This window comes from Paraburkholderia sp. GAS206C (assembly GCF_050435645.1).
GTDB classification, from domain to species: domain Bacteria; phylum Pseudomonadota; class Gammaproteobacteria; order Burkholderiales; family Burkholderiaceae; genus Paraburkholderia; species Paraburkholderia phenazinium_B.
Genome location: NZ_JBNDKR010000006.1, coordinates 115344 through 346029 on the forward strand (window position 1 = coordinate 115344; position 230686 = coordinate 346029).

Sequence of the window (230686 nt, forward strand, 5' to 3'; positions counted from 1 at the left end):
CGGCTTATCGGCAGGCGGCGCTGCTTCGCCCTGACCGCGTCGAATTTCATTACAACCTGGGCGTCGTGCTGAGGCCGCTTGGTCGTTGGCGCGAAGCTGCGCAAGCGTATCAACGGGCAGTCGAAACGAACCGGGGCTTTGTCATGGGCTACAGCAACCTCGGCAATGTATTGAAGGAGCTGGGCCGCCTGCCGGAAGCCGAGGATGCCTACCGCGACGCACTTGCTATCCGCGGCGATTATCACGTTGCGAAGTTTGCCTTGGCTACACTGCTGATCAGCATGGGACGCTTCGAAGAAGGATGGCAGCTATACGAGGAGCGTCACGAGGACCCCAACTCCATCCAGCACAGGACGCAGAAGATCATTGGCCGTCCGCGCTGGCGTGGCGAAGCATTGGCGGGAAAAAGGCTGCTGGTCTGGCAGGAAGGCGGTCTTGGCGATGCGATTCACTTTGGGCGCTACTTTTCGCTGCTGAAGGCGCAAGGAGCAGCGGAGGTCGCGTTTGTCTGCGGGCCGGCGCTGCAGCGGCTCTTCGCGAGGGCTGAGGGCGTCGATGCGGTGCTGAGTCACGAAGCGGGGCGGGCCAAGGCGGCCTGTTACGACTACTGGACGAGTCCCTTGAGCGCGCCGCTGTATCTGGGTACGACGCTTGAAACTATTCCATCGCCTATGCGGCTGAAGCCCGACCCGTCCCTCGTCGAATCCTGGCGTGTGCGCCTCGCGGGGCTGCCGCCGGGTCGAAGGATTGGTCTCGTATGGAAAGGCAACGCCAAACATCAGAACGATGCGCACCGCTCGCTGCGATCGCTTGCGATGCTGGCTCCGCTCTGGAGTGTGCCGGGAATCAGTTTCGTGAGTCTGCAGAAGGGGGAGGGCGAGGATGAAGCTGCCGCACCACCGGTCGACCAACCCCTGTCGCATCTCGGCTCCGAGATCGCGGATATGGCCGACACCGCCGCGATCGTCGCGCAACTCGATCTTGTGATCTGCGTGGATACGTCGATCGCGCATCTCGCGGCATCAGCGGGAACGCCTTGCTGGGTGATGCTGCCGGCAGAGGAGGTCGACTGGCGCTGGATGCACGAACGCAGTGACTCGCCCTGGTATCCCGGGACGATTCGTCTGTTCCGCCAACCTTTGTGCGGACAGTGGCCTGTGGTTATCGAACAGGTGCGGCAAGCATGTGCAGAGCGGTTCCCGGAATATGACCTCAGTCGAACTTCGTCAGGTCCTGGAAAATGAGTTGTGCCCATGTATTGCCGCGAGCCTGAACGAGCAGACCGCCTTCGCCGATCTTGCCAAGCTCGATGGGGGCGAAGCCCAGGCGATCGACCAGGGCCGCCACCGAGGTGCTCGCGTCGTCGTGATCGCTGGAGACGAACACGACCCGCCGGCCGCCTTGCCGTGTCGTCGCCCCTTGGGCCAGGGTGGCAGCAGGCAGATGGTTGAAGGCCTTCACCACCTTCGCTCCGGGAAACGACTTGGCCACCGCAGCGCTCGACGGCAACCCGCCAAGTTCCTCGGGAGGCACGCCGTACGCGTTCATTGCGTCGATTACGATCTTCCCTTCCCAGTTGGCGGCAGCCCGCCCGATGTCCCGGTGATTGCCGAAGGGCACGGCCAGGATGACGACGTCCGCCTTGACCGCGTCCTCGATTCGCTGGGGCACGAGTAACGGACCGATCTTCGCCGCGAGCGCATCGACCGGTCGTCTCCCTGCCACGATTACTTCGATGTCCTGATGGGAAAATGCCTGGGCGATGGCCGTGCCGATCTTGCCAAGCCCGATGATTGCGTAGCTCATTGAAATCTCCGTGATGTATCGGAACGCCCTGGCGGCGCTTCTCTGGTGTCAGACCTGACCGATCCCGCCATCGGCCATCAGATCCGAACCTGTCACGTAAGAACTCTGATCGGACGCGAGGAATAGAGCCGCGCTGGCAATTTCCTCGGCCTGGGCGAGTCGACCGAGCGGGATCATGCCCTGGTACATCTTCACGAGATTCTCGCGAGTGTCCGACTGCGAATCGAGAATCGGAGTGTCGGTAGCGCCGGGGCTGAGCATGTTGACGCGGATGCCGCGATCCTTGAATTCCGCAGCCCAGGTGCGGGCATAGGAACGCAATGCCGCCTTGGTCGCCGCGTAAGCGGTGTGGCCAGGAATACCCATCTGATGCATGGCTGACGAGACCAGAATGATCGATCCGCTGCCTGTCATCATCGGCAACAGCTTCTGCACCATGAAGACGGGGCCGCGGGCCATGAGGTTGAACGCCTTGTCGAAATGCTCGGGCGTGAGGGTGTCGATCGGAGCCTGCTCCGTAAAGCCCGCGTTCGACACGATGATGTCGACGACACCCTTTTCTTCTTTGACTGCCGCAGCGACACGGTCGAGGTCATCGAGATTCGCAGCGTCGGCCTTGATAGCCGTCACGTTGCGTCCGAGCAGTCTGGCGGCCTCGTCGAGCTGTGCCTGCCGACGGCCAAAGATAAACACGTGAGCGCCTTCAGCGACAAAGCGCCTGGCCGTCGCCAGACCGATACCGGTCGTTGCGCCGCTAATGACGGCGATCTTGCCTGTAAGTGTGGACATTGGAACCTTCTGCCTGTTCGTGATTGACAGGTTCATGGTAATTGTCATCGCCGGCGATGATAATCCGCCGATTTCCCATAAGATCCATTCTCAGAGAGAATGGGTTAAACGGGAGAGATGCAATGGACCGGTTTCACGAATTGAACGCCTTCATCGCTGTTGTCGAAGCGGGGGGCTTTTCCGCCGCGGCGCGTCGAACGGGCGAATCGCAGTCCGCTATCAGTAAGGCTATCGGTGCGCTCGAAAAGCGCCTCGGCGTGATGCTGTTCAACCGCAGCACGCGCAGCGTGACGCTGACGGACCAGGGGCAGAGATACTACGATCGGACCAAGCCGCTGGTCGACGAGATGGATGAAGCCGATAGCGAACTGACCAGCAGCACGCTCAATGCATCCGGCCTGATCAGGATCGCCGCGTCCGGAACTTTCGGACGCCTGCACATTCTTCCGCTTATCCCCGACCTGTTGGCGCTGAATCCCGGCCTTCAGGTCGATCTGATTCTTTCGGACTTCGTACGAGATATGGTGGAAGACCGGATCGATCTGGCGATTCGTGTGGGCCCGGTCGACGATCCCGATGCGGTCGTCAGGCGCGTGGGCAGCACTCCGCTCGTGTGCGTCGGCTCCCGTCGTTACTTCGAGCAACACGGAATGCCGAAGACCCCCGCCGAGCTCGTCGATCACAATTGCCTTTTATATGGAGGCCTGATCGAATCGGCGAACTGGCCGTTCGTCGGGCCGCAAGGCCGGTTCAGTGTGGCCGTCCGTGGAAATCTCTCGTCCAACAGCGTCGAAACGATTCGCTCAGGTGTGCTGGCCGGGGTTGGAATTGGCCTGTTCGCCAAAGTCTCTCTTGCCGATGAGCTCCTGGATCCGGACGTGATCAGCATTTTCGACGAATTTATAAGCGATGTCCGGGATGTGAGCCTCATCTGGCCGAAGCGTCGATTTGTGCCTGCACGCGTGCGTCGTGCGACCGATTTTTTTGCTGCGGCTTTGGCGGAGCGACTTTAGACCAATGGAATCAGCCGGAGCGCGGGGTGTCGTCTCTGCGGATGTGGGCAGTCGCGATGGACGTTGGATTGCCGCGCACTGGCTTGCCACAAACGATTTTTGGTCGCTTAGCCTTCACGCAACATCGAATTGTCTTCCTCCAACAGACCATGACCGGAGAGCAGGGTATCCATGACAGTGATCGCGCAACTTTCAGATATTCATGTTCGACCGCGAGGAATGCTCTACCAGGATCTCGTAGACTCCAATGCGATGTTCGCGCGCGCGATCGAGACGCTCAACCGGCTGCATCCCGTTCCGGACCTCGTGCTGATTACTGGTGATCTGACGGACGAGGGATCTCCCGAAGAATATGAGGCGCTGCGTGAATTGCTCGCGCCGTTAAAGCATGCGTTTGCCGTCATGCCCGGCAATCACGATGAACGGGACCATTTGCGCGCCGCCTTCGACGATCACTTGTGGTTGCCTGCCGAAGGCGAGCTTCACTTTGGCATCGACGTGGACGCCGTGCGGATTCTCGCGCTCGACACGAGCGTGCCGGGTCTCCACCACGGTGAACTAAGCCACGCGTCGCTCACGTGGCTCGAACGGGAACTTGCTGAAAACTTGCATAGACCGGTCGTCATCGCGATGCATCATCCGCCGTTCATCACCGGCATACCGTATCTCGATCAGTACGGCCTGCGAAATGTTAGCGCCTTCGCCGAGCTCGTGTCTCGGTACGGCAATATCGACCGTATCGTCGCAGGCCACGTTCACCGCTCGATGCAGACGCGCGTCGGATCTGTGCCCGTATTGACGTGTCCGAGCACGACGACGCAGATCGCGCTGCGCGTCGAACCGGACGCCGAGCCGGCGTCCTATCTTGAACCGCCTGCATTTATGTTGCATCGCTGGGCAGGCCCGGCGGCCTCCGCGGTTTCGCACTTGTGCTACATCGGGCGCTTTGAGGGACCGCTGCCGTTTGCCTAGACTTCACTAAAAGGACGGCCCCCCCACTGGCCGCCTGGCATGTAGGTGCCAGTAACCTTCAGTTTCGGGTTTGAGAACTCCGTGCACATCGAACTCGACGAATACATACCTCACACATGTCCTTGCCAACCCCGACGCTGCATACCCCCCGCCTGCTATTACGCCCGTTCACCGACGCCGATATGGACGCTATCTTCGCGCTGCAAAGCAGCCCGCGCGTGCTGCGTTACTGGGACGCGCCGGCCTGGAAGAGTCGCGCACAAGCGGAGCGCTTTATCGCCGGTTGCAGGCAGATTGAGCAGGAAGGCACCGGCGCGCGGCTGGCCATCGAGCGGGCCGCCGACGGAGTGTTCATCGGCTGGTGCTCTCTGGGCAAATGGGATCCGGTCTATCGCAGCGCGAAGATGGGCTATTGCCTCGATGACGTGGCATGGGGCCAGGGCTTCGCCACTGAAGCAGCGAACGCTTTGTTGCAATGGGCCTTCGAGACGCTGGACCTGAACCGTGTTCAGGCCGAGACCGATACACGCAACACGGCATCGGGCCGCGTGCTGGAGAAACTCGGGTTCGTGCACGAAGGCACGCTGCGTGAAGATTGCATCGTGGACGGCGAGGTATCGGATTCCTCGGTGTATGGGCTCCTCAAACGGGAATGGAAGCCGTTGCCTCGCTGCTGAAGCGTCACCGCAAAAGCGACCGCCTCAGCCCCCAGCGCTTGACGCACCCGCCGGATTAAACATGGACATCCGGCTCACCATCCACTTCAGCACTTCATCTGCCGCGGCACTCAACGGCCGCCCGCCCCGGATCAGCAAACGCGCCTTCGCCGATGCAAACAGCGGGTGATCGATCGGCAACGCAACCAGCTCGCCGCTGGCGATTTCACGCATCGCCGCGAATCCCCCAATCAGCGTCGCGCCATTGCCTTTCTTGACGAAGCGCTTCATCACCGCCAGCGAGTTGGTGGAAACCGTTGCCCGGATGGGGATATTTTCGGCGAACGCGAGCATTTGCACGGCCTGGCCCAGTCCGTACGCGGGCGGCATCAGCGCGAGTGGACACTGAAGCATCTCGCTGACGCTCACCGGTCCGCCACGCAGCGCGAGCGGATGGCCGGCGTGGACCAGCAACTCCACCCGCTGCGACGACGTCGCACGATACTCGATGTCCGGATGCGTCGGCGGGTTGTAAGCCAGCCCGATGTGCGCGCGGCTTTCCACCACTTCGCCGACCACATCGTTGACGGGCAGCGCGTCGACCGTGATGTCGAGCTGCGGATACTGCGCGCAGAAGTCGGTGAGCACTTCGTCCATCAGGCCGTCGATATACCCTTCGCTTATTGCGAGCCGCACATGGCCTTGCTGCAAGCCCTGAAGTGCTTGTAACCGCTGTTCGAACTGCTCCTGCTGCGCCTGGCAGCCGCGCCAGAACTCGACCAGATGCAGCGCCGCTTCGGTTGGCGCGACGCCGCGAGCACGGCGCTCGAACAGCGGTGCGCCGATTTCCTCCTCCAGCAGCCTGATCTGCCTCGTAATCACCGAAGCCGCCGTATTCAGCCGGTCCGCTGCGCCGCGGATCGAGCCGTGGGTCAGCACTTCATGGAAGTAGCGCAGCCGGCGCTGATTGATCTCTCGCATTGTCGGGTCCTTTCCTGACCGTTGCCCATTGAGCAACGTTACTTCACATTAGTTGCTCTTGCTATCCCGTTTTTGTCTGCCGACCATGATTCGGTGCCTCAGCTGTCCCCTACGACCCTTCTCCCGGAGATCGTCCGTGTCCGCCATTCCATCGAATCCGAGCGCAGACCAGACCACGGCGCTCTACAGCAGGCTCAATCTGCGTCTGCTGCCGTTTCTGCTGATCTGCTACCTGTTTGCCTGTCTCGACCGCCTCAACATCGGCTTTGCAAAACTGCAGATGCAGACCGATCTGAACTTTTCGGACGCGGTCTATGGCGTCGCCGCGGGCATCTTCTTCCTCGGCTATGTGCTGTTCGAAGTGCCGAGCAACCTGTTGCTGCCGAAACTGGGCGCGCGTAAAACGATCAGCCGCATTCTGGTGCTGTGGGGCCTTACATCCGCATTGATGCTGTTCGTCCACAACGTGCCGATGTTCTACGGGTTGCGGTTTCTGCTTGGCGTATTCGAAGCCGGCTTCGCGCCGGGGATGATTTTTTACCTGACCTACTGGTACGGCGAGGAGCGCATGGCGCGCGCGATCGCGACCGTGATGATTGCCGGCCCGCTCAGCGGCGTAGTGGGCGGGCCGTTGTCGGCGTGGACCATGACGACCTTCGCCGGCGCGTTCGGGCTCGCCGGCTGGCAATGGATGTTTCTCGTCGAAGGCTTGCCGTGCATCGTGCTCGGTGTGGTGGCGTGGTTCTTCCTGGTCGACCGGCCGGGCGATGCGAAGTGGCTGTCGGCGGAAGAGAAGCGCGCGCATACCGCAAGCCTGGGTACGCCCGCCGCCGCGCATCATTCATTCGCTCAGGTGGCGCGCGACCCCCGTGTGTACCTGATGGCGCTGGGCTATTTCTGCGTGATCTGCGGCATCTATACGGTCAACTTCTGGTTGCCGACCATCATCAAGGCCGACAAGGTGACGGACACCATGCAGATCGGCCTGTACTCGGCGATTCCCTACATTGCTGCCGTGATCGGCATGTATTTAGGAGGACGTAGCTCGGATCGCTATCGCGAACGCCGCTGGCACAGCGCGGTGCCGGCGCTTGTCGCGGCGATCTCACTGGCTATCGCGACGCTGGCGAGCGGTCAGCTTGCGTTGTCGCTCATTTTCATGACCATCGCCACGGCGGCGATGTGGGTCTCCTACACAGTTTTCTGGGCCATTCCATCCGACTATCTGAAAGGCGATGTCGCTGCGGGCGGTATTGCCTTGATCAATACGATCGGTTTGCTCGGCGGCTTTTTGAGCCCGACCATCATCGGCTGGGCCAAGACCGCGACCGGCAGCCTGCAGGCTGGCCTGTATGTGATGGTCGCGTTGCTGGCGCTCGGCGCGGGCCTGCTGCTGGCGATCCGCTTGCCGTCGCGCACGGAGGTCTCTCAGCGTGCCCGGGCCTGATCCCATGCACACGCTGGTGCGCTGTCTTTAATGGAGAGTACGAACTTGGCATACAAGATCCTGATTGCTGGCTTCCAGCACGAAACCAACACGTTTGCGCCGTCCCCGGCCACGTATGAAAGCTTCGTACGTGGCGAGGGTCATCCGCCGATGGCGCGAGGCGACGCTGTGCTCGCGATACGCGATGTCAACCTGCCGATCGGCGGCTTTATCCAGGCCAGCGAGCGGCAAGGGCACACGCTGCTGCCCGTCATCTGGACCGCCGCGAGTCCTTCCGCGCAGGTGACGGAAGACGCCTATGAACGCATCGTCGGTGAGATCGTGGCGGCAGCGGGCGACGGTGGCTTCGACGCGATCTACCTCGACTTGCATGGTGCGATGGTGGCGCAGCATGTGGACGACGGCGAAGGCGAACTGCTCGCACGCATCCGTGCCAAGGTCGGTCCGTCTGTGCCGGTCGTCGCTTCGCTCGACCTTCATGCGAACGTGACCGAGCGCATGCTCGCCAGCGCCGATGCGCTCGTCGCCTACCGGACTTATCCGCATGTCGACATGGCCGACACTGGCGCGCGGGCTGAGCGCCTGCTGGTGCGCTTGCTCGACGAGCACAAGCCACTTGCACGAGCCGCCCGTCGTCTGCCGTTCCTGATTCCGATCAATGGCATGTGCACGATGCTCGAACCGGCCCGCTCGATGTACGAAGCGCTCGGCACGCTGGAGCAGGGACCGGTCGTCTCGCTGTCGTTCGCGCCGGGCTTTCCCGCCGCTGATTTTCCGGAATGCGGGCCTGTCATCTGGGGTCATGGTGAGGAGGCCTCAGCGGTGCGCGACGCCGTCGATTCGCTGTACGACACAATGCTGCGCAACGAAGCGCAATGGGCGGTGCCGTTCCTGTCTCCCGATGCTGCCGTGGCTGAAGCGATCCGCCTCAGTGCAACGGCGCAGAAGCCCGTGGTGATCGCGGACACGCAGGATAACCCCGGCGCCGGCGCCGATTCGAACACGACCGGCATGCTGCGCGCGCTGCTCGACAACGGCGCACAGGATGCCGCGCTCGGCCTGATCTGGGACCCTGAGGCGGCCGCGCAGGCACACGCAGCGGGCGTGGGCGCAACGCTGGAGCTGGCACTGGGAGGCCGCTCGGGAACGCCGGGCGATGCGCCTTTCATCGGGACATTCGAAGTCGTCGCGCTTTCCGACGGCCGCTGCCGCTACGATGGTCCGATGATGCACGGCATGCAGGTGGAGCTGGGCCCGGTGGCGTGCCTGAAGATAGGGGGTGTGCGCATTGCCGTGAGTTCGACCAAGGCGCAGATGCTCGATCGAAATCTTTATCGGGTCGCGGGTATCGAACCGGAGCAAATGAAAATACTGGTGAACAAGAGCTCCGTGCATTTTCGGGCCGACTTCCAGCCGATCGCGCACACGGTGCTGGTCGCGAAGGCGCCGGGTCCGATGACGGCAGATCCTGCCGACTTGCCATGGAAGCGGCTCGCGCGAGGTATCAGGATTCGGCCTATGGGAAAGTCGTTTGGCGGCTGAGGGCGCCTTGAGGCTATGCTCTCGCTGCAACCAGCGTGTGCATCGGAGGCACGGTCGCCTCCGAGCAGAGAAACTCGATTAGCGCGTCGAGCTTGCGATGCCGGCGCGTCGGTCCGCGCCGCAGAACGAAGCACCACGACGCCGGCCGGGAGCGGTCGGGAAACAGCCGCACCACACGCCCGCTGCGCAATTCCGCGTCGATCAGCGGCGAGCGCCCAAGCGCGAGTCCCGCACCGCCGACGGCAGCACTCAGCACCTGACTGAAGCTGCTATAGCGGACGATTTTGGTTTCGAAATCGCCAGGCAGCCCGAACTCCGCTGACCAGTTGCGCCAATCGATCTCAGGGAAATCCTCGTGCGTTTCCTGCAGCAGACGGCAACGGCAAACTCTCGTGGAGGCGAACTCATACAGATCGGGACTGCAGACCGGAAACACCTCTTCGCGGAACAGCACGATGTCATCGGGACGCAGGGCGCGTTCGGATACATGCAGGATGGCGAGGTCGATGCTGTGGCGGGCGAATTCTGGTTCGCCATCCTGAATGATGGCGTTCAGCGGGGCATCAGGATGGCTGGAAGAAAACTCGGCGAGACGGCGCGCCAGCCACATTGTCGAAAACGATGCGTTAGCAGAGACGGTCAGCCGTCTGGAGACCCCCTTGATCTGCGAACAGGCGTCCTCGAGCAGCGCCAGTGCGTTGCTGACCGAGGGCATCAGGTTCGAACCTGCCGGTGTCAGGCGAATTCCCCCCAGCCCCGTGCTGCGTTCGAGCAGACGGGTGCCCAGCGATTCTTCCAGGCTGCGGATCTGGTGGCTCACGGCGCTGGTCGACACGCTCAGTTCGACCGCCGCGCGGGCAAAGCCGCCGAGCCGAACCGCCGCCTCGAACGCACGCAACGCCGACAGTGGAGGGATATTGGACATAGGAGGGTATTGTAGGATATTCAACACCCCTTGAAAAACCATCTTTTGCCTGCCGGTCCGGCGCTTGGTAAGGTCGCATAAACCCGAATATAAAAAGCGATGTTGCGCTGAACCGACCGGAGAAACGGATGTATTTCGATAGCAGGTTATGGATGATGATGGCGGGGCTGCGGCTACGCGTGGCCGGCGCGGTGGTGCTGGGCTTGCTCGCTATGGGCTTTGGCGTGATGCGCTTCGTCTTTCTCGGCCGGGTTCTCGCGCTCGCGTTCAAAGGTGCACCACCGCAACAGATTGCGCTCGCCGCAGCCGCTACGGTGGCCTGCATGCTGCTGCGGGCCGCACTCGATCATCGCCGCGTCGTGCTGGCCCAGGGCACGGCTGGGCGAGTGCAGTCGGTGCTGCGCGCACGCCTGTTCGACCGCATCGCCGAGCTTGGCCCCGCCTGGTTCGGCGCCGAACGCACCGGTGGCGTGATGCTTGCCGTCATCGACGGCGTGGAGCAGTTGCAGACTTTCTTCGGCGCTTATGTGCCGCAACTCGTTATCGCAGCTTGCGCGCCGGTGGTGATCTTCGCGGTGCTGGCCTGGTGGGACGTGCCAACCGCCGCCGTGCTGCTGGTCGCCGCGCTCGCGACGCTCGCACTGCCGATGCTGGTTCACAACGCCGACAAGCGCGCGGCCATCGCTCGCGCGGCGGCGTTCAAGGCGTTCGGTGAAGAGTTCCTCGACGCGGTGCAAGGTCTGCCCACACTCAAGGCATTCGGCCAGAGCGGTGCCTTCGCGCAAAAGCTCGCGGGTCACGCGCGAGCCTTGTCCGGAAGCACGTTCTGGGTGCTCGCCCTGGGTCTGCTGACCCGCTTCTTTACCGATCTCGGCACCGGGCTGGGCGCGGCGGCTGCCATCGCGGTAGGCGCCTGGCGGGTGCGTCACGGCGAGATGAGCCTTGAAGCCTTGCTGATCATCCTGATGGCCGGCACGGAGATCTTCCGGCCGCTGCGCGATCTGCGTTCGGTGCTGCATTCGGGCATGATCGGACAGTCGGCGGCGAACGCTATCCACACGTTGCTGGAGGCCCGTAGCGATGCTCCGGCTGCGCTCGGCGCGCAGGTCCCGGACCTGACGCCCAGCATTGCATTCGACAGCGTCGGCTTTGCCTACCCGGGCCGCCGCGCCGATGCCCACGCCGGGCTGAGCTTTACGATTGACGCCGGCGAAACGGTGGGCATCGTCGGGCCGAGCGGGGCGGGGAAATCGACCATCCTGCGCCTGCTGTTACGCCAGCACGATGCGCAGGCCGGGGCAATCAGCATCGGCGGTCACGACATTCGCACGCTGAATCCCGACCAGGTGCGCGGCATGATTGCGATCGTCGCTCAGGACACCACGCTGTTCGACGGCACGATCGCCGATAACCTGCGGCTCGGCCGGCACGATGCCAGCGAGGCGGACATGATCGCCGCCGCGACTGCGGCCAATATCCACGACTTCATTAGCGCGCTACCCGACGGTTACGCGACGCGCATTGGAGAGCGCGGCGCCACCCTCTCCGGCGGACAGCGCCAGCGCATCGCGATTGCTCGGGCGTTGCTGCGCGACGCGCCGATCCTCGTACTCGACGAGGCGCTTTCCGCAGTCGATGCGGAGAACGAAGCAGTCATCCAGCAAGCGCTCGACCGCTTGATGCGCGGTCGCACGACGCTGATTCTCGCGCACCGGTTGTCGAGCGTGATCGGCGCCGACCGGATTCTCGTGCTGGAGCAGGGGCGCGTGGTGCAGAGCGGCACGCATGCCGAACTGATCGATCGTCCGGGGGCGTATCACCGTCTGATGGGACCGCAGGTCTCAGCGAGAGGCGAAGCGCCGGCTGTGATCGAGCGGGTAAGGACCGCGGCAGTTTCGTCGGGGCCGCAAGTGCGAGCGCTCGCCGAGGACGCCGCGGCGATCGGTTGGGGCGATACATTGCGGACCCTGTTGCGCTTCGTTCGACCATGGCGCACGAAGCTGACGCTGACCGTGCTGTGCGGCATCGGCCGTGTTCTGAGCTTCATCGGGGTTGGCGTGCTGGCTGCGCTGGTTGTGGCCGGCGTCTCTTCGGGGCGGCCAGTCCTCGCGTTGACCATCGGACTGCTAATTGCTGCGCCAGTTGCGGCGACGCTTCACTGGCTGGAATCCTGGCTCGCCCATGACATGGCTTATCGTCTGCTGGCGGAAATGCGCATCGCCTTGTTTGCGAAGCTGGAGCGTCTCGCGCCTGCGTATCTGCTGCGTCGCCGTTCCGGCGACCTGGTGGCGCTGGCCACTCAGGACGTGGAGACCGTCGAATATTTCTATGCCCATACCGTGGCCCCGGCATTCGTCGCAGTGTTGATTCCCGCTGGCGTGCTCGCATTGCTCGCATGGGCGGCCTGGCCGCTCGCGCTCGTGCTGCTGCCTTTCCTTGCGTGGGCCGGTCTCACTCCGGTCTTCGCGCGCAGCAAGATCGACCGTCTCGGTGGCGAGGCACGCGCTGCATTAGGACAGCTTGGCGCGCATCTCACGGAGACGATCCAGGGTCTCGCCGAACTCGCCGCTTTCCAGGCCACGGGGCGCCGCCGCGCAGTGTTTCTCGCGGACCTTCAGGCTTACCAGAAGCAGCGCTCCGCTCTGCTCGACGATCTGTCGCGTCAGAGCGCCGCGCTGGAAATCGCGACCGGCCTCGGTGGACTCGCCGTGGCCTTGCTGGGCGCCGTGCTTGCTTCGCGCGGCTGGTTTGCCCACGAGTGGCTGCCATTGCTTGTACTTGTAGCCGTGGCCGCCTTCATGCCCGTCGCCGAGATCGGCCAGGTGGCGCGTCAGTTGGCCGATACGATCGCGTCCACGCGCCGCCTGCATGTGGTCGAAAGCGAGAACGAACCGGTGACTGATGGCGACCTCCCGGTGCCGGCGAACCCGCCAATCCAGATCGAAGCGTTGACATTCTCGTACCCGGGACGCAGCGTGCCGGCGCTGGACCGCGTGAGCTTTGTTGTACGTCCGGGCAGCACTGTGGCGCTGGTGGGTGCATCGGGGGCGGGCAAGTCGACGGTAGCGAATCTGCTGTTGCGTTTCTGGGATCCGCAGCAAGGCGCGATCAAGCTAGGCGGCATCGATTTGCGCCAGTTGCGCCTTGACGATCTGCGCAGCCACATTGCGCTGGTGGCGCAGGACACCTATCTGTTCAACGACACGCTGGAGGCGAACATCCGTCTCGCGGGACGCGACGTATCCGACGAGGATGTGCGCCGCGCACTGGATCGGGCAGCGCTGAGCGAGTTCGTGGACCGCTTGCCGGAGGGACTTGCAACCCGGGTGGGCGAACGCGGCGTGCAACTGTCTGGCGGTCAACGTCAGCGGGTGGCGATTGCGCGGGCGTTCCTCAAGGACGCGCCGATCCTGATCATGGACGAGGCGACTTCGCATCTGGACACGATCAGCGAGCAGCAGATCCGCGCGGCGCTGGAAGAGCTGATGGCACATCACACCTCGATCATCATCGCGCATCGTCTGTCGACCATTCAGAACGCGGACACCATTCTCGTGATGGACGGCGGACGCGTGGTCGAGGCCGGTAGTCATGACGAACTGCTGGCTGCGCGCGGTGCCTATGCAAGGCTCGTCGCGCACCAGTCGGGCGTGGTGGCCGCTTAATTGGACGTATGCGCTGGCATCAGGATGCCAGTACAGCGGTGTAGGGCGGTGGCCAGCGACGCGCGCCCGCAAACGGGCGCGCGTCCGGCCTTAATGCGTTATAGATACCTTGAAGGCAGACTCGTAAGTCAACTGGACGTGCTCGTGGCGCGCCAGTGAATTCATCACGGTGACGAGATCCGGCTGGCTCACCTTCACGGACTGCGCCGTGCCGGTCCGGTCGGCAATGGTCAGGAGATTCAGCTTGCTATTGATCGCCGTGACTTCCACCACCCCGTCATAGGTTCGCACTGCGCGAAAACCGTCCTGGCCGGAATCGGCTGCCGATTGGGTCACCTTGACGCTGTGCGTCAAGCGCGTGAGTTTGGCACCCTTCATGGGAGTAAGCGCGGTGACGTACGGCTCCAGATAGGCGATGGCGACTTTGTTGCCTACGCTAACCCGGTCGAGCACGTCGCTATGGTCCTTCGCGTTCAGACTCAGTTCGCGGCCGCTTTTGAGCGTCACGACAATGATCGAATTCTTCTTGTCGATGAAACTCACGGTGCCGTTTGCGTGGTCAACGGTTTTGTCGCTTTGTGAACTGGCGGCCGCTGCCGAAGCGGCTGCCGGTTCCGAAGCCGTGCTGTCGGCCGCGGCGCAGATTGAAAGCCACGAGGACAGACCTAGTACGACCGCGATTGCTGCGGATCGCCGTGCTACGGAAGAACGACCACTGGACTGATAAAACATTAGTGCCCCCCTATCTATATGCGTTTCCGGTCCACGAAAGACGCAGCATCGATACGTCTCGCGCTTGACCCCTGAAATGCAGGTTCGAAATGTCAATTCCATCCTGACGGCACCGGAAACGTTTCATGCCGGCTTCTTGCGCCGCAGGATGCGGTGTAACGGTACCACGTTCCGCCAGCGGGCTTACCAATCGAAAGCTTGTCAGGGTGCTCGATAACGACGTGGTGGAAGGGTATCTGGAGTGGTTCAGATCAGAGGCAGGCGAGAAAGTGCGGACGGAGGTCGGCAAGGACGACGGCGTCGTGATCGACCGGCTGTTCACCTCAGGTTCGCTATCTATATCACAGCGTGAAAAAACCTTCACGTGTCCGAAGCCGGAACGACACCTCTTCCTGCCTATTCTGAATACGCAACTTCGGCAACGGTCCAATTCCATCGCGACACAGGCCGTCTTGCCGCAGGGCAATATTAGACACTGGAGGAAGACACCATGAAGACCCCGTTGAAGTACGCATTGCCCCTCGGGCTGATGATGGCCAGCGCCTGTGCGATGGCTTCGGGCCAGCTCACACCGCACGAATGCAACTCGTATCCGTTCAAGCACACTCAGGGCGAAGTGACGCACCGCGACATGATACGGGAGCTGCGCGAACTGGAGTCCGTCGGGTACCGGCCTTCGACTGATAACTACTCCCTCGACATCACCGATGCGCGGGCGCGTTTGATGGCGAAGTACGCTACGGACTGCAAACCAGATCAGAATGCGACGGCTGTACCGCCGTCGAGCAGCTGATTCGTTTCAGGCTGCGGGTAAGGGCGTCGCGCCAGGCTTTCGATGCCTGCGCGCGCTTACCGCGTTGGTGTCAGGCGCCTGCGTGCTCCATCCAGCCAGCGATGGCGTCGACCACCTCGCCCTCGATCCCGTAGTAGCCGTGTGGTGACAGCGAGGCACACTGGTTCGACGAATGCGCCGTGCCCCCTTGCACGAATATCACGGTGCTGTGCGTATTGCTCATCGACTTTGCAATCGCGTCGGCCATCGAAGGTGGTGCGACCCAGCACTGATCGTCCTTGTTCGCGACCACGAGCGCGGGTACGTGCACGTCATCGGGATGCGCGTCGAAGACGGTCTCGTGCGAGGCGCCGAGGATCGACACCGATTCGGTCAGGATCACGCCCGCAAGTCGCGAGCCTTTCTCGTGTGAAGCCGCGTTCATCGCTGCAATCGACCCCTGGCTCGTGCCCATCACCCAGACGGGGGCGTTGGCCTGCTCATGAGCGAAGGCCACGATCTCCCGCGTTACTTCAGCGTAGGCAGCGGTGCTGCGCTTGCCGCGCATCGACTCATGGTCGATCGCGTCCACCAGCACGACGCCATAACCCTTGGCTTTCCATAGGTCCCGCGAGCGAACGACGAAATTGTCGCCGTGTTTGATCGCGCCATCTTTCTCGATGCCGATGTCGTCTGCGCCGCCCGGAAACATCACGATGATGCCGCGCGGTTCCGAGGGCGGTGCGTCGTATAGGACCCGCTGAAAGCCACCGTCTGCAAGCGGCAGGTCCCGCACGAGGACACCGCCTTGCGACGCTGCGCTGACGACCTCCTCGTTCGCGGGGTGGTGGTGATGGATCTCGAAGGTGGATGCATCAGCGGCAATGGACAGCGTGCAGAGAAAGGCGGCAACGAGGGCCGAGCGAAGGCGGCCAGTTTGATGTGAGAACACGCAAAGCCTCTAGGTCGGGTATCTTCAGGACTTCCTTGTCATCTCGTGGATGACACATGCGAGGATACGAGACAGCGCGCCAAATTGAAAATACATGTGAACGACGGTTGCCATATTTTCAGTGTATGGCAATCTGGCGCAAAATAGACTCAAGACAATCAGCCTGCCTATCATGCACTCACACGAATCTCTTCAGAAGCTGGACATTATCGAAGCCGATCAGCTCGCCGATCATCTGCCGGCGCAGGTCATCGCTCATTTGCCACCCAATGGTGTCGTCGTATTCGCCGTCAGCGACGACGCCTCGGATACGGCCGCGTTCAGCGAGCGTTATGGTTTCGGCCTGGAAGACTGCGCGAATACCATCGTGATTCGCTACAGGAAGGATGGCGGCGAGCACTACGCTGCGATTGTGACGCTCGGCTCGTTGCGGCTCGATATCAACGGTGCGGTCAAGGCACACCTCGGCGCGCAGCGGCTCTCGTTCGCCAGGCGGGAGGTTGCGGTCGAACATAGCGGCATGGAATTCGGCGGCATCACGGCGTTTGGAGTGCCTGACGACTGGCGCATTCTCGTCGATGCTGCGGTGATGGAGCGTGAGCAGGTCGTGATGGGCGCCGGTGTGCGCGTGGCCAAGCTGTTGTTGCCGCCAGCGGTGTTGCGCGGTTTGCCAAACTGCGAGGTTGCGCAGTTGACGTTGCCTGCGGAGTAGGCGCCGTTGGCTGCCGCTGCGTGGTTACGCGCTCATGCGCTGAGCGCGGCGACGATCTGTTTGCGCAGCGCCTGGTCGGGATAGTCACCGATACCGGCGTGCACGTTGTCGATCATGTATTCGGGGCGTCCAGTGCCGGGGATCACGCAGGTCACCGCCGGATGCGCCAGCACGAACTTGAGCAGAACCTGGGCCCATGAGGTGCAGCCGATTTGCGCGGCCCATCCCGGCAATGGGCGCCCGTGCAGTTGCGCGAGCAGGCTGCCGCCGCCGAACGGCTGATTGATCACCACACCTATGCCTCGCTCGGCTGCCAACGGCAGGATGCGTTCTTCAGCGGCGCGATCGTCTGCCGAATAATCGATCTGCACGAAATCGAGTTTCTCGCTGCGCATGATGGCCTCGACTTCGTCGAACGCGCCTGAGGTGTAGTGTGTGATGCCGAGATAACGGATCCGTCCGCTGGCTTTCCAGTCGCGCAGCGTTGCCAGTTGCGTGCGCCAGTCGAGCAGGTTGTGAATCTGCATCAGGTCTATATGCGGCTGCTGCAGGCGCCGCATCGACTCTTCCATTTGCGCAATGCCTGCTTCGCGGCCTTGCGTCCATACCTTGGTGGCGACGAACGCTTTCTGGTGGGCGGCGAGTTGGGTCAGCAAGGTGCCGGTTACCGCCTCGGAGGTGCCGTACATGGGGGATGAATCGATGACGGAGCCGCCGGCGGCGAACAGTATGCGGAGTACCTCGGCTAGACGTGCCTGGGCGGTGACGTCGTCGCCGACGTCGAAGGTGCGCCATGTGCCGCAGCCGACGACGGGGAGTGGTTCGCCGGTGCTGGGGATTGGGCGTGTGTGCATGGGTGGGGTGGGTTGCGCTTTGAGCAGGGTGCTAAGCGGTGCGGTCAGGATGGTGCCTGCGGCGAGGCGCAGCAGGGTGCGGCGGGTTGGGTGCGGGGTCGTGGTTCGTGGTGGAGTCATGCGGTCCTCCGTGCGTCCTGTAGTCGCTCGTGGCGTCATCGGCACGGCGCGCTGCGCTGCGAAACGCCGGAACATGATGCTCTCACGAAACGGCAAATCCTGCGGTACGCAACCACTATCACCTGCGCAACTGCGACGCGCGTCATAAATCCTCAAGGGTATCAACGACTTGCCGAGTTTGCCTGGCAGTTATCCACATCCTTATGAACGGAATGTGTGGACAACTCGTACCCTGGCGTTCCTGCGAGCCTCATCCCCAAACCTGCGCCAATCAATATAAACGGTATATACTGTTTATATTGTTTATGACATGGAGATGAAAATGAACGAACCCAGCCTGAAAAAACCGACCAAAAAGACCTTCCACTTTCCGAAGAGCGCTACGGCAGACGCAACGGCCGATGCCAGTCAAACCGACGCAGTGGTGGAAGTAACCGCGAAACCCGAGAAGACGAAGGGAGCCGCAGCGCCGAAGGCATCGCGTCGCAAGTCCGCTGAAAAGGTCGCTGCCGCCCCGAAGGCCGAGGCTGCAGTGAAAGAAAAAGCCGCCCCAAAGGCCGAAGCCGTAGCAAAAGAAAAAGCTGCACCGAAGTCCAAGGCCGCACCGAAGCAAAAATCCGCACCGAAAGAGAAGGCTGCCGACGCCGGGGTAGTTGCAGCTGAAAAGCCGAAGCAAGCCAAGAAGGAAACCGCGAAGAAAGCGGTCGCGAAGACGGACGTAGCGAAAAATGAAGTGGCGAAGAAAGAAGTCGCCAAGAAAGAAGTCGCCAAGAAAGAAAAAGTCGTCCGCGACAGCTTCACGATGCCCAAGTCCGACTATGCAAAGATCGCCGTCCTGAAACAAAAGTGCCTCGAAGTCGGCATTTCGGTGAAGAAAAGCGAAGTGCTGCGCGCCGGTCTGCTGCTGCTCGAAGGCGCAACCTCGCAACGCCTGCTGGCTGCGATTTCGGCGGTCGAAACTGTCAAAACCGGCCGTCCTGCAAAATCGTAATTTGAAGTCGTAACGCAGGGTCGTATCGGCAAAGAAGCAAATAGGCAAAGAGGAAAAGAAGCAAAGAACTTCGCGCTCGTCTTGATCGTATCGCTCGCCGGCGGCAATCCCGTATACCGCTTCCGGGGTCACGCAAGTGACACTGCACTTCACTATCGTGAAGAGGCTCACTCCTATCGTGGAGTGAGCCGTTGCACATACCGGAGACTTCCATGAGCGATCAACACGAAGTTCATCACCATCACCACGAAGCAGCCAAGCATCTCGATTCAGCGGCCAAGCATCATCGCGAAGCAGCGAAGCATGCTGAGGCAGGCGATCACGAGGCAGCAAGCCACCATGCGCATCTCGCCCATGGTCACGGGCTGCACGCTGGCGAGCACGCCGAGCATGCGGCCAAGAAGGCGGCGCATCTGCATAGCGGCCATTAATCGATTTAGCCGCTGCTAAAAGACAAACGGCGCACCCTCGAACCGGGTGCGCCGTTCTGTTTTAGCGGGTCCTTATTTGATCGACTGGATCTGCGCCTGGCTCAGCTCCCACGTATGCGGCGGCAGCGGAATGAAATGCACGGTGTCGAGGTACGCCTCGTTGGTTTCGGACGGCACGATCGACCACAGCAGGAAGCGGCGCACTGCCGCAGCCGTCGTCGGATCGGGCTGTTTCGTCGAGACCACCGCGTACTCGTAGTTGACGAGCGGGTAAGACCCCGAGGCTGGCGCATACACCAGACTCAGCCGTTCGTCGGCCGGCGTGCGCGGACCCAGCGAAGCGGCGCCCGCCGTGATCGTCTCCTTGGTGGGCAGCACGAATTCCCCTGCGCCATTCTTGAGCGCAGCGGTGCCGAGTTGCGCGGCTGCCAGTTTGTCGCCAAAGCTGACACCCACGTAACCGATCGAAAAGGGCGTGCTCTGCAGTGTCTGCACCATCCCTGCATTGCCCGTCGCCGTCAGGCTGCCCGGTACGTTCGGCCACGAAATCGTCGTGCCGTAGCCGTTGGCGTTTTCCCAGCTATCCGTTGCGAACGACAGAAACTGGGTAAACACGAACGTATCCCCCGAGCCTTCGGCCCGGCGGATCGGCACGATAGCGTGATTCGGCAACGTTACGCCCGGATTGAGCACGGCGATCTGCGGCGCATCCCAGTTACGGATCGTCCCGCTGTAGATGCCAGCGAGTACGGGGCCATCCAGCTTCAGATGCGTTGCGTTGAGACCGGGCACGTTGTAGTTGACGGTCTGCGCAGCGATTGCCAGCGGCACGTTGATGATCTGCGGATGTTGCCGCATCTCGGCATCGGACATATACGCATCGGACGCTCCGATATGCACCTTGCCCGCCAGCACCTGCTGGATGCCGGCTTCGGAACCCGTGCCGGCAACGGTGATGTGAACGCCGGGATGCGTCTTCGTGTACGCGTCCACCCAGGTCGTGAAGAGCGGATACAGCAGCGTCGAGCCGGTCTCGTTCAGCGTGAGGTCTTGTGCGTTGGCCAACGCGCCCGTCATCACCGTGAGCGCTGCCACGCATAGCGGCGCGGCAGCGAAACGCTGCCAGCGCAGGCGTAGTGCAGGTTTTTTAACATCGTGATTCATGCATCTCTCCGTCGCATTGCTGGGAAGCCATCGTTTATGTGGAGCAACAAAGGCGGTACAAAGACGCGTCTACTGGCCAATCTCGTCCAGGCTCACACCATTCGTTTCGATGCGGAATAGCCAGGTCACCACGGCGCCGAGAATCGATGTGGCCACGAGGATGTAAAGCAGCGGCCCAGTGCCGATGCCCGTCAGCAGAATCGGGAACAGGAACGCGGTCGCCACTGCGCCGATCTTGCCGACCGCCGCTGCGAAGCCTGCGCCTGTGCCGCGAATCGCCGTCGGGAATACTTCGCCCGCCAGCAGATAGGTCTGCGCGTTCGGTCCCAGGTTGGTCATGAAGTTGAACAGCATGAAGCCGGCGAAGATGACCGCGGTCTTGGTCGAGCCTTCGAATCCATCGGAGAACGAAGCAAGCAGCAATCCGGCTGCGCAGCCGACGAACCCGACCACCTGCAACCAGATCCGGCCAACCTTGTCCGCCAGAATGACCGCGAAGATGATGCCGACGATCAGCAGCATCGTGATCAGCGCAGCGCCCTTGGCAGCGAGGATGTCGTTGAGGATCAGGTCGGTGATGCTGCGCACGTGGTCCTGCTTGGCGCCGAAGGCGGCGCCAAGGATCGTCGGCGTGAAGATGCCGATCCCGTACGTGCCCAGATCCTGCAGGAACCACGGCACCGAGGCGAGAATCGTCGCGCGCAGATTGCGCTTGGCGAACAACGCCATAAAACTGCCGTGACCGTGACCCGTGGCGGCATTATCGATTTCGCGCGACAGCGCGATACTGGTCGGATATTGCGGCGTGCGCACGAGCAGGCGTGTAGCAGCGGCTTCCGCACGGTCGACCGCGCCGCGGATATGCAGCCAGCCCGGGCTCTCGGTGATGTAAAAGCGGCCGATGGTCACTGCCAGCGCCGGGATGATCGCGGTGCCATACATCCAGCGCCATGCATCGAGGTTCGGGACGGTCGACAGCACGAGGAAGCCCACAGCGGTGCCGCCGAGTGCGCCCAGCGCCTGGAAGCCGAACGCGGCCAGCACCAGCTTGCCGCGACTGGTACTCGGGATGCTTTCGGAGATGATCATGTGCGCAGTCGGGTAATCGCAGCCGAGCGCGACACCGAGACCGAACAGGCAGATCACGAGCGAGAGGAAGTTAGTGCAGACGACCAGCAGCACGAGGAACGCTACGAAGATGATCATCTCGACGATGAACATCCGCTTGCGCCCGAAGTAATCGGACATGCCGCCCAGACCCACGGCGCCCACCAGAATCCCCATCAGGCTCGCCGCGCTGATCAGACCGTTCTGCGCAGCACCGATGCCGAATTCGCGCGAGATCAGCGGCAACGCCACACCGGTCATGAAGACCACGAATCCTTCGAAGAATTTGCCGGCTGCTGCGAGCGCCCAGATGCGCCATTGCATGCCGGTCATCGGGACGGAAGGAAGACGTGTGCCGTCTGGCCACATCGGACGCTCGTCGATGTACTGCTGAACCGACTTTACGGCGGCGCGCTGCACGCTGTCGGTGTCTGCCACATCATGCATATCACTCTCCTTGTGGTGTGTTGCTAATGCGCTCGCGTTGGAGTGCAGTTCGATGAGCGGAGCGCTACCCTCGCACGGAATTGCGATGCCAACGTGCATGGTGCCGCGCGCGGGTGTCGTGCGGATGACAGGCGCCACGGCAGGGCGCTCGCCAGGGGAAACCCCATCTCTGCGGGAGTGCTAAGGGATCAGCGCGAGATCGATGGAAGACGAATGCTGCGATGCAACGGGGTGCGTGTGTCCGCAACTAAACGGCGAACAGCACGCCGAGATTGGCGTCATTCAGGTTAACGACGCAAATGTAGGGATAACGTAATCGAAGCGCTCGACGTTTTCCGCCAGAGTTACGGGGCGAAAAACGCCAAAACGTTAAATGGCATTGTCAAACGTAGTGCGTTATCCGCGTCACCCGCGGCTGCCCCGCGAGATCTCTTCGCCCGCATGAGGAGGCAGACGCAGCGTCACCGGAATGGAAGCAAACGAGCAGAGTCCGACTACGAGAAATGCGGGCCAGAAATCCGTCCACGCAATATGCGAATGACCGTGCATCGCACGCGTAATCTGCAGGACGATCCCGCCGATCGTCACGCCGAGGCCGAGCGACATCTGCTGCACGACGCTGCCGAGGCTCGTCGCGCGGCCGACATCGCGGCTTGCGATTTCCGCGTAGGTCAGCGAGTTCAGGCTGGTGAACTGCAGCGCCGGAAAGAAGCCGCCGAGCAGCACCACAAACCAGATGAGCCAGGTAGGTGTCCCCGGAAAGAACGCGCCGCAAATGGCGATCGCGATGCCGGAAAACGCAGCATTGACGACCAGCACTTGACGAAACCCGTAGCGCCGCAAGACCGTCGATGCCATGGTGCGCATGAACATGCCGCCGAAGGCCGAGGCACAGGTAATCAGGCCGGATTCGAATGCGCTCCTGCCGAGTCCCTCTTGCAACAGCAATGGCAACAGGAACGGCAAAGCGCCGAGCCCGATCCGGAAAAGCGAACCGCCTGCGACGCTCGCCTGGAAGGTCGGGATGCGGAAGAACCGCAGATCGAGCAGCGGCAATTTAACCTTCAGCGCATAGGGTACGTAAATGGCAAGCAAAAATGCGCCGCACACGCACATGCCAACCGCATTGCTATTCGACGTCATTTCTCCACCCAGCAGCGAAAGCCCCAGCAGAAACAGAGCCGCGCCGCCTGCCGAGAGCACGAAGCCGATCCAGTCGAGCGGCCCCGGATGCGGTTCACGCGTGTTGACGATATGACGGTTGGTCAGATAGATGCCGAGTATGCCGACCGGCACGTTGATGAAGAAAATCAGCCGCCAATGCAGATATGTGGTGATAAAGCCGCCCAGCAGCGGCCCAGCCGCGGGGCCAAGCATGGCGGGCACGCTCAGATAGTTCATCGCGCGAATGAACTCGGATTTGGGCACCACGCGGAAGATGATGATGCGCCCAACCGGCACCATCATCGCGCCACCTACGCCCTGTATAAAGCGGGCCACCGTGAAGGTGCCGAGCGAACTGGAGGCCGCGCAGAGCAGCGAGCCGCCCACGAAAATGCCGATGGCCGTGCGAAACACGGTGCGAGCGCCGAAGCGGTCGGCGAGCCAGCCGCACACGGGGATGAACACGCCGAGGCCGAGCACGTAACTCGTCACGGCGATCTTGAGGGTGACCGGATCGCGGCCGAAGTCGCGTGCCATCGAGGGTAGGGCGGTCACGATCACATTCGCATCGACGCTTTCCATGAACATCGCGCACGCGACGATGAGCGGGGCAAGAAGCGCTTTCTGGACAAGTGTCATGAGTGCGACGGTCTGCAGAGGGACTACGAAGTCGCGATTATGGCATTGGAACGCGCACAATTGCTCTGAAGTGTTCCCTACATGAACGCGCAATGCGGTTTTCGAACGCTTGTGCGGTGCGGGACGAGGGGGCATGTGCGGACTAGGCGGAGGGCGCGGAAGATGCTGAACCGGAGTGCGGCACAAACCGTGCTGGCAGACTGATGTTGCCCACGCGGCTCGCCTTGGCGCGCCAAAACGGATCCACGCATGCTGACGATTCTGCTGACCGCCGTTGTAACGCTCATCGTGGTGCTGGTGATCGCCAACCTGTCGAGCGGCGAGAAAAAGATCGAGCACAACATCGAGCGGCTCTACGCCAGCGACGACCCGCAATTTTTGCGCTCGATGGGTCTGCTGCTCGGGCCGCCCGTCATCGGAGGCAACCGCTTCGAGGTGCTCGTGAACGGCGATGCGATTTTTCCATCGATGCTCGCCGCAATCCGCACGGCGCAGAAATCCATTACGTTCGAGACGTTTATTTACTGGTCCGGCGAGATCGGCGAGCAGTTTGCGCAAGCGCTCGCCGAGAAAGCGCGCGAGGGCCTGGCGGTGCATGTGCTGCTGGACTGGATGGGCTCGTCGAAGATGGACCGGCGTTATCTGCAGATACTGAACGACAGCGGCGCCGAAGTGTTCCGCTATCACAAGCCACACTGGACCGGACTCGGTCGCATGAACGACCGGACCCACCGCAAGCTGCTGGTGATCGACGGGCACACCGGTTTCACCGGTGGCGTCGGCATTGCGCCCGAATGGACCGGCCATGCGCAGGATCCGCAGCACTGGCGCGATACGCACTTTCGCGTCGCCGGCCCGGTAGTCGGGCACATGCAGGCGGTCTTCATGGACAACTGGGTCAAGGCGAGCGGCAATGTGCTGCACGGGCCCGACTATTTTCCGGAGATCGCACCCTGCGGCGACGGTGTCGCGCATATGTTCAGCAGCTCGCCATCGGGCGGCAGCGACGACATGCAGTTGATGTATCTGATGGCGATCACGGCGGCGACCCACTCGATCCATCTGGCGAGCGCGTACTTCGTGCCGGACAAGCTGACCATCAACGCGCTCGTCGAAGCCGCGCGGCGCGGCGTCAGGGTGCAGGTGCTCACGCCGGGTCAGCGGATCGACACGCATACCGTGCGCGAGGCGTCGCGCGCGTGCTGGGGCGATCTGTTGAAGGCGGGTGTCGAGATGTACGAGTACCAGCCCACCATGTTTCACTGCAAGCTGCTGGTGGTGGACGAATATCTCGTATCGGTAGGCTCGACCAACTTCGATAGCCGCTCGTTCAAGCTGAACGACGAAGCGAACCTGAACATCTATGACCGCGATTTCGCGCAGCGTCAGGCAGCGATTTTTGCCGACGACCTGGCGAAGTCGGAGCAGGTGACGCTGGATGACTGGTTGCGCCGCCCGCTCAAGGAGAAGCTCGTCGAGCGGCTCGCGGCGCTGCTCGACGGCCAGCTCTGATCAAACCCTGACCGGCGGAATACTCGAGTGCTGGATGTACTGCGGCTCCTCGCGCCACTGCGTCGCCTGTTCGAACGCATAACCGAGCGCCAGCAGTCGCGCTTCGCTCCATGCCGGACCGACGAACGACAAACCGACCGGCAGGCCACGCACGAGGCCGGCCGGCACCGTCAGATGTGGATAGCCGGCTACTGCGGCTGGTGTCGAGAAACCGTCGCCGCTGCTGTCGCCGTTGATGAAATCGGTCAGCCACGCGGTGCCGCCGGTCGGGGCGACAATCGCATCCAGCTTGTGTTCGCGGATCGCGCGGTCGATGCCTTCGTCACGCGAGCCCTTGCGGCAGGCGGCCAGCGCTTTTATGTAGACCTCGCTGTCGAGGTCGCCCAGCGCCTCAGCCTGGATCAGCAGCTCCTGGCCGAAGTACGGCATCTCGGTCTCGTGGTTCGCATTGTTGAAGGCGATCACATCAGCGAGCGTACGAATCTGCGCGTGCGGGGCGAAGCTCGCGAGCCACAACGGTAGATCGTGCTTGAATTCGTGCAGCAGCACGGACTGTTCTTCGGTGTCGTAGTTCACCTTCGGCAGGTTGATCGGGTCGATCACCTCGGCTCCCAGCATGGCTAGCCGCGCAATCGCATAGTCGATCCTTTCGTCGACTTCGTCGTGGCCGCTGAAGAACTCGCGGGCCACGCCGATGCGCGCGCCGCGCAGCGCGTTTTTGTCGAGTGCGCCGAGATAGTCGGCAGGCGCGGGCGCGCCGAGCGTTGCAGGATCGCGCGGGTCGGGTCCGGCCAGCGCAGTGAGCAGCAACGCGGCATCGCTCACAGTGCGGGCGATCGGGCCAGGCGTGTCCTGCGTGTGCGAGATCGGGATGATGCCGTCGCGGCTGATACGTCCTACCGTGGGCTTGAGCCCGACCACACCCATGATCGACGACGGCGAGACGATCGAGCCGTCGGTCTCGGTGCCGATCGCCATGCGTGTGAGGTTCGCCGCAACGGCGGCCGCCGAGCCGGAACTGGAGCCGCTCGTGGAGCGGTCCAGGGCATACGGGTTGCGCGAGAGTCCACCGCGCCCGCTCCAGCCGCTGGTCGAGCGTCCTGAGCGGATGTTGGCCCATTCGCTCAGGTTGGTCTTGCCGAGGATCACACCGCCGGCCGCGCGCAGGCGCTCGACCAGATGCGCGTCGCGGGTGGCGTGCACGCCGTCGAGCGCCAGCGAACCGGCGGTCGTCGACATGCGGTCGCCCGTCGCGATGTTGTCCTTGATCACGACCGGCATGCCGTGCAACGGGCCACGCAGCGTGCCGGCCGCGCGCTCGGCATCGAGCGCAGCCGCCATTTGCAGTGCGTCCGGATTGAGTTCGATGATGCTGCGCAATTCCGGGCCGCGCCGGTCGAGCCGGGCAATCCGGTCCAGATAGTGGCGGGCGGTCTGTGCGGCGCTGGACGGATCGGGGGCGTTTTCACCGTGCCCGTGTGCGAGGGCCGGGGGCAGGGCGGATGCATTCCTTGTGGTGATAGCGGAGGCCAGCAGACCGATTGAAGCGAAGAAACTGCGTCGTCTCATAGTGAGGTTCTTGTTGAAATGTGAACGCGGAAGCCGCCACGCCTTGCTGTGCTTCCGTGCCGTTGCCATAGCCCCTGCGCCGTCGAGGCGATTCGCAATCGCGCGAGATTACCTTAACAAAATTAGATGGCGGCGAAAGTCCTCGCTGCGCATGAGGCGAAACAGTTGCTGGGAGCAAATATTGCTTTGCGTGCAGGGCCGGGGCACGATACCGCGTGTCCGTATAGACCATGGAGGCATTCGACGTCGATTACGCTAACTTGCCGTACTGTGCTGTGTTCCGTACTGGTTGTTGCCGCAACTACCGGGATCTCCGGGTCGGCGTGGAGCGCAGACCCGGCTGCGCCTGGCGCTGCTCCGACTGCTGTCAAGGGCGTGCCCGGAGCACCTGGTGTCGAGACCGCGGCCCCTGTGCCCGCCGGTGACGATACCTTCCTGCTGACTATTTTTCTGCGGCACGACGAATCCAGGCCGTTGCCGAAAATCAACGACGAACTGCGTGCGCAGGGTTTCTATAAGGCTTTTCCGCCGCCGGGGATCGAGGTGGTGTCGTGGTATGTGATGATGGGCATTGGCCAGGTCGTGACGTTGCGTGTACCGGCAAACCGTCTACGCGAAGTCAACCGGGCGATCGAGGAGACCGCATGGGGCGGCTACCGCACGGAGTTTTATCCGACCTATGATTACAAGGCGGTCGCGCAACATATGCGCGAGACGAATGGGAAGTAGTGGGTAGTTGAGGGAGTATGAGCTATGCAAACGCATCCGATGCGCTTGTCTCCGGGAGATGACCTGCGCGGCGCGCTTGAAGACGCGCTGCGCGGGTTCGGTGTGCAAGCGGCCTTTGTGCTGCAGGGCATCGGCAGTCTGAGCGTCGCGCAGTTGCGCTTCGCTGGCGTGGATCAGCCCACCGAGTTGCGAGGCGACATGGAGATTCTCACGCTGGCCGGATCGATCTCACCCGATGGTGCGCATTTGCACATGTCCGTTTCCGACGCGCATGGACAGGTGTCGGGCGGACATGTGACGCGCGGCTGCATCGTTCGAACTACGGCGGAAATATTGCTGGCGCTGCTGCCCGAGCATCGTTTTTCACGCGAGCACGATGCGGGTTCGGGCTTTGCGGAACTGGTTATCCGGCCGCAGTCGTAGTTGCGTGAGCCGTAAGTCGCGAGCCGGAGTCGTGACGCGGCGCACTGCAGCTAACGCGCCGCCTGCATAAATGCGCGTACCTTCGTCTCATCAACCGGATTCCACCACACGCCCCCCACCTTCAACGAACTCGCGACAATCACCGCGTCCACGATAGAAAGAATCTCCGCGACATTGCCTTCAGTGCAGCCGCTCCCCACCAGCAGCGGCAGTTTCGTCGCCGCCCGGATCTGCCGCAGATAATCAGCGCTCGCAGCGTCGCCCGTGCGCTGTCCGGTGGCGATGATGGCATCCGCATCGAAGAATTCGACGTCGCGCACCAGTTCCTCCAGCGCGCGGTCCGCGACGATGGCGTGCGCACCGTGTTTGACATGCGCGTCGGCGAACACACTAATGCCGTCCGCGCGCAGACGCGCCCGGTAACGCAAGGCGCTGGCGGCCGCGCCCTCGATAAAGCCCTCGTTCGCAATGTACGCATTGGCCCACTGATTGACGCGCACGAACGCAGCTTGGCTCGCCGCGGCGATGGCCAGCGCCGGAATCGCCGCATTCGCCAGAACGTTGATGCCGATGGGCAGGCCGGTTTCGCGCGCGATGCGATCGGCTGTCACCGCCATGAATGCCGAGGTTTCGTGCCCGATGTCTTCGGGCTTGGAGAACGGCACATCACCGTGATTCTCGATGATCAGACCATCGACGCCGCCGTTGCGATACGCAAGCGCATCGGCAAGCGCTCCCTCGTATAGCGCCTGGCTCGATGCCCCTTGATATCGCGGCGAGCCAGGGAAGGCCGGACAGTGGATCACGCCAATCACCACGCCACGGGCGCGTCCGAAGATCCGCTTGATGCAGTCGGTCTGCCCGCGTCCGACGCCAGAAGAAGTGTCCATATCGATTCAACTTACCTGAGTGGGAGAGGCCAAGGGTGGGACGGAAAGAAGCAGATCGCGCATCGTTGCGCGGTCGGGAAAGCTGGCTTGTGCACCGCGCCGTGTGACGACGACAGCGGCAACGGCCTGAGCCCAGCGCAACGCCAATGGCATCGCCAGGCCGTGGCCGAACGCAGCGAGTAGCGTGCCGCAAAACGCATCGCCGGCGCCTACGGTATCGATCGCGGTCGTTGGCATGGCGGGCAGATGCTGCGTGCCGCGCTCGTTGCACCACAACACGCCTTGCGCGCCGAGCGTGACACAGACTTCGCGGGCACCTGCATGCAGCAGCGCCGCGGCAGCGCGCACCGGATCGTCGTGGGCGCTGAGTGTTGCCGCCTCGACGCGGTTAACTACCAGCACGTCAACATCGCCAAGCATCGGCACGCAATCGAAACACACCGGTCCGGGATTGAGCAGCGTGCGGCGCGCACCGAGCCGAGCGGCGCTCAGCATCTGCGCCGTGAAGTCCGCGCTTAGGTTGCCCTGCAATGCGATCCAGTCGCCGGCGCGGGTCGCATCAACGATGCTGCTTGCCTCGGGACCGTAACGGGCGGCGGCTTCGTTACGCGTGACGATGGTGTTCTCGCCGCGCGCATCCACGGTGATGATGGACAGATCGGTCGGGTAGGGCACACGCATCATATGGCGGGTGTCGATACCTTCTGCACTCAACTGCGCAACGATGCGATCCCCTTCGGCATCCTGACCGACCGCTGCGAACAACTGTGTCGGTGTGCCTGCGCGTGCCGCGACCACGGCCTGATTGGCGCCCTTGCCACCCAGATCGTAGAGCGTTTCGACGGCGAGCGAAGTCTCGCCCGCCACCGGCAGGCGTTCGACGCGCAGGCTCAGATCGAGCGCCGCATTGCCGACTACGCAGACACGCGGCGCCGGGTTGAGTGCGTCGAACGTCGTGTGAGCCAACGGGATATCTGCGCGCATGACAGCGAGAGCCTAGTGCGCCGCTGTCGACGTAAGCCAGTCGAGGCAGTTCAGCCACAGCCGCGCATTGCCATCCCACGCGGAGAACTCCGGCGGTAGCCAGTGATGCGACATGTCGCTCGTCCATGCCAGCGAACGGCCCTGACCAAAGGTACCCGCAACCAGCAGTGGATGGCCAGTCTCCGGCACGGTGGCAATGACAGTCGCCCCAGGCTTGACCTGCACTTCGTTGTAACCGAGCAGATGCGGCCACGCAGTGCCGAGGCCTTCAACTAGCGGATGCGAAGCCACCACCTGCGGCGTAAATCCTTCGGGCACCTCGACCCGGTCGTCATAGGGCAGGCAAGTAACCGGCAGCACATCCTCAACGGGCGTCCCACGAAACCGCGCACTGCCGTTGATGCCCTGAAAGCTCAGATAACCGCCGATCATCATCAGCCCGCGGCCGGCCGCCACATACTCGCGCAGCAGTTTGAGGCGATTCGGCGTGCGCTGGCTCTTCGCCCACGTGTCCGGATGCAGCAGCAGCGTATTGGCGCCGATGTCGGACAGGATGATCGCGTCATACGCTAGCAGGCCTTCGAGCGTGGTCGGAAATTCTTCTTGTGCTTCATGGCTCGGCATATGCGTGATCGCATAGCGGCTGTCTTTCAATGCGTCGAGAAACAGCGTGGCGCCGTTGTGATACGTCACCGTCGGAAACTGATCGAATCCCTTGATGTGTGTCGACGTGCTGGTCCAGCTCTCTCCGGCCAGCAATACGGATCGGGTCATGCGAATCTCCTGTTAGGCGCGCGGGCGGCCGTGTCGGCGGCGGCATGCGCTGCGTAAAACCGGTTTACTGTTGAGCGGGCAGACACGCGTCGAAAGCGGTCTGCCTGTGCATCTGTCTATCTGCCTGCCTCGCGTTGCCGTGAAAAGACCCTGACCGGGTTGGCGATCATCAGCGTTTCGATTTGCGGGGCCGTCACACCGTGGCGTCGTAGCCGCGGCACGAAATGCCTGAGGATGTAGCCATAACCGTGGCCGCCATAGCGCGTCAACATGGTCTTGAGAAACACGTCCTGCGACATCAGCAAACGGTCGATGAAGCCCGCGTCGATCAGTGCCCTGATTGCCCGCGCATTCTCTTCGTCCGATGGCGACTGCGCGTCTTCCTCGGGATAGTAGTAGTCCATACCGATCATGTCGTATTCGAGCCAGGCGCCGCGACGCGCGAGCGCGTGCTGGTATTCCGTATCCATGTGGCTCGGATTCATGTGGCACAGCACCGTGTGATTCAGGTCTGCACCTTCCTGTTCGACGATATCGAGCACACGGTGGCCGTGCCGCACCCAACCGGGCAGGTGGATCGACAACGGCACATGGGTCGCCGCGCTGGCGCGCGCGGCTGCCCGCAACGATTTCTCTTCGTGCGCGGTGAAAGCCGCGGACACGCCGATTTCGCCAATCAGGCCGGCCACCACTTCGGGCTTCTCGTCCGCACCGCCGACTTCGAAAATCAGTTGCGCGGCCAGATCGTCGATGGAGCGCTCGCTGACATAGCGCGGATGCGTCGGCTCCAGGTAAAAGCCGGTTGACATGACGATGTTCAGGCCCGTACGCCGCGCGATTTTCTGCAAGGCAGCCGGGTCGCGGCCGATGCCGAGGTTGGTCGGATCCACCACCGTATTGCCGCCGAGTTCGCGAAAGCGCATCAGTTCATCGATCGCGGCTTCGACGTCGAACAACTGGCAGTTGTCGCGGTTCATCAGCGGGTTCATCCGCAACGCGCCGAGAATGCCGATATGCACCTTCTGCTCGCCGATCTCGCGCTCGCCGCAGCAGGTCGGCGGTACCCACTTGCCCGACGCATCCAGCAGAATGTGCTCGTGCATCAGCGTCACGCCCATCTGTGCGACTGGCAGCGGTCCGAGCACGGTCATTACGTGGCCGCTATCTACGCCGACCGGCAGCGGATCAACCGGGCGAAAGATCGACGTCATGACTCAACCCTTGCGGCCGCGTTGCGGCGTGAAAATGCGCGTGTTCATCCAGATGGCGAGCAGCATGATGGCGCCCTGGATGATCTGGGTATAAAACGGCGATACGTGGATCAGGATCAGGCCGTTGCCCAATACGGCGATGGTCAGCGCACCGAGCAGGGTGCCGAGAATCGTGCCGCGTCCACCGAACAGGTTCGTACTGCCGAGCACGACGGCGGCGATGACCGCGAGTTCGAAACCGACGCCCTGATTCGACGAGCCGCTGCCCAGGCGCGCGGTGGTGATGAGACCAGCCAGCCCGGCCGCCGCGCCGCTCAGAATGTAGACCTTCAAGGTAACGACGCGTACGTTGACACCCGCACGCCGCACCCCTTCTGCGTTCGTGCCTATACCCACCACGTAACGCCCGAAACGCATATGACGCAGTGCGAACCATCCGGCGAGCAGAATCACGATCGAGATTGCCGCAGGCATCGGCACGCCGAGCAGATGTCCACGTCCGAGTTGCACGAACCAGCCGTCGTTTTCGATCGGTACCGAATAGCCCTGCGTGATCAGCAGCGCGAGACCACGCACCACTGAGAGCGTCCCGAGCGTCACGATAAACGCCGGCATACCGGCCCATGCGATGAAATAGCCGTTGATAGCACCAATAAGCGCACCGAGCAGGATGCCGCCAATCAGCACCACGCTGTCCGGTGCGCCCGCATGCAGCGCGATAGCGGCCAGCGCGCCGACCAGCGCGAGGGTCGAGCCGATCGACAGATCGATGCCGCCGGTGGTAATCACGAGCGTCATCGCGGTTGCCACGATCAGCAGCGGGGCGCTCTGGCGCAATACGTTCAGCAGATTGCCCGTGGTGAGAAAGGTATCGGTAGCGAAACTGAAGGCTACCGCGCAGCACAGGAAGAACACCGCGATGCTGGCAACCCCGGCATTACCGCCAAGCCGGTTTCTGAACGAGCGCCGCGACGCCTTCTGTTCCTGCTGATCCTTCTCCTTATGCATGGCGATTTCCATCATTCGTTCTCCGCAAGAGCCCGCGCCGAGCGTGCCTTGAATTTGCGTCCGACGATCAGGTCGACGATCTCTTCCAGATTGGTGTCGGCAATCTTGCGCTCCGCGATGTTCTGGCCTTCGTACATCACGCTGATCCGGTCGCAAACCAGAAACATGTCCTGCAGACGATGGCTGATGAGAATCACACTCACGCCACGTTTGCTGATGGTCTGCACCAGTTCGAGCACGGCTTCGACTTCCGCTACGGCCAGTGCCGCGGTCGGTTCGTCCATGATCAGCACCTTCGGATCGAACGACGCCGCGCGTGAAATCGCAATGGCCTGCCGTTGACCACCCGAGAGATTCTCGACATCGAGGCGGGTGTCCGGAATGCGGATGCCCAGGCCGTTGAGCATCTCGCGCGCATCGTGGTGCATCTTGGCGTGATCGAGCATCGGCACGCCGAGCAGACGCCGCATCGGTTCGCGGCCCAGAAACAGGTTCCCGGCGACATCCACGGTGTCGCATAGCGACAGGTCCTGATAGACCATTTCGATGCGATGCGCGCGGGCGTCGCCGGGATCCGCGAAACGGACCGGCTTGCCGTCGATCTCGATCGTGCCGCTATCGGGAATCACCGCGCCGGACAGCACCTTGGAGACCGTCGACTTGCCCGCGCCGTTATCGCCGACGAGACCCAGCACCTCGCCGGGCGCCACTTCCAGATTCACACCGCGCAGCGACTGCACCGCGCCGTAGCTTTTGGTGATGTTCTCCATGCGTACGCGTGGAGGGATGGCGTCGCTGTTCATGTGCGTGTCCTCTGCCGGCTCACTTGAAAATCGCGCGGTACTTGTCGACGTTCGCCTTCGTGACGATCGTGACCGGCACCGAGATATTCTTTTCGACCGGCTGCTTGTTGATCAGTTTGAGCGCAGCGCCGACCGCCGCCTTGCCTTCGCCTTCCGGATCCTGCTGGACGACAGCGGCAACGAAGCCCGAGTCGATACCCTTGATGGCCTGCGCGCTCAGATCCCACCCGACGATTTTCAGATGATCGGTCGCGTTCTGCGAAAGCGCCGCGGCCACCAGACCGATCAGGGCCGGCTCGCCGGTCGCATAGACGACCTGCAGGGTCGGATTACCCGAAATCAGATTCTCTGCTGCAGTTTGCGCCTGATCCTGAACGTTCTGGCCGTCGACGGTGGCGACGATCTTCGCCCCGGGTGCGCTGGCGACGCCTTCCTTGAAGCCGTCGAGCCGGACGTTCTGGATGAACGAATTCAACGCCCCGACCACGCCGATCTGCGCCTTGCCGCCAAGCGACTTATTGATCAGGTTAGCCGTAAATTTCCCGATGTCCACGCCGACTTTCTTGTTGTCCACGCCGACCTGGACCGAGTTGTCGCCGTTCACGATGGCGTCGATGGTGACCACCGGAATACCGGCTTTTTTCGCTTCGGTGATGGCCGGTTTGATGCCGTTGACGTCGATTGCCACCACCAGGATGGCGTCCACTTTCTGCTGGATGTACGTCTCGATCGCGTTGTTCTGCGCGTTCGGGTCGTTGTTCGAGTTGTAGATCTCGAGGTTGACGCCGGCCGCCTTAGCCGCGTTCTGCGCGCCTTCATCCATCTGGGTGAAGAAGAGCGCTTCCTGGTTGATCTGCACGAGGGCGATCTTTTTGCCTGCGGCACAGGCGAGGCCGCTGGCGCCGAGCGTCGAGAGCGCGAGCACAGTGACGGCGAGACGGCGCAAAGCTATAGCTGCGTTCATCGAAATTCCTTTTCTGGGTGGTCGGGACAGCACGCGCAAAGCGACTGCCCCGGGGAGTGGAAAAGACTTTCAAGGACGCAACCGACATCGCGTCCGCCTTCTTGTAAACCGGTTTATTAAAAGTAAGTGGCGAGTATTTCGGTGTCAATGTTTTCAATAAAGACCAAGGGAAACTACTTAGGAGCGCCCTGGCTTGCATGGAGGACTCGCTTGACGGCCTATGCCTGGCGGTCTGCGGTGCGCGGCTACCGTTTGCGCGGAGGCGCCACCGAGGCGCGTTCGATCAGGCGCACCGGCAGACGGTGGACCGGTTTGCCGGGCGTGGCGTCGGGCGAAAGGGACGGGGCGTCGCTGTCGCCGGCCAGCATGGCGAGCAGGATGGCCACGCCGGCGCGGCCGAGTTCGCGTGCGGACTGCCGCAGGGTGGTAATCGGCGGCATCAGCAGACTGGCGAACTCCATATCGTCGAAGCCGACAATCGACATGTCGCCCGGCACATCCAGACCTCTGTCGCGCAGCGTTTCGAGCATGCCGACCGCGAGGTAATCGCTGGAGGCGAATACGGCGGTTGGCGGGAATTCGCGCGAGGCCAGCTCAGCCGCGGCTGCCTCGCCGAAGCTGCGGTCATAGGCGCCGAACAGTACGAGGGCGGGGTCAAGCGGGATGCCGGCTTCGTCGAGCGCGCGACGATAGCCTTCGTAGCGCTCGCGCACGGTGAGGAGCGGCTCCGGCCCGGTGACGTGGGCAATCCGCGTATGGCCGGCGTCGATCAGATGCTTCGTGGCCAGATAGCCGCCCTCGCTGTTGTCGACGAATACCTTTGGCACATCGACACCCGGCACGTCCTCATCGATCAGCACGATGTTGCCGCGCTCGCCGATCAGTTGTCTGAGCGAGCCGTCGTCGGGACGGTTGGTTGCGAAGATCAGGCCGTCGAGATGGCGAGTGTCGAGCCAGCTCAGATAGAGCGCTTCGCGTTCGAGGCGATTGCGTGTGATGCACAACGAGAGGCCGAAGCCGCCTTCCGAGGCGGCTTCCTCGACGGCGTCGGCGAGCTCTGCGAAGAACGGATTGGCGACGTCGGGCATGGCGAGGCCGATCGTTTCGCTGCTGCCGAGGCTCAGGCGGCGCGCGAGACTGTTTTGCCGATAGTTGAGTGCGATAACGGCATCGTCGACGCGTTTCTTTGTTTCCGGCGGCAGCGAGAGCGTACCGTTCAGGTAGCGCGAGACAGTGGCCTTGGACACGTTGGCCAATTCGGCGACGTCGCGGATCGTTGAGACTTTTGCCAATTGAGCGGTTCCCGGAATGTTCGGCTTAGTGTACCGTGCCTCGCTTTTGCGCCTGGTTCATCTGGGCAGTCTGTGGAGCGCCTGAAAGCCGCGCCCGGGTCAGGCGCGCGGCAGAGCGGCATGCTGCTGTTACGGTTGCGCTGCATTGGGCGTTGCGTCCGGTTCTGCGGGACGAAAGCGCTCCTGCACCGCGACGAGCTGGTCGTCCGAGGTGGCCACCAGCCACAGGTGTGCGCCTTCCACCATCAGGCGGTTGTGGTCCTTCAATACGCCCATGGAGGCTGCTGTCTTCCACATCACCGGCGCCACTTTGCTGGTGCGGCCCGAGGGCGTTCCCACCAGCAGCGAGTAAGGTCCAAGCGGCAACGAGACGAGCGGTAGCGCGGGTTTGACACGCACCCGCCAGTCGATGAAGGGCATGTCGCTAAAGAGCAGCGGTGCAGGCAAACCGAGCAGCACCGTGAAGTCGTAGAGTGCGAGATGCTCGCGCATGCCCGCGTACAGACGACGGATATCGCTCACCACCGCCGCGCGGATTTCGTCGTCGAACATCGCTTCCTCGGCGTAGCGCGCCTGGGCTTCGTGTGCCTCGCGTTGATAGGCGCTGAACACGGCCAGTTCCATGCAGTCTTGCGCCGCGCGCTGCACATCTGCCGGCGAGCCGGCTTCTTCCGGTTTGCCCAGCTGGGCGGCGCGCAGGAAGCGCGCGAGCGCTGCTTCCTGGATCGAGGGACCGTCGATCTGCGGGTCGTCGACGGCGTCTTTGCCGAGCGGCACGTAGATGTATTTTTCAGCGGCAAAGCGCGACTTCTTGCCGTCGTCGAACTTGATCTCGCCGTTGCTGCAGTCAAGATAGCGCGTGCCGATCTTGCCATGCTCCCACACGTAGTTCTTCAGCAAGGGGCGCAACGGATGCAGCGTCTCGCGATCGGTCATTGACAACTCCAGTGCCTCGATGGGGTTCGGCAGACGGCTGACGCCGCTGCGGGTTCATATCCCATCATGGCACGGGAGCCTCGCGTTCGCGAGCAGTTTAGCGCGTGACCCTGGCTTCGAGCAGATCGCCCATACCGATCCGTTTTGCGAAGTCGATTCGCACACGCTCCGATACTTCGAGCACTTCGCGCGCACCGTCGCCGACGAAGTCGATCACCGAGCGCATCGGCCGGGTGCCCTTCGGCAAGCCGACGATCCGCACGATTTCATCGGCGACCGCTTGCGGATCGGCGTCTGCCGGCGTGAGCGACGAGAGACGCGCGCCGATCTGATCCATCACGCCGTCATACCGGCTGTACGCTGTGGCGATACCGGTGTCAGCCGGTTTGCCTGCGCTCGGAAAGTGGTCAGTGCCTTGCGTGAAAGCGCCCGGCACGACGATCGAAGTCTCGATGCCAAAGCGTGCAATTTCATACGCGAGGGTGACGGCGAGCGAATCCATCGCAGCCTTCGCTGCACCGTACGGGCCCATGAACGGCGGAAAGCCGCCCTTGGTCGTGGTGCTGCTGATCCACAGCATCAGCCCGGTCTCCTGCTGGCGCAGATAGGGCAGCACAGCGCGGTTCACGCGTTGCGCACCGAACAGGTTGGTGTCGAAGACCTTTGCCATCTCTTCGGGCGTGAAGGCTTCAGCGGGACCGACTACCAGATGCCCGGCGTTTTGCATCACCACGTCGATGCGTCCCTGCTCGCGCATGATCGTTGCGGCAGCTGCATCGGCGGAGTCCTGCGACAGCACGTCGAGTTCGAGCGGATGCAAGGCGATGCCGCGTTCTTTGGCGAGCGCGCGCAATTCGTCGGCGCGCGGCTTGTTGCGGCCTTCGACGTCGCGCATCGTCGCGTAGACGATATGACCAGCCTCGGCGAGTGCCTGGGCCGTGAGTTTGCCGATGCCTGTGCCGGCGCCCGTAACCAGAATGACGTTGTGCATGATTTTTCTCCGGAAGGTTTGTTGTTTGGTTATGAGGTTGGTAGCCGGTCGCGCTTAAGCGACTCCGCCGTTGGCGCGCAGGATCTGACCGTTGACCCAACCCGCGTCGGGACCAGCGAGGAACGACACGACCGACGCGATATCGTCCGGCTGACCGAGGCGTTGCAGCGGCGGCATCTTCGCGAAGGTCTGGATCTGCTCGTCGGTTTTACCGTCGAGGAACAGCGAGGTGGCGATCGGCCCTGGCGCCACGGCGTTCACCGTGATGTTGCGGCCGCGCAGTTCCTTGGCGAACACATGCGTGAATGCTTCGACGGCTGCTTTGGTTGCGTTGTAGACCGCATAGCCGGGCATGTTCAGCGCGAGCGTCGTGCTCGAGAAGTTGACGATGCGGCCGCCGTCGCTCATGCGTGCCGCCGCTTCGCGCAGCGTGTTGAAGGTGCCGCGCAGGTTGATGTTGAGCGTCTGGTCGAACAGGGCGTCCGAGGTGTCGGCGAGCGGCACGGTCTTCAGCACGCCGGCGTTGTTCACGAGCACGTCGACCTTGCCGAGCTGCTGTTCGCTGATCTCGAACATGTGGCGTACCTCGTCGGCCTTGGCGACGTCGGCTTTCACGGCGATCGCTTGCGCGCCTGCAGCTTTCAGTTCGGCGACCAGCGCGTCGGCTTCGTTCGAGCTGGATGCGTAGTTGACGACTACGGAGAAACCGTCGCTGGCGAGACGGCGGGCGACAGCTGCGCCGATGCCGCGCGAAGCGCCGGTGACGAGAGCGACTTTGGACGGGTTGTTTGCGGTGTTCATGATTCGTTTCCTCAGGGTGGGTGGTTCGGGGCGACCCGGTTGTCCTTGCTCGGTCTCCTAGGTGCGTCTCTTGAGCGCGGCGGGTCCGTGAGGTGAATCATGGATCATTCCGTTTTGAAGATAATCTGGCCTAGCTTGGTATCATCGTTCCATTCACTTTAATAATGACCGGGAGCGCCGCCCATGGACCGCTTCGAGGAAATGCGGGTGTTCGTACGCATCGCCGAGCGCCAGAGCTTTACCCACGCATCGGACGATCTGCAGATTCCACGCGCCACCGTCACCAATCTGCTCAAGCGCATGGAGCAGCGGCTCGGCACGCGGCTGCTCGAGCGTACCACCCGGACGGTGCGTCTGACGCACGATGGCGAGGCCCATTACCGCCGTTGCGTGCGCCTGATTGCCGATCTGGAGGAGGCGGAGGAGTCGTTCAGGAACACTGCGCCCAAGGGTCTGTTACGGGCCAATCTGCAGGGCACGCTTGCGCGCACTTTTGTCGTGCCCGCGCTGCCGGCGTTTCTTGCGCAGTATCCGCAGATCGAACTGCACCTCGGCGAGGACGACCGGCTGGTCGACCTCGTGCGCGAGGGCGTCGATTGCGTGCTGCGGGTTGGGAGCCTGCAGGATTCGTCGATGGTGGGGCGGCGCGTCGCACAGCTTTCGCAGGTCACCGTGGCGAGCCCCGCGTATCTGGCGAAGTATGGGGAGCCGGGCGATCCGGCGGTGTTGTCGGCGCATCGTGCGGTCAATTACGTCTCAAGTGCAACCGGAAAGGCGCTGCCGCTTGAATTTACGATCGACGAGCAGGTGAGCGCGGTGAATCTCGGCTCGGTGGTGTCGGTGGCGGGCGCGGATCTTTATACCGGTAGCGCCGTGGCGGGACTGGGGATCGTGCAGGTGCCGCGCTACCGCGTGGCGGAGGAGCTGAAGACGGGACAGCTGAAGATCATTCTGCAGGACTTTCCGCCACCGCCGATGCCGGTTTCCGTGCTGTATCCGCAGAGCCGGCAGTTGTCGTCGCGGGTGCGAGTGTTTGCGCAGTGGCTGCGCGATATCTTCGAGGCGGCTAGTGTGTAGCCGAGTTTTCTCTGTGCCTTTAGCTTAATGCCGCAGGCACACCGCGGCGCATCTTCAGCGCTTGCGGGACAGGTCTTTTTGCAGGCGCTCCGGCAAGTGCGCGAGATCGCCGAGCAGTTCGTCAGCGGCCTGCTCAAAACGCGCGACCAGGAAGTCCAGCAGCGCACGCACGCGCGGCGCCATATAGCGGTTGCCGTGGAATAGCGCGTGGACGCCCGCCTCGTTGGTGCACCAGTCCGGCAGCAGGATGGTCAGCGTGCCGGCGCGCACGTCCGCCGCGATATCCCAGATCGACTTGTGGACGATGCCATGACCTGCCAGCGCCCACGCTCGCGCAAGCGCGCCGTCGTTGGTTTCCCAGGACCGTTCGATGGGCACCGTGTAGGTCACGCGCTCGTCGTCCTGTGCGAAGCGGAATTCGTTCAGCGGTCCGGCCGCTGTCACCAGCACGATGAAGCGGTGATTGGCGAGGTCAGCCGGTGTTTTCGGTTCGCCATGCCGCGCCACGTAGTCCGGCGACGCGCACAACACGCGCCGGTTCGGCGCGAGGCGGCGTGCCACCAGCGAGCTGTCGAGCGGCAGGCCGAAACGGATCGCCAGATCGATGTCTTCCTGCAGCAGGTTCGAGACCGAATCCGACAAGCTGAGCGCATAGCTCACCTCCGGGTGCAGCGAGCTGAATTCGTGGAGCCAGTGATACAGCAGGTTGCGACCGAAATCGGAGGTGGCCGAAATCCGCAGCTTGCCGCGCACCTGGTTTTGTCCCGCCTGGAGAGCGGCTTCGGCATCTTCGATGGCTTGCAGCGCGATACGGCAGTGTTGCAGATAGAGCCGCCCTTCATCGGTTACGCGCAACTGGCGGGTGGTGCGCTCGAAAAGGCGCGCGTGCAATGCTGCCTCGAGCTTGAGAAGCCTCGCGCTGGCGGCAGCCGGCGAGAGGCCCAGTTTGCGGCCGGCCGCCGACAGGCTGCCGGCTGCTGCTGCTTCAACGAATAGCTGCATATCGCCGAGTCGATCGGTTGCCATTGCCTGCCTGAATTTGAAAGTTATTCAAATGCTACGCCAATTATCAAATAGGCGGCGTATCGCCAGAATGGTTCGATCGCGTCGTCGGCGCGCTCGGCCAGCGTTCTGCGGTAGATTGAGTACAGAGGGATTGCGCCGCGCTTTGGGCGCATGCGGCGCCTTTCCGCGGTTTCGACCGGCGGCTTTTCGATTTATGCGACTTGCCCGACTTACCGATAGAGAGGAAACAGAATGGATCTGCAACTGAAAGGCAAACTGGCGCTGGTGAGCGGCAGCACTGCCGGCATTGGCCTCGCCATTGCCAGCGCTCTGGCGCAGGAAGGCGCGCGCGTGATCGTCAACGGACGCAAGCAGGAAGCGGTGGATGAAGTGGTCGCACAACTGAAATCGAGCACAGGTGGGGACGTGCTGGGTTTCGCCGGCGACCTCAGCAAGGCCGACGTGGCTAACGAACTCGCGCGGCGCTATCCGGATGTGGAGATTCTCGTCAACAATCTCGGCATTTTCGAGCCGAAGCCATTCGAAGAGATCCCGGATGAGGACTGGCAGCGCTTTTTCGATGTCAACGTGCTGAGCGGAGTGCGTCTGGCGCGGCTCTACCTGCCGTCGATGAAGCGGGCCAACTGGGGGCGTATCATTTTCATCTCGAGCGAGAGCGGGCTGCAGATTCCCGTCGAAATGGTCCACTATGGTGTAACCAAGACGGCGCAGATTGCGGTGGCGCGCGGCATTGCGGAATCTGTCGCGGGCACCGGCATTACCGTCAATACCGTGCTGCCGGGTCCGACCAAATCGCGCGGAGTGGGCGACTTCGTCGACGGTCTTGCCAAGGCCGACGGCAAAACGTCCGGGCAGGTCGAGAAGGAGTTCTTCGAACACGTGCGGCCGACTTCGCTGATCAAGCGCTTTGCTTCGACCGAGGAAGTGGCCTCGCTGGTGGCGTATGTTGCGAGTCCGCTGGCATCGGCGACGACCGGCGCTGCATTGCGCGTCGACGGCGGCGTGGTGAAGAGCGCGTTTTAACGCGGAGATCGGCTCCGCTCGTGGGATCATACGGCTCGCGCAAGGCGCTCACGCCTCGCGAGCCACAGGAAACAGGAGCGGATGAGATGATCGATGGACTGGTAGGCGGGCGGCTCTATGGAGAAGCCCAGATCCGCACTGGACAGAACGGCAAGCGTTTTGTGACGTGCAAGGTGCGTGCGACCACCGGTGACGGCGATACGCTGTTCGTCAACGTGATTGCGTTCGACGACGAGGTGCAGACGGGCTTGCTCGCGCTAAGCGATGCGGATAGCGTGGCCTTGAGCGGTGCGCTGACGCCGAAGGTCTGGACTGACAAGAACGGGCTCGTGAAACCAGCACTCGACATGGTGGCGCATGGTCTGCTGAGCGCGTATCACGTGCGGCGCAAGCGGGCGGCGATGGGTTCAGAGGCGCCGCAAGAGGATGGCGCGCATCTGGACGATCCGCTTTGAGTGAGGTGGCGGTGGCGACCGCCTGGCGATGCCCGCCTGGTCATCCGCGTCAGTGACACACGACCGCACAGGTCACCGCCGTCACACCGGCCACTGCGCCGACCACGACCCCTGTAGCAAACGTCTCGACCGACGACGCACAACCCTGCAGATTGAGCACGCCCGCCAGTATTAGCACCTTGATTATGCGACTCATTTTTTGAATTCCCCGTGAGTACGCGCGCATCGTAGCAACTAGTTGTCTTTATGGGTCTTTCTGAAACTATCGGCGCCTTACGGGGTTTTTGTGGCATTGACCGCGGCTGGGCATAGCAGGCCCAACGCTTGCAACGAGACCCACACCGCATGGCCGCACCATCGATGGAAAACTGTATAAATATACAGTATAGTGTTCCCTTCAAATCCGCCCTGCGGCGATTGATCCATATGGTCGGGCGCGGTGAATCATTACGGTCGCAAAGCGGCCGTAAGATGTGGCCAACTCATTCAGACGGTCGGGCAAATTGTCATCTACAGGAAAAATCCGCATTCGCGGAGCGCGTCAGCACAACCTCAAGAACCTCGATCTCGACCTGCAGACAGGCGAGATGACGGTCGTAACGGGGCCTTCGGGGTCCGGCAAGTCGAGCCTCGTGTTCGACACGCTGTACGCGGAAGGGCAGCGACGCTATGTCGAAACGTTCAGCGCGTATGCGCGGCAGTTCCTCGACCGCATGGACCGGCCGCAGGTAGACCGTGTCGACGGCGTGCCGCCGGCCATCGCGATCGACCAGACCAATCCCGTGCGCAGTTCGCGCTCCACAGTCGGCACGATGACCGAGCTCAACGATCATCTGAAGCTGCTGTATGCGCGCGCGGCCGAACTGTTCGATCGCAAGACGGCTCAGCCCGTGCGGCACGATTCGCCTGAGACGATCTATGGCGATCTGGCCGCGCGCACGGCGGCGGACGATCCGCGCCTTGTAGTGACGTTCCCGGTCGAATTGCCTGAGTCCGCCACCGAAGAAGAGGTCGCGCAATGGCTCTCCGCGAGCGGCTATACGCGCGTGCAGGCGCAGCGCGAGGTGCAGTCGTCCACTGGCCCGCGCAAGCTGCTCGACGTCGTGGCCGACCGCTTCCGTCTGAGCGCGGTCGAGAAGGGCCGTGCCGTCGAAGCCATTGAAGCGTCGCTGAAGCGCGGCGGCGGACGTGTGAACGTCTATGTGCTGCCGCAAGCGTCGGAAGAGTCCGCCGAAGCCGAGCCGCAGATCTGGCGTTTTTCCACTGGCTTGCACAACCCGGACAGCGACCTGCGCTACGCCGATCCGCAGCCCGCGCTGTTTTCGTTTAACTCCGCCTATGGGGCGTGCGAAACCTGCCGCGGCTTTGGCCGCGTGATCGGCGTCGATCTGGGCCTGGTGATTCCCGACGAGCGCAAGACCTTGCGCGGCGGCGCGATCAAGCCTATGCAAACGCCGGCCTGGAAGGAGTGTCAGGATGACCTCATGCGCTACGCGGCCAAGGCTGGCATCCCGCGTGACACGGCCTGGTCCGCTTTGACCCAGCCGCAGCGCGATTGGGTCATCAACGGCTCGCCCGACTGGAACGGCAAGTGGCAGAGCCACTGGTACGGTGTGAAGCGCTTCTTCGAATACCTCGAATCGAAAGCGTACAAGATGCACATCCGCGTGCTGCTGTCGAAATACCGCAGCTACACGCCGTGCGAGGTCTGCGGCGGTGCGCGTCTGAAGACCGAATCGCTGCTGTGGCGTCTCGGCACGAAGGTCAATGCGGACGCCGTGCTGGAACCGGTGCAGCGCTTCCTGCCACGCGGCGTGGACTGGAATCGCGCGCAACTCGAAGCGCTGCCAGGTCTGACGGTGCACGATCTGATGCTGCTGCCCATCGAGCGTATCCGGCGCTTCTTCGACAACCTCAACCTCCCGAGCGCGCTGCTCGACGATGCTCTAAAGCTGCTGCTCGCCGAGGTACGCACGCGCCTGAAGTATCTGTGCGATGTCGGGCTCGGCTACCTGACGCTGGATCGCCAGAGCCGCACGTTGTCGGGCGGCGAGGTGCAGCGTATCAACCTTACGACGGCGCTCGGCACGTCGCTCACCAAAACGCTGTTCGTGCTCGACGAGCCGAGCATCGGGCTGCATCCGCGCGATCTGAACCGCATCGTGGAAGCGATGCACCGTTTGCGTGATGCGGGCAACACGCTGGTGGTGGTCGAGCACGATCCGTCGGTGATGCTGGCGGCGGACCGGTTGATCGACATGGGCCCCGGTCCGGGTGAGCGCGGCGGCACGATCATTTTTGACGGCGTCCCCGAAGACATCCGCTCGTCGGGCACGCTAACGGGCGAGTATCTCGGCGGACACCGCCACGTGGCCGATGTCTCGCTCTGGTCGAGCCGGCCGGTCACGAAGGAGACGCCGCGCATCGTGCTGGAAGGCGCGAGCCAGCACAATCTGCAGGACGTGACCGTCGAAATTCCGTTGCAACGCCTCGTGTGCGTTACCGGCGTTTCAGGCTCCGGCAAATCGACACTGATCCAGGACGTTCTGTATCCGGCGCTGGCGCGTCATCTCGGCGTCGCGACGGAATCGCCCGGTGCGTTCCGGCGTCTGCTCGGCGCCGATCAGGTGAACGAGGTCGTGTTCGTCGACCAGTCGCCGATCGGCAAGACGGCGCGCTCGAACCCCGCGAGTTATGTGGGCGCGTTCGACGAGATCCGCAAGCTGTTTGCCAAGGTGCCGCTCGCACAGCAACGCGGCTACGGTCCGGGCATGTTCAGCTTCAACTCGGGCGACGGCCGCTGCCCGACTTGCGGCGGCTCGGGCTTCGAGCACATCGAGATGCAGTTCCTGAGCGACGTCTATCTGCGTTGCCCGGATTGCGATGGTCGTCGTTATCGCGCCGAACTGCTCGAAGTGAAGATCGAGCGCGGCACGCCGGCGCGTGCGTTGAGCATCGCCGACGTGCTGGAGTTGACCGTCAGCGAGGCAACCGCGTACTTCGCCGGGGATGCGGAAGTGCTGCGCGTGCTGAAGCCGATCGTCGACGTGGGTCTTGAATATGTGAAACTGGGCCAGCCGGTGCCTACCTTGTCGGGCGGCGAAGCGCAGCGGCTCAAGCTGGCCGGCTTCCTCGCCGAGGCGGCGCAGGCGAAGACCGCGCGCAGCGCGAAGCAGGCAACCGCAGTGCGGCTCTTCATGTTCGACGAGCCGACCACGGGGCTGCATTTCGACGACATCGCCAAGCTGATGCAGGCGTTCGGCAAACTGCTGGCGGGCGGCCATTCCTTGATCGTGATCGAGCATAACCTCGACGTGATCCGCGCGGCCGACTGGCTGATCGATCTCGGGCCGGAAGGCGGCGACGGCGGCGGCCGGGTGCTGTGCGCGGGCACGCCGGAACAGGTCAAGCGCTGCGCCGAGTCGTACACCGGCCAGGCGCTGCTTCAGTACGACGCGGCCATGGATGCGGCGGCAGATCCTGCCGCGCAAGGCATGCCGCTGCAAAAGGCGTTGACCGCGGCGCGTGCGCGTCGTGCCGTGGAAGGCGAGGACGTGGTGCGCATCGTCAACGCGCGTGAGCACAACCTGAAATCGCTCGACGTCGATATCCCGCATGGCAAGTTCAACGTAATCACGGGCGTGTCCGGTTCGGGCAAGTCGACGCTCGCGTTCGACATCCTGTTCCATGAGGGGCAGCGCCGTTACCTGGAGTCGCTCAACGCCTATGCGCGTTCGATCGTGCAGCCGGCAGGGCGTCCCGAAGTCGACGCGGTGTATGGCATTCCGCCGACCGTGGCCATCGAGCAGCGCCTCTCGCGCGGCGGCCGCAAGAGTACTGTGGCGACCACCTCGGAAGTCTGGCATTTCTTGCGGCTGCTGTACGTCAAGCTCGGACTGCAACATTGCATCCACGACGGCACACCGGTCACGGCACAGAGCGTGGAATCGATCGCAGCGCAGTTGCTACGTGACCACAAGGGGCAACACGTCGGCTTCCTCGCACCGCTGGTGGTGAACCGCAAAGGCGTCTATACCGATCTCGCCAAATGGGCGAAGGCGCGTGGCAATTCCCATCTGCGAGTGGACGGCGAGTTCCTGCCGGTCGACCCGTGGCCCAAGCTCGACCGTTTTCGCGAGCACACGATCGAGTTGCCGGTGGCCGACGTCGTCGTGTCCGCTGACAACGAAGCGGAGTTGCGCCGCCTGCTCGACGAAACGCTCGAAATCGGCAAGGGCGTGATGCATTTGCTCGCGCCGCTCGACGGCCTGCAGAACGCGTTGAAGAGCGGCAGCGCCACCGCAAGGCTAGGGACGGTGAAGGTGCTGTCCACCAAGCGCGCCTGTCCGGTGTGCGGCACGAGCTATCCGGAACTGGACCCGCGGATGTTCTCGTACAACAGCAAGCATGGCTGGTGTACGACCTGCGTCGGCACAGGCCTCGCACTCACGCGCGAGCAACGCGCAGCCTACGACGATACGGTGGTCGCCGAAGACGGCCGCGGCCGGGAGCAGAGCTTGCCCTCGGAAGAGCAGGAACCGGAAGGCGTAGTCGACGAACCGTGTCCGGATTGCCACGGCACGCGCCTGAATCCGACCGCGCGGGCGGTGACCTTCGAGGCCCAGGCGATCGTCGACGTTGCGCAATGGACGGTGAGCGACACGCGCCGCTGGGTAGACGCGCTGGACCTGACGGGCCGCGACGCGGACATTGCCCGCGACGTCGTAAGCGAGATCGGCAGCCGGCTGCAGTTTCTCGAGGAAGTGGGGCTTGGCTATCTGAGCCTCGACCGCGCGGCACCGAGCCTGTCGGGCGGCGAGGCGCAACGCATCCGGCTGGCGGCGCAACTGGGCAGCAACCTGCAAGGGGTCTGCTACGTACTCGACGAGCCGACCATCGGTCTCCATCCGCGCGACAACCAGATTCTGCTGAACGCGCTGCGCAAGCTCGGCGAGAAGGGTAATACGCTGGTCGTCGTCGAGCATGACGAGGACACCATCCGGCGTGCCGACCACATCATCGATATTGGCCCCGGTGCGGGCAAGCGCGGTGGCACGCTGGTCGCGCAGGGCAGCGTGGCCGATCTGTCAGCGCAATCAGACTCGTTGACGGGGCAATTCCTTGCAAACCCGATCGTGCATCCGTTGCAGCCGCGCCGCACGGTGAAGCCGAAGGTCAAAAGCGCAGCGGCGGTGCCGGAGCAGTGGCTGACGGTGCATGGCGGCAAGCTGCACAACCTGCGCAATGTAACCGTGGGGTTGCCGTTGGCGCGCCTCGTGGCGGTGACGGGGGTGAGCGGCTCGGGCAAATCGACGCTCGCGCGCGACGTGCTGATGGCGAACCTGCTGGATGCCGTGGGGCGCTCCGTGCTGTCGTCGCCGGCTACCCGTCGTGCCCGCAAGGCGGCGCAAGACGAACCGGCCGCCAACCGGCGCTCGAGCGTGCTGGCCCGCAGCGCACCGCGGACGCAACTGAACGTCACGCATGCGTGGCAGGGTTGCGATGCGGTCACCGGGTGGGAGAGCATCGACCGCGTGCTAGAAGTCGACCAGACGCCAATCGGCAAAACGCCGCGTTCCTGTCCCGCTACTTATATAGGCGTATGGGATGCCATCCGTAAGCTGTTCGCTGGCACGCTGGAAGCCCGCGCTCGTGGCTATACGGCCTCGCGCTTCTCGTTCAATACAGGCGAAGGCCGCTGCCCGGCCTGTGAAGGCCAAGGCGTGCGCACCATTGGCATGAGCTTCCTGCCGGACGTGAAGGTGCCGTGCGACGTCTGTCATGGTCAGCGCTTCAATCCGGAGACGCTGGCGGTCACGTGGCGCGGCAAAAACATCGGTGACGTGCTGACCATGGAGATCGACGAGGCCGTCGAATTCTTCGCGCCCATCACGAATATCGCGCATCCGTTGCAGTTGATGAAGGATGTCGGCCTCGGCTATCTGACGCTAGGTCAGCCATCGCCGACGCTCTCGGGCGGCGAAGCGCAGCGCATCAAACTCGTCACCGAGTTGAGCAAGGTGCGCGACGACATCACACGGCGCGGCCAGAAGGCGCCGCACACACTCTATGTGCTGGACGAACCCACGGTTGGGCTGCATATGGCGGACGTGGCACGGCTGATTCGCGTGTTGCACCGGTTGGTGGACGGCGGTCATAGTGTCGTCGTCATCGAGCACGACCTGGACGTGATCGCCGAGGCCGACTGGATCATCGACCTCGGCCCGGAAGGGGGAGTCGGCGGCGGCTCGATTGTCGCGGCGACGGATCCGGAGGGGCTTGTGCGCGTTCGAGAAAGCCACACCGGGGCAGCGCTGCGCCCGGTGTTGGCGCGTGGCGTCAAACGCGAGGCGGCCGTACCGGTCGAGGCCGGCGAAGGCACCCACGGTTGAAGTAGCCAATCAGGAGGGGGCTTTCTCAAAGAGCCTCTCAACTGAGCCTGACGGGAGGCCCTTGTAGCGTATTTGCGACGAGGGTTTTCCCGGCTTGCGGCAGACGTCACTATCAATCCTAAAACAGCGTTTGCAAGCCGTCTGGCGCCACAAGTTCACCCTGTAATTGGAGGAAAGACTCTAAACACTATCTGTTCCCATCAAAAAAAGTTTGACGGACGATTTTGTCTTGATATCGTCACTCTCCATCAGGCGCGTCAACGCGCTTGCGCCTGCCGGCCAGATTTTCGCCGGTTTCGCGCACAAGGTTTTCTATTCCAATTCAACGATTCCAGGCTGGGAAGGGAATGCGCTCGCACTTTAGTTGTGCATTCAACCATCTCATGGCACTGGATGAATTCGATCCTCGCCCAGGTGACCGGTTTCGTCCGGTTATCGCCCGGGGCGATCACTAACCCAATTTCTCAACTGACTTTGCGCCCGACATCGCTCACTCGATGTAACTTAATTTGCCTAGATCAAACAAATTTTGACTACTGGATTCTGTCTTGCTATGGTTCCGCCACTCGATAAGAAGGCCGCAGCCGCACTCGCAATGGGCAGCAAGATTCGCGCGTTGCGACAACGGCTTAAGCGCACGTTAGATGAAACGGCAAAAGCGGCTGGTATCTCGAAGCCGTTCCTGTCGCAAGTGGAACGAGGGCAGGCCACGCCGTCTCTCACGTCGCTAGTCGGCATTGCTCAGGCACTCGGCGTCACGGTGCAGTACTTCGTGGAAACGCCGACCGAAGCGAAGTCGGTGTGCCGCGGAGATGAACTGAAATTTTTTGGGTTTGCCGATTCGGCGAACCTGTTCGGCAGGCTGACGAACCTGTCGGTCGACCGGAAGCTGGAAGCGATTCTGGTGAAGATGCCAGCCGGCCAGCAACCGTCGGAAGTGACGACGCACGCAGGAGAAGAGTTTTTGTATGTGATGAGCGGACAGATTGCTCTGACGCTCGAAGGTACGACGTTCGTGTTGCAGGCCGGTGACACCGCGCACTACGAGTCAACGGTCCCGCACGCATGGGCTAACACCGCGGGCGAAGAGACGGTGCTCGTCTGGGTAGGCACACCAAGATTATTTTAGTAACGGTCAATTGTGTTTGTACTGGGGCGGTCTGAATACATCCCTAAGTAGTCCTACAGGTTAACCCGTAACGTGAATTTGCAGTGCCAATCGACTGGCGAACGGCTCGGTCATAAGCTGATGTTCGCCGAATGATTGAAATGAAATTGAAAGTTAATACAACTAAATTGTAATATTTTTGTAGTTAGAAATTAATAAGTCGAAGTGCCCTTTCTATCTCGCTGCAATGGATTGGAAACCGGTCGTGTTTCTTCAAGTTATACGACCGCAGGGCAACTTTGACGGCGCGCGGCGAACGTCGCCGCAAACGAGTAGAGAGGTTCAAAAGACCTCTCTTCGCACAAACAGGTGTGTGGCCTTACTGACGAGTGAGAAGGGGAAAAATGAAACAACGGGCATTGGCGTTGGCCATCAGACGAATAATCTGGGCCGAACTGGCATTGACGACTGCAATCGCCGTTCCGGCGTTCGCGCAAAGTCAGCCGGCTACCACGGAGACGCCGGCACCTGCCGCAGCGGCTTCGGGCACAGCAGCGGCGGCCGCTCCGGCGGCAGCATCGGGCGCTACAGCGACGGGCGGCAAGAACGTCAAGCAGCTGCAGACGTTCCAGGTGACGGGTTCGCTGATCCGCCAGTCGGACAAAGTGGGCTTCCAGCAGGTCCAGGTCGTTACCGCGAAGCAGATCCAGGATTCCGGTGCGAAGGACGTATCCGATTACATGCGCCAGATTTCGGCCAACTCGGCCAACAGCTGGGCTGAATCGACTTCCGACAGCTTTGCGGCCGGCGGTTCCGGTATCGCCCTGCGCGGCCTGAGCGAAAAGTACACGCTGGTGCTCGTCGACGGTCAACGTGTTGCACCGTACGCATTTGCTGTGAACAGCTCGGACCAGTTCTTCGACCTGAACACGATTCCGCTGGACGTGGTCGACCGCATCGAAGTCGTGAAGACGGGCGCGGTGTCGCAGTACGGTTCGGACGCAATTGGTGGTGTGGTCAACATCATCACCAAGCACAACTTCCAGGGCCTGCAGCTCGACGGTAGCTACGGCGGCGCCACACAAGGCGGCGGCGGCACGACCAAGTTCGGCATCCTCGGCGGCTTCGGCAATCTGACGGAAGACGGTTTCAACGTCACGGCGGCGGCCAGCTACTACAAGTCGAACGGCTACACGCTGGCCGATCGCGATACGACCCAGAACCAGGACTTCAGCAACCAGCCTTATGGCGGCTCCATTAAAGGCCCGTCGTATTACCTGAATCCGAACACGGGCGTCACCACAGGCTTTGGCTGTGCACCGGGTGCGCAAGTGCCGGTGGGCAGCAACATCATCGCGACGAATGCCGGCGCAGGCGCGATCACCGGCGGTACCGTTTGCGAGCGCAACACGGCTGAAGATTACTCGATCGAGCCGATGACCGAGCGTCTGAACGCCAAGGTTCACGCCGACTTCAAGATCAACGATACGACGACGGCGTACGCTGACCTGTGGGAAAGCAATAACACGACCACCGTCAACGATGGTTATGCAGGTTACGGCAACGGCCTTCAGTACAACCCGGCCACGCACTCGGTCAACCCGATTTCGTTTATTGCCGCAGCGAACAATCCGTACAACACGACCGGCGTCGCCCAGGAAATTTTTGGCGTCCTGCCGACCACGTACAGCTCGACCACGGACGCGAACTACTGGCGCGCAGCAATGGGCGTGAAGGGCAGCTACGAGTTGGGTAAGGAAGACTGGGACTGGAACGTGGGTTACACCCATTCCATGAGCACGGTCAGCAATACTTACGGCAGCATCGTCAACCCGGTCGCCCTGACCAACGAGCTGGCCAACGGCACGTTTAACTACGTGAATCCGTCGGCTACGCCGGGCGCACTGAGCAACATCCTGACGACGGCGAACAACCTCGGTATTTCCAAGCTCGACGCGCTCGACGCAACGGCTGGCACGCCGAACCTGTTCCATCTGCCGACCGGCGACGTCGGCCTCGGCCTCGGTGCCCAGTTCCTGCACGAAAGCGAACTGATCGAAGAAGGCGGCGCTTACCTGAGCCCCAACACGCTGAACCCGAACACGCAGGAAGTGGCCGGTGACCGCAACGTGGCGGCTGTGTATTACCAGGTCGATGTGCCGTTGATCGACAAGATGCTGACGTTCAGCCAGTCGGGTCGTTACGACCACTACAGCGACTTCGGCGGTGCGTTCTCGCCGCGTTTCGCCCTGCGCTTCCAGCCGATCCAGCAGTTCACGGCTTACGCTTCGTATAACCGTGGCTTCCGCGCACCGGAATTCCTCGAAAATACGAACTCGTCGAACCTGGGCATTCAGCCGATCGGTCCGAACGGTCAGGACGAAAACGTCGTGACGAAGGGCAACCCGGCGCTGCAACCGGAACGCACGAAGAACTACAACATCGGCTTCGAGCTGTCGCCGACGCGTAACACCGACATCGGCTTCGACTGGTACAAGATTCACGTCGACAAGGCGATCGGCACGCAGACCGATCCGGCGGCCACCGTCTTCAACGCGGATGGTTCGATTGCGTACATGGTCAACGAGTACGAGAACCTCGGCTCGTTCGACACGGACGGCTTTGAAACGACGTTCTCGCAGGCGCTGCCGACCCCGATCGGTACGTTCAAGCTGACGGCTGACTGGGCCTATGTGTGGCACTTCTACATGAACGGCGTGGGTGGCCTTGCCTCCCAGGTTGACGGTGCAGGTAACGACCTGACGCTCGCGCAGCCGTTCGGTGGTTCGTTCCCGCGCTGGAAGGGCAACACGGACCTGTCGTGGAACTTCCACCAGTGGAATGCCGATCTGGAATGGCAATACACGGGGCCGTACTCCGACGCGCTGGGTCTGAACTACACGACCGGTTCGTATAGCGTGTTCAACCTGAACGTGGCGTACACGGGCTTCAAGCACTGGACGATCTACGGCGGCATGAACAACATCTTCAATCGTGCGCCTCCGTACGATCCGCTGTGGGTCAATGCAACCGACCTGACCGGTTACGACCAGTCCCTGTACACGTACATGGGCCGTTACCTGCAAGTGGGTGCAACGTATAAGTTCTAACAAGTTGTAAGCCTGTTGACGATTGTCGCTCCGGCATTCTTTGTGCCGCCGGAGCGACTTTTTTTCGTAAGTAGCACACTGTGAGCTTCTCCGTACGTCGCCGTGACGGGCATGTCATGCCGGACCGGCCAGCGCGAGAGGAACGCAGGGATTGCGTAAGCGATGTGGTCTTGCTGTTCGGGACTTGTCGTGCGACGCTACCCGTAACCCAAGGCGCCATGCGACGCCTTAAGTGATCCGGGCGATGGCGGTTGGCATTGCCCAGGTCGATCCGACGAACCGCGTGTCGGCCACAAGCCAGCGCGCGACCTACGCATACTGATGATGAGACTTGTGAAGTTTCGGTTGCCGCGCGCCGCATGGACGATCTCTTGCGCTCTGGCGACCCGGCAAGCTGCCACGCGCGTTGCTCCGGCGCTGGTTGCCGCACTGCTTGGTGCAATGAGTCTGGCGGTGACGCCGGCCCATGCCGCCTCCGCGATCGCCCAATACGACCAGCCCAAATACCCCGCCAATTTCACGCATTTCGACTATGCGGACCCTGACGCGCCGAACACGGGCACGCTGAATTTCGAGAACTACAACGAACTGCAGAGCTACGATTCGCTCAATCCGTTTCTGGTTCGCGGCGCGCCCGCGCCGGACATCCAGAACCTGATGTTCGATACGCTGATGCAGCGCAGTTGGGATGAACTCGCTTCCGAATACGCCCTGATTGCGGACAATGTGGATGTGGCGCCGGACCTGACTTCCGCGACGTTCCACATCAATCCCGCCGCGCGCTTTTCGAATGGCGACCCGATCACGGCCGCCGACGTCAAATATTCCTTCGATACGCTGACGAGCCCGCAGGCCTCGCCACTGTTCAACGCGCAGTTCTCGATCATCAAAAGCGCGACGGTCGTCGACAAGATGACGATCCGCTTCGATTTCAAGCGAGCCGAGCGCGATGCGCCCCTGATTGCCGGTGACCTGCCGGTGTTTTCGCCAAAGTGGGGTATGACGGCTGACGGCAAACGTCCGCCGTTCGACCAGATCGCAGTAACGCCGCCGATCGCAAGCGGCCCGTACCTGATCGCCCAGCGCAAGAACGACAAGGACATCGAATACGTCCGTAATCCGAACTATTGGGCGGCGAATCTGCCGACGCGGCGCGGCATGTTCCGCTTCGACCGCATCCGTTTCAAGCTGTATCTGGACCAGTACACGATGCTGGAGTCCTTCAAGGCCGGCGATTCGGACGTCCGGGTCGAATACAGCGCCACTCAATGGGCGCGCAAGTATGTCGGCAAGAACTTCAAGAACGGTCTGCTCAAGCAGGTCGATGTGCCGGACGGCCCGGCGCAAATGCAAGGTTTCCTGATCAATCTGCGCCGGCCGATGTTCAAGGACGTCCGCGTGCGCCACGCACTGGCGCTTGCGTTCGACTACGACTGGATGAACCGGATGATGTTCTACGGCCAGTACACGCGTCTGAACAGCTATTTCGACGCCAGCCCGTTTGGCGCGACGGGTATGCCGAGCCAGAAGGAACTCGCGTTGCTCGAGCCGTTCCGCGCGGACCTGCCGCCTGAAGTGTTCGGCCCGGCAGTGAAGCAGGCCAACACGTTGCCGCCGAACTCGCTGCGCGGCAACCTCGTCGAAGCTCGCGATCTGCTCGCGCAAGCCGGCTGGCACTACCGTGATGGCGCTCTGCGTGACGCCAACGGCAATCCGATGACGATCGAGGTCATGGACGACGAACCCGGCATGGACCGTTTGATCCTGCCGTACATGCAGGCTCTCAGTACGCTCGGGATTCAGGCACACATGCGCGAAATCGACAGCGCGCTATATCAGAAGCGTCTCGACAACTTCGAATACGACATGACCACCTTCATCTACCCGCCGGTCACGATTCCGGGCGCGGAGCTGGAGCGCCGGTTTGGCAGCGAGGCCGCGACGCAGGTGGGCTCGGAAAACTACCCGGGCATCCAGTCGAAAGCGGTGGACGCGCTGGTTCATGCAGCGCTCTCCGCGAACAACCTGGACGACCTGGAAGCGGCCACCCGCGCGCTCGACCGTGTGCTGATCAACGAGTACTACCTCGTGCCGCAGTACTACAACGCGAACTCCCGCATCGGCTACAAGACGACAATGGCGTATCCGAAGATCGTGCCGGTCACGTACCAGGCGGAAGACTGGATCATCGACTACTGGTACAAGAAATCGCAGGCGGCGCTTTCCGCGGCCACGCCGGTTTCTGCTCCATCCGCAGCAAACTGAGGTTCACCATGCTTGCTTACATTCTTAGACGTCTGTTGTTGATGGTGCCGACCTTGATCGGCGTCGTGACCCTAACCTTTGTCGTCACGCAGTTCGTGCCGGGTGGGCCGGTCGAACAGGTGATGACGCAACTCCGCCACGGCAAAGGCCGTGGCGGAGAGGCGGGGGCGGGTGGCGGCGGCTATCACGGCAGCCAGGGCGTCGATCCGCAGCAGATCGAGCAGATCAAGAAGCAGTTTGGCTTCGACAAGCCGCCGCTCACGCGTTACTTCCTGATGATGAAGAACTACGCGACCTTCAATCTTGGGCAGTCCTACTATCAGCACGACAGCGTGTGGGACGTGATCAAGTCCAAGCTGCCGGTGTCGATCACCCTCGGCTTATGGACGGTGATACTGACCTACCTGATATCGGTGCCGTTGGGCATCGCGAAAGCGGTGCGCAACGGCTCACGGTTCGACACGGTCACCAGCGTTATGGTGCTGGCAGGTTATGCAATCCCGGGCTTCGTGCTCGGTGTACTGCTGCTGATGCTGTTCGGCGGCGGTACCTTCTGGCAGGTGTTTCCGATGCGCGGTCTCACCTCGGATAACTTCCAGGACCTGAGCCTGTTCGGCAAGCTGCTGGACTACCTGTGGCACATCGTGCTGCCTGTCACCGCATCGGTGGTCGGCAACTTCGCTATCGTCACGATCCTGACGAAGAACACCTTCCTTGAGGAGATTGGCCGGCAATACGTGCTGACCGCAAGAGCCAAAGGGGCGCCGGAGCGCGACGTGCTGTGGAAGCACGTGCTGCGCAACGCTGCGATTCCGCTGCTGACAGGTCTGCCCGCCGCTTTCGTGGGCGCCTTCCTGAACGGCAACCTGCTGATCGAAACCCTGTTCTCGCTCGACGGTATGGGCCAACTGTCCTACGACTCCGTGATCCGCCGCGATTACCCCGTCGTACTCGGTTCGCTCTTCCTGTTCACGCTGATCGGTCTTGTAACCAAACTTATTGCTGACGTCTGCTATGTCCTCGTCGACCCCCGCATCCAATTCAACCGCCTGGGCCGCTGACCCGTCGGCAGTCACGCTCGTCGCCTCTGTGTCGCCGTGGCGGCGCACGTGGCAGCGTTTCAAGAGCCAGCGTCTCGGTTACTGGAGCCTGCTGATTTTCGGCGCGCTGTTCGTGATCAGCCTGTTCGGCGAAGTGCTGGCCAACGACCGTCCGCTCATCGTGCATTACGACGGCCACTACTATTTTCCGATCGTGAAGGACTATCCGGAGGCGCTGTTCGGCGGCGACTTCCCGGCCAGGACCAATTACCTCGATCCATATATCCGTTCGCGCATTCAGGGCAACGGCAACTTCGCGGTGTACCCGCCGAACCATTACCACTACGACACGATCGACTACTTCGCGGCGCATCCGTATCCGGCGCCGCCGTCGTCGAGCAACTGGCTCGGCACCGACCAGTTCGGCCGCGATGTGCTGTCGCGGCTGCTATACGGCTTCCGTTTGTCGGTATTGATGGCGTTCGCGTTGACGATTTCGGGCGTGGTGATCGGCGTGCTCACGGGCGCCATTCAGGGCTTCTATGGCGGACGCACCGACCTGATCGGCCAGCGTCTGATCGAAATCTGGAGCTCGATGCCGGACCTGTACCTGCTGATCATCTTCGCTTCGATCTTCGAACCGACGCTATGGCTGCTCTTTATCCTGCTGTCGATGTTCGGCTGGCTGGTGCTGTCGGACTACGTGCGCGCCGAATTCCTGCGCAACCGCTCGCTCGATTACGTGAAGGCTGCCCGCACGATGGGCCTGTCGAACTGGCAGATCATGTGGAAACACGTGCTGCCTAACAGCCTGACGCCGGTGATCACGTTTCTGCCGTTCCGCATGAGCGCGGCCATCCTGTCGCTGACCAGTCTCGACTTCCTCGGCCTGGGTGTGCCGCCGCCGACGCCGAGCCTCGGCGAGTTGCTCGCCGAAGGCAAGAACAATCTCGATGCATGGTGGATTTCGATCTCTGCGTTCTCCGCGCTGGTGATCACGCTGCTGTTGCTGACCTTCATGGGCGACGCCCTGCGCAACGCGCTCGATACGCGCATGCGCGCTTCGGCGTTCGGGGGTGGCAAGTAATGAACAAACCTTTAAACAGGCCTTTGCTGGAAATCGACCGCTTCTCGGTGCGCTTCGGCGAAAAAGTCGCGGTGCAGGAACTGAGCCTGTCGATTGCTCGCGGCGAACGCGTCGCGCTGGTCGGCGAATCGGGCTCGGGCAAGAGCGTGACCGCCTTGTCGATCCTGCGGCTCGTGGACCAGGCGGATCTGAGCGGGCGCATGTTGCTCGACGGCGAAGATCTGCTGCAAAAGACCGAACAGCAGATGCGCGGAATTCGCGGCGCGGATGTCGCGATGGTGTTTCAGGAGCCGATGACGGCCTTGAATCCGCTTTACACGGTCGGCAAGCAGATTGCCGAAAGCTTGCGCCTGCACGAGGGCATGCGCCCGAACGCGGCGCGCGAGCGCGGCATCGAGCTGCTGCGCCGTACCGGGATTCCCGAGCCGGAACGTCGCATCGACAGTTTCCCGCACCAGTTGTCGGGCGGCCAGCGTCAGCGCGCGATGATCGCCATGGCGCTCGCCTGTCGACCGCGTTTGTTGCTGGCCGACGAACCGACCACCGCACTCGACGTCACCGTGCGACAGCAGATCGTCGATCTGCTGATCGAGTTGCAGGAACAGGAAGCCGCCGAACGCGGTATGGCGGTGCTGCTTATCACGCACGACCTGAATCTGGTGAAACGCTTTGCGCAGCGCGTCGCGGTAATGGAAAAGGGCGTGCTGGTCGAAACCAACACTACCGAGGCCCTGTTTGCGAATCCTCAGCATCCCTATACAAAGCGCCTGCTCGATAGCGAACCGCAACGGAACATCGACGCGGTCGAGGCGGACGCACGGCAGATTCTCGACGTAAAGGGTCTGGCCGTCGACTATCACGTGTCGGCGAAAGGCTTGCGTTCGATCTTCGGCAAGTCGACCTTCCGCGCGGTGCACGACGTGGACCTGACGTTGCGCCGCGGCGAGACGCTCGGCATCGTCGGCGAATCGGGCTCGGGCAAATCGACGCTCGCTGCGACCGTCCTCGGCCTGCAGCACCCGGCCGCCGGGACGATCGATATTGACGGGCTGGCGCTCTCGTCGTTGAAAAACGCCAAGGCTAAGCGGGCGCTGTACGCGCGCATGCAGGTGGTGTTTCAGGACCCGTTCGGCTCGCTGTCGCCACGCATGACGGTCGAGCAGATCATCGGCGAAGGCCTGGCCGTGCATCGGCCCGACATCGACGCGAGGGTGCGGCGCGATCGCGTCGGCGCGTTGCTCGAAGAAGTGGGTATGCCGGTTGAATCGATGCTGCGTTACCCGCACGAGTTTTCCGGCGGCCAACGTCAGCGTATTGCCATCGCGCGCGCGCTGGCCGTCGAACCCGAACTGCTGGTGCTCGATGAGCCGACCAGCGCACTCGACGTGTCGATCCAGAAGCAGGTCCTGAATCTGCTGACAAATCTGCAGAAAAAGTACAAGCTTAGCTACCTGTTCATCACCCACGATCTGGCGGTGATGAAAGCCATGGCGCATCGCGTGATCGTGATGAAGTCGGGCCGCATCGTCGAAGCGGGCGATACGATGCACGTGCTGCACGCGCCGTCGCACCCGTATACCCAGTCGTTGCTGGCGTCGTCGATGATCGCGCCCGTGTCCGATATCCAAGAGAAAATTGCATGATTGACGAAAGGTGGGCGCAAGCTGCCCGCACGCTGAAAAGCGACGCGGATTTCTGGTCGCTGCGCGTCGTCGACGAAACGATCGACGATCATGAAGTCCGCGACGATGTCGCCCAGCCGCTGCGCACCGTGCGTGACCGCGGCGCCATGCTGATCGCCTATGCCGGCGCCGGTGCCGGCTATGCGGCCACCGCCAATCTCTCAGCAGCCGGTTTGCAGGCTGCATTGGATATCGCAACCGCACGCGCGAGGGCGAGCAGCGAGCTGTCGCTGATCGATCATCGCGAGATCGCGCGTCCGGCCGCGAGCGGCCACTACGTGTCGCCGAACACGGAGCACGCATTGCCGAGCCGGCGCGACTGGCTTGACCGGCTCTCGCGCGAGTGCGCGGCCGCCAATATCGACCCGCGCATCGTCGAGCGCGCGGCGAGCGTGCAGGTGACGCACACCGATCAGCTTTACATGACCGGCGACGGCGTGCGGATCGACCAGCATTTCCGTTTTGTGATGCCGCAGTTGAGTGTCGCCGCGCATGCCAATGGCGACACACAAGTGCGCACGCTGGGCGGTAACTACGGCACGCTCGCGCAGGGCGGCCTCGAAGTGCTGGCGCGCTATGGTTTCGACGGCGCCGGCGCGCGCATCGCCCACGAGGCGCTGCAACTGCTCAACGCGCCGAATTGCCCGTCCGGCAAGCGCGATCTGCTGCTGATGCCCGACCAGATGATGCTGCAGATTCACGAGTCGATCGGCCATCCGCTCGAGCTCGACCGTATTCTCGGCGACGAGCGCAACTACGCCGGCTGGAGTTTCGTGAAGGCGGAGATGTTCGGCCACTATCAATACGGCTCCGAACTGCTGAACGTTACGTTCGATCCGGAACTGCGCGAAGAAGCGGCGGCCTACGCCTTCGACGACGACGGCAGCGCGGCACACAAGCACTATCTGATTCGCGGCGGCCTGCTCGAGCGGCCGCTGGGCGGCGCGCTATCGCAACAGCGTGCGCATCTGCCGGGTGTCGCGAATTCGCGCGCGTCGAACTGGAACCGGCCGCCGATCGACCGGATGGCGAATCTGAATATCGAGCCGGGTGACCAGTCGCTCGACGAGATGATCGCCAATATCGAACACGGAATCCTGATGCGCAGCAATACGTCGTGGTCGATCGACGACCATCGCAACAAGTTTCAGTTTGGCTGCGAGTTCGGTCAGTTGATCGAAAACGGCAAGCTCACCCAGGTCGTGAAGCAGCCCAACTATCGGGGCATCTCCGCGAATTTCTGGCGCAGCCTTTCCGCGGTCGGCAACGCGAGCACCCGCCAGCTGTTCGGCACGCCGATGTGCGGCAAAGGTGAGCCGGCCCAGGCGATCCGGGTCGGCCATGCGTCGCCTGCCTGCGTGTTCAGCAATATCGATGTCTTTGGAGGCGCATGATGAGCGGCTCCATGATGTTGCAAAATGCGTCGACGGTGGACTGGTATCGTCATTTCCTGCTGCTCGCCGATGCCGTCGAGCATGCGCAGCGGGGTGCCGAAATCACGCTGATTTCGTTCTCGGCTGAGCAATCCGATTTCATCCGCTTCAACGCGGCCAAGGTGCGGCAGATCGGCAGTGTCTCGCAAGGCAAGCTGACGCTGCGCGTGATCGACGGGGCACGTCAGGCGTATTCCACGCTGACTGTCTGCGGCGAAACCGAGAGCGACCTGCAGGACGTGAGCCGTGCGCTCGCCACGCTGCGCGACGGACTGCGCGATGCACCGGACGATCCTCATCTGCTGTTCGATACGTCGCAGTGGGAACGCTCGACGCGCCGCGACGGCAAGGTGCCGGAGCCGCAAGCGCTGGTACGTACCGTAGACGAATGCGCGAAGGGGCTCGATTTCGTGGGCTTTTATGCCGGTGGCACGATTGTGCGCGGTTTCGCATCGACCAAAGGCAGCCGCGGCTGGTACGAAGTCAGCAACTTCAACTTCAGCTGGTCGCTGTACGACCCGAGCGGCCGCGCTATCAAGACGAGCTACGCCGGCGACCACTGGAGCGACGTCACGTTCGCCCGCAAGGTCGAGCAGGCGGCAGCCCGTCTGCCCATTCTCGCGCTGACACCGCGGGCGTTGGCGCCGGGGCGCTACCGGTCGTATCTTGCGCCCGCTGCGCTCGAAGAACTATTGGGCGTGACCTCGTGGAGCGGCTTCTCGGCCCGCGCGCAGGCTACGTCGCGCAGCTCGCTATACAAGCTGCATACCGGCGAAGCGGCGCTCGATCCACGCGTGACGTTGACTGAAGACCTGAGCATCGGCATCACACCGGGATTCAACGAAGACGGTTATCTGCGCGCCAGCGTGCCGCTGATTCAGGACGGTCGCAGCCTGGAGCGTCTGACCAATGCCCGCAGCGCCCGCGAATACGGCCTGCAGCCCAACGGCGCACTGGACTCCGAATCGCCTGTTGCGCTGTCGATGGAGGGCGGCGACCTCGCCGAGGAGGACGTGCTGACGCAGCTCGACACAGGCCTCTACATCGGCAACCTCTGGTACGTGAATTTCTCGGACCGGATGAATTGCCGCCTGACCGGCATGACGCGCTTCGCGACGTTCTGGGTGGAGAACGGCAAGATCCTCGCGCCGGTCGAGGCGATGCGCTTTGACGACAGCATGTACAGGCTGCTCGGCGATCAGCTGGAACGGCTGGGCGCGCAACCGGAACTGCTGTTGAACGATTCCACCTACGGAGAACGCGCGACCGGCGGGATGCATCTGCCTGGGGTCCTCACGCGTTCGTTCGAGTTGACGCTTTAAGCGGATGGATAAGAACGCGCCAGCAAAATCACTGCCTGAAGCGTTCACGCTGCGCGCCTTGCGCGTCGCGGATGCGGCGCAGTTCCATGCACTGGAGCTGCAGCCCGCCATGCTGCGCGGCCATCCGCATCCACCGTATCCGACCCTCGAAAAGACTCGTGAGGGCATCGAGAAAATTGCTTTACCCGAGGTAGCCATTGCCGCGATGGTCGGCGATATACTGGTCGGCTTCGGACGATTGGTCCCCGGCAAGCTGCGTCGGGCTCATGCGGGCATGATCGGCCTCGGCGTGCATGAAGCGTGGCATGGCCGCGGCGTCGGCAATGCGCTGGTCGCCGAAATGCTCGACCTGGCCGATAACTGGCTGGGTCTGCGGCGCGTCGAACTCTATGTGTTCACGGACAATGGTCCGGCCATCGCGCTCTACCGGAAATACGGTTTCGAAGTAGAAGCACTACATCGTGGAGCGTCTTTACGTGACGGTGTACTGATCGATTGCTACTTCATGGCGCGGTTGCGTGAGCCGATGCCATTCGCAACGGACCACAATAATGAACACGAGCAGCGTGAGGTTTGAGAGAGAAGCACAGGTGACACCGCGCGTGGTCGTGCGCGCGTGCGAAGCGTCCGACATGGAGGCGATCGCCGACGTCATGTGTCAACCGGGTGTCCGGCGTGGCACGCTGACGATCGGCTATCGCACCGCGGAAGGCTTGCGGGAGTGGCTCGCCAAACTGCCCGCCGGCAGTATCAATGTGTGCGCGGAGCTTGACGGCCGCGTGGTCGGACATGCCGGCCTGCTGGCGAAAACGCCGCGCCGTGCGCATATCGGCGCCATCGGCATCTCCGTGCACGACGCCTTCCAGGGGCGCGGTGTGGGTGCCGCGCTGCTCGCCGCGCTGGTCGAATGCGCGGATGGCTCGCTCGGTTTGCGCCGCCTCGAACTGACCGTGTTTGCGGACAATGTGGCGGCCATTGCGCTCTATCGCCGCTTTGGTTTCGTCGAAGAGGGACGTTCGCGTGGCTATGCCATGCGCGACGGCCAGTTGGCCGATGTCTTGCACATGGCCCGTCTCGTCGACGCGCCGTCCTTCGTGCAGCACTGACAGGAACCTGAGTGCCCTCATTTTTTATCGACCGGCCGGTCTTCGCATGGATTGTCGCGCTTGCCATCATGGTGGCAGGCGCGATCGCCATTCCGCAGCTTCCCGTCGCCCAATATCCGCGTCTCTCGCCGCCGCGCATCGTGATCGTCGCGAGCTACCCGGGCGCAGCCACCGAGGTGGTGGACGGCGACGTGGGCAGCATCATCGAGGAGAGTCTCGATGGCGCCGATGGGATGCTGTACTACGAAACCAGCAGCGACGGTCAGGGCAATCTGGAAATCGACGCGACCTTCTCGCCCGCCACCAATCCCGACATCGCGATGGTCGATGTGCAGAACCGGCTCAAGCAGGTCGAGCCGCGTTTGCCGCAGCAGGTGGTGCAGAACGGCATCAGCGTCTTCAAGGCCTCGAATACGTTCCTGATGCTGGTCGCGCTCACGTCCACCGACGGCACGCGCGATTCGTCCGACCTTGGCAGTTACATGAACCGCTACGTGATACGCGAGCTGAAACGCGCGCCCGGAGTGGGTTCGGCGCAACTGTGGGACTCCGATCAGGCCTTGCGGATCTGGCTCGATCCGATGAAGCTGCGCGAATACGGACTTGCCGCCGGCGACGTCAACGCCGCGATCACGGCCCAGAACGCCACGGTGACGGCCGGCACGCTCGGCGACGCGCCCTCGGTGCCGGGGCAGGAGCTGGTGGCCTCGGTGGACGTCAAGGGGCAACTGGTATCGCCGGAGGAATTCGGCCAGATTGTGCTGAAGGCGAAGCCGGACGGATCGGCCGTGCGCCTGCGCGATGTGGCACGCGTCGAACTCGGCCGCGACGATTACTCGTTCTGGTCGCGGCTGAACGGCCGCTCGTCCGCGACCGTCGGGATTCAGTTAGGACCGCGTGGTAATGCCCTGGAAACCTCGAACGCGATTCGAGCGCGCCTCGCCGAACTGTCGAAGAGCTTGCCGCCCGGCATACAGATGCAGATCCCTTTCGACAGTGCGCACTTTGTGCAGATCGCGATTCGTGAGGTGGTCTACACGCTGATCGAAGCTGTGGTGCTAGTGTTCTTCGTGATGTGGCTGTTCCTGCGTGACCTGCGTTATACGCTGGTGCCGACGGTGGTGATCCCGGTCACGCTGATGGGCGCGTTCCTCGCGATGTGGGCGTTCGGCCTGTCGATCAACGTGTTCACGATGTTCGGCCTCGTGCTGGCGATCGGGATTCTGGTCGACGATGCGATCGTGGTGGTCGAGAGCGTGCACCGCGTGATGGAAGAGGAGGGCTTGCCGCCGCGAGAGGCGACCCGCAAGGCGATGTCGCAGATTGGCAGTGCGATCGTGGGTGTGACCGCGGTACTGACGGCGGTGTTCGTGCCGATGGCGTTCTTTCCGGGCAGCGTCGGCGGCATCTACCGCCAGTTTTCGGTGGCGATGATCGCCTCGATGCTGGTGTCGTCGTTCATGGCGCTTTCGCTCACGCCGGCGCTCTGCGCCAACCTGCTGAAACCGACCGGCTCGACGCCGCACCAGCGCGAAGCGCGCCGCGGTCTGCGCGGCCTGTTCGCGCGCGCCGCCTCGAAGTTCGCCGAGGGTTTCGACGGGGCTTCGCATGGCTACCGCTGGCTTACCACGCGCACCTCGCAACGTATCGGGCGCATGCTCGCCATCTATGCGGTGCTGGTCGGCGTCTGCGGCTTGCTCTACTGGAAGATGCCGGGCGGCTTTCTGCCGACGGAAGATCAGGGACAACTGCAGGTGATGGTTCAGTTGCCGGCCGGTTCGACCCAGGCGCGCACGCTGGGGGTGATCAAGCGGGTCGAGCAGATCCTGAATCGCCACGCCGAGATCGCGCACGTGACGAGCCTGATTGGCTGGAGTTTCCAGGGCAGTGGCCAGAACGTCGGCATGGCCTTCGTCGAACTGAAGGACTGGGACAAGCGCACAGTCAGCGCAATCCAGTTGCAGGACCAGTTGAATAGCGAATTCGCGAGCATTCTCGATGGCAGGGTAGACGCGCAGTTGCCGCCGTCGGTACCGGGGGTGGGGCGCTCGGACGGCTTTGTGTTCCGCATGGAGGATCGCGGCGGCGTCGGTCTGGACGCGCTTAAGGCGGCGCGCGAGGACCTGTTCGCGAAGGCCAAAGCCGATCCGGTCCTTGCCGATGTGCATTCCGAAGACCTGCCCGACGCGCCGCGTGTCGAGCTGACGATCGACCGGGCCAAGGCCTATGCGCTGGGTGTGTCGTTCGACAAGCTTTCCGACCTGCTGGGCAGCACCTTCGGTTCGACCTATGTCGACGACTTCCCGGCTTCGGGTCAGATGCGGCGCGTGGTGGTGGAGGGTGACGCGTCGACTCGCATGACCGACGACGATCTGATGGCGCTCTCCGTGATGAATTCGCAGGGGGCCATGGTGCCGCTGTCGGCTATCGCGACGCGCAAGTGGACGGTCGGGCCGGTGGCGTTGAGCCGCTACAACGGCTACCCGTCGCTCGACGTGAGCGGCCGCGCGGCGCGCGGCTACAGTTCGGGCGCGGCGATGAAGGAGATGGAGCGGCTCGCCTCGGCGTTGCCGGTAGGCGTGGCGTACGACTGGGTGGATGCCGCGCGGGAGGAAACGCTGGCGGAGAAGCAGACGCCGCTGCTGATCGGTTTGTCGCTGCTCGCCGTTTTCATGGCGCTCGCCGCGTTGTACGAAAGCTGGACGATTCCGTTCGCGGTGCTGATGGTGGTGCCGCTTGGCGTGATCGGCGCGGTGTCGGCGGTGTTGATGCGTGGCATGCCTAACGACGTGTACTTCAAGGTGGGGATGATCACCGTGATCGGGCTGTCGGCGAAGAACGCGATTCTGATCGTGCAGTTCGCCCGCGATCTGCATGCGCGCGGCCTGCCGCTGACGCGTGCGGTGATCGATGCCTCGGCCGCGCGCTTCAGGCCGATCGTGATGACTTCAGCGGCGTTCCTGCTGGGCGTGGCGCCGCTGGTGATATCGGGCGGAGCAGGGGCCGAGAGCCGTCAGTCGATCGGTACCGGCGTATTCGGCGGGGTGCTGGCGGCCACGCTCCTTGGCCTGGTGTTCGCGCCGGTGGCGTTCCACGCGGTTGCGTCGCTGACGCAGGGCAAGCGCCGGCGTCTGGCTGACGCCGGGCATGTCGCGGCGGATGAGCGTAGGCCGGATGGGCCGGTGAGCCCGGCGCGCTCGGACCGGGAGATGGAGTCGCAGTAGGTAAAGCGATGTCGTCGGCTCATGCCATGTGCGCCGACGGCGCGCCTTTCTTCGCTACTCGGTGACAGGGCGTCCTGCATCGACCCAACGCATCAACTCGCGTAGCGTCAGGCGGTAACGGGCGAAGTTATGCTCGCCGAGCCGGACGATATCTCCTTTGACGATCTCGGCGAGCTTCTCGGCATCCTGCGCAGGGAGGTCAAATTCGGCGATGGCCGCCCCGAGCGGATGGCCTTCTCGCACAACGCGGCTCACCAGTTCGTTGATGGCATCGCGATGCGTCGCGCGAAACAGATCGGGCAGGCCCGCCGCCTGAATCTGCACGGCATATTTCCCGATCGAGCGGCGGTAGGTCCACGCGAACAGATCCGCAGCGATGCTGACGTCCAGCTTCTCATACACGCCGATCCTCGCGCGACTATAGTCGTCGTCCGTCACGTCGAGAAAACTGAGCGGCGCGCAGTTGTACATCAGAAGCGGGATATTTGCGCTGAGCCGGCTGGTTCGCTTGTTGCCGTCCTCGAACGGCTGGAGGTAGGCGAGGTTCACCCAGAGGAAGAAAGCGGCCTCTACGGGATTCTTGATATCACGTGCCTTCGCAACGATGATGCCGAGCATCTCCTCGAGCAGCGAAGGCATATGTGCCGGCACATACGCCGTGTTGCTGATGTTGACGACCTTCTGGCGAATCGCCCCGAGCGAATCTTCGTCGTGCAGCAGGCCCTGCATCAACAAGGTATGGATGTTCCGGATCACCATCACGGTGAGCCCATAGAGCGGCACCTCGTCGATCAGGAACTCGATCGCGCGCTTGTGGTTGAGCAGCATGATCGCGTCCTTGTCCTGCGGGTTGGCGTGCCCCGACCGGAACAGGACCTCGGTATCGAGCCGGGTGTAGCGGTTGCCTTCGAGCCGGGACGACGAAAAAGACAGGTCGATCAGCAGTGGCTCGATGACATTGCGCGCGTACGTGCCGGCGGGCTGTTGTCCTTGCATCCGTCCTTCTCGATAGAGATCGTTTGCGAGCGACTCAGGCAGCAGGAACGTCTGATTGGGTTCGTAATCGTCGACGAACTTGCGCTGATAAGTTACCGGCTGACGGGCGCCGAGAGGCACCTCGAGAGCAGCGAGGAGATCGCTTGAAGACGGAGACCACGAGGGGGATCCCGTTGGAATTACTGAGCCGGGACGTGTGACGGAGGAAGGCGCGGGTGCTTGCACCGCACCCTCGAAACTGGCAAGGCTGTAACGGGAGGCCGAGGTACTTCCCGACTGGACTACTTTTCCGTCCGCTTTGAGCCGGTTCAGGTAGCGGAGTACCGTCGCCGGCGGCTCACCCAGTGCCGCCGCGATGTACGACCGGGACAACTCGTGGTGTCCCAGATCGCGCTGCCTGGCCAGAAACCTCAGAACGGTGTCGTACAGTCCGCGCTTCGCCATTTTCTCGCTGGATACCTGCAAAATTGATTCAAGATTGATTCTTGAATCAATCTTAGCTCAAAACGGACGGAAAATGAACCAAGAATGATCCAAGATTGATCTAAGAATGATTCAAGACCCATAAATTGATCTAAGAATGATCCAAGATTGATCTAAGCCGGCGTCAGCGGGGAGACGAAACGAAGGGAAGGGAGCAAAAAAGAATCGCGCCGCTAACCGGGACTCGGAGAGTCCAGCTTGCGGCGCGAGGTACAGCGTGTACAGCGAAGGAGGAGCGCTTACTTCGACGCCACCAGAATCCACAACCGCGCCAGGTCAGCCGAGCCGTCGTCGCCCTTGACCGCCTTGAACGCCTGAATCGCCTTCTGCTTCTGCCCGGCGAAGTAATACGCTTCGCCCAGATGCAGCTGCGCCTGATCCGGATGCGGCAGACCGCCCTTGGCAATCAGCCCTTCCATCGTCGCCAGACCTTGCGGCGCCTGGCCCGCGAAGACCTGGTTGAACGCCAGATCGAACGGCGGAATCGGCACACCGTTGCTGTCGACCGTGCTCGTCGCACGCTTGGTCGCCAGCGCCTGCAGACGCTTTTCGCGGTCCGCACCGGCGTCCTTGCCGAGCACGCCTGACGAGAAGCCCTGATCCACCACCTGCTTGCCTTCAACCGGAGTGCCGGCAAGGATCGACAACTGCGTCATCTGCATATAGTCGTCAGCCGTCGTCAGCGAACCGGTAGCACGGCGCAAACGGTAGGTGTCGATATCCAGATTCGACGCGTAACCCGGCTTGCTGCGGATCGCCGAGAACAGATCATCCCAGTACGACTGCTTCGGGTGGTACGCCACCAGCTTTTCGAGCGCACCGCGATAGGTGGCCGAGTCGTTGGAGCGCTGCGCGCACGTGCCCAGCAACTGCAGCTGCGATTCGTCCGGAGCATGACCGGCACGCGCCTGTGCATCCACCGTAGGCTTGAGCAGGCTCACCACGTTGCCGCAGTCGTTCGACAGGTAGTACGACTGGATCAGCAGGGTCCGCATGTCCGGATCCGTGCCGCCGGCCTTCATGTAACGCTGCGCGGTCTTGATCGCCAGAGGATAGTTCTTACCCTCGAAGTAGATGCCAGCGAGAGCAGCGGTGGTGCGTTGCTCGTCGGCGCCCGTCAGCTTGCCCGAAGCGAGCAGCGTTTCGTAGGCCTTCGCTGCGGTACCGGAGTCGCCGGCCGCAGCGGCAGCCGCGCCGCGCATCTCTTCGATCATGTAGTTTTCGTAGGGCGTCTTGTTCGGGACTGCGTCGGCCTGCGCGATCTTCGCCAGCGCGTCCTGATACTTGTGAGCCCGGTACGAATCCTGCGCCGCGTTCAGCGGCTTGGCCACTTCGGGACGCAGGGTGTCGGCAGCATGCGACACGGTCGGCAGCACGACGAGGGCAGACAACCCCCCGAAAGCGGCCGCTATCACGGCACGCTTGAACCGTTGATGGATCATTAGCACTCTCACATCCTTATTGCATGTACTGCTCGTTGCCGATCAACCCGATCTTGGTGGCGCCAATACGTTGTGCGGCAGCCAGCACGGCAGCGACATCCTTGTACGGCACCAGCTTGTTCGGCAGCAGATGAATCTCAGCCTGCACCGGCTCGGCAGCAACCTGAGACAGTTTCGAGTTGAGGGTGGCCTGGTCCGGAATAACCGTACCGTTCCACATCATCGTGCCGTCGAAGTCGATATCGATCTGCACCACTTCCGGCTGGACCGCCGGAGGAGGTGGGTTGCCGACTGGCAGGTTCATCTTGATGGCGTGCGTCTGGATCGGAATCGTGATGATCAGCATGATCAGCAACACCAGCATCACGTCGATCAGCGGCGTGGTGTTGATGTCGACCATCACATCCGGTTCGCCGCTTTTACCTGAAGAGACGTTCATTCCCATAATCGATTCCCTTCCTCAGCCCCCGCGCGGCGGCGGCTCAGTGATAAATGACACCTTGGCGATGCCAGCACGCTCGCAGGCGGTGATCACGCGGCCGATAAACTCATAACGCGTGTTCTGGTCGCCACGCACGTTGACTTCCGGCTGCGGTTGCATCACCGACACGGTCTTCAACTGCGTGAGCAGCGTCGCTGCATCCACGTGCTTCTCGTTCCAGAAGAAATCGCCATCGCGGTTGACCGCGATCACGATACTTTTGGGCGTGGTCTGCAGCGGCTGGACTGCCTCATTCGGCAACTTCACCGGCACCGTGTGCGTAACAACAGGAATCGTGATCAGGAAGATGATCAGCAAAACCAGCATCACATCGACTAGCGGCGTGGTGTTGATGGCGGAGATGACTTCGTCCTCATCCCCCTCTTGCCCGACGCTCATAGCCATGGCTTACCCCGCGTGTTCGACCAACGTAGCCTTCTGGGCTGCAGCCGGGCGCTTTGCGCGGCCGCTGCCGGCCAGCAGGACGGTGTGCAGTTGTGCGCCGAAGCCGCGGACGCGTTCCATCACCGACTTGTTGCGGCGAACCAGGAAGTTGTAGCCGAGCACCGCCGGAACTGCCACTGCCAGACCGATTGCCGTCATGATCAGCGCTTCACCGACCGGACCTGCCACCTTGTCGATCGAAGCCTGGCCGGCGATACCGATAGCCGTCAGTGCGTGATAGATACCCCAGACCGTACCGAACAGGCCGACGAACGGCGCCGTGGAGCCGACCGTACCGAGGAAGGCGAGGCCGTCCTGCAGGCGGTTCGACACGTTGGTGATAGCGCGCTCGACCGACACGTCGATCCAGGTGTTGCGGTCGACGGCTTCGAGGAGCGCTTCGTCATGGTGTTCACCGGCATCGATCGCGGTTTCGGCGATGAAGCGGAACGGCGAACCTTCGTCCAGCATCTTCGCGCCTTCGGCGAGCGAAGGCGCGGTCCACAGCTGTTCGTCCGCGCTCTTGAAGCGGCGGTTCGCACGGAACTGTTCGAAGAACTTCGTGATCATGATGTACCAGCTGCCCATCGACATGATCACCAGCAGGATCAGCACGAAGCGGGCAACGAAGTCACCGTTTTTCCACAGGGCGCCAAGACCGTACGGGTTGTTGACGGTTTCGGAGGTGGCGGGTGCCGGCGGCGGCACAGCCTGGTCCGCCGGTGCTGCTGCGGGTGCGGCCGTCGGTGCGGCGTCGGTTGCCGATGCTGCTACGGTTGCGTCGCTAGCTTGCGCGTAGGCAATTTGCGGTGCGACAAAGGTCGTTGCCGTGGTTACGGTCAACACCATGCTTGCCGCCACTGCGGCGAGAGAACGCTTCTTCATGTCTGCTCCAGTTCATGCGTTGAACTTGTACAACGTGACTAATAAATCGCTACCGGTACCGCTCGGTTCGTGGGTTCAGTTCAGTTCAGGTTGAACGAGAACGGAACCTGGACACGGACAGGTTGGCCTTGGGAAACGCAACTAAACTTCTTTACCGCATTGAACGCCGCGCGATCGAGGGAAGAGTCATCCGACGATTTCGCGACATGCTCATCCGTAATATGGCCCTGCGGATCGACTACGAATTCGATGAGTACGTCACCCGTGACGTTGTTTTCCTGAGCTTCCTTCGGATACACCACGGTTGAGCGGATCTGGTCGGAGTTCGGGCACGCCACGTCGACCTGGGCGCTCACCGGCTTCGACGGGGCCGGCGGAGCGGGCGGGGCAGGCGGCGGTGCCGGCTGCGCCACGACCGGAGCGGCCTGGTGCGTAATGGTGGGCTGCGGCGGAGTCGGCACGTTGACTTCCGGCGGCGGCACGAACGGCGGCGGCGGCGGCGCGAACTTCGGCGGCGGCAACTGCACGGTCGGCAACGGCGGCGGAGGCGGCGGCTTCACCGGCTCGATGATCTTGGTTTCAATCGGATGTTGAATGACCTGCACCACCTTGGTGGCGAGGCCATTGAGCAGTGCATAGATCAGCACTATATGGAGGAGAAGAACGGCGGCAATACCGCCAAAGCGGCGCACGGGGTTCTGCTGCTTTTTCCCGAATTCGCGCGGGCGCCCAGTTCTGTGAACTGCGGTCGTGCCCGCCGGAAACTGCCCTTCAACTTTCATAACCACCTTCGTTCCTCCCGGCGTGAACCGCCCATTTCCGTGACTGCAGCGTTCTTGCTACGTCGAAACATTGTTTCCTTCAGCCCTAACGAGGGCGCGCAACATTCTTTTTGGACTCCAGATGGGCGGGCCGTAGCACTCGACTCGAGCCTAAAGGCTTGCGCCTTGGGTTCAGATCCCGGGTTGCAACGGCTATAGGCCGTCTGTGTGCAAGGCGCATGCCCGCGTCGGACAGATTCTGAGCGGTCCGCGGGGATGAGCGGAAACAGCCAGTAATCTATCTGCGTAGAAGTACTAATAGACGGTATTTGATACATCCCCTTCGCTTTGGCGCAGGCCGTGACGGACGAAAAGATGCTCGAACGTCACACGTATTTCACAGACCGTCATTAGCTGCGGCTGTAATTCCTGCGACGGAACGATATCAGTTCAAAATCTCGCGTCAAACTTTTTTTGATGGGGGCATACTGTGTTTAGAGGATGCGCTCTAATCATGTGGAGCGCATTTCGCCGGCCAGCTTACAAGAGTGAATGGTTGGGGCGAAAAAGTCGTTTAACTTCAACGTTATGCCAAATGCTTTTGTAAGCTTGTGAAGGCTGACGTTAATACTGATTTACGACGCGATAAAAAACAGCGTCAACGCCTTGCGCTACGCGACACGATTCTAAAGCAGGTCGCCGGTTGGCTGCACGGGAAAAAAACGTACCGCGGGGTGTGCGAAATGGATAGCCACGCGCATCGTGCAATGTCCGCGAAGTTCGCGCGTGACAAGGGCGGCGCCTGCAAATGATGAGAGCGGGATGAGGACTGCAAGCGCGAGAAGCGCGCTTGCAGGGTATTCGCCTAGACGCCTGGTTTCGACGGTCTGTGCGGCGGATTTCAAAGGCACGTGAGCGCTTGCCCGATGCACGGTCAGCTCGCCGGGTTCACTGCGCCGGTCGTTGCCGGTGCCGCGGTGTTATCAGGGTGCGCATCGGTCGCTGAAGCGGGCGGCATGCAGTCGGCGCGGTATTCGGCCTGCAGCTTCGCTTCGGCCGCCTCGAGGTCGGCAGGGTAGACGTTTTCGTCCGTGGCGGGGTTGTAGCCCATGGCCTCCAGTTCGCCGAGTTCGCGCATCAACTGCTTGTGCGTGACTTCGCCCTTGAGCTTCGTGAACGGATAACTGTTGCATTGCTTTGGCGTGAGACCGGGAGCGGCCATTGCAGAAGCGCTGCCGGCGAGCAACAGGGCCATCAAAACGGTGCGTGTCGCGAGTTTCATGTTTGCATCCCTTGGTGGAGTACTTCGTACAAAGGCAGCCAGGAAAAAGTGGCTACCGGATGCAAACAGGCTAGTGGAGGGCCCATACCGTTTCGCCCTCTTAACGATGAAAGATCGTTCATCTTTGCGCCGCCGCCGGGGAGGGCGTCAAAGCGTGCGCTGCGCGCGGATCCCCGTGAGTTCTGGGCGCCTTTTCCTTGTTTAAATATTTTTTAATGAAACCGATATGTGAGCGTTACGGCCTCGCGCGTAGCCTGTGGCCATCTGTTGTCCACGTTGCGGCGCCCGGCGCGCCGTCCGCTTCCGAACTCAAACCTGCAAGCCGAATATGGCATCATGTACTTCTACTGATAACCGGTCGCGCACGCCGCTCAGGTCGGCTGAGTTCGCTGTCGCGCGTGAAATCATCATGTCGCGAGTGCTGACAATCGAAGATGACGAGATCACCGCCAACGAAATAGTCGGCGAGCTAAAAAGCCGCGGCTTCACCGTGGACTGGGTGGCGAACGGCCGTGATGGCATGGCGCGCGCCGTCAGCGACGAATACGACGTCATCACGCTCGACCGCATGCTGCCGGGCGTCGACGGCCTGACCATCCTCACCACCATGCGCAGCATCGGTATCCAGACGCCGGTTCTGATGCTGAGCGCGCTCGGCGACGTGGACGAACGCGTGCGTGGTCTGCGCGCGGGTGGCGACGACTATCTGACCAAGCCGTTCGACCCCGAAGAAATGACCGCGCGCCTCGAAGTCCTGCTGCGCCGCAGTCAAACGCCGGCCACGCAGTTCGAAACTACGCTACGCGTCGGCCCGCTCGAACTCGATCTGATCTCGCGCAAGGTCCAGCGCGATGGCGAGGAGATCGTGCTGCTGCCGACCGAATACCGCGTGCTCGAATTCATGATGCGCCACGCCGGCCAGACCATTACCCGCACCATGCTGTTCGAAGCGGTGTGGGGTTACCACTTCGACCCGGGCACTAACCTGATCGACGTGCACATGGGACGTCTGCGCAAGAAGATCGATCCTCCCGGCGTGAAACAGATGATCCAGACCGTGCGGGGCTCGGGCTACATCCTCGCGTGAGCAGATAACCTTGACGGACAACTCTTTCCCCGCGCAATCCGCACTGGGGCGCCGTTGGCATTCCACGACGTTTCGTCTGATCGCGGTGTACGCCGTGATCTTCTCCATTTCCGTCATGTCGCTGCTGGGCTTCATCGGCGCCGCGGTCACCGGCGACATGGAGCACGAGACCGACGTCGTGATGCAGTGGCAGCTCATCTACTTCGATTCGATGCCGCATAGCGCGCTGGCCGATGCGATCCATCGCCGGCTCGAGCACGAGCGCATGCATGCCAATTACTACGGTCTGTTTTCGCCTGACGGCCACTATGTCGCGGGTGACGTGCTTGCGCTGCCGCCGGGACTGGCACCTGACCGGGGCGGCGTGACACTCGCCCGCAACAGCCTGCAGACCTTGAGCGGGGAGCCCTCGCCCGTGGTTCGCGCAATGGCCGAACGCCGTCGCGACGGCGAGACCCTCGTGCTGGCGCGCGACCTCACCCATATCCTGCGGATTCGCCAGACCATCATCAACGCGCTGATCGGCGGCGGGCTGTTGTGTCTCGTTGCCGGCGTGGTGGGCGGCCTTGCGCTGAGCGTGCGGCAAATGCGCCGCCTGAAGGCGATTCGCCGCGTCACGCTGCGCATCGCCCAGGGCGATCTCGGTCAGCGTTTGCCGATCGGCGGGCGCGATGAGATCGACATGCTTGGGCACCTCGTCAATCACATGCTCGAGGAAGTGGAGCGCCTCATGAACGAGGTCAAGGGCGCGTGCGACGGTATCGCCCATGATCTGCGCACGCCGCTCGCACACGTGCGGACGTTGCTCGGGCACATCGCGGAACGCTCGGATATCCTCGATGACGTTGCCGTGTCGGCGCTGGTCGCGCGTGCCCGTGACGAGACCGACGCGTTGCTCGACCGTTTCCGCGCCATGCTGCGCATTTCGGAGATCGGCACGCTGCAGCGGCGCGGCGGTTTTGCGACCGTGGAACTGCAGGCGCTCATCGAGGAAGTCGGCGAACTGTACGAACCGCTGGCGGAGCTTCGCTCGCTGCAGTTTGTTGTCGAATCCGAAGCCGTCGAGCCGATCCACGGCGATCGTGCGCTGCTGTTCGAAGCGTTCAGCAATCTGCTCGACAATGCCTTCAAGTTCACACCGGCCGGCGGCGTGGTGCGCATGTCGTTGCGCCAAACGCCCGCAGGGCCGCTGGTCGAGATCGTCGACAACGGGCCTGGCATTCCGCTCGATGAGCGCGACGCGGTGCTGCAACGCTTTTATCGCGGCGAGGGTACTCGCCATCTGGCGGGCTCGGGTCTGGGGCTTTCGATCGTCTCTGCCGTGATGCGTGTGCATGACTTTACGATCCGCATCGGTAATGCGGAGCCTGGCGCGTGGGTGAGCATCGAATGCTGGTCGAGGACGCTCGCGTGAGCCTTCCCGCTCTCTTTCCCTTCTGCACGGGAGGTTGAATGCGTATCCTGTTCGTCGCCGCGTCCCATCCCGAATCCGCCTGGCTCTATAAAGCGCTGCAGGAGAGCGCACACAGTCTGCAACGCGCCGAGGACGTGCGCGACGGCGCGTTTCTGACCACGCAGGAGCCGTTCGACGCGATTGTTGTGATGGCCCTCGACGCCTCGTCCTATGCAAGCCTGCTGGAGACGCTGCCGCAATTCGTCACGGCCGGTGCGGGCGCGGCGATCATCGCCGTGCTTGGCCACTCGAACGCCCAGGACCGCAGCCGGGTGCTGCGTGCGGGCGCCGACGCCTGTTTCGGGCAACCGTACTCCTTCATCGAACTGCACGAGCGTCTGCAGGCGTTGCGGCGCACGGCGGCCTCGCGCGCTGCACACGATTTGCCGCCGGCGATGGCGACCGCTCCCGGTGAGGCGAGCGCCACGCTCTCACTGGATCCGCTGACGCATGAACTGGTCGACGGCGAACGGCGGCTGGTGGTGACGCGGCGCGAGTATCTGCTGATCGAATGCCTGATGCGCCAGTTCAACGCGCCGGTCCCGCGCGAGCAACTGATTCGCTATGCGTGGCCCGAGAAGGACGATGTCGACCCGTCGAGCGTCAATCTGGTGGTCTCGCGTTTGCGGCGCAAGCTCGCACAATATCTGCCGGAAGTGCACATCGAGACCGTCAGCCGTTACGGCTACCAGATCAGTACTGGATCGCACTGAGGGACGCCGCCCACCCCTTTCCTCAGGGTGATACGCCTCAAATCTTAAGACGAAGCCGCAATGAAACGAACGCGCTAACCCGTATGGGGAGCGCGCTCGTGTCGTTCATGCTGACGCTCATGAACCGAAATACGGTGTGCAGAAGCCGGGCGGTCCGACACAGCCGTTGGCGGTGTCGGGGCCGGGCGCCGCGCAGCCGGATAGCAGCAGTCCGGCGGCGGCGAGCGCGTAAATTACGGCGCGCTTGAGTACGGTACGGGCTTTCATGGCTCTGATCCGGCGTGAAGCGGTATGGACAGCGCGCGCAGCGGCGTCTATTCCGCTAGCCTTAGTGTTCGTAGATCGTCGAGTTGAGATACTGCATCTGGCCATCCTGTTCGGCATGCACCAGTTCCTGGTAGACCTGCGCACGCGTCTTGGGGGCCTGTTCCTCGCCATACGGCGGAACCCATTGGCCGGCCTGCTCGACGGTGGAGTTCGAGTTCTGTGCCAGTTGTGCCGAAGCGGCCGGTTGCTGCGTGGTCGATGCACTGGTTTGCGCGAAAGCGGAAGCGGTAGCCGTGGCGCCCACAAAAGCGATAGCGATCATCAGGTATTTCATGTTGGTTGTCCTTACGAATTAGTGGTCGGTCTATATCGGGTTGCCTGACCGCGGCGCGAAGTTAAAAGCGAAGTAAAGAATTCGCTGCCCGGTTGATTAGAAGGATAGTCGCCGGGGGATAGCGGTTCGACGATCTAAACGTGAAAAGAAATTTATCCACGTGCAGCGGATAGCGCCTTTGCCTGAACCGGCGTAGCAGGCGCGGCTGCCACCGCCGTCTGATCCGCCGACCATCCGCCGCCCAGCGCCTCGATCAGTCCCACCGAAGCCAGTAAGCGCCGCGTATTCACGTTCAACGCGAGGATCTGCGTATTCAGTTCAGTGGTCTGCGCGGTCACCACATCCAGATAGCTGACCGTTCCATCGCGATAGCGCGACATCGAGAGATTCAAGGTGCGTTGCGCGTCGGTGAGCGCTTCGTCCTGCTGCGTCGCCTCATCGCCAAGATGATGCAGCTGGGCCAGATTGTCTTCGACCTGCTGGAACGCGAGCAGCACCGCTGCCTTGTATTTCGCGCCGTTTTCCGCCAGCTTTGCACGCGCTTCCTGTGTCATGGCTTCGCGGCGGCCGCCGTCGAACAGGGTCATCACGAGACTCGGACCGATCGACCAGATTTCGTTGGGCGCCATGATCCACGGCGAAAGCGTGTCGCTCTGGAAGCCACCGTCGAGTCCCAGCGAAACGTCCGGGAAGAACGCCGCCTTGGCGATGCCGATCTTTGCGTTCGCCTCAGCCACGCGCCGCTCGGCAGCGGCGATATCGGGACGCCGCTGCAGCAGCGCCGAGGGCAGGCCGGTTGGAATGGACGGCAGATAGGCGAGGCCGGTCGATGCTGTGAGCGAGAACGACGACGCCGGCACACCGGTCAGCGATGCAATGGCGTGTTCGTACAGTGCGCGTTGAGCCTTGACGTCCTCGGCAGCGGCACGCGCCGAAGCGAGTTGCGTCTGCGCGCGCGATACATCGAGGTCCGAAGCAATGCCGCCGGCGTGACGGCTCATCGTGAGCTGCAAGGCGCGTTCATAGGTGGTAATCGTGTCCGCCAGCAGTTGTTGCTGCTCGTCGAGTCCGCGCAGATTGAAGTAGGCGTCCGCAAGACTCGCCTGCAAGCTCAGACGCACGGAGGCGAGATCCGCGTCGCTAGCCTGGGCGGCCGCCTGGCCTGCGGCTACTTCGTTGCGCACCTTGCCCCACAGATCGAGGTCGTAGTTGATGCCGACGTCGACCGTGTTCGAGCCATACACCGAAGGTTCGCCGGAGCCGCGCAACGGCCGGTTCTCCGATTGCCGGTTGCTCGAGACATTGGCCTGCGCGCCGATGGTCGGGAACAGGCCCGAGCGCGCCTGCGCCAGATAGTCGACGGCTTCGTCATGGCGCGCCACTGCAGCAGCGACGTTCGGATTGGCCGCCGCCACCTGCACTTCGAGCTTGTCGAGCACCGGGTCGCGATATACCTGCCACCAGCCATCGCGCGGCACCTGATCGGCGGGTTTGGCCAGTTGCCAGGCACCGCTTTCCTTGAAGGCCGTCGGAATGGCCGTGGGCGGCACCTGATAGACCGGTGCGAACGAGCAGCCGCTAAACAGTGCGCTGACGGCCAGCGCCACGCACAGGCTGCGCTTTAACTTGAGCCTAGCCATGGGCGCGCTCCGCGTCGCCATGGTCGGCGAGCGACGTGGAAGATGGGTTGGCGGCGTGCGCCGCCGCGATTCGCACCGCGTCACCTGTGGCGATCGAGTCGGGCGGGTTGTCGATCACGCGGTCGCTGGCCTCGAGGCCCGAGCCGATTTCGACCTGGGTGCCGAGATCCGTGGCGATGGTGACGGGCTTGAGTATCGCGTGATCGCCCTTGCCGACCACCGCCACCTGCAAGCCGCTTTGCCGGAAGATCAACGCGCTGGCTGGAACGAGCAGCGCATGAGGGTCGGTGGGCATTGCGAAGTGGACTTCGGTGTATTCGCCTGGAATCAGCAGGCCGTTCTGGTTATCTACCTCGAGTTGCACGAGCAATGTGCCCGAAGACTGTGTGATCGAATCGTCGGTGTCGAGCAGCTTCGCTTCGAATGTCATCCCGGGACGCTCAGGCATGGTCAGCGTTGCCGTCATGCCCGGCTTGATGGCTGCAGCGTCGCTTTGCGGCACGCTGACATACACCCGCAACTGACGCGCGTCGGAAACCGTAAACAGTTCATGACCGTCACCGCCGCCTGCGTTGATCAGGTCGCCGATATCGGTCTTGCGCGCGGTGACGACGCCATCGAACGGCGCGGTGATCCGCTTGAACGATTCAAGTGCTTCGAGACGGTTCACATTCGCCTGGGCGCTTGCCACGATCGCCTGCTTGGCAGCCAGGTCGCCGGTCTTCTCATCGGTGTCCTGCTGCGAGACGGAATCCTGTTTGAGCATTTCGGTCCAGCGTTTGGCGGTGGATGCCGCGAGCTTTTCGTTCGCCTGCGCGTCCTGCAAGTCGGCTTTGGCCTGCAGCAATTGCTGGTCGAGATCGGGCGTATCGATCAGGCCGAGCAGTTGTCCGGCCTTCACATGCGTGCCGATATCCGCGTACCACGCGTGCAGATAGCCCGGCACCCGTGCGTAGATGGGTGCGTCGACGAAGGCGGACAGATGACCTGGCAGAACCAGGGATTGCGTTGCGCCCTGTTGACCCGGCGTATGCGCGGCGACGGTCGGAATGGCCTGCGCGGCAGACCACGCGGTCATTTCCTGTTTGGCGTGCACGCGGGTAAAGATGCCGGTTGTCACGATCCCCGCAGCAGCGAGCAGCACGACGATGCCAACCAGCTTCAGATGACGTAGCCGCTTGGGCGAATTGATCTCGATCTCAGTGGACATGGAGGGCTCCGGTTTCGGAAGTAGGATGATTTTTTTCTTTGACAGGAGGGTGCTTCGCCGCATCGCGACGGTGCACCAGGCTGAACACAACCGGGACGAACAGCAACGTGGCGAAGGTTGCGCAGATCAGACCGCCGATCACCGCGCGTCCAAGCGGCGCGTTCTGTTCGCCGCCGTCGCCAAGACCGAGCGCCATCGGCGCCATGCCGATGATCATCGCGAGCGCGGTCATCAGCACTGGGCGAAAGCGTGTGAAGCCGGCTTCCATTGCTGCGACCAGCGCGTTGCCCGTGACGGTGAGGCGTTCGCGTGCGAAGCTCACCACCAGAATGCTGTTGGCCGTGGCCACGCCCATGCAGAGAATGGCGCCGGTCAACGCCGGCACCGAGAGCGGCGTATGCGTGGTGAACAGCATCCAGACGATCCCGGCGAGCGCAGCAGGCAACGCGGTGACGATGACAAATGCATCGGACCACGAATGGAAGTTGACGACAATCAGCATGTAGATCAACGCGATCGCGCCGACGAGGCCAAGCGAGAGTCCGAGGAAAGCGCTGTTCATCGTCTCGACCTGGCCGCGCAAGGTGACCGTCGAGCCCTTCGGCACGTCTTTCGCCGTGGCATGCAGGATGTGCTGGATGTCCGTTGCGACTGCGCCCAGATCGCGCCCCTGGGTGGTTGCAAATACGTCGTAGAGCGGCTCGATGTTGTAGTGCGAGACGACCGCATCGCCGACGCCGCGCTCGATCGTAGCAATGCCACCCAGAATCTGCGACTGGCCGTTCTTGCCTGTGATTGGCAAATTGTTCAGCGCCGAGAGCGACTCCATGCGGTATTGCGGCGTCTGTGCGACGATTGGATATGACACACCGTTATGCGGATTCAGCCAGTAGGTGGGCGACACCTGGCTCGTGCCAGAGAGGCTCGCTACCACGGAATTGGTCACGTCCTGCTCGGTGATGCCCAGTTCGTCCGCGCGCGACCGGTCGACCGCCACGGTGAACTGCGGGTAAGTGGACGCCTGCTGGATGCGCGTATCGGCAATGCCCGGAATCAGGCGCATGCGACGCATCACTTCGTTGGCGTAGCGATGGTTGGCATCCTGGTTCGGGCCGGCTACCTGCAGGTCGATCGGCGCCGGTGAGCCGAAGTTCAGAATCTGGCTGACGATATCGGCCGGCAGAAACGAGAAGGTCGTGCCGGGGAATTCCCGCGGCAGGATCTTGCGCAGTGTTTTCACATAGCCGGCGGTCGGTGCATGATTTTCGTTCAGCGAAATCATGATGTCGCCGTCGTTCGGCCCCGTGGTGCCGCTATTGTTGTAAGTCAGGTTGATGCCGCTGTTCGGCAGCCCGACGTTGTCGATGATGCTGCCGAGTTGATTGGGCGGCACTACACTGCGCACGGCGTTCTCGATGTGATCGAACTCGGCGGCGGTATCTTCGATGCGCGTGCCGACCGGCGCGCGGACATGAAGCGAGATTTCGCCCGAATCGATGTCGGGAAAGAAATTGCGCCCCAGCCATGGCGCAAGCAGGAACGACGCGCCGACCACGATCAGAAAGCCAACCACGAAGCGCTTGCGGTTGGTCAGCGCGAGGCCAAGCACGATGCGATACACCGCGCGCACGCGTTCGAAGCGATGCTCGAAGCCCCGCTGAAAGCGCACCAGCGGATTGCGAGAAGCGGGTGGGTGGTGGTGGCCGCCGTGCGGTTCCATCGCCGCCGCCAGTTCGCCGGAGGCGTGACCGCCCGACGCATGCGGCTTCAGCAGATACTGCGCGAGCATCGGCACGAAGGTGCGCGACAGCGCAAACGACGCCACCATCGCAAAGATCACCGCTTCGGCCATCGGCACGAACAGGAAGCGGGCGATGCCGTTCAGCAGCAGCATCGGCACGAACACGATACAGATACACAGCAACGAGACGAACGCCGGCCCGACGATCTGCGCGGCGCCATCCATGATCGCACTTCTGACATCCTTGCCTTGCTCGAGGTGCCAGTTGATGTTTTCGATCGTGACGGTGGCGTCGTCCACCAGAATCCCGACCGCAAGCGCAAGACCGCCTAGCGTCATCACGTTGAGCGTTTCGCCCATCGCCGAGAGGCCGGCAATCGCTGCCAGCACGGCGAGAGGAATCGACGCCGCGATGATCAGCGTCGAGCGCCAGCTGCCGAGGAACAGCAGAATCATCAGCGACGTCAGCGCCGCGGCGATGATGCCTTCGCGCGCCACACCGCTCACGGCGCCCTTCACGAAGGTGGATTGATCGCCCATCGTAACGAGCTTGAGCCCGGGCGGCAGCGTCTCCTCGATGCGCGGCAGTTGCGCCTTGACACCCGCGATGATGTCGAGCGTGGAGGCCGAGCCGTTCTTCAGGATACTCATCAGCACCGCGCGGTGTCCGTCCACGCGCACGATGTTGGTCTGCGGGGGATAGCCGTCCCGCACGTGGGCGACGTCGCGAATATAGATGGTTGCGCCGTCCACGGTCTTGATCGGCAGGTTGTTCAGTTCCTGCAGCGACAGCGGGCTGTTGTTCAGCTTGATGTTGTATTCGAAGCTACCGATCTTCTCGGTGCCCGCCGGGATAATCTGGTTCTGCTGGGCCAATGCGTCGGCGACATCCTGCGCGGAGAGTTTCTTCGCCTGCAGCGCTTGGGGGTCGAGGTCGATCTGTACTTCGCGGGTCTTGCCACCATAGGCGGTCGGAATCGCCACGCCGGGCACGCTCAGCAGTTGCGGACGGATGAAGTTGGTCGCGTAGTCGGCGAGCTTCTGTTCGTCGAGCGTGTTGCTGGTGAGCGCCAGTTGCAGAACCGGCACGGTCGAGGCGTTGTAGTTGAGGATCTGCGGCGGCGTCGTGCCAGGCGGCATCTGCTTCAGCACGGTCTGCGAAACCGAGGTGACCTGTGCTGTGGCCGTGCGAATATCGACGTTCGGCTGGAAGAAAATCTTGACGATGCCGTAGCCGCGAAACGATTGCGATTCGATGTGCTGAACATCGTTGACCGTGGTGCCGAGCGTGCGCTCGTAATACGTGACGATGCGTCCGGCCATGTCGTCCGGTTGCAGGCCCGCGTAGTTCCACACCACGCTGATCACCGGAATACGGATGTCGGGGAAGATATCGGTTGGCGTGCGCAACGCGGACAGCGGGCCGATCAGGACGATCAGCAGCGCAAGCACGATGAACGTGTAAGGCCGCGTTAGCGCTAGCCGGACTATTTTTAACATCGAAAGCTGCTCCGTTCAGAATGGCGCGATGACTCGGCGGCGTCAGTCGGTTAGGGCAAATCCCACTGGTGGATTGCCCGATGTCGGTATTCTGTAGAGCAGGCCCTAACACCCTGCGACTAAAAAAATGAAACAAGTTTTAGTTGCCAGGCATGACGAAATTCACAGTACGGTGACGATGCGTTAGCCGTGCGGCAGCGCGATCACGCGCAAAGACACACAGCGCGCCGTATGGGGCACGCTGTGTTCGATGAGAGGAGAGAGGGAGGCGACGCGCTTGCGCGTCAACCGAACAGGTAGCCTGAGCCGCGAATGGTACGGATCAGTGGACGCTCGCCCGGCACGTCGACCTTCTTGCGCAGACGCCCCACGTGCACGTCGATGAGGTTGGTGCCCGGATCAAAGCGGCAACCCCACACCGCTTCGAAAATCATCGTACGCGTCAGCACCTGGCCTGCATGACGCATCATGAATTCGAGGACGCGGAATTCGGTCGGCTGCAGTTCGAGTTCGCGCTTGCCGTGGGTGACGCGTCGGCGCACCAGGTCGAGCTCAAGCGCACCGGTACGCAGCAGGGTCTCGGCCTTGGCATTACGCGGACGCCGCCGCAGCAGTACTTCCACGCGTGCAAACATCTCGTCGGCCGAGAACGGCTTGGTCAGATAGTCGTCGCCGCCGGCGCGCAGCCCCTGAATGCGATGATCGACATCGGACATCGCGCTCATCACCAGCACCGGCGTTTCCATGCCCACACCGCGCATGGTGGCGACGATCGTCAGACCGTCGAGATCCGGCAGCATGCGGTCGAGCGTGACGACGTCGTATTCGCCTGCCATGACCTTGGCCATGCCTTCGCGGCCGGTGCGAGCCACGTCGACCGAGAAACCGCTCGATGTGAGCGTGCGCACGATATCGTCCGCGATCAGTTCATCGTCTTCGATCGTCAGTATCTTCGGCATGGTTCGCTAGCGTATTTCTTCAGGGCCATCAGGCGACGACCCGCAACGCGACCTGCTTGTCGGGTGCGCGATACTGGCTCACAGCAAAGTCGATAAAGCTGCGCACCTTCATCGACAGATAGTTGCGGCCGGAGTACAGGATCGACACATGACGGGGACCGCCATTCACCTGGTACTCTTCGAGCACCGGCACGAGCGTGCCGTGAGCGAGGTCTTCGTCGACGAACGGCAGCGGCAGCAACGCGATGCCCATGTGGTTGAGAGCGGCCACCCGCACCATCGCGCTGCTGGTCGCCGTCAATGCGCTACCGGTGTTGACCCGGTAGACGCCGTCGGCATCCGCGAATTCCCAGGTCCGCGAGGTGCCGTCGGAGACCGTCAGCAAGCCATGACGATTCAGTGCGGCCGGGTCGCGCGGCGTGCCGTGGCGAGCCAGATACGACGGCGAAGCGACCGTGACTTCCTCGATGCTCGTGAGTGTGCGGCTCACCAGTGTGGAGCTGGCGAGGCGGCGGTCGTCGGAGAAGCACACGTCGTAGCCGCCTTCCACCATGTCGATATGCGTGTCGAAGGTGGTGATGTCGAAATCGACCCGCGGATGCAGCGTTCGATAGGAGGCGAGCAGGTTGCCGAGCCCTGAGGTCGCGAAGGTCATGGGTGTGGCGATGCGCAAGGTGCCGCGCGGGTCGCGGGTGGTCTGCACGAGGTTCGATTCCATTTCATCGAGCTTTTCGATGATCGTGCGGCAGCCGTCCAGATACTCCTTGCCCACTTCCGTGAGCGACAGGCTGCGCGTCGTGCGGTTGAGCAGGCGCATGTTCAGATGCGCCTCGAGCATACTGACACTGCGCGTGACGGCGGCAGCCGACATGCCCAGTTGTCTCGCGGCCAGGTTGAAGCTGGCGAGATCGACTACGCGTGTGAAGACACGCATCGCTTGTAGCTGGTTCATGTTCGTACACTAGGAAAGGACGATGCGTGCATCATGGGCGCTCGCAGATAACATGGCACTGCCAGCTTGATTAAGTCTTTTTTAATTTTGTGCAATGTTCATGAACTGCGTGGATACATTGCGCGCGTCGGAGGCGCGGTGCGCGGGTCGCCTTGCAAAAGCGACAGGCAAAAAAAAAGCGCGGACAAGCCGCGCTGTAAGGAGATCTTGAAAAAGACCGCAGTGATGCGGAAAGGTCAGTATAGGGTGTCGCATGTGCGCAGTGGAGACGAACTTTGAAATACATTGCTGCACAAAGCGGAACAAATCGTTGCAACGCTTCAATTCATCAGCGCGTGCGCCTCTTCCACTTCCAGCTGCTTGAGATGCTTCGACAAGGCGTCGTTAAGTTTGGCGAGGCTTGCCGTGGGCAGCGCAAAGCCGGCCCAGCCGAGACCGGTGTGTCGCATGAACAGCACGGCGCCGTCATAGAGCGGATGTTTCTCCGTGTGCCAGCAAGGATCCATTTCGATTACATACTGGTGCGTGCGCGACGGCTCTTTCGGCACTTCAGGCCGCATCGCGGCGCGCAGCAGGCTCAGGCGCTCGATGACCGCGTCGACTTCGCTCGCCGCCAGCAGCACGGAATTGTCGTCGACGGCAACCCGTACTGCATTGTCACCGTACTCGTTGATCATCTCGATGCTCATCGGCATGTCCGGCTCCTCAATACGTATCACGTTGAGGAAATTATGGATCGGCGGCCGCGCGCGTTGGCTGAAACAGGGCAATCGTTTGATGAAACTTAATTTAAGTAACGCGTGACCCGGTATAGGCTGGCTTCGCCACCGGCGGCGGGAAACGGCGAACAGTTGGCAGGTAATTTCGACAGCTGCGGAATAGGCTCGGATTCACATAGCGGGAAACCGGAAACAACGACACGAAAGGGGAGTGAAGAAAATGCGCAACGTTCATAAAGCGGTTTTTCCCGTTGGCGGACTGGGAACGCGATTTCTGCCCGCCACCAAGGCCAGCCCCAAAGAGATGCTGCCGATCGTCGACAAGCCCTTGATCCAGTATGCGGTCGAAGAAGCGATCGCCGCCGGCATTACCGAAATGATCTTCGTCACGGGGCGCGGCAAGCGCGCGATCGAAGATCACTTCGACAAGTCATACGAGATCGAGGCCGAACTGATGGCCCGTGGCAAGCAGGATCTGCTTGCTCTGGTGCGCGGCATCAAGCCGAGCCACGTCGATTGCTTTTATGTGCGGCAGTCGGAGCCGCGCGGCCTCGGCCATGCGGTTCTGTGCGCTGAGAAGCTGATTGGCGACGAGCCGTTTGCCGTGATGCTGGCCGACGATCTGATCGACGGCCGCCCACCCGTGCTGACGCAGATGATCGGCGTCTTCGACCATTACCACTGTTCGGTGATCGGCGTGGAAGAGATCGAGCCGCAGGAAACGCGATCCTACGGCGTGATAGAGGGCAAGGCGTGGGACGACCGCGTGTTCCGCATGTCGGGCGTGGTGGAAAAACCCGAACCGGCGCGGGCGCCGTCGAATCTAGGTGTCGTGGGGCGTTATGTGCTGACGCCGGGGATTTTCGGGCATCTGCGCAAGACGCAGCCGGGCGCCGGCGGCGAGATCCAGTTGACCGATGCGATCCAGTCGCTTCTCGCCGACGAACAGGTGCTCGCCTACCGCTACCACGGCAAGCGTTTCGACTGCGGCAGCAAGCTCGGTTATCTGAAGGCGACGGTTGAGTTCGCGCTCAGGCATCCCGAGGTGAAAGCGGGCTTTGAAGCTTATCTGAATGCAAAACTCGCGGCAGATAGCCTGGAAATGGCCGAATGAGCCGGGTGTGACAATGCGCGGCTGAGAAGCCTGCAGCCGCGCTTGTGTGCTTGTGTATTAAGCGCTTCTAAGTTTTCTTAGCGGAAATACGCCTTGGTGTTCTCATGCACGTCGCTGCAGGCCAGCAGTTCCGACGGCGTCATCCAGACGTAGTCGCTGTGCTGTTCGAAGCGACCGATACGCGCAGTTTCGCGCAGCACCAGCATATAGCCGAGCACGATGTAGTGAGTTGAGATATCGGCCGCGCCGGCGAAGTTTTCGTCGTAGTGATGTTCGAATACGCCGCGAAAGCAGGCCGCATTCTGCGACTGATTCTCCAGCCCGAGTTCCTCGCGCGCGATCCGGCTGAATGCGCCGCTTAGCGATTCGTCCTTGTGGATCCTTCCGCCGGGCACGAACCACGCGCCCAGTGCGGGGCGGTTGACGCGTCGTCCGAGCAGCACCCGTCCCTGGTCGTCGACGACGATGAGGTCGATCGAGATGAGCGGCGTCAGGCGGACGACGTCGAGGAATTCGGGGCGGGCAAGCATGGTAGCGTCGATCTCCTCAGTCGTCTGCGCGAGCAGATCTCAGTCTAGCGTTTCGTGCCGGCGCATCCGCCAGCGGCATCCCTGCCAAATGCGCCGAACTCTCTGCGCATCAGGACAAGCTCACTGCGCGACGTAACCGGCCGGCGTCGTGACGTTGGCGCGAGCGACGCCTGCGTTGGTCGAAATCACGTAGATGGGCGCCTCAGTCAGCGTGAGCGCAGCCACGCCGTTGCTGTAGGGCAGGCTCGACGGATTGCCCATCATGTCGAGCACCGTCACCTGGCCGGAGCTGCCCGGCGCGTCGACCTGCAGGCTGTAGGGCACCTGATAGGTTGCGCTGAAGCCCTTGCTCGCGTTCCAGTCTGCATTGTTATGGGTCCATAGGGCCGTGACCACCGCGCCGTTATTCAACTGCTGGAACGCATACGCGTAGACACCGGCCGGCAGATTGTTGAGCGGGCCGAGCGTGTTGGTGCCGTCGATAAGGCGGGTCATCGCAGCGGTGACCATGGCCGCGGGCTTCGGACTGATGGCGGACGGCCCGTAGCCACCTTGCGGATCGGCGAGATCGAAGAACAGTCCATAACCAGCCTGGTCGGGAAAGTCGGTCGCATAGAACAGATAGGTCACATCGGCACCCTCGCCGAGCAGGATCAGATGCGTGCGCGCGACCAGCGCGCCCTGGGCGTACAGCACGTTCGGCGTCGGATAGTTCGGGCCATATTTCGAGCCGATGTCGTAGCTGATGCCGGTTTCGGTGACAAACAGACGCGCGCCGGGTTTGAGCGTCGAGGCAATCTGCTGGCGCAGCGCACGCATGGTCGCAGGCAGCGACTGGGCCGCCTTCGCGGGATCGCTGTCGCCCACGAGCCGCTCGGGTGGATGAGACGGCGTGGTGCCGACGTCGTAGTAGCCATGAATCGACACGCCGTCGAGGTACTTCGCGATGCCGAGCGGCTGGAGCCGCTGCAGCCATTCGGTATTGGTGGCGACCGAGGCGTTGGTGGTGCCCATGATCACGGCATTGGGGTCGCTTGCGTGAATGGCCTGCCAGGTGGCCTGATACAGCGCGACCAGATTGGCGTCCGTGTCCTTCCACGGCAAGCCGCTGTTGTAATCGGGCTCCCACGTCACCTGATAGTAGTTGCGCGATTGCCGCGGAAAGTGCTGGGTGCGCACCTGGTTCGACTCCTGGCCGACCTTGGTCATGAAGGCCTGATACGCCGGCACCGAGACCGGCAGATAGCTGTGGGTGGCAACGTGCGTGGGGCTCGCCCATGCGGGAATCCCGTCCAGCTGGATCAGGCGCAGCAGATCGCCGCCCTTGAGGAACGGTGCGAGCGGATAGGACGCGGCGTTGAAGGTGTTCGGGCCGTTCGGCTCCATCATGTACCAGTTGCGGTTATCGTTGACCCACCGCAGTCCCAGATCGGGGTAGAGCGGCCGGTAGCCGTCGCCCGAGCAGCAGTGCTGGCCGGGCGTCACATAGGCCGAGCCCTGGCCGCCGAACCGGTGCAGGTCCTCACGCGCGTAGGTGGGTGGAGTGAGGACGCCAGACAGATCGGGCAGAACGCCGAAGCTCGCCATGCCGACCGGCCGCGTGCCGCGAGCCGGCAGTTCTGCGCCGGCCGAACTCAGGCTCGCGGAGATGGCAAAGTAACCGGCGAGCGTCGATACGCAATTGAGCGTGACGACCTGCGGGCCGCTCGCGACCTGGAATTGCCCAGATGCGCGCACGTTGCTCCACGTATCGAGAATCTGCCAGTCGAGTGTGTCGCGCTGCCTGGCGCGCGTGGTGAGTTCCACCGCGAAGGGGCGACCGTTGGCGAACATGCGCGTACCGTCGCCGCCGGGTGTATCCGCTTCGATGGCGGGGCCGTCGGCCGCCGAGTTGGCCGGTTCGGACGGTGCGCCACAGGTCAGCGCACTCTTGCCAGGCGTCGCGATGATCGATGTCGGCGTGGGTGCCGGCGCCACGCCGCTGTCGTACCAGCAGTGTTTTTGCGCGCCGGGCGCCGGATCGCCGAACACGGTGTTGTCGCACGCCGTGCCGCCGGTAAAGGTCAGGATGACATATTTTGAATCGCTGCCGTACTTGACGTCGTGCGTACCTGAGAAAGCACACGTGCCGCGCTCGCTGGCGCACGCGGTCCATGTGATAGCGGCGCGGTGGGGCGCGGCGGTGGCGGCCGGTGGCGGATCCTGAGGGCGGGCATCGGTTCCGTCTGCGACAAGCGTTGCGGCTGGGTTCGGTGGCGTCGCGGCGTTCGTCGCCGAGGTACGCACGATCCAGCAACTCTTGTGCGAGCCCGGTGCCGGGTCGCCGAATACGCTGTTATTGCAAGGCTTGCCGCCGGTGAGCGTGAGCACGACGTAGCGGTTCGAGGTGCCGTAGCGAACCTGTTCGGTGCCGGAGAAGCGGCAAAACCCGCGCTCTGCTGCGCACAGCGTCGCCGGGCTCGCCGTCTGCGCCGATGACGCCTGTGGGGCTTGCGGGTCGTTTTCCGTCGCCGCGTTCACAGCGACATCGTGCTGGCTGCAGGCGGCGATGGTGAGCGCCACCATCAGACGAAGCGCGAGCGTCGTCAGTGAAAATCCGCCACGCCGAAAGAGGGACACAGATGGCGCAAGCTCGTGCTGCGAGGACGGTGTGTGTCTCATGGTGGTCCGAAGAACGACGCAGCGGCGCGCGAGTAGCGCTGTGAACATGGCGGAAGCAATACTCACATCATTCAGGCACACGATAAAACCCCGTCCAGTGCGCTACACCACGCAGCTCGCGTGTTGTCTTCGGCCGTTCCACGCGCGGTGCAGCGATTCGTCAACGTGGTGCAGCGTTAGCACCCTCATCGCCGGCGTACGCCCGCTTGTGGTGTCAAATCTCAGCATAGGGGACGCGTACCTGGTACGCCACGACAAACTCCAGGTCATCGGAGCAATAAACGTCGCGCGTTGTGCAATCCGCGCGAGCTTACAGACAAAATATGCAATGCTATGATCGCGCCGTTTTTTTAATCAGTAATAGATGCTTGCGCCCGTCGGAATAAATCGTCTGACGAGCGAAATAGTTACCCGGATGAAACGCTCTCGTCATAACTGGCCGCTTATGCGGAGCCGATTCGAAATCCGGTCGGACGAATAGATCAGACTTATTGAATTTGCATGGCGTTTCAATATTGAAACATTTTCGACACCTCCGGACTCTGTACGGTTTTGAAACAAATCCGGTTGTGGGCTGTAAATAGGGTATTGCCGGCGATTTCATAAAATAATAAAAGCCTCACTTCTTCGTTCCAATTGCTTAAAGCCGATCTGGCTCCTTCAATCAATTTCACCTTTGAAACGTTTTTCGCCGTCCGGGACAGCACGGCGAGGTGCTGCTCCCCGCAATCCCCCGCCACATCAGGCTGGTACGCGACGTGCTTGGTGCGATGCATCATAAAGTTCAAAACAGGCCATCGTACGAGGATTCCTCCACGGACTCCTTTCACATGCAGAGCAACATTGCCGTTTCACCGGCAATTTCGCCTGCCGTACCGGCTTGCGCTCGTCCAGTAGACCGTTTTGATTCATCTGATGTTTTATACGTTCCGCTAAAATGCGGCACAAGGATATCAATGAGTCAAATGTCGCGATTAGCCAAGCTGTTGTACGTTCGCATCGATTTCCATTTTGCGAATTTATATATAGCGACGCAATCCGCCAACATCGCGCGCATTTCGGTCACTGTCATCAACGGCGATTTTCGGCGTGGATATGATGCAGTGCAATGTTATTAAAAAGTTAGAAAATCAGAAGATTCGGCCCGCAACGCATGACATGGTAGGGGAAGATCATGCCGCATATGTCCGTTGATACCGCGAGGATTACCTGGCTGCATACGCCTAACGTGAATGTGCGATGTGCAGCGCGCCGCGTAGGCATCCTGTTGTTCGAACGATTCGGCTTGCTGGGCGCGGGCATCGTGGCCGAGATGTTCCATACGGCCAACGAAATCGCCACCGCGCATGGCGGCGACGACCCACCTTACGAAGTGCAATTTCTCTCGATGGAAGGCGGCAGCATTGCCAGCTCGTCGTCCGCGCGGATGTGGACGGATGGCGTCGACGCACGCTACAACACCGGCTTCGATGTGCTGTTCGTAGCAGGCGGCTATGGCGCCAACCTGGCGGCTCGCGACGAACGCCTGCTCGGCTGGCTGCGCTCGGTGCGCTCGCGCACCCGCACCATCGAACCAATCGCCGAGGGCCGTCTGATCCTGGCCGCTGCAGGTCTCGCCGAACACGACGACATCAGACATACGAGTCCATATCTGACGCACGTCGCGAACGACAGCACGCTCAGCGAAGCGAACGACCATCATGACTCGAGCAAGAGCGCGCTGATGTCCATCAAGCGCGATCTGGGTCTCGACGTGGCCCGCAATGTCGCCGATCGCGTCATGCCCGGCATGGGCGCTGCCTTGATGCCGCGGCTCGCCGAGGGCGGCACGATGAGCGTCGGCGAAAAGATCCGCGCGGCGGCACGCTGGATGGAGGCCAACTGCGATCGACCGGTGTCGGTAGCCGATGCCGCGCATGTGGCGGCCATGAGCGAGCGTAATTTCCTGCGCCGCTTCAAGCATGAGATGCACGTTACGCCGTCCGATTACCTGTTGCAGGTTCGCTTGCGCATCGCATGCAACTTCCTTACGGAAACGGAGTTGCCCGTGGACAAGATTGCACGGCGCAGCGGCACCGGCAATGGCGACCGGCTGGCGAAAATCTTCCGCAAACGCATGGCGCTCTCACCGACGGAATACCGCGCTCGCAGCCGTACTGTTACGCAGGACTAAACACGACGGATCCGGGAATGGCGAGCGGCATCGCCGCCTGAGATCTGGGGGTGCGAACGGGGCAGGCCGCCCGTGAGCGTGGGTTGGATGCGCGTGTTCGCGCACCTCGGCCTGTCAACGAAAAGAACGCCCTATTTAGGTGTAGGAGTACTAAAAATGGAAAATGCGTACCGGGATAACGCCGACCAGGACGGCAGCACCGGCGATGGCGCGGACAAGCTGACATTTACCGAACAGCCGTCGAGCGGTTTGAGCATTGCCCCGGTGATTCTTGCTGGCGGCTCGGGAACCCGCCTTTGGCCGCTGTCGCGCGAGAACCACCCCAAACAGTTGATCGACGTAATCGGCACGCAATCGCTGCTGCAGGACACCGTCTCGCGCATGCAAGGCTTTTCCGCGCAATGGACGGTCAGGTCTGCGCCGATCATCATCTGCGGCGAAGAGCATCGCTTCGTGACGGCCGAGCAGTTGCGCGAGAACGGCGTCGAGGCACAGCTCATCGTCGAGCCGGCGCGCCGCGATACGGCGCCGGCGTTGACGCTCGCTGCCGCACTGGCGATAGCCGACGGCGACGACGTGATTCTGGTCGCGATGCCGGCCGATCACGCCGTGCTCGACACCGCATCGTTCCAGCAGGCCCTCGCACGCGCCGCCGAGCATGCGCAGCGCGGCGCAATCGCCACGCTCGGCGTGCCGCCGACGCGGCCCGACACGGCATTCGGCTATATCCGCCTCGGCGCCGAGATCGAACCGGACACCTTCCGCATCGACCGCTTCGTCGAAAAACCCGCGCTCGAACTGGCCACGCAATACGTCGCCTCGGGTGCGTACTGGTGGAACAGCGGCATCTTCGTCGTGCGCGCTTCGGTATGGCTTGAACTGGTCGAACGCCTGCAACCTGCCATGGCCGAGGCTTGCCTCGCCGCCGTTGCCGGCGGCAAGACGGATGGCACGTTCTTCCGCCCGCAGGCGGAGGCGTTTGCCAAGGCGCCGTCGGATTCGATCGATTACGCCGTGATGGAGCGGCTCAATACAGCAGGACCCGAAGGCCAGCCCTTCGAGGGTGTCGTCGTGCCGCTGGTGGCGGGCTGGTCCGATCTGGGATCGTGGGACGCGGTATGGGATGCGCTCGACAAGGATGACGCCGGCAACGTCGGCCGTGGCCGCGTGGTGTTCGAAGGCAGCTCCTCGTCGTACGCGCATTCGGAAGGGCGTCTGGTGGCCTGCGTAGGCATCAGCAATATCGTCGTAGTCGAAACGGCGGACGCCGTGCTGGTCGCCGACCGTTCGCACGTGCAGGAGGTCAAGGGGCTGGTCGCACGCATCAAGGCCGACCGTTCACCCGAAGCCGACGCACACCGCAAGGTGCGGCGCCCGTGGGGCTTTTACGATTCCATCGACCAGGGCGACCGCTTCCAGGTGAAGCGCATTGTGGTCGAGCCGGGCTCGCGGCTCTCGCTGCAACTGCATCACCATCGCGCGGAACACTGGGTCGTCGTGCGCGGCACAGCGATGGTCACGCGCGGCGAGGAGCGCTTTCTACTGAGCGAAAACGAGTCGACCTACATTCCGCTCGGCGTACGTCACAGGCTTGAAAACCCCGGCAAGGTGCCGCTCGAAATCATCGAAGTCCAATCAGGATCGTATCTCGGCGAAGACGATATCGTGCGGTTCGACGATACGTACGGCCGCTGCAATTGAGTCTGCGTAGTTGGCGAAACCGTTTCAATGCAGGTGGTGGGGAGAGAAAAATGATCAAGCCTGTAGCGTTGGCCGCGCGCGTGCTGGATGTCGTGCTGGTCGTTTCGGGCGCCTATTTCGCGTCCCAGATACGCTTTGATGACATTGGGCAGCGCAGCTTCTATTACGCCTTCGTCGCGTTCGCGGCTGCGTTCGCCCTCGCGCTTTTCCCCGCCTTCGGCGTCTACGAGTCATGGCGCGGCCGCTCGAAGATGGGGCTGGCCGGGCAGGTGTCGCTCGCTTGGCTGACCGTACAAACCTGCGCGCTCGTGTTGATGTTCACCCTGCACCGTAGCGACTTCGTCTCACGTCTGTGGTTTGCTTACTGGACCGCCATGACCGGCGCCCTGATGATCGCCTCGAGAATCGTCGTGCACCGCGTGCTGGCGCGCATGCGCGTGGCCGGCCTGAATCTGCGCAAGGTCGCGGTGGTGGGGCGCGGCTCGCATGCGGCGGAACTGGTGCGCAAGATCGACGGCTGCACGGCAGCGGGTTTTCGTACCGCGGCGGTGCTCGACGTGTTGCACGATGGCCCGGCGCTCAGCAACGTGATTCCGACGGTGCCCGCCTTCGACGATCTGCACACCTTCACCGACTATATCCGCGCGCAGGACGTCCATGAGTTGTGGCTGGCCTTGCCGCTATCCGAAGAACACACGATCTACGAGTGTGTGAAGGAGCTGCGTGAAGACCTCGTCAACATCCGCTTCATGCCCGATCTGCGCAGCGTCGCAATGTTCGAGAGTTCGATGATCGATCTGCTCGGCGTGCCGGCCATCAACCTGGTCGCCTCGCCGCTCTCGCAGACCTCCGAACTGCAAAAGGAGATGTTCGATCGCGTGTTCGCCGCCGTCGCGCTGATTTCGCTCGCGCCGCTGCTGCTGGGCATTGCGATCGCGGTCAAGCTGTCCTCGCGTGGCCCCGTTCTGTTCAGGCAGAAACGCAAGGGCGCCGACGGCCGCGTCTTCACGATCTACAAGTTCCGCTCCATGCGGCTGCACACGGAAAAGCCCGGAGCGCTGCGTCAGGCGACCCGTCACGACGAGCGCATCACCCGGGTGGGCGCGTTCCTGCGCCGCACCAGTCTCGACGAGCTGCCGCAATTCTTCAACGTGCTACGCGGCGATATGTCGGTCGTCGGACCGCGCCCGCACGCCCTTGAGCATGACGATCTGTATCAGAAGGTGGTGGCCGGCTACATCCAGCGTTACCGGATCAAGCCGGGCATCACGGGATGGGCGCAGATCAACGGCTATCGCGGCGAGACCGATCGGATCGAAAAAATGGAGCGGCGTGTGGAGCATGACCTGTACTACCTCGGTAACTGGTCCTTTGGATTGGACATGCGCATCATCGCGGCAACGATCGTCAAAGGCCTGGTACATAACAATGCATATTGACGCGGTGAGGGAGACTGAAATGAGTCAAATAAAAAGCGCGACGTATAGGGTTGGTGTCAGGCACACGGCAATTGAGCGTGCGCGTCTGTTCGGCATCATGGCGGCCGTTGCGATGCTGGCAGCGTGCTCGGTTGTACCCGGCCAGCGCATGGTGCAGCCACCAAGCCTGCCGGTTAGCAATACTGACGATGGCAAGGCCACCGGTTCGCAAGAGATTCCGATCACCGATATCACGCTCGCAACCATCCAGCAGGAGCATCAGGCTATGGTGAGCGGCGACGGCAATGATCTGACGCCGCTGCTGGGTACCGTCGGACCCTACAAGATCGGCCCCGGCGACGTGCTGCAGATTACCGTCTGGGATCACCCGGAGCTGGCGGCCGCGCTCGGTCAGCCGGTCGCGCCCTCGCGTCCCTCGGATGCCGCGCTGGGCTTTCTGGTCGATCACGAAGGCAACCTGCAGTTTCCGTATGTCGGCACGCTACATGTAGCCGGCGAAAGTGCGGAGCAGGTGCAGCGCAGGATTACCGCCGACCTTGGCAAGGTGATGGTCAAGCCTCAGGTCACGGTGCGCATTGCGTCGTTCCGCGCGTCGCAGGTCTACATCGACGGCGAGGTGCGCGCGCCCGGCTCGCAAACCATCAACGACATTCCGATGACGTTGACCGAAGCGATCAGCCGCGCGGGCGGCTTTGCGCCGACCGCCGACCAGGGCCATGTGGTGATCGTGCGCGACGACAAGACCTACTACATCAATGTCTCGCAGATGCTGCACAACAACCAGAACCCCTCGAAGATCGTGCTTCAGAACGGCGATCTGCTGCGGGTCGAGGCGCGCGAAGACTACGGCGTCTACGTGATGGGCGAAGTCAACAAGCCCGCAACGGTGCTGCCGATGAAGAACGGCAAGCTCTCGCTCGGCGAGGCGATCTCGCAGGCAGGCAGCCTGAATTCCACCACCGCGGCCGCGAAGGAACTCTACGTGATTCGCGGCGGCCCCGGAATCAAGCCGCAGGTCTGGCATCTCGACGCTACTTCGCCGGTCTCGATGCTGCTCGCGAACCAGTTCGATCTGGAGCCGAAAGACGTGGTGTATGTGGACGCGGGCGGCCTGGTGCGCTTTAACCGTGTGCTGAACCTGTTGTTGCCGTTGGTCAACGCAGGACTGACCGCGGCAATCGTGACGAAGTAAGCCGTAGCCGGGCACGTTGGGGCAAGAACGTACCCGGCGCGGCACGCCGATTCAACGTAATTGTTGTGCGGGATTGATGACACTATGGCTACCAATTTTGAAAACCGATATGTCGATGTCCAGACCGCCGACGAGCTGCGTCTGTCTGACTATCTGACCGTCATTTCGCAGCACTGGCGGATGATCCTCGTGGTGACGCTATCGGCGCTGCTGATCGGCACCACGGTGGCGTTCGTGCAGACGCCGGTGTACCGCGCGGACGCAATGATCCAGGTGGACACCGCGAACGACGGCAACGGCGGCAATGCCAACGGCAACAAGGACGCATTGCAGACCATGGCGTCGATCTTCGACACCAAGGCGGTGACCTCGGCACAGATCGAGTTGCTCCGCTCGCGGCTCGTGATCGATGAGACGGTGCGCAAGCTCCATCTCGACATCACCGCGGCGCCGCATCATTTCCCCGTGATCGGCAAGATGTTGGCGCGCTGGCGCGGCAGCGACGGGCTTGCTCCGCCGCTGTTCGGCATGCCGCAGTACGGATGGGGCGGCGAGCAGATCACGGTCTCGTTGTTCGACACGCCTAAGGACATGTACGACAAGCCGTTTGCGCTGACCGTACTGCCGGACGACTCGTATGTGGTGACCGACGAAAGCGGCGCCGAAGTGTTGCGTGCGCGGACCGGACAACTCGCGGTCGGCACCACTTCGCGCGGCCCTGTGCGGCTGCAGATCGACCAGTTGATCGCACGTCCCGGCACGCAATTCAGTCTGAGCCGCGCGTCGACGCTCGATACGGTCAACAAGCTGCAGAAAGAACTCAATGTCGTAGAGACGACCGTGCAGTCGGGCATCATCGCGGTGACGCTCGAAGGCGCCGATAGCGAACTGACGGCGGCGATCGTCAATAACATCGCCCGCCAGTACGTGCAGCAGGACATCGACCGCAAGTCGGCCGAGGCCGAGCATACGCTGGCGTTTCTCGACCAGCAGTTGCCGCAGTTGCGCACCGAACTCGATCAGGCCGAGCAGCGCTACAACACCTTCCGCAACAAGGAGGGTACGGTCGATCTGAGCGAGGAAAGCCGGCTGCTGCTGCAACAGATCGTCGAGAACAAGACCAAGCTCGTGGACCTGCAGCAACAGCGCGCCGAACTGGCCACGCGCTTTACCGCAGCGCACCCCGCGGTAGCCGCGCTCGACGCGCAGATCGCCCAGTTGCAAAGCGTGCAGGGCGGCTTGACGCATAACGTGTCGACGCTGCCGGACACGGAACAAACCGCACTGCGGATGTTGCGTGACGTCCGCGTGGATACCGAGCTTTACACCAACCTGCTCAACAGTGCCCAGCAGTTGCGCATCGTCAAGGCGGGGCAGGTGGGTAATGTGCGCGTGGTCGACTATGCGGAGCCTGCTGACGATCCAGTCCGCCCGCAACGCGCGTTGCTGATCCTGATCAGCACCGGCCTGGGCCTCGTCCTCGGCATCCTCGCGGCATTCACGCGCAAGACGCTGTATGGCGGCGTGCAGAACACCACGGAAATCGAATCGCTGCTCGGCGTGCCGGTGTGTGCGGTAGTGCCGCGCAGCAACCTGCAGATTCGCGTGCAGCGCAATGTCGGCTTGCGTCGCGCCGGTGTGCACGTGCTTGCCGCCCAGGCGCCGGACGACGTCGCCGTGGAAGGCGTGCGCAGCCTGCGCACCACGTTGCAGTACGCGCTAACCTCGGCACGCAATAACGTCGTCATGCTGACCGGCTCGCGGCCGGATGCCGGCAAATCGTTCATGTCGGTCAACCTGTCTGCGCTGGTGGCTTCGGCACACAAGCGGGTGCTGCTGATCGACGGCGATATGCGGCGGGGCGATATCCACAAGCATTTTGGCTTGCCGCATACCCCGGGTCTCGCGGACGTACTGAATGGCGCAGATATTCAGGAGTGCGTGCTGCGCGACGTGCTGCCCGGCCTTGACGTCCTCACCAAGGGCGGTTTGCCGGGCAATCCATCCGAGCTGCTGATGAGCGACCGCTTCCGGACTTTGCTCGAACATTTCGGGCGGGTCTACGACCTGGTGATCGTCGATACGCCGCCGGTGCTGGCCGTGACCGACGCCGCGCTGATCGGCAAGCACGCGGGCACGACGCTGATGGTGGTGCGCCACGGCCGCCATCCGCCGACGGAAATCTCCGAAGCGCTTAAACGCCTTGTCAATGCAGGCGTCAACCTGCACGGCGTGCTGTTGACCGATGTGCCGCCGCCGAAGCTCAACCTGGGTGGCTACACCGGCTATTACGGATACGAAAGCCGCGCGGATTGACGCTGCGCGGGCGTCACAGATCGTGCGGTCAGGCTAGACGATTTCTACGCGCGCGCGGTGGGCCGCCGCACGTGCAGCACTGTAGTCAAACGTTTCGACGAGGGGAACACAATGGATCGTAAGGTCGCTTTGATAACCGGCGTAACAGGCCAGGACGGCTCGTATCTTGCCGATCTGCTGCTCGCCAAAGGCTACGATGTGCACGGTATCAAGCGGCGCACGTCGCTGTTCAATACCGATCGGATCGATCACCTGATGTGCGATCCGCACGTGGCCGACCGGCATTTCTTTTTGCATCACGGCGATCTGACCGATTCGTCGAGTATGGTCCGCATCATCCAGCGTGTGCAGCCCGACGAAATATACAACCTGGCCGCGCAAAGCCACGTTGCAGTGTCGTTCGAGGAACCGGAGTACACCGCCAATGCAGACGGCCTCGGCACGTTGCGGATTCTGGAGGCGATGCGCATTCTCGGACTCGAGAAAAAGACCCGCTTCTATCAGGCGTCTACCTCGGAACTGTACGGGCTCGTGCGGGAAACGCCGCAGAAAGAGACCACGCCGTTCTATCCACGCAGCCCGTACGCCGTGGCAAAGCTGTACGCGTACTGGATCACCGTCAACTATCGCGAAGCGTATGGCATGTATGCCTGCAACGGCATCCTGTTCAACCACGAGTCACCGGTGCGCGGCGAAACCTTCGTGACGCGCAAGATCACTCGCGCGCTCGCACGGGTTGCGGTGGGCCTGCAGGACGACATGTACCTTGGCAACCTGTCCGCCATGCGCGACTGGGGCCATGCGCGCGACTACGTCGAGATGCAATGGCTGATGCTGCAGCAGGAGGAACCCGAAGACTTCGTGATCGCCACGGGCCAGCAGTACAGCGTGCGCGAGTTCGTCCAGGCCGCAGCCGCCGAGTTGGGCGTGATGGTGCGCTTCGAAGGCCAGGGCGTGGATGAAGTCGGCATCGTGGACAGGGTGGAGGGCAAAGAAACACGCCTTTCGCCGGGTCACGTGCTGGTGCGGGTCGATCCGCGCTACTTCCGTCCGACTGAAGTGCAGACGCTGCTCGGCGATCCGTCGAAGGCGCACGCCAAAATGGGCTGGAGACCGACCACGCCGTTCCTGACACTCGTCAAGGAAATGGTGCGATCGGACTTCCAGATTGCGCGTCGCGACGCGCTGGTGACGCTGGCCGGTTTCAAGGCCCTCGAACATCACGAATAACATCGAGAGTGACGGTTATGGACAAGAGCGCACGCATCTTCGTGGCCGGCCATCGGGGTATGGTCGGCTCGGCACTGGTACGCCGTCTGCAGGAAGACGGCTACACGGACATTTTAACGAGAACGCACACCGAGCTGGATCTGCTCGATCAGAAGGCGGTGCAGCGCTTTTTCGCCGCTGAACACGTGGATGTCGTCCTGCTGGCGGCAGCGCGCGTGGGCGGCATTCTTGCCAACGCCACGCAGCCGGCTGACTTCATCTATCAGAATCTCGCCATCGAAACCAACGTGATTCACGCCGCCTATCAGGCAGGCGTGACGCGGCTCGTATTCTTCGGTTCGTCTTGCATCTATCCGAAGAACTGCCCGCAACCGATCGAAGAAGAATATCTGCTGAGCTCACCGCTCGAAGCGACCAACGAGCCTTATGCGATTGCCAAGATCGCCGGGCTAAAGCTATGCGAGGCGTACAACCGCCAGTACGGCACGAAGTTCGTCGCGCTGATGCCGACCAATCTGTACGGCCCGAACGACAACTACGATCTGCGCAGCAGTCACGTGCTGCCGGCGCTGATCCGTAAGGCACACGAAGCAAAACTGCATGGTGACAGCGTGCTGACCGTGTGGGGCACCGGCACGCCCCGTCGCGAGTTTCTGCATGTCGACGACCTGGCGGCAGCCACCGAGTTCGTGCTCGATCGCGAAGTGGCCGACGGATTGTTGAACGTCGGCATGGGCGATGACCTGTCGATCCGCGAGGTGGCGCAGCAGGTCGCCGAGGCGGTCGGCTTCGACGGCGAGATTGTTTTCGACACCTCGAAACCCGACGGCACGCCGCGCAAACTGCTCGATGTGTCACGTCTTGCACGTATGGGCTGGCGGGCACGCATTGGCTTGCATGAAGGGATCGAGGCGACCTATCGGGACTTCGTTACGCGCTTCGGCGCGGCCACGCTTTCCGAAGGGACGGTGTGACATGGCAACGGGTTCGGTCACGATCTTTCATAACGTGGTCTGGTCGCGCCACAAGGCTGTCGTTTTCTCGGCACTGCATACGATCTCGGCGGCGAGCCCGATCAAATATTCGATCGTTCAGATTTCCGAGACCGAACACTTCCGGCTCGGCTTTTCCGAGGTCGATTATTCATACCACCGCTATCCGATGCGCACGCTGTTCAACGGCTGCTACGAGGACGTGCCGACGTGGCGCATGATGTACCGTCTCACGATGGAAGTCCTGCGCACGCCGGCCGATCTCGTGGTGCTGCCGGGCTACCATCGGCCCGAGTACTGGGCGATGCTGCTTGCCTGCATTGCGACCGGCAAGCGCCGCGCGGTGTTCTGCGACTCCACCGGGCGCGACCGGCCGCGCCGCCTGCTGACGTCGATCCCGAAGCGAGTGTTTTTCTCCTTGTGCGACGGCTATTTCGGTTTTGGCGAGCGCAGCCGCGAATATCTGATGTCACTCGGCGCGAAACGTGAACGTATCTTCGTGCCGTGTCAGGCGGCGGCGTTACCGTGGTCGTTCGTGCCGGAGCGCGCGCTCGACGAGCGTCTGCATGCGCGCCGCAATCAGGACCCGGTGTTCCTGTTCGTTGGCCGGCTTTCGCAGGAGAAGGGCGTCGACGCATTGCTCGATGCGTTTGCCGCGATTCGCCAGCGCATTCCACAAGCAAAGTTACGCATCGTCGGCACCGGCCCGCAGGGCGAGCAGCTGCAGAATCGGGTGAACGAAAGCGGACTCGGTGAAGCCGTGTGCTTCGTCGGTAGTCTGCAGGACGAAGGGTTGTCGCGCGAATATTTCGGCGCATCGTGCCTGGTGCTGCCGAGCTTTAGCGAGCCGTGGGGTCTTGTCGTGAACGAAGCGCTCAGTCATGGCTGTCCGGTGGTGGTCAGCGACAACTGCGGCTGCGTGCCCGAACTCGTGATCGACGCCGTGACGGGGTACGCGTTCCGCTCCGGCGACGGCGCGTCGCTGCATCGCACGATGCTGAAGGCCCTCGAGGCGTTTGCGGATACGGAGAAAACCGCGCGCGCCTGCATGGACGTCATCCAGCGCTTCGATCCACCGAATGCGGCATCGAACATTGCACGAGGCTGCGCGGTGATGCTCGCAAGCTAGCTTGACGAGGCCGTGGTTGAAAAAATTGACACGCAGGCGCCGGCGCGCGCCGCGTGATGTGCCGAATGGGGATGGGTATGAAAATACTGATTGTTGGGCTCAACTACGCGCCAGAGCTCACCGGAGTCGGCAAATATACCGCCGAGATGGCGGAAGCACTGGTCTCCGAAGGTCATGAGGTGCGGGTCGTCTGCGGGCCGCCGTACTACCCGCAGTGGCGCGTCGCCGAAAGCTTCAGCGCCTGGCGCTATCGCCGCGAAATGCGCAACGGGGTGCGGGTGCAGCGGGTACCGCTGTGGGTGCCGGAAAGGCCCACCGGCGTTGCGCGTCTCCTGCATCTGGCGAGCTATTCGCTGACGTCGCTGCCGGTGCTAGCGGCGCAACTCGTGTGGCGTCCCGAGGTTGTGATGAGCATTGCGCCGAGCCTCATGAGCGCGCCTGCCGCCTGGCTCGTGGCACGTTTGAGCGGGGCGCGCGCGTGGCTTCACATTCAGGACTACGAGGTAGACGCGGCGTTCGATCTCGGACTCATTCAGGGCTCGCGTGCGCGGCGTGTCGCGCTTGCGATCGAGCGCTGGCTGTTGACGCGCTTCGACGTCGTGTCGAGTCTCTCCACCAGGATGGTCGAGCGCGCCGTCCTCAAGGGAGTCGATCCGCTCAAGGCGTACTGTTTGCCGAACTGGGTCGATACCCGCGCCATCGTTCCCCTCGTGCACGCCCGCTATTACCGCGAGCTGCTCGGACTCGAGAAGCGCAGTTTGCCGCAGACGGTGATTCTGTATGCCGGCAACATGGGATCGAAGCAAGGACTTGAAGTGCTGGCCGAAGCTGCGGTGCAACTTGCGGGGCGCACGGACATCAGTTTCGTGTTTTGCGGCAACGGGCCGGCGCGGGCGATGCTCGAAGCGCGTTGCATGGACCTGCCGAACTGCAGTTTTATGGCTTTGCAACCTGCGCGTCAGTTGAACCAGTTGCTCAATCTCGCCGACATTCACGTGCTGCCGCAACGCGGTGGCGCTGCGGATCTGGTGATGCCATCGAAGCTCAACGGCATGCTGGCGAGCGGCCGCGCGATTGTCGCGATGGCATGCCCAGGCACCGAGCTCCATGACGTCGTGGCGCCGCGCGGAGTGGTTGTGCCGCCCGAGAACGTCGGCGCGCTGGTTGAAGCAATCGTGACGCTGGCCGCCGATCCGGCACGTCGTGCAGCGCTCGGTGCAGCGGGACGCGAATATGCCGAACGCGCATTGTCGAGCACAAGCGTGTTCGGTGCGTTGAACAGGAAACTACTGGAGTTGTGTGGACGGGATAGCGCGGTGGTAAGCGGCGCTGAGGGCGCTGGTCCTGGCGGTGTCGTGCGAGGCCCGAACACGGGCAACGGTCTGGTACAGGAGAAGTTGGCGGCTGCACCGCTGGAGCCGACCCAGGTCGACTGAGCGTGATCGCCCCGCTGGACGCGCGGCTTTTACCAGGGCGACTTGTAGATTTCGCGTTGACCGGCACCGGCTGCTGCACCGCCGCCATAGAGCTGTTGTGTCGCCTTGCTGCTGCCGTAGAGCTGCTGTGCGGCGATATTCGGATCCTCGCTCAACACGCCTGTGGCGACGCCACGGCCCGCAGTGGCGGCATTGCCGCCAGCCTTGAGTCCTGGGGTGCCGGCGTTTGCGGTGCGCAGGGCAACACCGCCGGGCTGAGGCGTGCCGGGGGTGGCGAGCATATGTTCGACCGGCGTGACGCCACGGCCTTGCGGATTGGCCGCCGTAGCAGGAACGTTTTGCTGCTGGTCGTCGTCAAGCGTCTGTGCGCGGTAGACCTCGCCATACGCAGTCGGGCCGCCCAGTAGCGAGGCATCGTTAGTGCCGGGTGCAAACGCGGCCCGGTCGCCAGCGCGATTCGCAGCGGCAGCTGCGCCTGCTGCTTCGGCAGCGGGGGCGTTGCCGTAGGTTGCAAGCGACTGGCCATAGCTCGCAACGCAGGTTGCAGTGCTGGCCAGTGCGAGGGAGAAGGAGAGCGTGATGCGCAGGGCACGAGGTTTCATGGCAAGGCGTCCGGGGTACTACAGGTTGGCGGCACGCGCTATCGCGCTGCGTCATGCTAATGGTAGTGTCAACCGCGCAACGTCCCTAATAAGATGCCAGTCCAAAGCCGACAAAGCCTGTGCGCATCAAGCCAATCGTCGCTAGCAAGAACGAAACCTTGCGAGGACTGTGCCAATTTATTACGTAATGCTACAAGGCGAAATAGTGCCTGGCAGCGACGATGGACGAAGGTCCACATCGAGGTAGCAGCATGCAAGTGGAGCGCAATACTCAGATGAAACGCGACGAACTCAACGAACTCGATGCAGCGAGGGAATGGCAGGCGGATGCCGCAAAGGCGACGCCGGCGCTTTGCCCGGTCATCGATCTCAGCCTCGCGGGCAAGGGCAATTATGTGCGGCAGGTGAGCCGCCTGACCGAAGCGTTGTGGTTCGTGGTGGAAGCGTGCGTCATCAACAACAAGCTGGTGCCGTTCTCGGCGTTGCGCGTCACACTGTTGCGCTGGTTCGGCGCGAAGATCGGCCCCAACTGTCGCTTCGTGCATCCACTCCGCATCAAGGCGCCATGGAATCTCGAGGTCGGTGCGAACTCGTGGTTCGGCGTCGATGCGTGGATCTATAACCAGGCGCTGATCCGTATCGGCTCGAACGTGTGCATCTCGCAGGGCGTTTTTCTCACCGCCGGTTCACACGATTACGCCACCAACATGGATCTGCGCGTGGCGCCGATCGTGATTGAAGACGGTGCGTGGATAGCGTCGAAATGCGTCGTGCAGATGGGCGTGACGATCGGCCGTTCTGCGCTCGTGACGCCGCTTTCGGTGGTGCATCGATCGCTGGCGGCCAACGGTGTCTATGGAGGCAATCCGGCGCGATTTATCAAGCAGCGGTTTGCGCCACAACGCGTGCAGTAATGCGTGATAGCGCACACCGTTGTTCGCAATCCGCATGAAAGATAGATGGCAGTACTTGGCGTATTCGGGACCGTTCATCCCGGGCGACAGCAGACCGTATCGAGCGGCATGTCGACAGCAGTGCAGAGGTGCCTGAACACGTACCACTGAATGTCGCCGCGGGCCAGGTGGCGGCATGGCAAGTGCGTGTACCGCAAAGGTCCTCGGCAGTGCTCAGGAACATTGGGTGGCACGGCGTGGAGTGCCGGTACGGCGGCTGCACAAGAATCACGGGAGCGGGGATGTTCATCGACAGCCGGGGTGTGGAAGAGCGGTCGGTCATTAGGACCACCGTTTGCATAATCGGAGCAGGCGTAGCCGGTATTACGTTCGCGCTCGAAATGAACAAGCTCGGCATCGACACATGCCTGCTCGAGAGCGGCGGTTACAAGGCCGACGACGAAACACGCGACCTGTATCGCGGCGAGAACGTCGGCATTCCCTATACGTTCGCGGATGGCAGCCGCAGCCGCTTTCTCGGCGGCAGCAGCAATTGCTGGGGTGGCTGGTGCCGCCCGCTCGATCCCTGGGACTTCGAAAAGCGTGGTTGGGTCAAAGACAGCGGCTGGCCGTTCGGGCTCGAGGAACTGAAACCCTATTACGCGGCGACGCATGGCTTGCTCAAGCTCGGACCGCAGAATTTCGATCCGGCGTTTTGGGAGAGCTCGATCAACCGTTCCGATGTGCGCCGGCATCCGCTGCCGAGCGGCAACGTACGCGACACGATCTCGCAGTTCAGCCCGCCGGTGCGCTTTGGCAAACTGTACCGCGGCGAATTGCAGAAGTCGCACCATGTGCGCGTCTTCCTTAACGCCAACGTGCTCGACATCGACACGGATACCCAGGCGCAGAACGTTTCGCGCGTGCAGGTCGTCACGCTGAGCGGGCGCCACTTCGTGGTGACTGCAAAGATCTTCATTCTGGCCACGGGCGGCATCGAGAATGCGCGTCTGCTGCTGGCGGCCAACAAGGTGCAGGCGGTGGGTCTCGGCAATGGCCACGATCTGGTGGGCCGGTATTTCATGGACCATCCGCGCATCATGTCGGGCAGCATTCGCTTCAATCCGGCGTGGGCGCGCAACAAGCTCTACGACATCAAGTATCACTACCAGAACGACGCGGTGAAGGCTCACGGCCAGCATATCTCGTCGCAGTTCGCGCTGACCCAGGAGGTGCTCGAACGCGAGAAGCTGCTCAACGCGCGCGTGTGGTTCTATTCGATGTTCTATGGTGAGAACACCGATGGTGCTGAAGCACTGATCCGCTGCAAGCAGGCCTTGCTGAAAAAGGACCAGCCGGGCTGGAGCCTGCGCCGCGATATCGCCACGATGGCGTTGCATCCGGTCGAGGCTGGCTGCTTTGGCGCGGCGCGCCTGTTTCAGCCGCGCGCGCTGATCACCGACGTGAAGTTCCAGACCATCGTGGAGGCAGAGCCGAATCGCGATAGCCGCGTGACCTTGTCGACGCAGCGCGACCGTCTCGGCATGCAGCGTGTGAAAGTGGACTGGCAGTTGACGGAACTGGTGAAGCGCACCTTCGACCGCACCAACGCATTGCTCGCACAGGAGATGCAACTGGGCGGGGTGGCGAGCGTCTCGCTCGATGCACCGCTCGAAGGGCGGCCATGGCCGGAACAGATCGAAGGCACATGGCACCACATGGGGACCACCCGCATGCACGATTCGCCGCGCCAGGGTGTAGTGGATCGCGATTGCAAGGTGCATGGCATTGCCAATCTGTACGTAGCCGGCAGTTCGGTGTTTCCGACCGTGGGCGCAAATTTCCCGACCATCACGATTGTGGCCCTGACGTTGCGGCTCGCCGAACACGTGGCGCACGCGCTCAAGGGCCGCGAGCCCGGGCTGCAGGCGAACCTCGCTACGCTGACGCAAGCGCCGGCGGCGGGTGGGGAACTGGTGGGCGAAAAATTGCCGTTCGCAGCCGAGGTGCGGCCGTTGGGCGAGGATCTGCTGTTTCTGGCGAAGAAGTGAGGAGAAGCGCGGGCGCCCGGAGTTGGGGCGCGCGTGGGGCTCTGGGCTTTGGCGACTATGCTTCGGTAACCTGACTAAACCTAACCTTGCCCCAGCGCTAGCGGCGAACGCTCCTCTGCGCCTTGCTTGCGGCGGCCCTGCTGCAGCACACGCAGCAGATCGGCCGACATTGCATCCACCGTGAAGTGCTGCTCGAAGCAGTGCAAGGCCTGCTTGCGCATCTTCTGCGCATCGGTTGCGTCGAGTTGCAGCCAGCGGGTGAGGCTGGCGAGTGTGCCTGCAACCGTATCAGGCGCCACGAAGCCCGCACCATCCGCTTCGACTTCGCGCCAGATATTCACCTTGTCGGAGATCAGCGCTGGCAGGCCACAGGCGAGCGCTTCGGCCACAGCAATGCCGAAGTTCTCCTGGTGTGACGGCAGGACGAACGCATCAGCGGCATAGAACGCCCCCCACTTTCGATCGTCCTGCAGCATGCCAGTCCATGTGACGCGGCTCTCGATCGCGAGTTTGGCACTCAGGGTCTTCAACGTCGCGTTCCACTGGCCGCCGTCCGGGCCGGCCATCACAAGATGTGCCGCTGGATCGAGATCGCGCGCCGCGGCAAACGCCTGCAACAGCAGGTCACAACCCTTCTTGGGATGGATACGGCCGAGGAACAGGATCAACCGCTTGCCGCGCAGGGCCGGATAGGTCGCGTAAAACGCTTCGCGCAAACTTCCCGCGTCGGCGGGCGGCCGGTTGGTCCCGAACGCGACGACTTCTTCATTGACCCGGTAGAGGCGGAACGATTCGCGCGCGAGGCGACATTCTTCCTGGGCGGTAAACATCACACGCGTCGCATCGCGCAAGACCCGGTACTCGGCCCACGGCCAATAGAGGGACTTCTTGAGATGCTTGAGCGGGTAGGTGCGCTTGAACCATGGATCCAGCATGCCGTGCGGAAACACGTAATACGGCACGTCGAGATGCCGCAGTGCTTTCCAGGCGGCGTAGCCGTGGTACTGCCATAGACCGTTGACGATCACGGCATCGAATGAGGCAGCGTGTGCCTTGAGCCACGGCACCAGCTTCGGCGTGAGGCCGTACGAGCCTCTGGCGGGGCCGAGTGCATGAACGGGGAGTGGGAACGATTCGAGCCATGGCGCAGACGGGTCGTCGACAGTCGCGACTTCAATCCGATGGCCGAGCGCTGTCATGTTCACGCCGCTTTGCCGCACGCCTTCCGTGGGACCACCTGCGCGCGGGTCGAGCGTCGACAGCAAATGCAGAATCTTCATGGCACCGTATTCCCCCCAATTATGGTTTCGAATATAGCAGTGCACATTCGCGTAACCGCCTCGCGAGGCGCAAGGCGGCTAGCCTTCGGCGTGAATCGACTGCTGCCTTGGTACGTCTTCGCACACGGGTGTTGGAGTTCGCCAACAGTACACACAATGGCCGTGAAAGCCGTGATGTTGGCGGATCAAACCGTATCCGTCACAAGAAGATAAGAGGACGGATCGCGGAAACACGTTTTGAACACGTCAATTCCGTGTCAGGGGGAAAAATCATGCGCTGGTTTGGGACAGAAAATAGCAAAGGGCCCCAACGCTCGATCGAGCTCGATTTCATTCGGGGCATTGCGATCATTGCGGTGATGGGTTTTCATTTCCACAGCGTACAAACGGGCAGTGCGATTATCGCGGCCATCGAGTATCCGCTGAAGAGTTTCGGCCGTGAAGGGGTCAACTTGTTCTTCACGTTGAGCGGTTTCCTCGTGGGTGGGCTGCTGCTCAAGCAGTATGCCAAGGTGGGCCACATCGATGCGCGACGCTTCATTATCCGGCGGATCTTCAAGATCTGGCCCGCCTACTATGTGCTGATCCTGTTCCATGTGCTCTCGGGACGCCATCCGGCCAGCACTTTCCTGGTTCAGAATCTCACGCATATGCAGAACTATCTGGGCTCCTCGATTAGTCAGACGTGGAGTCTGGCGGTCGAAGAGCACTTCTATCTGTTTCTGCCAGCACTCCTGATGATCGTCGCGGCGCTCAGACTGCGGGCGAATGCGGTCATCGCCACGCTGCTGACCATCTGCGTGATCGTACTGGCGGCGCGCTGCGCGGTGGTCGCGAACGGCAATCTGGATGCCGCGTTCTTCTACACGCAATACCGCATCGACAGCCTGCTGTTCGGCGTGATTCTGGCGGCGGTGTACTGGATGAAGCCGGAGCTTTATCGCCGCCTGGCCGCGCACAAGAAAACCCTGATAGCGCTGGTGCTGGCGCTTGTTGCATGGCTCGTGCTCGCCACGAAGAACATTCCGCTCGACGAGAGCATCGGTTACACGATCCAGGCGCTCGGCTTTTGCGCGTTGATCGTGCTGACCATCGAGTACTCGCAGAAGCTGCGCGAAGCATGGCTGTTCCGTGCGGTGGCGTGGATCGGCGTCTACTCGTACGGTATCTACCTGTGGCACTCGCTGGCGCTTGCACCCGGCGACATGTTGATCCGCAAGTTCGCCGCATTGCATGTGCCGGCCATCGCCGCATGGGCGCCGGTGCTGATCGCGCAGTTTGCGATTGCGATCGTGATCGGCTATGTGACGACGCGCGCCATCGAGTTCCCGTTCCTGCGTATCCGCGATGCGATTTTCCCGGCTCGCCGCAAGGGCGCGAAGGGCGAGGGCATGCCGGAGGAACTGGAAGTGCCGGCGGTCGGCGGACAGGTCTCGTAACAGAGGAACCCCACTGGCAGGCATTGCTTAGGGGTTCTTCGCTTAAATCCCTGCTCAGGGAACTGCTCAAGGAGCCACTTATGGGCGTGGCACTGCCGCCTGAGTGGGCAGTGAGGCCGCGCCGCGAGTCTGGCGCGCCGACGACACTTGAATCGCGGACTGCAGCGTCTGCTTGAAGTGAGCCAGGGTGTTGCGCTCGAGCAGATGGCCGTTCGATGCGCCCGGCCTCACCCAGATGGAATCCAGCAGCGTGTCGAGAGCCTGATTGATCGAGTCTGGCGTGAGATCGTCGATCACCGGGCCCAGTTCGCCGTCCCGGCAAAACCAGCCAATCAGTCCGTCCGCTGTGGCGATGACCGGCCGCCCTGCGCGATACGCCTGCACCAGCACGCCGCTCATGCCGTAGTGTCCTTTATAGCCGAGCCAGATGATGTCGCAGGCCGAGAAGAGATCCTGTTCGGCGTCGCTGTCGATGAAGCGGTCGAGCACCACGGGCTCGGGGCTCAGTTGCGCGAGCGCGTCGCGCAGAGGCGCTCGTGCGTCCTTCTCCTGGGCGCCGGCGATCACCAGCGTCGGTGCGTCCTCTCGCGCAGCCAGCGCCTCGATGAGCTCGAAGATGCCCTTGCGTTCGCCGATCGAGCCATACACCAGCACATACTGCCCGTAGCCGGGCAGACCGAGCCGCTCGCGGGCGAGCCACGGGTCGCCAGGCACGGCATCAGGGGAGGGGTCGGCGAGATACTGCACCGGCGCAGCGCCGGGTTCAGGATGGCTCGCGCACCAGTCGGAGAGCGTCGGGTCGATGGTCAGCAAGGTTTTCAGGCCGCTTGTCCGCACTGCGCGGCGAAATAGCTGCTCCTTGATGGCATTGACCAGCGGACGGCGCGGTGCGCGCACGCCAGCCTCGTGATGATGGAAGGCCGCACGCATCGTGATGCCGATCCACGGTGTGTTGCCGAACGGTGAGCCGAGAAATGGCAACGCATAAAAGAAGTAGTCCACATACGGTACGACTGCCAGCACCACGCGGTACTCGCGGCTGACGGTGCGATAGATGTGCTGGAAATGGCGGAAGTAGCGCACGTAGCTCACTGAGCTGAGGCTCGCGCGGCTCGCTTCGGCAGGCGGGTCGACGAAGGTGATCTGCAGGTCCGCGTTGCTGCCGGTGCCGTTGTCGTTGCGGTTACCGGCGGCAAGGCGTTGCGCAAGCGGATGCGTCGCGTTCGCCGAGGCGGTCACGATGACGCACTGGTAGCCGGCTTCGACACACGCTTGTCCGGCCCACTCGGCATAGCGCCAACGGTGTCCGGAGAAGTCGGGTTCGATCACGAGGATAGTGTCTTTTGTCATACCCCGAAGGTAGCGAAAAACATTGTCACAGGCCTGCGCGGGGCCGATATCGGCTAGGAGATGGCGGTCCCCGCATAAACAGCCGCGTTACCGTGTCAGGCATGCTGTAGCAAATACTAAAGGGGAGGTCCGCTGTGAGATCGATCAGGGTTCCGCTTGTCTCGATGAGGCCTGCTTTCAATAGCAGTGCGGCGACCTGGGTCCTGATCCAGCAGATTGTCGTACGTGGCCTCGTGGCGATCAAATTTCTCGCGATTGGACGTCTGCTCGGACCGTCTGCGATCGGTAGCGTCAGTGTCGCGTTGCTCGCGGTGGCGATTGCCGAGTCCCTGAGCGATACCGGCCTCGCCCAGGCCGTGGTGCAGGCGAAGAGCACGCCCACTCGCACGGAACTCGGTGCGGTGTGGACGACGCTGACCACACGTGGCGCCATGATTGCGCTGCTGTTGATCGCGCTTGCACCGCTCATGAATTCGCAATTCCATCTGGGCGGTTCGCTGTTGCTGTTGCAACTGGCCGCTGCGTTGCCGCTGATCCGTGGCCTCGCCTCGCCAGCATATTTCATGCTTCAGCGCGAGCGGAGTTTTCAGCAGCTGGCTGGCGTCGAAACCTCAGCGGCGTTTACCGATTGCGCGCTCGGACTCGCGTGTGCCTGGGCGGGTACAGGTGCTTACGCCATGTTGATCGGCATGATCGCCGGAGAGACGCTGAAGACGGCGCTGACGTGGACCACGATGTCGCCACGGCCGCCGGTTCGTCTGTCGTGGCACGGCATTGGTCATTACGTGAACTTCAGCCGCTGGATCTGGGCGGGCAGTATCGTCAACCTGCTGCTCAACCAGTTCGACAAGGTGCTGGTCGGCAAACTGCTTGGGCCGGCGGCGCTGGGCGCTTATCAGATGTCGTCGAAGTTTGCGCAGATGTTGCTCGCGGACGCGGCCATCGCCATGCAGCAGTACCTGTTTCCGACCTTTTCCGCCCATCATCGGCGCGAGGACGGCTCGGCGCAAAAGCTGTTTGTGCGCTACTTTGCCATCGCTACGGTTGGGCTGGTGCTTCTGGTGCTCGTGTTGCGCGCCGTCGCCGGGCCGCTGTTCATGTTCGTGCTCGGACCGGCCTGGATGTCTGCGGTACCACTCTTCAGGATCTTTGTCATCAACATGGCGATCGGCTCGCTCATCGCCGTGCTGGTTGCCTACGTGCGTGCAATCGGGTTGCCGAAGGTAGCGACCCAGGCTGCGGTTCTGCAGATCATCACGCTCGTCATCACCGTGCCGCCTGCGACGCACTTCTGGGGCGTCACGGGTGTGGCGTGGTCCATGACAGTGGGTCTCGTCGGCAGCGCCGGCTGGATGTTTTACCGGAGTGTGAAGAGGACGTGATGCAGGTTTTTGAGTGCCCACGTGTCGTCGACGGGGCGCAGGATCTCTGGCGAAGCGGTGCCTGGCGATCGCCCGCGGGATCGAAGGAGTGATCGCATGAGCGCACATTTTTCACATGCTGCGAAGCAGGGCGTCACGCGCAGTGTGTGCAGCGGTTACGAACGGCTAGCCAGTCGACGCGCCGGTCCTCATGGCGGGACGGCAGCACCTCTTCACGGGAAGAGCGGCATGAGCATCAAGGTGACACGAACGGCGCTTCCGGAAGTCAAGATCGTCGAAACAGACCTGTTCTGCGACGAGGCGGGCAGCTCGTTCGAAACATTCAACGCCGACGAATTCGCCGAGTCGGTGGCCGGTGGCGTCGAATTCGTACAGGACGATCATTCACGCTCGAAGTGCGGCGTGTTGCGTGGTCTGCATTACCAGATTCACCGCCCGCAGGGCAAGCTCATGCGTGTAGTAGTGGGAGACGTCTTCGATGTGGCGGTGGATGTCCGCCTTAGTTCGCATACCTTCGGAAAATGGATCGGCGTGCATCTGAGCGCAGCCAACCGCCGGCAAATGTGGGTGCCGCCCGGATTCGCGCATGGCTTCGTGGTGATGTCGGATATGGCCGAGTGCCTGTGCAGGGCAACCGACTACTGGTATCCCGAACACGAGCGCAGCATCCTGTGGAGCGACCCGGATATCGGCATCGACTGGCCGATCGAGTTTGCGCCCATCCTCGCGCCCAAGGACGAAGCCGGCAAGCGGCTGTACGAGAGCGAGTTTTACGCGTAGGCAGGCATTACGCGTAATCGCTTCTGCTTCTGTCTCGTCGCCAGGCTGCGCTATTGCATGCCCGGCATTCCGGACGAGCCCGGCACACGAGTCACCCCGGGCACACCAGGCAGGTGCGGCATGCCCTTCACACCCGTGACGCCCGCGTTCAGCCTGGCGCGCGCAACGTTGATCGGCATCGCGCGGCGAGTGCGTGCTACGTGCATCCGATGCAGGTGCGCGTGCATCGAGATCATCAGGCCCAAGGCGACACCGAACACCAGCCCCGCAAAGCGTGGGCCGAGCGGATTGCCACCTATCGACGTCGCCGGCAAGGCCGCCACCATCAGAATCGCGCGTCCCATCACCGGCAGGTACAGTGAATTGGGTGCGACTGCCCGCCATTTTCTGTAAGCGATGCAGCAGCGGTAGAGCGAGTAGAGCAGCGCTAACGGTAGCGCAAGACCGAATACGATGCCGCCTGCGAACAACTGGTAGACCCAGAAGTTGTGCCCGGCGAACCACTCGTGGATTGCGTAGAAGTCCTTGGCACTGATCTGTCCTGCCAGATCCGGTAAATACGACGGAGAGTAGCGGTAATAGTGTCCATAGCCCTTGCCGAACAGCAGCGAATCGGGCGAAGACGTGATCTGGTCATACTGATCCTTCATTTCAGCCAGACGCGTTATCGTGGTGGGATCTCTGCCCGACTCGGTCGCCTTCGATGCGGACATGCGGATAGTCCAGTGTTCGGCGACGGTCGGGAAGAACGAGGCTCCGCCTGCGATCACCGCACCGCAGATGACGGCGACGAGCGCCGCGCGCAGCACTGCGCGCATCAGACGATGGATCGACGGCGCACCCAGCCAGGTCGCCAGCATGAGCAGGAGCAGTGTGCCCAGCATCAGGCTTCGCGTAACGCTTAGCAGTTCGATCACCACCGTGATCATGAAGATGAAGATAGAGAACTTGGTAAAGCGCTTCGCAATGACGAATTCGTGGAGCAGGGCAGCCTGAAGGACCAGGAAGGTGGGGGAGACGATGCGGTAGCGGACGTCGTCGAGACCGGTGGCCGTGGTTTTCATGCCGTACACCAGCGTGAACAGCAGACAGAGGACGTTCGCCCAGAACAGGGCCTTCTCGATCTGCCCGATGCGTTGTTCGTGCCAGGGATGGCACATTACCCGGTAGCCGAGCAGGAACAGCAGAAATGGCAGCAGAACGCGCAGGTAGTTGCCGAAATCGTTACCTTCCAGCAGTTGCGGCACGATGCTGCCGAGGACAGTCACCATCACCGCAACGCTGACGATCGAACGAAGCTTGGCCTTGCGTGCAAAGCGTGGTGCAATCAGTTCGAGGACGAAGCCGGCGCCTAGCACCGGTATGACGAGCAGGATCTGCGCGAGATGGCTGCGCGCGTCGTCGGCCGCCTTGTAGTCCAGCGCGAGCGGCAACAGGAAGATCCATAGCCAGAACGAAGTGAAGAAATTGCGCATCACGGGCTCTCTCTTGTTCCACATGGATCGCCCCGGCAGATGGTATTTGCCATGACCGTATCCCCCTTTTTTTCTGAATATAACAGTGGGTACCCCGCCATTCGGACGCGCGGCGTCAAACGACTAATTTTCGGCGGCGCCGCACGGATCGGTGGCGCACACTCGTCAGGTTGATCGTCTACGGCCTGTCTGCGAACGCCGCTATGTTGGCGGGCGAGCGCGTATAGCTCAGTGGACCATTAATTCATCGCACGTTTATCGATTGCGCGGAGGCCAGGTGAAATCAGTTTTGGTATGCGGGCCAGGAGCCAATGTGGGTGGGCCGGGGAGCATGGCACGCTTTCTGACGCACATGACCGGGGCGCTCAGGTCGCACGGTTGCGAAGTCATCGTGCTAGGGGCGAAGGAGCTGGAAGACGCGCAGCGGAATCATGCCGTATTGAGAATCCTCGGCAGGCTGCACGTTCCCTGGCTCGTGATTTACTGGGCTTTCGTGTTCGATGCGTGGCGCTCGGCGGGTTATCCGTTGATTGTCGTGACATCCCAGGAATACGTGGTTCCGTTCGCATTTTCAAAGCAGATTCCGATCTATCACGACATCATCCAGTACTTCTATCCGCGCAACAGAAAGTCGCTTCTGTTTTATCGCTACTACCTGCCATGGGCTTCCAGAAAAATGGGCTTTATTTACAGCGTGACCCATGCGACTGGACGCATGATCAATCAGGTCTACGGAAAGTTGCCGTACCACATCTGCGGCGTTCCGATAGACAGGCAGTTTCTGTCCTCTGTCGGCGAGGCGCCTGCCGGTGAACGCTACGAAGCGGTGTGGGTGGGGACGTTGGCTGAGCACAAGAACTATCAGCGCGTGCTGGGATACGTCAAGGAAGACGCCGAGGGCACGGGGACTGTCGCGATGGTCGTGCCGCGCGAGGCGGCGCCGGTTCTGACGCAAGAGGTCGAGGCGCTAGGGCTCGCAAAGAGAATCAAGGTATTCACGGGCCTGAGCGATGACGAACTTTCGAGTATTTACCGTCGTTCCGCCACGGTCATTTCGACCTCGGACCTCGAGGGCTTCTGCATGCCGGTTCTCGAAGCGGCGCTGTGTGGCTGCCGTCCGGTCGTTCCTGACCGCGCAACTTTCAGGGAGAACTTCGGTGGCTTCGGCGTGCTGGTGCCGCAAGGTGCCGCTTACGGCGCATATATAAAGCATGCAGAAGCTCACTTCGAACGAAGCGAAATCATGGAGGGGGCGCAAGCTCACGACAAGGTCGTGCGTGACAGGTGGAGCGCAAGCATGGATGAAATCGCGGCCGCGGCGATCGTCGGCAGCACGGGCGAAATTGTCCGCGAGTGTGGTCACTTCGTTTGATACACGCCCGCTTTCCTGCTGCAAGCCTTGGCGGCGGCCACCCGGCCGCCCGGCGATGTATGCAGTTTTTACGACATTTTTTCTTGCGGGTGCTCACAGGCCAAATCTACACTTCAATCACCTGATGATGAATGTGGATGGTCAAGGTGAGTATGAATCAGCGCGCAGCCCTGCAGCAGCCCCAGCGGATCGAGTATGTCCGGCGCGGCCTTGGCCGTATCGAACTGCGGCGCTTCGATCCGGCGCGCGATTCGTTCGATGCGCTCACAACCATGCTGCATCGCGCGTTTGAGCGGCTCGGCACGATGGGCCTGAACTGTAGCTGCGTCGATCAGAGCGTCGCGGTGACGCGTTCGCGGGCTTCACGCGGCGATTGCTACGTGGCTGTATGCGATGGCCGCATCGTCGGCACCATGACCTTGTATGCGCCCGATCGCGAGTCGCCTTGCGAACTGTACTGCCGCGACGATATCGCGAGCCTGCGCCAGTTCGGCGTCGAACCGGCCTGGCAGGCGCGCGGCATCGGTACGCTGCTGCTGGCCTTCGCCGATCACTGGGCGGCCACCCGCGGCTATGCGGAACTCGCTCTGGATACCCCGCAGCCCGCTGCACATCTGGTTGCGTTTTATCGCGGCCACGGCTTTCGCATTGTCGACTTCATGCGCTTTGACGGCAAACGCTACGACAGCGCGATTCTCAGCAAACCCGCAGTGGCGGCGCGAACCCTCGCCACGTGGTCGCAGCGGCTCGAACTGCCGCGCCGCCAGATTGCCCGCGCGGCATAGGCTGCCATGCGAGACCCCCTAAACAAACCAGCAGAAGGACCGAAGAAAGAGATGGTGCACCCAAGACCGGGGATGATGTTCCGGGGCATGCTCAAGGTCGTGTTGATCGCGATTGCGGCAAGCCAGATCCTGACCACTGCGTTCACGGTGCTTGCACGGCAGATCGACGCGGGCATCTCGCCGCAGATTGTTTCCGTGTTCGGTTTCGTGACCTGCGGACTCGTTTCGATGTGGCTGCAGGCCGACGCGCGCCGCGCGTTCAGCTTTGCCAAAGAGAAGGGTTTTGTCGCCGCCGCGCGCGACGGTCAACCGGGGCCGCGCATCGCGGCCGATTGTCCGCGGCGCTGGCTGGTCGTGCTGCATATCGAGCTTAATCCTGCGGCTGCGGCGCTCTGATCTCATCGAGGCGCAGTCGCAAACTGGGCCGCAACTATTGCAATCCGGAGGCGCAACAATTGCAATGCGCGACGGCCCAGTCCGGTGTTCCTTTGGCCCTCGCTAGCCGTCAGCGTCGCACCACGCCCATCAGCAAGGTCACGAGGAAGATCACGATAAAGATAAAGAACAGGACCTTGGCGATCTCAGCGGCGCCGGCGGCGATGCCACCGAAACCGAACACTGCAGCGATGATGGCAATGATGAAGAAAATTGCAGCGTAGCGAAGCATGGGCGTCTCCTCGTTGGATGGCTGGAATGGTCGAAGCGGCGGACGTCGGTCTGCGCTGCGCCTCAACGGCTCAGCACGCGCGTGCCACTGAGCGTCTGGCAGCAACTCCTGTGCCCGTCACAGCGAACGGGCCTGAATCGAGGCAAGGCCGAGCGGCGTTGCTTGCCAGGCCGTGACGCGGTCGCGGCCGGCTTCCTTGGCGCGATATAACGCGGCGTCGGCCTGGGCAAGAAGCTCGGCGGCCGGTATGGCCGCCTCGGGCTGCGAAGTCGCGACACCCACCGAGACGCTTACGCAGCCCGCGTCGGTGAACGGGGCCGCGACGGCGAGGCGTGCGACTGCCGCGTGCACGTTTTCGGCAAGCTTCGTGGCCATCTCGTGGTCGCAGTCCGGCAGCACGACGACGAACTCTTCGCCACCGAAGCGCGCTACAAAATCGCCGCTGCGCCGCAGACTGGCCTGCAGCGCACCGGCAACGGCGACCAGGCATTCATCGCCGCGCAGATGCCCGAGCGTGTCGTTAAAGCGCTTGAAATGATCGATGTCCACCATCAGGATCGACAATGCACGTCGCGCCGTTTGGGCATGGCCCAACGCCATGGGGTAGCGCTCGTCGAAGTAGCGGCGATTGAAGATGCCGGTCAGGCCGTCGCGCGACGCGAATTCGCTCAGCCTTGCATTGGCCGCGTGCAACTCGCGATACAGGTGACTGATTTCCCAGATCAGCACGCCGAGCACCATGCTCGAAGCCAGCACCGATTCGAGCCGGGCCACGTACCAGCCGATGCTATAGCGCGAGTTCGCCGCAATCGTCACCAGCACGTCGCCAAGTCCGGCAAAGAGGGCTACGCCCAGCCAGAGTTCGAGCAAGGTCTGCAGGCGGGTGCTGTAGACCAGGTAGAGAAATGTCCCGGCGGTCAAGATGGCGATGTTCACACCCGAGGGACTGTTCGGCAGCCGTTGGTACGACCGGGGGTCGACCAGTTGGGGCAACCAGGCATCCCCGCGGATCGCGATGAGGCAAAGCAGCAGCGACAAACAAACCGGGACACCTAACGAAAGCAGGCCGACAAGACGCGTCTTCGCATGCGGCACTGGAGCCTGGAAGCGGCGGCGCACGAACAGCGCGGCGAGGATCAGCAGTGGCGAGCCGCTATGCCAGAAAGCCCAGATCCATAGCGCGCTCTGTGGCCCGGCGCCGAGCAGCCCTTGCGGCGAGAACACGCCGGGGAAGACCATCAACTGGATCGCGACCGTGACGGACGTGTACGCGTAGGCGCCGCTCAATGCAGCGAGAAACGGCCCACGTGTGATCATGAACTGCGTCCACAACAAATAGGCGGTGAGGCCCTCGGTAACGAACACGGCCATCGCGAACAGCGGCAGGAAGGCCGCGATATTCGGCTCGCGGACATTTGCCACCGGCAGCACGGCCAGAACCACGCTCAGAATAAGGCCCGCTACGGCATACGCCGCAAGGCGATGACGCCGGCTGGCCGGCAGGCTCATGATGCTGCTCTTCATGCGACGCTAGAGTGAAGTGATGAGTTGGACTGCGAAAGAATATTGAAAGACGTATGAAAGCAGGGCGTGGCTTGTGTCCCACGGGCATTCTATCGACTGGTGTGGCGTTTGGGCGACGCTTGTACCCGTAAGGAAGGATGGGATGGCCGAATATTTGGGAATTGACGCGCGCCCAGGATCGCCACGACACTGAGGTCGAATGACGATTGAGAATGGGGTCCGGAATGACATCAGAAAGAGCACAATTCGCGCACCGCTTATTCCGGCATAGAAAATAAGTCAGCGCTTTGCGAATGCGGACGATAACGTTTGCGGCCTATTCGTATCATCAATTAAATAGTGCGACCGTTCGCTGGCGTACGTTGCCATTCAATAGTCAACGATCGTTAAATTTTAACAACGGAGATTGGGTGGTTATTAACCTTGGCGGAAACGTTTGCGGGCGCCTATTGGCGGGGGCTTCATCTCATAATTGCCGGCCAACCTGTTGATCTAATTGGCATTGGCGTTATCACTTGTCTCAAAAATAATACTTACTTTATTCGGCGAACGCGCTAAAATGCGCGCCGAATCATCGTATCAAACGATGCCTTTTGCGCGTCGATCGATCCTGTCTGTAGCAGCATGAATCCGGTTACCTGTTTTGTCCCGGGGAGGGGATGCCGCGGGGTAGTGTGGTCAGCATTATGAAGTCGAATCGGTAGATTTGGCCTGAATAGCTGGGCCGTGTATCGCCGGTCGCCAATAAAACATTCAAAGCGATCATAAGAAATCAGATGCGAACGAGGATTGCGCCGAGATTCGGCGCGCAAGTGGGGGCCCCGGGGGTGGTGGCGCTCATCAAACGACTACAGCTGAGTACGCTGGCGACGAGAGCGGTGCGTTGCTGCGCCGCTACACTCATCGTTCTGGCAACGAGCCTCGCGCCGAACCAGGCTGCGTACGCGCAGGCAGCGTCGCCGGCCCATGCCGGCGAGGCGCTTGCCGGCGTCTCCGGCCATCCGGCACAGCCGAACCTGGCGCTTTTCTTCGGTTCGAACGTCCCGGTCGATCTGCTGCAGGCATTCGACGCCGTGGTGGTAGATCCCACGCGTGGTTTTGATCCCGCAGCGCACCCGCTGGCGCATACCGTGTGGATAGCCCGCACGCACCCGTCGGATCCGGGCGTCACACCCAACGCTTTTGCACAATCCCTCGCGCCGCTGTGGCAGCGGGGCTATCGCGGCTTCCTGCTCGACACGCCAGCGGCGATCGCGGCCGCCGAGGCTATTCGTGCCGCCCATCCGGATGCACGCCTCGTCGTCGCCGGCCCGGACGCGCTGCAAGCGGCGCAAACGCATGCCAAAGCCTTGTACGCGGTGATTGGCGATTCGCTGGTGCGTGGGCTGGGCAACGGCGGTGCACAGCTGCTCGACGTGCCGGACGCCACGCGCGCGAGCCGTGTCGCCGCTGACCGCGCCTTCACGCAGCAGACCGGCGTGCCGGTCATTTCGCTCGAATATTGCCCGCCTGCCGACCGCGTGTGCGCCCGCGCGACGGCGGCCACGGTGCTGGCGACGGGCGTGGCGCCGTATGTGACGGACGCTGCCGCCGATGTAGTCGGCGTGGGAGCAATCGAAGTGCTGCCGCGCAAGATCCTGGTGGTGCAAGATCCGGCTGCGGGTCTGCCGCTGGACGAAACTCCGGGCGTGCGCGATCTCGCGACGCCGCTCAACTATCTCGGCTATGACGTCGAATACGCCGACGCCAATGGCCAGTTGCCCAGCGACATCACCCCGGATCGGTACGCCGGTGTCGTCGCGTGGTTCCAGGGCGACGATCTGCGTGACAGCAGTGCATGGCGCTCGTGGGTAGAGGCGCGCATGGCGGCGCACGTCCCGGTCGCATTTCTTGGCCAGTTCGGTTTTGACGCCGAGCAGGACGACGGCGCGGCGCTCGATCTGCTGGCCGTTGCCGGTCCCTTCAACGATCCGCTGGAAATCGTTTCGCGAGATCCGATGATCGGCTTCGAGATCGACCCGAAACCGGGGCCGCGCGACCTCGTCGGTATTCAGGTAGGCGCCGCGAGCCATTCGCTGCTGCGCGTGCGCTCGGGCAACGCCACGCTCGATGAAGTCGCGGTCACGCCGTGGGGCGGCTACGCGATGAACCCATACACGATCGTATCGCTCAACGGTATCGGTCAGGAACGCTGGGCGATCCAGCCCATTTCGTTTCTCACGGCAGCGTTGCGCCTGCGGCAGATGCCGGCCCCCAACGTGACGACGGAAAACGGCCGGCGCCTCTTCATGACGCACGTGGACGGCGACGGCTTCGCGTCACGCGTCGAATTCCCCGGGGCCGATTACTCGGGTGAAGCGCTCTATGAACAGGTATTCAGCCGCTACAAGATCCCGATGACCCTGTCGGTCATCGAAGGCGAAGTGGGGCCGAAGGGCCTGTATCCGCAGATCTCGCCGCGTCTCGAAGAGATCGCTCGCAAAATGTTCGCACTGCCGTACGTCGAGATTGGTACGCACACCTATTCTCACCCGTTCGAGTGGGAGGACATCGATGCGACGACGGGTGAGCGGATCGATCGCGGCGGTGGCGATACGGCGTTTTCGCTGAACATCCCGAACTACAAGTTCAATATCGATCGCGAGATTACCGGCTCGATCGACTACATCAACACGCGCCTCGCGCCGCCGGGCAAGAAGACGGTCATCCTGCAGTGGCCCGGCAACTGCGAGCCGCCCGCGATCGTCGTGCGCAAAACCTATGCGGCGGGCGTCCAGAACATCAATGGCGGGGACACGGTCATCACGAAGAGCGCGAACAGCTGGACCAATATCGCGCCGATCGGTGTCGACAAAGGGCCGGGCGCGTATCAGGTGTACGCACCGAATCAGGATGAGAACGTTTACACCAACGACTGGCTCGGCCCGTTCTACGGTTTTACGCGCGTACTCGAGACCTTCGACCTGACCGACAAACCGCTGCGCTTCAAGCCGATCGACATTTACTACCACATGTACAGCGGTACCAAGGTCGCATCACTGCGTGCGCTCGACCAGATTTTCTCGACGGTGCTCAAAGAGCCGGTGCTGCCGGTCAGGATCACGGATTACACGCACAAGGTGCTCGACTGGCATAACTTCGCGGTTGCGCGTGCGATTGCGCCGGCGGGCGCCGCACGCAGCCCTGATTCGAACTGGATCGTGCGTGGCGACGGCGAAGTGCGCGAACTGCGTGCGCCTCCAGGCAGCGTACCGGATCTGCGCGCGTCGGCCGGTGTCACCGGTTACGACGTGGGCGCCGACGGCACATACATTCATTTCGCGGATGGCGCCGCGTCATTTGCGATCACCCAGGCCGATGCGGCGCAGACGGCGAATGCACAACTGCCCTACATCGCCGTCGCCAACGGTTACGTCCGTCAGTTCAAACGTACGGCGCGCGGGATGGCATTCGAGTTTGGTGGCTATTACCAGCCGTTCGTACAACTGGCCAATGCTGGCACCTGCAGTGTCGAGGTTGCCGGCCGGTCCGTGGCTGTACAACGCAACGGCTCGTCCCTGCGTTTCGACACGTCCGCGAGCGCGGATTTGCAGATGAACTATCAACCGGTCGAGGTCAACTGTGCGCGCTGAGCGTCCGCGTATCGCTCCGACCAAGCTCGTCCTGCTGCTTGCTGCAGTGGTGCCGCTGACGATGATCGCGTCGTCGCCGCGCGGTGGCCTGCAGCAACGGCTGGCATCAGTAGGCGCGCCGAGCGATCTGAGTGCTGCCTACCTCGAAGCCTGGTCGAAGGTCCAGCCGAACAACGAGGAATTCCTCTCGCTGCTGGGTGCGCAGTACACGTCGCTCGGGCGGATGGACGACGCCGCCCGGGTAGCCCGGCGGATGGAGGCGCTCGGTTCGACTCACATGCGGCTTGCCGCGATGATGCTGCGGCTGTCGATCGCCGAACAGCGTACGTTTGCGATTCCCGAGGACGACCCCCGCCGCGAAGCCGCGCTTGCGAATCTGCGTGCGCAGTTGACGCAGGCCGCGCGCTTGCCGTGGGCGCCGAAGGATCTCGAATGGCTGGCGCAGCGTTGCGCCGCGGTTGGTTTGCCCGATCTGGCGTTGCAACTCTACACGCGTCTTTCGGCGGGCGACCCGGGCGGGCGCAACGGTTGGGATACGCAGATCACACGCTACGCCATTCAGACGGGCGACTACCGCGCTGGGGCCGATGCCTGGTTCCGCCAGCAGGCCGCGGCGAAGACGCGCGAAGAACAGCGGCGCTGTTTCATTGCGGCGATCCGCACGCTGCAGTCAGGCAATCTGTTGAACGAGGCGCTGACGGCTGCCGATCAACATCTCGGCGCGCTCGATACCGATCCGGCAACCCTGGTCGTGTTGCTCAATCTCGCGCGCGCCGCCAACCGGCCCGATCGCGTCGATTACTACGCGAAGATGCTCGCGCGCTACGCGCAGGCGCAGCCATCCGGGCCTGACACGGCTCTGGCACAGGATGGTACGGCTGCAATCGCATCCGACGCTCCGCAGGGTGGGGAGCGAGACGTGTCGCAAGACACGCCGCAGTCGGCGTATGCCTATATGGATGGTCCGCTGCCGACGCACCATGGTTTCGCCTCGGTGAGCATGCGCAAGGCGACGGAGTGGTGGGGCGTGATCCGGGTTGCCGCGAGCACGGGTGCAAACCCGGTGCCCACGCCGGCGCCGGGCACGAAGCCCGTTGCGGCGCCGAGCCCAGCGCCCGCCGTTACGGCTACGCTGGCAGCCGCCGCGACACCCAGCCCGGCACCCGCCGCGCCGGCCAGTCCCAAGCCCGTTGCGCCAGCCGACCCGGCACCCGCCGCGGCGCCCGCACCGGCCTCCGACGGCACCGCGCCGGGCGGCGGCAAGGATCCGAAGGTAGCCGACCTCGTATTCCAGTCGTTCGTCGAATCGGGTGACCTTGCAAATGCCGAGAAAATCGCCCAGCAGCAGGTCCAGCGGGATCCGCGCTCGGTCCTGTGGACGAAGCGTCTCGCGCAGACCGCCGAGTGGGACCGCAATCCGTCGCTCGCGTTGAATGCCTGGCTCGACTACGCAAGACTGTCGAACGACCCTGTAGGTTGGCAAAACGTCCTGCGCATCGCACCGATGCTCGACGACGACAACGCGTATCTTGCGGCCCTCGTTCACGCGTCCCAGGCGTCGCCCGACGATCTGAAGCTGGTCGACAACGTGATCGCGACTTACGAGCGGCTCGGCCGGCCGGACGACGGCCTCGCGTTTTTGCGAGGCTTGCCGCGCGGACACAACGCCGATGCAATCGATCAGCGCATCGGCGCGCTCGCCGAACGCGCGGGCCACGACGATCAGGCGCTCGCGGCGTACCGCGCCGTGCAGTCGCGCGATCCCGGCAACGCGGGCGCTGCGCTGCGTACGGCGAGCGTGCTGTATCGCGAGGGTAATTACGAGGCCTCGTTCGCAGCACTGCAAAGCGCACGCGGCAATGCGAAAGACAGCGATACCGACTACTGGCGCAACTACGCCGAACTCGCACGCCTGTTGCAGCGTGACGCCGAGGCGAGCGAAGCGTACCGTCACCTGCTCGCGGGCGGTGACAGCACGCCGGAAGACCTTGGTGACATGACGTACTTCTTCGATCCGTATCCGATCGATGCAGCACGGGTTGCCGAGTTGCAGTACCGCCGCGATCATTCGCCGCGTGCGCTGCAAAACGCGATCTACTACTACACCGACGCACAGGCGCTCGACCGTGTGGCCGCGCTGCTGGCGAGCCTCACGGAGCAGGAGCGCGACGAAGCGCTGCAGTCGCCCGGCGTACTCGGTGTGCGCGCCGAATACTATCGCCTGACCGACCAGCCCGAGAAGGCGCTCGACGATCTGAAGCACGCGGTCAATCTGCCGGGTGCGACTTCGGACCTGCGCGCGGCCTATTTGTGGACCCTGGTCGACTACGGCACCGACGCGCAGCTGGATGCGACCTTGAAACGCTGGCGTGGCACGGAAGACAGGAGTGCTGCGTTATGGGAACCGTACGCGGCCGCCGAGATGCGCCTGAACCGTCCGGTGCGCGCGCTCGACTATCTGCGGCGCGAATCCGCGTCGTTGTCGCGGGATCCGCTGTGGCTGATGACGTATGCCGACGCCCAGGAAATGGCAGGCCGCCCCGATCTCGCCTGGTCGATCCGTCATAAGGTCTGGCAGCAACTGCAGCAGGATGAAGCGGCATTGGCCAAACTGCACGGCGCGGCACGTGCCGCGCAGCGGGGCCGTTCCGGCCAGGACGCTGAAACCCTCGCGGACATTCGTGGCCGGCGCGTGACGCTCTCGACGGATTTCCAGACCGGCGACGACTCGGCCGCCATGCTGAACGATCTGCTCTCCGGCACCCAGTCGACGGAGAGCGTGAAGCTTGCCCGCCGTTCGCTGCTCGGTACTGCCAAGGGTTTGCCCGGCGCGGCGCCCGAAGCCGGTATCGATACCGCGCAGAATAACCGCCTGCGCGATGCAGTCGCCAAGGACGTAGCGATCGCCTGGGGTGTGTCGCACGAGAGCAATCCGCTCGCGAAGCGCTGGCTGGCCCAGCAATACGCGGCGCGCCTTGCTCAGCCAGCCGATGCGCGTCTCACGATCGCACTCGCGGAAAACGATACCGGCGCGATGGAACAACTGCTCGCGCAGGAGCGCTCGCGCCTGCCGCTGGACGATCGCATCGACGCCGAGGTGGCAACCGACCGGCAGGGCCGGGCAGAGCAGCTCGCCTTCGACGGACTCGACGGCGCTCCCGACAACAACGACGTACATACACGCCTGACCGAAACAGCGCTCGACTGGCCGCAGTCGATCGACGCGAGCGTCGTGAACTATGTCGAACATCCGCTCGACTACGTCGCGCAGACGCTCGCCGGCAGCAAGAAAATCGCCGACCACTACCTGATCGGCGCGACGGAAGTGCAGAACTTCCAGCGCTCGACGGACATTACCCAGCTCGTCAATGTTCCGTCCGTCGATCGCTCGCTCAGCTTTTTCCTGCAGCGGCAGACGGTGGATTCAACGGCGAGCGTGACGATCGGCCGCCGCGAGGCGCTCGACAGTTTCTACACGGTGCAACTCGCAGCGGAAACGGGCCGCAACTCGGATCTGCAGTTCGGCGTGCACGCTGGCCGCAATCAGCTCGCAGACGAGGACCAGTTCCTCCAGATTGGCGGCATGAAGGACAACCTGGTCGGCGACTTCACGTGGCGCGCAACCCAGCAAATCACGATGACCGGTAGCGTCGAAGGCGACCGCTTCTACAGCCAGGCGCGCGATTACATCGGCAGCGGGCTGCTGGAAACCGGTGAAATCAGCTACCGGATCCGCACGGGCTACCCCGATTACACGTTCCGTCTGGTTGGCGAACACGGCGGTTACGGTGCGAGTGGTTCGGCCGACAGCCTGATTTCGCAGCTCGAGCCGGCGGCCTTGCAGCCGGCTCTCGCCAGCGACTTCATACCGCAGAGCTATACGCAGTATGGCCTGTACTTCGGCTTCGGCAACGACCTGCTCAATCAGTACACGCATGCATGGCGGCCGTTTCTCGATGTCGGCATCGTGCACAACTCGATCCAGGGGTGGGGGCCTGACGTCAGCGTTGGACTCGCGGGTTCGGTGTTCGGCGGCGATCATCTCGCGCTGTATTTCGAGCATCAGTCCGTGTCGCGGCTGGGTACGCCGCAGACGGTGGTGGGTATGCGCTACAACTGGTTTTATTGATCCGGGCGAGGTCGGGGGCGGGCGGCGGGGTTGCCGCAACGCTTATGTAACGTAGATAACGTAGACACAAGCTACGAATTCGGCAAGAAAGACGACATAAACTGAGGAGTGGTTCGATGAGCAAGACTAAAGGATGGTCCCGTATGGCCGGCTGGTCCGCCGCGCTGGCGACATGCGCGCTGTTGCTCGGCGCATGCAGCTCGATCCGGCAGACCGGCATGCCGGCTTTGACGTCACAGGATTCGGTTGCGGTGGTGTCGATGGCTAACTTCACCGAAACGCCGGCCGCCGGTGGCAGCGCAGCTGCGATCGCTGCGAACGTGCTGCGCGCGAACGGTTTCGCGGACGTGCGCCTTGCACCGGTCGACGGCGCGAATACCGCCATGTTCGACACCGCGCAGCGCGACACGGGCGAGAAGCAACTCGGCTGGGCGCGCGATCAGCACATCAAGTACGTGCTGACCGGTGCGGTCGAAGAGTGGCGCTACAAGGTCGGTGTCGACGGCGAACCGGTGGCTGGTCTTACGTTCCAGCTGATCGACGTGACGTCGGGCCAGGTTGTCTGGAGTGCTACGGGCACGCGCAGTGGCTGGAGCCGCTCGAGTCTCTCGAGTGTCGCCACGACGCTGATCGGTGGCCTGCTTGCACCGCTGCACGCGCATTCGTGAGTGACGGCACGCCGTCATCCGCAATTCGCTCCGTCATGAGGAACACGCCGTGAATACAGCTACCGCTACCGCGCAAACCGGCGCCGCCGCGTCGAAACCGCGCCACTCGAACCCGTTCGGCAACCTTGGCGCCGTGCGTCGGCTGGTCGCGCCCGCTGTTACACGGCCCTTCGCTATTGTCGAAACGATCATCTTCATGCTCGTGGTGTTCGGGCTGTGCTGGGCGTTCGACCGTACGGATCCGCTGCTGCTGAATTCGGGTTTCCCGTGGTTGTGGTTCGCGCCGTTCGTGATCGCCCTGCGCTACGGCACGTTGCTCGGACTGCTGGCGAGCGCGATGACGGTGGGCGCATGGTATCTGCTGGGCGGCAGCCACGGCCAGCCGTGGCCCCTGATGTTCTTCACCGGCGGGCTGCTGCAGACCATCGTCGCGGGTCACTTCGGCGATACGTGGGGCCATCGCGCCGCGCGTGCTTCGACCATCAATGACTACCTGAACGACCGTCTCGTGGCGATCACCAACAGCCACTATCTGATGCGCCTGTCGCACGAGCGGCTCGAAAAAGATCTGCTGTCCCGGCCCACCACGCTGCGCGATTCGATTACCGAGTTGCGACGCCTGTCGGTGCAGGGAGAGAGCGGTGCTCAGGACACCGTCACACCTCCTGCTTCGTTGCGCGCGTTGCCGGGCGCGCATGGTCTGCTCGAATTTGTCGCCCAGGTATGCCAGATCGAAGTCGCGGCGCTGTTCCCGGTGCGCAACGGCCAGGTCGGCCGCGAGGCTGCTGCCCGCGTGGGCGATGACTTCGCGCTCGCGCCGGACGACGAGCTTGTCACGCACGCTATCAGCACGATGAGCGTCGCGCATCTGAAAAGCGAGGATATCCCCGTCGCCCAGTCGCAATACCTGGTGTGCGCGCCTCTTGTCAGCGCCGACGGCCAGTTGCTGGCGGTGCTGGTGATCAAGCGCATGCCGTTCCTGTCGCTGAACTTCGATAACCTGCAACTGCTGCTGGTGCTGCTCGGCTATTACGCGGACGGCGTGGAGCACTCGGGCCTCGTGCAGGGCATCCTTGCCGCTGTGCCTGGCTGTCCGTACGATTTCGCGCTCGACCTTGGACGCCTGACGCGTCTGCAGCGCGACGCCGGAATCGCTTCGTCGATGGTCGCGTTGGCGTTCCCGCGCGACGAAGCGGGCGACTCGCTGTTCGAACACGTGATTCGCCGCCGTCGTGCGCTCGACCTGATGTGGCCGGTGCAAACGGCGTCGCAGTCGGTGCTGGTCAACCTCATGCCTGCAACGGACACGACCGGCATCGACGGTTATCTCGCCCGTATCGAAGGCAGCCTCTCGGCCCAGTTCAACCTGAATCTGGAGAGCGCCCGCGTCGGCGTGCATACGCTGCATCTGGGCACCATGGATCCCGGTCCGGCGCTGCAGCGCCTTCTCAAGCGTAGCGGCCTCGATGTCTAAGCTCATTTCCGCCCTCGTCAACGTGCTGTCGTTCGCCGGCTATGTGCTGGTGGAATACTTCGCGTACCTGAGCTTCCTGCGCGCACCTGCGGGCGTCGATCCGCTGCTGGCCGGCTTTGTCGCGCAGGCGCTGGTTGCGCTCGTGCAGGCGCTGCTGCTGCGCGTGATGCTGCCGTCGCGTTACCGCGAGCCGCGCTTCTGGACGCTCCTGCTGCTGTGGGTGCTGTGCACGTTCGTGCCGCTCGGCGCCGGCCTCGTCCTGCTGGCAAGCTGTATCTGGGCAGCGTGGTTCCCGGGCACGAGAGACAGCGATCAACTGACCGATGTGCCGCGCCCTGAATTCGTCAGCTACCTCGTCTCGCGCGTTTCGCACGGTGGCGGAGCCCGGCTGCAGGCGCGCCTGATCAACACGCAGGTCTCTTCGACCGACCGGCTTACCGCACTCGTCGCAATCCAGAGCATGCCCACCCGCACCACGGGCACACTGTTGCGCGATCTGCTGGCCGATCCGATCGAGGACGTGCGTCTGATTGCTTACGGCACGCTGGACCAGGCCGAGAACGAGATCATGCAGAAGATCTTCACGACCGCTAAAGCCCTCGAACAGGCGAAGGACGACAGCGAGCGCCATGCGATCAACCGGCGCCTCGCCGAACTGTATTTCGAGCTGGTCTATCAGAACCTCGTGCAGGGCGCGGTGTATCGCCATACGCTCGAGCAGGCCGACCGCTACGCACGCGACGCGCTCGCTACCGACGACAAGGACGCGGCGCTGTGGCTGATTCGCGGCCGCCTCGCGCTTGCCGAGGGCCGCCCCGATGAAGCGGGACAGTACATGGAACGCGCCCTCGAACTGGGCTTTCCGCGTGAACGCCTGACGCCCTGGCTCGCCGAAGTGGCGTTCCTGCGCGGCGACTACGCTCAAACCAGTCAATGGCTCGCGACGCTCGGCAATGCCGCAGCGCTGCCGACGCTCAAACCTGCTGTGACTTACTGGTCATCATGAAAGAGTCCTTGATGCGGCGTGCCGCCGATGCCGATGTCTGCCTGCTGCTGGAAGGCACCTTCCCGTTTGTGCGGGGCGGGGTGTCGAGCTGGGTCAACGAAATGCTGCGCGCGTACCCGCAGACGCGCTTTGCGATTGTCTTTATCGGCAGCCGCGAGCAGGACTATCACGGTGCGGCCTACAAGTTGCCCGACAACGTCGTGCACTTCGAGACCCATTACCTGTATGAGACGGCTTCCGTAGACGCCAGCCGGCCGCGCGAGATTGAAGGCGACGCCGCGGCGTTTGCGAAGTCGGCCGAGTTGCACGCGGCTTTGCGCGACGTGCGCGGTGCGGATGTGGGCAAGCTGATGGCCGAGATGGTGCCGACGCTCGGCGAACACGGCGCGCTCAACGAAGCGCAGTTTCTGGCGAGCCGCCAGTCGTGGGAGTTCATCGTCGAGCAGTACGAAAAGCACTGCACCGACCCGTCGTTTACCGACTACTTCTGGACCGTGCGGATCATGCACAAGCCGTTGTGGTTACTCGCGAACGTCGCTGAGAAGCTGATACCGGCGAAGGTCTATCACACGATTTCGACGGGATACGCAGGCTTTCTCGGTGCGCTGCTGCACTACCGCACGGGGCGGCCGCTGCTGATTTCCGAGCACGGTATCTACACGAAAGAGCGCAAGATCGATCTGTTGCAGAGTCAGTGGATTCGCGACAATCGCGGCGCATTCGAGCGTGACATCTCGCGTATCAGTTATTTCCGCGAACTCTGGGTGCGCTTTTTCGAGGCGATCGGCAAGCTCGCGTACGACGCCGCCGACGACATCGTCGCCCTGTACGAAACGAACCGCTTGCGCCAGGTCGCAGACGGCGCGGTTGCCGAGCGCACCCGCAGCATTCCGAATGGCGTGGACGTCGACGGCCTTGCACCGCTTGTCGAGCAGCGCAAGGCAGGGCCGCACAAGGTGGTCGCGCTGATCGGCCGGGTGGTGCCGATCAAGGACATCAAGACGTTTATTCGCGCCATGTTCGTGGCCTCCCGCAGCATGCCCGAGATCGAAGGCTGGATCATCGGGCCGGAAGAAGAAGATCCGGGTTACGCGCTCGAATGCCGTGCGCTGGTGGAGAGTCTGGGGCTGGCCGCAAACGTGAAGTTTCTCGGCTTTCAGCGCATCGACGATGTGCTGCCGAAAATCGACGTCATCGCCCTCACGTCGATCAGCGAGGCGTTGCCACTGGTCGTGCTGGAAGGGTTTGCAGCCGGTATTCCGTCCATCACGACCGATGTCGGCGCATGCCGCCAGATGATCGAAGGACTCGATGCGGAAGACCGCGCGCTCGGCAGTGCGGGCGCAGTGGTGCAGATCGCCAATCCGGCCGCCTTCGCGCAGGCCGTGGTGGCGCTGCTGAACGACGACGCCCGCTGGCAGGCCGCGCAGCAGGCTGGCCTCGCACGGGTGCGCCGCTATTACACGAAGGCGCAGATGACCGACAGCTACCGGACCCTGTACGAGAAGCTCGCAGCGGCCCCGGATGTTCCGCGCGGCTCGCGCAACGCAGCCGCGGGCGGCTGCCCGGTGCACCATGGCGCGCAGACGAGCCCGCGCACCGCTCAAGCCGGGGAGACACGCTAATGGCCGGGATTGGTTTCGAACTGCGCAAGATCCTCAAGCACGACACGCTGTTCGGTGTCGCGCGGGCTTACGCCTACGCTGGCCTGATCAGCTCGGGGCCGTTGATCCTGTCGATCTTCGGTATCCTGATCATCGGGGTGATGAGCCTCGCGTTCGTGATACCGAAATACGCGATCGTGCAGTTTCAGATATCGGTGACGTATCTGATTGCGCTGAGCCTGATTTTGACGGGTCCGCTGCAACTGTCGTTTACGCGTTTCATCTCCGACCGCCTGTTTGAAAAGCGCGACGATCTGGTGCTGTCGAACTACAACGGGGTCGTGCTGGTCAGCACGATCGCTTCCGGGCTGGTGGGCGTGGTGGCAATGCTGGTGGGGTTCAAGAGCGAGCCTTTGGCCTATCGCGTGCTGATGGTGGCGGGTTTCGTGGTGATCAGCAACATCTGGATCGCCGTGATTTTTCTCTCCAGCGTCAAGCAGTACCGGCAGATCCTGTTTGTGTTTCTGATCGGCTACGGCTGCACCGTCGCGTTCGCGCTGATGCTCAACCGGCACGGCCTGTCGGGGCTGCTCGGCGGCTTTGTTGCGGGCCACCTGGTGTTGCTGGGCGGTCTGTCCGGATTGATCTACCGTAACTACCGCAGCGGCCGGCTGATTTCCTTCGAGGTGTTCGACAAGCGCTTCGCTTATCCGACGCTCGCGCTGGTGGGGCTGTTCTTCAATCTCGGCGTGTGGCTCGACAAGTTCATGTTCTGGTATTCGCCAGGCACGGGCGCGCCGGTCATCGGGCCGCTGCATGCATCGGTGATCTACGATATCCCGGTGTTCATCGCCTATGTGTGCGTGATGCCTGGCATGGCGACCTTCCTGGTGCGTATCGAGGCGGACTTCGTCGAGTATTACGACGCGTTCTACGATGCCGTGCGCAGCGGCGCGACGCTGCGCCACATCAACGATATGCGCGACATGATGGTGGGCAGCGTGCGTGCGGGTCTGTATGAGATCATCAAGATTCAGGTTGTCGTGCTGCTGCTGATTTTCGCTTTTGGGTCGAACGTGCTCGCGGCGCTGAATATTTCGCCGCTATACATGCCGCTTCTCACCGTCGACGTGATTGCGGCCAGTCTGCAGGTGGTGCTGTTGGGTCTCCTGAACGTGTTCTTCTATCTGGATGCACGACGTACGGTGTTGAAGCTGTGTGTGGCGTTTGTGGTGCTCAACGGCGCGCTGACGTGGATCACGTTGCAGATGAGTCCCAATACGTATGGGTATGGTTTTGCTTTGGCGCTGCTGATTCTGGTAGTCGGCGCGGTGCTGACGCTGGATCGCAAGTTCGCCAAACTCGAATACGAAACCTACATGCTGCATAACTGATAGTGCGGGATGCGAATGTTTATGGTGCGCGCGCTGTGCCGCTTCGCTGCCTGGGTGGCCTGCTTCGGCACGGCCGCCGGACTGGGACCTCTCGCGCAAGCCCAGAGCGCCGCCAGCGCGGGGAGTCACTCCGCCACGGCGGCGAATGCTTCCATGCAGCCCTCAGTGGCGTTCTTTTACGGCGACAAGGTACCTGTCGAGGCACTGTCCGGATTCGATGTGGTGGTGGTCGAGCCGGATAGCAACCTCGATCCTGCAATCCAACATAATCGCCATATCGCCTGGTTCGCATACGTCAGCGTCGGCGAAGTCACGCCGCAACGCGCCTACTACGCTGCGATGCCGCAGGACTGGCTGGCTGGCAATAACCCCGCGTGGGCGTCGAAGGTCGTCGATCAGGACGCACCCGGCTGGCCAGCGTTCTATGTGAAGCAGGTGATTGCGCCGCTCTGGCGTAAAGGCTATCGCGGCTTCTTTCTGGATACGCTCGATTCGTATCAACTGATCGCCAAAACCGATGCAGACCGCGCCCGCCAGCAAGCAGGACTGGTGGAGGTGATCCGCGCGATCAAGAAGCGCTATCCACGAGCCAGATTGATGTTTAACCGCGGCTTCGAGATCCTGCCGCAGGTGCACGATCTCGTGTACGCGGTGGCCTTCGAATCGCTCTACAGCGGCTGGGATCAGCCGAACCAGCGTTATACGACGGTGTCACAGGCAGACCGCGACTGGCTGCTGGGGCAGGCGAGGGTTGTGAGCGAAAAATATGAGTTGCCAGTGATCGCAATCGACTACTGTGCTCCCGGCGACGAACAATGCACGCGCGACACCGTGCTGAAAATCTGCAAGGACGGGTTGGTGCCGTATGTGGCTGACGGCGCGCTGCAGACCGTTGGAGTCGGACGTGCGGGAATCTGCCCTGACGAGATACCGGGCGCGCAGCCCTGACGAGCGGAACGCCGCCGTTCAGGCCGCGGAAGGTCGCTGCTCACCCGCATCCGGAGCCGGATGCAGATCGAGCCGCCGGCCGGCCTTGAGCAACTGGCTCGGTACGTCGTGGCCGATCAGCCCTGGCAAATGTGCGGCAGCCTGCAACACCTGGGTGAGATCGACACCGGTATCGTAGCCGTTCAGTTCCAGCATATGCACGAGTTCTTCGGTGCACACGTTCCCCGTCGCGCCCGGTGCATAGGGACAACCGCCCAGGCCGCCCAGCGAGGCGTCGAAGCGGTCGATGCCTGCGTCCAATGCAGCCAGCGTGTTGGCGAGCGCCATCCCCCGCGTGTTGTGAAAGTGCAGCGTGGTTTCCAGTCCGGCGAATTCATCGCGCGTGCGTTGTGCCAGTTGCCGGACCTGGTTGGGATACGCCATGCCGGTCGTGTCGCACAGCGTGACCCCGTGCACGCCGAGCGTGGCGAAGCGCGCAACCCAGCTCAGCACTTCGTCTTCCGCAACGTCGCCCTCCATGGGGCAGCCAAACGCGGTCGACAGCGACACGTTAATCGCTACTCGCGTGCGGCTCACTACTTCGATCACATCCCGCAGTTGTGCGAACGATTCTTCCCGGCTCATGCGCAGATTTGCCCGATTGTGGCTTTCGCTGACCGACATCACCAGATTGACTTCGTCGACATCGCATGACAACGCGCGTTCGGCACCGCGCACGTTCGGCACCAGTACGGTATAGACCACACCGGCGCGGCGCTCGATGCGATGCATTACCGCTTCGGCATCGCGCAGCGCCGGAATGGCGCGCGGCGAGGTGAACGAAGTCACTTCGATTTTGGCGAAACCGCAGGCACTCAGTCGATCGATCAAGGCAACCTTGTCGTCGGTTTCAATGAAGCGGGCTTCGTTCTGGAAGCCGTCGCGGGTGGCGACTTCCTGGATGTACAGGCGAGGGCGGGTGGCGCTCATCGAAGGTCTCCTGAATACTTGTTCAGATGATGCCGCGTTCGCGCAGCGCGGCGCGTTTGGCATCGTCCAGGCCGAGGGTGGCGAGCACCTCATCGGTATGCTGGCCGAGTTCGGGCGCGAGTGTGCGGATCGTGCCCGGAGTGGCGTTCAGTTTCGGCAAAACGCCGGGGACTTGCACCGGTGTGCCGTCGGCGAGCGTGCTATCCACAATCATTTCGCGGGCACGGTAGTGCGGATCGGCAGCAATGTCGGCGACATCGTAGATCTTGCCGGCCGGAATGCGCGCTTCGTTCAGATGCGCCAGCACCTCGTCGAGCGAACGCTGTTCCGTCCAGGCGCTTATGGCTGCATCGATCCGTTCGACGTTCGCGACCCGGCCATCGTTTTGCGCGAGCGCCGGATCCTCACCAAGGTCGGAGCGCTCGATCACTTCCATCAGACGTCGGAAGATGCTGTCACCGTTGCCGGCAATCAGCGCGAATTTGCCGTCGCGGCAGCGATAGGCATTGCTCGGCGCAATGCCTGGCAGGCTGCTGCCCGCCGCCTGGCGGACCGCGCCAAACACGGAGTATTCGGGCAGCAGGCTCTCCATCATGTTGAAGACCGATTCGTACAGGGCGACGTCGACCATCTGGCCTTCACCGCCGTTCTGGTCGCGATGACGCAACGCCAGCAGGATGCCGATCACGCCATGCAGGGCAGCGAGCGAATCGCCGATCGACACGCCGACGCGCACCGGCGTGCGGCCCGGTTCGCCGCTCAGGTGACGCAGGCCGCCCATTGCTTCGCCGATCACGCCGAAGCCAGGCAGGTCGCGATACGGGCCAGTCTGGCCGTAGCCGGAGACGCGCAGCATCACGAGCCTGGGGTTCAGCGTATGCAGTGTGTCCCAGCCGAGGCCCCAGCCTTCGAGTGCGCCAGGGCGGAAGTTTTCGATGACGACGTCGGCCTCGGCGGCGAGGCGTCGTGCAATATCCTGGCCTTCAGGGTCTCTCAGGTTCAGCGTCACCGAACGTTTATTGCGCGATTGCGCTGCCCACCATACGGAGGTGCCTTCATGCAGCATGCGCCATTTGCGCAGCGGGTCGCCCGTCACGGGCGTTTCGATCTTGATGACGTCGGCGCCGAATTCGGCGAGCATCCGGCTCGCGAACGGGCCTGCAATCAGTTGTCCGAGTTCAAGGACGCGGATCCCGTCGAGCGGTCCAGCCATGCTGCGTCTCCATCGAGTGTGTTCCGTTGAACAGGATAGTGACGCAGCGCGGCGGCGCTGGGAATGTCGGATTCTTCACGGACCCTTTCCCGGGTGGAAAGGGCGCGGCGGCGCCTGCCGGCCAGGCTCCGCTCAGCCTGCCGCCGCCGGCATGGCCGCCATGAAATCGAACAGCCTGGCTGCCTCCGGTGTGAGCGCCTTGGCGTCCTTCGCACCGATCCACAGCGTGCGTTCGGACCAGGTGTCGGTCAATTGCACGGCGCGCAGGCCCGCTGCGAGGATTTCCGGGCGCACTGCCGCGGCGGGCAGCATGCCGATGCCGAGGCCGGCTTCAATCATCCGGCAGATGCCGTCGAAACTGCGCATCTGGATGCGCAGCCGCAGCGGCTTTTCGGCGGCGAGCGCGGCGTCCATCATGCGCAGCAGCAACGAGCTGCCGGCGTTCAGGGCGACGTAGTCGTATTCGAGCGTGTCGGCAAAGGCGATCTCTTTGACGCCCGCCAGCGGATGGTCCGCGGGGACCAGTATGATCAACCGATCGCGCCGGTAGACGCGCTTGTCCACCATCGGCGCGGGGACGTTGTCCGCGAATACGCCCAGATCGGTGCGGCCCGCGCCGAGCGCTTCGATCACCTCGCCGCTCAGGCGTTCTTCGAGCGTGACCTTGACGCTCGGGTTGTTGGCGAGAAAGCGCTGCAGATCGGTGGGAAGGAACTGCACGATGGCCGATGTGTTGGCCCAGATCCGTACATGACCGCGTACGCCGACGGCAAAGTCGCTCATTTCGCTCGCCATGCGGTTGACCTGGTCGAGCACCTGAAGCGCGTGATTCAGCAGCCCGTGGCCCGCCGGCGTGAGTTCGACGCCGCGCGGATGGCGCACGAGGAGGGCGCAGTCGGTGGCCCGTTCGAGATCGGCCATGCGCTTGCTGATGGCGGAGAGCGTCATGTGGCTGCGTTCGGCCGCGCGGGTCAGGCTGCCGGTTTCGGCGACCGTCAGAAACACGCGCAGGGAATGCAGATCGAAGTGCGTCGGATTGACCATGAGGGCGGCGAATAGGCAAAAAGCGGGACAGGAAGCACGATTCTACGGCTTCCTGTCCCGCTGATTGTCCTTTGTTTGCCCTGTAGTGGTCCTTGTGTTTGCCGAGTGCTTCGCTCTGCCTGGCGTTCGCTTAGCGCAATTGCGTGACGGCAAGCAGCAGAACCATGCTGCCGATCGCGCCGTCGAGTACGCGCCAGGCCGTCGCACGGCGAAACAGGGGGGCGAGTGCTCGCGCGCCGTAGCCGAGGCCGACGAACCACACGCCGCTGACCGCCATCGCACCGAGCGCGAAGGCCACCCGGCCGGTTTGTGCTTCGCGGGCGCCGGCTGTGCCGATCAGGAGGAAGGTGTCGAGATACACATGCGGGTTGAGCCACGTGAAAGCGAGCGTCATCAGGATGATCGGCATGGTGCGTTGTGCGGACGTCGCTGTGGTTGCCGGCGCGTTGGTCGGGTCACCGGAGACGCTGACGTCGAGCACGGCATGGCCGGGACGCACCGCGCGACGCAGCGCGTTGATGCCGAACCAGGCAAGGTAGGCGAGCCCAACATATAGCATGGCATGGACGAACACCGGATAGCGCTCGACCAGCGCCGATGCGCCGCCCACCCCCGCACCGATCAGGATGAAGTCCGATACCGCGCACAGCAGCACGATCTTGCCGACGTGCGAGCGCATGATGCCTTGGCGCAGCACGAAGGCGTTCTGGGCGCCGATGGTGACGATCAGCGACGCGCACAGCGCCGCTCCGTGGGAGAAAGCAAGCCAATCCATGAGAGATCCAGTAGACGGATGAGACGAATTGGCGCTAGTCTGCGGTTTTCCAGCTCGTAAGAGAAGCTAATTCAGTTAATGCCGATTAAGGAATGCTAATGCTCGACTATGCTTTGCTGGATGCGCTGGCTGCTGTAGTGCGCCACGGATCGTTCGACCGCGCGGCGAGCGAGCTGAACGTGACGCCGTCGGCGGTGTCGCAGCGTGTGAAATTGCTGGAGGAGCGGGTGGGCAGCGTGCTCGTCAAACGCGGCCAGCCGTGTGTGGCGACGACTTCGGGCGCGCTGCTGTGCCGCCATACGGAGCGGGTGCAGTTGCTCGAATCGGAACTGACGGGGCGATTGCCTGCGCTGCCGGGAGCGTTGGTCGAGTCCTGGCCGACCTTGCGCGTGGCGGTCAACGATGACAGCGTCGGCACGTGGTTTATCGATGCGGTGGCGGGGTTCTGTGTGGAGCGGGAGATGCTGCTCGATCTCGTCATCGACGATCAGGATCATACGGCACAGCGGATTCGCGATGGCAGCGTGCAGGGCGCGGTGACCACGCAGGCGGAGCCGGTGCAGGGTTGCCGGTCAGTACGGCTTGGACGGATGCGTTATCTGGCCGTGTGTGCGCCGGATTTCTTCGAGCGCTACTTCGCCGATGGGGTCACGCGCGATTCGCTGCGGCGCACGCCTTGCATCGACTTCAATCCGAAGGATCAGCTGCAGAAGCGCTTTATGCGCCGGATTACTCGCGCGGAGGTCGATCCGCCGTTGCACTGGATTCCTCACGTTGCGGGCTTTCTCAGAGCGTGCGCCACGGGAATGGGGTGGGGCCTGTGTCCGGAGCGGATGATCGCCTCGCATCTCGAGAGCGGCGAACTCGTGGATATGGCGCCCGGTAAGCCCGTCGATGTGGATCTGTACTGGCAGAGCTGGCGCTTGTCGATCGGATGGCTGGACGATTTCGGCACGGAGTTGCGCAAGCGGGCAGCGGAGTTACTGGATTGAACCGGCTGGTTGATGCAAACAAAAAAGGCCGGTATCGCTCGCGCGACACGGGCCTTTCTGTGCAACAGACCCGCTGTAATTACCGCGCCTCGGGCACCCCTTCCGCCTCCGGCACAGTCTCGCTCTCACGCGTCTCCGGCATGGCCGCCCACACGAGCAGCACCGCCAGCGCCCCAGCCGCGGCGAGCCCAAAGAAGCTGACCGTATTGCTGAACCGGTCCGCAATGAAACCCGCCGCTGCCGTGCTCAACGTCGCGCCGATCCCGGCCGCCAGACCGAACAGCCCGATACACAGGTTATAGCGACCCTTGCCGCCAGCGACATCCGCAGCGATCAGCGGCAGCATCACCCCGAACACAGCTGCACTCAAACCATCGAGCATCTGCACCGGCACCAGCAGATAAGGGCTGCTGATTCCGGCAAACAGCAGCGCGCGAACCGGCAGCGCAGCGAAGCCGAACAGCAGGATCGGCCTGCGTCCCCAGCGTTGTGCCGAACGTCCTACCCACGGCGACATCATCGCCACGATCGCCTGCGGCACGATGATGCAGGCCGCAATCACGAGCTGCACGTTGTCTCCCATGCCGGCAGTCACTTCACCGGCCGCGAGGTTGAGCATCGCCGCATTCGACAGGTGGAACAGCACGATACAGGCCGCGAAGATCAGCATGCGCTTGTCGCGCAGCAGTTCGCGCAGGCTCTCGCGCTTTTCATCCGCGTCCGGAACTGGCTTGGCCTGGGGCATGGCGTCGACGGTGCCAGTGTTCTGCACCATGCTCAGCGCAATCAGCGCGGGCATGGCGAGCGCAGCGGTCAACCAGAACACCGCGCGCGACGAGAAGTACTCGCCGAATAACCCCATCAACCCGGCCGCAATCGCACTGCCGATAGACGCCCAGCGCGCATTGCGCCCGAGCCGGTCGCCAAGGTTCTGGCGTCCGACCAAAGCGAACGAGATCGCGGCCATGGCCGGCACCAGCATGCAGCTCGCGAAGCCGTGGAAGACTTCCGCGGCGATCACGGGCAGCACGGTTGGACTGCTGGCGAGCAGCACCGCGGAGAAGATGATCGCGAAGATCGCCCAGGCGGCAGCGCCTTTCTTGTTCTTCATTGCGTCGACAGCGGCGCCTGCCGGCACCTGGCTCACCATCGCGCTGATCGTACCCACCGAGAGTGCCATGCCGATCTCACCCTGGGTCCACTTGTGCGAGGCGAGGTAGGACGCGATGAACGGACCAAAGCCGGTCTGCACGTTCGCGACGAAGAAATTCATCCAGTCGAGCGCGCGCAGGCTGCGTGTTGTCACCATAAGCCGGCCTGTCATCGGGCCGCCCGTGCGGTAGATGCAGTCGCGGTAGATGATGCAGCGGCGGCGGGCGCAGGCGTGGCCGGCGGCGCGGGTGGGGCAGGCGAAACGGCGCGGATCGGTTGATCCGACGCATACGGCGGCGACGCGGCGATCGCTGCATCGCTCAGGTCCATCAGCGGATAGAGCGTCTTGTCTTTTACCGCAAATCGCAGCGCCGACCAGTTCGCCGCAATCGTGCGGCGGTCGGCGCTCACCATGCCGCTCACGTCGAGCACGACTGCTTGCGGCTGGGCATTGGCGTCGATCAGCACGTCGATCACGCGGCCGACTTTCGCGCCGTTAGGGCGCTCAACGGTGGCGTCGAGCAACGGCAAACGTGTGGCGGTTGCGGTGCCGGCCGCTGCCGCGGCGGCCTTTGCGCGGTCGGCCGGCGGCGCCTGACCCGGAGCGAGATTCAGCGTGATGGGCGCGGTCTTCGCGCCCGGCGTGAAGCGGAATACGTTCCATGGGAAATTGACCTTGCGGTCGCCGACCCCGAGGAAGCCCTGCAGATTGACGATCATCTCGATCGGCTTGCCGCTCGGGTCGGTGACGAGATCGACGGCGCGTCCCACGACCTTGCCGTCGGGCTTCTGCACTTCGCTGTCGAGCAGTCCGTGCGCCTGGTTGCGATCGATCACCCGCGTCACGATCAGCGGCGCAGGCGTGGGCGGCGGCGGGGCGGGCGTGGCGACCGGCGGCGGAGGCGGTTCCTCCTTCTTCGGCGGCGGCGCAGGCGGTCGCTTGGGTTTGGCCGGCGTTTCGGGCTTGCTGGTTTCCGTCTGCACCGTCGTCTCAGGCGGTCCGGCTACGAGGGTGGAACTGGCGGGTTCGACGAGATCCGGGACGGCCTCGGTGATCGGCGCCTGCTGCGGTCCGCGCAGCAGACTGCAACCCGACAGGGCGACAGCCGCGAGGACGAGAAGGATCGGGTAACGGAAAGCTGGACGTCGAAAACCGCCACTCATCAAGAAAGACTCCATGGGCGCGAGCGAAGGGTGCGATTGGCTTGCCGCACTCTCCACCGCTGCAATTGAAACGGCGAATGGCTCAGAGTTTAACCCGCTGCACGCTGCGTTCCGGCACATGGCCACTGCAAAGCAGTCGGCCGGCGACGTCGACGGGACATCTCCCGGTCTGCGGTCCGCGCAAAGCGGGACCACAGGCATACGACACGTGCGTTACAGACCGTAGGTGTAAACACGCGGGCCGAAGCCGCGTGCCGCCGTGCCTTAAACGATATAAGCATCGCGACATGACCGGCATGCCATTCATGCGATGGGAGACATATTGGTATTCGCCTACATTTCGGGACAGCAAATGACGAACGGTGCTAACGCGGGTTTGACTTTGCCGGTTTAACGCGATGAGCAGATGGCCGATTGTAAGGGATGTCGGGAATCTTCGGATCAAAGCGGGCCGGCCTGAAACACAGACTATCCGCCGCGACGAACGTTCAAAACCTTGCCCACCACATTACATAAACGCAACGAGACGAACCTGATGACAGCCGGTGCCCCGGCTGTTTCAGCATGCTGATAAAGGAGGCACTCATCATGATGGAACCCCACGCCCAGCCGATTTCCGATGTCGGCGTCGAACGCTTCGACTCCAAGGGCTTTCTCGACCGGTACTTTGAAATCTCCTCGCGCGGCAGTTCGCAGCGCCAGGAAATCATTGCCGGCGTCACCACTTTTCTGGCGATGGTCTATTCGGTGTTCGTCGTGCCGGGCATGTTCGGCAAGGCGGGCTTCGACACCAGCGCGGTATTCGTGGCCGTGTGCTTGACGACGGCATTCGGCTCGCTGCTGATGGGCATCTGGGCCAGGCTGCCGATCGCCATTGGCTGCGCGATCTCGCTGACCGCCTTCACCGCCTTCGGTCTCGTGCTCGGCAAGGGCCTGCATCCGACCGTGGCGCTCGGCGCCGTGTTCCTGATGGGGATCGTCTTCACCGGCATTTCGGTGACGGGCGTGCGTTCGTGGATCCTGCGCAACCTGCCCTCGGGCGTGGCGCACGGCACGGGCATCGGCATCGGGCTGTTTCTGCTGCTGATTGCGGCCAACGACGTTGGGCTCGTGGTCAAGAACCCGGGTGCGGGGCTGCCGGTTTCGCTCGGCAATATCACGGCGCTGCCGGCGCTGATGTCGGTGGCGGGGTTGGCTGCGATCTTCGGGCTGGTGCGCCGTCGCGTGCCGGGCTCGATCCTGATCGTGATCGTCGCGATCTCCGCGCTTGGACTGCTGATCGATCCGGCGGTGACGTATCACGGCGTGTTTGCGCTGCCGTCGCTGAGCGCGCCGGGTCATGCTTCGCTGATCGGTGCGATGGACATCAAGGGTGCCTTGTCGTTGGCGGTACTGCCTAGTGTGCTGGCGCTGGTGATGACAGCCGTGTTCGATGCGACCGGCACGATCCGCGCTGTCGCAGGGCAGGCCGGGCAGCTCGATGCCAACGGCCGAATCATCAACGGTGGCCGTGCGCTGACGGCGGACTCACTCAGCTCGATCTTCTCGGGCTTCCTCGGCGGTGCGCCGGCTGCGGCCTACATTGAATCGACCGTCGGTGTCGCAGCAGGCGCGAAGACGGGGATGGCCGCGGCTGTCGTCGGTCTGCTGTTCCTCGTCGTGATGTTCTTCTCGCCGCTCGCCGGTCTGGTGCCTTCATATGCGACGGCTCCTGCGCTGATGTACGTCGGTCTGCTGATGCTGTCGAGCGTGAGCAAGCTGAATATGGACGACATGGTCGATTCCATGTCGGGTCTGGTGTGCGCGGTGTTCATCGTGCTGACCGCCAACATCGTGACCGGCATCATGCTCGGCTTCAGCACGCTGGTGATCGGCCGTGTCGTGAGCGGCGAGTATCGCAAGCTGAACGTCGGCACGGTAGCGATCGCAGTTGTTCTGGCCGCGTTCTATCTTGGTGGCTGGGCGATCTGATCGCGGCTCTTGCCGCGGTCCCTGGTAGTCCTTGTTTTGACGCGTGAGCAGGGTGGTCTGGGCAGCCCTGCTTGCGTAAGTAGTCGCTTTAATCTCCACCCTTGACGCGGCGTGTTGCAGTCTTTTGGGCTGTGATGCGCCGCGTGTCTTTTTTTCCTCCACGCTACCCTCACGGGTCTGCGCGCATCTCCCGCATCTTTTCCCGCACCTCAAGCACTGTCGCCTTGACATCCACAATCGCGCGACTACACTTAACCTTATGGTTAAGTTTTCAGAAGATCTTCTCGACCGCACGTTTGCCGCGCTTTCCGACCCCACGCGGCGGGCGTTGCTCGCGCGCCTGTCCACCCATCACGACCTGTCGGTCAGCGAACTCGCGCAGCCGTTCGAGATGTCGTTGCCGGCGGTGATGAAGCATCTCGACGTACTGTCCGAGGCCGGTCTCGTCACGCGCACGAAAACCGGCCGCACGGTGGCGTGCCGGTTGTCCGCGGGGCCCATGGAGCAGGCCATGCTGTGGCTGAACCGCTATGAACGCTTCTGGAGCGAGCAGCTCGATCGTCTCGCCGCTTTTGTCGAACAGGAGGAGGCATGTCCGCCCGTCCCAGTCTCACGCTCCAGCGCCGTCTCAACGCGTCGCCCGGCAAAGTCTTCCGGGCCTGGACGCAGCCGGCGCAAATCCTGAAGTGGATGCACCCGAGCGGCAACGAGATGATTCATGCTGAAGTCGATGCGCGGGAGGGCGGCAGTTTCCGGCTCGTGATGCGCGGCACGGACGGCGCGGAACACGAAGCCAGTGGCCGCTATCTGGAAGTCGTGGCGGACGCGAAGCTGGTTTTCACGTGGAGCTGGCGCTCGGCGCCGGAGAGCGAGTCGCTCGTGACGGTGGCGTTGCGCCCCGATGGTGGCGGCACGCTGCTTACCTTGACGCATGCCCAGTTCCTTGACGAAGAGACGCGCGACCAGCACGCAGAGGGCTGGACGTCCACGCTGGATGGACTCGAGCGTTACCTTGCCTGACCACTGAGGAAGGAGATGCAGATGGAACCGCATAGCACTGTCTCAAGAGAAGAATGGCTGGCTGCGCGCCGCGCGCTGCTGGCTGAAGAAAAGGCATTCACACGCGCACGCGACGAGCTCAACCGCAAGCGTCTGGCGCTCCCATGGGTCAAGGTCGACAAGACCTATACCTTCGATACGCCGCAGGGTCGCAAGACGCTCGCGGAGCTGTTCGACGGGCGCAGCCAGCTGATCGTCTATCACTTCATGCTGGGCCCGGAATGGAAAGAGGGCTGCCCCGGGTGCTCGTTCCTCTCGGACAGTGTCGATGGCGTGTTGCCGCATCTCGAGCATCACGACGTTTCGTACATGGCCGTTTCGCGCGCACCGCTCGAGAAGATCGAGGCGTTCAAAAAGCGCATGGGCTGGCGCTTTCGCTGGGTCTCGTCGCATGAGAGCGATTTCAACTTCGACTATCACGTATCGTTTACGCCGGAGCAGGTCGCAAACGGCAAAGGCTTCTACAACTTCGAAGAGCAGGAGATTTCCGGTGACGAGGCACCCGGCCACAGCGTTTTCTACAAGGACGAGGCCGGCAATATTTTCCACACGTATTCAAGCTACGCGCGCGGTGGCGAGCCGTTTATCGGCACGTACACGCATCTGGATATCGCGCCGAAGGGGCGTAACGAAGTCAGGAATCTCGGCGAGTGGGTCAAGCACCATGATCGCTACGAGGACGCGCCGCGCGGTTGTCCGGCATGCGGTTCGTGATGAGGGGATAGGGCGGTGGAGCAGGCGGCGTGCGGTTGAGCGGACGGCATCCGCGCCGCTCGCTATAAGGACATTTCGAAAGCAGGCCTGAGGAACAGCTCGATGGCCATGACCACCAGTCCCATCGCCGCCGCCGCGAGGGTCAGCGTGCCGTATTCGTCGTAGCGCGCGTCATAGAGGCAAGCCACGATGAAGAGAATCGCGAGAAGGTTGGTCAGCCAATCGAAATTTAGCGCGATGCTCATCGAAGAATCCGGGCTCAGGGGGCCACTCGCTTTGTCGAATCGGCCCATCAATTGGGCGGCATTCTAACGAGTTGATCTTACGGATTCGCAACAGCTTCGCTTACAGAGATTACTTGCTCTCCAGGGCGCCCTTCGGTGGACGCCCTGGAGTAACCTTTGACGCTACATCATCTCCCGCTCAATCCACTCGATCACCGACGTGCGCTGCGGCTGCCAACCCAGCAGTTTGCGAGCGCGTTCGCCACGTACCCGGCTGTTCGAACCAAGCCCGTAGTTCGCCATTTCATAACCCCATTCCTGTTCGGCGTCCTTGAGCGGCCAGTCTTGCGCAGGACCTAGTTTCGTCGCGCGGGCGATGGCGGCGGTCATGTCGCGAAACGACGCCTCGCCGCTTTCGACGAAGTAGAAAGTGCCGGCTGGGGTCTTCTCCAGCGCGAGGCGATATAACTCGACCACGTCGTCGATATGCACGTTGGACCAGGTGTTGCCGCCACTCCCCACGTGCCGGACCACACCGCTTTTCTGCGCCTGGCGCACGAGGCGCGGCAACTGCACGCTGGCGCTGCCGGCAACAGCACCATGACCGTAGATCAGCGTGTTGCATAGCACTGCTGAGCGGATATTTTCCTGCGCTGCTTCGAGCACCAGACGGTCGATTGCGACACGCGCCGCTTTATCCGCAGTCGGTTCGGGCAGCGCGTCTTCGCTATAAATCCTGGCCGCGCCGGCTTCGCCGCCCGACGCATCGCCGACGATGCTCGAGCCGCTCGTATGCAGAAACGGCTTGCCGGAGCCGGCGAGCCCTTCGATCAGCGCTTCGACTGCCGCGCGGTGATCGCTGCTGGCGGCGTTAATGACGGCGTCGGCAGCCTGCGCTTGCGCGACAAGCAACGCGCGGTCGTCGAGTGTGCCGATCACCGGTTCGATGCCGAGGCGCTCGAGTTCGGCGGCGTGTTCAGGATTGCGGATCAGGCCGCGCACGCGATGTCCGGCGCGCACGAGTCCCGCGGCGATCGAGCCGCCGATGAAACCGCTGGCACCAGTAACGAAAATCTTCAAGATGTTCTCCTTGCTTGCTGGAACAACTGCATTGATTGGCATCGGCCCGATCATCGGATCGGCGATGGCATACCGTGAGTATCCGCCGTCTTGATTCTGGCAAAAAGCGTGTTAGTCTCAAATCAATCTTGATTTGAAATCAACAATGAAGACATCCACCGACGAACTGCTGGTATTCGTAACCGTGATCGACAGCGGCTCGATTACGGCCGCCGCCGAAAAGCTGCAGCAGACCGTCTCCGGCGTGAGCCGTGCGTTGACGCGGCTGGAGAAAAAGCTGGATACAGCGTTGATTCGCCGGACGACGCGGCGCTTGCAGCTCACGGAAGAGGGCGTGCTGTACCTCGACCGGGCGCGGGCGATTCTGGATGCGATGGAGGAGGCCGAGCAATCGGTGGCGCGCCGGCGCGAGCGCCCAAGCGGACGTTTGCGGGTCGACGCGGCGTCGCCGTTCATGCTCCACTGCATCGCCCCGCACATGAAAGCGTTTTCGGCGCTGTATCCGGAGATCCGGCTCGAGTTGACGAGCAACGAGCGGATCGTCGATCTGCTCGAGCAGAAAGTGGACATCGCGATTCGAATTGGCGCATTGCAGGATTCGACGCTGCATGCGCGTTCGCTCGGCAGCAGCAAGCTGCGTATCGTGGCGAGCCCTGGCTATCTTGGCGAGTGCGGCGAACCGGATTCTGTCGAGGCGTTACGCACGCATCGCCTGATCGGTTTTACCGCGCCGGAGCATCTGAACCGCTGGCCGTTGCGGGACGGCGCGCGTGCATGGTTGAAGATCGCGCCGGTCATGACGGCGTCGAGCGGCGAGACGATCCGGCAGCTATCGTTGGCGGATAGCGGCATCGCCTGCCTTGCGGATTTCATGACGCTCGCCGATGTACGCAGCGGGCGGCTGGTGCCGATTCTCGCCGACGCGCTTGTCGACGAACGGCAGCCGGTTAGCGCGGTGTTTTATCAGAGCGCGGCGCTCGCGGGGAGGGTGCAGGCGTTTCTGGATTTTATCGGGACGCGCTTGCAGCTTTAGGCGCGTCCCGACGTCATTCAGCTTGCCTTCCTGCCTCGCGTCGCCCCGCTGCCCGCGAGACCACATCTCATTTTGTCCACTTGCCACTCAACCCGTCCAACGTGTATATACAAGTCATTGCGAAGTGACAGCGCTGGCCCGTGCCCGCATCTGACGCAGGAACCCGCACCGCGCTTGTGAATGCCTGCGAAAACCATGCCAGTCATGATTCGGGATTTAATGGAAATCCCTGATATCAGATCATTAAAAACAAGTTGTATATACAAGCCGTCGACGCTAGACTTCTCTCAAATTGTATAGACAGGACTCTTCCATGATGATTCTCAAGCCCGGTCACCTGACTCTCCAGCAACTGCGCCAGATCGCCCGCGAACAGGTCACGCTGCAGCTCGATCCCGCCAGCTTCGCTGCGATCGACGCCTGCGCCCAGGCCGTGGCCGATATCGCCGCGAAGGGTGAGCCCGCTTACGGCATCAACACCGGTTTTGGCCGCCTCGCCAGCACCCATATCCCGCACGACCAGCTCGAACTGTTGCAACGCAATCTGGTGCTCTCGCACGCGGTTGGCGTGGGCGAGCCGATGTCGCGTCCGGTCGTGCGTCTGTTGATGGCGCTCAAGCTGTCGAGCCTCGGCCGCGGTCATTCTGGCATCCGCCGCGAAGTGATGGACGCGCTGATCACGCTGTTCAATGCCGACGTGCTGCCGGTGATTCCCGTCAAGGGTTCGGTTGGCGCCTCGGGCGATCTCGCGCCGCTCGCGCATATGTCGGCAGCGCTGCTGGGCGTCGGCGACGTGCTCGCCAAGGGCGAGCGCATGGCCGCAACCGAAGGCTTGCGCCTCGCCGGCCTCAAGCCGCTCACGCTGCAGGCGAAGGAAGGTCTGGCGCTGTTGAACGGCACCCAGGCATCGACCGCGCTCGCGCTCTACAACATGTTCGCGATCGAAGACCTGTACCGCACCGCGCTGGTGGCGGGCGCGTTGTCGGTGGACGCGGCGGCCGGTTCGGTGGCGCCGTTCGACCATCGCATTCACGAGCTGCGCGGCCACCAGGGGCAGATCGACGCCGCGGCGGCTTACCGTTCGCTCCTCGAAGGCTCGGGCATCAATCTGTCGCACCGCGATTGCGGCAAGGTACAGGATCCGTACAGTTTGCGCTGCCAGCCGCAGGTAATGGGCGCGTGTCTGGACCAGATGCGCCACGCTGCGGACGTGCTGCTGATCGAAGCGAACGCTGTCTCGGACAATCCGCTGATTTTCCCGGACACGGGCGAAGTGCTCTCGGGCGGCAATTTCCACGCGGAGCCGGTCGCCTTTGCGGCCGACAATCTGGCGTTGGCCGCAGCCGAAATCGGTGCGCTTGCCGAACGTCGCATCGCACTGCTGATCGATTCGACGCTCTCCGGTCTGCCGCCGTTCCTCGTCCGCGATGGCGGTGTGAACTCCGGCTTCATGATCGCCCACGTCACGGCCGCCGCGCTCGCTTCTGAGAACAAGACGCTTGCGCATCCGGCCTCGGTCGATTCGCTGCCTACCTCGGCGAACCAGGAAGACCATGTGTCGATGGCGACCTTCGCGGCGCGCAAGCTCGGCGATATCGCCGAGAACACCGCCAATATTCTTTCGATCGAACTGCTGGCCGCCGCGCAAGGTGTCGATCTGCGCGCACCGCATAAAACCAGCCCGAAATTGCAGCACGTGATGAACACGGTACGCCATGAAGTCGCGCACTACGAACTCGATCACTACTTCGCGCCGGACATCGAGGCGGTCACGCATCTCGTGCAGAACGGCACGATCGCTGCACACAGTCCGCTGACGTTTCCGTCCGAGCAGTAAGCACGTGACACCATTAACGGCAAACCCGGCATGAACGCACCGGCCTATCAGGGAATCAAGGACTTCATCCTCTCCCGCATTTATGCGGGCGAATGGGGTGAGGGCGACCAGGTTCCCTCGGAAAACGAGCTTGCCCGCGAGTTCAACGTGGCGCGCATGACGGTCAACCGTGCGCTGCGCGAACTTACCTCCGAGCAGGTGCTGACGCGCGTGCAGGGCTCCGGCACGTTCGTTGCGCGGCCGAAATACGAATCGACCCTGGTGGCGATCCGCAGTATCTCCGACGAGATCGTGGCGCGCGGTCATCGCTATCAGGCGAAGGTGTTGCACATCGGCGCGGCGATTGCCGACGAAGCGCTTGCCGACGAGATGCAGGTGAGCGCCGGCAGTCCGGTGTTTCATTCGCGCGTGCTGCATTTCGAAAACGACGAGCCGGTGCAACTCGAAGAACGCTGGGTCAACCCGGCGGTCGCCCCCGATTATGCGTTGCAGGACTTCACCAGCACCACGCCGAACCAGTATCTGGTGCGCGTCGCGCCGCTGCAGCGCGTCGAATACCGTATCGAGGCGGCTTTGGCCGATGCCGATACGCGTCGATTGCTGACGATGGATGAACTCGAGCCCTGCCTCGTGCTGCATCGACGCACGTGGTCGCAGAGTCTGGTCGCATCGGTGGCGAATCTGTGGCATCCCGGCAGTCGTTACCGCTTCACTGGACACTTTTGATCTTGCTTCCTGAGCTGCGCTTTCAACCTGCGCATTTGACGTGATTTTTTGAGTACTTTTCCGCCTCCGAGGGCCACCATGAACAACCCCAAGCACATCGATCCGCGTCTCGACCCGACCCGTACGATTCGCGCCCCGCGTGGCGCCGAAAAGACCTGCAAGAGCTGGCTCACGGAAGCCGCCTATCGCATGATCCAGAACAACCTGGACGCGGAAGTCGCCGAGCATCCGCATGCGCTCGTGGTGTACGGCGGCATCGGCCGCGCTGCGCGCAACTGGGATTGCTTCGACCAGATTCTCGCCACGCTGAAAGATCTCAACGACGACGAGACGCTGCTGATCCAGTCGGGCAAGCCGGTTGGCGTGTTCAGGACGCATGCCGATGCGCCGCGCGTGCTGCTGGCGAACTCGAATCTCGTACCGCACTGGGCAACGTGGGAACACTTCCACGAACTCGACCGCAAGGGCCTGATGATGTACGGCCAGATGACGGCGGGGAGCTGGATTTACATCGGCAGCCAGGGGATTGTTCAGGGCACCTACGAGACTTTCTTCTCGGTAGCGAACCAGCATTTCAACGGCGACCCGAAGGGCCGCTGGATTCTGACGGGCGGTCTCGGCGGCATGGGCGGCGCGCAGCCGCTCGCTGCCACCATGGCCGGCTTCTCGATGATCGCTGTCGAGTGCGATGAGACGCGCATCGACTTCCGTCTGAAGACCCGTTACGTCGATCGCAAAGCGAAGACGCTCGACGAAGCGCTTGCGATTGTCGAAGAGGCAAAGAAGACGGGCAAGCCCGTGTCGGTCGGTCTGCTCGGCAATGCGGCCGACGTGTTTGCCGAATGCGTCGAGCGCGGCATCACGCCGGACTGCGTGACAGATCAAACGAGCGCCCACGATCCGATTCATGGCTACCTGCCGCAAGGCTGGAGCGTCGAAGACTGGCGCGAACGCCAGAAGACGGCGCCGGACAGCATCACCAAACCGGCCAAGCAGTCGATGGCCAGGCAGGTGCAGGCCATGCTGACGCTGCAGGAACGTGGCGCCGCGACGCTCGACTACGGCAACAACATCCGCCAGATGGCGCTGGAAATGGGCGTCGAAAACGCGTTCGATTTCCCGGGCTTCGTGCCGGCGTATATCCGTCCGCTGTTCTGCGAGGGCAAGGGCCCGTTCCGTTGGGTTGCGCTGTCGGGCGATCCTGAGGATATCTACAAGACCGATGCGAAGGTCAAGGAGCTGATCCCCGACGACGCACACCTGCACAACTGGCTCGACATGGCGCGCGAACGGATTGCGTTCCAGGGTCTGCCGGCGCGGATTTGCTGGGTGGGTGTGAAGGACCGGTATCGCCTCGGCCAGGCGTTCAACGAGATGGTCAGGAATGGCGAATTGAAGGCGCCGGTCGTGATTGGGCGCGATCACCTCGATACGGGTTCGGTGGCGAGCCCGAACCGCGAAACCGAATCGATGAAGGACGGCTCTGACGCTGTCAGCGACTGGCCGTTGCTCAACGCGCTGCTCAACACAGCGGGCGGCGCGACATGGGTATCGCTGCATCACGGCGGCGGGGTGGGCATGGGCTTTAGCCAGCACTCCGGCGTGGTGATCGTCGCTGACGGTACAGATGCCGCCCGCGAGCGTCTCGGCCGCGTGCTGTTCAACGATCCGGCCACGGGCGTGATGCGTCACGCGGACGCCGGCTATGAACTCGCGCAGGAAACGGCCCGTGAGGTGGGGCTTAATCTGCCGATGCTGGGCCGTTGATCGTGACGCCGGATAGCGGCACGACATTGATCCGCGGTGCCGATCTCGTGGCGACGCCGTGGAAGAACGGCGGCGGCGTCACGCGCGAGGTGGCGGCTTTTCCTCAAGGCGCGAAGCTCGATGGTTTCGTGTGGCGTGTGAGCATTGCAGACGTCGCGCAGCCGGGGCCGTTCTCGCGCTTTGACGGGATCGACCGGACGCTGGTGTTGCTGTCGGGCGCGGGTATGCTGCTTGATGAAGCGAACGGTCCGACACATGCTCTCAAGCAACCGCTAGAGATGGCGCGCTTCGCAGGTGAGACCGCGATCGACGCGCGGCTGGTCGATGGCGCGACGCGCGATTTCAACCTGATGGTGCGGCGGGGTGCGGCGACGGGCGAGGCCGAGGTATGGCAAGTCCAGACCGAGGGCGCCGCGGGTGCTATGGGTTCTGCGTCAATACGTCATTTGTCGGCCGATGCCGTACTGCTGTTTTGCGCGGCCGGTTCGATCGAGGTGACACTCGGCGATGCCACTCCAGTGACCCTCGCAATAGACGACACGCTGCATATCCAGTCGCCTGATGGCCTGGCGTGCAAGGTGAGCGGCGAAGGCGCACTGCTCGCCATCCGCTTGCATTACGCGTGAGCTGAAGCCGATCGGCCCTCACATCCACAGACCGCAACAAGCTGCAACGAGCACGCGATGAAGCAAACCGTCTGGCATCACCTGAAGCTTTGCCCGCAGGGCGATCCGCACAACACGCTGGACGATGCCGCGATCGCCGTGCGCGACGGCCACATCGTCTGGCTCGGTGCGGCCAGCGAACTGCCGCCCGACTATGCCGCTTGGCGGCGCGAAGACCTCGGTGGTGCATGGGTCACACCTGGCCTCGTCGATTGTCATACGCATCTCGTGTACGGCGGCCAGCGCGCCGACGAGTTTGCCCAGCGCCTCGCCGGTGTCAGCTACGAAGAAATTGCGCGCCAGGGCGGCGGCATTGTCTCGACGGTACGCGCGACCCGCGCCGCCGACGAAGAGAGCTTGTTGCGCCAGTCGGCTGCTCGCCTCGAACCGCTGCTTGCCGAAGGCGTGACTGCCATCGAAATCAAATCCGGTTATGGGCTCGACCTCGCCAGCGAGCGCAAGATGCTGCGCGTCGCGCGCCGTCTCGGCGAACAGTATCCGGTGTCGGTTTATACGACGTTTCTCGGTGCGCACGCGTTGCCGCCTGAGTTTGCCGGTCGTGCCGACGACTACATCAGCGAAGTCTGCGAGCGCATGCTGCCCACGCTGGCCGACGAAGGTCTCGTGGATGCAGTCGATGTTTTCTGCGAGCGCATCGGCTTTTCGCTCGCACAAAGCGAGCGCGTCTTCGCCGCGGCCGAGCGCTACAAGCTGCCGGTGAAGATGCATGCCGAGCAGTTGTCCAACTGCGGCGGTACGGCGCTTGCCGCGCGTCATCATGCGTTGTCCGCGGATCATCTCGAGTTTCTCGACGAAGCCGGCGTGGCCGCCATGAAGGAGAGCGGCACGGTCGCCGTGCTGCTGCCCGGCGCGTACTACTTCATCCGCGAGACGCAGTTGCCGCCGCTCGATCTGCTGCGCCGCTACGAAGTGCCCATCGCCATTTCCACCGACAGCAACCCCGGCACGTCGCCCACCACCTCGCTCCTGTTGATGATGAACATGGCGACCACGCTGTTTCGCATGACCGTCCCCGAGGTGCTGCAAGGCGTCACGCAACATGCGGCGCGCGCATTGGGTCAGGTGGGTCGTCATGGTTCGCTGGCAGTGGGCCGCGCGGCGGATTTCGCGGTCTGGCAGGTCGAGACGCTGGCCGAACTGGCTTACTGGATCGGTCGTCCGCTGTGCGCGCGCGTGGTGCGCGCAGGCGAGACGGTCTATACGCGGTGCGACTCCGCCAGTTGATTGAATCCATCAAGGTCTGAAGATGACTGAACCCACTCGAACGTCGCCCCACGCATTGTTTGCAGAGCACGCGTATCTGCCCGATGGCTGGCGCCGCAACGTGCTGCTGACGTGGGATGCCACTGGCACGCTGACGCACGTGAGCCCGGATACGTCCGCGCCGCCGGTGGGCGTGAGCCGCGCAGCGGGCCCCATCCTGCCCGGCATGCCGAACCTGCATTCGCACGCCTTCCAGCGCGCGATGGCGGGTCTGACCGAATATCGTGCGAACGCCACGGACAACTTCTGGAGCTGGCGCGACCTGATGTACCGCTTTGCCGCGAAGATCACGCCGCAAGGACTCGCCGCTGTTGCGCAGTGGCTCTACATCGAGATGCTGAAGGCGGGCTATACGTCGGTGTGCGAGTTTCACTACGTGCATCACACGCCGGACGGCAGCCGTTACGTCAATACGGCCGAACTGGCCGAACGCGTCGTGGATGCGGCCCAGACGAGCGGCATCGGCATGACGATGCTGCCGGTGCTCTACCAGTACGGCGGCTTCGGCGCGCGCGCGCCGCGGGCCGATCAGCAGCGCTTCATCAATACGCCTGAAAGCCTGCTCGATCTGCTCGGCAAACTGCGTGACGCACGCCCCGAAAGCTCGGCCCTGCGCTACGGTGTGGCGCCGCATTCGTTACGTGCGGTCTCGGAACAATCGCTGCGCACGCTGCTCGACGGGCTCGATACGGACCTGCCGGGTGCACCGGTGCACATTCATATCGCCGAACAGACCGCGGAAGTCGATGCCTGTCTCGAGACCGAAGGCGCCCGCCCGGTGCAGTGGTTGCTCGAGCGATTCCATGTCGATTCGCGCTGGTGTCTCGTGCATGCGACCCACGTCGATGCCAACGAAACGCTCGCGCTTGCCAGGAGCGGCGCGGTGGCGGGGCTGTGCCTGACGACCGAAGCCAACCTCGGTGACGGCATCTTTCCGGCGCACACCTATCTCGACGCGCAGGGACGCTTTGGTATCGGATCGGATAGCCATATCGGCGTCGACTGGCGTGCCGAACTGCGGCTGCTGGAGTACGGTCAGCGCCTCTCGCGCCGCCAGCGCAATGTGCTCGCCTCGACTGACGCGCCGTTTGTCGCCGACCGCCTGTTCGCCGCCGCGCTCGACGGCGGTGCGCACGCCACCGGTCGTGCCGTGGGCGCGTTGAGAGTAGGGCAGCGGGCCGACTGGCTGGTGCTCGACGCGGATCATCCGGGCATCGCCGAACACACGCCGCAAGCATGGCTCTCGGGCGTGGTTTTCTGCGAGCATGGCGAGACGCCGATTCGCGATGTCTATACCGGCGGCGAAAAGGTGGTCGAGAATCGCAGACATCGCGATGAAGAACGTGCGTACGCGCAATATAGGGTCGCGCTCGCCGAGCTGCTCAAGTGATGCCGGTTTGAAACAACGTCAACGGGCGACTCGGGTAAGCTGTCAGATGACGCCCCGATCCCACTGATTCTGGACTGACATGACTGCTTCGAACACTCCGCCGGTTTTTTCGCTGCACGAGGGAAGTGCGCCCCTGCTGATTTCGATTCCCCACGTGGGCACGAACATTCCCGCCGACATTGCCGCGACGATGACACCCCTCGCCCAGCGCACCGAAGATTGCGACTGGCATCTCGACCGCCTGTACGCGTTTGCGCGCGAGCTCGGCGCCTCGTTTCTGATGCCGAGCAACGCGCGCTACGTGATCGACCTGAACCGTCCGCCCGACGGCGCGAATCTCTATCCGGGTCAGGACACGACAGGCCTTCTGCCCGTCGACACGTTCGACAAGGAGCCCCTGTATCTCGACGGACATTTGCCCGACGATGCCGAGGTCGCACGCCGCCGCGAACTCTACTGGAAGCCGTACCACGAGGCGCTGTCAGCGCATCTGGCGGCGTTGAAGGCAAAACACGGCAAGGTACTGCTATGGGAGGCGCACTCGATCCGCTCGCACGTACCGCGTTTCTTCCCGGGGCGGCTGACGGACTTCAACTTCGGCACCTCAAACGGCGCGAGCGCCGTGGCGGGACTGGCTGAAGCGCTGGTGGACGTGGTCGAACGCCACGGCGGCTACTCGGCAGTTGCGAATGGCCGCTTCAAGGGTGGCTATATCACACGCCAGTACGGTCAGCCGTCCGAGGGCATTCATGCAGTGCAGCTCGAACTCACGCAGATTACGTACATGGAAGAGCAGATGCCGTACGCGTATGACGAAACGCTCGCCGCGCAGGTCGAACCGCTTCTGAAGACGCTGGTGCAAACCGCGCTCGAGCGCGTCGCCGCCGCGTAAGAATGGCGCGTCGATCGGTACAAACTGCCTTTCCGGTTGTACGTGCCAGATACGGAAACGCTTGAAACACCGCTGAATGCGACGGTCCCCGCCTGTCTGTCACGACGGGCGGGGACCGTTTTGCCTTGTAGCGGGGCTAGCCGCCGGCATCAATGACAGTGTCTCTCCCAGTGTCCATGGACGTGGACCTTATGGCACACGCGATGGTGGTCGTCGGCGTGCGCGGGCGCGATGGCGCCGAGAGTAACGAGTGCTGTGCTCAAGGCAAGTATGATCTTCTTCATCGAATTACCCTTCTCAGGTTGGGGGAACGGAAACCTTACACCAGCACAATACGTGCCGCATAAGTCTGACCAATCCCGCGCGAGATGCTATCCCGTCTGCGGAACGCACCCGTTCAGGGCATGTCAACAGAAAGGGCGTATGCGCGAGGGCGTATCCACGCCCCCCTGTTCCGGTCGCCAGATACGCCACGCCGCACCCTTACGGGACATACCGGTTGCGTGCCGCACGGCGAAGCGACTACCCTTTGACAAAAACGGCGCGCGCGGGCTGAAGCCCGCCGGCACGTCATACACTAATCGGGCGAGAAAAGATGGAAGACCCAGCAATGGAAGATTCCGACGAGTTCCTGCTTTCGATCTGGCGAGCAAATCTGGTGGTGCTGACCCAGGAGGTCGGCGCGGCAACCCGCCTCGCGCGGATGATGACGTTCTCTGCAAGCTATCTGAAACTGATGTTGTCCGGCCAACGCGAATTCAGCGAGGAGTTCGTGCGCGGTGTCGAGGCGGTGACGGGCTTGCCCGCCGGCTGGATGAACACGCCGCATGAGGCGGGCGAGATTCCCGCGAACGCCCGCGAGGCGATCGACAACGAGATGCCGCTGGCGCGCTTTCGCGGCACGGCGCATCCGGTGCGCAAGAAAACGGTGCTGCGTCCGCCCGAGCCGATCTTCGGTCAACCGGCGCCCGCGCGGCGCGCGGAGGAGGAGATGTTCGACGCCGAGGCGCACCGGCGTCACGTGCTGTTTCGCAAGGTGCGCGATCTGGCGGTGCAGGACGTGCGCCGCTTCGAGCGGCATCTGGCGAGTCCGCCTGTCGAACTGGCCGCGTTGCGCGCCAAGGTGGAGGACGTGATCGCCGCCACCGAACTGGAGGACACCGACCACGCCGATCTGACCGGCCGGCTCGAGCAGATCGAAAAGCATCGCAATCTGCTGATGCGGCATGTGGAGAAACTTCAGGCGCTGCTTGTCAGGCTAGGTGAAAGCGAGTGAGGCGGGCGCGTAGTTGACGGGCTCGCCTGAAGCGCTCACTTGCGCGCGCGATGCCGTTCAATCGCCAGCCGGCAGATTCTGTCGCAGAGTTCGCCGAACGCGATGCCGCGTGCCTGCGCCGATTGGGGCAGCAGGCTGGTCGCCGTCATGCCGGGCAGCGTGTTGACTTCGAGGCACCACAGCACGCCGTGGCTATCGAGCCGGAAGTCGGAGCGGCTGTAGCCGTCCAGCTTCAACGTACGATGCGCGAGCAGCGCCAGGGCGCGAGCGTTTTCGGCGATATCTTCCGGCAAGTCGGCCGGAAAGATTTCGCGCACGGCGCCGGGCTGGTATTTGGCCTTGTAATCGAACACCGCATCTGGGTCGATGACGATTTCTCCGACCGTCAACGCTTCGTCGCCGAGTATGCCTACCGTGATTTCGCGGCCCGCGACGAACTGCTCCAGCATGACTTCGCTGTCGTACGCAGCGGCCAGTGCGATGGCCGGTTCGAGTTGTTCCGCGGAGCGCACGACCGACAGACCGACGGTCGATCCCTGGCTGTTCGGCTTCACGACGAGCGGGTAACCCAGTTCCGCGCCGGCGGTGGCGGCGTCGACCGGTGCCATCAGCCAGCGAGGGGTGGGAATGCCCGCGCTCACGAAGAGCCGCTTGGCCATGTCCTTGTCCATTGCGAGCGCGCTGCCCAGATGCCCGCTGCCGGTGTACGGCAACTCCGCGAGATCGAGCATGGCCTGCATGGTGCCGTCCTCGCCGCTGCCGCCGTGCAAGGCGACGAACACCACGTCGACGCCGGCGAGCGTCGCTGCCTGCAGCGCGCTCGTTTGCCCGGAGCGCATCAGCGCCAGTTCCTCGGAGGCGGGCGGTGCTTCGTTGACGCGTGAGTTGAGAAAACGCACTTCGTCTTCGCCGGTCAGCAGGCCGCGCGATGTGTCGATGGCCAGTACTTCGTGTCCCGATTCGCGCAACGCGCGCACGATCTGTGCGCCGCTGGCAATCGACACTTCTCGTTCCTCGCTGGTGCCGCCGAACAGCACGGCAATCTTGAGCGGGTTGGTTTGCATAGCGACGGGCCTTCAGTTCGTGGGTGTTTTGCGGGATGCGCGAGAGGGGATTCTGTTGCGCCATAATCGGTAAGCGCACGGCGCAACATTTTACAGAGGTACGGGCCGCCGATGCATGCTCACAGCCTGAGTTCAGTCAGAATCTGTTCAGCGAGGAAGTCACATGGAGGACGGTTGGAGCGGGCGCTACGTGCCAGCACGATTTCCAGTTCTGGCAGAGCAGGCAGGCCGTGTGGGCGCCCGAGTTGCACGAAGTGGCCAGGCACCGCGCAGCGCGCAAGCGGCGCGATTGCGAGCCCCGCTTCGACCATGCTGAAGAGACCCATCAGACTCGGGCTCTCATACGACGTGCGATAGGCGATTTTTGCACGCTCGAGCGCGTGGATCGCGTTCGCCCGCGCGACACTGCCCGCACCGAACAGCGCAACCGGCAATGGCCGCTCTTTCCAGATCTCGCGTCCGCTGGTCGACGCGCCTGCCCACGTCATCGGTTCGAAGCGGATGAACTCGCCGTTCAGATTTTTCAGGCGCGTCACGCAGGCGAGGTCGACCTTGTTGTCCTTGACGAGTGGCGCGAGCGCATGGCTCGGCAGGCCGATCACCTGAATCTCGACCTTCGGGTAGCTCGCCGAAAACTTGCGCAGCACCGCAGGCAGCAACGATGCCGCGTAGTCGTCCGGCACGCCGATCGCGACACGGCCCTTTACCTCCGGATGCACCATCGACGCCCACGCTTCGTCACGCAGGGCCAGCATCCGGCGGGCGTAGGCGAGCAGCACCTGACCGTCGGCAGTCGGCGTGACGCTGCGCGCTCCACGTACGAACAACGGCTTGCCGAGCGCGTTCTCCAGCGTGCGAATCTGCATGCTGAGCGCGGACTGCGAGCGATGCACGAGCGCGGCGCCGCGCACGAAGCTGCCGGCATCGGCGATGGCGACTACCATCGCGAGCACGTCGAGATCCAGGGCTTTCATAGGTATCAGAAAAGCTGATCGAAAGGTTCAATATAACGCGTTTGTCTGAACACAGGGTGACCGGCATACTGCGGCTGGTCACGGGCGACGGGCGAGGTTCGCTTGCTCCTGCGACCTTTCTGAAGCTATGCAACACTGCACTGAAACCGGAGACCACCACGATGCCGATGACCTACGATGACTTCAAGCAACTGGGCATGCGCCTCGACATGTCGCGCGGCAAGCCCGCGCCCGAGCAGCTCGAGCTCTCGCGTGCCTTGCTGGAGGAGGCGGGCACGACGGGCTTTCTGTCGCGCGACGGCATCGACTGCCGCAACTACGGGCACCTGCTCGGCCTGCCGGAAGCCCGCGAGTTGGGCGCGGCGTTGCTCGAGGTGCCGGCGGCGCAGGTGGTGGCGGGCGGCAATTCGAGCCTCGAGTTGATGCACGATGTGCTGGCGTTTGCGATGCTGTTCGGTGTGCCGGGCGGCGAGCCCTGGCGCAAGCAAGGCGATATTGCCGTGCTATGTCCGGTGCCCGGTTATGACCGGCACTTTGCGATCTGCGAGGCGCTCGGCATCCGCATGATCAACGTGCCGATGAACGACGACGGCCCGGATATGGATTTCGTCGAAGCCCAGGTGGCGAGCGACGCATCCATCAAGGCCATCTGGTGCGTGCCGCTCTATAGCAACCCGAGCGGCGCGATCTACTCGGACAATGTGGTGCGGCGTCTCGCTGCCATGCCGGCTGCCGCGCCGGATTTCCGCTTGTTGTGGGACGACGCTTACCGCTTCCATCATCTGACTGCTCGGAAGCACACCACCCTTAATGTGCTCGACGCCTGCGCGGCAGCCGGACACGAGGATCGCGCGCTGATATTCGCGTCGCTTTCGAAAGTGACGTTCGGCGGCGGGGCGATGGCGTTTTTGGCCGCATCGAAGCGCAATGTGGACTGGTGGCAGCAGCGCGTATCGGTACGAACGATCGGCCCGGACAAGCTGAACCAGTTGCGCCACGTGCGTTTCCTGCGCGACCGCGCTGGTCTCGAGCGGCTGATGGAGCGTCACCGCGCGCTGGTGGAGCCGAAATTCGCGGCGATCGCGGCGGCGTTCGACGAGCATCTCGGTGGCCTGGAGAATGTGAGGTGGAATGCGCCGGCGGGCGGCTACTTCATCAGCCTCTACACGCCGCCTGGGTTCGCGAAGCGCACCGTGGCGCTTGCCGCGGAGGCCGGCCTCGTGCTGACGCCGGCGGGCGCCGCTTATCCGTATGGACGGGATCCGGACGACCGGCATCTGCGGATCGCGCCCACCTTCCCGTCACTCGATGCAGTACGGCTCGCGGCGGTGGGGATTGCGCTGTCGCTGCGGCGGGCGCTGGAAGAGCGCTGACGGCGGGCGTTCGGCCCACGCTTTTTGCGGCCGTCACGCTTTTGTTGTAAAAGGGAGCGCATGACTGATCGCTCCCGACTGATTCCCCTTATCGTCGCCTGTCCGCTGTTCCTGCAAAACCTCGACACGTCGATCATGGCGACGGCGTTGCCGTCGATCGCCCGCTCGCTGCAGGTTCAAACGCTGCATCTGAACCTGGCGATCACCTCCTATCTGCTAAGCCTTGCGGTGTTTCTACCGGCGAGCGGCTGGCTCGCGGACCGCTTCGGCGCGCGCCGCGTGTTCTGCTCCGCCATCGCGCTGTTCTCGCTCGGCTCGGCCTTATGCGGGCTGGCGCAATCGATGCCGCAACTGGTTCTGTTCCGCGTCCTGCAGGGCATGGGCGGGGCGATGATGGTGCCGGTCGGGCGGCTGATCCTGTTACGCAGCATCCCGCCCGCGCGGATGGTCGCGGCCATGGTGTGGTTCACCGTGCCCGGCGCCATCGGGCGGCTCGCAGGACCGCTGCTCGGCGGCCTGGTGGTCACGATTACCTCATGGCGCTGGATCTTTCTGCTCAACATCCCGTTCGGTGTGCTGGGCGTGCTGATGGCGATGAGCTTCATCGACGATACCCACGAACCGGTTTTTCAACGCTTCGATCTCGCCGGTTTCATTCTGCTTTCGAGCGGGCTGGTCGGCCTGGTCGGCGGTCTCGATACGGCCGGCCGTGGGCTGGTGCCGCAGGAAGTCACCTTTGCGCTCGCAGGGCTCGGTGCGCTGTCGATCCTTGCGTACTGGGCCTATAGCCGCCGCCACGATGACGCGATCATCGATCCCAACCTGCTGCGTTACAAGGCGTACCGGACCGCGGTGGTCGGTGGTATGCCGTTGCGTGTCGCGATCGGCGCCTCGCCGTTTCTGATGCCGTTGATGTTGCAGCTCGGCTTCGGCTTGTCGCCGCTGCAGTCCGGCTCGCTTAGCGTGGCGACGGCGGTCGGTTCGCTCAGCGTGCGCGCGGTGATGCAGCAGGCTATCCGGCGGATCGGCTTTCGCACGCTGCTGATCGGCGCGACTTCGCTCACTGGATGCTTCTATGCATGCTATGGACTGTTCCGGCCGAGCACGCCGCATCTGCTGATCTTTGTCGTACTGCTGTTCGGCGGCTTGTTCAACTCGCTCGGCATGGTGACGCTCAACACGCTCGGCTACTCGGATATGCCCAAGCCGATGATGAGCCGGGCAACGGCTCTCTCGAGCATGGCGCAACAACTTTCGATCAGTATCGGGGTGGCGTTTGCGGCCTCGCTGCTGGCGTTGACGGCGCATCTGCACGGCGGCAGTGCCGCGCATCTGATGGCGCGCGACTTTTCGCCCGCGTTCGTGGTGATCGGCGCGTTGACGTTGAGTTCGTTGTTCTTCTTTACCAGGCTCTCCCACGACGAAGGGGCGGAGCTACGGTAGCGCCAGGTGAACCTCCGATGTGCTACAAACACACTACCGATCGGGACGAGGTGCCATCTTGGGGAAAATTGCCGTAACGCTGCAACTGTCGCTTGTATCAGTGAGGGCGTGTAAAGCATGAAGCGCCCTACACGGCGCAGGTGCGCCGCCATGGCATGCCTGCTGACAGGCACCGCACTCAGCGCGTCCGCAGCGTGGGCCGACGGTCCCGCGGCGAGCGACGACCTCGCGCCCTTCACCGTCGAGAGCGACGTCCATTACTTTGTGATCCAGAAAGACGGCTCGGTCGAAGAGCGCGACGACACGATCATGCGCGCCAATACAACGAGCGGCGTCGACGACATCGCGCAACGCTATGTCTGGTTCAACAAGGATATCGAGCAGGTGCAACTGCTCGCCGCCGAGACCATCGACCCAGACGGCACCGTACGCAAGGTCGGACCGGATGGCATCCGCGACGTGCAGGAGCCGCGCTCCGCCGGCGCGCCGACCTTCGAGGACGGTGTATTGCGTACCGTGATTTTTCCTGGCGTGGAGCCGGGCTCGCGCGTGCACCTGGCGTTTCGCAAGACACGCAGCAAGGCGCTGCAAGCCGGCACGTTCGCCTACCTCGTCGAACCGACGCGCGATCCGGTCGAGCAGCAGCGCCTCATCTTCGACCTGCCCGCCGACGTGCCGCTATACGCGGACACGCGCGGTTACGTGGAAGTGCCTCCGGTGACGCAGAACGGCCGCACGCGCTACGAGTTCGACTACAAACATGGGCCGTATGCCCCCATCGAATCCGGCGCGGTCGGTTACGAAACGTGGGGCGACCGGCTGATGGTATCGACGGTGCCCGACTATGCCACCTTCGCGGCGCGCTACAGGGCGCCGGCCGTCGACGCCACCATGAGCGATCCGGCGATTGTCCAGCTCGCGCAATCGCTGACGGCGGCAAGCGCCGATCCACGTGAAAAGGCGCGCATCCTGTACGACTGGGTGCGCATGAACGTGCGCTACGTGGCGCTCTTTCTCGGCGAGACCGCGGCGGTGCCGCACAAGGCGATCGATATCCTGCGCAATCGCTATGGCGACTGCAAGGATCACGTCGCGCTGTACAGCGCATTGCTGGCGGCGGTCGGCATTCGCAGCGAAGCAGTGCTGCTCAACCTCGGTCCGTACTACACGTTGCCGGACGTGCCCGGCTATGGAGACAGCGCGATCAATCATGCGATCGTCTGGATTCCACAACTCGGTCTCTATGCCGATACCACCGCCGGCGGCATCGCCTTCGGCTATCTGCCGCTGGTCGTGATGGACCGGCCGGTCCTGCTGGTCGACGATGGCGTGATGTCGCGCACGCCACCCGTGCAGCCGCGGGGCCGTGCCGTGCGCTTGCAGATCGATGTGGACGAGAGTGGGGCGGCGTCGTACGCGTACCGCGTGGAAGACTCGGGCGCGACGGCCGAGCTCGAACGCAACATGTTCCGGCGTGCCACCCATCAGCGGGCGCAGCAGATTGCCGCGGGCCGGCTGTTGCAGACAAACCTGCACGGTACGGCAAAGCTCAGCACGAGCGACGTCGCGACGACCGAGGGACCGTTCACGACCACCATGCAAGGCACGCTCGAGCACTTCACCTGGACTGATGGCACGACCGCGCTGCCTGCGCTGTCGAGTCTTTCGGGCGGCATTGCCAGCCAGGTGCAGTCGTGGCTCGCCGAGCCGCAACGCACGCAGCCGTGGGTCTGTGTTGGGGGCGACTTCGACGAGACCGCGCAGATCACGTTGCCCGCGACGGTTCGCGTAACCGATCTGCCGGTGGATGCCAACGTGCAGGACAGTTACTTCGATTACACGTCGCACTACGTCTTCGATCCAGGCACGCGGGTGCTGCAGATCACCCGCCACCTGCATACGAAGTTCGTGCATCAGGTGTGCTCGGCCGATGCCTTCAACGAAGCGCAGGCCTCGCTCGTCAGGATCGAGCGCGATGCGTCGTCGCAAGTGGTTGTGCGTGCAACGCCAGCGGATTATCGTTTCGCGCAGCCCGGCCGTATCGATGGCGCAAACGCCAATCGGTACAGCCGCACGCCTGCGCCGAACAACGTGTCAAACACGCGTCCTTCGTAGCGTGCGGCGCCGGTGGCGCGAGCGCCTGGCCGCTCAACCCCTCAACCGCTTCTCAGCTCAATTGCCGCCGCCCTTGGTGACGATCGGCACCCATGCGCCGTTCTTGACCTGATACAGCGTCGAGCCGGCGTTCTTCAGCGAGCCATTGGCCTCGAACGCAATCGGACCGGTCACGCCGTCGAAGCTGATCGCCTTGAGCACCGGCCGATACACCGCCGGCGAGCTCGATTTGGCCTGCTGCATGGCCTTGATTGCCGCCCATGCCGCGTCGTAGCCGAACGGCGCATACGACAGGATGTCCACGCCAAAGCGCTTCTTGAACTTGGCCGAGAAGTCCTTGCCGCCTGGCAACTGCGAGAGCGGCCGGCCATATTCCCACGCCATCGCGCCTTCGGCCGCGTCGCCTGCGAGCTTGATGAAATCCTCATCCATCACGCCGCCACCGCCAACCAGTTGCGCGGTAAGGCCGAGCTGCTTCATGCGTTTCGCGACGCCTGCCGCCTGCGTATCCAGACCGCCGAAGAAGATCAGGTCCGCATTGGTAGCCTTGATCGCGGTGAGCTGCGTGCTGAAGTCGACCGCCTGGTTGTTGGTGTATTCGTGCGCAACGATATTGCCGCCGTGTGCTTTCACCGCCTTCTCGAACTCATCCGCCTCACCCTGGCCGAACGCCGTGCGGTCGTCGAGGATCGCGATGCGCTTGGCCTTGGTCACCTCGACTGCGTAGACGCCCGCGTTGCCCGCGTTCTGCGCATCCGTGGAGATCACCATGAACGCGTTGGCGAAGCCGCGGCCGGTGATGATCGGGTTGGTGGCCGCCGGGTCGATGACCGGAATACCGGCCGTTTCATAAAGCTGCGAGGCGGGAATCGTCGTTCCGGAGTTGAAGTGGCCCACCACCACCGACACGCCTGCGTCCACCAGCTTCTGCGCCGCCTGCACGCCGACGCGCGGGTCGGCCTGATCGTCCTCGGAGACGAGCTGGAAGTCGGCGACCTGGTTGCCGATCTTGATCTTCTGGGCGTTGGCTTCCTCGATGGCGAGCCGCACGCCGTTTTCGAGGTCTTTGCCGTAGCCGGCATTCACGCCCGTCAGCGGGGCTGCGAAGCCGATCTTGACCGGCAGGTCGTCCGCGAAGCCGGACAGCGGCGCGACTGCGAGGAGCGCGCCCAGCATCACAACGAGGGGTTTCAGCGTTTTGCGAAGACTCATGGTCTCTCCTTCCATCGACAGGTTCACGGTATGAAAATCGGGCAAGGTGCAGCCGGCCAGATACGGCCGGGTACGGCTGTCACGCTGAAGCAATGCGCCGCGCGCAGCAAACTTACAGACGCGGGCGGTCAAACGGTGCGATGAAACTCGCGTGGTTCGATGCGTGCGGCGTGGTCTCCTTCAAGGGGTCCGAAGTATTTCAGGGTAGGGATGATCCTACGCCAGAAACAATGATGGAAAACACGGTGACACCGGCATTGCGGGCAAGCCCTGGTGAGCGTCCCGGAAGGCGGCGTGACTACGCGCGACCGACCCCGAACGCCCGCGGCCGGACGTGCATCATGTCTCCATCAGCTTGGCGCGAATATAGAAAGCCAATTTGCAGTCGTCTTGGCAGTTCGCAGCGCCTGGAATGAGCATTTCAGCACAGGCCCCGGACGGGGCGGGCGGCGGGCAGGTCTTAAGCGTTTGATGCGTGCGGATGCCGGCACACGTGAGGCGGGCGGCGCGGCTGCGCCGGCCCGGTGGGAAGGGGCTTGTTGTTACTGTTCGCCCTGCAGGCGCAGCACTTCTTCGCGCAGGCGCATCAACGGTTCTTTGGTGTCGTCGTCGGCCCAGGTTTCGAGATCGTCGATGGCGCGCTGGCAGCCGTCGAGGATCAGATCGAGGTCGATCGGCACGCCGTTGTTGAGCGCGAACTGGATCGTCTCCGCAAACTGCTGGCACTCGTCTTCGCCGTACGAGATATCGAGGTTGTCGGCGATCACTTCGGCGATGTTGCTGCGCGCCTTGTCGTCGGGCGCGACCAGATCGATGATGCCGCGTGCCACCGCCGGCGAATAGTAGAGCGCGATATCGAGCCACTGCGTCGGATCGAAATCGGCCTCGTCGAACTGCTTCTCGAAGTACTCGATTGCTTCCTGTTCGTGCGCTTCGTCGGCGTCGACGCTAATGCACAATTCCTCGAAATATTCTTCCCGCTCGCTGCGGATATGACCGTCCATCTGTGCCTCGCTTGCCTGTAGCGGGTGCTTGAAAAGAGTTGCGTGCACCACGCGGCACGCATTATAGGACGAGCGGCTGACAATGCCGGGTCAGCAGTCGTTGCGCGAAACCTTGAGGCACGGCGGGTTCGTTGCGCGGGTTACACCGTTTCGACCGTCCAGGCATCGAACCACTCGTGTGGTTGCGCGATTTCATTTTGCGCGGCGACCAGTTCCAGTTCGTAGCGGCCTGCCTGCCAGGTGGCCTTGACGACCGCATTCACGGCGGCGAGCGTATGTTCGAAGGCCACCCGCAGCGGGTCGCCGAGCAGCGTGCGGGCGACGAACACCGCGCTCGTCAGGTCGCCCACGCCGACAGGCTGACGGGCAAACGGGTAGAGCGGCCGCTGCCCCATCCATGCTTCAGTGGGCGTGACCACCAGCATGTTGAAACGGTCGGCGGGGCTGTTGCGGTCGAGCAGGTGCTTGACCAGCACGAGCTTCGGGCCGCGCTGGATGATCTCGCGGCACGCCTCGACCGCCTCTTCCATGGTCTCGATCTCCCGCCCCACGAGACGCTGCAATTCGCTGTGGTTCGGCGCCATGGCGTCAGCCACCTCGGGCATGGAGCGCACGAGGAATTCCTGAATCCCAGGCTCGACCTTGCAGCCGGTCGTGTTGCCCATCACCGGATCGCAGAAATACCAGGCGCGCGGATTGGCCGCCTTCACGGCCTTGACGATTTCGATCACCGCCTGGGCCTGATCGGGGGCGCCGAGAAAGCCGGATAGCACCGCGTCGCAGCGCGGTAGCACGCCAATCGCGCCGATGCCGTCGAGCAGATCCTGCATCTGCGAGCCGTCGATCGCGCTGCCGGTCCAGTGACCGTATTGCGTGTGATTCGAGAACTGCACGGTGTTGAGCGGCCAGACATTCACGCCGAGGCGGCGCATGGGAAATACCGCCGCGCTGTTGCCGGCGTGCCCAAAAACGACATGCGACTGGATGCTCAGGACGTTTTTCATGATGTGTCGAGTGGCGCACCGTGCGCCGATCAATCAACAATACATGAGTTTTCGCAGGGCCGGCATGATCCGTCCCCGTGGTGTTGCGTCAAGCCATCATTGGATGGGCGGGGAGCGGGTCAGGGCACCGCCAGTTCGCGGTACAGCGCCAGGTAGCGTTGCGCCGAAGCGCCCCAACCGAAGTCCTGGCGCATGGCGCGCCGCTGGGTCGCCCTCCACTCCGTGGAGCGCGCGTGCAGCGCAAAGGCGCGGCGGATCGCGGCGCCGAGCGCGTCCGGCTCGAAGCGTTCGAAGACGAAGCCGGTGGCGAGATCGTCGGCGAGATTTTCCAGCGATGCGTCGACCACCGTGTCGGCGAGGCCACCGACGCGATGCACGAGCGGCAGCGAGCCATAAGCGAGCGCATAGAGCTGCGTGAGGCCGCACGGCTCGAAGCGTGACGGCACGGCTACCACGTCGCTGCCGGCGATGATCGCGTGCGCGAGCGACTCGTCGAAGCCGAGTTCGACCGCCACCGAATCCGGATGGGAATGGGCCACGCGCTGCAGGCCTTTCTCGAGTGCGGCATCGCCGGTGCCGAATACGACCAGCTGTCCGCCTCGCCTGACGATCTCCGGCAGCGCGGCGAGCAGCAGATCGAGGCCCTTCTGTTCGGTGAGACGGCTCACCACGCCGAACAGCAGCGCATCGCTTTTGCCGGCCAGACCGAAACGCTTTTGCAGCGCGGCCTTGCAGGCGTGCTTGCCCGACAGCAACGTCGAGGTGTAGTGCTCGGGGAGCAGGGTATCGGTCGCCGGGTTCCATACCGTGTAGTCGACGCCGTTGAGGATCCCGGACAGATCGTGCGAACGGTTGCGCAGCAGCCCGTCGAGACCGCCGCCCTGGGCGAGCGTCTGGATTTCGCGCGCGTAGGTGGGGCTCACGGTGGTGATGCGGTTGCTATAGAACAGGCCTGCTTTCAGAAACGACATCTGCCCGTAGAACTCGATGCCTTGCATATGGAAGAAGTCGGCCGGCAACCCAAGCTGGCCGAACAGATGAGCCGGAAACACGCCCTGATAGGCCAGGTTATGCACCGTGAATACGCTGCGTGCGAAGGCCCGGCCGTGTTGACGCTCGGCCGCTCGCAGGTAAGCGGGAGCGAGGCCCGCGTGCCAGTCGTGTGCGTGGACGATCTGTGGCGCCCACTCCGGATCGAGATGCTGCGCCAGTTGCGCTGCGACCCAGCCGAGCAGTGCGAAGCGCTGGGCGTTGTCGCCGTACGGCACGTGTTCCGCGTCGAGGTAGGGGTTGCCCGGGCGGTTGTAGAGCGTGTCGGCGCGGATCACGTAGACCACGAGGCCGTTGGCCGGCAGCGTGCCCTGTTCCAGCGTCACGTTCGGCGAGTCGAACCGGCGGCCCAGTTGGGCCACCGGGCGCAGATCGGTGAGGCCCGCCACCACCGATGGAAAGCCCGGCAACAGCACCCTCGCATCGGCACCGAGCTCGATCAACGCCGAGGGAAGGGCGCCCGCCACATCGGCAAGACCGCCTGTCTTCAGGAGGGGATACAGCTCGCTTGCGACGTGCAGGGCGCGAATCGTCATGGGCAGGTTTCCGGTTATGGCGCGTGTTGGTTCGGGTTTGCAGGTTACCGGCCCGGCTGCGCGGTTCGACGACTGGGTTGCCCCACCGCGCAATCCTACTGCGCCGGCTTCTGGCCGCGTAGCGCATCCGGCGTCACGAGCACGATGCCGGTTTCGGTGCGGTAGAAGCGCTCGGCGTCCTGCACCGGATCTTCACCGATCACCGTGCCGTCCGGAATCGTACAGCCGCGGTCGATCACCACGCGGCGCAACCGGCAACTGTTGCCAATCGTGACCTGCGGCAACAAGACTGCCTCATTGATGTTACAGAAAGAATTCACAACCACATTCGACGACAGCACCGAGCGCGAAATCTGCGAACCGGAGATGACGCAGCCGCCGCACACGACCAGGTTGGTGGCCGAGCCCTGCAGGCCATTCATGTCGCGCACGAATTTGGCCGGCGGCAACTGCTGCTGTTGCGTCCAGATGGGCCAGTCGGGATCGTACAGGTCGAGCGTCGGGATCGTCGAGGCGAGGTCGAGATTGGCGGACCAGTAAGCGTCGACCGTGCCGACATCGCGCCAATACGGCTCGACGTTCGGATCCGAGGAGACGCACGACATGCTGAATGGATGGGCGATCGCATGCCCTTGCGTCACGACGCGCGGCAGGATGTCCTTGCCGAAGTCGTGGTCGGTGTCTTCGGTGGTGATGTTCTCGTCGAGCAGCGTGTACAGGTAGTCCGCGTTGAACACGTAGATGCCCATGCTGGCCAGCGCCATGTCGGGGCGCCCCGGCATCGCGGGAGGATCGGCAGGCTTTTCGACGAAGCCGGTCACGCGGCGGTTCTCATCCACGTGCATCACGCCGAAGGCCACCGCGTCCATGCGCGGCACCTCGATACAGCCCACCGTGCAGTCCGCGCCGCTCTCGACGTGGTCGCGGATCATGCGCGTGTAGTCCATCTTGTAGATGTGATCGCCGGCCAGCACGACGACGTATTTCGGCCGGATCGAACGGATGATGTCGAGGTTCTGGAACACGGCGTCCGCCGTGCCGCGGTACCAGTGACCACCTTCGACGCGTTGCTGCGCGGGCCACAGGTCGATGAACTCGTTGAACTCGCCGCGCAGGAAGCCCCAGCCGCGCTGCACATGCCGGATCAGCGAGTGCGCCTTGTACTGCGTGACGACCGCGATGCGGCGAATGCCCGAATTCAGACAATTGGACAGCGCGAAGTCGATGATCCGGTACTTGCCGCCGAAGTGCACGGCGGGTTTGACGCGTTTGTTGGTGAGCGGCCCGAGCCGCGTGCCGCGTCCGCCTGCGAGGACGATGGCCAGAGTGGCGCGTTGCAGATCGTTGAGGCTTGCCGGAGTTTCCATTTTTTGTCTCCATGTTTCGGGCGGCGTTCACGCTTTTGCGCTGACACCTGTCCCATGCAACGTGGTTGCTGATGTTGTACCCCGGTTGGATCTGCTGGTTTGTTTTTCTATTGATTCTGGTCCAGATATGCGCTGCTGTCGCCCTCCGATTGACAATTGTTTGCTATTTCTAGCACTGATCTACCGCCGGCGAATAGTCTGGATTATGTGGATGCCAAACTTATCGGTGTCCTGCGCAAGATCGCAGTCGAGGCTCGCGGTGTCCGTGCGGAACGGCGCATAGCGGTACGAATGGTGCGGCGCAATATGGGCGGCGCCGGGTTTCGGATGGCCGATGCGGGCGTCGGAGCAGGATTCGGATGGGGAACGTAGAATCGGCCACTCGATTGCAGGCCGCCAGGGGTTGAGCTGTGGGGGCGTTCGCGTCGAAGCTGATTTTGCTCAACCATTCTGCCGGAACCCATTGCGTATGAAAGTTAGTCGAACCTCTATGCTCGCCCTGTTCAGCGCCTGTGTGCTGACGGTGTGCGCCGCGTCCCACGTAGCGTGGGCCGAGGGCGATAGCGCCGCCAGCGGGCCTGCCACAGCAGGCGCTGCCGCGGGCAACGACGGTCCCGCCTACGGCCCCGAACTGCAAGGCTTCGACTATCCGGCGCCAGTCGAGCAATACGACTTCACTTCGCAAGGCGTTGCCTTGCATATGGCGTATATGGACATCAAGCCAGTGCATCCCAACGGCCGGACGGCGGTGTTGCTCCATGGCAAGAACTTTTGCGCGGCCACCTGGGAGCCGACCATCCAGCGTCTGAGCGATGCCGGCTACCGGGTGATTGCGCCGGACCAGATCGGCTTCTGCAAGTCCAGCAAGCCCGAGCACTATCAGTACAGTTTCCAGCAACTGGCGCGCAATACGCATGCGCTGCTCGACGCGCTCGGCGTGAGCCGCGTCACGATGATCGGCCATTCGACCGGCGGCATGCTCGCGATCCGCTATGCGCTGATGTATCCGCAAGAGACGCAGCAACTGGTGCTCGTCAATCCGATCGGCCTCGAGGACTGGAAAGCGAAAGGGGTGCCTTCGCTCTCCGTCGATCAATGGTACGAGCGTGAGCTGAAGACGACGGCCGACGGCATTCGCCGCTACGAACAGTCCACCTACTACGCGGGCCATTGGCGCGCCGACTACGAGCCGTGGGTGCAGATGCTGGCGGGCATGTACCGCGGGCCGGGCAAGCAGATCGTCGCTTGGAATTCGGCGCTGCTCTACGACATGATCTATACGCAGCCGGTGGTATATGAACTGGGCGAACTGCAGATGCCGACGTTGCTGATGATCGGCCAGAAGGACACGACGGCCATTGGCAAGGACGCTGCGCCGCCAGAGGTGCGGGCGCAGATCGGTCATTATCCGGAACTGGGCCGTCTCGCGGCGCGGACGATTCCGCATGCCACGCTCGTCGAGTTCGCGGACCTGGGGCACGCGCCGCAGATGCAGGACCCGCAGGCGTTTCATAAGGCGCTGCTCGACGGGCTGGCGGCGGTACCGGCGAATCAGTAAGGGGGTGAGCCGACCGCGCGGCCTCTTTTTACTTACTGACCGCCGGCAATCTCATCGCGCACCTGCGCGGCGATCTCGAACGAGTGCAACCGCGCGGCGTGATCGTAAATCTGCGCGGTCAGGATCAACTCATCCGCGCCGGTTTGCTCGATCACCGACAGCAGGCCTTCGCGAACGGTAGCCGGATCGCCGATCACCGAGCATGCGAGCGATTGCGCGACACTGTTCAGTTCCATCTCCGCCGCTTCGATCCGGTCCACCGGCGGTTGCAGCTGCCCAGGCGTGCCGCGGCGCAGATTTACAAACTGCTGCTGCAGCGAAGTGAACAGGCGATAGGCCGCTTCGTTGGTGTCGGCCGCGAACAGGTTCACGCCAACCATCGCATAGGGTTTGTCGAGCGCCGCCGAGGGGCGGAACTGCGCGCGATACAAGCGCAGCGCGGTCAGCATATGGTCCGGCGCGAAGTGCGACGCGAACGCAAACGGCAGACCGAGCGCCGCGGCCAGTTGCGCGCTAAAAAGCGACGAGCCGAGCAGCCACAGCGGCACATGCAGCCCCGCGCCTGGTACTGCTCGCACGCGCTGACCGGGCACCGGATCCGCGAAGTAGCGCTGCAGTTCGACCACATCGTCCGGGAACGTGTCGGCGCTACCGTGCAACTCGCGACGCAAGGCGCGCGAGGTGGTCTGATCGGTGCCGGGCGCGCGGCCCAGACCCAGATCGATCCGCCCCGGGTAGAGCGATGCGAGCGTGCCGAACTGTTCGGCGATCACTAGCGGCGCATGGTTGGGCAGCATCACGCCACCCGAGCCGACGCGTATCGTTTTGGTCCCACCGGCCACATGGCCGATCACTACCGACGTCGCGGCGCTGGCGATGCCGGTCATATTGTGATGCTCGGCGAGCCAGAAGCGCCGGTATCCCCATTGTTCCGCGTGCTGGGCGAGATCGAGCGTGTTGGCGAAGGCCTGCGCCGCGCTCGCGCCGGCGGTGATAGGAGAGAGGTCGAGGACCGAGAAAGGGATCATGGCAAGTTCGTCCGAAGCCGTGCGTCGCGCGGCTCGCGCGGAGCGATGTGCTCGCACGCCTGTAAGTCCGTCGACAGCAAAGGCAAAGATCGATTGTGCCAAAGCGCTTCGATTCCCGCTGACGCGGTGAACAAGTCCACACCGCCGACAGGGTGAGGGTGTCGTTGTGGTGAATCGTGCGGTGTCTGCGTGTGACGTCGCACAGATCGCAGGTCCGGCTGGGGCTAGCGTGAGATGGCTGCTGCACAGCAGATGCACGGCGCACCGTCGGTGCGCCGGACCACGCATCCGTGCTGCGCTGCGGCAGGCGGCGATCGTGATGCCAGCCGGTTCGTTGCGTCACGCGTAGGTCGGCTACGCAAAGTACCTCCGGACGCAGCGGACCGGCCGGGTCATCGGACCCTGGCCTGCCGTCGGTCGCATGCGCCACGCACCATTTGTTCAGACCAGTCGAATGAGGCAAGCCAGTGCAATTCGCCTCATTGAGCAGATCATTATCTGAAAGTACCGCGCGTATCCCCAGAATGCCGCGATTATTGTCAGTCAAATAACACAGCTTTATAAAACTGTAAAAGATCCCTGCTAGTCCTGTAAAAGGCGGTTTAGAGCGAACGGCGGTAATGAAGCAAGTTTTCACGGGGACTGCTACAATTTTTCCGACCATGAACGTGCAGGCGATTGCCTTTCAAAGGCCGGACACCGGGCTGTCAGCCTTGCTGGTCATGGTTTTGTACGCCCGTAGGTTTGATCTCTGCGGTCGCTGACAGAAGCGCAACCAGAGCGGTCGGTCATTATTGACCGATAGATCTCTGTCTATTCGCTTTCGATTATCTGTCATAAAGCCGATCAAGTATTACGGGAAATTACAGTAAAGCATTCGCACACGTTGCTTCGACAATGCGGCTCATTCCGATGCCAATTGTTCCGACGCAGGCAGAAGGAGTTCCGATCTTGCGAGCGAGCGTATCCATGCATCTTTTGTCGATTTGTCCTGCTATCGCCGGGTTGCGTGCTACCGGCAGCGGGAGAGGTGGCCAATGACGGTGCATTCGCTATCTGGTCTGGAGTGGCTGCTGGTTCTGACGTGCTGTGCCGCCACGGTGTATGCCGGTGTTGCCGCTGTCGCGATGCCGTTTTTTAGCAAGCGTGCTGCTGTGCGTCATGTGGGCTGGAGTTCCGTCAGCGTGCTCAAACCGCTGTGCGGGACCGAGCCGCGTCTGTACGAAAACCTGGTGACGTTTTGCGAGCAGGCGCATCCCTGCTTTCAGTTACTGTGCGGGGTTTCGTCGCCGGTCGACCCGGCCATCGGCGTAGTGCGGCGGCTGCAGGCGGCGTATCCGCATTGCGACATCGAACTCGTGATCGATTCGCGCGTGCACGGCAGCAACCTGAAGGTCAGCAACCTCATCAACATGGCGCAGCGTGCGCGCCATGACATCATTGTGCTTGCCGATAGCGACATCGCCGTTGAACCGGACTACCTCGACACCGTCACCGCGCCGCTCGCCGACCCCGACACGGGCGTCGTCACCTGCCTGTACCGGGCGCAGAGCGTGGGTGGCTTCTGGCCGAGGGTGGGGGCGCTGTTCATCAACGAATGGTTTGCGCCGTCGGTGCGCGTCGCGCATGCGGGTGGCTCGCGCCGTTTCGGCTTCGGTGCGACGCTGGCGTTGCGACGCACGACGCTCGAGAACATCGGCGGCTTCGAGACCCTCAAGGATTGCCTGGCCGACGACTACTGGCTCGCCGAACATGCACGCGCGCTTGGGTTGAATACGGTGCTTTCGTCGGTGATGGTCGCCACTGACGTGATCGAGCCCACTTTCACCACCTTGTGGCTGCGCGAATTGCGCTGGTTGCGTACGATCCGCTCGGTGAATCGCTCGGGGTTCGCCTCGCTGATCATTACGTTTACGACGCCGTGGCTGCTGGTCAGCGCGCTGCTGGCGGTCGGGCTGGGTAATGGACTGATCGATGGAACTACTGGCGGGGCGGGCACTCATCCATTGATGGCGCTGACGCTGTCGATCAGTGCGGCAACCGGCCTGTTCGCGCGCGTGCTGTTGCATGCCCGCAGCGCTCGCATTTCGCGCACCTTCTGGCGCGATCTGCCGCTCGTGCCGCTGCGCGACACGCTGCTCGCCTTGCAATGGCTCGGCGCGGTGTTCGGCTCGCATGTCGTCTGGCGCGGCGCGCGGATGTCGGTCGTCAATCGCGTGGCGCAGACGCGTGCGTCGATTGTGGAACTCTCCGATCGTGGATGAAAACGTCTGCGGATTGGGCACCTGGTGCGGCGTCACGCTGGTGTTGTGGCGCTGCGGCGGTAGAACAGTATCATCGGCTTTAACGACTTTCCAGAAATCAGAATCAAGGCAGATAGCGGAGCACATATGAAGACGCTGTTTTTGCAGGCCCCGTCGTATGACGGTTTCGATGGCGGCGCGGGGTCGCGCTATCAGGCGAAGCGTGAGATCCGTTCGTTCTGGTATCCGACATGGCTCGCGCAGCCCGCGGCGCTGGTGCCGGATAGCCGCGTGCTCGACGCGCCGGCGGATGGTCTCTCGGTGGAGGCTTCGCTCGATATCGCGCAGCAGTATGACCTCGTCATCATTCATACGAGTACACCGTCGTTTCCAACGGATGCGATGTTTGCGCAGGATCTGAAGAAGCGCAAACCGTCGGTGATGATCGGCATGGTGGGCGCAAAGGTCGCCGTCGATCCGCACAACTCGTTGACCGCAAGCGAAGCGATCGATTTCGTCTGCCGTGAAGAATTCGATTTCACCTGCCAGGAAGTGGCGGCGGGCAAACCGCTTGCGCAGATCCAGGGCTTGAGCTATCGCGCTGCGGACGGTTCGATCGAGCACAACGAGGCGCGCCCGATCCTCGAGAACATGGATGAGCTACCGTTTGTAGCACCTGTCTACAAGCGCGACCTGAAAATCGAAAACTACTTCATCGGCTATCTGAAGCATCCGTACGTGTCGATCTACACGGGCCGCGGCTGCCGCTCGAAGTGCACCTTCTGCCTGTGGCCGCAAACGGTGGGCGGTCACCGCTACCGCACGCGCTCGGTAGAGAACGTGCTCGAAGAAGTGAAGTGGATCCGCGACAACATGCCTGAAGTCAAGGAGATCATGTTCGACGACGACACCTTCACCGACTTCAAGCCACGTGTCGAAGAGATCGCACGCGGGCTGGGCAAGCTCGGCGTGACATGGTCCTGCAACGCAAAGGCCAACGTGCCGTATGCGACGCTGAAGATCATGAAGGAAAACGGCCTGCGTCTGCTGCTGGTGGGCTATGAATCGGGCGACGACCAGATCCTGCTGAACATCAAGAAGGGCCTGCGCACGGATATCGCACGACGCTTCAGCGAAGACTGCCGCAAGCTCGACATCAAGATTCACGGCACTTTTATCCTGGGGCTGCCGGGCGAGACGCAGGAGACGATCGAAAAGACGATCGAGTACGCAAAGGAAATCAACCCGCACACGATCCAGGTGTCGCTCGCGGCACCTTATCCGGGAACGACGCTCTACAACCAGGCGGTGGAAAACGGCTGGCTGCAGGAGAACAAGGTGATCAACCTGGTGAGCAAGGAAGGGGTGCAGCTCGCGGCGATCGGCTATCCGCATCTGTCGCGTGAAGAGATCTATCACCATGTCGAGAGCTTCTACAAGCGCTTCTATTTCCGGCCCTCGAAGATCTGGGAGATCGTGCGCGAGATGCTGCTGAGCTGGGACATGATGAAGCGGCGTCTGCGCGAAGGCGTGGAGTTTTTCCGCTTCCTGCGCGCTCACGAAGCGTGATGGCGTACGAGGCTCGGCTTTCGCAGCGCACGCTGATCTTCACTGCGGACGATTTCGGTTTGCACGAACGGGTCAACGAGGCAGTCGAGCGTGCGCATCTGTACGGTGTGCTGACGGCAGCGAGCCTGATGGTCGCCGCGCCGGCCGCGCGCGATGCGCTCGCGCGCGTGCGGCGGCTGCCGGAATTGCGGGTCGGCCTGCATCTGGTGCTGGCCGATGGCGCGGCGCTCCTGCCGCGCGAGGCGATTCCGGCGCTGGTCGGTCCGGAGGGCCGTTTCGGCGACGATATGGTGCGCGACGGCTTTCGATTTTTCTGTCTACCGTCCGTGCGCAAGCAACTCGCACTGGAAATCCGCGCGCAGTTCGAAGCATTCGCGAAGACCGGGCTGCCGCTCGATCACGTCAATACCCATAAGCACTTCCATCTGCATCCGACGGTGCTCGGGCTGATCCTCGAAATTGGCCCCGACTACGGCATGCGTGCGGTGCGTCTGCCATACGAATCCAACGAACCGCTGTGGCTTAAACCGTGGATTGGCCTGGTGCGGGACCGCCTCGATCATGCCGGTATCGCGCACAACGACTATGTGGTCGGCATCTCCAGGACGGGGCAGATGACCGAGGGTGTCCTGCTCGATGCGTTGGCGCGCTTGCCGGACGGCGTGGGCGAGATCTATTGCCATCCGGCCACGGCGGGTGAGGGCGCGTTGAGCGCCGGCATGCGCGACTATCGGCATGCGGACGAATTGGCCGCGTTGCTGTCGCCGCGCGTGGCGGCGGCTATCGAGGCGGCCGGGGCGACGCGCGGCGGCTTTGCCGACGTGTTCGGCGAGTGGCATCGCCGCGGTGCGCAAGCGTCATGAAGCGCCTGCAATGGGCCGGTTTGCCGATCGGGATCGCGATCCTGATTGGGCTCGTGCTGCACGAGGGTGTCGGCGGTCTGATTCAGATCATTGGGCAAGCGGGGTTTGCGTTGCTGTGGCTTGTGCCGTTTCATGCACTGCCGTTGTTGCTCGATGCGTATGCGTGGCATCTGTTGCTGGGTAAGCGGGCATCGCTGATATTTCTTTGGTGGGTGGCGACGGTTCGTGAAGCCGTGAGCCGCTTGTTGCCCGCAGCGGGGATTGGCGGGGAGATTGTCGGGATTCGGCTTGCCGCCTGGCGTGTGAACGATCTGAGCGGAGTCAGTGCCTCAGTTGTCGTCGAGGTCATGGTGACCATGGCCGTGCAGTATGTTTATTCGGCGCTCGGGCTGGTGTTGATCGTGGCGGCTACGCATCAGGCTGGGGTCGTGCGCACGATTGGAATGGCTTTGCTTCTGTCGTTGCCTTTGCCTGTTATCGCTGTGGTCCTCATTAGGCGGGGCGGGGTTTTTTATGCCATCGAGCGGTGGGCTGGGAGGTTGTTAGGCTCCACGGGTTCGCTCCTGCCGGCGGTCGATGGGCGCCAGCTTGATGCCGATATCGATGCGCTTTTGTCTCGCAGCGGGCTTTTACTGAGGGCGTTTCTCTGGCAACTGAGTGGGTATCTGCTTGGCGCGCTTGAGACTTATTGGGCTTTAGCGTTACTGGGGCATCCTGTTTCTTTGAGCGGGGCTTTGGCTATTGAAGGCCTCACTCAGGCTGTCAGGCATGCTGCGTTTTTTGTTCCCGCTGGGGTGGGGGTGCAGGACGCGGCGGTTGTACTGCTTGCGCAATTGTTTGGGGTCGATCGGGACGTTGCGCTTTCTTTAGCTCTCGTCAAGCGCATGCGCGAGGTTTTATTTGGGTGTGCCGCGCTTCTCTCATGGCAAGGGGGTGAGGTTTTCCGCCGTTTGGGCGGGCCTTCTTCCGTTGTCAAGGGCAGGGTTTGAAGGGACGTCCGGCACGCCGCCAACGAGGCCAGGAGCGAATACGGACGGGCGAGGCATACGTACATGCTGTTTCGTACCGGCAGCATCGTGGCAATCCTGGTTGGCGTGCCGGCTAGCCCATTGGCGCAATCAGACAGTGCCCAGCGAGGCCGCGGCACGAACATGCTCAAAAATCTCTAACCGAGGCCTTGCGCCGTGATCGCTCGCACATCCACCTTCGACGGCAGGATCTGTTGCTCGAACGCGCGGTCGGCGACCTTTTGCAGCGCTGCGATGTCCGCGTCGCTGACGGGCCGTTGCTGCAAGGCGGCGCGAGCGGTGATGACTCTCGCCGTCTCGATCGGGAGGCGCGTCACCGTCGCATACACCTGCGCGTACGCTTCAGGATGTCCGACGGCCCACGCGCCGGCGCGTCGAAAGCGTTGCAGCGCATCGCTCAACGCCGGGCGCTTCGCCTGGTCCGCGGCCGCTGCGCCCGAAGCGGTGATGAAGGCAAGTCCGGTGTTGATGCCGGAGCCGTCGCGTAATACGCGGCCTCCGCGCTGCACAGCGGTGCCGAAATACGGATCGAAGGTCGCCCATACTTCAAGCTGGCGCGCCTCGAACGCCGCAAAGGCGTCGACGGGCAGCACGAAGCGCACGTTCACGTCGTCACGCGTGAGTCCGGCTTCGGCCAGCGCGCCATACAACTGGTATTGCGAAATGCTGCCGCGCGCCGACGACACCACCACGGTCTTGCCTTTCAGATCGGCTACATGCCGTAGTGGCGAGTCGGCCTGGACGACGATCCCGAGCGAGGTCGGCGTTCCGACGCGGGTCGCGACAATCTTCAGCGACGGATCGCCGATTGCCGCCGCGAGCACCGGCAGATCGCCCGCGGGCGCGAGATCGACCGCGTTCGCGCGCTGCGCCTCGAAGAGCGGCGCAGCGCCCTGGAAGTTGGCCCAGCGAAACGCATAGGGTGTGCCGTCCAGCACGTGGGCCGCTTCGGCTAGCGCGCGCAGTCCGCCGGCCTGATCGCCAAATACCAGGGTGGGCTCTGCAGCCAGCGCATCCGTCGCAGCGAGCCACGCCGCAGCGGGAGCGAGACCCCAGGCGGCAAGGGTGTGCAGAATCCGGCGGCGGTCGGAGCGAAAAGCGGTCATCGGTGTAGTTCCACGAAGAGGAAAACGCAAACAGGAAGCGGAAGGAAGCCGCGGAAAAAGCGGCAAGCATGAATTGGCCGGGACAGTTCGCGGAACGGCCGGAACATGCTGTCGCGGAGGGAGGTTAGCAACCGCTTCGAGCCGTCACAAACATGCAATTGCGATATCTTTATCGGCTATCAATATTTAACGAACGCATGTTGCGGTGCTACCTTTGAGGCTTGCCTGACATCCCGTCCGGGGTGTCGCCGCCGGCCCGCGTTCAGCGCGTCCGGCGTTCTGTCGATCATCGGGGAGACGCATCGTGGCAGTCGAATTCATCGGCATGATCCAGACTCGCAAGGTCTCGGAAACGCACGCGCCGCAAGGCCCGTCAATAGATACCGGTTACGTGGAGCAGTTCGCACGGGCCCACGAGAACGCCGGCTTCGACCGCATCCTCGTTCCGCATCACTCGACCAGCCCCGACGCGCTGCTGACCGTCGCGCAGGCCGCGAGCGTGACAAGTCGCGTGCATTTCATGCTTGCTCACCGGCCCGGTTTTGTAGCGCCGACGCTAGCCGCGCGTCAGCTCGCGACGCTCGATCACTACTCGGGCGGCCGCCTTGCCGTGCACATCATCTCCGGCGGCGACGACGCCGAGCAACGCCGCGACGGCGATTACCTGTCGCACGACGAGCGCTACGCACGCACCGACGAGTACGTGTCGATCCTGCGCCGCATCTGGACCTCGGATACGCCGTTCGATCACGAGGGCAAGTACTACCGCTTCGAGCGCGGTTTCTCCGAAGTGAAGCCGGTGCAGCAACCGCATATTCCGGTGTATTTCGGCGGGGCCTCGGCACCCGCGCTTGAAATCGCCGGCCGGCATGCTGACGTCTACGCGCTGTGGGGCGAATCGAAGGCGCAGGTGCGCGAGCAGGTCACTCGGGTGCGCGCGGAAGCCGCGAAGCATGGCCGCACGGTGCGCTTCTCGGTATCGTTCCGGCCGATTCTGGCGGATACCGAAGCCGCGGCATGGGAACGCGCTGAGCATATTCTCGAAGAGACCAAGCGGTTGCGTGCCGCCCAGGGTCTGGGCGTAGGCGGCCCCGCGCAGAGCGAAGGTGCCCGCCGCTTGCTGGCGGCTTCAGGCGAGGCGGATCGAGTCGACGAGCGCTTGTGGACCGCGATCGCCAAGGAAATCGGCGGCCGTTCGAATTCGACGGCGCTGGTCGGCACACCGGAGCAGGTGGCCGACACGTTCGCGGAGTACTATGCGTTGGGTGTGACCACCTTCCTGATCCGCGGCTTCGACCCGCTTGAAGATGCGATCGACTATGGCCGCGCGCTGATTCCCGCCACGCGCGAGCGCATTGCTCGCAGCGAACGCGTGGCAGCCTGAACGGAGGAACAATGACCGATCTATCTCTGCCTGCTGTTCCCGCTACAGAAACGTCGACGTTGCAACGCCATGCGCCGCTGCGCAAATTCTGGTTCGATGAAGTGCCGCCGCGCGCGAGCGTCGCTGAGGAGCGCCGCTATCGGCAAGAGCGGCTCGCTGTCGCATTTCGCATTTTCGCGCGCTACGGTTTCGATCAAGGCCTTGCGGGTCACATCACGGCGCGCGATCCGGAATGGCCCGATCACTTCTGGGTCAATCCGTTCGGCAAGCATTTCAGCCGGATTCGCGTTTCCGACCTGCTGCTGGTGAATTCGCAAGGCGAGATCGTGGTGGGCGAGGGGCCCGTCAATCAGGCGGCTTTCGCGATTCATGCCGCGATTCATGAAGCACGGCCCGATGTCGTGGCCGCTGCGCACACGCACTCGCTGTATGGCAAGGCTTGGTCGACGCTTGGACGCACGCTCGATCCGCTCACGCAAGACTCGTGCTCGTTCTACCAGGACCACGCCCTGTTTGACGATTTTCGTGGTGTCGTGCTCGATACGGAAGAAGGGGCGCGCATTGCAACAGCGCTTGGCCCGAATCGCGCGGTCATTCTGAAGAACCACGGCATCCTGACCGCGGGACCGACCGTCGAGGCAGCGGCGTGGTGGTACATCGCACTCGACAATGCCTGTCACGCGCAATTGCTCGCCGAGGCGGCTGGCAAGCCGCAACCTATCCCACACGACATTGCCACATTGACGCACGAGCAGGTGGGGCGAGCGGGTGGCGCATTGTTTGCATTCCAGAGCCTGCTGGAGGGTGTGGTCGCCAATGAGCCGGACGTGTTCGACTGAGGACAATCCGCTCAAGATGACAATGCCGTCTGCGCCGCCGGTGTCGCTGCGGCGCAGCGGCCCCATCCCGCTGCGGATGTGCGTACACTAGACCAGGTCGTCGTCAACCCGATCTCGAACCAGAACAGAGCGTCGCGCGGACCCTGAAGGCCGCCAGCGCCGCCGCACCTTTTCTCGACCCTCATTTTTTCCATTACGTCATGAGCCAGATCTTGCGGCTTGACCGCTTGCGCACATTTGTCGAGCGGATCGCATCGTTACTCGACGATGCTCTCCCCGAAGCCAGTCTGCTGGAAGCGGGCGGCGCCGCGCTGCGTGAACTGGTTGCGCACGACGACTGGTTGCCCGACGCGTACGCGCGTCCAGACCCCGAGCGCTATCAGCAATTCCTTCTGCACGCGGATGCTCGTCAGCGCTTCTCTGTGGTGAGTTTTGTCTGGGGGCCAGGACAGGCCACGCCGGTTCACGACCACACCGTTTGGGGCCTGATTGGTGTCTTGCGTGGTGCGGAAATCGCACAGCCATATTGTCTCGACGAAAGCGGCACGGTGATTGCTTCTGATGGGGCAAGGCGGCTCGAAACTGGTGCCGTCGATGCGGTCTCGCCGCGCATTGGCGACATTCATCGGGTTAGCAATGCATACGACGACCGCGTGTCGGTCAGCATTCACGTTTATGGTGCAAATATCGGGGCGGTGTCGCGCTCGGTTTACCCCGGGGAGGGTGGCCGCAAGACATTTATCTCCGGTTATTCCAACGACGTGTTGCCGAATATCTGGAATGTATCGAAGGAGATCGCAATCTCATGACCATTGAGACTGAATTCCGTAGCCGTTCATTCGAAGACGTGCGCCGCGCATTACTCGAGCGCCGCGAAATCGCATTGCTCGACGTACGCGAGGAAGATCCGCATGCACGCAGCCATCCGCTGTTCGCCGCCAATCTTCCGTTATCGAAGCTTGAACTGGACGCGCCGTTGCGGTTGCCACGCCGCAGCGTGCCGATCGTGGTGTTCGACGATGGCGAAGGGCTCGCGGTGCGCGCGGCGCGCCGTTTCGTTGAACTGGGTTACACCGATGTCACATTGCTGGCCGGCGGTTTGCGCGGTTGGGCCGACGCAGGTGGCGAACTGTTTCAGGACGTCAACTCGGCGAGCAAGGCCTTTGGCGAACTGGTGGAAAGCGAACGGCATACACCGTCGCTCGAAGCGCCGCAATTGCAGGAACTGCTCGACAGCGACGCCGACGTGGTCGTGCTCGACGCGCGCCGCTTCGACGAGTATCAGACCATGAACATTCCCGGCAGCATCAGCGTGCCGGGTGCCGAACTGGTGCTGCGCGCGCGGCAACTCGCGCCGAACCCGTCGACGCAGATCGTTGTCAACTGCGCCGGACGCACGCGCAGCATCATTGGTGCGCAATCGCTGATCAATGCGGGCGTGCCCAATCCCATTGCGGCGTTACGTAACGGCACGATCGGCTGGACGCTCGCCGGGCAAACGCTGGCGCACGGCAGCACGAAGCGCTTCGATCCGGTCACCGTCGATTCGGTGCGGGTCGCTGCAGCGGCCTCGGCGCGCGCAGTGGCCGATCGCGCTGAAGTGGGCCGCACTTCGCGCGACGAAGCGCGTCGCTGGGCAGAGGAAGCCGTGCGCACGATCTATCGTTTCGACGTGCGTTCGCCGCAGGAGTACCAGGCGAGCCATGTGCCCGGATTTCGCAGCGCGCCTGGCGGGCAGCTTGTGCAGGAGACCGATATGTTCGCGCCGGTGCGCGGTGCCCGCGTGATTCTCGCGGACAGCGACGGCGTGCGCGCAAACATGACGGCCTCGTGGCTCGCGCAGATGAATGTCGAGGTGTACGTGGTCGATGGTCTGACGCCGGCCGATTTCACGGAAGAGGGCGCAGCGCCGGTCGCGCGCAACGCGGTGACGCCGCCTGTTGTCGACGAGATTTCGCCGACGGACCTCGCGATACTGCTGCGTGCGCCCGGCACCGTCGTGCTGGATTTCACGGCGAGCGCGAACTATGTAGCGCGGCATATTCCCGGTGCGTGGTTTGCGTTGCGCGGACAACTGGCGGATGCGCTGCCCAACTTGCCGGAAGCGCAACGCTATGTGGTGACCTGCGGGACCAGTGCGCTCGCACGCTTCGCTGCGCCGGAACTGGCCGAATTGACGGGCAAGCCGGTGCAGGTGCTGACGGGTGGGACGACGGCGTGGATCGCGGCGGGTCTGCCGCTCGAGAGCGGCGAGACGCATCTCGCGTCACCGCGCATCGATCGTTATCGTCGTCCTTACGAGGGCACGGATAACGCGCACGAAGCGATGCAGGCCTATCTGGACTGGGAGTACGGACTGGTCGCGCAACTGGCGCGCGATGGCACACATGGGTTTCACGTGATCTGAGCGGTAGCCCTTGCTGTTTTGAGGGTCGCGCAAGCCGGTCCAACGCGCACTGCATGCCGAAGCAGGCATGCGCGCGCGTTGGTTTGTCTTGTCCTCAGGCTGCCTGAGATTGCAGCCGTGCCGCCTTGAATTGCCGCTCGACGGCGGCGCCGAAACGCTCCACGGGCTGCTGCAGCTTGCCGAGCACGCGCGGATGCACGAGCCAGATATCGATCAGCGGCTTGAAGTCGCTCACGGTCACCACGTCCAGAGCGGCTGCGTAACGGCTCGTCTGTAGCAAGGGCAGCGGCACGAGCCCCAAGCCGTTGCCGTCGGCGACGAGCTGCAATTGCAGTTCGGTGCCGAGCGTCTCCATGTTCAGCTTCAGCGTGAGACCGAGACCGGTCAAGGCACGCAGCAGACCTTCGCGAAACCCGCAGCCATCCGGATTCAGCACCCAGCCGATCGCCTGACATTCCGCCAGCGTATGCGCGCGTTTTTTCAGCGTGCCATGCGGCGCCACGACGGCGAGTTTGACGCGTCCCAGCGAGCGCGCGGCGAGCGACTCGGCGAACGTCTTGTTGGCCGGGAGCAACATTGCCGCGGCATCGAGTTCGCCGGCTTCCACCCGTTGCAGCAACTGACTCCCCCAGCCGCTCGAGGCACGCGCCTGTAACTCGGGGTAGGCCGTGCGTAGTTCGCGCATGGCATCGGGCAACGCGATATCGGCGATCGTCTGCGCGACGCCCAGGCGCAGTGCGCCGACCGGCGGCGAATCGTTCGCGACCAACCCGCGCAGCACGTCCAGTTCGCGCTGGATGACGCGGCATTGTTCGTAGACGACGCGTCCGGTTGCGGTGGCTTTTAGCGGACGCGTATTGCGATCGAGCAGTTCGATGCCCAACGCTTCCTCGAAGTTTTGCAGCCGGCGCGTGATGGCCGGTTGCGTGAGGCCGAGTGTCTGCGCGGCCTGCTGCAGCGACTGGGCGCGGATGACGGCGACATAGGCGTCGATATCGTCGATCTTCATGTTGAGCGATGAGGTAAGGGCAAGCAAATCGTGCGTTCGATGATACCTGCAATGAGGCCGGTTCACGCTGCCGTGCGTAGCAAGATCCGCATATTTGCTTAGAAGAATAATGCGTTTGTCTTATACAAGTACGTGCCGTATCGTCGTTGCTGACTAGTCCGTAGCGAACGATATGACGACAACACGTTTTCTCTCCCGTGGGTTTTTCACGCCTCTTGCGTTTGTTGCGGGGATGGCCTCGCCGCGTCTTCGTGACGTGGTGGCAACAGCATTTGCAAAGGCGTTTGCAAAGGCGTCTGTACTGGCAGCGTTGGCATTGACCTCAGTGGGTCTGACCACATGGCCTGACATGGCGTGTGCCGCCGATCTGCCCGTGCTGAAAGTCGGCGACCAGGCGCTGCAAACACGCGGCATTCTCGAAGCGTCGGGGCAACTGAAGGATCTGCCGTACCAGATCGAATGGTTCAACTTTCCTGCCGCACAGCCACTCGGTGAGGCACTGAACGCGGGTGCCGTGGATGTGGGTGGCCTCGGCGACGCGCCGCTGGTGTTCGCGCTTGCAGCAGGCGCCCAGGTGCGCGCGGTGGCCGCGACGCGCTCGCATCCGGTCGATCTCGCGATCGTCGTCGGCGCGCATTCGCCGCTCACCGATGTGGCGAGCCTGAAGGGCAAGCGTATCGCCACGACGCGCGGCTCGATCGGTCACTTCCTCGTGCTCGCGGCCCTGAAAAAGGCCAATATTCCGCTCTCCGATGTCACGCTGGTCTTCCTCGCGCCAGCTGATGCAAAGGCGGCGCTTGCATCGGGCAGCGTGGATGCCTGGTCCGTGTGGGATCCATACACGGCGTTAAGCGAGTCCCGCGATCACGACCGTATTCTGGTCAATGGCGTCGGCCTGTCGGAAGGGCTGAGCTACCAGGTTGCGACCGAACGCGCCATCGCCGATAAACGTGCGGTGCTAGCGGACTTCCTGCGGCGCGTGGCGCTTGGCCAGCAGTGGGCGCTGTCGCATCCCGAGGAGGTCGCAGCGATGCAGTCGCGCGTGACTGGCTTGCCGCCCGACGTGCTGAAAACCGTCTATCAACGCGGTCAGGTGCATCCGGTCGCGATTGACGACGGTGTGATCGCGGCGCAGCAGCGTACCGCCGACACCTACACAGCCGCCAGCGTCATTCCCGCGCGCCTCGATGTCAAAGCGAGCTTCGACCGCAGTTTTCCTGTGCCTTAAACTTGTGAACTGCCGGCCCCCGAGTCCTTAAGTATCCTTGAGCCGTCAGCAGGCCTGAACATAACCACGGCCGCCACAGCGCGGCCGCGCCGGAGTTGCGATGAACGCCCCCGAGTTCGAACCCACCGCCGCGCACGCCGCGGCGCGACGCCATCCGCCGCTTGATAGCGACGTGTTCGATGCCTTGCTTGAGCAACTGACCGGCGAGTTCGCGGCAAGCGCCGCAGACTACGACCGTAGCGGCGATTTTCCCCATGCCAATCTGGCGCGCCTGCATCAGCACGATCTGCTGTCGCTGACGGTGCCGGCCTATCTCGGTGGTGCGGGCGCCAGCCTGCCGCAAGCACTGAAGGTAGTGCGTGCGGTGGCGCGTGGCGAGCCATCCACGGCGCTCGTGCTGGTCATGCAGTATCTGTTTCATCATCGCTTGCAGGGCAACCAGAACTGGCCGCGTGAGTTGCGTCAGCAGGTCGCCCGCGAAGCCGTTCGCGACGGCGCGCTGATCAATTCTTTGCGGGTCGAGCCCGAACTCGGCACGCCGGCTCGCGGCGGTCTGCCCGGCACGCTCGCTGCGCGTAGCGGCGACGGCTGGATTATCAACGGCAGCAAGATCTATTCGACCGGCAGCCCCGGCCTGACGTGGCTGGCGGTGTGGGCGCGCAGCGACGAAACACTGCCGCGTGTCGGCGTGTGGCTCGTCCGACGCGATACGCCTGGCGTGCGGGTCGGTGCGTTGTGGAATCATCTCGGCATGCGCGCGACGGGTAGCCATGAAATCGTCTTCGACAACGTCTTCGTGCCGGCGGAGCATGCCGTCGACATCCAGTTGCCCGGCGCGCCGGGCGCCGGACTGGACGCCCTTGGCATGGCATGGATGAGCGTGTTGCTGTCGGCGGTGTACGACGGGGTGGCGCGTGCTGCGCGCGACTGGTTCGTGCATTGGGCGACGACTCGCGCGCCCGCCAATCTCGGTGCGCCGCTCGCGAGTCTCGCGTCGTTTCAGCAAACGCTTGGCCGCATCGATGCGCTGCTGTTCAGCAACCGCGTGCTGCTCGATGCGACGGCGCACATCGAGCGGGTGGCGCTCGACGAGGCACCGCTCGTCAAGTACACGGTGACGAATCAGGCGATCGAAGCGGTGCAACTGGCTATCGAAGCGAGCGGCAATCCGGGCTTGAGCCGTGATAATCCGCTCGAACGTCACTACCGCGATGTGCTGTGCGCACGCATCCACACGCCGCAAAATGACTCGGTGTTGCAGGGTGTTGGACGGGCAGGATTTGCGGTGGGCTAGTCAGCGTCTATTCATCAGAAGATTCAGTGTAAACGCTGGCTCGCACAATCAATTTAATGCGTCTAAATTATCGCCACCTGGGCAAAATAGTCGAGGGACCAGACGGCCGTGTGCAGCGGTCTGTCACGGGCGAAAGCGTAGGGTCAGCGGCCATCTGCGGCTGATTGCTTCGTTCAGCCGGACCGCTGCGTGTCGTCTTGGGTCTCTCTTCATCCCATCTGTAGCCCGGTCATCCCGCGGCGAGTCTCCCTCCGTTTGTGCATGCCTTCGTGGCGCGTGGATAAGCTCCGCCGCGTGGCACTTTCAGTGGTCCATCCATTCCCCGTCCCTTGTTCCGTTGAGTCTCGCCGGTAGCAGGCGCGACGCACTGCGCTGCATCGTCGCCGCATGGCTGTCCTTCCGGTGAGGCTGCCCGCCGGGCCGCCTCGCTGCGTCCACGGGTGAGCTTTTGCTATCCTGTCGTTAAACCTTCACATAACGGACCGTATCCCCACTTCCCAGATGGCATCGAACTACCGATTGCTCACCGTCGCCGTGCTGGCCGCTTCGCTCGCGCTGGCGGGTTGCGACGACCAACAGGGCCAACGTGCTGTGCAAAAACTCAAGGAACTGTTCAACGCCATCAAGCCGGACGCGCTGTTGCTCAAGGGCCTCACGCCCGGCGTGACGACTGAGGCGGAAATTCGCAACCAGATGGGCAAGCCGGAAACCGAACGCACGTTTACCGACGGTTCGAAGCGCCTCGAATATCCGCGCGGCCCGCAGGGGCTCAACACCTATATGGTCGACATCGACCGTGACGGCAAGCTGCAAGCCATTACCCAGGTGCTGACCGCGGCCAACTTCGCGAAGATCCAGCCCGGCATGACCGAGGACGAAGTACGCCGTCTGCTCGGCAAACCGGGCCAGGTGGCGGTGTTTCCGCTCAAGCCCGAAACCGTCTGGAGCTGGAAGTGGCGCGAGGGCGGCGTGACGGAAGAGGGTTTCTTCAACGTGCACTTCGATGCGTTTCACAAGGTCTATACGACATCGCGTTCCGACGTCATACGTGGACGATAGGACGACAAGGAGAAAACATGCTGCGGCGACGTGCTCACTCGCGCATTGGTCTCGTGCTCGGCGGCGGCGCTGCGCGGGGCTGGGCGCATATCGGCGCCATCCGCGCGCTGCATGACGCTGGCATCAAGCCGGACGTCGTGTGCGGCACCTCGATCGGCGCGCTGGTCGCGGCGGTTTACGCGAACGGCGATCTCGACTGGCTGGAGGACTGGGTGTCGCGTCTGACGTGGCAGACGGTGCTGCGCCTGCTCGACCTGCGCATTTCCGGCGGCCTGCTGGGTGGACGCAAGGTGATCCAGGTGTTCGCCAACCGGTTCAACGGACGTGAGATCAGCCAGTTGCAGATGCCTTTTGCCGCGGTGGCGACTGAACTCGATTCGGGCCGCGAAACATGGTTGCAGGACGGCAGTGTGGTGGATGCAGTGCGGGCGTCGATCGCGATTCCCGGCATCTTTACACCGGTTTGGCATAACGGCGTGTGGCTCGTGGATGGCGGTCTGAGCAATCCCGTGCCGGTGTCGGTGGCGCGCGGCATGCGTGCCGATTGCGTGATCGCGGTGGATCTGAACAACGACATTCTCAATGGCCGCGACTTCGGCGGCCTCACCGCCGCAGCGTCGCCGGTGATCGATCCGACCGCGCCGCCGCCCGGTTCGTTGCGCAAGAATGGCAAGCCGTGGCCGCGCTGGCTCGCGCCTTCGGAGGACGAGGTGGCAGCCGACGTGCGCGTCGCGCCCGAGCCGAGCGCCCGGGTGCCGTCGATGCTGAGTTCGGTCGCGCAGAGCATCGACATCATGCAGGTGCGGATCACGCGCAGCCGTATGGCGGGAGAGCCCGCCGACATCCTGATTCAGCCGCGCCTGGGCGGCATGGGCATTTTCGATTTTCACCGCGCGGCGCCGGCGATCGCGGAAGGGCGTGCGGCGGTCGAGCATATGCTGCCGGCGATTCGCGCCCGGCTAGGGATTGAGTGATCAGACGCCGCCGAGATTTTTCGAGGCAATGACCCGGCAGATCCGCTTGCCCGAGCTTTCGCTCGTCACGTCTTCGAATAGCAGAATCGCGCAGTCGACGAGCGCGTCCACGACCACTTTGGGCTCGAAGGCGGCGTACAGCCGCCCGTCGGGCTGACGTGTGTCCTCGCCTTCGGTGACGCGCCATGACAGATACAGCACGCCGTTCGGTCGCAAGAGGCGCCTGAGATTATCCACGGCGAGAGGAATCGATTCGGCCGGCAAATGCATGATCACCGTCTCGCAGACGATATTGTCGAAACGTTCCTCGATCTCCTCGAGCGCCGGCAGGGTGGCCTCGCGAAACTCGATCTCCGGATGCAGACGGCGCGCTTCGGCAAGCAGGCCCGGCGATGCGTCGAAGCCAGTGACCTCGTAGCCGTGCTCGGCCAGCCATCCCGCATCGCGGCCGTTGCCGCAGCCGATCTCGGCGGTCGTGCCTTGCGGCACCAGATGCGTTTCCAGCAATGCGTAGAGGTCGTTCGGAGGCGGCTGGTCCAGCCATTCCTGGCTGTAACGGGCGGCGTCCTTCGTGTAGGCATCGAGCGTCGTGGAGTCGAAACGGGCAGTCATGCTCGAAGTCCTCGGGGGAGTTGTGCGGGCGGGGATATACACCCCAGGCAACCGCAGTGTAGCGGGGTTTGCCCTGATCGTGACTGCAAGTCGCGCCCAGGCCTGTGCCGCGTCGTCTATCGAAAAAGCGACCCGAAACTTGCTAAATCGCCACGCGTGCACCCGTGGTCCAACGCGCTTGCCAACACCTATCGCCCGCTAAAACAGGCGTTTTACGCCGTCACCACGCTGAATCGTCCAATGTTGCGTCGCAACACGGCAGCGGCGGCCTGTTTGAGCAAATCTTTTTCGCTTGCGAGTATCCGCGCCATGCCTGAATCCTGAATCCCCGACACCTGGATGGAGACAAACGTGTTCCTTTACGGCTTTGGTCCGGTGCTCCTCGCCGGTACGATCCAGACGATCGAACTGTCGGTCCTGTCGCTCGCGGCGGCGGTCCTGCTCGGGCTGGCCGGTGCGGCGGCGAAACTCTCGTTCAACCGGCCGCTGCGTGCGCTCGGCACGGCTTATACGACGCTGATCCGTTCGGTGCCCGATCTCGTGCTGATGTTGCTGCTGTTCTACAGCATCCAGATCGCGGTCAACGACCTGACCGACGCATTGAATCTGCCGCAGTTCGACATCAACCCGTTCGTGGCGGGTGTCATCACGCTGGGCTTCATCTACGGCGCGTACTTCACCGAAACCTTCCGCGGCGCGTTCCTCGCAGTACCGCGCGGTCAACTCGAGGCGGGCGCAGCCTACGGCATGAGCGGAGCGCGCGTGTTCGCGCGCATTCTGTTCCCGCAGATGATGCGTTTCGCGCTACCAGGTATTGGCAACAACTGGCAGGTGCTGGTGAAGGCGACCGCGCTGGTATCGATCATCGGTCTCGCGGACGTCGTCAAGGCCGCCCAGGACGCCGGCAAGAGCACCTTCAACATGTTCTTCTTCATCCTGATCGCCGCGCTGATCTACCTTGCCATCACCACGGTGTCGAATCTCGTCCTGATCTGGCTGGAGAAGCGTTATTCGATTGGCGTGCGGCACGCCGAGCTCTGAGAGAAAAGACACGATGATCGAAATCCTTTCCCAATTCGGCCGGGCTTTTCTTTACTGGGACGGTCAGCGTCTCTCCGGCCTTGCGGTGACCTTGTGGCTGCTGGTGGCGTCAATCGGTATTGGCTTTGTCTGTTCAATCCCGCTGGCGGTGGCGCGCGTGTCGAAGAAACGCTGGCTGTCTACGCCGGTGCGCATCTACACCTATGTGTTTCGCGGCACGCCCTTGTATGTGCAGTTGCTGCTGATCTACACGGGCATGTACAGCCTCGAGTTCGTGCGCTCGCACCAACTGCTCGACGCGTTCTTCCGTAGCGGTTTCCATTGCGCTATTCTCGCGTTCGCGTTGAACACCTGTGCCTATACGACCGAGATTTTCGCGGGGGCGATCCGTTCGACCTCGCACGGCGAAGTGGAAGCGGCCCGCGCCTACGGCATGAGCTGGTTCACCATGTACCGCCGCATCATCGTGCCGTCCGCGCTGCGCCGTGCTCTGCCGTTGTACAGTAACGAAGTGATCCTGATGCTGCATGCCACGACCGTAGCCTTCACCGCGACCGTGCCGGACATCCTCAAGGTGGCTCGCGACGCCAATTCGGCCACCTACGATTCGTTCAGCGCGTTCGGTATCGCGGCGCTGATCTATCTTGCGGTATCGTTCGCGCTGGTGGCGTTGTTCCGGCGCGCCGAGCGGCACTGGCTGGCGTATCTGGCGGTGCGGCCGCATTGAGCGGCATGATTTTGCCGCGGGTCACCGCGTCACCCCTGTTATATGTTCCATGACAGGTTCGAATTCACCTTGGGAGAGCGACTTGCTCCACACGACTCAGACTGAAGCCTGCAAGCTCGCCGTGCAGGACATCCACAAGCGCTATGGCGATAACGAAGTGCTCAAGGGCGTGTCGCTAAACGCCAACAAGGGCGACGTGATCAGCATCATCGGCGCGAGCGGGTCGGGCAAGAGCACGTTCCTGCGCTGCATCAACTTTCTGGAGCGGCCGAACGCCGGGCAGATCGTCGTGGATGGCGAGACGGTGCGTACCAAGGCCGATCGCGGTGGCAATCTGGAAGTGGCCGACCACAAGCAGTTGCAACGCATCCGCACGAAGCTCGCGATGGTGTTCCAGCACTTCAACTTGTGGGCGCACATGAACGTGATCGAGAACATCATCGAGGCGCCGGTTCACGTGCTTGGGCTGTCGCGTCGCGAAGCGGAAGAGCGCGCTCGAGAGTATCTGGAGAAAGTGGGTCTCGCGCCGCGGCTGGAAAAGCAGTATCCGTCGCATCTCTCCGGTGGCCAGCAGCAGCGAGTGGCGATTGCCCGCGCGCTGGCGATGAACCCCGATGTGATGCTGTTCGACGAGCCGACGTCCGCGCTCGATCCGGAGCTGGTCGGCGAAGTGCTGAAGGTCATGCAGAAGCTGGCCGAAGAAGGCCGCACGATGATCGTCGTCACGCACGAAATGGGCTTTGCGCGCAACGTGTCGAATCACGTGATGTTTCTGCACCAGGGCCGCACGGAGGAAGAGGGCGTGCCCGCCGAGGTACTCAGCGCGCCACGCAGCGAACGCCTGAAGCAGTTCCTCTCCGGCAGTCTGAAGTAACGCCCACCGCGCGTCATACATTACTTTGCCGATGGCTCGACCGTCCAGTCCGACCCGCACCACGCAGGTGGCGATCGTTGCATTGCCACCGGTGTCGATGTCGGGCGTCGGGCCGATTGTCGATGCGCTCAATCTCGCCAATGAGATCGATGGCCGCGCGTTATACCGCTGGCAGGTGTGTTCGTGGGACGGCCGTCCTGTGCCGCTCGCGGGCGGCGCGCAATGGCCGGCTGATGCAGCCTTTGGCGATGCCATCTCCTGCGACTGGCTGATCCTCGTCAGCGAACGGTTTCAGCAGTTCGCCGATTACCGTCTGTTCCTTGCCAGTCTCTCGCGGGTCGGGCAGCGCACGCCGCTCGTCACCGGCATCCATCATGGCGTGTGGTGGCTTGCCATGGCGGGGCAGTTGTCCGGTTATCGCGTGAGCGTCAACTGGGAAACCTATCAGCAGTTCTCCGAGCAGTTCGAACGCTCGATCGTCACCCAGCAGATTTTCGAAATCGACCGCGACCGCGCCACCTGTGCGGGCGGCCAGGCAACCGTGGATTTCATGCTGGCGATGATCGCGCGTGACCACGGTCCCGAACTCGCTGACCGCATTGCCGATACGCTCGGCGTCGGCGTGTTGCGCGCCGGTGAAGAGCGGCAACGCATTCCCTACGTGACGGCACCGGGCGAACGCCATCCGCGTCTGAACGATGCCTTGCTGTTGATGGAAGCGAATATCGAAGATCCGTTGACCAGCGATGAAATCGCGGGCCTCGTCGGCGTGTCGCGCAGGCAACTGGAGCGGCTGTTTCGCCAATACCTCAGCTCGATGCCATCCAAATACTACCTGGGGCTGCGTCTGTCGAAGGCGCGTACGCAATTGCAGCGCACCAGCAAATCGGTGGTGCAGATCAGTCTCGCGTGTGGGTTTTCGTCGGCGGCGCACTTTTCGAACGCGTATCGCGAGCGTTTCGGCGTGACGCCGCGTGAAGACCGTCGTAACTGGATCGAAAAGCAGACGAGTGCCACGGGCACGGTATCGAGCGAACCGCGGCCAGCCGCGTTGATCGAGCGTCCTGATGATACGGCGCGTTAGTCATGGGCCATGCCGCCAACCCATGTAGCATGCGACGGCAACAAGCCCGACAGAACACGTCGCGTATGAGCAAGACGTTTCACACGCGGTTATCTACACTGAAGCTATTACCCGCTACCTGTAACGAGGATTTGCCATGAACGACCAGACTGTGACACGCCAGACTTTCGACGAAGTGATGGTGCCGGTGTTCTCTCCCGCCGCCTTCGTGCCGGACCGCGGTCTCGGGTCGCGCGTCTGGGATACGCAGGGCCGCGACTATATCGACTTCGCGGGCGGCATCGCCGTCACCGCGCTTGGCCACGCGCATCCGGAACTGCTGAAGGTGTTGAGCGAGCAGGGCAGCAAGCTTTGGCACATTGGTAACGGTTACACGAACGAACCGGTGTTGCGTCTCGCCAAACGTCTCGAAGCGCTGACGTTCGCCGACCGCGCGTTCTTCGCCAATTCCGGCGCCGAAGCGAACGAAGCGGCGCTGAAGCTGGCGCGTCGCGTCGCTTTCGACCGTCACGGTATCGAGAAGGACGAAATCATTTCGTTCACGCAGTCATTCCATGGCCGCACGTTCTTTACGGTGAGCGTCGGCGGTCAGCCGAAGTATTCGGAAGGCTTTGGTCCCGTGCCGCAAGGTATCCGTCATCTGCCGTACAACGATATCGAAGCCGCACGCGAGGCGATCGGCGCAAAAACCTGTGCGGTGATCGTCGAGCCGATCCAGGGCGAAGGCGGCGTGATTCCGGCGGATCCGGCGTTTCTGAAAGCGCTGCGCGAGGCGTGCGATCAGTATGGCGCACTGCTGATTTTTGACGAGGTACAAACGGGTGTGGGCCGCAGCGGCACTTTCTACGCGTACGAGGACACCGGCGTGACCCCGGACATCCTGACCACGGCGAAGTCGCTCGGTAACGGCTTCCCGATTGGCGCGATGCTGACGACCAACGAACTCGCCGCACATTTCAAGGTGGGTGTGCATGGCACGACGTACGGCGGCAATCCGCTCGGTGCAGCGATTGCGGACAAGGTGGTCGAACTGATCAGCGACCCGAATTTGCTCGAAGGCGTGCGTTCGCGCAGCGAGACGCTGAAGGGCCATCTGGCGAAGCTCGACGAGCGCTTCGGCATTTTCAAGGAAGTGCGCGGCAAAGGATTGCTGATTGGCGCGGAACTGAACGATGCCTTCAAAGGCCGCGCCAAAGACTTCGTGACGGCAGCGGGCCAGCACGGCGTGATCATGCTGATGGCGGGTCCCGATGTACTGCGTTTCGCGCCGTCGCTGATCGTGCCGCTCGACGACATGAGCGAAGGTTTTGCGCGTCTGGCAAAGGCAATAGAAGCAGTGATCGGCGCGACAGCTGAAGCGCCGGCCCGTTAATCTGGCGTCACACTCAACCAACGGAACGACGATGCTCTTCGTACGCCCCGGCCGCCTCGCCGATCTCGATGCGCTCGAACATATGGCGCGCACGGCTCAACCCGTGCTGCACTCGCTGCCGCATGACCGCCGTGCGCTCGAAGCACGCGTCGCGCTGTCCGAAGACTCGTTTCGTGCGGAAGTCGATTTTCCGGGCGAGGAGTTTTACCTGTTCGTGCTCGAAGATAGCGAGACCGGCAAGCTGCTGGGCACAGCGAGCATCGTTGCCGCCGCCGGTTACTCGGAGCCGTTCTATGCGTTTCGCAACGACGCGTTGATTCATGCTTCGCGTGAACTGCATGTGAATCGCAAGATTCACGCGCTGACGATGTCGCATGAGCTCACCGGCAAGAGCCGGCTGGCGGGCTTCTATATCGACCCGTCGCTGCGGGGCGACGCCGCCGCGCATCTGATGTCGCGCTCGCGGATGATGTATATCGCCGCCAATCGCAAGCGCTTCACCTCCGAAGTGTTTTCGCTGCTGCTGGGCGTGACGGATGACGACGGCGTGTCGCCATTCTGGGAAGCAGTGGGGCGCAAATTTTTCGGCCGCAATTTCGCGGACATCGAAATCGAATCCGGTGGCCGTAGCCGCACCTTTATCGCCGAAGTGATGCCGAGCTATCCGGTGTATGTGCCGCTGTTGCCGGAATCGGCGCAGCGTGTGCTGGGCGAGCCGGACGAAAAAGCGCTGCTCGCGTATGAGATTCACCTCGAGGAAGGCTTCGAAACGGATCGCTTCGTGGATATCTTCGATGCGGGTCCGGTGTTGACGGCTCAGATCGATCGCAGCGCCTGTGTCAGGCGCAATGAAATGAGGACAGTACGCGAAGCGGCAGCCGGCGAGCGTGGCACCACGTGGCTGATCGCCAGCAACCGCGCGGACGACTTCCGCTGCGTGCTGGCCGCTTTACCTGACGAGAAGGCAATGGGCGCGCCGCTGCCGCTAGCGGTGCGCGACGCGCTTGGCGTGCAGAACGGCGACCCGGTGCGCTGTGTAGCGCTGCATCAGCCGGCCGAAGAGCATCCCTACGAACTTTCGGGAGAAGCAGAATGATCGTCGTTCGCGTCGTGCAGACGGGCGATGTGGACGCGCTCGTCGCGCTCGCTCAGGAGACTGGCCCTGGTCTCACCACGTTCAAGCCTGACCGCGATGCACTCGCAGCGCGCGTGGCGCGTTCGCGCCGCACGATGGAAGACAAGGCCGCGCCGCATGAAGCCGGCTACTTCTTCGTGATGGAAGACACCGCCACCGGCGACGTGGCTGGCGTATGCGGCATCGAAAGTTCGGTCGGCCTGGAACAGCCGTTTTACAACTATCGTGTGAGCACGGTGGTGCATGCGAGCCAGGATCTGGGTATCTGGACGCGCATGCATGCGCTCAACATTTCGCACGACCTGACCGGCTACGCGGAAGTCTGCTCGTTGTTCCTGAGCCCACGTTACCGCACGAGCGGCGTGGGTGGCTTGCTGTCGCGCTCGCGCTTCATGTTTCTCGCGCAGTTCCGTGAGCGCTTTCCACAGCGTCTGTGCGCTGAATTGCGCGGCCATTTCGATGCGAACGGCACCTCGCCATTCTGGCGCGCAGTGGGCTCGCATTTCTACCAGATCGATTTCAACGCCGCGGACTATCTGAGCTCGCATGGCCGCAAGGCGTTTCTCGCCGAGCTGATGCCGCGCTATCCGGTGTACGTCGAGCTGTTGCCGCAGGAGGCGCAGGATTGCGTCGGCCTGACGCATAACGACACGATTCCCGCGCGCCGGATGCTCGAATCCGAAGGGCTGCGTTACGAGAATCACGTCGATATTTTCGACGCGGGTCCGGTGCTCGAATGCCATATCGCCGACTTGCGCACGGTCCGCGAGAGTGTGGTGGTGCCGGTCGAAATCTTCGCGCTGGGGGCAACGCCCGCGCCGCAGGATGGGCCGAGGTCGCTGGTGTCGAATACTTCGCTCGGCGATTTCCGCGTCGGCGTTGCGGCAGGCGTGCCGAAGGACGGCGTGTTCCGTCTTGCCGCCGACGAAGCCGCGGCGCTCGACGTGAAGGCCGGCGACCCGGTACGGGTGCTGCCGCTGAAACATAAACAGGGATGATCATGACTGAGCTTTTCATCGACGGCGAATGGGCCGCCGGCACAGGACACGTATTCACCTCGCGCAACCCCGGCACGGGTGCGACGGTGTGGGAAGGCCACAGCGCATCTGCTGAAGACGTGGACCTTGCAGTGCGCAGCGCGCGCGATGCGTTTGCAACGTGGTCGACGTTGAGTCTTGAAGATCGCTGCGGCATTGTGCGCCGTTTCGCTGCGCTGCTGACCGAGCGCAAGGAAGCGCTGGCCGAAGCGATTGGCCGTGAGACCGGCAAGCCGCTGTGGGAAGCACGTACCGAGGTGGCGTCGATGGCGGCCAAGGTCGAGATTTCGATTCAGGCGTACAACGAGCGCACCGGCGAAAAGCGCACAGCGATGGCAGACGGCACTGCTGTGCTGCGGCATCGTCCGCATGGTGTGGTAGCGGTGTTCGGGCCGTATAACTTCCCGGGGCATTTGCCGAATGGGCATATCGTACCTGCGCTGATCGCTGGTAACGCGGTGGTGTTCAAGCCGTCCGAACTCGCGCCGGGTGTCGCCCGTGCGACTGTGGAAGTGTGGCGCGACGCCGGCTTGCCGGCGGGCGTGCTGAACCTCGTGCAGGGCGAGAAAGATACCGGTATCGCGCTGGCGAATCACCGGCAGATCGACGGGCTGTTCTTCACCGGCAGCTCGGACACGGGTACGTTGCTGCACAAGCAGTTCGGCGGCCGTCCGGAAATCGTGCTGGCGCTGGAGATGGGCGGCAACAATCCGCTCGTGATCGGACCGGTTGAGGATATCGACGCAGCAGTGCATCACACGATTCAATCCGCTTTCCTGTCGGCAGGGCAGCGCTGCACTTGCGCACGTCGTATCCTCGTGCCGAATGACAGCTTCGGCGACCGCTTTATCGAGCGTCTTGCCGATGTGACTTCACGTATCACAGTGGGCGAATACAACGCCGAGCCGCAGCCGTTCATGGGCGCGGTAATCTCGGCGCGGGCGGCCGCACGCCTCGTCGGCGCGCAGGCGCATCTGCTCGAAGCCGGTGCCCGGTCCCTGTTGACGATGGAGCAACGCGACCCGCAACTCGGCTTCGTCACACCGGCCATTCTCGATGTGACGAACGTGCACGACCTGCCCGACGAAGAGCACTTCGGCCCGCTTGCGCAAATCATTCGCTATGCGAATTTCAATGACGCGATCGAGCGCGCCAACGATACGGCCTTCGGCTTGTCCGCAGGCCTTCTTGCCGACGACGAAACCCTGTGGACGCACTTCCAGCGCACGATCCGCGCCGGTATCGTCAACTGGAACCGGCCGACCAATGGTGCGTCGTCCGCGGCGCCGTTCGGCGGCACGGGACGCTCGGGCAACAACCGTCCGAGCGCGTATTACGCTGCCGACTACTGCGCCTATCCGATGGCCTCTGTCGAAAGCGCGCAACTGCAAATGCCCGCGAGTGTGTCGCCGGGCCTTCATTTCTGAGGATCGACGATGCAAGCCACTGAAGCCAATTTCGACGGCCTCGTCGGCCCGACGCACAACTACGCCGGGTTGTCGTTCGGCAATGTCGCGTCGCAGAACAACGAGAAGTCCGTCGCCAATCCGAAGGCCGCTGCAAAGCAGGGCCTGCGCAAGATGAAGCAGCTTGCTGAACTCGGTTTCCATCAAGGCGTGCTGCCGCCGCAAGAGCGGCCGTCGATGCGCCTGTTGCGCGAACTCGGTTTTTCCGGCGACGACGCGACGGTGATTGCGCGTGTCGCGAAAGATGCGCCCGAGTTGCTGGCCGCAGCCAGTTCGGCATCGGCGATGTGGACAGCGAATGCCGCCACGGTGAGCCCATCGGCGGATACCGAAGACGGCCGCGTACATTTCACGCCGGCCAATCTGTGTAGCAAGCTGCATCGTGCCATCGAACACGAGTCGACGCGCCGCACGCTGCGCGCGATCTTCGCGGAGCGCGACCGGTTCGAAGTGCATGAAGCGCTGCCTGGCACGCCGGCACTCGGCGATGAAGGCGCGGCGAATCACACGCGCTTTTGTGCGGAATATGGCACACGTGGCGTCGAATTCTTCGTCTACGGCCGGAGCGAATATCGGCGTGGACCGGAGCCGAAGCGCTATCCGGCGCGTCAAACCTTCGAGGCGAGCCGCGCGGTAGCGCAGCGTCATGGGCTTGCGGAAGCGGCGACTGTCTATGCGCAGCAGAATCCCGATGTGATCGACGCTGGGGTGTTTCACAACGACGTGATTGCGGTCGGCAATCGCAACACGCTGTTCTGTCACGAACTGGCGTTTGTCGAGCAGCAAGCGGTGTACGACGAGCTGCGAGCGAAGCTTGGCAAGCTCAATGCGAAGTTCGACGTGATAGAGGTCCCGGACGCGCGGGTGGGTGTGAGCGATGCGGTGACGTCGTATCTGTTCAACAGCCAGTTGCTCACGCGCCCCGACGGCAAGCAGGTGCTGGTCGTGCCGCAGGAATGCCGCGAAAACCCACGGGTGGCAGAGTATCTGGACGGCTTGACCTCGCACGGCGGCCCGATCGACGACGTGCTGGTGTTCGACCTGCGCGAGAGTATGAAGAACGGCGGCGGCCCGGCTTGCCTGCGTTTGCGGGTGGTGTTGAGCGAGGCTGAACGCGCGGCGGTTACGCCCGGCGTGTGGATCACCGACACGCTGTTTGGCCGGCTCGATGCGTGGATCGAAAAGCACTATCGCGACCGCCTCGCGCCGGCCGATCTGACCGATCCGAGCCTGCTGCTCGAATCGCGCACGGCGCTGGATGAGTTGACGCAGATTCTCGGGCTGGGTTCGTTGTATGACTTCCAGCGCTGAGCACGGCATGACACACGACCCGCGCAATGCGCTGTTGAGTGATTTTCTTGCCTACACGTTAGCGGGCACGCAGCCGTCAGCGGGTGAAGCCAAGGGCGTGTGCGCAAATGGCGTACGCTGGACGTGGCTTGACGAAGGCATCCTGCAATTCGAACCTGCTGAGGCTTCGGGCAAGCAAAGCGTGCTGGCCTCGGCCGGTGTGCACGGCGACGAGACTGCACCGATCGAACTGCTGTCGGGGGTGGTGCGCGATATCGCCGAAGGGCGGACCGCGCTGACGTGTCGTCTGCTGGTGATACTGGGCAACGTCGCCGCGATGCGCGCCGGCTGCCGTTATATTGACGACGACCTGAATCGGCTCTTCAGCGGTCGGCATGCTCAGGTGCCGAATAGTCGCGAGGCGCCGCGTGCGATTGCACTGGAGCACGTAGCGACACAATTCTTCGCCGATGCCTCCGATGTACCAGGCGCCCGCTGGCACGTCGACATGCATACGGCGATTCGCGCGTCGGTCTTCGAGCAGTTTGCGCTGCTGCCGCACACCGGTGCGCCGCTCTCGCGGGCGATGTTCGAATGGTTGCGCGATGCCTCCATTTCGGCGGTGCTGCTCCACACGACGAAGGGCAACACGTACTCGCATTTCACTGCGCAAGTGTGTGGTGCCGAAGCTTGCACGCTGGAGCTCGGTAAGGTGCGGCCGTTCGGCCAGAACGACCTCGCGCGTTTCGCCGGCGCGGATAGGGCACTGCGTGATCTGCTGGCTGGCGTTGAAGACAACGCAAGCGCACCTTTGCCGCGCGTGTTCACGGTGATCGATCAGATCACGAAGCAAAGCGATGCGTTCGAACTACTGGTCGCAGCAGATGTGCCGAACTTCACGCCATTTGGGCAGGGCACGCTGCTCGCGCGCGATGGCGATTATCGTTATGTGGTGCGTCATGCCGAAGAGCGCATCGTGTTTCCGAATCCCACCGTGAAGCCGGGTTTGCGCGCCGGATTGCTGGTGATCGAGACGACCGGGGAGACGCTCGCAGCGCTTGCCTGAACAATCCGCCGTACTTCACGTTGCGGCGATGGGCCCATCGCCGCATTCCCCACACCTTGTACAATCCCGCCCTCGCGGCCGGTCCGCCCTCGTGACCGGTTGTGCTGCAAAATCACAACGGCCGCCCCCGCGGCCGTTGCCTCTGATGCACCACCATCCGCCATCCGGCAGTTGCGCCTACTTCAGATAGTCGAACGCCACTTCGCCGAGACCCAGCGTCAGGTCCGCCAGCAAATGGCGCGCTTCGACAATCTCCAGCACCGGCAATTCCGCAACCGGCGCGAGCGCGTGCGGCGACAGCTGCAACGCAGCCGGCCCGGTCCATGCGCCCTTGAGGTCGATATCCTGCAGGTAATAACGGACCAGTTCGCAGATACGCGGCGTACCGTCGACGTGCGGCATGACCTTCAGCAGGAAGTTCGGCGCTTCGAGGCGCTTCTTCTGCTGCACGAGATCGAGCTGGCGATGCTTGTAACCCATCGTGCCGGTGGCGATGCGCACAGGGCCGTAGTCAAGCGTGCCCACGAGCGTGTCGGTATGCACTTCGAGTACCGGCTTGGCGAGCTTCTTCGGGAAGCCCCACAGTTCGCGGCCACCTGCGATCGGCGGATGGTCGTCGAGATACATCGCCAGCGTGTAGCTGCCGGCAACGCCGTTATAGGACACCGGAATCACCTGTCCGCTTTCCGTGTAGTCGCCGAAGCCGGTCGAGTCCGGCATGCGGATGAACTCGTAGTGCACCAGCGGCTCGCCGATTTCCAGCGGCTCGGGCACGACGGCGCGCAGCTTGGCCGGGTCGGTGCGGTACGTGATGATCAGGAATTCCCGGTTAATGAACCGGTAGGGGCCGATCGGGAACGCCGGGCTCGTAATCGGCATGGCGAAGGCATTGTCTAGCACGCTTTTGACGTCCATGGTTTTCCTTGGTGGTTAATCGCGGGTTGGAACGCTTCTGCACTGCACAAGAGTATCGTCGATTCGCGACTTGCTCGCATTCTCGTTGCGGGAATTGAATATTTTTTGAAAATCGCGCATAGCCGTGCCTGAGGGGAGCGGCCTGCGCTAAAATCGAAGAACGTCGCAAAGCGGCGTCATGCGGCGCTCTCAGCCCGATTTCGGGTCCGATCGCACGCCATGTGAGAAGCAAAAAACAGCAGGAAGCGCCAGGGCGCTTATCGGGGGAATGGAATGTCCAGCATCGAAGTCGACGATCCGAGTCGGGCCGGCGGTGAGCCCGGTCGGGCTGACGGCGCATCAGTCAAGCCTTGTTTCGCCCGCCAGCCGATCCTCGATCGCGACGGCATGCTATGCGGCTACGAACTCAAGCTTCATTGTGTGAGCGAAGCGCCGGCAGGCGACGCCGCAGCCAGTACTGACGCAACCGGGCATACCGTGCCCGATGACGCAACCGCGGCCGCCGCTGCCGAAGACGAACCGCGCGCTGTCGTGCAGCCTACCTTCACGCAGTCCGTCGTCACCGCGCTGATGCATTCGGGCGTGCGCGGAGCGTTGGCCGGCCACCTTGCCCATCTGGACGTCAGCCGCGAGATGCTGTTCGACGAGGCGCTCGAACTCCTGCCGGCTGAGCGTTTCCTGTTCGAGCTCCAGCCGGATATCGAAGTGGACGACGAGCTGATTGCGCGAATCGTCGTGCTGCATGCGCGGCGCTACCGCTTCGTGCTTGATGCCGTGGTGGTTCCGAGCGACACGTTTGCGCGCCTGCTGCCCTATGCCGAGCGCGTGAAAATCGATCTTCCGCACATCTCCCGCGCGCTGTTGCCGAAGCTTTCCACCGTGCTGAAATCGGCGGGCAAATTGTTGATTGCCCAAGGCATCGAAGCACAGGAGGATTTCGAAACCGCCCTCAATCTCGGCTTCGACAAATTTCAGGGCTATTACTTCGCGCGCGCGCAGACCGCGACGTTGCGCAAGGTGAGTGCGCCGCGCCACGCATTGCTGAACCTGCTGCAGTTGCTAGCCGGCGACCCGACGGTCGCGCAGCTCGAAGCCGAACTGAAGCTCAATCCGGTGCTCGTGATGCATCTGATGAAGCTGGCGAATTCGAGCGGCCTTGCGGTCGGCCACAAGGTGACCACGCTGCGCGAAGCGATCAATGCGACCGGCACCAACCGGATTGCCCGCTGGACCCAGTTACTGTTGTATGCGGACGGCCGCAAGGTCGCGCTGGAAGACGACCCGCTGCTGCAACTCGCTGCCACCCGCGCACGTTTCATGGAACTGGCGGTGCTGCGTCTGCCGAAGGCCGGCCGCGACGAAGCCGATGCAGCGTTCTTGACGGGCGTGTTTTCGTTCGTGGATGCGGTGTTCGGCGGCTCGATCGAGAACACGCTCAATGTGTTGACGCTCTCGAAGCCGATTCAGGCGGCGATCCTGCGTCGCGAAGGCGTGCTGGGTCTGCTGCTGTCGGTGGTCGATGCGCTCGAGCGCGGTGAATGGAAAGAAATTGAAAGCGTGTGTGCGGAGCTGGCACCGTTGACGGTGCGCGAAGTCGCCGAACTGGGACTCGTCGCGGCGGCGTGGGCAGGCGTTGCGGATCGCAGCGCCGAGGCAAAAGGTCTGGAGCGGATCGAGGACTAAACCCGATCGGGGAGTGCGCTGCCGGGTCCGGACTTCGGTCCGCGGCGCTGCAGCCTGGCAATGAGCCGGGCCGCTCACTCCTTCACAGCATCTCCAGTTCCTGCATCGGCGCATGGGAAAAAAAACGCCCTAACTCCCGCGCCAGTTCATTCAACGCTGCCATCTCGCCCTGCGAGATCCGCCGTGCCTCGTCGGCCTGGCACCAGTCGCCGTACAGAAGCGCGACCGTCGTCTGATTCTCGCCCATCACCGGCAGCAGCACGAACGAGCGAGTATCCGCGAAACTACGCCGGAACCATTCGGGCAGCCGCGCCACCATCTTCGGGTCGCGCGCATTTTCTATAAAGATGCCCACGGAGTTCGCAATCGCGAGATGAAACACGTCGGGCTCGAACGCGGTGTTGAACGTCAGACCGGGCAGGGCAGCCTCGATCTTTGGTCCGAATCCCATACGCGCCTTGAACGTACCGCTGCTGTGGCGTACGAACATGACGGTACGCGCGAAGCCGAGACCGGCGTGCACCGTTTCGGTGGCCATGGCCAGCGCCGGGCCGAGTGCGCTACCTGCTTTCAGCGCCCGCAGATCTTCGACGCCCGCGGCGATGCGTGCCTCGGGATCGAGCGCTTCGCGGGCAATCGCGTCGGCGTTGGCGCGCAGCTCCACAATCTCGCGCATCACGCCTTCGCCGTCTTCTTCGCGGGCGAGCGCCACGCTCATTTCCAGCAGCACTTCGGGGTCGGTGTTCAGCGCGCGGCCGTAACGGTGTGCGAGCTCGGCGATGCGTGCCTCGCGCTGCCAGTCCGACATGTTCGGCGTGGTCAGCACGGCGGCGACTTCGGTGGAGTAGTTGGTGATGGCGCGCAGCCATTGCACCTGGCGGGACTCTTCGGTGTCGTGCGGATCGAACTCGCCCATGCCGGAGCGGATCATGTCGGGCAGGCGCCAGCGCACCGCGGCTTCCTCGCCGATCTCGTCGAACGTGACGCCTAGCACGGTGATGCAGGCTTCGCTTTCCTCGATATTGGTGTCGACCAGGCGGCGGATCTGGTCCCACTCGGCGTCGAGATAGAACACCACGAGCAGCTTGCCGATCTGGCGCATCAGCGTGCAGACGACGGCTTCTTCGCCGGCGCGCAGGTCGCCGCGCTCGGTTAGCTTACGGGCGACGCAGCCCGACAGCAGCGTGCGGTTCAGTTCGAGTTTCGCGTCGATGCGGCGCGGCACGCTGTGATGAAAGTGATCGACGATCTTCAGGCCGACCACGAGGTGGCCGACCGCGTCCATCCCGAGCACCATCAAGGCGCGCGACACGGTGGTGATATTTCCGCCGAAGGCCATGTACATCGCCGAGTTGGCGAGGCGCAGCACCTTCTGGGTCAACGCAAAATCGGACAACACGACCTGCACGAGACCTGTGAAGTCGAGGTCGTCGTTGTTCATTGCAGCCATGGTTGTGCGCAGCGATTGCGACAGCATGGGGAAATCGCCGCGCTCGCTCATTCGAGACCAGAGCCTGTCGAGCACCGCTGCCTTTACCATGTGATTCCCGCTAAAGCCATACGTATTCCATTGAGTCGCAGACCGGCGTCATGCCGGTGTTCGATGCAGGTGCGCCAGTTCTTCCGGGTCCGCCGGGCCCGCATGAGAAGACGCATGCAGGTGCAACGTGTGTGCTTCGAAACGCTGCGCCAGTTCCTCGGACGGCAACGCCTTGCAGACGAGCCAGCCCTGAATATGATCACATCCCATTTCGGTCAGCAGGGTGCGTTGTTCCTCGGTTTCCACGCCTTCTGCGACCAGCTCCAGGTCTAGCGTTTGCGCAAGTCCCACGACCGCGCTAACGATGGCCTGATCATTACGGGAGGTTAGCAGATTCTCGACGAAACTCCGGTCGATCTTAAGTTTCGCTAAGGGAAAGCGTTGCAGGTACGCAAGACTCGAGTAGCCGGTGCCGAAGTCGTCGACCGCGAAGCGGATGCCCATCGCGGTAAGCTCTTCCAGCAGGCCCTTCGCGTGCGCCGGGTCGTGCATCAGCAGGCTTTCGGTGATCTCGAACACGAGACGGCGCGGGTCGATCCCGGTGAGTTCGATGGCCTCGCGCACGCTGTCCTTGAAACGCGGGTCGCGGAACTGCTGCGGCGACACATTGACCGCGACGTACTGCATCCTGATGCCGCGCATGTCCCACTGGATCAACTGCATGCAGGCGATCTTGAGGACCCAGTTGCCAAGGTAATTGATGAGCCCGACCGATTCGGCGAGCGGAATGAACATCGACGGCGGTACGAGGCCATGCACCGGATGTAGCCACCGGATCAACGCTTCCACGCCCACCACGCCATGGCTCTGGCTGCTGGTGATCGGCTGGAAGTGCAGCGAGAATTCGCCGTTGCGCACGGCGTCGTACAGATCGGCTTCGAGCTTCAGGCGTTCGGCGTCGGCGGGGTCGTCGTCCGGCACATAGAACGCCAGGGTGTTGCCGCCCGCTGCCTTGGCCTGCAGCAGCGCGTGGTCGGCCCAACGCAGCAGGTTGTTGTCGCGGCCCGCGGTGTCGTTGACATGGCGCACGTCCGGATAGAGCGCAATGCCGATGCTCGCCGACAGATGCACCTGCTGGCCGTTGAACACGTATGGCTGCTGGATGGCGGTCAGAAGACGCCGCGCCAGCGCTTCAGCGGCCGCCACGGCATAGGTACGGCTGGCTGCGACCGGCATGAGGATGGCGAATTCGTCGCTCGCCACCCGGGCGATCTGGTCGCTCACGGAGGTGGTGTTCGAGATGCGTCGGGCGGTTTCGCGCAGCATGTCGTCGCCGGCGTCGTAGCCGAGCGCACGGTTCACGCGCTGGTAATCGTCGATGTCGAGCAGCAGCAGGGCGGCCGGCGTACCGTGCGCGTCGGCTTGCTGCTGGGCGTCGAGCAGCGCCGGCACCAGCGCGGACTGATTGGCGAGGCCCGTCAGGCGATCGTGGTGCAAGGCGTGCGTGAGGCGCTCTTCAGTGGCGCGCCAGGCCGACACGTCGAAGCCGGCAATCGCAAAGCCCTCGACACCGTCGTGGCTGTTGCGCACGACGCGCAATTCAACCGTGACCGGATAGGTCAGCGACTTGATCAGGCTGAGCGTCGCTTTCTCGATGCTGCCGGTGGCCGAGGCGCGGGCCAGCAGCGCGTCGAGGCGTTCGGCGTCGGCGGGCGCGACGATGTCGTGCAGTGTAATGGTCTGTAAGTATTCCCGGTGGTAGCCTATGAATCTCAGGCTCGCCTCGGACACGTAGAGGAAGCGCAACTCCCGGTCGACGTGAGCAAGCAGGTCGACCGCACCGACGGCCTGCTCGAGGGGGGAGCGGCTTGCGCTCGGTTGGGGTAAGCCTTCCGGGCGGCGCCCTAACGCACGGACCCGCTCGATGACCGTACGCAAGGAGCCCCGGCGGGGCGCGGTGATCCTGTTCGCTTCCATGTTTCTCGCTGGCAACCCGTTTTCGTCTGCGGGCGGCCCGGCTCGGTCCCGCCGGTTCAGCGCGGGTGGTCGAGAGGCATGAAGCCGCCCATCAGAACGAGATAACGACCCCCACGCGAAAATCTTTAGCGGTTGCTGTAAATATTGATGATGGCGACCGGTGCGTCGCTCGAGACAAGCGATGGTAATGCTGCAACGCCGATTCACCGCCGGCCGCCTTGGCGGCCCGGTGCGGATTCAGTTAAAGTGAAGCGGCTTACCGTCCGTTATCTAGAGTTACGCCCCATGCTCGCAGCGGACGCGGGAGTGGCCCCACTGCGCAGCGTTTTCGAACCCATGCACCGATGAGCCATGTCTGAACCGTTTCCTGCCGGGGCCAAGCCCGGGCAAGTCGAGGTGCCTGCACAGTCCGCCCAGGGGGCCGAGGCAGCGGCCGACGCGCCCTTTGTCTATCTGGGCCGCCAGCCGATTCTCGATCGCGATGGCGCGCTCTACGCTTACGAGCTGCTGTTCCGGGCCGGCGCGCACAATTATGCCGAAGTCAGCGACGACGCGCAGGCGACCGCGCAGGTCGTCGCGCGCACGATTGGCGGAATCGGGGTATCGGCGGTGCTCGGACATCATCGCGGCTTCGTCAACATCGGCCGCGACCTGTTATTCGACGACATCGTTCACCTGATGTCGCCAGAGCGTTTCGTGCTCGAAATTCTCGAGACCGTCGCCATCGACGCCCAGCTGGTGCGCCGCCTTGCCGAACTGCGCAACGCCGGCTTTCAGGTGGCGCTCGACGACGTGAGCGAGCTGTCGGAAGGCTTGCTCGCTGTGCTTCCGTATACCGACATTGTCAAGATCGACTTTCTGCTCACGCCCCGGGCGGCGCTGCCCAAACTGGCCAGGGCCGTGCTGGCGCAGGGCAAGACGCTGCTTGCCGAGAAGGTCGAAACGCGCGAAGACTTCGCGCTTGCCCGGGACCTCGGCTTCCATCTGTTCCAGGGATATTTCTTCGCCCGTCCGCAGGTGCTGACCGCGCCGCGCAACCGGTCGTCGCGTCCGGCGCTGTTGCGCCTGCTGGCGTTGCTGGCACGCGACGCCGGCATTATCGAGCTCGAGGCCGAACTCAAGCGCAACCCGAACGTCGTGGTGCAGTTGCTGCGCCTCGTCAATTCGAGCGCGTTTGGGCTTGGACGCAATATCGCTTCGTTGCGCGAGGCGATCATCGCGACCGGCACGCGGCAGATTGCCCGCTGGGCGCAACTGCTGCTGTACGCCGACGGCGGCGATCTGCCGTGGCGCTCCGATCCGCTGGTGCAACTGGCCGGCACGCGTTCGCGCTTCATGGAACTGGCGGCGCGCTGGCTGCGCCCGTCGGACGAGGAATTCGCAGACGCCGCGTTTATGACGGGAATTTTTTCGCTGGTGCACGTGGTGCTCGGCACGACGCCTGCCGAGACGCTCGACAAACTTGGCCTGGCGCCGCTGATCCGCGATGCGATCGTCGAGCATAGCGGGGCGCTCGGTGCACTTCTGGGCATCGCCGAGGCCGCTGACCAGGGCGCAGACCTGAGCGCCGACGGCGCATTGACCGCCGCCGGACCCGACGTGCCCGAGGCGTTTGCGGCGTTGACGCCGGAGGTGCTGGCGGAATTGAACCTGTCCGCGGCGGCGTGGTTTGGCGCGCATGCGGGCCTGGAGTAGAGGGGCGGCCGGCGCCTTGCGGGGTCTTTCAGCGTGGTTTCCCGGGACGTGATCCAATAGCGGCTGAGTCATGGCTTGACGCGCCCGACGGCGCGACGCAGGGCGTGGCTTCATTCATCGCACGGACCACGTGCGTCAACGCCTGGAGGGGCTCGAGATGAAACGAAAGTTCATGCCGGTATTACTGGCAACGGTATTGTCGGCAACGTTTGGGCTGTATTCGCTGACTGCGTCGGCGACGCTCAAGCCGGGCGAGGCCGCGCCGGATTTCACGACTCAGGCGTCGCTGGGAGGCAAGACTTACACCTACAACCTGGCTGACGAGTTGAAGAAGGGGCCGGTGGTGCTGTACTTTTACCCGGCGGCTTTCACGAAGGGTTGCACGATAGAGGCGCATGAGTTTGCGGATGCTGTTGACGAGTACAAGAAATATGGCGCGACGGTGATTGGCGTTTCGCACGACAACATCGACACGTTGACGAAATTTTCGGTCAGCGAATGCCGCAGCAAATTCCCGGTGGCGGCCGATGCGGACGCGAAGGTGATTGGCGCGTACGACGCGGGGCTGCCGATGCACAACTCGATGGCGAACCGGGTGTCGTACGTGATTGCGCCGGACGGCAAGATCATTTACGAATACACGAGCCTGTCGCCGGACAAGCATGTCGAGAACACGCTGGAGGCAGTGAAGCAGTGGGCGGCGACGCATAAGTCGCAGTGAGTGACGGCTGATGATCCCGCGGACAATGCCGTGCTACGCTGATAGCCGGTCTGGTTAGCGGGGTGATCCGAGATGCCTATTGTTGTGGGTCTGGCGGTACTGGCCGCGCTGATTTATGGCGCGGTGTGGTCGTTCGATGCGGTGCTGGCGCATTGTGGGCTGGCCGTGGCGGTTGGGGTTGCTGCGGTGGTTGTTGCTCTGGTGGCTGCGGCGGTGGTTTATTGGCTGCGGCGCCGGCGCGAGGTCGCCCCGAATATTCATGACGGCGATTGGACGCATGAATTGAAGGCTGAATGGGGTGGAGTCCGGCTTGCGGCCGGAAAGCGGTTGTGCAGGGTGGATTTGCATGGCGCTCAGGGGGATTATATTTTTGCTGATCTTCTGGGGGCTGATGTTGAGGCTGCTGGGCAGGGATTTCAGCTTGCGCTTAAGGTTCGGGATGCTAAGTGTCCTGTCTGGACGTTGCCCATGCGGGATGAGCGGCAGGCTAAGCAGTGGAAGAGGGTTTTTGGGTTGGCTGTTGAGCAGAGGCTTTGAGGTTTTGCCTGCGGCGCCTTGGCTCGGTGGTGTTCCTGCGGTGTTGGCCTTTCCTTGCTTTGTTAGTGGTTTATTAGCTTCGCCCCTGTGCGGGGCGGCACTTACTTTCTTTGCCGCCGCAAAGAAAGTAAGCAAAGAAAGCGGGCTTCAAACCGCTAGCCTGTAGGTGTCCACCACTGGCGCGAACACGAAGTGGTCCGCGCACGCGACCCGCCCTCGCACCATTCGCCCTAGTGACAAGGCAGTCATCCGTTCCAGCGTTGCGCTGCGCGCTCCGCCGTCGGGCATAACGCCTTCTGCACGTTATGTAGGAATTCGAACGTTTTTGGAGGCGCTCCTTTGCCGGAGTCGTGCCTATCGTTCTTGCCTTGTGTAACAGACACAGGTTTTCACGAAATGGAATCGCACCAGCGCGGTCAGCAGATCTGAGGTGCTTCTCTGTGTCGCTAAGCAGTCGCGACTGCCCGGACCCCTAGCAGGTGTTTTTTCGCCGGCAGACCCATCCGCCGCGCACGCAGTGCGCGGGCGGGATGAATGAGTCCTTTGTCACTAACTGGTGTGGTGCGAGGGCAGATTTTGTGCGCGGACCACTCCGTTATCAAGATGAGTGGTGGACACCTACCGGCTAGCGGTTGGAAGCCCGCTTTCTTTGCTTACTTTCTTTGCGGCGGCAAAGAAAGTAAGTGCCGCCCCGCACAGGGGCGAAGCTAATAGACCGATAAGAATGCAAGGAAAGGCCAACACCGCAAGAGCAACCGCCAAACCAAGGCGCCGCAGGCAAAAACAGACCACCAGGACATCAAGGAAAGGCCAACGCCATAAGAACCCGGACAAGCGCCGCGCAGGCAAAAACCCCAAACCTATACCTGCGCCGCCGGCCGCCCGCGCCGGCCCCGCCGCCCCCTCCCTTCCCACCTAACCCGAATCCGATCCATATAGAGATAAACAACCGGAGTGGTATAAAGCGTAAGCACCTGACTAACAATCAACCCGCCAACAATGGCAATGCCAAGAGGCGCCCGAAGCTCAGCCCCATCCCCATTCCCGAACGCCAACGGCAACGCCCCAAGCAGCGCAGCACAAGTCGTCATCATGATCGGCCGAAACCTCAACAGACACGCCTGGTGAATCGCGTCATAAGACGACAACCCCTGCCGCGAGGCCTCAATCGCAAAATCGATCATCATGATCGCGTTCTTCTTCACGATCCCGATCAGCAGAATCACCCCGATCAACGCAATGATGCTGAACTCCGTCTGAAACAGCATCAACGCCAGCAATGCCCCCACGCCCGCCGAAGGCAACGTCGACAGAATCGTCAACGGATGGATATAGCTCTCGTACAAAATCCCCAGCACGATATACACCGCTGCCAGCGCAGCCAGAATCAGCAACGGCATGTCAGATAACGATTGCTGAAACGCCTGCGCCGTCCCCTGGAAGCTGCCGTGGATTGTCCCCGGCATGCCAATCTCGCCCATCGTGTCGTAAATCGCTTTCGTTGCATCCGACAAGGACTTGCCTGGCGGCAAGTTAAACGAGATCGTCGAGGCCACGAACTGGCTCTGGTGATTCACCGATAGCGGCGTGTTCCCCGGTCCGAAGCTCGCAATCGCCGACAACGGAATCATCGTCTCCTTCGACGTCGATACCGCCGACCCCGATGACGCACTCGACTTGCCGCTCGCCGCCAGCGAATTGATCGCCAGGTTGCGCGCCGAGTCCGATGCAATCGCCGCTGCGCTTGAGGAGGTCGTGCCACCCGTGCCGCCGCTCGAGGCGCTAGTGCTGCTCGTGCTGCTGGTGTTTGCCACCGTCGCCGTTACCGTGCCCACCGTCGCGTTGGTGCTCTGCGTGCCGCTCGCGCTGCCCCCCGACGTGCTGATGTAAATCTGGTTCAGCATGTCCGGGCTTTGCCAGTATTTCGGCGCGACTTCCATCACTACGTGGTACTGGTTCAAAGGGTTGTAAATCGTCGACACCTGGCGCTGCCCGAATGCGTCGTACAGCGTGTTGTCGATCTGCGCCGGCTCGATGTTCAGGCGCGCGGCACTCGCGCGGTCGATCGTCACCATCGATTCCAGGCCGCCTTGCTGCTGGTCGGAATTCACGTCCGCCAGTTCAGGCCGTGCCTGCAGCGCTTCTGTCAGTTTCGGGCCCCACGTATAGAGGTCGGTCGTGGAATCGGCCAGTAACGTGAACTGGTATTGCGCGTTCGATTGCCGGCCGCCCACGCGGATGTCCTGCACGGCCTGCAGGAAGGTGCGCACGCCCGCTACGTTGGAGAGCGGCCCGCGCAGTTGTGCGATCACCTGGTCTGCAGAGAGGCGGCGTCCTGGCTTCTCCTTCAACTGCACGTACATGAAGCCGGAATTGGTCTGGCGTCCTCCGGTGAAGCCGACTACCCCGTCCACCGCAGGGTTTTGACCGACGATCTTCATCATCTCGGAAAACTTGCCTTTCATCGCCTGGAAGGACGTCGACTGGTCGGCCTGGATGCCGCCGACGAGGCGGCCCGTGTCCTGCTGCGGAAAAAAGCCTTTCGGGATGATCACGTAGAGCCAGATGTTGATCCCGATCGTCGCGATCAGCACCAACAGGATCAGCAGCGGATGCCGCAGCGACCAGCCGAGCGTGCGCTCGTAACCACGCTGCATCGCCGCGAAGCCGCGTTCGAGCCAGCGCGCGAAGCGTCCTTCTTCTTCTCGTTCGTGCGGCTCGTTGAGCAGGCGGGAGCACATCATCGGCGTGAGCGTCAACGAGACCAGCAGCGAGACGCCGATCGCCAGTGACAGCGTCAGCGCAAATTCGCGGAACAGCCGCCCAACGATGCCGCCCATCAGCAGGATCGGCAGGAACACGGCGACCAGCGAGATGCTGATCGACACCACCGTGAAGCCGACCTCGCGTGCGCCCAGGAACGCGGCCTTCATGCGCGGCACGCCGTCCTCGATATGCCGTGAGATGTTTTCGAGCACCACGATTGCATCGTCGACCACGAAGCCGGTCGCGATGGTCAACGCCATCAGCGACAGGTTGTCGATCGAAAAACCCATCAGGTACATCGCGGCGAACGTGCCAATGATCGAGATCGGCACCGCGACGCTCGGAATCAGCGTTGCGCGCCAGTTGCGCAGGAACAGGAACACCACCATCACGACCAGCGCCACCGCAATCATCAAGGTGTGTTCGGTATCCTTCAGCGAGGCGCGGATCGTGGTGGAGCGGTCGACCGTCGGGAATACGTCGACATCGGCGGGGAGCGACGCCTTCAGTTGCGGCAGCATTTCCTTGACGCGGTCCACGGTGTCGATGATGTTCGCGCCCGGTTGGCGATACAACAGCACCAGCACCGAGCGCTTGCCGTTGTACAGGCCCAGGTTGCGCAGGTCCTCAACTGAGTCCACCACCTCCGAGACATCCGAGAGGTGCACGGCCGAACCGTTGCGATAGGCAATGATCAGGTCCTTGTACTGCGTGGCTTTGCTCGCCTGGTCGTTGGTGTAGAGCTGGACGTGGGTCGCGCCGAACTCGATCGAACCTTTGGGGCTGTTGGCATTCGCCGCGGCAAGTGCCGCGCGCACGTCTTCGAGGCCGATGCCATAGTGGAACAGCATCTGCGGTTCCAGTTCGACGCGCACCGCCGGATTGGCCGATCCGCTCACATCCACTTCGCCGATCCCATCCACCTGCGAGAGCGATTGCTGCAGCACCGTGGCGGCGGAGTCGTATAGCTGACCGGCTGTCAGCGTATTGGACGTCAGCGCGAGAATCAGGATCGGCGCGTCTGACGGATTGACCTTGTGATACGTCGGATTGCTGCGCAGACTCGCTGGCAAATCGGCGCGTGCGGCGTTGATGGCGGCCTGCACGTCGCGCGCGGCGCCGTCGATGTCGCGGTTCAGGCCGAACTGCAGCGTAATCCGCGACGAGCCCACCGAGCTCTGCGAAGTCATCTCGGTGACGTCGGCAATCGAGCCCAGATGCCGCTCGAGCGGGCTCGCCACACTGGTCGCCACCGTTTCGGGACTCGCGCCCGGCAGTGAGGCCTGCACCGAGATGGTCGGGAAGTCCACTTGCGGCAGGGGCGCGACTGGCAGCTTCGTAAAGGCGAATGCCCCGGCGAGCGCGATGCCGACCGCCAGCAGCGTCGTGGCGACGGGGCGGGCAATGAACGGACGCGACAGATTCATCGCTCAGTTCCCCGCATCCGTGGCGGGCGGCGGTGCGTCGTGGCCGGGATCGTCGTGGTGGAAACGGGCCCGTACGCGTCGCGCCAGCGAGTCGAATCCGAGGTAGATCACTGGTGTCGTGAACAGCGTCAGCAACTGGCTCACGATCAGGCCGCCGGCAATCGCAATCCCGAGCGGACGACGCAGTTCCGAACCCGCGCCGGTGCCGAGCATCAGCGGCAGGGCACCGAGCAGTGCCGCCATGGTCGTCATCAGGATCGGGCGGAAACGTAGCAGACAGGCCTGGTAGATCGCCTCGCGCGGCGGCTTGCCCTGTTCGCGTTCCGCTTCGAGCGCGAAGTCGATCATCATGATGGCGTTCTTCTTCACGATACCGATCAGCAGCACAATGCCGATGATGCCGATGATGTCGAGGTCATGTCCGGTGATCAACAGCGCCAGCAATGCACCGACGCCGGCCGACGGCAGCGTCGAGAGAATCGTGATCGGATGGATGAAGCTCTCGTACAGCACGCCCAGCACGATATACATCGTGACGATTGCCGCGAGAATCAGGAACAGCTCGTTCGCGAGCGACGCCTGAAACGCCAGCGCCGCGCCCTGGAAGCGGGTCTGGAACGAGGCCGGCAGGCCTACGTCCTTCTCTGCCTGATTGATCGCCTTGACGGCCGCACCCAGCGACGCACCCGGCGCGAGGTTGAACGACACGGTGGTGGCCGGGAATTGGCTGAGGTGGGTGACGAGCAACGGCGCAGGCTGCTCGATGAACTTGGCGATGGACGACAACTGCACCTGGCCGGTCGTCGAAGTGGAGGAGGGCAGGTAGATCGCGTTCAGCGAATCGGCGTAGTGCTGGACCTTAGGCTCCGCCTCGAGAATCACGCGGTACTGGTTCGACTGCGTGAAGATCGTCGAGACGATGCGCTGGCCGAACGCGTCGTATAACGCGTTGTCGACGGTGGCCGGTGTAATGCCGTAGCGCGAGGCAGTGGCGCGGTCGATCTGCACAAAGACCGATTCACCGTTCGCCTGCAGGTCAGTGGCGACGTCCGCGAGTTCCGGCGCCTGCTTCAGACGCTCGACCAGCTTGGGCACCCAGCTCGTAAACTCGTTGATGTTCGGATCGGTCAGCATGAACTGATACTGCGTGGGGCTGACCGTCGCATCGATCGTCAGGTCTTGCACCGGTTGCATGAACAGCGACGCGCCGGGAATGTGCGCGACGTCCCTTTGCAGTTGCCGGATCACGTCGCTCGCGGTGTGACTGCGGTCGTCGCGCGGCTTCAGGTTGATCAGCATGCGGCCGCTGTTCAGCGTGATGTTGTTGCCGTCCACGCCGATGAACGACGTCAGGCTCTCCACATCCGGATTCTTCAGGATCTGCGCGGCCAGCTCCTGCTGGCGCTGCTCCATCGATTCGTATGAGACCGACTGCGGCGCCTGGGTAATCGCCTGGATCACGCCGGTGTCCTGAACCGGGAAGAAGCCTTTCGGGATAAAGACGTACAGCACGGCCGTCAGCACCAGCGTGAGCACGGCGACAAACAGCGTGGCGCCCTCGCGGTTCAGCACCCACGTCAGCGCGACGGCATAGCGCGCGATGATGTAATCGATAAAGGCGTGCGCTTTGGTTTCGAAGCGGTGCGCTTCCTTCGGCGGCGTGTGACGCAGCAGCTTCGCGCACATCATCGGCACGAGCGTGAGCGATACGACCGCCGAGATCACGATCGTCACGGCCAGCGTGATGGCGAACTCGTGGAACAGACGTCCCACCACGTCGCCCATGAACAGCAGCGGAATCAGCACGGCGATCAGCGACACCGTCAACGAAATGATCGTGAAGCCGATCTGCTTCGAGCCCTTGAGCGCTGCTTCGAGCGCCGTCTCGCCTTCTTCGACGTAGCGCGCAATGTTCTCGATCATCACGATGGCGTCGTCGACCACGAAGCCGGTCGCGATGGTGAGCGCCATCAACGAGAGGTTGTCGAGCGAGAAACCGCACAGATACATCACTGCCAGCGTGCCGATCAGCGAGAGCGGCACGGACAGGCTCGGGATGATGGTCGCGTAGACATTGGCGAGGAACAGATACATCACCAGCACCACCAGCACCACCGACATCAGCAGTTCGAACTGCACGTCGCGCACCGAGGCGCGGATCGTGGTGGTCCGGTCAGTGACGATCCGCACGTTGAGTGCAGCCGGCAACGACTCCTGCAACTGAGGCAGCAGCGCCTTGATACTGTCGACCACCTGGATCACGTTCGCGCCCGGCTGGCGCTGCACGTTCAGGATGATGGCCGGCGTCGAGTCCACCCACGCGCCGAGCTTGGTGTTTTCCGCGCCCTGCACGATGCTGGCGACATCCGTCAGCATCACCGGCCGGCCGTTCTTGTAGGCGATCACCGCGCTCTTGTAGGCGTCGGCATCAGTCAGCTGGTCGTTAGCGTTGATCGTGTAGGCGCGCGTCGGACCGTCGAAATTGCCCTTCGGCGTATTGACGTTCAGGTTCGAAATGGTGGTGCGCAGATCGTCCAGATTCAGGCCATACGCAGCCAGTGCGCGCGGATTGGCCTGAATCCGTACAGCAGGGCGCTGGCCGCCGGACAGGCTTACGAGACCTACGCCCGCCACCTGCGAGATCTTCTGTGCAAGGCGCGTGTCGGCCAGGTCCTGCACCTGCGTCAAGGGCATGGTGGGCGAAGTGAGCGCGAGCGTGATGATCGGCGCGTCGGCCGGGTTGACCTTGGCGTAGATCGGCGGCGCGGGCAGGTCGGACGGCAGCAGGTTGCCCGCTGCGTTGATGGCGGCCTGAACCTCCTGCTCGGCGATATCGAGCGGCAGGTCGAGGCTGAACTGCAGCGTGATGATCGACGAACCCGCCGAGCTTTGCGACGACATCTGATTCAACGACGGCATCTGTCCGAACTGCCGCTCGAGCGGCGCCGTGACCGAGGATGTCATCACATCCGGACTCGCGCCCGGATAGAAGGTCTGCACCTGGATGGTCGGATAGTCGACTTCCGGCAACGCCGAGAGCGGCAGGAAGTGCAGCGCGACGAGCCCGACCAGCATGATCGCCGCCATCAGAAGGGCGGTGCCGACCGGGCGCAGAATAAAGGCGCGGGATGGATTCATGCGGGTTCAGTCAGCCTTTATTCCGAAGCTTGCGCCGCGTGTCTGTGATGATGCTGGTGCGCGCCAGAAGCACCCCATGGGGCCGACGCACCGTGCGCGCCCGAGGCGCCGCGTCCACCGGAGGCGCCGAGCGGACGGTCGGCCGGAATGGTGATCTTCGCGCCTTCCTTGAGGCGGTCGGAGCCGTCGATCACGATGCGTTCGCCCGCTTGCAGGCCGGAGGCGATGCTGGTGCGTTCACCGTCGACCGGGCCGGTCTTGACCTGGCGCACCGTCACCGTATTGTCGGGCTGCACGACATAGACGAACTGGCCCATCGAACCGTTCAGCACAGCCGAAGTCGGCACGATCACGGCGTCGTGAATCGTATTCATTAGTAGGCGCGCGTTGACGAACTGGTTGGGGAACAGCAGGTTGTCCGGGTTGTTGAACATGGCGCGCAGTTTGAGCGTGCCGGTGGTGGTGTCGATCTGGTTGTCGAGCGTTTCCAGCGCACCGGTTGCGAGCGATGTGGTGTTGCTGCGGTCGTAGGCTGTCACCGACAGCTTGGCGCCCGCTTGCACCTGCTTCATGATCTGCGGCAAGCTGTCTTCGGAGACTGTAAAGATCACGCTGATCGGCTGCAGTTGCGTGATCACGACAAGGCCGTTGGTCAGGTTGGGCGTGACGTAGTTGCCCGGGTCGACCTGGCGCAGACCCACGCGACCCGACACGGGCGCCGTGATGCGCGCGTAGATCAGGTCGAGCTTGTAGGTGTCAATGTTGGCCTGATCCGACTTGACGGTGCCGATGTATTGCTGCACCAGCGACGCCTGCGTGTCGACCTGCTGGCTTGCGATCGAATCCTGCGCAAGCAGTGTCTGATAGCGTTTCAGGTCGAGGCGCGCGGTCTGCAGCAGCGCCTGGTCGCGCGCCAGCGCGCCCTGGGCGTTTTCAAGCGAGATCTGATAGGGACGCGGGTCGATCTGCGCGAGCAGGTCGTCCTTCTTGACCATCTGGCCTTCCTGGAACGCCACCGTTTGCAGCGTACCGCTCAACTGGGTCTGTACGGTCACGGTAGCGAGCGGCGTGACCGTGCCGAGCGCGGTCAGCACCACAGGCATGTCGCCTTGCGTCGCCGTTGCCACGTGCACCGGTTGCGGCTGGTTGGCGAACGCGCCAGCACCACCACGGCCGTGACGGCCACCCCCTTCGCTTTGCGCGCTCGCACCGCCGGCCGGGGCGCCGCCCCACGGATGCCAGCGCCACACCACGATGCCCACGATGACGAGCGCGGCGACGATCAGGCCGATCGTGCGTCCCCGATGCCGTTTGCCACGGCTTCCCGACTGGCTGGTCGCGCCAGACGGCTGCTGAGCCGGGGCGGATGTGCGTGAAGTTTCCGGATGCTTTTGTTGTTCGTCCATCGATTCGATCAGGTGGCTGGCGTGGAGTTAGGCAGGCGTGCGAAATACAACGCAGAGGTTCTGCGCGGGACGACGCGAAACGCGGGAAAAGGATCTTGATGCAAAGCCGTTACGTGACCGTGATTGGGACCGTTGCGAGATCGATACGTGACTGATATGCGATCGTCAGGCGGGTGGTGAAACCTGCCGTATCGAACTCGTTGCTCCTTGTCTGGATGCCGCGGGTCGCACACAGCAAGCTTCGCGAAAGCATGATCCTACGTCCCTGGCTTCGCTACCGTCTAGTGGTGTATTTTTCGATTGGTTACGTGCGTTACACCCCTCGGGTCGCTGCATGTGATACGGGTCTGCAGCGCGCCGGTGGGGCGTCAGGACGATGGTCCCGGGAGCGCGTCAGGTATCGAGGCGTCGTCCTGGCGTGCCGCCAATCTCGAGGGCGATTCTGGCAATGCATTCGAGTAGCAGCGGGGCGGCGCGCGTCATCAGCCAGTCGCGCGGACACTGGTGGGCAGAGCCACCGCAATTGACCGCGTAACGCTCGCCCGATGGGCCGATGAAGCCGGCTGCGATGGCATTCAATCCGTCGTGCCATTCACCGGTTGCAATCGCGAAACCGTGAGCCGCCGTTTCCTGCAGCGCCTGCTGGAGGCGATTGCTAATATGCCCCCAGTCGTCGCCCTCGGCAGCCTGCAATCCCAGCAGCAGTTTCTCGCGCTCGGGTTCCGTCAGCACGGCGAGATAGGCGCGGCCCACGGCGGTGCGGCTCAGGTTCATCCGAGAGCCGACCTCGAGGCGCGACACCAGCACCGCGGAACGCGGTTTGATGGCGTCGATGACGACCATGTCGAGCCGGTCGCGCACCGCCAGATGGACGGACAACGACGTGCGCTCGGCGAGTTCGATCAGGAACGGCCGCGAGCGGGCGCGAATATCGAAGTTGCGCAGAAAGCCGTTGCTTAGCTCCAGTACGGAAGAGGTGAGGACGAAGCGTTCGCTGTCCTGCAGGCGAAACAGAAAACCCGCGCTGACAAGCGTCGCAGTGATGCGCGAAACGGTTGGCTTGGGAATACCGGTGAGTTCGGTCAGTTCACGGTTGCTGAGCGGCGCGTCCGCGGCCGCGATGCAACGCAGCACGGTCAGGCCGCGGGCAAGCGCGGTAACTTCGTCTCCTGAGCCATCTTTCTCTTTGGCGGTCTCGGTACCGCGCGGGGGCTTGGATTCGTGCGTCATCTCATTTTTATGAAACATCATTTCAATTTGCGAACTTGTACTGCCTTGCCGAACCATGGGCGGCAGCACCGAACACGCACCATAACGATGCACGCCGACCCCATTTCATCCGATAATTCATTGTAATAGAAGGACACACTTGACAGATTGCCGATCAGTAAGATTTTGCTTGACTTAGTCAGCATAACCGTAAAAAATGGAATCTCATTTCGAAAGGAAGGCGCGCGCATGGCTTGCGCCCGACGGTTGGGCCGCGCTGCTGTGACAGCAACGCCCGCGCCCGCAAGGCGTTCCGGCATGGAACACCTGCCTGGCGTCAGCCGGCGGCACTTTCGAGTCCCCTCTCTCAGGTTCTAGCACGGCCCTCGGAATGGCTAGAACTTTTTAAGGCGCCACGGCAACGTGGCGCCTTTTTTTTCGTCCACGCAGTAAGGATTGGCGAGTGCACAGACGCGGCCGTAGACGTCCCTTAGGAACGCGGCTCTGCAGTATGCAAGAGGTGTTATGCGCAATGCATTTCACTGCGCGATTGCGGTGGGGAGGCTTGACCGTGCTTGCGTTGACCCAGTACGGCCTAGCGCGACACGAGCGATACCGTTGCGATTCCGAGAATCGTCATTAGCAGAGAAGCTGCGACGTGGATGGCGATCTCGCTGGCGGCCCAGCCGAAGCGTCCCTCCTGCATGCGCTGCACCACCTCGGCGGAGAAGGTGGAGAAGGTGGACAGGCCGCCCATCAATCCGGTGATCACGAACAGGCGCCACTCGGGCGCCAGCCCCGGCCAGCGGCCGAAGAAGGCCACGGCCACGCCGATCACGTATCCGGCAATCACATTAGCGGCAAGGGTGCCGAGAGGGAGAAGGGGAAATACCGCGTTCAGACGGATACCGAGGAACCAGCGGAACAACGAACCCAATGCACCGCCGATACCCACAGCCAAAATGGACCAATACATGGAAGACGCCTGGCAAAGTCGGAATGTCGACAAAACCGGAATGAGCGCAGACGCGGCTGCGTCCGCAGACATCCGGGCAAACAGGCATCATCAGCCCCACGTGGGCGGTTAAGGGAGAATGCCATCTCCAGCGCGCAATTTTATCATTGCCGCGCTCATGTGGGGACAGGTGGGGGCGCCGGGTTCCGCCGGGCCGTTCATGCCACTTGCATGGATTTGTCACGCCCCGCGCGTCTTTCGGGTCTCCCCACGCTGCCTGGTGGCTCGTCGTATTGACGGCCTTTGTCAACTACGCAAAACGCCGACATAATGTACCGTCCCCAGCGCGGCCTGCCGGGCTCTCGAACTACTGCGCGTACGCATGAGACTGACAACCAAAGGGCTGTTGCTGATCGCGATTCCGGCCGTGTTCGAGCTTGCGCTGCTCTCGGCGCTGGTGAAGGCACAGGTGGACACCACGCAGGAAGAGCGCTGGGCAGCCCATAGCGAGGACGTCCTGCGCCAGACCTCGGCGATTCTGGAGCCGGTGTTGCTTGAGTCGGTGCGGCTGCGCGGGGCTGTTCTCAGCAACAGCGTCGACGTTACGACGCCCGTGGCGCTGTGGATGGATATCGACAGGCGCATCGACCAGTTGAACGATCTGGTCGCCGACAATCCGGCCCAGGTCGAGCGCACGGAGCAAATCCGCCAATCGGTGCAGGCTTACCGGCAGTGGTCGGACCGGGTCCAGGACCTGTTGCGCTCGGGGCGCCGGCGTGACGTTGTCGAGCGTTTCAGCGAGCTGGCGAGTACCGACGTGCTCGATCGCTTCCGCGCCCAGGTCGCGGCATTCCAGAACGAAGAACGTCTCCTCGATGTGCAGCGTTCTACGGAGGCCGAAGCGACGCGTGAACGGCAACAGGTGCTGGTACTGGTTGCCGTGCTCGGTTCGCTGCTGTTTGTCGCGCTAGCTGTGTGGCTTTTTACGCGCGGCGTGCGCGGGCGCCTCGCGCTGCTGTCGGACAACGCGGGCCGGCTGGCCAGCAACGAGCCGCTGGCGCCGGTCGACTCCGGCTCCGACGAGGTCGCCCGGCTCGATCAGACGTTGCATGAAACCAGCCGCCGCCTGCTCGAGGCGGAGCGCATCCAGGCGCGCTTCCAGTCCGACCTCGCGCGCCGCGCCAATGAACTGGCGGCCATCAACGAGACGCTGCGTCAGCAGACCCAGGAAAACGAGATGTTCATCTATAGCGTGTCGCACGATCTGCGCGCGCCGCTCGTCAACCTCCAGGGCTTCTCGAAAGAACTGATTCATGCGTGCGACGATCTGCGCGCTGCGGTGCGGCAGTCGTCGCTCACGCCTGAGCGGCGGCAGCATATCGAACGGCTGGTGGACGAAGACATCGGTGAGGCTTTGCATTACCTGCAAACCGCGGTGCTGCGGGCCTCGCATATCATCGACGCGCTGTTGCGGCTCTCGCGCGTTGGACGGGTGGAGTACCGCCGTCAGCAGGTGCGGGTGCGCGATATCGTGCAGCGGGTGATCGACGCGATGCAGGTGTCGATCAGGTCGAAGCGCGCGCGCGTGGTGGTTCATGATCTGCCGTCGGTGTGGGGCGATCCGACCGCGCTTGAGCAGGTGTTCGCGAATCTGGTCGGTAACGCGATCAACTACCTCGATCCGGCGCGTGAAGGACGCGTCGAAATCGGTACGACGCCATCGCCGCCCGGCGTGCATTCGTTGCGCATTTTCTATGTGAGAGACAACGGACTCGGCATTCCGGCCGTCGCGATACCGCGCCTGTTCAACGCTTTTCAGCGCTTGCACGGCAACGTCGCGACCGGCGAGGGGATTGGACTGGCGCTAGTGCGCCGGGTGGTCGAGCGGCACGGGGGCCGCGTATGGGCGGAGTCGACCGAAGGGGTCGGCACGACTTTCTATCTTTCGTTGCCGGAAGCGGAGTTGCGTGCGCCGCGCGAAGAGCCTGAGTTGCTGACGGCCGTCGCGTCGGGACTCAGTATGCGGTGAAGATGCGACGCGGCTTCAGTAGCTTGCTGCCGCGAATCGACCAGTAACAGCCAAACGCGATCAGCACGAGCGCGCCCACGATAATCGTGTGGGGTGCCGGGCGCATGCCCAGCAGGCCATCCAGTGCGAACAGGCCGCGCACCAGAATCAGCACCGCAGCCCACAATGACAGCGCGGCTTGCACGAGCAGGCGTGTCGCGGTGAAGCGGCGTGCCCGGTTCTCGAGCGACCAGCGCGCGGGTGCGCGGCGGCAGTAGAAGGCAATCGCAAAGAGGGCGACTGCGAGAATGACGATCCAGTCGGTCAGTTCCATCGAAAGGGGCTCCAAAGTCAACCGTCGACTATAGGAAAGCCATTCGTTTCGAACTATCGGACTAGTCTCAAACGCATTGGCGTATCCAATACGAGAGTCTGGTGCTGTGGGAAGTATCTGAATGCTTTGGCAGGGATGCCGGAGGAGGAGGGCGGATACGTCGAGGCGGCGCGATTGTCCCCCCGACGTGCAAAGCGGTCTTATAGCTCGATGCGTGTGCCGAGCACCACGAGGAATTGTCTCAGCCATTCGGGATGCGCCGGCCATGCGGGCGCGGTGACGAAGTTGCCGTCGGTGATCGCCGCGTCGACTGGAATGTCGGCGTAGTCGCCGCCGGCAAGCTTCACTTCGGGCGCGCAGGCCGGATAGGCGGAAATCCGCTTGCCGCGAATGACGTCGGCGGCGGCCAGCAGCTGGGCCGCGTGGCAGATCGCGGCGATCGGCTTACGCTGTTCTGCGAACTGACGCACGATGTCGATCACCTTCTGGTTCAGGCGCAGATATTCCGGCGCACGGCCACCCGCGATCGCCAGTGCATCGTATTGGCCGGGATCGACATCGTCGAAGGTCGCGTTCAACGTGAACTGATGGCCAGGCTTTTCGGTGTAGGTCTGGTCGCCTTCGAAGTCGTGAATCGCCGTCTTGATGCGATCGCCTGCCGACTTGCCGGGGCATACCGCGTCGACCACGTGGCCCACGGCCTGCAATGCCTGAAACGGCACCATTGTTTCGTAATCCTCGGCGAAATCGCCTGTCAGGAACAGAATCTTCTTTGCTGCCATCGTATGCCTCCAGTTGAACTGCGGAACACATCGAACGTTCAGCGAGTCTACTCCAACGTGTTTGACAGTACAGCGACGGGCGGTGCAACGCGCGCCTGCGCGTACGCTTGCCGCACGCGCCGCTTCGCGCGTACTGGCTTTCAGGTGCCCGACGTGCGGGGCAATCCGCGTGAGGGCGTATCATGGGCCCGTTTCCGTATGCAGAAGCCGCTTACCGCGGTTCAAATCCCACAATGACACTCTTCACTCGCCGATCTCTTGTGCGCCGCACTGCTGCTGCCTTGCTCCTGCTGGGCGTGCTGGCTGCGTGCCAGAAAAATAACGCCTCGGCAGGGCAGCTTGCCGGCAAGATGGATGACGCCACGCAGCAAGCCGGCCAGGCGATTAACCAGGCTGCGAGCTATGTCGGTCAGCAGGTCGATACGGCGAAGCAGAATATCGAGTCCGCCTCGGCACCGACTATCACCGTCGATCCGTCGGCTCTTGCCTCGGGTGCGCAGGCCAATCTGCAGGGCGCGGCCAGTTCGGCGAGCGCCGAGCTCAACCAGGCGGCATCGTTGACGGGCGCCGGCCTGCAAAGCGCGGGACGCAAGCTGCAACAGTGGTCGGATCAGACGACGGCGGCCTCGTCGGCCTCCGCTGCATCGAGCGACACCGACAGCAGCGACGCGCAAAAGCAAATGGACAAATGACGCGGAGCGCCGTGGTAATCGGCGCGCTTTATCCGCAAGATCGCGACGGCGGCGTATTGGGCGCAGCGCAAGCGTTCTAACATTCCGTTACGCATGCAAATCCGTTCCCGCGGCAACTAGGGCTACACTTGGCGTCTCCCGTTTTGTCACGGATTGCCATGAAGTCATGCCAACAGTGGTGTGAGTCCGGGGCTGCGCCGTCTACCGGCGGGCAACGGGCATTTCGCACTGCCTCTTATTTTTTCCGTCGTCTGGATTCCGACCCTTTCCCCCGCGGTGCCGTGCGGACAGCGCGCGCGTGGCTGGCCGCGTGGCCGGTCGGCCTGTGGGTCAGCGTGCTGGCGTGCTTTGCGTGTTTCGCGTGGACCCCTGCTGCCGCGCAGGCCGCTGCGGGGCCGGTGATCCCGGCTTTGCAGAGTCTGATCAATAGCGCGACCGCCAATCCGGCTTCGGCGGCATCAGCCGCTGAAGCCGCATCTGCACCGTCGCCTGCGAGCCAGGCCGAACTGGCCCATTCGCTCGACAGCGTGATCTCGACGCTCGACAGCGATCGTCAGCGCACCGCACTCGTCACCCAGTTGAAGAAGTTGCGCGACGTCACTCGCAATGTCGCGCCGGCCGCGCCCGCTCAACCGAGTCCGGGTTTGCTGGGTGCAATCGCCTCGGGGATCGCTTCGTTCGAATCCGGCGTGCATCAGGGCCGTACGCCATTGCGCTATTGGGCCGGGCGCTTCAACGCGGCCGGTAACGAGCTCTACACAATCGTCTCGAGCCAGGGGCCGCAGAGTTTCGGCAAGATCCTGCTGGACATGGTGGCGATGCTGGCGGGATGGGGTGCCTGCGCCTGGGTCCTGATCTATCTGCAGCGCCGCTTGCATACGCGTTATGGCGTGGATGCCACGCTCAAGCCGAATCCGTCCGCGGGCGAACTGCTGGTTTTCGCACTGCGGCGGGTTGGTCCGTGGATCGTGGCCTTCCTGGCCGCGCTCGTGTTTGCGCGCGCCATGCCCGACGCACTTGGCCGCACGCTGGGGATGGTGGTGGCCTACGGCATCGTCGCAGGTGCGATATTTTCTGCGATCTGCCTCATCATGTTTTCGCTGTTCGGCTCGGGCCACCGGCGTGTCGCCGTGCGCGTGCTGATCGAGCATGCGCGCCGTCTGCTGTTTGTGATCGGGGTGTGCGGCGCACTGGGCGATGCCGCGGTGAACTACGACGTGTCCCATCAGCTCGGATCGAATCTGTCCGAGCTGGTATCGACCGTGGCGAACATGACGGCCGCCGTGCTGACCGGGTATTTCGCGCTGGCGTTTCGCCGGCCGGTGGCGCACCTGATCCGCAATCGGGCTTACGAGCCGCGGCACGACCACAAGGCCGCGACCGATGCGTTCGACGTGCTCGCCTCGCTCTGGCATGTGCCTGTGCTGGTGCTGGCAAGTGCGTCGGTGGTTGCGACGATCGGTGGTTCGGGTTCGAACGAGAACGTACTGCAGATCTCGGTGGTGACGGCGCTGTTTCTGGTGCTGGCGTTCTTCATGTCCGCCATCGTGTTGCGCGCAACGCGGCCGCGCAATATTCGCAGGCATCGCCGCTCGCCTTATCTGAGGAGACTGCTGCGCTTCGCGGGCACGCTGGTGACGCTGTTCATCTGGCTGGCGTTTCTGGAACTTGCAGCGCGGCTGTGGGGCGTGTCGCTCGCCAGTGTGATCGAGGAAAACGTCGCGGCGCGCGGTATCGCGCACGCCGTCATGGCGATTTTCGCCACGCTGTTTATTGCGTGGCTGCTGTGGATTCTGATCGATACGGCGATTACCGAAGCGCTCAATCCGAGCGGTCCGCGCAACAAATCGCGCAACGCGAGCACGCGTGCCCGCACCATGCTGCCGCTGGTGCGCAATGCGCTGTTCGTGACCATCGTCACGATCGCCGGCATTGTCACCGCAGCGAATCTCGGCATCAACGTGACGCCGCTGCTCGCCGGCGCGGGCGTGATCGGTCTGGCAATCGGCTTCGGCGCGCAGTCGCTCGTGACCGACCTGATCACGGGTCTCTTCATCATCATCGAGGACACCATCTCGGTGGGCGACTGGATCGATGTCGACGGTGGCCATGCGGGTACGGTCGAGCATCTGTCGATTCGCACCGTGCGGTTGCGCGACGGGCAGGGCGCAATTCATGCCATTCCGTTCTCGCAGATCAAGATCGTGAAGAACCTCTCACGCGATTTTGCCTACGCGGTGTTCGAAGTGCGGATGGGTTTTTCGGCCGACGTCGATCAGGTCACCCAACTGATTCGCGAAGTGGGTGCCGACCTGATGTCCGATTTTCGTTACCGGCGTGAGATGCTCGGCCCGATCGAGGTGTGGGGGCTCGACCGGTTCGACCCGAACTGGATGGTCGTGAAAGGGCAGATCAAGACGCGACCGCTGCAGCAATGGAGTGTGGCACGCGCTTTTAACCTGCGGCTGAAGCGCAAGATGGATGAAGCCGGTATCGAGATTCCAGTGCCGCAGATGCGGATTTTCACGTCGTCGAAGGATAGCGAAGGGCAACCGCTGCCGGAGGATGAAGCACCCGTGCATGTTCAAACCACGGAGCATGCTCATGCGGTGCACGGCGGGCAGGGCGGACGTCCAGCGGAGTTGGCGGTGGCAGGGTCGCGGGACGTCTCGCACGAACCGCGGCCGGCGCCGCCGTCAACCGGCACTGCGCCGGTTGCGCCGCAGATTCCCACCGCGGGTGATGTTGGGAAAAGTTAGACGTGCGTTTGGCGTCTTAGGGAGGGCGGAGTGCTCTGAGGGGCTTAGGGCCGTCTCAGGCGACCGCGGGTTCCACCACGGGCAGTGCGCGATCGCCGACCTCGAGCAGGTCGTTCACGTGGGTGCCGATCTGGGATCCTTCGACCCCGTAGATATGCAGCGAGACGGCGGGGGCGTCGCTTGCATTGCCCAGCCGATGGATGCCACTGTATCTGGCCCGCACAAACGACACGGCACCGCTCGCGCGCGGATGTGAGCGGGTTTCGCTGGCTCGCTGCTGTGACTCGTTCCACTCGTACACCGTCTCCGACAAGGCGCCGTCCAGCACGGCATAACCGCACCACGTCCGATGGGCATGAACGGGGCTTGCCTGCCCGGGCATCCAGACCAGTGCGGCGATGGCATAACGGCCGTGCGGATCCGCCGCCAGCAGATGACGGCGGTACGACTCGGCAGATCCCTCACGCTGAGCTGGCGCGAGCAGCGCCGGGTCTGCCGCGGCCTCGGCGAGCGCCGTGCGGATGCTGAGTGCAAACGCCGCGCGTTGCGACGGGTCGGCAGCATCGGCGGATTGCGCGAAGGCGGCGTCGAGCGCGTTGCACAGGCGTTCCAGCGTTCGCGGGGAGTGGTCGACGGGCGACAGGTAGGTCTCGTGGCTCATAAAGGGCTCTTCAGGCGCTTGAATTCGGTTATCGGATCGGGATATTTATACCGGTTTGCGCGGAGAAAGAGTTTTCATATAATTCCCCTTGAAGTCGAAAAAGTAGAATAATTTTCTAGATGGGGGTGTGTATGGGAATGGATATCATCGATCGTAAGCTGCTCGAGTTGCTCCAGGTCGACGCGACCATGCCGATCGCCGAACTGGCGCAGCGCGTGAACCTGTCGCAGACGCCGTGCTGGAAGCGGCTTCAGCGGCTCAAGGAAGCGGGTGTGATCCGTGCCCAGGTCGCGCTATGCGACGCGCGCAAGCTTGGGGTGGGCACGACGGTGTTCGTCGCGGTGCGGACCAACCAGCACACGGAAGAATGGGCCGCCACATTTACGCGCGCCGTGCAGGCGATTCCCGAGGTGGTCGAGGTGTACCGGATGAGTGGCGAGACCGACTATCTGCTGCGGGTGGTGGTGTCGGATATCGACGATTACGACCGGGTTTACAAGCTGTTGATTGGCGCTGTGCCGTTGTATGACGTGAGCTCGAGCTTTGCGATGGAGCAGATCAAGTATTCGACGGCGCTGCCGGTGAGGTATACGGGGTAGCGGCCGGTTTATGGTCACGCTATGTCCACGGCGTTGCCGCACCGGTCCAGCCGGTTCTTTAGTTGATACGCATGAGGGCAAGTGCCGGGTCAATCTCCTTGTCCGTCAGACCGTATTTCGCCATACGGGTCCGATGATCGGCGGAGCCCAAGTATGAGCGAAGTTGTTCGTTGACTGCGTCGCGCAGCCGATCATTGCCCTTGTTGAAGGAAAACGCGCCGACCGGAGAGCGTTGTCCGTCGCCATCAGCAGGGACGTGTGCCACGGCATCGAATTCCCCGCCGCCAATGCGGGCCGACAAAATGCGGTTCCCTAACGCGGTACTCGCGTACGCATCGATTGCACCCGAGCGCAGCGCCTCGATCGCCTCAGGCTGCTCGTCGAAGATAACGAATTGATCTTCTCGCACGCCGGACGCTCTCGCCGACTCGTGTTGCACCTGTCCGGCGATGATCCCAAGGCGCGCATCATCCGTTGCCGCCACAGAGGCATAGCTATCGAGGGATTTCGGATTGGCCGCCCGGACCAGAAATCCGTCGCCGATGCCCCAGACCGGCAAGCTGAATGCGACGTGCGCGGCACGCTCAGGTGTAACGAAGAGCGGGACATTCATATCCCAGCGACCCGCCTCGACGCCGGGTAGCAGTTCGTTGAAGGTCGTCAGGTGGTAGTCGATATGCGTGACACCGATCGCCGTGAGAACCGCTTCCGCGAGTTCAATGTCCGCGCCGGTCGCAGTTTGCGCCGAATCGGTCCAGCCGAACGGAGGTTCTTCTATGTACGCGATCGTGACGTTCATTGTGTTCTCGCAGAAGGAAGCAGATGGGTCGAAGTCGAGCGACCGATAATTCTACTTCCTTTGCGAAACAGATGATTTTGTTTGGTTACCTAACTGATAAAGGTCGCTTGCGCTCAGGTTATCGATTCGACGTTCGGCCCAATGAAGCACGAAATAGGTCGCTTCATTCTCGTTCTGAAACAGTACATGGCGAGGCGCGTAACTGATCGAGGACGGGTTTCTGACGTCTCCCCGATCAATGGAAACCGCCGCCAGATAACCGCCGAACTTTCCTCGAGTGATTGCGCAATAAATCACGTAGCCGCGGTAGTAACACTTTGTCGTGGCCTGGTACATGGAGGGACTCTGAATGTCGTGTGTGACAACGTAGCACAGCGAATGAATTCACACACCTGACGGTTTGATCATCTAACTTTCCCGAGGTTACACGTCGGCAACAAGCCAATAACGCTCGAACGGAGAACACCGTGGTGGCGGGTCAGGGCAGTCCCGCGCCGTTCGCAACAGGCAACTCGGACTGCACGTTGTCGTCATCGTTTCGAGCGGCGACGCGGCTCCCGTTTACAAGCGCGCCAACACCGTTCGGTGCGTCCGATGCATCGCATATCTGGACAAGCACGCCGACGTCGAGTTTGGTGAAATCCGG

188 protein-coding genes and 1 riboswitch (1 of these 189 running past the window's edge) are annotated in these 230686 nt (G+C 62.8%); of the genes, 108 read left to right on the forward strand and 80 right to left on the reverse strand.

Features of this window, described 5'->3' with window-relative positions:
- A protein-coding gene (locus P3T20_RS17880) for a tetratricopeptide repeat protein (RefSeq protein ID WP_429287491.1) crosses the window boundary here: on the forward strand, positions 1 to 1244 show its 3' portion. The gene continues 415 nt to the left of window position 1, outside the view; the window shows 1244 of its 1659 coding nt (coding positions 416-1659); its start codon lies off the left edge, out of view; the stop codon is at positions 1242 to 1244.
- On the opposite strand, the gene P3T20_RS17885 is transcribed toward P3T20_RS17880, so the two are convergent.
- Both P3T20_RS17885 and P3T20_RS17890 read right to left on the reverse strand, forming a co-directional pair.
- A complete protein-coding gene (locus P3T20_RS17885; RefSeq protein ID WP_429287492.1) occupies positions 1213 to 1806 on the reverse strand; it encodes an NADPH-dependent F420 reductase in 594 nt (197 codons plus the stop codon). The two genes, P3T20_RS17880 and P3T20_RS17885, sit on opposite strands and share 32 nt — an antisense overlap.
- Positions 1807 to 1854: 48 nt before the next feature.
- On the reverse strand, positions 1855 to 2595 hold the full coding sequence (locus P3T20_RS17890; protein ID WP_429287493.1) for an SDR family NAD(P)-dependent oxidoreductase: 741 nt from the start codon (positions 2593 to 2595) through the stop codon (positions 1855 to 1857).
- A gap of 122 nt (positions 2596 to 2717) precedes the next feature.
- On the opposite strand from P3T20_RS17890, the gene P3T20_RS17895 reads away from it, so the two are divergent.
- From P3T20_RS17895 to P3T20_RS17905, 3 genes are all read left to right on the forward strand, one after another.
- A complete protein-coding gene (locus P3T20_RS17895; protein ID WP_429287494.1) occupies positions 2718 to 3608 on the forward strand; it encodes a LysR family transcriptional regulator in 891 nt (296 codons plus the stop codon).
- Positions 3609 to 3779: 171 nt separating this feature from the next.
- Complete coding sequence (locus P3T20_RS17900; RefSeq protein WP_429287495.1) at positions 3780 to 4580, forward strand: phosphodiesterase; 801 nt, start codon at positions 3780 to 3782, stop codon at positions 4578 to 4580.
- A gap of 116 nt (positions 4581 to 4696) precedes the next feature.
- A complete protein-coding gene (locus tag P3T20_RS17905; protein WP_429287496.1) occupies positions 4697 to 5257 on the forward strand; it encodes a GNAT family N-acetyltransferase in 561 nt (186 codons plus the stop codon).
- 24 nt (positions 5258 to 5281) lie between these two features.
- On the opposite strand, the gene P3T20_RS17910 is transcribed toward P3T20_RS17905, so the two are convergent.
- The gene (locus P3T20_RS17910) at positions 5282 to 6217 is read right to left on the reverse strand and encodes a LysR family transcriptional regulator (protein ID WP_429287497.1); all 936 of its coding nucleotides are present in this window, start codon (positions 6215 to 6217) and stop codon (positions 5282 to 5284) included.
- A 136-nt stretch (positions 6218 to 6353) separates the two neighbouring features.
- On the opposite strand from P3T20_RS17910, the gene P3T20_RS17915 reads away from it, so the two are divergent.
- Both P3T20_RS17915 and P3T20_RS17920 read left to right on the forward strand, forming a co-directional pair.
- On the forward strand, positions 6354 to 7664 hold the full coding sequence (locus P3T20_RS17915) for an MFS transporter (protein ID WP_429287498.1): 1311 nt from the start codon (positions 6354 to 6356) through the stop codon (positions 7662 to 7664).
- A gap of 45 nt (positions 7665 to 7709) precedes the next feature.
- Positions 7710 to 9206: a M81 family metallopeptidase gene (locus tag P3T20_RS17920; RefSeq protein ID WP_429287499.1), complete on the forward strand. Its 1497-nt coding sequence runs from the start codon at positions 7710 to 7712 to the stop codon at positions 9204 to 9206.
- 13 nt (positions 9207 to 9219) lie between these two features.
- Here P3T20_RS17920 and P3T20_RS17925 read toward each other — a convergent pair whose 3' ends face one another.
- Positions 9220 to 10131 (reverse strand): LysR family transcriptional regulator, encoded by a 912-nt coding sequence (locus tag P3T20_RS17925; RefSeq protein ID WP_074265155.1) that lies wholly within the window; start codon positions 10129 to 10131, stop codon positions 9220 to 9222.
- Between the two features lie 128 nt (positions 10132 to 10259).
- Between P3T20_RS17925 and P3T20_RS17930 the strand changes: the two genes are divergently transcribed.
- Positions 10260 to 13796, forward strand: coding sequence for an ABC transporter ATP-binding protein (locus tag P3T20_RS17930; protein WP_429287500.1), 3537 nt, complete (start codon positions 10260 to 10262; stop codon positions 13794 to 13796).
- A gap of 90 nt (positions 13797 to 13886) precedes the next feature.
- Here P3T20_RS17930 and P3T20_RS17935 read toward each other — a convergent pair whose 3' ends face one another.
- Entirely contained in the window at positions 13887 to 14339 is a 453-nt protein-coding gene (locus tag P3T20_RS17935; protein ID WP_429287501.1) for a hypothetical protein, read from the reverse strand.
- Here P3T20_RS17935 and P3T20_RS17940 point away from each other — a divergent pair.
- Positions 14323 to 14520: a hypothetical protein gene (locus tag P3T20_RS17940; protein WP_429287502.1), complete on the forward strand. Its 198-nt coding sequence runs from the start codon at positions 14323 to 14325 to the stop codon at positions 14518 to 14520. The two genes, P3T20_RS17935 and P3T20_RS17940, sit on opposite strands and share 17 nt — an antisense overlap.
- A gap of 498 nt (positions 14521 to 15018) precedes the next feature.
- Positions 15019 to 15321 (forward strand): DUF4148 domain-containing protein, encoded by a 303-nt coding sequence (locus tag P3T20_RS17945; protein ID WP_429287503.1) that lies wholly within the window; start codon positions 15019 to 15021, stop codon positions 15319 to 15321.
- 70 nt (positions 15322 to 15391) lie between these two features.
- Here the strand turns inward: P3T20_RS17945 and P3T20_RS17950 are convergent, their stop codons facing one another.
- Complete coding sequence (locus P3T20_RS17950) at positions 15392 to 16252, reverse strand: alpha/beta hydrolase (RefSeq protein WP_429287504.1); 861 nt, start codon at positions 16250 to 16252, stop codon at positions 15392 to 15394.
- 172 nt (positions 16253 to 16424) lie between these two features.
- On the opposite strand from P3T20_RS17950, the gene P3T20_RS17955 reads away from it, so the two are divergent.
- Positions 16425 to 16964 (forward strand): YbaK/EbsC family protein, encoded by a 540-nt coding sequence (locus P3T20_RS17955; protein WP_074266127.1) that lies wholly within the window; start codon positions 16425 to 16427, stop codon positions 16962 to 16964.
- 32 nt (positions 16965 to 16996) lie between these two features.
- On the opposite strand, the gene P3T20_RS17960 is transcribed toward P3T20_RS17955, so the two are convergent.
- The gene (locus tag P3T20_RS17960) at positions 16997 to 17938 is read right to left on the reverse strand and encodes an aldo/keto reductase (protein WP_429287505.1); all 942 of its coding nucleotides are present in this window, start codon (positions 17936 to 17938) and stop codon (positions 16997 to 16999) included.
- 322 nt (positions 17939 to 18260) lie between these two features.
- Between P3T20_RS17960 and P3T20_RS17965 the strand changes: the two genes are divergently transcribed.
- Positions 18261 to 18929: a hypothetical protein gene (locus P3T20_RS17965; RefSeq protein WP_429287506.1), complete on the forward strand. Its 669-nt coding sequence runs from the start codon at positions 18261 to 18263 to the stop codon at positions 18927 to 18929.
- A gap of 212 nt (positions 18930 to 19141) precedes the next feature.
- A complete protein-coding gene (locus P3T20_RS17970; protein WP_429287507.1) occupies positions 19142 to 19360 on the forward strand; it encodes a hypothetical protein in 219 nt (72 codons plus the stop codon).
- 72 nt (positions 19361 to 19432) lie between these two features.
- Here the strand turns inward: P3T20_RS17970 and pstS are convergent, their stop codons facing one another.
- The 3 genes from pstS to P3T20_RS17985 all read right to left on the reverse strand — a co-directional run bounded on the left by pstS (position 19433) and on the right by P3T20_RS17985 (position 23881).
- Positions 19433 to 20524: a phosphate ABC transporter substrate-binding protein PstS gene (gene pstS / locus P3T20_RS17975; protein ID WP_429287508.1), complete on the reverse strand. Its 1092-nt coding sequence runs from the start codon at positions 20522 to 20524 to the stop codon at positions 19433 to 19435.
- 69 nt (positions 20525 to 20593) lie between these two features.
- A complete protein-coding gene (locus P3T20_RS17980; protein ID WP_074265147.1) occupies positions 20594 to 22078 on the reverse strand; it encodes an MFS transporter in 1485 nt (494 codons plus the stop codon).
- 405 nt (positions 22079 to 22483) lie between these two features.
- Positions 22484 to 23881, reverse strand: a complete 1398-nt coding sequence (locus P3T20_RS17985) for an MFS transporter (protein WP_429287509.1) — start codon at positions 23879 to 23881, stop codon at positions 22484 to 22486.
- 249 nt (positions 23882 to 24130) lie between these two features.
- On the opposite strand from P3T20_RS17985, the gene cls reads away from it, so the two are divergent.
- Entirely contained in the window at positions 24131 to 25393 is a 1263-nt protein-coding gene (gene cls, locus P3T20_RS17990; RefSeq protein ID WP_429287510.1) for a cardiolipin synthase, read from the forward strand.
- Here the strand turns inward: cls and P3T20_RS17995 are convergent, their stop codons facing one another.
- Complete coding sequence (locus P3T20_RS17995; protein ID WP_074266126.1) at positions 25394 to 26962, reverse strand: amidase; 1569 nt, start codon at positions 26960 to 26962, stop codon at positions 25394 to 25396.
- Between the two features lie 285 nt (positions 26963 to 27247).
- On the opposite strand from P3T20_RS17995, the gene P3T20_RS18000 reads away from it, so the two are divergent.
- Both P3T20_RS18000 and P3T20_RS18005 read left to right on the forward strand, forming a co-directional pair.
- Positions 27248 to 27691 carry a hypothetical protein gene (locus P3T20_RS18000; protein WP_429287590.1) on the forward strand — a complete coding sequence of 148 codons (444 nt, stop codon included), beginning with the start codon at positions 27248 to 27250 and terminating at the stop codon, positions 27689 to 27691.
- Between the two features lie 24 nt (positions 27692 to 27715).
- On the forward strand, positions 27716 to 28114 hold the full coding sequence (locus P3T20_RS18005) for a PPC domain-containing DNA-binding protein (protein ID WP_074265144.1): 399 nt from the start codon (positions 27716 to 27718) through the stop codon (positions 28112 to 28114).
- A 50-nt stretch (positions 28115 to 28164) separates the two neighbouring features.
- Here the strand turns inward: P3T20_RS18005 and P3T20_RS18010 are convergent, their stop codons facing one another.
- From P3T20_RS18010 to P3T20_RS18060, 11 genes are all read right to left on the reverse strand, one after another.
- Positions 28165 to 29004, reverse strand: a complete 840-nt coding sequence (locus tag P3T20_RS18010) for a BtpA/SgcQ family protein (protein ID WP_074265143.1) — start codon at positions 29002 to 29004, stop codon at positions 28165 to 28167.
- A gap of 6 nt (positions 29005 to 29010) precedes the next feature.
- Positions 29011 to 29988 (reverse strand): ribokinase, encoded by a 978-nt coding sequence (locus P3T20_RS18015; RefSeq protein WP_074265142.1) that lies wholly within the window; start codon positions 29986 to 29988, stop codon positions 29011 to 29013.
- Between the two features lie 12 nt (positions 29989 to 30000).
- Complete coding sequence (locus P3T20_RS18020; RefSeq protein WP_074265141.1) at positions 30001 to 30762, reverse strand: glutamine amidotransferase; 762 nt, start codon at positions 30760 to 30762, stop codon at positions 30001 to 30003.
- A gap of 116 nt (positions 30763 to 30878) precedes the next feature.
- Complete coding sequence (locus tag P3T20_RS18025) at positions 30879 to 31973, reverse strand: phosphotriesterase family protein (RefSeq protein WP_074265140.1); 1095 nt, start codon at positions 31971 to 31973, stop codon at positions 30879 to 30881.
- A gap of 3 nt (positions 31974 to 31976) precedes the next feature.
- The gene (locus P3T20_RS18030) at positions 31977 to 32996 is read right to left on the reverse strand and encodes an ABC transporter permease (RefSeq protein ID WP_254368852.1); all 1020 of its coding nucleotides are present in this window, start codon (positions 32994 to 32996) and stop codon (positions 31977 to 31979) included.
- On the reverse strand, positions 32993 to 33784 hold the full coding sequence (locus tag P3T20_RS18035) for an ATP-binding cassette domain-containing protein (protein WP_074265139.1): 792 nt from the start codon (positions 33782 to 33784) through the stop codon (positions 32993 to 32995). Before P3T20_RS18035 ends, P3T20_RS18030 begins: the two co-directional genes overlap by 4 nt.
- Positions 33785 to 33803: 19 nt before the next feature.
- The gene (locus P3T20_RS18040) at positions 33804 to 34748 is read right to left on the reverse strand and encodes a substrate-binding domain-containing protein (RefSeq protein WP_074265138.1); all 945 of its coding nucleotides are present in this window, start codon (positions 34746 to 34748) and stop codon (positions 33804 to 33806) included.
- Positions 34749 to 34993: 245 nt separating this feature from the next.
- Positions 34994 to 36040, reverse strand: coding sequence for a LacI family DNA-binding transcriptional regulator (locus P3T20_RS18045; RefSeq protein WP_074265137.1), 1047 nt, complete (start codon positions 36038 to 36040; stop codon positions 34994 to 34996).
- A gap of 129 nt (positions 36041 to 36169) precedes the next feature.
- On the reverse strand, positions 36170 to 36976 hold the full coding sequence (locus tag P3T20_RS18050) for a hypothetical protein (RefSeq protein ID WP_074265136.1): 807 nt from the start codon (positions 36974 to 36976) through the stop codon (positions 36170 to 36172).
- A gap of 97 nt (positions 36977 to 37073) precedes the next feature.
- A complete protein-coding gene (locus tag P3T20_RS18055) occupies positions 37074 to 37967 on the reverse strand; it encodes an SDR family oxidoreductase (RefSeq protein ID WP_074265135.1) in 894 nt (297 codons plus the stop codon).
- A 54-nt stretch (positions 37968 to 38021) separates the two neighbouring features.
- Complete coding sequence (locus P3T20_RS18060; RefSeq protein WP_074265134.1) at positions 38022 to 38768, reverse strand: SDR family oxidoreductase; 747 nt, start codon at positions 38766 to 38768, stop codon at positions 38022 to 38024.
- 183 nt (positions 38769 to 38951) lie between these two features.
- Between P3T20_RS18060 and P3T20_RS18065 the strand changes: the two genes are divergently transcribed.
- Positions 38952 to 39845, forward strand: coding sequence for a LysR family transcriptional regulator (locus tag P3T20_RS18065; RefSeq protein ID WP_074265133.1), 894 nt, complete (start codon positions 38952 to 38954; stop codon positions 39843 to 39845).
- A gap of 54 nt (positions 39846 to 39899) precedes the next feature.
- Here the strand turns inward: P3T20_RS18065 and P3T20_RS18070 are convergent, their stop codons facing one another.
- A complete protein-coding gene (locus tag P3T20_RS18070; protein ID WP_074265132.1) occupies positions 39900 to 40871 on the reverse strand; it encodes a LysR family transcriptional regulator in 972 nt (323 codons plus the stop codon).
- A 231-nt stretch (positions 40872 to 41102) separates the two neighbouring features.
- Here P3T20_RS18070 and P3T20_RS18075 point away from each other — a divergent pair, with 231 nt between their 5' ends.
- A complete protein-coding gene (locus P3T20_RS18075) occupies positions 41103 to 41894 on the forward strand; it encodes an SDR family NAD(P)-dependent oxidoreductase (RefSeq protein ID WP_074265131.1) in 792 nt (263 codons plus the stop codon).
- An 86-nt stretch (positions 41895 to 41980) separates the two neighbouring features.
- Positions 41981 to 42349, forward strand: coding sequence for a single-stranded DNA-binding protein (locus P3T20_RS18080; RefSeq protein ID WP_074265130.1), 369 nt, complete (start codon positions 41981 to 41983; stop codon positions 42347 to 42349).
- Positions 42350 to 42398: 49 nt separating this feature from the next.
- Here P3T20_RS18080 and P3T20_RS18085 read toward each other — a convergent pair whose 3' ends face one another.
- The gene (locus P3T20_RS18085) at positions 42399 to 42545 is read right to left on the reverse strand and encodes a hypothetical protein (protein ID WP_167379392.1); all 147 of its coding nucleotides are present in this window, start codon (positions 42543 to 42545) and stop codon (positions 42399 to 42401) included.
- Between the two features lie 307 nt (positions 42546 to 42852).
- Between P3T20_RS18085 and uvrA the strand changes: the two genes are divergently transcribed.
- The 12 genes from uvrA to P3T20_RS18145 all read left to right on the forward strand — a co-directional run bounded on the left by uvrA (position 42853) and on the right by P3T20_RS18145 (position 66118).
- Positions 42853 to 48741, forward strand: coding sequence for an excinuclease ABC subunit UvrA (gene uvrA / locus P3T20_RS18090; protein WP_074265129.1), 5889 nt, complete (start codon positions 42853 to 42855; stop codon positions 48739 to 48741).
- Between the two features lie 553 nt (positions 48742 to 49294).
- Positions 49295 to 49870 (forward strand): helix-turn-helix domain-containing protein, encoded by a 576-nt coding sequence (locus P3T20_RS18095; RefSeq protein ID WP_074265128.1) that lies wholly within the window; start codon positions 49295 to 49297, stop codon positions 49868 to 49870.
- Between the two features lie 383 nt (positions 49871 to 50253).
- A complete protein-coding gene (locus tag P3T20_RS18100; RefSeq protein ID WP_074265127.1) occupies positions 50254 to 52959 on the forward strand; it encodes a TonB-dependent receptor in 2706 nt (901 codons plus the stop codon).
- A 324-nt stretch (positions 52960 to 53283) separates the two neighbouring features.
- Positions 53284 to 55224 carry an extracellular solute-binding protein gene (locus P3T20_RS18105; RefSeq protein WP_074266123.1) on the forward strand — a complete coding sequence of 647 codons (1941 nt, stop codon included), beginning with the start codon at positions 53284 to 53286 and terminating at the stop codon, positions 55222 to 55224.
- Positions 55225 to 55232: 8 nt separating this feature from the next.
- On the forward strand, positions 55233 to 56285 hold the full coding sequence (locus P3T20_RS18110) for a microcin C ABC transporter permease YejB (RefSeq protein WP_074265126.1): 1053 nt from the start codon (positions 55233 to 55235) through the stop codon (positions 56283 to 56285).
- Entirely contained in the window at positions 56239 to 57351 is a 1113-nt protein-coding gene (locus P3T20_RS18115) for an ABC transporter permease (protein WP_074265125.1), read from the forward strand. Before P3T20_RS18110 ends, P3T20_RS18115 begins: the two co-directional genes overlap by 47 nt.
- Complete coding sequence (locus tag P3T20_RS18120; protein WP_074265124.1) at positions 57351 to 58994, forward strand: ABC transporter ATP-binding protein; 1644 nt, start codon at positions 57351 to 57353, stop codon at positions 58992 to 58994. The genes P3T20_RS18115 and P3T20_RS18120 overlap by 1 nt, the downstream gene beginning before the upstream one ends.
- Positions 58991 to 60427, forward strand: a complete 1437-nt coding sequence (locus P3T20_RS18125) for a TldD/PmbA family protein (RefSeq protein WP_074265123.1) — start codon at positions 58991 to 58993, stop codon at positions 60425 to 60427. The genes P3T20_RS18120 and P3T20_RS18125 overlap by 4 nt, the downstream gene beginning before the upstream one ends.
- Before the next feature lie 11 nt (positions 60428 to 60438).
- A complete protein-coding gene (locus P3T20_RS18130; RefSeq protein ID WP_429287511.1) occupies positions 60439 to 61788 on the forward strand; it encodes a TldD/PmbA family protein in 1350 nt (449 codons plus the stop codon).
- Positions 61789 to 61792: 4 nt separating this feature from the next.
- A complete protein-coding gene (locus P3T20_RS18135) occupies positions 61793 to 62365 on the forward strand; it encodes a GNAT family N-acetyltransferase (RefSeq protein WP_074265122.1) in 573 nt (190 codons plus the stop codon).
- A complete protein-coding gene (locus P3T20_RS18140) occupies positions 62340 to 62894 on the forward strand; it encodes a GNAT family N-acetyltransferase (RefSeq protein ID WP_074265121.1) in 555 nt (184 codons plus the stop codon). Before P3T20_RS18135 ends, P3T20_RS18140 begins: the two co-directional genes overlap by 26 nt.
- Positions 62895 to 62905: 11 nt before the next feature.
- Positions 62906 to 66118: a multidrug efflux RND transporter permease subunit gene (locus tag P3T20_RS18145; protein WP_074265120.1), complete on the forward strand. Its 3213-nt coding sequence runs from the start codon at positions 62906 to 62908 to the stop codon at positions 66116 to 66118.
- A gap of 54 nt (positions 66119 to 66172) precedes the next feature.
- Here the strand turns inward: P3T20_RS18145 and P3T20_RS18150 are convergent, their stop codons facing one another.
- The 7 genes from P3T20_RS18150 to P3T20_RS18180 form a co-directional block, all read right to left on the reverse strand.
- The gene (locus P3T20_RS18150) at positions 66173 to 67558 is read right to left on the reverse strand and encodes a Fic family protein (protein WP_074265119.1); all 1386 of its coding nucleotides are present in this window, start codon (positions 67556 to 67558) and stop codon (positions 66173 to 66175) included.
- Positions 67559 to 67836: 278 nt separating this feature from the next.
- Complete coding sequence (locus P3T20_RS18155) at positions 67837 to 69039, reverse strand: tetratricopeptide repeat protein (RefSeq protein ID WP_074265118.1); 1203 nt, start codon at positions 69037 to 69039, stop codon at positions 67837 to 67839.
- A 16-nt stretch (positions 69040 to 69055) separates the two neighbouring features.
- Positions 69056 to 69484, reverse strand: coding sequence for an ExbD/TolR family protein (locus P3T20_RS18160; RefSeq protein WP_074265117.1), 429 nt, complete (start codon positions 69482 to 69484; stop codon positions 69056 to 69058).
- A 15-nt stretch (positions 69485 to 69499) separates the two neighbouring features.
- Complete coding sequence (locus P3T20_RS18165) at positions 69500 to 69925, reverse strand: ExbD/TolR family protein (RefSeq protein ID WP_074265116.1); 426 nt, start codon at positions 69923 to 69925, stop codon at positions 69500 to 69502.
- 3 nt (positions 69926 to 69928) lie between these two features.
- Complete coding sequence (locus tag P3T20_RS18170) at positions 69929 to 70849, reverse strand: MotA/TolQ/ExbB proton channel family protein (protein WP_074265115.1); 921 nt, start codon at positions 70847 to 70849, stop codon at positions 69929 to 69931.
- An 80-nt stretch (positions 70850 to 70929) separates the two neighbouring features.
- Entirely contained in the window at positions 70930 to 71631 is a 702-nt protein-coding gene (locus P3T20_RS18175; protein ID WP_074265114.1) for an energy transducer TonB, read from the reverse strand.
- A gap of 913 nt (positions 71632 to 72544) precedes the next feature.
- On the reverse strand, positions 72545 to 72892 hold the full coding sequence (locus P3T20_RS18180; RefSeq protein ID WP_074265113.1) for a DUF4148 domain-containing protein: 348 nt from the start codon (positions 72890 to 72892) through the stop codon (positions 72545 to 72547).
- A 409-nt stretch (positions 72893 to 73301) separates the two neighbouring features.
- Here P3T20_RS18180 and P3T20_RS18185 point away from each other — a divergent pair, with 409 nt between their 5' ends.
- The 3 genes from P3T20_RS18185 to P3T20_RS18195 are packed head-to-tail and all read left to right on the forward strand — an operon-like array spanning position 73302 to position 76145.
- Complete coding sequence (locus tag P3T20_RS18185) at positions 73302 to 73979, forward strand: response regulator transcription factor (RefSeq protein ID WP_074265112.1); 678 nt, start codon at positions 73302 to 73304, stop codon at positions 73977 to 73979.
- A 10-nt stretch (positions 73980 to 73989) separates the two neighbouring features.
- Entirely contained in the window at positions 73990 to 75393 is a 1404-nt protein-coding gene (locus P3T20_RS18190; protein WP_074265111.1) for a sensor histidine kinase, read from the forward strand.
- Positions 75394 to 75431: 38 nt separating this feature from the next.
- A complete protein-coding gene (locus tag P3T20_RS18195; RefSeq protein ID WP_074265110.1) occupies positions 75432 to 76145 on the forward strand; it encodes a winged helix-turn-helix transcriptional regulator in 714 nt (237 codons plus the stop codon).
- 117 nt (positions 76146 to 76262) lie between these two features.
- Here the strand turns inward: P3T20_RS18195 and P3T20_RS18200 are convergent, their stop codons facing one another.
- From P3T20_RS18200 to P3T20_RS18235, 8 genes are all read right to left on the reverse strand, one after another.
- Complete coding sequence (locus tag P3T20_RS18200; protein WP_167379391.1) at positions 76263 to 76412, reverse strand: hypothetical protein; 150 nt, start codon at positions 76410 to 76412, stop codon at positions 76263 to 76265.
- Between the two features lie 61 nt (positions 76413 to 76473).
- Complete coding sequence (locus P3T20_RS18205) at positions 76474 to 76746, reverse strand: DUF4148 domain-containing protein (protein ID WP_074265109.1); 273 nt, start codon at positions 76744 to 76746, stop codon at positions 76474 to 76476.
- Between the two features lie 152 nt (positions 76747 to 76898).
- Entirely contained in the window at positions 76899 to 78386 is a 1488-nt protein-coding gene (locus P3T20_RS18210; RefSeq protein WP_074265108.1) for an efflux transporter outer membrane subunit, read from the reverse strand.
- Positions 78379 to 79596 carry an efflux RND transporter periplasmic adaptor subunit gene (locus tag P3T20_RS18215; RefSeq protein WP_074265107.1) on the reverse strand — a complete coding sequence of 406 codons (1218 nt, stop codon included), beginning with the start codon at positions 79594 to 79596 and terminating at the stop codon, positions 78379 to 78381. The genes P3T20_RS18210 and P3T20_RS18215 overlap by 8 nt, the downstream gene beginning before the upstream one ends.
- Positions 79586 to 82837: an efflux RND transporter permease subunit gene (locus tag P3T20_RS18220; RefSeq protein WP_429287512.1), complete on the reverse strand. Its 3252-nt coding sequence runs from the start codon at positions 82835 to 82837 to the stop codon at positions 79586 to 79588. Before P3T20_RS18220 ends, P3T20_RS18215 begins: the two co-directional genes overlap by 11 nt.
- Positions 82838 to 83121: 284 nt before the next feature.
- A complete protein-coding gene (locus P3T20_RS18225) occupies positions 83122 to 83796 on the reverse strand; it encodes a response regulator transcription factor (RefSeq protein ID WP_074265105.1) in 675 nt (224 codons plus the stop codon).
- A gap of 28 nt (positions 83797 to 83824) precedes the next feature.
- Complete coding sequence (locus P3T20_RS18230; RefSeq protein WP_074265104.1) at positions 83825 to 84748, reverse strand: LysR family transcriptional regulator; 924 nt, start codon at positions 84746 to 84748, stop codon at positions 83825 to 83827.
- 320 nt (positions 84749 to 85068) lie between these two features.
- On the reverse strand, positions 85069 to 85437 hold the full coding sequence (locus tag P3T20_RS18235; protein WP_174567531.1) for a hypothetical protein: 369 nt from the start codon (positions 85435 to 85437) through the stop codon (positions 85069 to 85071).
- A gap of 250 nt (positions 85438 to 85687) precedes the next feature.
- On the opposite strand from P3T20_RS18235, the gene galU reads away from it, so the two are divergent.
- Positions 85688 to 86581, forward strand: coding sequence for a UTP--glucose-1-phosphate uridylyltransferase GalU (galU, locus tag P3T20_RS18240; protein WP_074265102.1), 894 nt, complete (start codon positions 85688 to 85690; stop codon positions 86579 to 86581).
- Positions 86582 to 86658: 77 nt separating this feature from the next.
- On the opposite strand, the gene P3T20_RS18245 is transcribed toward galU, so the two are convergent.
- The 3 genes from P3T20_RS18245 to P3T20_RS18255 form a co-directional block, all read right to left on the reverse strand.
- Positions 86659 to 87111, reverse strand: coding sequence for a GDP-mannose mannosyl hydrolase (locus tag P3T20_RS18245; RefSeq protein ID WP_074265101.1), 453 nt, complete (start codon positions 87109 to 87111; stop codon positions 86659 to 86661).
- Positions 87112 to 87231: 120 nt separating this feature from the next.
- Positions 87232 to 89772 (reverse strand): hypothetical protein, encoded by a 2541-nt coding sequence (locus P3T20_RS18250; protein WP_429287513.1) that lies wholly within the window; start codon positions 89770 to 89772, stop codon positions 87232 to 87234.
- Positions 89773 to 90281: 509 nt separating this feature from the next.
- Positions 90282 to 90551, reverse strand: a complete 270-nt coding sequence (locus tag P3T20_RS18255; protein ID WP_143787527.1) for a hypothetical protein — start codon at positions 90549 to 90551, stop codon at positions 90282 to 90284.
- Positions 90552 to 90602: 51 nt separating this feature from the next.
- Here P3T20_RS18255 and P3T20_RS18260 point away from each other — a divergent pair, with 51 nt between their 5' ends.
- The 10 genes from P3T20_RS18260 (at position 90603) to P3T20_RS18305 (ending at position 103380) form a co-directional block, all read left to right on the forward strand.
- Positions 90603 to 90890, forward strand: coding sequence for a hypothetical protein (locus P3T20_RS18260; protein WP_143787526.1), 288 nt, complete (start codon positions 90603 to 90605; stop codon positions 90888 to 90890).
- Between the two features lie 56 nt (positions 90891 to 90946).
- Positions 90947 to 91945: a GlxA family transcriptional regulator gene (locus P3T20_RS18265; protein ID WP_074265098.1), complete on the forward strand. Its 999-nt coding sequence runs from the start codon at positions 90947 to 90949 to the stop codon at positions 91943 to 91945.
- A 156-nt stretch (positions 91946 to 92101) separates the two neighbouring features.
- A complete protein-coding gene (locus tag P3T20_RS18270; RefSeq protein WP_083611436.1) occupies positions 92102 to 93646 on the forward strand; it encodes a mannose-1-phosphate guanylyltransferase/mannose-6-phosphate isomerase in 1545 nt (514 codons plus the stop codon).
- Positions 93647 to 93696: 50 nt separating this feature from the next.
- The gene (locus P3T20_RS18275; protein WP_074265097.1) at positions 93697 to 95085 is read left to right on the forward strand and encodes an undecaprenyl-phosphate glucose phosphotransferase; all 1389 of its coding nucleotides are present in this window, start codon (positions 93697 to 93699) and stop codon (positions 95083 to 95085) included.
- Positions 95086 to 95104: 19 nt separating this feature from the next.
- Positions 95105 to 96277, forward strand: a complete 1173-nt coding sequence (locus P3T20_RS18280; protein WP_083611435.1) for a polysaccharide biosynthesis/export family protein — start codon at positions 95105 to 95107, stop codon at positions 96275 to 96277.
- Between the two features lie 84 nt (positions 96278 to 96361).
- On the forward strand, positions 96362 to 98593 hold the full coding sequence (locus P3T20_RS18285; RefSeq protein ID WP_074265096.1) for a polysaccharide biosynthesis tyrosine autokinase: 2232 nt from the start codon (positions 96362 to 96364) through the stop codon (positions 98591 to 98593).
- A gap of 111 nt (positions 98594 to 98704) precedes the next feature.
- Positions 98705 to 99823 (forward strand): GDP-mannose 4,6-dehydratase, encoded by a 1119-nt coding sequence (gmd, locus tag P3T20_RS18290; protein WP_074265095.1) that lies wholly within the window; start codon positions 98705 to 98707, stop codon positions 99821 to 99823.
- Positions 99824 to 99840: 17 nt separating this feature from the next.
- Positions 99841 to 100797, forward strand: a complete 957-nt coding sequence (locus P3T20_RS18295) for a GDP-L-fucose synthase family protein (protein ID WP_074265094.1) — start codon at positions 99841 to 99843, stop codon at positions 100795 to 100797.
- 1 nt (position 100798) lies between these two features.
- On the forward strand, positions 100799 to 101944 hold the full coding sequence (locus tag P3T20_RS18300; RefSeq protein ID WP_074265093.1) for a glycosyltransferase family 4 protein: 1146 nt from the start codon (positions 100799 to 100801) through the stop codon (positions 101942 to 101944).
- A 77-nt stretch (positions 101945 to 102021) separates the two neighbouring features.
- The gene (locus P3T20_RS18305; protein WP_074266119.1) at positions 102022 to 103380 is read left to right on the forward strand and encodes a glycosyltransferase WbuB; all 1359 of its coding nucleotides are present in this window, start codon (positions 102022 to 102024) and stop codon (positions 103378 to 103380) included.
- A gap of 29 nt (positions 103381 to 103409) precedes the next feature.
- Here P3T20_RS18305 and P3T20_RS18310 read toward each other — a convergent pair whose 3' ends face one another.
- Positions 103410 to 103982, reverse strand: coding sequence for a hypothetical protein (locus P3T20_RS18310; protein ID WP_074265092.1), 573 nt, complete (start codon positions 103980 to 103982; stop codon positions 103410 to 103412).
- Positions 103983 to 104257: 275 nt separating this feature from the next.
- Between P3T20_RS18310 and P3T20_RS18315 the strand changes: the two genes are divergently transcribed.
- Both P3T20_RS18315 and P3T20_RS18320 read left to right on the forward strand, forming a co-directional pair.
- Positions 104258 to 104896 carry a putative colanic acid biosynthesis acetyltransferase gene (locus P3T20_RS18315; protein ID WP_074266118.1) on the forward strand — a complete coding sequence of 213 codons (639 nt, stop codon included), beginning with the start codon at positions 104258 to 104260 and terminating at the stop codon, positions 104894 to 104896.
- A gap of 281 nt (positions 104897 to 105177) precedes the next feature.
- Positions 105178 to 106926 carry an FAD-dependent oxidoreductase gene (locus P3T20_RS18320; protein ID WP_074265091.1) on the forward strand — a complete coding sequence of 583 codons (1749 nt, stop codon included), beginning with the start codon at positions 105178 to 105180 and terminating at the stop codon, positions 106924 to 106926.
- 80 nt (positions 106927 to 107006) lie between these two features.
- Here the strand turns inward: P3T20_RS18320 and P3T20_RS18325 are convergent, their stop codons facing one another.
- On the reverse strand, positions 107007 to 108206 hold the full coding sequence (locus P3T20_RS18325) for a glycosyltransferase (protein ID WP_074265090.1): 1200 nt from the start codon (positions 108204 to 108206) through the stop codon (positions 107007 to 107009).
- A 272-nt stretch (positions 108207 to 108478) separates the two neighbouring features.
- Here P3T20_RS18325 and P3T20_RS18330 point away from each other — a divergent pair, with 272 nt between their 5' ends.
- A complete protein-coding gene (locus P3T20_RS18330; protein ID WP_074265089.1) occupies positions 108479 to 109645 on the forward strand; it encodes an acyltransferase family protein in 1167 nt (388 codons plus the stop codon).
- Positions 109646 to 109723: 78 nt separating this feature from the next.
- Here the strand turns inward: P3T20_RS18330 and P3T20_RS18335 are convergent, their stop codons facing one another.
- The gene (locus tag P3T20_RS18335; RefSeq protein ID WP_074265088.1) at positions 109724 to 110995 is read right to left on the reverse strand and encodes a glycosyltransferase family 4 protein; all 1272 of its coding nucleotides are present in this window, start codon (positions 110993 to 110995) and stop codon (positions 109724 to 109726) included.
- A 134-nt stretch (positions 110996 to 111129) separates the two neighbouring features.
- Here P3T20_RS18335 and P3T20_RS18340 point away from each other — a divergent pair, with 134 nt between their 5' ends.
- The gene (locus tag P3T20_RS18340; protein ID WP_074265087.1) at positions 111130 to 112377 is read left to right on the forward strand and encodes an oligosaccharide flippase family protein; all 1248 of its coding nucleotides are present in this window, start codon (positions 111130 to 111132) and stop codon (positions 112375 to 112377) included.
- A 228-nt stretch (positions 112378 to 112605) separates the two neighbouring features.
- Entirely contained in the window at positions 112606 to 113157 is a 552-nt protein-coding gene (rfbC, locus tag P3T20_RS18345; RefSeq protein ID WP_074265086.1) for a dTDP-4-dehydrorhamnose 3,5-epimerase, read from the forward strand.
- A gap of 50 nt (positions 113158 to 113207) precedes the next feature.
- Here the strand turns inward: rfbC and P3T20_RS18350 are convergent, their stop codons facing one another.
- Positions 113208 to 114656, reverse strand: a complete 1449-nt coding sequence (locus P3T20_RS18350) for a hypothetical protein (protein WP_143787525.1) — start codon at positions 114654 to 114656, stop codon at positions 113208 to 113210.
- Positions 114657 to 114963: 307 nt separating this feature from the next.
- Between P3T20_RS18350 and P3T20_RS18355 the strand changes: the two genes are divergently transcribed.
- The 3 genes from P3T20_RS18355 to P3T20_RS18365 all read left to right on the forward strand — a co-directional run bounded on the left by P3T20_RS18355 (position 114964) and on the right by P3T20_RS18365 (position 117185).
- Positions 114964 to 116004: a glycosyltransferase gene (locus P3T20_RS18355; RefSeq protein ID WP_074265084.1), complete on the forward strand. Its 1041-nt coding sequence runs from the start codon at positions 114964 to 114966 to the stop codon at positions 116002 to 116004.
- Positions 116005 to 116156: 152 nt separating this feature from the next.
- On the forward strand, positions 116157 to 116789 hold the full coding sequence (locus tag P3T20_RS18360) for a GNAT family N-acetyltransferase (protein WP_074266117.1): 633 nt from the start codon (positions 116157 to 116159) through the stop codon (positions 116787 to 116789).
- Between the two features lie 51 nt (positions 116790 to 116840).
- Positions 116841 to 117185 (forward strand): hypothetical protein, encoded by a 345-nt coding sequence (locus tag P3T20_RS18365; protein ID WP_074265083.1) that lies wholly within the window; start codon positions 116841 to 116843, stop codon positions 117183 to 117185.
- A 109-nt stretch (positions 117186 to 117294) separates the two neighbouring features.
- Here the strand turns inward: P3T20_RS18365 and P3T20_RS18370 are convergent, their stop codons facing one another.
- Together P3T20_RS18370 and P3T20_RS18375 are read right to left on the reverse strand one after the other, a co-directional pair.
- Positions 117295 to 117456 (reverse strand): DUF1328 family protein, encoded by a 162-nt coding sequence (locus tag P3T20_RS18370; protein WP_074265082.1) that lies wholly within the window; start codon positions 117454 to 117456, stop codon positions 117295 to 117297.
- Between the two features lie 117 nt (positions 117457 to 117573).
- Positions 117574 to 118980: a sensor domain-containing diguanylate cyclase gene (locus P3T20_RS18375; protein WP_083611433.1), complete on the reverse strand. Its 1407-nt coding sequence runs from the start codon at positions 118978 to 118980 to the stop codon at positions 117574 to 117576.
- A 776-nt stretch (positions 118981 to 119756) separates the two neighbouring features.
- On the opposite strand from P3T20_RS18375, the gene P3T20_RS18380 reads away from it, so the two are divergent.
- The 8 genes from P3T20_RS18380 (at position 119757) to P3T20_RS18415 (ending at position 133835) form a co-directional block, all read left to right on the forward strand.
- Entirely contained in the window at positions 119757 to 122612 is a 2856-nt protein-coding gene (locus P3T20_RS18380) for a sugar ABC transporter (protein ID WP_254368851.1), read from the forward strand.
- Entirely contained in the window at positions 122602 to 126741 is a 4140-nt protein-coding gene (locus P3T20_RS18385) for a tetratricopeptide repeat protein (protein WP_074265080.1), read from the forward strand. Before P3T20_RS18380 ends, P3T20_RS18385 begins: the two co-directional genes overlap by 11 nt.
- 116 nt (positions 126742 to 126857) lie before the next feature.
- Complete coding sequence (locus P3T20_RS18390; protein ID WP_074265079.1) at positions 126858 to 127409, forward strand: penicillin-binding protein activator LpoB; 552 nt, start codon at positions 126858 to 126860, stop codon at positions 127407 to 127409.
- A gap of 49 nt (positions 127410 to 127458) precedes the next feature.
- Complete coding sequence (locus P3T20_RS18395; protein ID WP_074265078.1) at positions 127459 to 128883, forward strand: PelD GGDEF domain-containing protein; 1425 nt, start codon at positions 127459 to 127461, stop codon at positions 128881 to 128883.
- Positions 128876 to 129889 carry a tetratricopeptide repeat protein gene (locus P3T20_RS18400; protein WP_074265077.1) on the forward strand — a complete coding sequence of 338 codons (1014 nt, stop codon included), beginning with the start codon at positions 128876 to 128878 and terminating at the stop codon, positions 129887 to 129889. Before P3T20_RS18395 ends, P3T20_RS18400 begins: the two co-directional genes overlap by 8 nt.
- Positions 129886 to 131514 (forward strand): GT4 family glycosyltransferase PelF, encoded by a 1629-nt coding sequence (gene pelF / locus P3T20_RS18405; protein ID WP_074265076.1) that lies wholly within the window; start codon positions 129886 to 129888, stop codon positions 131512 to 131514. Before P3T20_RS18400 ends, pelF begins: the two co-directional genes overlap by 4 nt.
- On the forward strand, positions 131514 to 132887 hold the full coding sequence (pelG, locus tag P3T20_RS18410) for an exopolysaccharide Pel transporter PelG (protein ID WP_074265075.1): 1374 nt from the start codon (positions 131514 to 131516) through the stop codon (positions 132885 to 132887). Before pelF ends, pelG begins: the two co-directional genes overlap by 1 nt.
- 9 nt (positions 132888 to 132896) lie before the next feature.
- Positions 132897 to 133835 (forward strand): endo alpha-1,4 polygalactosaminidase, encoded by a 939-nt coding sequence (locus P3T20_RS18415; RefSeq protein WP_074265074.1) that lies wholly within the window; start codon positions 132897 to 132899, stop codon positions 133833 to 133835.
- A gap of 18 nt (positions 133836 to 133853) precedes the next feature.
- Here the strand turns inward: P3T20_RS18415 and P3T20_RS18420 are convergent, their stop codons facing one another.
- From P3T20_RS18420 to P3T20_RS18435, 4 genes are all read right to left on the reverse strand, one after another.
- Complete coding sequence (locus tag P3T20_RS18420; RefSeq protein ID WP_074265073.1) at positions 133854 to 134804, reverse strand: hydroxymethylglutaryl-CoA lyase; 951 nt, start codon at positions 134802 to 134804, stop codon at positions 133854 to 133856.
- 22 nt (positions 134805 to 134826) lie between these two features.
- Positions 134827 to 136017, reverse strand: coding sequence for a CaiB/BaiF CoA transferase family protein (locus tag P3T20_RS18425; RefSeq protein WP_074265072.1), 1191 nt, complete (start codon positions 136015 to 136017; stop codon positions 134827 to 134829).
- 132 nt (positions 136018 to 136149) lie between these two features.
- Positions 136150 to 137061, reverse strand: a complete 912-nt coding sequence (locus P3T20_RS18430) for a LysR family transcriptional regulator (RefSeq protein ID WP_074265071.1) — start codon at positions 137059 to 137061, stop codon at positions 136150 to 136152.
- Between the two features lie 130 nt (positions 137062 to 137191).
- The gene (locus P3T20_RS18435; protein WP_074265070.1) at positions 137192 to 137836 is read right to left on the reverse strand and encodes a LysE/ArgO family amino acid transporter; all 645 of its coding nucleotides are present in this window, start codon (positions 137834 to 137836) and stop codon (positions 137192 to 137194) included.
- A 98-nt stretch (positions 137837 to 137934) separates the two neighbouring features.
- On the opposite strand from P3T20_RS18435, the gene P3T20_RS18440 reads away from it, so the two are divergent.
- On the forward strand, positions 137935 to 138828 hold the full coding sequence (locus tag P3T20_RS18440) for a LysR family transcriptional regulator ArgP (protein ID WP_074265069.1): 894 nt from the start codon (positions 137935 to 137937) through the stop codon (positions 138826 to 138828).
- A 79-nt stretch (positions 138829 to 138907) separates the two neighbouring features.
- On the opposite strand, the gene P3T20_RS18445 is transcribed toward P3T20_RS18440, so the two are convergent.
- On the reverse strand, positions 138908 to 140152 hold the full coding sequence (locus P3T20_RS18445) for an MFS transporter (protein ID WP_074265068.1): 1245 nt from the start codon (positions 140150 to 140152) through the stop codon (positions 138908 to 138910).
- Entirely contained in the window at positions 140149 to 141144 is a 996-nt protein-coding gene (locus tag P3T20_RS18450) for a PRC-barrel domain-containing protein (protein ID WP_074265067.1), read from the reverse strand. The genes P3T20_RS18445 and P3T20_RS18450 overlap by 4 nt, the downstream gene beginning before the upstream one ends.
- 588 nt (positions 141145 to 141732) lie before the next feature.
- On the opposite strand from P3T20_RS18450, the gene P3T20_RS18455 reads away from it, so the two are divergent.
- The 4 genes from P3T20_RS18455 to P3T20_RS18470 all read left to right on the forward strand — a co-directional run bounded on the left by P3T20_RS18455 (position 141733) and on the right by P3T20_RS18470 (position 144888).
- Positions 141733 to 143115, forward strand: a complete 1383-nt coding sequence (locus tag P3T20_RS18455) for an NCS2 family permease (RefSeq protein ID WP_074265066.1) — start codon at positions 141733 to 141735, stop codon at positions 143113 to 143115.
- A gap of 259 nt (positions 143116 to 143374) precedes the next feature.
- Positions 143375 to 143800: an ArsR/SmtB family transcription factor gene (locus P3T20_RS18460; RefSeq protein ID WP_074265065.1), complete on the forward strand. Its 426-nt coding sequence runs from the start codon at positions 143375 to 143377 to the stop codon at positions 143798 to 143800.
- Positions 143707 to 144135 (forward strand): SRPBCC family protein, encoded by a 429-nt coding sequence (locus P3T20_RS18465; protein ID WP_074265064.1) that lies wholly within the window; start codon positions 143707 to 143709, stop codon positions 144133 to 144135. The genes P3T20_RS18460 and P3T20_RS18465 overlap by 94 nt, the downstream gene beginning before the upstream one ends.
- A 21-nt stretch (positions 144136 to 144156) precedes the next feature.
- A complete protein-coding gene (locus P3T20_RS18470) occupies positions 144157 to 144888 on the forward strand; it encodes a DUF899 domain-containing protein (RefSeq protein ID WP_074265063.1) in 732 nt (243 codons plus the stop codon).
- Positions 144889 to 144950: 62 nt separating this feature from the next.
- Here the strand turns inward: P3T20_RS18470 and P3T20_RS18475 are convergent, their stop codons facing one another.
- On the reverse strand, positions 144951 to 145133 hold the full coding sequence (locus P3T20_RS18475) for a hypothetical protein (protein WP_074265062.1): 183 nt from the start codon (positions 145131 to 145133) through the stop codon (positions 144951 to 144953).
- A gap of 162 nt (positions 145134 to 145295) precedes the next feature.
- Positions 145296 to 146192: an NAD-dependent epimerase/dehydratase family protein gene (locus tag P3T20_RS18480; protein ID WP_074266115.1), complete on the reverse strand. Its 897-nt coding sequence runs from the start codon at positions 146190 to 146192 to the stop codon at positions 145296 to 145298.
- A 145-nt stretch (positions 146193 to 146337) separates the two neighbouring features.
- Between P3T20_RS18480 and P3T20_RS18485 the strand changes: the two genes are divergently transcribed.
- From P3T20_RS18485 to P3T20_RS18525, 9 genes are all read left to right on the forward strand, one after another.
- On the forward strand, positions 146338 to 147225 hold the full coding sequence (locus P3T20_RS18485; protein ID WP_074265061.1) for a LysR substrate-binding domain-containing protein: 888 nt from the start codon (positions 146338 to 146340) through the stop codon (positions 147223 to 147225).
- Between the two features lie 313 nt (positions 147226 to 147538).
- Positions 147539 to 149062 carry a histidine ammonia-lyase gene (hutH, locus tag P3T20_RS18490; RefSeq protein ID WP_174567514.1) on the forward strand — a complete coding sequence of 508 codons (1524 nt, stop codon included), beginning with the start codon at positions 147539 to 147541 and terminating at the stop codon, positions 149060 to 149062.
- A gap of 30 nt (positions 149063 to 149092) precedes the next feature.
- Positions 149093 to 149788: a histidine utilization repressor gene (gene hutC, locus P3T20_RS18495; RefSeq protein ID WP_074265060.1), complete on the forward strand. Its 696-nt coding sequence runs from the start codon at positions 149093 to 149095 to the stop codon at positions 149786 to 149788.
- A 78-nt stretch (positions 149789 to 149866) separates the two neighbouring features.
- Positions 149867 to 151555, forward strand: coding sequence for a urocanate hydratase (gene hutU / locus P3T20_RS18500; protein WP_074265059.1), 1689 nt, complete (start codon positions 149867 to 149869; stop codon positions 151553 to 151555).
- Positions 151552 to 152181 (forward strand): HutD/Ves family protein, encoded by a 630-nt coding sequence (locus tag P3T20_RS18505; protein WP_143787524.1) that lies wholly within the window; start codon positions 151552 to 151554, stop codon positions 152179 to 152181. The genes hutU and P3T20_RS18505 overlap by 4 nt, the downstream gene beginning before the upstream one ends.
- Positions 152182 to 152238: 57 nt before the next feature.
- On the forward strand, positions 152239 to 153465 hold the full coding sequence (gene hutI, locus P3T20_RS18510) for an imidazolonepropionase (protein ID WP_074265058.1): 1227 nt from the start codon (positions 152239 to 152241) through the stop codon (positions 153463 to 153465).
- Between the two features lie 22 nt (positions 153466 to 153487).
- Complete coding sequence (locus tag P3T20_RS18515) at positions 153488 to 154894, forward strand: formimidoylglutamate deiminase (RefSeq protein ID WP_074265057.1); 1407 nt, start codon at positions 153488 to 153490, stop codon at positions 154892 to 154894.
- Between the two features lie 79 nt (positions 154895 to 154973).
- Positions 154974 to 155786: an N-formylglutamate deformylase gene (gene hutG / locus P3T20_RS18520; protein WP_074265056.1), complete on the forward strand. Its 813-nt coding sequence runs from the start codon at positions 154974 to 154976 to the stop codon at positions 155784 to 155786.
- 610 nt (positions 155787 to 156396) lie between these two features.
- Positions 156397 to 157062 (forward strand): hypothetical protein, encoded by a 666-nt coding sequence (locus P3T20_RS18525; RefSeq protein ID WP_074265055.1) that lies wholly within the window; start codon positions 156397 to 156399, stop codon positions 157060 to 157062.
- Positions 157063 to 157097: 35 nt separating this feature from the next.
- Here the strand turns inward: P3T20_RS18525 and P3T20_RS18530 are convergent, their stop codons facing one another.
- Positions 157098 to 158126: a D-alanine--D-alanine ligase gene (locus P3T20_RS18530; protein WP_074265054.1), complete on the reverse strand. Its 1029-nt coding sequence runs from the start codon at positions 158124 to 158126 to the stop codon at positions 157098 to 157100.
- A gap of 119 nt (positions 158127 to 158245) precedes the next feature.
- Entirely contained in the window at positions 158246 to 159100 is an 855-nt protein-coding gene (locus tag P3T20_RS18535; protein ID WP_074265053.1) for a LysR substrate-binding domain-containing protein, read from the reverse strand.
- A gap of 140 nt (positions 159101 to 159240) precedes the next feature.
- On the opposite strand from P3T20_RS18535, the gene P3T20_RS18540 reads away from it, so the two are divergent.
- From P3T20_RS18540 to P3T20_RS18550, 3 genes are all read left to right on the forward strand, one after another.
- Complete coding sequence (locus P3T20_RS18540) at positions 159241 to 160473, forward strand: aminotransferase class I/II-fold pyridoxal phosphate-dependent enzyme (protein ID WP_302050858.1); 1233 nt, start codon at positions 159241 to 159243, stop codon at positions 160471 to 160473.
- 60 nt (positions 160474 to 160533) lie between these two features.
- Positions 160534 to 161916: a DHA2 family efflux MFS transporter permease subunit gene (locus P3T20_RS18545; RefSeq protein WP_074265052.1), complete on the forward strand. Its 1383-nt coding sequence runs from the start codon at positions 160534 to 160536 to the stop codon at positions 161914 to 161916.
- A gap of 150 nt (positions 161917 to 162066) precedes the next feature.
- Positions 162067 to 164031, forward strand: coding sequence for a DUF3857 domain-containing transglutaminase family protein (locus tag P3T20_RS18550; protein ID WP_254368850.1), 1965 nt, complete (start codon positions 162067 to 162069; stop codon positions 164029 to 164031).
- A 57-nt stretch (positions 164032 to 164088) separates the two neighbouring features.
- Here P3T20_RS18550 and P3T20_RS18555 read toward each other — a convergent pair whose 3' ends face one another.
- The 5 genes from P3T20_RS18555 to glgC all read right to left on the reverse strand — a co-directional run bounded on the left by P3T20_RS18555 (position 164089) and on the right by glgC (position 170204).
- On the reverse strand, positions 164089 to 165243 hold the full coding sequence (locus P3T20_RS18555; protein WP_074266111.1) for a branched-chain amino acid ABC transporter substrate-binding protein: 1155 nt from the start codon (positions 165241 to 165243) through the stop codon (positions 164089 to 164091).
- A 542-nt stretch (positions 165244 to 165785) separates the two neighbouring features.
- Positions 165786 to 166247, reverse strand: a complete 462-nt coding sequence (locus P3T20_RS18560) for a hypothetical protein (RefSeq protein WP_074265051.1) — start codon at positions 166245 to 166247, stop codon at positions 165786 to 165788.
- A 140-nt stretch (positions 166248 to 166387) separates the two neighbouring features.
- Positions 166388 to 167251, reverse strand: a complete 864-nt coding sequence (gene pdxY / locus P3T20_RS18565; RefSeq protein WP_074265050.1) for a pyridoxal kinase PdxY — start codon at positions 167249 to 167251, stop codon at positions 166388 to 166390.
- A 119-nt stretch (positions 167252 to 167370) separates the two neighbouring features.
- Positions 167371 to 168837, reverse strand: a complete 1467-nt coding sequence (glgA, locus tag P3T20_RS18570; RefSeq protein WP_074265049.1) for a glycogen synthase GlgA — start codon at positions 168835 to 168837, stop codon at positions 167371 to 167373.
- 95 nt (positions 168838 to 168932) lie between these two features.
- On the reverse strand, positions 168933 to 170204 hold the full coding sequence (glgC, locus tag P3T20_RS18575) for a glucose-1-phosphate adenylyltransferase (protein ID WP_074265048.1): 1272 nt from the start codon (positions 170202 to 170204) through the stop codon (positions 168933 to 168935).
- A 469-nt stretch (positions 170205 to 170673) separates the two neighbouring features.
- On the opposite strand from glgC, the gene P3T20_RS18580 reads away from it, so the two are divergent.
- Positions 170674 to 171762, forward strand: a complete 1089-nt coding sequence (locus P3T20_RS18580; protein WP_074265047.1) for an alpha/beta fold hydrolase — start codon at positions 170674 to 170676, stop codon at positions 171760 to 171762.
- 32 nt (positions 171763 to 171794) lie between these two features.
- Here the strand turns inward: P3T20_RS18580 and P3T20_RS18585 are convergent, their stop codons facing one another.
- Positions 171795 to 172790, reverse strand: coding sequence for an LLM class flavin-dependent oxidoreductase (locus P3T20_RS18585; RefSeq protein WP_074266110.1), 996 nt, complete (start codon positions 172788 to 172790; stop codon positions 171795 to 171797).
- Positions 172791 to 173827: 1037 nt separating this feature from the next.
- On the opposite strand from P3T20_RS18585, the gene hpnI reads away from it, so the two are divergent.
- The 4 genes from hpnI (at position 173828) to P3T20_RS18605 (ending at position 178454) form a co-directional block, all read left to right on the forward strand.
- Complete coding sequence (gene hpnI / locus P3T20_RS18590; RefSeq protein ID WP_074265046.1) at positions 173828 to 175054, forward strand: bacteriohopanetetrol glucosamine biosynthesis glycosyltransferase HpnI; 1227 nt, start codon at positions 173828 to 173830, stop codon at positions 175052 to 175054.
- Between the two features lie 126 nt (positions 175055 to 175180).
- The gene (gene hpnJ / locus P3T20_RS18595; RefSeq protein ID WP_074265045.1) at positions 175181 to 176602 is read left to right on the forward strand and encodes a hopanoid biosynthesis associated radical SAM protein HpnJ; all 1422 of its coding nucleotides are present in this window, start codon (positions 175181 to 175183) and stop codon (positions 176600 to 176602) included.
- Positions 176602 to 177465, forward strand: coding sequence for a hopanoid biosynthesis-associated protein HpnK (gene hpnK / locus P3T20_RS18600; RefSeq protein WP_074265044.1), 864 nt, complete (start codon positions 176602 to 176604; stop codon positions 177463 to 177465). The genes hpnJ and hpnK overlap by 1 nt, the downstream gene beginning before the upstream one ends.
- On the forward strand, positions 177462 to 178454 hold the full coding sequence (locus P3T20_RS18605; RefSeq protein ID WP_074265043.1) for a lysylphosphatidylglycerol synthase domain-containing protein: 993 nt from the start codon (positions 177462 to 177464) through the stop codon (positions 178452 to 178454). The genes hpnK and P3T20_RS18605 overlap by 4 nt, the downstream gene beginning before the upstream one ends.
- Positions 178455 to 178630: 176 nt before the next feature.
- Here the strand turns inward: P3T20_RS18605 and P3T20_RS18610 are convergent, their stop codons facing one another.
- Positions 178631 to 179599 carry an ABC transporter substrate-binding protein gene (locus P3T20_RS18610; RefSeq protein WP_074265042.1) on the reverse strand — a complete coding sequence of 323 codons (969 nt, stop codon included), beginning with the start codon at positions 179597 to 179599 and terminating at the stop codon, positions 178631 to 178633.
- A gap of 304 nt (positions 179600 to 179903) precedes the next feature.
- Between P3T20_RS18610 and P3T20_RS18615 the strand changes: the two genes are divergently transcribed.
- The 4 genes from P3T20_RS18615 to P3T20_RS18630 all read left to right on the forward strand — a co-directional run bounded on the left by P3T20_RS18615 (position 179904) and on the right by P3T20_RS18630 (position 184229).
- Complete coding sequence (locus P3T20_RS18615) at positions 179904 to 180983, forward strand: LLM class flavin-dependent oxidoreductase (protein ID WP_074265041.1); 1080 nt, start codon at positions 179904 to 179906, stop codon at positions 180981 to 180983.
- Positions 180984 to 180994: 11 nt separating this feature from the next.
- A complete protein-coding gene (locus P3T20_RS18620) occupies positions 180995 to 181822 on the forward strand; it encodes a class II aldolase/adducin family protein (RefSeq protein WP_074265040.1) in 828 nt (275 codons plus the stop codon).
- Positions 181823 to 182022: 200 nt separating this feature from the next.
- A complete protein-coding gene (locus P3T20_RS18625) occupies positions 182023 to 182631 on the forward strand; it encodes a cysteine dioxygenase (protein ID WP_074265039.1) in 609 nt (202 codons plus the stop codon).
- Positions 182628 to 184229 carry a rhodanese-related sulfurtransferase gene (locus P3T20_RS18630; protein WP_074265038.1) on the forward strand — a complete coding sequence of 534 codons (1602 nt, stop codon included), beginning with the start codon at positions 182628 to 182630 and terminating at the stop codon, positions 184227 to 184229. Before P3T20_RS18625 ends, P3T20_RS18630 begins: the two co-directional genes overlap by 4 nt.
- 94 nt (positions 184230 to 184323) lie before the next feature.
- Here P3T20_RS18630 and P3T20_RS18635 read toward each other — a convergent pair whose 3' ends face one another.
- Entirely contained in the window at positions 184324 to 185238 is a 915-nt protein-coding gene (locus P3T20_RS18635; RefSeq protein WP_074265037.1) for a LysR family transcriptional regulator, read from the reverse strand.
- 349 nt (positions 185239 to 185587) lie between these two features.
- On the opposite strand from P3T20_RS18635, the gene P3T20_RS18640 reads away from it, so the two are divergent.
- The 4 genes from P3T20_RS18640 to P3T20_RS18655 all read left to right on the forward strand — a co-directional run bounded on the left by P3T20_RS18640 (position 185588) and on the right by P3T20_RS18655 (position 189793).
- Entirely contained in the window at positions 185588 to 186466 is an 879-nt protein-coding gene (locus P3T20_RS18640; protein WP_074266109.1) for an ABC transporter substrate-binding protein, read from the forward strand.
- Between the two features lie 100 nt (positions 186467 to 186566).
- Positions 186567 to 187760, forward strand: coding sequence for an acyl-CoA dehydrogenase family protein (locus P3T20_RS18645; protein ID WP_429287514.1), 1194 nt, complete (start codon positions 186567 to 186569; stop codon positions 187758 to 187760).
- A 501-nt stretch (positions 187761 to 188261) separates the two neighbouring features.
- Positions 188262 to 188819, forward strand: coding sequence for an outer membrane protein assembly factor BamE domain-containing protein (gene bamE / locus P3T20_RS18650; protein WP_074265035.1), 558 nt, complete (start codon positions 188262 to 188264; stop codon positions 188817 to 188819).
- 17 nt (positions 188820 to 188836) lie between these two features.
- Complete coding sequence (locus tag P3T20_RS18655) at positions 188837 to 189793, forward strand: patatin-like phospholipase family protein (protein WP_429287515.1); 957 nt, start codon at positions 188837 to 188839, stop codon at positions 189791 to 189793.
- On the opposite strand, the gene P3T20_RS18660 is transcribed toward P3T20_RS18655, so the two are convergent.
- A complete protein-coding gene (locus tag P3T20_RS18660; protein WP_074265033.1) occupies positions 189794 to 190405 on the reverse strand; it encodes a class I SAM-dependent methyltransferase in 612 nt (203 codons plus the stop codon).
- A gap of 351 nt (positions 190406 to 190756) precedes the next feature.
- On the opposite strand from P3T20_RS18660, the gene P3T20_RS18665 reads away from it, so the two are divergent.
- The 10 genes from P3T20_RS18665 (at position 190757) to astE (ending at position 201497) form a co-directional block, all read left to right on the forward strand.
- A complete protein-coding gene (locus tag P3T20_RS18665; protein ID WP_429287591.1) occupies positions 190757 to 191446 on the forward strand; it encodes an ABC transporter permease in 690 nt (229 codons plus the stop codon).
- 13 nt (positions 191447 to 191459) lie between these two features.
- Positions 191460 to 192173 (forward strand): ABC transporter permease, encoded by a 714-nt coding sequence (locus P3T20_RS18670; protein ID WP_074265031.1) that lies wholly within the window; start codon positions 191460 to 191462, stop codon positions 192171 to 192173.
- Between the two features lie 49 nt (positions 192174 to 192222).
- Positions 192223 to 193047, forward strand: coding sequence for an ABC transporter ATP-binding protein (locus tag P3T20_RS18675; RefSeq protein WP_143787523.1), 825 nt, complete (start codon positions 192223 to 192225; stop codon positions 193045 to 193047).
- Between the two features lie 31 nt (positions 193048 to 193078).
- Positions 193079 to 194131 (forward strand): GlxA family transcriptional regulator, encoded by a 1053-nt coding sequence (locus tag P3T20_RS18680; protein WP_429287516.1) that lies wholly within the window; start codon positions 193079 to 193081, stop codon positions 194129 to 194131.
- Between the two features lie 136 nt (positions 194132 to 194267).
- Positions 194268 to 195503: an aspartate aminotransferase family protein gene (locus P3T20_RS18685; RefSeq protein WP_429287517.1), complete on the forward strand. Its 1236-nt coding sequence runs from the start codon at positions 194268 to 194270 to the stop codon at positions 195501 to 195503.
- Between the two features lie 31 nt (positions 195504 to 195534).
- Entirely contained in the window at positions 195535 to 196599 is a 1065-nt protein-coding gene (gene aruF, locus P3T20_RS18690) for an arginine/ornithine succinyltransferase subunit alpha (protein ID WP_074265027.1), read from the forward strand.
- Entirely contained in the window at positions 196596 to 197636 is a 1041-nt protein-coding gene (gene astA, locus P3T20_RS18695; protein ID WP_429287518.1) for an arginine N-succinyltransferase, read from the forward strand. The genes aruF and astA overlap by 4 nt, the downstream gene beginning before the upstream one ends.
- 2 nt (positions 197637 to 197638) lie before the next feature.
- Positions 197639 to 199102 (forward strand): succinylglutamate-semialdehyde dehydrogenase, encoded by a 1464-nt coding sequence (gene astD / locus P3T20_RS18700; RefSeq protein WP_074266108.1) that lies wholly within the window; start codon positions 197639 to 197641, stop codon positions 199100 to 199102.
- A gap of 9 nt (positions 199103 to 199111) precedes the next feature.
- Entirely contained in the window at positions 199112 to 200452 is a 1341-nt protein-coding gene (gene astB, locus P3T20_RS18705) for an N-succinylarginine dihydrolase (protein WP_074265025.1), read from the forward strand.
- Positions 200436 to 201497 carry a succinylglutamate desuccinylase gene (astE, locus tag P3T20_RS18710; RefSeq protein WP_429287519.1) on the forward strand — a complete coding sequence of 354 codons (1062 nt, stop codon included), beginning with the start codon at positions 200436 to 200438 and terminating at the stop codon, positions 201495 to 201497. Before astB ends, astE begins: the two co-directional genes overlap by 17 nt.
- Before the next feature lie 177 nt (positions 201498 to 201674).
- On the opposite strand, the gene P3T20_RS18715 is transcribed toward astE, so the two are convergent.
- Positions 201675 to 202412 (reverse strand): acetoacetate decarboxylase, encoded by a 738-nt coding sequence (locus P3T20_RS18715; RefSeq protein WP_074265023.1) that lies wholly within the window; start codon positions 202410 to 202412, stop codon positions 201675 to 201677.
- Positions 202413 to 202685: 273 nt separating this feature from the next.
- On the opposite strand from P3T20_RS18715, the gene P3T20_RS18720 reads away from it, so the two are divergent.
- Entirely contained in the window at positions 202686 to 204095 is a 1410-nt protein-coding gene (locus P3T20_RS18720) for an EAL and HDOD domain-containing protein (protein ID WP_429287520.1), read from the forward strand.
- 82 nt (positions 204096 to 204177) lie between these two features.
- On the opposite strand, the gene P3T20_RS18725 is transcribed toward P3T20_RS18720, so the two are convergent.
- Complete coding sequence (locus tag P3T20_RS18725; RefSeq protein ID WP_074265021.1) at positions 204178 to 205635, reverse strand: HDOD domain-containing protein; 1458 nt, start codon at positions 205633 to 205635, stop codon at positions 204178 to 204180.
- 48 nt (positions 205636 to 205683) lie between these two features.
- Positions 205684 to 207552 carry a putative bifunctional diguanylate cyclase/phosphodiesterase gene (locus P3T20_RS18730; RefSeq protein WP_074265020.1) on the reverse strand — a complete coding sequence of 623 codons (1869 nt, stop codon included), beginning with the start codon at positions 207550 to 207552 and terminating at the stop codon, positions 205684 to 205686.
- Between the two features lie 351 nt (positions 207553 to 207903).
- Here P3T20_RS18730 and P3T20_RS18735 point away from each other — a divergent pair, with 351 nt between their 5' ends.
- The 3 genes from P3T20_RS18735 to P3T20_RS18745 all read left to right on the forward strand — a co-directional run bounded on the left by P3T20_RS18735 (position 207904) and on the right by P3T20_RS18745 (position 210505).
- On the forward strand, positions 207904 to 209247 hold the full coding sequence (locus tag P3T20_RS18735) for an EAL and HDOD domain-containing protein (RefSeq protein ID WP_074265019.1): 1344 nt from the start codon (positions 207904 to 207906) through the stop codon (positions 209245 to 209247).
- 157 nt (positions 209248 to 209404) lie between these two features.
- Complete coding sequence (locus P3T20_RS18740; RefSeq protein WP_074265018.1) at positions 209405 to 209968, forward strand: peroxiredoxin; 564 nt, start codon at positions 209405 to 209407, stop codon at positions 209966 to 209968.
- A 72-nt stretch (positions 209969 to 210040) separates the two neighbouring features.
- Positions 210041 to 210505, forward strand: a complete 465-nt coding sequence (locus tag P3T20_RS18745) for a hypothetical protein (RefSeq protein ID WP_074265017.1) — start codon at positions 210041 to 210043, stop codon at positions 210503 to 210505.
- Positions 210506 to 211365: 860 nt separating this feature from the next.
- On the opposite strand, the gene P3T20_RS18750 is transcribed toward P3T20_RS18745, so the two are convergent.
- The 6 genes from P3T20_RS18750 to crcB form a co-directional block, all read right to left on the reverse strand.
- Positions 211366 to 214698, reverse strand: a complete 3333-nt coding sequence (locus tag P3T20_RS18750; RefSeq protein ID WP_074265016.1) for an efflux RND transporter permease subunit — start codon at positions 214696 to 214698, stop codon at positions 211366 to 211368.
- 3 nt (positions 214699 to 214701) lie between these two features.
- Positions 214702 to 217836 carry an MdtB/MuxB family multidrug efflux RND transporter permease subunit gene (locus tag P3T20_RS18755; protein WP_429287521.1) on the reverse strand — a complete coding sequence of 1045 codons (3135 nt, stop codon included), beginning with the start codon at positions 217834 to 217836 and terminating at the stop codon, positions 214702 to 214704.
- A gap of 17 nt (positions 217837 to 217853) precedes the next feature.
- A complete protein-coding gene (locus tag P3T20_RS18760) occupies positions 217854 to 219242 on the reverse strand; it encodes an MdtA/MuxA family multidrug efflux RND transporter periplasmic adaptor subunit (RefSeq protein ID WP_429287522.1) in 1389 nt (462 codons plus the stop codon).
- A 109-nt stretch (positions 219243 to 219351) separates the two neighbouring features.
- A complete protein-coding gene (locus tag P3T20_RS18765) occupies positions 219352 to 219495 on the reverse strand; it encodes a hypothetical protein (RefSeq protein ID WP_429287523.1) in 144 nt (47 codons plus the stop codon).
- A gap of 140 nt (positions 219496 to 219635) precedes the next feature.
- Positions 219636 to 220472: an IclR family transcriptional regulator gene (locus P3T20_RS18770; RefSeq protein ID WP_429287524.1), complete on the reverse strand. Its 837-nt coding sequence runs from the start codon at positions 220470 to 220472 to the stop codon at positions 219636 to 219638.
- 574 nt (positions 220473 to 221046) lie between these two features.
- The gene (gene crcB / locus P3T20_RS18775; RefSeq protein WP_074265013.1) at positions 221047 to 221427 is read right to left on the reverse strand and encodes a fluoride efflux transporter CrcB; all 381 of its coding nucleotides are present in this window, start codon (positions 221425 to 221427) and stop codon (positions 221047 to 221049) included.
- A 74-nt stretch (positions 221428 to 221501) separates the two neighbouring features.
- A riboswitch (Fluoride riboswitch) is annotated at positions 221502 to 221565 on the reverse strand.
- A 223-nt stretch (positions 221566 to 221788) separates the two neighbouring features.
- On the opposite strand from crcB, the gene P3T20_RS18780 reads away from it, so the two are divergent.
- Positions 221789 to 223435 (forward strand): sensor histidine kinase, encoded by a 1647-nt coding sequence (locus P3T20_RS18780; RefSeq protein WP_429287525.1) that lies wholly within the window; start codon positions 221789 to 221791, stop codon positions 223433 to 223435.
- Here the strand turns inward: P3T20_RS18780 and P3T20_RS18785 are convergent.
- Positions 223422 to 223748, reverse strand: a complete 327-nt coding sequence (locus P3T20_RS18785; protein WP_074265011.1) for a hypothetical protein — start codon at positions 223746 to 223748, stop codon at positions 223422 to 223424. The genes P3T20_RS18780 and P3T20_RS18785 overlap by 14 nt on opposite strands.
- Before the next feature lie 200 nt (positions 223749 to 223948).
- Complete coding sequence (locus P3T20_RS18790) at positions 223949 to 224530, reverse strand: DJ-1/PfpI family protein (RefSeq protein ID WP_429287526.1); 582 nt, start codon at positions 224528 to 224530, stop codon at positions 223949 to 223951.
- Between the two features lie 233 nt (positions 224531 to 224763).
- Here P3T20_RS18790 and P3T20_RS18795 point away from each other — a divergent pair, with 233 nt between their 5' ends.
- Entirely contained in the window at positions 224764 to 225222 is a 459-nt protein-coding gene (locus tag P3T20_RS18795; RefSeq protein WP_429287527.1) for a hypothetical protein, read from the forward strand.
- A 158-nt stretch (positions 225223 to 225380) separates the two neighbouring features.
- On the forward strand, positions 225381 to 227981 hold the full coding sequence (locus P3T20_RS18800) for a mechanosensitive ion channel family protein (RefSeq protein ID WP_429287528.1): 2601 nt from the start codon (positions 225381 to 225383) through the stop codon (positions 227979 to 227981).
- Positions 227982 to 228036: 55 nt separating this feature from the next.
- On the opposite strand, the gene P3T20_RS18805 is transcribed toward P3T20_RS18800, so the two are convergent.
- A complete protein-coding gene (locus P3T20_RS18805) occupies positions 228037 to 228642 on the reverse strand; it encodes a cysteine dioxygenase (RefSeq protein WP_429287529.1) in 606 nt (201 codons plus the stop codon).
- 131 nt (positions 228643 to 228773) lie between these two features.
- Between P3T20_RS18805 and P3T20_RS18810 the strand changes: the two genes are divergently transcribed.
- Positions 228774 to 229241, forward strand: coding sequence for an Lrp/AsnC family transcriptional regulator (locus P3T20_RS18810; protein WP_074265007.1), 468 nt, complete (start codon positions 228774 to 228776; stop codon positions 229239 to 229241).
- Between the two features lie 58 nt (positions 229242 to 229299).
- Here the strand turns inward: P3T20_RS18810 and P3T20_RS18815 are convergent, their stop codons facing one another.
- Entirely contained in the window at positions 229300 to 230040 is a 741-nt protein-coding gene (locus tag P3T20_RS18815) for a transporter substrate-binding domain-containing protein (protein ID WP_429287530.1), read from the reverse strand.
- Positions 230041 to 230686: the final 646 nt, after the last annotated feature.

Coding starts and splice junctions, on each gene's coding strand:
- P3T20_RS17885 (WP_429287492.1), bottom strand. CDS start 1,806: ATGAGCTACGCAATCATCGGGCTTGGCAAGATCGGCACGGCCATCGCC.
- P3T20_RS17890 (WP_429287493.1), bottom strand. CDS start 2,595: ATGTCCACACTTACAGGCAAGATCGCCGTCATTAGCGGCGCAACGACC.
- P3T20_RS17895 (WP_429287494.1), top strand. CDS start 2,718: ATGGACCGGTTTCACGAATTGAACGCCTTCATCGCTGTTGTCGAAGCG.
- P3T20_RS17900 (WP_429287495.1), top strand. CDS start 3,780: ATGACAGTGATCGCGCAACTTTCAGATATTCATGTTCGACCGCGAGGA.
- P3T20_RS17905 (WP_429287496.1), top strand. CDS start 4,697: ATGTCCTTGCCAACCCCGACGCTGCATACCCCCCGCCTGCTATTACGC.
- P3T20_RS17910 (WP_429287497.1), bottom strand. CDS start 6,217: ATGCGAGAGATCAATCAGCGCCGGCTGCGCTACTTCCATGAAGTGCTG.
- P3T20_RS17925 (WP_074265155.1), bottom strand. CDS start 10,131: ATGTCCAATATCCCTCCACTGTCGGCGTTGCGTGCGTTCGAGGCGGCG.
- P3T20_RS17930 (WP_429287500.1), top strand. CDS start 10,260: ATGTATTTCGATAGCAGGTTATGGATGATGATGGCGGGGCTGCGGCTA.
- P3T20_RS17945 (WP_429287503.1), top strand. CDS start 15,019: ATGAAGACCCCGTTGAAGTACGCATTGCCCCTCGGGCTGATGATGGCC.
- P3T20_RS17955 (WP_074266127.1), top strand. CDS start 16,425: ATGCACTCACACGAATCTCTTCAGAAGCTGGACATTATCGAAGCCGAT.
- P3T20_RS17960 (WP_429287505.1), bottom strand. CDS start 17,938: ATGACTCCACCACGAACCACGACCCCGCACCCAACCCGCCGCACCCTG.
- P3T20_RS17965 (WP_429287506.1), top strand. CDS start 18,261: ATGAACGAACCCAGCCTGAAAAAACCGACCAAAAAGACCTTCCACTTT.
- P3T20_RS17970 (WP_429287507.1), top strand. CDS start 19,142: ATGAGCGATCAACACGAAGTTCATCACCATCACCACGAAGCAGCCAAG.
- pstS (WP_429287508.1), bottom strand. CDS start 20,524: ATGAATCACGATGTTAAAAAACCTGCACTACGCCTGCGCTGGCAGCGT.
- P3T20_RS17980 (WP_074265147.1), bottom strand. CDS start 22,078: ATGCATGATGTGGCAGACACCGACAGCGTGCAGCGCGCCGCCGTAAAG.
- P3T20_RS17985 (WP_429287509.1), bottom strand. CDS start 23,881: ATGACACTTGTCCAGAAAGCGCTTCTTGCCCCGCTCATCGTCGCGTGC.
- cls (WP_429287510.1), top strand. CDS start 24,131: ATGCTGACGATTCTGCTGACCGCCGTTGTAACGCTCATCGTGGTGCTG.
- P3T20_RS17995 (WP_074266126.1), bottom strand. CDS start 26,962: ATGAGACGACGCAGTTTCTTCGCTTCAATCGGTCTGCTGGCCTCCGCT.
- P3T20_RS18005 (WP_074265144.1), top strand. CDS start 27,716: ATGCAAACGCATCCGATGCGCTTGTCTCCGGGAGATGACCTGCGCGGC.
- P3T20_RS18010 (WP_074265143.1), bottom strand. CDS start 29,004: ATGGACACTTCTTCTGGCGTCGGACGCGGGCAGACCGACTGCATCAAG.
- P3T20_RS18015 (WP_074265142.1), bottom strand. CDS start 29,988: ATGCGCGCAGATATCCCGTTGGCTCACACGACGTTCGACGCACTCAAC.
- P3T20_RS18020 (WP_074265141.1), bottom strand. CDS start 30,762: ATGACCCGATCCGTATTGCTGGCCGGAGAGAGCTGGACCAGCACGTCG.
- P3T20_RS18025 (WP_074265140.1), bottom strand. CDS start 31,973: ATGACGTCGATCTTTCGCCCGGTTGATCCGCTGCCGGTCGGCGTAGAT.
- P3T20_RS18030 (WP_254368852.1), bottom strand. CDS start 32,996: ATGATGGAAATCGCCATGCATAAGGAGAAGGATCAGCAGGAACAGAAG.
- P3T20_RS18035 (WP_074265139.1), bottom strand. CDS start 33,784: ATGAACAGCGACGCCATCCCTCCACGCGTACGCATGGAGAACATCACC.
- P3T20_RS18040 (WP_074265138.1), bottom strand. CDS start 34,748: ATGAACGCAGCTATAGCTTTGCGCCGTCTCGCCGTCACTGTGCTCGCG.
- P3T20_RS18050 (WP_074265136.1), bottom strand. CDS start 36,976: ATGACCGATCGCGAGACGCTGCATCCGTTGCGCCCCTTGCTGAAGAAC.
- P3T20_RS18055 (WP_074265135.1), bottom strand. CDS start 37,967: ATGCACAACGTCATTCTGGTTACGGGCGCCGGCACAGGCATCGGCAAA.
- P3T20_RS18060 (WP_074265134.1), bottom strand. CDS start 38,768: ATGAACACCGCAAACAACCCGTCCAAAGTCGCTCTCGTCACCGGCGCT.
- P3T20_RS18065 (WP_074265133.1), top strand. CDS start 38,952: ATGGACCGCTTCGAGGAAATGCGGGTGTTCGTACGCATCGCCGAGCGC.
- P3T20_RS18070 (WP_074265132.1), bottom strand. CDS start 40,871: ATGGCAACCGATCGACTCGGCGATATGCAGCTATTCGTTGAAGCAGCA.
- P3T20_RS18075 (WP_074265131.1), top strand. CDS start 41,103: ATGGATCTGCAACTGAAAGGCAAACTGGCGCTGGTGAGCGGCAGCACT.
- P3T20_RS18080 (WP_074265130.1), top strand. CDS start 41,981: ATGATCGATGGACTGGTAGGCGGGCGGCTCTATGGAGAAGCCCAGATC.
- P3T20_RS18085 (WP_167379392.1), bottom strand. CDS start 42,545: ATGAGTCGCATAATCAAGGTGCTAATACTGGCGGGCGTGCTCAATCTG.
- P3T20_RS18095 (WP_074265128.1), top strand. CDS start 49,295: ATGGTTCCGCCACTCGATAAGAAGGCCGCAGCCGCACTCGCAATGGGC.
- P3T20_RS18100 (WP_074265127.1), top strand. CDS start 50,254: ATGAAACAACGGGCATTGGCGTTGGCCATCAGACGAATAATCTGGGCC.
- P3T20_RS18105 (WP_074266123.1), top strand. CDS start 53,284: ATGAGACTTGTGAAGTTTCGGTTGCCGCGCGCCGCATGGACGATCTCT.
- P3T20_RS18110 (WP_074265126.1), top strand. CDS start 55,233: ATGCTTGCTTACATTCTTAGACGTCTGTTGTTGATGGTGCCGACCTTG.
- P3T20_RS18115 (WP_074265125.1), top strand. CDS start 56,239: ATGTCCTCGTCGACCCCCGCATCCAATTCAACCGCCTGGGCCGCTGAC.
- P3T20_RS18120 (WP_074265124.1), top strand. CDS start 57,351: ATGAACAAACCTTTAAACAGGCCTTTGCTGGAAATCGACCGCTTCTCG.
- P3T20_RS18125 (WP_074265123.1), top strand. CDS start 58,991: ATGATTGACGAAAGGTGGGCGCAAGCTGCCCGCACGCTGAAAAGCGAC.
- P3T20_RS18130 (WP_429287511.1), top strand. CDS start 60,439: ATGATGTTGCAAAATGCGTCGACGGTGGACTGGTATCGTCATTTCCTG.
- P3T20_RS18135 (WP_074265122.1), top strand. CDS start 61,793: ATGGATAAGAACGCGCCAGCAAAATCACTGCCTGAAGCGTTCACGCTG.
- P3T20_RS18140 (WP_074265121.1), top strand. CDS start 62,340: ATGAACACGAGCAGCGTGAGGTTTGAGAGAGAAGCACAGGTGACACCG.
- P3T20_RS18150 (WP_074265119.1), bottom strand. CDS start 67,558: ATGGCGAAGCGCGGACTGTACGACACCGTTCTGAGGTTTCTGGCCAGG.
- P3T20_RS18155 (WP_074265118.1), bottom strand. CDS start 69,039: ATGATCCATCAACGGTTCAAGCGTGCCGTGATAGCGGCCGCTTTCGGG.
- P3T20_RS18160 (WP_074265117.1), bottom strand. CDS start 69,484: ATGGGAATGAACGTCTCTTCAGGTAAAAGCGGCGAACCGGATGTGATG.
- P3T20_RS18165 (WP_074265116.1), bottom strand. CDS start 69,925: ATGGCTATGAGCGTCGGGCAAGAGGGGGATGAGGACGAAGTCATCTCC.
- P3T20_RS18170 (WP_074265115.1), bottom strand. CDS start 70,849: ATGAAGAAGCGTTCTCTCGCCGCAGTGGCGGCAAGCATGGTGTTGACC.
- P3T20_RS18175 (WP_074265114.1), bottom strand. CDS start 71,631: ATGAAAGTTGAAGGGCAGTTTCCGGCGGGCACGACCGCAGTTCACAGA.
- P3T20_RS18180 (WP_074265113.1), bottom strand. CDS start 72,892: ATGAAACTCGCGACACGCACCGTTTTGATGGCCCTGTTGCTCGCCGGC.
- P3T20_RS18185 (WP_074265112.1), top strand. CDS start 73,302: ATGTCGCGAGTGCTGACAATCGAAGATGACGAGATCACCGCCAACGAA.
- P3T20_RS18195 (WP_074265110.1), top strand. CDS start 75,432: ATGCGTATCCTGTTCGTCGCCGCGTCCCATCCCGAATCCGCCTGGCTC.
- P3T20_RS18200 (WP_167379391.1), bottom strand. CDS start 76,412: ATGAAAGCCCGTACCGTACTCAAGCGCGCCGTAATTTACGCGCTCGCC.
- P3T20_RS18205 (WP_074265109.1), bottom strand. CDS start 76,746: ATGAAATACCTGATGATCGCTATCGCTTTTGTGGGCGCCACGGCTACC.
- P3T20_RS18210 (WP_074265108.1), bottom strand. CDS start 78,386: ATGGCTAGGCTCAAGTTAAAGCGCAGCCTGTGCGTGGCGCTGGCCGTC.
- P3T20_RS18215 (WP_074265107.1), bottom strand. CDS start 79,596: ATGTCCACTGAGATCGAGATCAATTCGCCCAAGCGGCTACGTCATCTG.
- P3T20_RS18220 (WP_429287512.1), bottom strand. CDS start 82,837: ATGTTAAAAATAGTCCGGCTAGCGCTAACGCGGCCTTACACGTTCATC.
- P3T20_RS18225 (WP_074265105.1), bottom strand. CDS start 83,796: ATGCCGAAGATACTGACGATCGAAGACGATGAACTGATCGCGGACGAT.
- P3T20_RS18230 (WP_074265104.1), bottom strand. CDS start 84,748: ATGAACCAGCTACAAGCGATGCGTGTCTTCACACGCGTAGTCGATCTC.
- P3T20_RS18235 (WP_174567531.1), bottom strand. CDS start 85,437: ATGAGCATCGAGATGATCAACGAGTACGGTGACAATGCAGTACGGGTT.
- galU (WP_074265102.1), top strand. CDS start 85,688: ATGCGCAACGTTCATAAAGCGGTTTTTCCCGTTGGCGGACTGGGAACG.
- P3T20_RS18245 (WP_074265101.1), bottom strand. CDS start 87,111: ATGCTTGCCCGCCCCGAATTCCTCGACGTCGTCCGCCTGACGCCGCTC.
- P3T20_RS18250 (WP_429287513.1), bottom strand. CDS start 89,772: ATGAGACACACACCGTCCTCGCAGCACGAGCTTGCGCCATCTGTGTCC.
- P3T20_RS18255 (WP_143787527.1), bottom strand. CDS start 90,551: ATGATGCATCGCACCAAGCACGTCGCGTACCAGCCTGATGTGGCGGGG.
- P3T20_RS18260 (WP_143787526.1), top strand. CDS start 90,603: ATGCAGAGCAACATTGCCGTTTCACCGGCAATTTCGCCTGCCGTACCG.
- P3T20_RS18265 (WP_074265098.1), top strand. CDS start 90,947: ATGCCGCATATGTCCGTTGATACCGCGAGGATTACCTGGCTGCATACG.
- P3T20_RS18270 (WP_083611436.1), top strand. CDS start 92,102: ATGGAAAATGCGTACCGGGATAACGCCGACCAGGACGGCAGCACCGGC.
- P3T20_RS18275 (WP_074265097.1), top strand. CDS start 93,697: ATGATCAAGCCTGTAGCGTTGGCCGCGCGCGTGCTGGATGTCGTGCTG.
- P3T20_RS18280 (WP_083611435.1), top strand. CDS start 95,105: ATGAGTCAAATAAAAAGCGCGACGTATAGGGTTGGTGTCAGGCACACG.
- P3T20_RS18285 (WP_074265096.1), top strand. CDS start 96,362: ATGGCTACCAATTTTGAAAACCGATATGTCGATGTCCAGACCGCCGAC.
- gmd (WP_074265095.1), top strand. CDS start 98,705: ATGGATCGTAAGGTCGCTTTGATAACCGGCGTAACAGGCCAGGACGGC.
- P3T20_RS18295 (WP_074265094.1), top strand. CDS start 99,841: ATGGACAAGAGCGCACGCATCTTCGTGGCCGGCCATCGGGGTATGGTC.
- P3T20_RS18300 (WP_074265093.1), top strand. CDS start 100,799: ATGGCAACGGGTTCGGTCACGATCTTTCATAACGTGGTCTGGTCGCGC.
- P3T20_RS18305 (WP_074266119.1), top strand. CDS start 102,022: ATGAAAATACTGATTGTTGGGCTCAACTACGCGCCAGAGCTCACCGGA.
- P3T20_RS18310 (WP_074265092.1), bottom strand. CDS start 103,982: ATGAAACCTCGTGCCCTGCGCATCACGCTCTCCTTCTCCCTCGCACTG.
- P3T20_RS18315 (WP_074266118.1), top strand. CDS start 104,258: ATGAAACGCGACGAACTCAACGAACTCGATGCAGCGAGGGAATGGCAG.
- P3T20_RS18320 (WP_074265091.1), top strand. CDS start 105,178: ATGTTCATCGACAGCCGGGGTGTGGAAGAGCGGTCGGTCATTAGGACC.
- P3T20_RS18325 (WP_074265090.1), bottom strand. CDS start 108,206: ATGAAGATTCTGCATTTGCTGTCGACGCTCGACCCGCGCGCAGGTGGT.
- P3T20_RS18330 (WP_074265089.1), top strand. CDS start 108,479: ATGCGCTGGTTTGGGACAGAAAATAGCAAAGGGCCCCAACGCTCGATC.
- P3T20_RS18335 (WP_074265088.1), bottom strand. CDS start 110,995: ATGACAAAAGACACTATCCTCGTGATCGAACCCGACTTCTCCGGACAC.
- rfbC (WP_074265086.1), top strand. CDS start 112,606: ATGAGCATCAAGGTGACACGAACGGCGCTTCCGGAAGTCAAGATCGTC.
- P3T20_RS18350 (WP_143787525.1), bottom strand. CDS start 114,656: ATGTGGAACAAGAGAGAGCCCGTGATGCGCAATTTCTTCACTTCGTTC.
- P3T20_RS18355 (WP_074265084.1), top strand. CDS start 114,964: ATGGCACGCTTTCTGACGCACATGACCGGGGCGCTCAGGTCGCACGGT.
- P3T20_RS18360 (WP_074266117.1), top strand. CDS start 116,157: ATGAATCAGCGCGCAGCCCTGCAGCAGCCCCAGCGGATCGAGTATGTC.
- P3T20_RS18365 (WP_074265083.1), top strand. CDS start 116,841: ATGGTGCACCCAAGACCGGGGATGATGTTCCGGGGCATGCTCAAGGTC.
- P3T20_RS18370 (WP_074265082.1), bottom strand. CDS start 117,456: ATGCTTCGCTACGCTGCAATTTTCTTCATCATTGCCATCATCGCTGCA.
- P3T20_RS18375 (WP_083611433.1), bottom strand. CDS start 118,980: ATGAAGAGCAGCATCATGAGCCTGCCGGCCAGCCGGCGTCATCGCCTT.
- P3T20_RS18380 (WP_254368851.1), top strand. CDS start 119,757: ATGCGAACGAGGATTGCGCCGAGATTCGGCGCGCAAGTGGGGGCCCCG.
- P3T20_RS18390 (WP_074265079.1), top strand. CDS start 126,858: ATGAGCAAGACTAAAGGATGGTCCCGTATGGCCGGCTGGTCCGCCGCG.
- P3T20_RS18400 (WP_074265077.1), top strand. CDS start 128,876: ATGTCTAAGCTCATTTCCGCCCTCGTCAACGTGCTGTCGTTCGCCGGC.
- pelF (WP_074265076.1), top strand. CDS start 129,886: ATGAAAGAGTCCTTGATGCGGCGTGCCGCCGATGCCGATGTCTGCCTG.
- pelG (WP_074265075.1), top strand. CDS start 131,514: ATGGCCGGGATTGGTTTCGAACTGCGCAAGATCCTCAAGCACGACACG.
- P3T20_RS18415 (WP_074265074.1), top strand. CDS start 132,897: ATGCGAATGTTTATGGTGCGCGCGCTGTGCCGCTTCGCTGCCTGGGTG.
- P3T20_RS18420 (WP_074265073.1), bottom strand. CDS start 134,804: ATGAGCGCCACCCGCCCTCGCCTGTACATCCAGGAAGTCGCCACCCGC.
- P3T20_RS18425 (WP_074265072.1), bottom strand. CDS start 136,017: ATGGCTGGACCGCTCGACGGGATCCGCGTCCTTGAACTCGGACAACTG.
- P3T20_RS18430 (WP_074265071.1), bottom strand. CDS start 137,061: ATGGTCAATCCGACGCACTTCGATCTGCATTCCCTGCGCGTGTTTCTG.
- P3T20_RS18435 (WP_074265070.1), bottom strand. CDS start 137,836: ATGGATTGGCTTGCTTTCTCCCACGGAGCGGCGCTGTGCGCGTCGCTG.
- P3T20_RS18440 (WP_074265069.1), top strand. CDS start 137,935: ATGCTCGACTATGCTTTGCTGGATGCGCTGGCTGCTGTAGTGCGCCAC.
- P3T20_RS18445 (WP_074265068.1), bottom strand. CDS start 140,152: ATGACAGGCCGGCTTATGGTGACAACACGCAGCCTGCGCGCGCTCGAC.
- P3T20_RS18450 (WP_074265067.1), bottom strand. CDS start 141,144: ATGAGTGGCGGTTTTCGACGTCCAGCTTTCCGTTACCCGATCCTTCTC.
- P3T20_RS18455 (WP_074265066.1), top strand. CDS start 141,733: ATGATGGAACCCCACGCCCAGCCGATTTCCGATGTCGGCGTCGAACGC.
- P3T20_RS18460 (WP_074265065.1), top strand. CDS start 143,375: ATGGTTAAGTTTTCAGAAGATCTTCTCGACCGCACGTTTGCCGCGCTT.
- P3T20_RS18465 (WP_074265064.1), top strand. CDS start 143,707: ATGTCCGCCCGTCCCAGTCTCACGCTCCAGCGCCGTCTCAACGCGTCG.
- P3T20_RS18470 (WP_074265063.1), top strand. CDS start 144,157: ATGGAACCGCATAGCACTGTCTCAAGAGAAGAATGGCTGGCTGCGCGC.
- P3T20_RS18475 (WP_074265062.1), bottom strand. CDS start 145,133: ATGAGCATCGCGCTAAATTTCGATTGGCTGACCAACCTTCTCGCGATT.
- P3T20_RS18485 (WP_074265061.1), top strand. CDS start 146,338: ATGAAGACATCCACCGACGAACTGCTGGTATTCGTAACCGTGATCGAC.
- hutH (WP_174567514.1), top strand. CDS start 147,539: ATGATGATTCTCAAGCCCGGTCACCTGACTCTCCAGCAACTGCGCCAG.
- hutC (WP_074265060.1), top strand. CDS start 149,093: ATGAACGCACCGGCCTATCAGGGAATCAAGGACTTCATCCTCTCCCGC.
- hutU (WP_074265059.1), top strand. CDS start 149,867: ATGAACAACCCCAAGCACATCGATCCGCGTCTCGACCCGACCCGTACG.
- hutI (WP_074265058.1), top strand. CDS start 152,239: ATGAAGCAAACCGTCTGGCATCACCTGAAGCTTTGCCCGCAGGGCGAT.
- P3T20_RS18515 (WP_074265057.1), top strand. CDS start 153,488: ATGACTGAACCCACTCGAACGTCGCCCCACGCATTGTTTGCAGAGCAC.
- hutG (WP_074265056.1), top strand. CDS start 154,974: ATGACTGCTTCGAACACTCCGCCGGTTTTTTCGCTGCACGAGGGAAGT.
- P3T20_RS18525 (WP_074265055.1), top strand. CDS start 156,397: ATGGAAGATTCCGACGAGTTCCTGCTTTCGATCTGGCGAGCAAATCTG.
- P3T20_RS18530 (WP_074265054.1), bottom strand. CDS start 158,126: ATGCAAACCAACCCGCTCAAGATTGCCGTGCTGTTCGGCGGCACCAGC.
- P3T20_RS18535 (WP_074265053.1), bottom strand. CDS start 159,100: ATGAAAGCCCTGGATCTCGACGTGCTCGCGATGGTAGTCGCCATCGCC.
- P3T20_RS18545 (WP_074265052.1), top strand. CDS start 160,534: ATGACTGATCGCTCCCGACTGATTCCCCTTATCGTCGCCTGTCCGCTG.
- P3T20_RS18550 (WP_254368850.1), top strand. CDS start 162,067: ATGGCATGCCTGCTGACAGGCACCGCACTCAGCGCGTCCGCAGCGTGG.
- P3T20_RS18555 (WP_074266111.1), bottom strand. CDS start 165,243: ATGAGTCTTCGCAAAACGCTGAAACCCCTCGTTGTGATGCTGGGCGCG.
- P3T20_RS18560 (WP_074265051.1), bottom strand. CDS start 166,247: ATGGACGGTCATATCCGCAGCGAGCGGGAAGAATATTTCGAGGAATTG.
- pdxY (WP_074265050.1), bottom strand. CDS start 167,251: ATGAAAAACGTCCTGAGCATCCAGTCGCATGTCGTTTTTGGGCACGCC.
- glgA (WP_074265049.1), bottom strand. CDS start 168,837: ATGACGATTCGCGCCCTGCACGTCGCAAGCGAGCTGTATCCCCTCCTG.
- glgC (WP_074265048.1), bottom strand. CDS start 170,204: ATGGAAACTCCGGCAAGCCTCAACGATCTGCAACGCGCCACTCTGGCC.
- P3T20_RS18580 (WP_074265047.1), top strand. CDS start 170,674: ATGAAAGTTAGTCGAACCTCTATGCTCGCCCTGTTCAGCGCCTGTGTG.
- P3T20_RS18585 (WP_074266110.1), bottom strand. CDS start 172,790: ATGATCCCTTTCTCGGTCCTCGACCTCTCTCCTATCACCGCCGGCGCG.
- hpnI (WP_074265046.1), top strand. CDS start 173,828: ATGACGGTGCATTCGCTATCTGGTCTGGAGTGGCTGCTGGTTCTGACG.
- hpnJ (WP_074265045.1), top strand. CDS start 175,181: ATGAAGACGCTGTTTTTGCAGGCCCCGTCGTATGACGGTTTCGATGGC.
- hpnK (WP_074265044.1), top strand. CDS start 176,602: ATGGCGTACGAGGCTCGGCTTTCGCAGCGCACGCTGATCTTCACTGCG.
- P3T20_RS18605 (WP_074265043.1), top strand. CDS start 177,462: ATGAAGCGCCTGCAATGGGCCGGTTTGCCGATCGGGATCGCGATCCTG.
- P3T20_RS18610 (WP_074265042.1), bottom strand. CDS start 179,599: ATGACCGCTTTTCGCTCCGACCGCCGCCGGATTCTGCACACCCTTGCC.
- P3T20_RS18620 (WP_074265040.1), top strand. CDS start 180,995: ATGACCGATCTATCTCTGCCTGCTGTTCCCGCTACAGAAACGTCGACG.
- P3T20_RS18625 (WP_074265039.1), top strand. CDS start 182,023: ATGAGCCAGATCTTGCGGCTTGACCGCTTGCGCACATTTGTCGAGCGG.
- P3T20_RS18630 (WP_074265038.1), top strand. CDS start 182,628: ATGACCATTGAGACTGAATTCCGTAGCCGTTCATTCGAAGACGTGCGC.
- P3T20_RS18635 (WP_074265037.1), bottom strand. CDS start 185,238: ATGAAGATCGACGATATCGACGCCTATGTCGCCGTCATCCGCGCCCAG.
- P3T20_RS18640 (WP_074266109.1), top strand. CDS start 185,588: ATGGCGTGTGCCGCCGATCTGCCCGTGCTGAAAGTCGGCGACCAGGCG.
- P3T20_RS18645 (WP_429287514.1), top strand. CDS start 186,567: ATGAACGCCCCCGAGTTCGAACCCACCGCCGCGCACGCCGCGGCGCGA.
- bamE (WP_074265035.1), top strand. CDS start 188,262: ATGGCATCGAACTACCGATTGCTCACCGTCGCCGTGCTGGCCGCTTCG.
- P3T20_RS18655 (WP_429287515.1), top strand. CDS start 188,837: ATGCTGCGGCGACGTGCTCACTCGCGCATTGGTCTCGTGCTCGGCGGC.
- P3T20_RS18660 (WP_074265033.1), bottom strand. CDS start 190,405: ATGACTGCCCGTTTCGACTCCACGACGCTCGATGCCTACACGAAGGAC.
- P3T20_RS18670 (WP_074265031.1), top strand. CDS start 191,460: ATGATCGAAATCCTTTCCCAATTCGGCCGGGCTTTTCTTTACTGGGAC.
- P3T20_RS18675 (WP_143787523.1), top strand. CDS start 192,223: ATGACAGGTTCGAATTCACCTTGGGAGAGCGACTTGCTCCACACGACT.
- P3T20_RS18680 (WP_429287516.1), top strand. CDS start 193,079: ATGGCTCGACCGTCCAGTCCGACCCGCACCACGCAGGTGGCGATCGTT.
- P3T20_RS18685 (WP_429287517.1), top strand. CDS start 194,268: ATGAACGACCAGACTGTGACACGCCAGACTTTCGACGAAGTGATGGTG.
- aruF (WP_074265027.1), top strand. CDS start 195,535: ATGCTCTTCGTACGCCCCGGCCGCCTCGCCGATCTCGATGCGCTCGAA.
- astA (WP_429287518.1), top strand. CDS start 196,596: ATGATCGTCGTTCGCGTCGTGCAGACGGGCGATGTGGACGCGCTCGTC.
- astD (WP_074266108.1), top strand. CDS start 197,639: ATGACTGAGCTTTTCATCGACGGCGAATGGGCCGCCGGCACAGGACAC.
- astB (WP_074265025.1), top strand. CDS start 199,112: ATGCAAGCCACTGAAGCCAATTTCGACGGCCTCGTCGGCCCGACGCAC.
- astE (WP_429287519.1), top strand. CDS start 200,436: ATGACTTCCAGCGCTGAGCACGGCATGACACACGACCCGCGCAATGCG.
- P3T20_RS18715 (WP_074265023.1), bottom strand. CDS start 202,412: ATGGACGTCAAAAGCGTGCTAGACAATGCCTTCGCCATGCCGATTACG.
- P3T20_RS18720 (WP_429287520.1), top strand. CDS start 202,686: ATGTCCAGCATCGAAGTCGACGATCCGAGTCGGGCCGGCGGTGAGCCC.
- P3T20_RS18725 (WP_074265021.1), bottom strand. CDS start 205,635: ATGGTAAAGGCAGCGGTGCTCGACAGGCTCTGGTCTCGAATGAGCGAG.
- P3T20_RS18730 (WP_074265020.1), bottom strand. CDS start 207,552: ATGGAAGCGAACAGGATCACCGCGCCCCGCCGGGGCTCCTTGCGTACG.
- P3T20_RS18735 (WP_074265019.1), top strand. CDS start 207,904: ATGTCTGAACCGTTTCCTGCCGGGGCCAAGCCCGGGCAAGTCGAGGTG.
- P3T20_RS18740 (WP_074265018.1), top strand. CDS start 209,405: ATGAAACGAAAGTTCATGCCGGTATTACTGGCAACGGTATTGTCGGCA.
- P3T20_RS18745 (WP_074265017.1), top strand. CDS start 210,041: ATGCCTATTGTTGTGGGTCTGGCGGTACTGGCCGCGCTGATTTATGGC.
- P3T20_RS18750 (WP_074265016.1), bottom strand. CDS start 214,698: ATGAATCTGTCGCGTCCGTTCATTGCCCGCCCCGTCGCCACGACGCTG.
- P3T20_RS18755 (WP_429287521.1), bottom strand. CDS start 217,836: ATGAATCCATCCCGCGCCTTTATTCTGCGCCCGGTCGGCACCGCCCTT.
- P3T20_RS18760 (WP_429287522.1), bottom strand. CDS start 219,242: ATGGACGAACAACAAAAGCATCCGGAAACTTCACGCACATCCGCCCCG.
- P3T20_RS18765 (WP_429287523.1), bottom strand. CDS start 219,495: ATGCTTTCGCGAAGCTTGCTGTGTGCGACCCGCGGCATCCAGACAAGG.
- P3T20_RS18770 (WP_429287524.1), bottom strand. CDS start 220,472: ATGACGCACGAATCCAAGCCCCCGCGCGGTACCGAGACCGCCAAAGAG.
- crcB (WP_074265013.1), bottom strand. CDS start 221,427: ATGTATTGGTCCATTTTGGCTGTGGGTATCGGCGGTGCATTGGGTTCG.
- P3T20_RS18780 (WP_429287525.1), top strand. CDS start 221,789: ATGAGACTGACAACCAAAGGGCTGTTGCTGATCGCGATTCCGGCCGTG.
- P3T20_RS18785 (WP_074265011.1), bottom strand. CDS start 223,748: ATGGAACTGACCGACTGGATCGTCATTCTCGCAGTCGCCCTCTTTGCG.
- P3T20_RS18790 (WP_429287526.1), bottom strand. CDS start 224,530: ATGGCAGCAAAGAAGATTCTGTTCCTGACAGGCGATTTCGCCGAGGAT.
- P3T20_RS18795 (WP_429287527.1), top strand. CDS start 224,764: ATGACACTCTTCACTCGCCGATCTCTTGTGCGCCGCACTGCTGCTGCC.
- P3T20_RS18800 (WP_429287528.1), top strand. CDS start 225,381: ATGAAGTCATGCCAACAGTGGTGTGAGTCCGGGGCTGCGCCGTCTACC.
- P3T20_RS18805 (WP_429287529.1), bottom strand. CDS start 228,642: ATGAGCCACGAGACCTACCTGTCGCCCGTCGACCACTCCCCGCGAACG.
- P3T20_RS18810 (WP_074265007.1), top strand. CDS start 228,774: ATGGGAATGGATATCATCGATCGTAAGCTGCTCGAGTTGCTCCAGGTC.
- P3T20_RS18815 (WP_429287530.1), bottom strand. CDS start 230,040: ATGAACGTCACGATCGCGTACATAGAAGAACCTCCGTTCGGCTGGACC.